This is a genomic window from Pseudomonas sp. 05N431 (genome assembly GCF_056397005.1).
In genome coordinates, this window is record NZ_JBFTMN010000004.1 from 513,808 (window position 1) to 683,412 (window position 169,605).

Annotated in this window: 153 protein-coding genes and 1 pseudogene (1 of these 154 only partly in view); 88 read left to right on the forward strand and 66 right to left on the reverse strand. The window is 59.1% G+C overall.

What is annotated here, in order from left to right:
• A protein-coding gene (locus AC1DIG_RS10000; protein ID WP_477767175.1) for a DOPA 4,5-dioxygenase family protein crosses the window boundary here: on the reverse strand, nt 1–258 show its 5' portion. It extends 69 nt beyond the left edge of the window; 258 of the gene's 327 nt are visible here — the first part of the coding sequence; it begins with the start codon at nt 256–258; its stop codon lies off the left edge, out of view.
• Between the two features lie 38 nt (nt 259–296).
• The gene (locus tag AC1DIG_RS10005) at nt 297–1,247 is read right to left on the reverse strand and encodes a choline sulfate utilization transcriptional regulator (protein WP_477767176.1); all 951 of its coding nucleotides are present in this window, start codon (nt 1,245–1,247) and stop codon (nt 297–299) included.
• A gap of 114 nt (nt 1,248–1,361) precedes the next feature.
• Here AC1DIG_RS10005 and betC point away from each other — a divergent pair, with 114 nt between their 5' ends.
• The 3 genes from betC (at nt 1,362) to AC1DIG_RS10020 (ending at nt 5,532) form a co-directional block, all read left to right on the forward strand.
• Complete coding sequence (betC, locus tag AC1DIG_RS10010; protein WP_477767177.1) at nt 1,362–2,876, forward strand: choline-sulfatase; 1,515 nt, start codon at nt 1,362–1,364, stop codon at nt 2,874–2,876.
• Nucleotides 2,877–2,891: 15 nt separating this feature from the next.
• The gene (gene choX, locus AC1DIG_RS10015) at nt 2,892–3,812 is read left to right on the forward strand and encodes a choline ABC transporter substrate-binding protein (RefSeq protein ID WP_477767178.1); all 921 of its coding nucleotides are present in this window, start codon (nt 2,892–2,894) and stop codon (nt 3,810–3,812) included.
• A gap of 151 nt (nt 3,813–3,963) precedes the next feature.
• The gene (locus AC1DIG_RS10020) at nt 3,964–5,532 is read left to right on the forward strand and encodes a SulP family inorganic anion transporter (RefSeq protein ID WP_477767179.1); all 1,569 of its coding nucleotides are present in this window, start codon (nt 3,964–3,966) and stop codon (nt 5,530–5,532) included.
• A 115-nt stretch (nt 5,533–5,647) separates the two neighbouring features.
• Here AC1DIG_RS10020 and aroE read toward each other — a convergent pair whose 3' ends face one another.
• Both aroE and hemF read right to left on the reverse strand, forming a co-directional pair.
• Complete coding sequence (gene aroE / locus AC1DIG_RS10025; RefSeq protein ID WP_477767180.1) at nt 5,648–6,469, reverse strand: shikimate dehydrogenase; 822 nt, start codon at nt 6,467–6,469, stop codon at nt 5,648–5,650.
• 13 nt (nt 6,470–6,482) lie between these two features.
• Complete coding sequence (gene hemF, locus AC1DIG_RS10030; protein WP_477767181.1) at nt 6,483–7,397, reverse strand: oxygen-dependent coproporphyrinogen oxidase; 915 nt, start codon at nt 7,395–7,397, stop codon at nt 6,483–6,485.
• Between the two features lie 164 nt (nt 7,398–7,561).
• On the opposite strand from hemF, the gene AC1DIG_RS10035 reads away from it, so the two are divergent.
• On the forward strand, nt 7,562–8,539 hold the full coding sequence (locus AC1DIG_RS10035; RefSeq protein WP_477767182.1) for an NADPH:quinone reductase: 978 nt from the start codon (nt 7,562–7,564) through the stop codon (nt 8,537–8,539).
• Nucleotides 8,540–8,671: 132 nt separating this feature from the next.
• Here AC1DIG_RS10035 and tsaC read toward each other — a convergent pair whose 3' ends face one another.
• From tsaC to AC1DIG_RS10050, 3 genes are all read right to left on the reverse strand, one after another.
• A complete protein-coding gene (tsaC, locus tag AC1DIG_RS10040; RefSeq protein WP_477767183.1) occupies nt 8,672–9,229 on the reverse strand; it encodes an L-threonylcarbamoyladenylate synthase type 1 TsaC in 558 nt (185 codons plus the stop codon).
• A 51-nt stretch (nt 9,230–9,280) separates the two neighbouring features.
• The gene (dprA, locus tag AC1DIG_RS10045) at nt 9,281–10,384 is read right to left on the reverse strand and encodes a DNA-processing protein DprA (protein WP_477767184.1); all 1,104 of its coding nucleotides are present in this window, start codon (nt 10,382–10,384) and stop codon (nt 9,281–9,283) included.
• A gap of 80 nt (nt 10,385–10,464) precedes the next feature.
• Nucleotides 10,465–11,490 (reverse strand): LysM peptidoglycan-binding domain-containing protein, encoded by a 1,026-nt coding sequence (locus AC1DIG_RS10050; protein WP_477767185.1) that lies wholly within the window; start codon nt 11,488–11,490, stop codon nt 10,465–10,467.
• A 170-nt stretch (nt 11,491–11,660) separates the two neighbouring features.
• Here AC1DIG_RS10050 and def point away from each other — a divergent pair, with 170 nt between their 5' ends.
• The 5 genes from def to AC1DIG_RS10075 all read left to right on the forward strand — a co-directional run bounded on the left by def (nt 11,661) and on the right by AC1DIG_RS10075 (nt 16,372).
• Nucleotides 11,661–12,167 carry a peptide deformylase gene (gene def, locus AC1DIG_RS10055; RefSeq protein WP_145017680.1) on the forward strand — a complete coding sequence of 169 codons (507 nt, stop codon included), beginning with the start codon at nt 11,661–11,663 and terminating at the stop codon, nt 12,165–12,167.
• Between the two features lie 66 nt (nt 12,168–12,233).
• Nucleotides 12,234–13,193: a methionyl-tRNA formyltransferase gene (fmt, locus tag AC1DIG_RS10060; RefSeq protein ID WP_427542215.1), complete on the forward strand. Its 960-nt coding sequence runs from the start codon at nt 12,234–12,236 to the stop codon at nt 13,191–13,193.
• Nucleotides 13,190–14,500, forward strand: coding sequence for a 16S rRNA (cytosine(967)-C(5))-methyltransferase RsmB (gene rsmB, locus AC1DIG_RS10065; protein ID WP_477767186.1), 1,311 nt, complete (start codon nt 13,190–13,192; stop codon nt 14,498–14,500). The genes fmt and rsmB overlap by 4 nt, the downstream gene beginning before the upstream one ends.
• 23 nt (nt 14,501–14,523) lie before the next feature.
• The gene (trkA, locus tag AC1DIG_RS10070) at nt 14,524–15,897 is read left to right on the forward strand and encodes a Trk system potassium transporter TrkA (protein ID WP_054594890.1); all 1,374 of its coding nucleotides are present in this window, start codon (nt 14,524–14,526) and stop codon (nt 15,895–15,897) included.
• Between the two features lie 160 nt (nt 15,898–16,057).
• Nucleotides 16,058–16,372 (forward strand): tetratricopeptide repeat protein, encoded by a 315-nt coding sequence (locus tag AC1DIG_RS10075; RefSeq protein ID WP_477767187.1) that lies wholly within the window; start codon nt 16,058–16,060, stop codon nt 16,370–16,372.
• Between the two features lie 16 nt (nt 16,373–16,388).
• On the opposite strand, the gene AC1DIG_RS10080 is transcribed toward AC1DIG_RS10075, so the two are convergent.
• From AC1DIG_RS10080 to tag, 3 genes are all read right to left on the reverse strand, one after another.
• A complete protein-coding gene (locus AC1DIG_RS10080) occupies nt 16,389–16,628 on the reverse strand; it encodes a PilZ domain-containing protein (RefSeq protein WP_054594888.1) in 240 nt (79 codons plus the stop codon).
• Between the two features lie 71 nt (nt 16,629–16,699).
• A complete protein-coding gene (locus tag AC1DIG_RS10085; RefSeq protein WP_123581836.1) occupies nt 16,700–17,587 on the reverse strand; it encodes a lysophospholipid acyltransferase in 888 nt (295 codons plus the stop codon).
• Between the two features lie 51 nt (nt 17,588–17,638).
• Nucleotides 17,639–18,202 carry a DNA-3-methyladenine glycosylase I gene (gene tag / locus AC1DIG_RS10090; protein WP_477767188.1) on the reverse strand — a complete coding sequence of 188 codons (564 nt, stop codon included), beginning with the start codon at nt 18,200–18,202 and terminating at the stop codon, nt 17,639–17,641.
• A gap of 81 nt (nt 18,203–18,283) precedes the next feature.
• Between tag and glyQ the strand changes: the two genes are divergently transcribed.
• The 4 genes from glyQ (at nt 18,284) to AC1DIG_RS10110 (ending at nt 22,667) form a co-directional block, all read left to right on the forward strand.
• Complete coding sequence (gene glyQ / locus AC1DIG_RS10095; RefSeq protein WP_031319418.1) at nt 18,284–19,237, forward strand: glycine--tRNA ligase subunit alpha; 954 nt, start codon at nt 18,284–18,286, stop codon at nt 19,235–19,237.
• Entirely contained in the window at nt 19,234–21,288 is a 2,055-nt protein-coding gene (gene glyS / locus AC1DIG_RS10100) for a glycine--tRNA ligase subunit beta (protein WP_477767189.1), read from the forward strand. Before glyQ ends, glyS begins: the two co-directional genes overlap by 4 nt.
• Before the next feature lie 4 nt (nt 21,289–21,292).
• On the forward strand, nt 21,293–21,832 hold the full coding sequence (gene gmhB, locus AC1DIG_RS10105; RefSeq protein WP_477767299.1) for a D-glycero-beta-D-manno-heptose 1,7-bisphosphate 7-phosphatase: 540 nt from the start codon (nt 21,293–21,295) through the stop codon (nt 21,830–21,832).
• A 64-nt stretch (nt 21,833–21,896) separates the two neighbouring features.
• Nucleotides 21,897–22,667 carry a lysophospholipid acyltransferase family protein gene (locus tag AC1DIG_RS10110; protein ID WP_477767190.1) on the forward strand — a complete coding sequence of 257 codons (771 nt, stop codon included), beginning with the start codon at nt 21,897–21,899 and terminating at the stop codon, nt 22,665–22,667.
• Nucleotides 22,668–23,015: 348 nt separating this feature from the next.
• Here the strand turns inward: AC1DIG_RS10110 and AC1DIG_RS10115 are convergent, their stop codons facing one another.
• From AC1DIG_RS10115 to AC1DIG_RS10125, 3 genes are all read right to left on the reverse strand, one after another.
• Complete coding sequence (locus AC1DIG_RS10115) at nt 23,016–25,322, reverse strand: CHASE2 domain-containing protein (RefSeq protein ID WP_477767191.1); 2,307 nt, start codon at nt 25,320–25,322, stop codon at nt 23,016–23,018.
• An 18-nt stretch (nt 25,323–25,340) separates the two neighbouring features.
• The gene (locus AC1DIG_RS10120) at nt 25,341–26,342 is read right to left on the reverse strand and encodes a FecR family protein (protein ID WP_477767192.1); all 1,002 of its coding nucleotides are present in this window, start codon (nt 26,340–26,342) and stop codon (nt 25,341–25,343) included.
• Nucleotides 26,343–26,769: 427 nt separating this feature from the next.
• The gene (locus AC1DIG_RS10125) at nt 26,770–27,060 is read right to left on the reverse strand and encodes a hypothetical protein (protein ID WP_477767193.1); all 291 of its coding nucleotides are present in this window, start codon (nt 27,058–27,060) and stop codon (nt 26,770–26,772) included.
• Nucleotides 27,061–27,240: 180 nt separating this feature from the next.
• Between AC1DIG_RS10125 and AC1DIG_RS10130 the strand changes: the two genes are divergently transcribed.
• The gene (locus AC1DIG_RS10130; RefSeq protein ID WP_216742480.1) at nt 27,241–27,960 is read left to right on the forward strand and encodes a response regulator transcription factor; all 720 of its coding nucleotides are present in this window, start codon (nt 27,241–27,243) and stop codon (nt 27,958–27,960) included.
• A gap of 121 nt (nt 27,961–28,081) precedes the next feature.
• On the opposite strand, the gene AC1DIG_RS10135 is transcribed toward AC1DIG_RS10130, so the two are convergent.
• The 5 genes from AC1DIG_RS10135 to dnaA all read right to left on the reverse strand — a co-directional run bounded on the left by AC1DIG_RS10135 (nt 28,082) and on the right by dnaA (nt 34,918).
• A complete protein-coding gene (locus tag AC1DIG_RS10135) occupies nt 28,082–28,411 on the reverse strand; it encodes a hypothetical protein (RefSeq protein ID WP_477767194.1) in 330 nt (109 codons plus the stop codon).
• A gap of 300 nt (nt 28,412–28,711) precedes the next feature.
• Nucleotides 28,712–31,129, reverse strand: coding sequence for a DNA topoisomerase (ATP-hydrolyzing) subunit B (gyrB, locus tag AC1DIG_RS10140; RefSeq protein ID WP_477767195.1), 2,418 nt, complete (start codon nt 31,127–31,129; stop codon nt 28,712–28,714).
• A gap of 4 nt (nt 31,130–31,133) precedes the next feature.
• Nucleotides 31,134–32,237 carry a DNA replication/repair protein RecF gene (gene recF / locus AC1DIG_RS10145; protein WP_019694407.1) on the reverse strand — a complete coding sequence of 368 codons (1,104 nt, stop codon included), beginning with the start codon at nt 32,235–32,237 and terminating at the stop codon, nt 31,134–31,136.
• Between the two features lie 20 nt (nt 32,238–32,257).
• On the reverse strand, nt 32,258–33,361 hold the full coding sequence (gene dnaN / locus AC1DIG_RS10150) for a DNA polymerase III subunit beta (RefSeq protein ID WP_044460382.1): 1,104 nt from the start codon (nt 33,359–33,361) through the stop codon (nt 32,258–32,260).
• A gap of 39 nt (nt 33,362–33,400) precedes the next feature.
• The gene (gene dnaA, locus AC1DIG_RS10155; protein ID WP_477767196.1) at nt 33,401–34,918 is read right to left on the reverse strand and encodes a chromosomal replication initiator protein DnaA; all 1,518 of its coding nucleotides are present in this window, start codon (nt 34,916–34,918) and stop codon (nt 33,401–33,403) included.
• A gap of 565 nt (nt 34,919–35,483) precedes the next feature.
• Here dnaA and rpmH point away from each other — a divergent pair.
• The 21 genes from rpmH to glmS all read left to right on the forward strand — a co-directional run bounded on the left by rpmH (nt 35,484) and on the right by glmS (nt 55,832).
• A complete protein-coding gene (gene rpmH, locus AC1DIG_RS10160) occupies nt 35,484–35,618 on the forward strand; it encodes a 50S ribosomal protein L34 (RefSeq protein ID WP_003213577.1) in 135 nt (44 codons plus the stop codon).
• Between the two features lie 16 nt (nt 35,619–35,634).
• Nucleotides 35,635–36,036 carry a ribonuclease P protein component gene (rnpA, locus tag AC1DIG_RS10165; protein ID WP_031319651.1) on the forward strand — a complete coding sequence of 134 codons (402 nt, stop codon included), beginning with the start codon at nt 35,635–35,637 and terminating at the stop codon, nt 36,034–36,036.
• Entirely contained in the window at nt 36,029–36,274 is a 246-nt protein-coding gene (gene yidD / locus AC1DIG_RS10170) for a membrane protein insertion efficiency factor YidD (RefSeq protein ID WP_052966011.1), read from the forward strand. The genes rnpA and yidD overlap by 8 nt, the downstream gene beginning before the upstream one ends.
• Nucleotides 36,275–36,276: 2 nt before the next feature.
• Nucleotides 36,277–37,959 carry a membrane protein insertase YidC gene (gene yidC, locus AC1DIG_RS10175; RefSeq protein ID WP_054594863.1) on the forward strand — a complete coding sequence of 561 codons (1,683 nt, stop codon included), beginning with the start codon at nt 36,277–36,279 and terminating at the stop codon, nt 37,957–37,959.
• A 79-nt stretch (nt 37,960–38,038) separates the two neighbouring features.
• A complete protein-coding gene (gene mnmE, locus AC1DIG_RS10180; protein ID WP_477767197.1) occupies nt 38,039–39,409 on the forward strand; it encodes a tRNA uridine-5-carboxymethylaminomethyl(34) synthesis GTPase MnmE in 1,371 nt (456 codons plus the stop codon).
• A 604-nt stretch (nt 39,410–40,013) separates the two neighbouring features.
• A complete protein-coding gene (mnmG, locus tag AC1DIG_RS10185; RefSeq protein WP_427534566.1) occupies nt 40,014–41,912 on the forward strand; it encodes a tRNA uridine-5-carboxymethylaminomethyl(34) synthesis enzyme MnmG in 1,899 nt (632 codons plus the stop codon).
• Nucleotides 41,913–41,917: 5 nt separating this feature from the next.
• A complete protein-coding gene (gene rsmG, locus AC1DIG_RS10190; protein WP_477767300.1) occupies nt 41,918–42,553 on the forward strand; it encodes a 16S rRNA (guanine(527)-N(7))-methyltransferase RsmG in 636 nt (211 codons plus the stop codon).
• An 18-nt stretch (nt 42,554–42,571) separates the two neighbouring features.
• On the forward strand, nt 42,572–43,369 hold the full coding sequence (locus tag AC1DIG_RS10195) for a ParA family protein (RefSeq protein WP_019694399.1): 798 nt from the start codon (nt 42,572–42,574) through the stop codon (nt 43,367–43,369).
• A gap of 9 nt (nt 43,370–43,378) precedes the next feature.
• The gene (locus AC1DIG_RS10200; RefSeq protein ID WP_477767198.1) at nt 43,379–44,251 is read left to right on the forward strand and encodes a ParB/RepB/Spo0J family partition protein; all 873 of its coding nucleotides are present in this window, start codon (nt 43,379–43,381) and stop codon (nt 44,249–44,251) included.
• Nucleotides 44,252–44,399: 148 nt separating this feature from the next.
• Complete coding sequence (locus AC1DIG_RS10205; protein WP_477767199.1) at nt 44,400–44,807, forward strand: F0F1 ATP synthase subunit I; 408 nt, start codon at nt 44,400–44,402, stop codon at nt 44,805–44,807.
• Between the two features lie 16 nt (nt 44,808–44,823).
• The gene (gene atpB / locus AC1DIG_RS10210) at nt 44,824–45,693 is read left to right on the forward strand and encodes a F0F1 ATP synthase subunit A (RefSeq protein WP_477767200.1); all 870 of its coding nucleotides are present in this window, start codon (nt 44,824–44,826) and stop codon (nt 45,691–45,693) included.
• Nucleotides 45,694–45,826: 133 nt separating this feature from the next.
• The gene (gene atpE, locus AC1DIG_RS10215; protein ID WP_019694395.1) at nt 45,827–46,084 is read left to right on the forward strand and encodes a F0F1 ATP synthase subunit C; all 258 of its coding nucleotides are present in this window, start codon (nt 45,827–45,829) and stop codon (nt 46,082–46,084) included.
• 58 nt (nt 46,085–46,142) lie between these two features.
• The gene (locus AC1DIG_RS10220; RefSeq protein ID WP_477767201.1) at nt 46,143–46,613 is read left to right on the forward strand and encodes a F0F1 ATP synthase subunit B; all 471 of its coding nucleotides are present in this window, start codon (nt 46,143–46,145) and stop codon (nt 46,611–46,613) included.
• 12 nt (nt 46,614–46,625) lie between these two features.
• The gene (locus tag AC1DIG_RS10225; RefSeq protein ID WP_477767202.1) at nt 46,626–47,162 is read left to right on the forward strand and encodes a F0F1 ATP synthase subunit delta; all 537 of its coding nucleotides are present in this window, start codon (nt 46,626–46,628) and stop codon (nt 47,160–47,162) included.
• A gap of 21 nt (nt 47,163–47,183) precedes the next feature.
• Complete coding sequence (gene atpA / locus AC1DIG_RS10230) at nt 47,184–48,728, forward strand: F0F1 ATP synthase subunit alpha (RefSeq protein WP_477767203.1); 1,545 nt, start codon at nt 47,184–47,186, stop codon at nt 48,726–48,728.
• A 50-nt stretch (nt 48,729–48,778) separates the two neighbouring features.
• Nucleotides 48,779–49,639, forward strand: a complete 861-nt coding sequence (gene atpG / locus AC1DIG_RS10235) for a F0F1 ATP synthase subunit gamma (protein ID WP_017129297.1) — start codon at nt 48,779–48,781, stop codon at nt 49,637–49,639.
• A gap of 27 nt (nt 49,640–49,666) precedes the next feature.
• The gene (atpD, locus tag AC1DIG_RS10240; RefSeq protein WP_477767204.1) at nt 49,667–51,046 is read left to right on the forward strand and encodes a F0F1 ATP synthase subunit beta; all 1,380 of its coding nucleotides are present in this window, start codon (nt 49,667–49,669) and stop codon (nt 51,044–51,046) included.
• Between the two features lie 44 nt (nt 51,047–51,090).
• Complete coding sequence (locus tag AC1DIG_RS10245) at nt 51,091–51,516, forward strand: F0F1 ATP synthase subunit epsilon (protein ID WP_347902900.1); 426 nt, start codon at nt 51,091–51,093, stop codon at nt 51,514–51,516.
• Between the two features lie 117 nt (nt 51,517–51,633).
• Entirely contained in the window at nt 51,634–53,001 is a 1,368-nt protein-coding gene (gene glmU / locus AC1DIG_RS10250; RefSeq protein WP_477767205.1) for a bifunctional UDP-N-acetylglucosamine diphosphorylase/glucosamine-1-phosphate N-acetyltransferase GlmU, read from the forward strand.
• Between the two features lie 220 nt (nt 53,002–53,221).
• Nucleotides 53,222–53,998: a DeoR/GlpR family DNA-binding transcription regulator gene (locus AC1DIG_RS10255; RefSeq protein ID WP_477767206.1), complete on the forward strand. Its 777-nt coding sequence runs from the start codon at nt 53,222–53,224 to the stop codon at nt 53,996–53,998.
• A gap of 1 nt (nt 53,999) precedes the next feature.
• Nucleotides 54,000–55,832: a glutamine--fructose-6-phosphate transaminase (isomerizing) gene (glmS, locus tag AC1DIG_RS10260; protein ID WP_477767207.1), complete on the forward strand. Its 1,833-nt coding sequence runs from the start codon at nt 54,000–54,002 to the stop codon at nt 55,830–55,832.
• A 197-nt stretch (nt 55,833–56,029) separates the two neighbouring features.
• Here glmS and AC1DIG_RS10265 read toward each other — a convergent pair whose 3' ends face one another.
• Nucleotides 56,030–57,670: an Nramp family divalent metal transporter gene (locus AC1DIG_RS10265; protein WP_477767208.1), complete on the reverse strand. Its 1,641-nt coding sequence runs from the start codon at nt 57,668–57,670 to the stop codon at nt 56,030–56,032.
• Between the two features lie 1,314 nt (nt 57,671–58,984).
• Between AC1DIG_RS10265 and AC1DIG_RS10270 the strand changes: the two genes are divergently transcribed.
• From AC1DIG_RS10270 to AC1DIG_RS10290, 5 genes are all read left to right on the forward strand, one after another.
• On the forward strand, nt 58,985–60,727 hold the full coding sequence (locus AC1DIG_RS10270; protein ID WP_477767209.1) for an ABC transporter permease: 1,743 nt from the start codon (nt 58,985–58,987) through the stop codon (nt 60,725–60,727).
• 14 nt (nt 60,728–60,741) lie between these two features.
• On the forward strand, nt 60,742–62,064 hold the full coding sequence (locus AC1DIG_RS10275; protein ID WP_477767210.1) for an ABC transporter ATP-binding protein: 1,323 nt from the start codon (nt 60,742–60,744) through the stop codon (nt 62,062–62,064).
• A gap of 43 nt (nt 62,065–62,107) precedes the next feature.
• Nucleotides 62,108–63,010, forward strand: coding sequence for a LysR family transcriptional regulator (locus AC1DIG_RS10280; RefSeq protein ID WP_477767211.1), 903 nt, complete (start codon nt 62,108–62,110; stop codon nt 63,008–63,010).
• A 130-nt stretch (nt 63,011–63,140) separates the two neighbouring features.
• Nucleotides 63,141–63,764, forward strand: a complete 624-nt coding sequence (locus AC1DIG_RS10285; protein ID WP_477767212.1) for a glutathione S-transferase family protein — start codon at nt 63,141–63,143, stop codon at nt 63,762–63,764.
• 64 nt (nt 63,765–63,828) lie between these two features.
• A complete protein-coding gene (locus AC1DIG_RS10290; protein ID WP_477767213.1) occupies nt 63,829–65,859 on the forward strand; it encodes a 2Fe-2S iron-sulfur cluster-binding protein in 2,031 nt (676 codons plus the stop codon).
• A 102-nt stretch (nt 65,860–65,961) separates the two neighbouring features.
• Here the strand turns inward: AC1DIG_RS10290 and AC1DIG_RS10295 are convergent, their stop codons facing one another.
• From AC1DIG_RS10295 to AC1DIG_RS10330, 8 genes are read right to left on the reverse strand one after another with little or no spacing between them, the layout of a single operon-like run.
• Nucleotides 65,962–67,092 carry a glycosyltransferase family 4 protein gene (locus tag AC1DIG_RS10295; protein WP_477767214.1) on the reverse strand — a complete coding sequence of 377 codons (1,131 nt, stop codon included), beginning with the start codon at nt 67,090–67,092 and terminating at the stop codon, nt 65,962–65,964.
• Nucleotides 67,093–68,223 (reverse strand): glycosyltransferase family 4 protein, encoded by a 1,131-nt coding sequence (locus AC1DIG_RS10300; RefSeq protein ID WP_477767215.1) that lies wholly within the window; start codon nt 68,221–68,223, stop codon nt 67,093–67,095.
• Nucleotides 68,207–69,583: a glycosyltransferase family 4 protein gene (locus tag AC1DIG_RS10305; protein WP_477767216.1), complete on the reverse strand. Its 1,377-nt coding sequence runs from the start codon at nt 69,581–69,583 to the stop codon at nt 68,207–68,209. The genes AC1DIG_RS10300 and AC1DIG_RS10305 overlap by 17 nt, the downstream gene beginning before the upstream one ends.
• A complete protein-coding gene (locus tag AC1DIG_RS10310; RefSeq protein ID WP_477767217.1) occupies nt 69,580–70,845 on the reverse strand; it encodes an ABC transporter ATP-binding protein in 1,266 nt (421 codons plus the stop codon). The genes AC1DIG_RS10305 and AC1DIG_RS10310 overlap by 4 nt, the downstream gene beginning before the upstream one ends.
• Nucleotides 70,845–71,642, reverse strand: a complete 798-nt coding sequence (locus AC1DIG_RS10315) for an ABC transporter permease (RefSeq protein WP_477767218.1) — start codon at nt 71,640–71,642, stop codon at nt 70,845–70,847. Before AC1DIG_RS10315 ends, AC1DIG_RS10310 begins: the two co-directional genes overlap by 1 nt.
• Nucleotides 71,643–73,085, reverse strand: a complete 1,443-nt coding sequence (locus tag AC1DIG_RS10320; protein ID WP_477767219.1) for a mannose-1-phosphate guanylyltransferase/mannose-6-phosphate isomerase — start codon at nt 73,083–73,085, stop codon at nt 71,643–71,645.
• Nucleotides 73,086–73,088: 3 nt separating this feature from the next.
• A complete protein-coding gene (gene gmd, locus AC1DIG_RS10325) occupies nt 73,089–74,060 on the reverse strand; it encodes a GDP-mannose 4,6-dehydratase (protein ID WP_477767220.1) in 972 nt (323 codons plus the stop codon).
• The gene (locus tag AC1DIG_RS10330) at nt 74,057–74,971 is read right to left on the reverse strand and encodes a GDP-mannose 4,6-dehydratase (RefSeq protein ID WP_477767221.1); all 915 of its coding nucleotides are present in this window, start codon (nt 74,969–74,971) and stop codon (nt 74,057–74,059) included. Before AC1DIG_RS10330 ends, gmd begins: the two co-directional genes overlap by 4 nt.
• A 427-nt stretch (nt 74,972–75,398) precedes the next feature.
• On the opposite strand from AC1DIG_RS10330, the gene AC1DIG_RS10335 reads away from it, so the two are divergent.
• From AC1DIG_RS10335 to AC1DIG_RS10365, 7 genes are all read left to right on the forward strand, one after another.
• A complete protein-coding gene (locus AC1DIG_RS10335; RefSeq protein ID WP_477767222.1) occupies nt 75,399–76,982 on the forward strand; it encodes a glycosyltransferase in 1,584 nt (527 codons plus the stop codon).
• Nucleotides 76,976–78,280, forward strand: a complete 1,305-nt coding sequence (locus AC1DIG_RS10340; protein ID WP_477767223.1) for a glycosyltransferase — start codon at nt 76,976–76,978, stop codon at nt 78,278–78,280. Before AC1DIG_RS10335 ends, AC1DIG_RS10340 begins: the two co-directional genes overlap by 7 nt.
• Nucleotides 78,277–79,164 (forward strand): class I SAM-dependent methyltransferase, encoded by an 888-nt coding sequence (locus tag AC1DIG_RS10345; RefSeq protein WP_477767224.1) that lies wholly within the window; start codon nt 78,277–78,279, stop codon nt 79,162–79,164. The genes AC1DIG_RS10340 and AC1DIG_RS10345 overlap by 4 nt, the downstream gene beginning before the upstream one ends.
• Nucleotides 79,161–80,315 carry an acyltransferase family protein gene (locus AC1DIG_RS10350; protein ID WP_477767225.1) on the forward strand — a complete coding sequence of 385 codons (1,155 nt, stop codon included), beginning with the start codon at nt 79,161–79,163 and terminating at the stop codon, nt 80,313–80,315. Before AC1DIG_RS10345 ends, AC1DIG_RS10350 begins: the two co-directional genes overlap by 4 nt.
• A complete protein-coding gene (locus tag AC1DIG_RS10355; protein ID WP_477767226.1) occupies nt 80,309–81,142 on the forward strand; it encodes a class I SAM-dependent methyltransferase in 834 nt (277 codons plus the stop codon). The genes AC1DIG_RS10350 and AC1DIG_RS10355 overlap by 7 nt, the downstream gene beginning before the upstream one ends.
• A 73-nt stretch (nt 81,143–81,215) precedes the next feature.
• Nucleotides 81,216–82,415, forward strand: a complete 1,200-nt coding sequence (locus AC1DIG_RS10360; RefSeq protein WP_477767227.1) for a DUF3142 domain-containing protein — start codon at nt 81,216–81,218, stop codon at nt 82,413–82,415.
• Complete coding sequence (locus AC1DIG_RS10365) at nt 82,402–84,549, forward strand: hypothetical protein (protein ID WP_477767228.1); 2,148 nt, start codon at nt 82,402–82,404, stop codon at nt 84,547–84,549. Before AC1DIG_RS10360 ends, AC1DIG_RS10365 begins: the two co-directional genes overlap by 14 nt.
• Here the strand turns inward: AC1DIG_RS10365 and AC1DIG_RS10370 are convergent.
• A complete protein-coding gene (locus AC1DIG_RS10370; RefSeq protein WP_477767229.1) occupies nt 84,546–85,175 on the reverse strand; it encodes a LysE family translocator in 630 nt (209 codons plus the stop codon). The two genes, AC1DIG_RS10365 and AC1DIG_RS10370, sit on opposite strands and share 4 nt — an antisense overlap.
• 144 nt (nt 85,176–85,319) lie before the next feature.
• Here AC1DIG_RS10370 and AC1DIG_RS10375 point away from each other — a divergent pair, with 144 nt between their 5' ends.
• From AC1DIG_RS10375 to cfaB, 7 genes and pseudogenes are all read left to right on the forward strand, one after another.
• A complete protein-coding gene (locus tag AC1DIG_RS10375) occupies nt 85,320–85,793 on the forward strand; it encodes an Lrp/AsnC family transcriptional regulator (protein ID WP_054594814.1) in 474 nt (157 codons plus the stop codon).
• A 179-nt stretch (nt 85,794–85,972) separates the two neighbouring features.
• Nucleotides 85,973–87,946, forward strand: a complete 1,974-nt coding sequence (gene hflK, locus AC1DIG_RS10380; RefSeq protein WP_477767230.1) for a protease modulator HflK — start codon at nt 85,973–85,975, stop codon at nt 87,944–87,946.
• Nucleotides 87,943–88,992 (forward strand): protease modulator HflC, encoded by a 1,050-nt coding sequence (gene hflC, locus AC1DIG_RS10385; RefSeq protein ID WP_477767231.1) that lies wholly within the window; start codon nt 87,943–87,945, stop codon nt 88,990–88,992. The genes hflK (AC1DIG_RS10380) and hflC overlap by 4 nt, the downstream gene beginning before the upstream one ends.
• Nucleotides 88,989–90,047, forward strand: coding sequence for a protease modulator HflK (hflK, locus tag AC1DIG_RS10390; RefSeq protein WP_477767232.1), 1,059 nt, complete (start codon nt 88,989–88,991; stop codon nt 90,045–90,047). The genes hflC and hflK (AC1DIG_RS10390) overlap by 4 nt, the downstream gene beginning before the upstream one ends.
• The gene (locus AC1DIG_RS10395; RefSeq protein WP_477767233.1) at nt 90,044–91,954 is read left to right on the forward strand and encodes a cation-translocating P-type ATPase; all 1,911 of its coding nucleotides are present in this window, start codon (nt 90,044–90,046) and stop codon (nt 91,952–91,954) included. Before hflK (AC1DIG_RS10390) ends, AC1DIG_RS10395 begins: the two co-directional genes overlap by 4 nt.
• A gap of 167 nt (nt 91,955–92,121) precedes the next feature.
• Nucleotides 92,122–92,244, forward strand: a pseudogene (locus AC1DIG_RS10400) (HvfC/BufC N-terminal domain-containing protein); the annotation flags it as partial.
• Nucleotides 92,245–92,328: 84 nt separating this feature from the next.
• On the forward strand, nt 92,329–93,516 hold the full coding sequence (gene cfaB / locus AC1DIG_RS10405; RefSeq protein WP_477767234.1) for a C17 cyclopropane fatty acid synthase CfaB: 1,188 nt from the start codon (nt 92,329–92,331) through the stop codon (nt 93,514–93,516).
• Here cfaB and cls read toward each other — a convergent pair.
• Complete coding sequence (gene cls, locus AC1DIG_RS10410; protein WP_477767235.1) at nt 93,513–94,952, reverse strand: cardiolipin synthase; 1,440 nt, start codon at nt 94,950–94,952, stop codon at nt 93,513–93,515. The two genes, cfaB and cls, sit on opposite strands and share 4 nt — an antisense overlap.
• Nucleotides 94,953–95,083: 131 nt before the next feature.
• Here cls and AC1DIG_RS10415 point away from each other — a divergent pair, with 131 nt between their 5' ends.
• On the forward strand, nt 95,084–95,605 hold the full coding sequence (locus tag AC1DIG_RS10415; protein WP_145018267.1) for a DUF3617 domain-containing protein: 522 nt from the start codon (nt 95,084–95,086) through the stop codon (nt 95,603–95,605).
• Here the strand turns inward: AC1DIG_RS10415 and AC1DIG_RS10420 are convergent.
• From AC1DIG_RS10420 to folE2, 7 genes are read right to left on the reverse strand one after another with little or no spacing between them, the layout of a single operon-like run.
• Nucleotides 95,589–96,509 (reverse strand): His/Gly/Thr/Pro-type tRNA ligase C-terminal domain-containing protein, encoded by a 921-nt coding sequence (locus AC1DIG_RS10420; RefSeq protein ID WP_477767236.1) that lies wholly within the window; start codon nt 96,507–96,509, stop codon nt 95,589–95,591. The genes AC1DIG_RS10415 and AC1DIG_RS10420 overlap by 17 nt on opposite strands.
• 36 nt (nt 96,510–96,545) lie before the next feature.
• Nucleotides 96,546–97,883: a dihydroorotase gene (locus tag AC1DIG_RS10425; RefSeq protein WP_477767237.1), complete on the reverse strand. Its 1,338-nt coding sequence runs from the start codon at nt 97,881–97,883 to the stop codon at nt 96,546–96,548.
• A 2-nt stretch (nt 97,884–97,885) separates the two neighbouring features.
• Nucleotides 97,886–98,446: a gamma carbonic anhydrase family protein gene (locus AC1DIG_RS10430; RefSeq protein ID WP_477767238.1), complete on the reverse strand. Its 561-nt coding sequence runs from the start codon at nt 98,444–98,446 to the stop codon at nt 97,886–97,888.
• Nucleotides 98,443–99,327 carry a metal ABC transporter substrate-binding protein gene (locus AC1DIG_RS10435; RefSeq protein ID WP_477767239.1) on the reverse strand — a complete coding sequence of 295 codons (885 nt, stop codon included), beginning with the start codon at nt 99,325–99,327 and terminating at the stop codon, nt 98,443–98,445. The genes AC1DIG_RS10430 and AC1DIG_RS10435 overlap by 4 nt, the downstream gene beginning before the upstream one ends.
• A gap of 11 nt (nt 99,328–99,338) precedes the next feature.
• Nucleotides 99,339–100,205 carry a metal ABC transporter permease gene (locus tag AC1DIG_RS10440; RefSeq protein WP_477767240.1) on the reverse strand — a complete coding sequence of 289 codons (867 nt, stop codon included), beginning with the start codon at nt 100,203–100,205 and terminating at the stop codon, nt 99,339–99,341.
• Nucleotides 100,205–100,873, reverse strand: a complete 669-nt coding sequence (locus AC1DIG_RS10445) for a metal ABC transporter ATP-binding protein (protein WP_477767241.1) — start codon at nt 100,871–100,873, stop codon at nt 100,205–100,207. The genes AC1DIG_RS10440 and AC1DIG_RS10445 overlap by 1 nt, the downstream gene beginning before the upstream one ends.
• Nucleotides 100,870–101,766, reverse strand: a complete 897-nt coding sequence (gene folE2, locus AC1DIG_RS10450; protein ID WP_477767242.1) for a GTP cyclohydrolase FolE2 — start codon at nt 101,764–101,766, stop codon at nt 100,870–100,872. The genes AC1DIG_RS10445 and folE2 overlap by 4 nt, the downstream gene beginning before the upstream one ends.
• 86 nt (nt 101,767–101,852) lie before the next feature.
• Here folE2 and AC1DIG_RS10455 point away from each other — a divergent pair, with 86 nt between their 5' ends.
• Nucleotides 101,853–103,064 (forward strand): N-acetylmuramoyl-L-alanine amidase, encoded by a 1,212-nt coding sequence (locus AC1DIG_RS10455; protein WP_477767243.1) that lies wholly within the window; start codon nt 101,853–101,855, stop codon nt 103,062–103,064.
• On the opposite strand, the gene AC1DIG_RS10460 is transcribed toward AC1DIG_RS10455, so the two are convergent.
• The gene (locus AC1DIG_RS10460; RefSeq protein ID WP_477767244.1) at nt 103,061–103,438 is read right to left on the reverse strand and encodes a glutamine synthetase; all 378 of its coding nucleotides are present in this window, start codon (nt 103,436–103,438) and stop codon (nt 103,061–103,063) included. The two genes, AC1DIG_RS10455 and AC1DIG_RS10460, sit on opposite strands and share 4 nt — an antisense overlap.
• A 136-nt stretch (nt 103,439–103,574) precedes the next feature.
• On the opposite strand from AC1DIG_RS10460, the gene zigA reads away from it, so the two are divergent.
• Together zigA and AC1DIG_RS10470 are read left to right on the forward strand one after the other, a co-directional pair.
• Nucleotides 103,575–104,783: a zinc metallochaperone GTPase ZigA gene (gene zigA, locus AC1DIG_RS10465; RefSeq protein ID WP_477767245.1), complete on the forward strand. Its 1,209-nt coding sequence runs from the start codon at nt 103,575–103,577 to the stop codon at nt 104,781–104,783.
• The gene (locus AC1DIG_RS10470) at nt 104,783–105,424 is read left to right on the forward strand and encodes a DUF1826 domain-containing protein (protein WP_477767246.1); all 642 of its coding nucleotides are present in this window, start codon (nt 104,783–104,785) and stop codon (nt 105,422–105,424) included. The genes zigA and AC1DIG_RS10470 overlap by 1 nt, the downstream gene beginning before the upstream one ends.
• A gap of 1 nt (nt 105,425) precedes the next feature.
• On the opposite strand, the gene AC1DIG_RS10475 is transcribed toward AC1DIG_RS10470, so the two are convergent.
• A complete protein-coding gene (locus AC1DIG_RS10475; RefSeq protein WP_477767247.1) occupies nt 105,426–105,782 on the reverse strand; it encodes an NADH:ubiquinone oxidoreductase in 357 nt (118 codons plus the stop codon).
• A 27-nt stretch (nt 105,783–105,809) separates the two neighbouring features.
• On the opposite strand from AC1DIG_RS10475, the gene AC1DIG_RS10480 reads away from it, so the two are divergent.
• Nucleotides 105,810–106,781, forward strand: coding sequence for a CobW family GTP-binding protein (locus AC1DIG_RS10480; protein ID WP_477767248.1), 972 nt, complete (start codon nt 105,810–105,812; stop codon nt 106,779–106,781).
• A 13-nt stretch (nt 106,782–106,794) separates the two neighbouring features.
• On the opposite strand, the gene AC1DIG_RS10485 is transcribed toward AC1DIG_RS10480, so the two are convergent.
• Nucleotides 106,795–107,193, reverse strand: a complete 399-nt coding sequence (locus tag AC1DIG_RS10485) for a DUF3301 domain-containing protein (RefSeq protein WP_145018303.1) — start codon at nt 107,191–107,193, stop codon at nt 106,795–106,797.
• Between the two features lie 259 nt (nt 107,194–107,452).
• Between AC1DIG_RS10485 and pdxY the strand changes: the two genes are divergently transcribed.
• Nucleotides 107,453–108,325: a pyridoxal kinase PdxY gene (gene pdxY / locus AC1DIG_RS10490; protein ID WP_477767249.1), complete on the forward strand. Its 873-nt coding sequence runs from the start codon at nt 107,453–107,455 to the stop codon at nt 108,323–108,325.
• Between the two features lie 65 nt (nt 108,326–108,390).
• Here the strand turns inward: pdxY and AC1DIG_RS10495 are convergent, their stop codons facing one another.
• Complete coding sequence (locus tag AC1DIG_RS10495) at nt 108,391–108,873, reverse strand: acyl-CoA thioesterase (protein ID WP_019694342.1); 483 nt, start codon at nt 108,871–108,873, stop codon at nt 108,391–108,393.
• Nucleotides 108,874–109,132: 259 nt separating this feature from the next.
• On the opposite strand from AC1DIG_RS10495, the gene AC1DIG_RS10500 reads away from it, so the two are divergent.
• A complete protein-coding gene (locus tag AC1DIG_RS10500; RefSeq protein ID WP_477767250.1) occupies nt 109,133–110,896 on the forward strand; it encodes a cation:proton antiporter in 1,764 nt (587 codons plus the stop codon).
• A 21-nt stretch (nt 110,897–110,917) separates the two neighbouring features.
• Here AC1DIG_RS10500 and AC1DIG_RS10505 read toward each other — a convergent pair whose 3' ends face one another.
• The 4 genes from AC1DIG_RS10505 to uvrD form a co-directional block, all read right to left on the reverse strand.
• Complete coding sequence (locus tag AC1DIG_RS10505) at nt 110,918–111,325, reverse strand: SMI1/KNR4 family protein (protein WP_019694340.1); 408 nt, start codon at nt 111,323–111,325, stop codon at nt 110,918–110,920.
• 136 nt (nt 111,326–111,461) lie between these two features.
• Complete coding sequence (locus AC1DIG_RS10510) at nt 111,462–112,334, reverse strand: Tim44 domain-containing protein (protein ID WP_477767251.1); 873 nt, start codon at nt 112,332–112,334, stop codon at nt 111,462–111,464.
• Nucleotides 112,335–112,512: 178 nt separating this feature from the next.
• Entirely contained in the window at nt 112,513–112,953 is a 441-nt protein-coding gene (locus AC1DIG_RS10515) for an EamA family transporter (RefSeq protein ID WP_019694338.1), read from the reverse strand.
• Nucleotides 112,954–113,124: 171 nt separating this feature from the next.
• Entirely contained in the window at nt 113,125–115,308 is a 2,184-nt protein-coding gene (uvrD, locus tag AC1DIG_RS10520) for a DNA helicase II (RefSeq protein WP_145018315.1), read from the reverse strand.
• A 262-nt stretch (nt 115,309–115,570) separates the two neighbouring features.
• Between uvrD and AC1DIG_RS10525 the strand changes: the two genes are divergently transcribed.
• The 3 genes from AC1DIG_RS10525 (at nt 115,571) to AC1DIG_RS10535 (ending at nt 119,983) form a co-directional block, all read left to right on the forward strand.
• Nucleotides 115,571–118,441: a putative bifunctional diguanylate cyclase/phosphodiesterase gene (locus AC1DIG_RS10525; protein WP_477767252.1), complete on the forward strand. Its 2,871-nt coding sequence runs from the start codon at nt 115,571–115,573 to the stop codon at nt 118,439–118,441.
• 235 nt (nt 118,442–118,676) lie between these two features.
• Entirely contained in the window at nt 118,677–119,543 is an 867-nt protein-coding gene (hexR, locus tag AC1DIG_RS10530; RefSeq protein ID WP_007954250.1) for a transcriptional regulator HexR, read from the forward strand.
• Between the two features lie 230 nt (nt 119,544–119,773).
• Nucleotides 119,774–119,983 carry a PA3496 family putative envelope integrity protein gene (locus AC1DIG_RS10535; RefSeq protein ID WP_477767253.1) on the forward strand — a complete coding sequence of 70 codons (210 nt, stop codon included), beginning with the start codon at nt 119,774–119,776 and terminating at the stop codon, nt 119,981–119,983.
• Here AC1DIG_RS10535 and AC1DIG_RS10540 read toward each other — a convergent pair.
• The gene (locus AC1DIG_RS10540; RefSeq protein WP_262111324.1) at nt 119,925–120,887 is read right to left on the reverse strand and encodes a LysR family transcriptional regulator; all 963 of its coding nucleotides are present in this window, start codon (nt 120,885–120,887) and stop codon (nt 119,925–119,927) included. The two genes, AC1DIG_RS10535 and AC1DIG_RS10540, sit on opposite strands and share 59 nt — an antisense overlap.
• A gap of 189 nt (nt 120,888–121,076) precedes the next feature.
• Between AC1DIG_RS10540 and AC1DIG_RS10545 the strand changes: the two genes are divergently transcribed.
• Nucleotides 121,077–122,492 carry an acetyl-CoA carboxylase biotin carboxylase subunit gene (locus AC1DIG_RS10545; protein ID WP_054594785.1) on the forward strand — a complete coding sequence of 472 codons (1,416 nt, stop codon included), beginning with the start codon at nt 121,077–121,079 and terminating at the stop codon, nt 122,490–122,492.
• A gap of 11 nt (nt 122,493–122,503) precedes the next feature.
• Nucleotides 122,504–124,312, forward strand: coding sequence for a sodium-extruding oxaloacetate decarboxylase subunit alpha (gene oadA / locus AC1DIG_RS10550; RefSeq protein WP_477767254.1), 1,809 nt, complete (start codon nt 122,504–122,506; stop codon nt 124,310–124,312).
• A gap of 77 nt (nt 124,313–124,389) precedes the next feature.
• On the opposite strand, the gene AC1DIG_RS10555 is transcribed toward oadA, so the two are convergent.
• The gene (locus AC1DIG_RS10555) at nt 124,390–126,585 is read right to left on the reverse strand and encodes an autotransporter outer membrane beta-barrel domain-containing protein (protein ID WP_477767255.1); all 2,196 of its coding nucleotides are present in this window, start codon (nt 126,583–126,585) and stop codon (nt 124,390–124,392) included.
• A 441-nt stretch (nt 126,586–127,026) separates the two neighbouring features.
• Here AC1DIG_RS10555 and AC1DIG_RS10560 point away from each other — a divergent pair, with 441 nt between their 5' ends.
• Both AC1DIG_RS10560 and AC1DIG_RS10565 read left to right on the forward strand, forming a co-directional pair.
• Nucleotides 127,027–128,352: a type II toxin-antitoxin system HipA family toxin gene (locus AC1DIG_RS10560; RefSeq protein ID WP_477767301.1), complete on the forward strand. Its 1,326-nt coding sequence runs from the start codon at nt 127,027–127,029 to the stop codon at nt 128,350–128,352.
• Nucleotides 128,349–128,627 (forward strand): helix-turn-helix domain-containing protein, encoded by a 279-nt coding sequence (locus AC1DIG_RS10565; RefSeq protein WP_477767256.1) that lies wholly within the window; start codon nt 128,349–128,351, stop codon nt 128,625–128,627. Before AC1DIG_RS10560 ends, AC1DIG_RS10565 begins: the two co-directional genes overlap by 4 nt.
• A gap of 4 nt (nt 128,628–128,631) precedes the next feature.
• Here AC1DIG_RS10565 and AC1DIG_RS10570 read toward each other — a convergent pair whose 3' ends face one another.
• The gene (locus AC1DIG_RS10570) at nt 128,632–129,468 is read right to left on the reverse strand and encodes an amino acid ABC transporter permease (RefSeq protein ID WP_477767257.1); all 837 of its coding nucleotides are present in this window, start codon (nt 129,466–129,468) and stop codon (nt 128,632–128,634) included.
• Nucleotides 129,465–130,286 carry an ABC transporter substrate-binding protein gene (locus AC1DIG_RS10575; protein ID WP_477767258.1) on the reverse strand — a complete coding sequence of 274 codons (822 nt, stop codon included), beginning with the start codon at nt 130,284–130,286 and terminating at the stop codon, nt 129,465–129,467. The genes AC1DIG_RS10570 and AC1DIG_RS10575 overlap by 4 nt, the downstream gene beginning before the upstream one ends.
• Before the next feature lie 113 nt (nt 130,287–130,399).
• On the opposite strand from AC1DIG_RS10575, the gene AC1DIG_RS10580 reads away from it, so the two are divergent.
• Complete coding sequence (locus tag AC1DIG_RS10580) at nt 130,400–131,302, forward strand: homocysteine S-methyltransferase family protein (protein WP_477767259.1); 903 nt, start codon at nt 130,400–130,402, stop codon at nt 131,300–131,302.
• Between the two features lie 113 nt (nt 131,303–131,415).
• Here the strand turns inward: AC1DIG_RS10580 and AC1DIG_RS10585 are convergent, their stop codons facing one another.
• From AC1DIG_RS10585 to AC1DIG_RS10595, 3 genes are read right to left on the reverse strand one after another with little or no spacing between them, the layout of a single operon-like run.
• Nucleotides 131,416–132,087 carry a GNAT family N-acetyltransferase gene (locus AC1DIG_RS10585; RefSeq protein WP_477767260.1) on the reverse strand — a complete coding sequence of 224 codons (672 nt, stop codon included), beginning with the start codon at nt 132,085–132,087 and terminating at the stop codon, nt 131,416–131,418.
• Between the two features lie 17 nt (nt 132,088–132,104).
• Nucleotides 132,105–132,551, reverse strand: a complete 447-nt coding sequence (locus tag AC1DIG_RS10590) for a GNAT family N-acetyltransferase (protein ID WP_216742547.1) — start codon at nt 132,549–132,551, stop codon at nt 132,105–132,107.
• Between the two features lie 2 nt (nt 132,552–132,553).
• Nucleotides 132,554–133,183: an FMN-binding negative transcriptional regulator gene (locus AC1DIG_RS10595; RefSeq protein ID WP_477767261.1), complete on the reverse strand. Its 630-nt coding sequence runs from the start codon at nt 133,181–133,183 to the stop codon at nt 132,554–132,556.
• Nucleotides 133,184–133,287: 104 nt separating this feature from the next.
• Between AC1DIG_RS10595 and pdxR the strand changes: the two genes are divergently transcribed.
• Entirely contained in the window at nt 133,288–134,832 is a 1,545-nt protein-coding gene (gene pdxR / locus AC1DIG_RS10600; protein WP_477767262.1) for a MocR-like pyridoxine biosynthesis transcription factor PdxR, read from the forward strand.
• 81 nt (nt 134,833–134,913) lie between these two features.
• Here pdxR and AC1DIG_RS10605 read toward each other — a convergent pair whose 3' ends face one another.
• The 6 genes from AC1DIG_RS10605 to AC1DIG_RS10630 form a co-directional block, all read right to left on the reverse strand.
• Nucleotides 134,914–136,014 (reverse strand): polyamine ABC transporter substrate-binding protein, encoded by a 1,101-nt coding sequence (locus AC1DIG_RS10605; RefSeq protein WP_477767263.1) that lies wholly within the window; start codon nt 136,012–136,014, stop codon nt 134,914–134,916.
• Nucleotides 136,015–136,026: 12 nt separating this feature from the next.
• Nucleotides 136,027–137,058 (reverse strand): histone deacetylase family protein, encoded by a 1,032-nt coding sequence (locus tag AC1DIG_RS10610; RefSeq protein WP_477767264.1) that lies wholly within the window; start codon nt 137,056–137,058, stop codon nt 136,027–136,029.
• Between the two features lie 302 nt (nt 137,059–137,360).
• Nucleotides 137,361–138,353: an AraC family transcriptional regulator gene (locus AC1DIG_RS10615; protein WP_477767265.1), complete on the reverse strand. Its 993-nt coding sequence runs from the start codon at nt 138,351–138,353 to the stop codon at nt 137,361–137,363.
• A 163-nt stretch (nt 138,354–138,516) separates the two neighbouring features.
• A complete protein-coding gene (locus AC1DIG_RS10620; protein ID WP_477767266.1) occupies nt 138,517–139,521 on the reverse strand; it encodes an asparaginase in 1,005 nt (334 codons plus the stop codon).
• 164 nt (nt 139,522–139,685) lie between these two features.
• On the reverse strand, nt 139,686–141,137 hold the full coding sequence (locus AC1DIG_RS10625) for an alanine/glycine:cation symporter family protein (RefSeq protein ID WP_477767267.1): 1,452 nt from the start codon (nt 141,135–141,137) through the stop codon (nt 139,686–139,688).
• 486 nt (nt 141,138–141,623) lie between these two features.
• Entirely contained in the window at nt 141,624–143,048 is a 1,425-nt protein-coding gene (locus AC1DIG_RS10630) for an aspartate ammonia-lyase (RefSeq protein ID WP_477767268.1), read from the reverse strand.
• Nucleotides 143,049–143,228: 180 nt separating this feature from the next.
• Between AC1DIG_RS10630 and AC1DIG_RS10635 the strand changes: the two genes are divergently transcribed.
• Entirely contained in the window at nt 143,229–144,137 is a 909-nt protein-coding gene (locus AC1DIG_RS10635) for a LysR substrate-binding domain-containing protein (RefSeq protein WP_477767269.1), read from the forward strand.
• 13 nt (nt 144,138–144,150) lie between these two features.
• Here AC1DIG_RS10635 and AC1DIG_RS10640 read toward each other — a convergent pair whose 3' ends face one another.
• Complete coding sequence (locus AC1DIG_RS10640) at nt 144,151–144,843, reverse strand: hypothetical protein (protein WP_477767270.1); 693 nt, start codon at nt 144,841–144,843, stop codon at nt 144,151–144,153.
• A gap of 383 nt (nt 144,844–145,226) precedes the next feature.
• On the opposite strand from AC1DIG_RS10640, the gene purE reads away from it, so the two are divergent.
• The 4 genes from purE (at nt 145,227) to AC1DIG_RS10660 (ending at nt 147,788) form a co-directional block, all read left to right on the forward strand.
• Nucleotides 145,227–145,718 carry a 5-(carboxyamino)imidazole ribonucleotide mutase gene (purE, locus tag AC1DIG_RS10645; RefSeq protein WP_019694319.1) on the forward strand — a complete coding sequence of 164 codons (492 nt, stop codon included), beginning with the start codon at nt 145,227–145,229 and terminating at the stop codon, nt 145,716–145,718.
• 11 nt (nt 145,719–145,729) lie between these two features.
• The gene (locus AC1DIG_RS10650; protein ID WP_477767271.1) at nt 145,730–146,812 is read left to right on the forward strand and encodes a 5-(carboxyamino)imidazole ribonucleotide synthase; all 1,083 of its coding nucleotides are present in this window, start codon (nt 145,730–145,732) and stop codon (nt 146,810–146,812) included.
• Between the two features lie 106 nt (nt 146,813–146,918).
• Nucleotides 146,919–147,164, forward strand: coding sequence for a GlsB/YeaQ/YmgE family stress response membrane protein (locus tag AC1DIG_RS10655; protein ID WP_477767272.1), 246 nt, complete (start codon nt 146,919–146,921; stop codon nt 147,162–147,164).
• Between the two features lie 87 nt (nt 147,165–147,251).
• Nucleotides 147,252–147,788 carry a DUF3299 domain-containing protein gene (locus AC1DIG_RS10660; protein ID WP_216740919.1) on the forward strand — a complete coding sequence of 179 codons (537 nt, stop codon included), beginning with the start codon at nt 147,252–147,254 and terminating at the stop codon, nt 147,786–147,788.
• A 135-nt stretch (nt 147,789–147,923) separates the two neighbouring features.
• Here AC1DIG_RS10660 and AC1DIG_RS10665 read toward each other — a convergent pair whose 3' ends face one another.
• Both AC1DIG_RS10665 and AC1DIG_RS10670 read right to left on the reverse strand, forming a co-directional pair.
• Entirely contained in the window at nt 147,924–148,823 is a 900-nt protein-coding gene (locus AC1DIG_RS10665) for a D-hexose-6-phosphate mutarotase (RefSeq protein ID WP_477767273.1), read from the reverse strand.
• A 73-nt stretch (nt 148,824–148,896) separates the two neighbouring features.
• Nucleotides 148,897–149,301, reverse strand: a complete 405-nt coding sequence (locus tag AC1DIG_RS10670; protein WP_019694314.1) for an acyl-CoA thioesterase — start codon at nt 149,299–149,301, stop codon at nt 148,897–148,899.
• A gap of 365 nt (nt 149,302–149,666) precedes the next feature.
• Here AC1DIG_RS10670 and AC1DIG_RS10675 point away from each other — a divergent pair, with 365 nt between their 5' ends.
• The 9 genes from AC1DIG_RS10675 to AC1DIG_RS10715 all read left to right on the forward strand — a co-directional run bounded on the left by AC1DIG_RS10675 (nt 149,667) and on the right by AC1DIG_RS10715 (nt 161,031).
• Nucleotides 149,667–150,965 carry an MFS transporter gene (locus tag AC1DIG_RS10675; protein ID WP_477767274.1) on the forward strand — a complete coding sequence of 433 codons (1,299 nt, stop codon included), beginning with the start codon at nt 149,667–149,669 and terminating at the stop codon, nt 150,963–150,965.
• Between the two features lie 248 nt (nt 150,966–151,213).
• Nucleotides 151,214–152,218, forward strand: coding sequence for a phosphate ABC transporter substrate-binding protein PstS (locus AC1DIG_RS10680; protein ID WP_054594764.1), 1,005 nt, complete (start codon nt 151,214–151,216; stop codon nt 152,216–152,218).
• A 201-nt stretch (nt 152,219–152,419) separates the two neighbouring features.
• Nucleotides 152,420–154,702 carry an ABC transporter permease subunit gene (locus AC1DIG_RS10685; RefSeq protein WP_477767275.1) on the forward strand — a complete coding sequence of 761 codons (2,283 nt, stop codon included), beginning with the start codon at nt 152,420–152,422 and terminating at the stop codon, nt 154,700–154,702.
• A gap of 15 nt (nt 154,703–154,717) precedes the next feature.
• Nucleotides 154,718–156,388 carry a phosphate ABC transporter permease PstA gene (pstA, locus tag AC1DIG_RS10690; protein ID WP_477767276.1) on the forward strand — a complete coding sequence of 557 codons (1,671 nt, stop codon included), beginning with the start codon at nt 154,718–154,720 and terminating at the stop codon, nt 156,386–156,388.
• A 130-nt stretch (nt 156,389–156,518) separates the two neighbouring features.
• Nucleotides 156,519–157,352 (forward strand): phosphate ABC transporter ATP-binding protein PstB, encoded by an 834-nt coding sequence (gene pstB, locus AC1DIG_RS10695; protein ID WP_019694309.1) that lies wholly within the window; start codon nt 156,519–156,521, stop codon nt 157,350–157,352.
• Nucleotides 157,353–157,426: 74 nt separating this feature from the next.
• Nucleotides 157,427–158,188: a phosphate signaling complex protein PhoU gene (gene phoU, locus AC1DIG_RS10700; RefSeq protein WP_477767277.1), complete on the forward strand. Its 762-nt coding sequence runs from the start codon at nt 157,427–157,429 to the stop codon at nt 158,186–158,188.
• Between the two features lie 166 nt (nt 158,189–158,354).
• Nucleotides 158,355–159,302, forward strand: coding sequence for a response regulator (locus tag AC1DIG_RS10705; protein WP_477767278.1), 948 nt, complete (start codon nt 158,355–158,357; stop codon nt 159,300–159,302).
• A gap of 480 nt (nt 159,303–159,782) precedes the next feature.
• Nucleotides 159,783–160,061: a hypothetical protein gene (locus tag AC1DIG_RS10710; protein ID WP_477767279.1), complete on the forward strand. Its 279-nt coding sequence runs from the start codon at nt 159,783–159,785 to the stop codon at nt 160,059–160,061.
• Between the two features lie 73 nt (nt 160,062–160,134).
• Complete coding sequence (locus AC1DIG_RS10715) at nt 160,135–161,031, forward strand: peptidoglycan DD-metalloendopeptidase family protein (RefSeq protein WP_477767280.1); 897 nt, start codon at nt 160,135–160,137, stop codon at nt 161,029–161,031.
• Nucleotides 161,032–161,172: 141 nt separating this feature from the next.
• Here the strand turns inward: AC1DIG_RS10715 and AC1DIG_RS10720 are convergent, their stop codons facing one another.
• From AC1DIG_RS10720 to phoB, 3 genes are all read right to left on the reverse strand, one after another.
• A complete protein-coding gene (locus AC1DIG_RS10720; RefSeq protein WP_477767281.1) occupies nt 161,173–162,513 on the reverse strand; it encodes a hemolysin family protein in 1,341 nt (446 codons plus the stop codon).
• Between the two features lie 124 nt (nt 162,514–162,637).
• Nucleotides 162,638–163,924, reverse strand: a complete 1,287-nt coding sequence (phoR, locus tag AC1DIG_RS10725) for a phosphate regulon sensor histidine kinase PhoR (RefSeq protein ID WP_427534008.1) — start codon at nt 163,922–163,924, stop codon at nt 162,638–162,640.
• Nucleotides 163,925–164,005: 81 nt separating this feature from the next.
• Nucleotides 164,006–164,695 carry a phosphate regulon transcriptional regulator PhoB gene (gene phoB / locus AC1DIG_RS10730; RefSeq protein WP_007896474.1) on the reverse strand — a complete coding sequence of 230 codons (690 nt, stop codon included), beginning with the start codon at nt 164,693–164,695 and terminating at the stop codon, nt 164,006–164,008.
• 151 nt (nt 164,696–164,846) lie between these two features.
• Between phoB and AC1DIG_RS10735 the strand changes: the two genes are divergently transcribed.
• Nucleotides 164,847–165,224 (forward strand): COG4315 family predicted lipoprotein, encoded by a 378-nt coding sequence (locus tag AC1DIG_RS10735; RefSeq protein ID WP_477767282.1) that lies wholly within the window; start codon nt 164,847–164,849, stop codon nt 165,222–165,224.
• Nucleotides 165,225–165,311: 87 nt separating this feature from the next.
• Here the strand turns inward: AC1DIG_RS10735 and ubiA are convergent, their stop codons facing one another.
• Both ubiA and AC1DIG_RS10745 read right to left on the reverse strand, forming a co-directional pair.
• The gene (ubiA, locus tag AC1DIG_RS10740; protein WP_477767283.1) at nt 165,312–166,202 is read right to left on the reverse strand and encodes a 4-hydroxybenzoate octaprenyltransferase; all 891 of its coding nucleotides are present in this window, start codon (nt 166,200–166,202) and stop codon (nt 165,312–165,314) included.
• The gene (locus AC1DIG_RS10745) at nt 166,202–166,765 is read right to left on the reverse strand and encodes a chorismate--pyruvate lyase family protein (RefSeq protein WP_477767284.1); all 564 of its coding nucleotides are present in this window, start codon (nt 166,763–166,765) and stop codon (nt 166,202–166,204) included. Before AC1DIG_RS10745 ends, ubiA begins: the two co-directional genes overlap by 1 nt.
• A 201-nt stretch (nt 166,766–166,966) precedes the next feature.
• Between AC1DIG_RS10745 and AC1DIG_RS10750 the strand changes: the two genes are divergently transcribed.
• The 3 genes from AC1DIG_RS10750 to AC1DIG_RS10760 all read left to right on the forward strand — a co-directional run bounded on the left by AC1DIG_RS10750 (nt 166,967) and on the right by AC1DIG_RS10760 (nt 168,784).
• Nucleotides 166,967–167,137 carry a rubredoxin gene (locus AC1DIG_RS10750; RefSeq protein WP_123427432.1) on the forward strand — a complete coding sequence of 57 codons (171 nt, stop codon included), beginning with the start codon at nt 166,967–166,969 and terminating at the stop codon, nt 167,135–167,137.
• A 34-nt stretch (nt 167,138–167,171) separates the two neighbouring features.
• Nucleotides 167,172–168,320 (forward strand): NAD(P)/FAD-dependent oxidoreductase, encoded by a 1,149-nt coding sequence (locus tag AC1DIG_RS10755; RefSeq protein WP_477767285.1) that lies wholly within the window; start codon nt 167,172–167,174, stop codon nt 168,318–168,320.
• A gap of 188 nt (nt 168,321–168,508) precedes the next feature.
• Complete coding sequence (locus tag AC1DIG_RS10760; RefSeq protein WP_003213368.1) at nt 168,509–168,784, forward strand: HU family DNA-binding protein; 276 nt, start codon at nt 168,509–168,511, stop codon at nt 168,782–168,784.
• 110 nt (nt 168,785–168,894) lie between these two features.
• Here the strand turns inward: AC1DIG_RS10760 and AC1DIG_RS10765 are convergent.
• A partial coding sequence (locus AC1DIG_RS10765; RefSeq protein ID WP_477767286.1) for an RHS repeat domain-containing protein occupies nt 168,895–169,605 on the reverse strand: 711 nt, incomplete at its 5' end.

Sequence of the window (169,605 nt, forward strand, 5' to 3'; positions counted from 1 at the left end):
GTCATTACCCGTATCCGGGTGCACAAACACCACCAAACCTTTGCGATTGAGCGCTAGCCACGGCAGCACTTCGCCGAGCTGCTCCGGCGCGAAGGCCAGCTGGCAGCTCCAGTCCGGGTGCGGGCCGACCAACCGTTCGTGCACCCGGCCCATCTTCAGCGGAAACAGCTGCGCAGCCTGCTCACACAGGGCCCGCGCCTGATCGATGGTATTCGCGTCGAAGTAAACATGGGCGTGATAGCCCTTGATCCGTTGCATAGCGTTCTCGTGTCTCGGGATTCATTCCACCCGCAACGCTACACCGCAATCGATGGCAGCGCCAAACCTGTCAGCGACTCCGCGCTACTGGCCTGTTCGGTCATCAGCCAGTCGACGAACTGCTGGATCAGCGCGCTGCGGCGTTTGCGCTGGGGCAGGACCACGTAATAGCCGAAGCTCGATATCGCCGTCTCGGCAATCGGTCGGCATAACAGACCTTGCGCCAGCAAGTTATCCACAAGGTGCCGCCAACCAATCGCCACGCCCTGGCCGCCAATCGCCGCTTGTATCAACAGCGTGTAGTTGTCGAAACGCAGCTGCCCCGGGGCAGGTGGGGTGGCGATGCCCAACGTGCGGAACACGCCGCTCCAGTCGAACCAGTGGCTGCTGTTTTCGCCGCGTAAATGCAGCAGCGGCAACTCCTGCAAAGCGTGGGCGGGCAGGGGGACCGCGCGGTCTTTGAGCAGCAGCGGGCTGCACACCGGAAATACTTCTTCACTGAACAGCCAATGGCTTTCGCCCTGCTTGAAACGCCCATCACCAAACAGCACAGCCACGTCGATGTCAGTGCGCAGCATGTTGTGGCTGCGTTCGCTGGTGACCAGGCTGACGTCCACCTGTGGATTGGCTTGGTGGAAGCGATGCAAACGCGGCATCAGCCAATACGCGGCGAAAGCGAAGTCGGTGGCCACCTGCAACACCTCGTGCTGATGCTGGGCGCTGATCGCGTTCAGCCCGGCGTCGATGCTCTGCAAACCGGCCTGCACCTGTTCGAACAGAATCGCTCCGGCCTCGGTCAGCTCGATGCCTCGGTAGATGCGGTCGAACAACCGCGTGCCGAGTTGCTCTTCCAGCCGTTTGAGCTGCTGGCTGACGGCGGGCTGCGTGGTGCAGAGTTCCACCGCCGCAGCGGTGAAGCTGCGGTGACGTGCAGCGGCCTCAAAGGCACGGAACAGGTCCAGGGACAAATCACCAAGGGAGTCATACATAAGCTGTGCTTATCCTAGTCATTGCCGGGCGTGGGCTTTACCACGAAGTGCGTGGGCTACATCCTCGACCACAGCACTTTCGCATAACTGCTCACTATGGAATGCCGCGATCACATGAAGCGCAAGAACATTCTTTTCATCATGGCCGATCAAATGGCCGCGCCCCTGTTGCCGTTCTACGGTTCATCGCCGATCAAGCTGCCCAACCTGAGCCGCCTCGCCGCGCAAGGCGTGGTGTTCGACGCCGCGTATTGCAACAGCCCGTTGTGCGCCCCTTCGCGTTTCACCCTGGTCAGCGGCCAGTTGCCGAGCAAGATCGGCGCCTACGACAACGCGGCGGATTTTCCCGCGGACGTGCCGACCTATGCCCACTACCTGCGGCGCCTCGGCTACCGCACCGCGCTGTCCGGCAAAATGCACTTCTGCGGCCCGGACCAACTGCACGGTTACGAAGAACGCCTGACCAGCGACATCTACCCGGCCGACTACGGCTGGGCGGTGAACTGGGATGAACCGGACGTACGCCCGAGCTGGTATCACAACATGTCATCGGTACTGCAAGCCGGGCCCTGCGTGCGCACCAATCAGCTGGATTTCGATGAAGAGGTGGTGTTCAAGGCCCAGCAGTACCTGTTCGATCACATCCGCGAAGATGGCGATCAGCCGTTTTGCCTGACCGTGTCGATGACTCACCCACACGACCCGTACACCATTCCCAAAGCCTTTTGGGACCTGTACGACGACCAAGACATCCCGTTGCCGGAAACCCCGGCGCAAACCGATCTCGATCCGCATTCCCAGCGTCTGCTCAAGGTGTACGACCTGTGGGACAAGCCGCTGCCTGTGGATAAGATCCGCGACGCGCGGCGTGCCTATTTCGGTGCGTGCAGCTATATCGACAGCAACGTCGGCAAACTTCTGCAAACCCTCGAGGATACGGGGCTGATCGACGACACCATCATCGTCTTCTCCGGCGACCACGGCGACATGCTCGGTGAGCGTGGGCTCTGGTACAAAATGCACTGGTTCGAAATGGCCGCCCGCGTGCCGCTGCTGGTCAGCGCACCGGGGCAGTTCGCCGCTGGCCGAGTAAGCGCTGCGGTGTCCACCGCCGACTTGCTGCCAACCCTGGTGGAACTGGCCGGTGGCACGTTGGAGCCGGGATTGCCACTGGACGGTCGCTCGCTGGTGCCGCACCTGCAAGGGCAGGGCGGACACGACGAAGTGTTTGGTGAATACATGGCCGAAGGCACCATCAGTCCGCTGATGATGATCCGCCGGGGCAAGTACAAATTCATCTACAGCGAAGACGACCCGTGCCTGCTCTTCGACGTGCACAACGATCCGCATGAACAGGAGGAACTCAGCCAATCCGCACAACATCGCCAGTTGTTCGACGATTTTCTCGCCGAAGCACGGGCTAAATGGAATATCCCGGAAATCCACCAACAGGTGCTTGCCAGCCAGCGTCGACGACGTTTCGTCGCTCAGGCGCTGACGCTCGGCAAGCTGAAGAGCTGGGATCACCAGCCGTTGGTCGATGCCAGTCAGCAGTACATGCGCAACCACATCGACCTCGATGATCTGGAGCGCAAAGCACGTTATCCACAACCCTGCCAAAACCAATAACGTAAGGGGAAGAACATGCAAAAGTTATCCACAGTACTGACGGCGGGGCTGCTGGCCTTGAGCAGCGTTTCGGCCTACGCCGAGCAAAGTTGCGACACAGTGAAAATGGCTGACCCGGGCTGGAGTGACATCGCCGCGACCAACGCCATCACCGGTTTCCTGCTTGACGGCATGGGCTACAAGGCCAAGGTCGACACCTTGGCAGTGCCGATCACCTTTGGCGGGCTCAAGGACGGCCAGGTCGACGTATTTCTGGGTAACTGGATGCCGGCGCAGCAGGGCTTCTACGACAAGTTCGTGGCCAATGGCGATGTCACTCAACTGTCGAAGAACCTCGACGGCACCGAGTTCACCCTGGCGGTACCGGACTACGTGTGGGACGCCGGCGTGCATGACTTTGCCGACCTGAACAAGTACGCCGACAAGTTCGACAAGAAGATCTACGGCATCGGCTCCGGTGCCCCGGCTAACATTTCGCTGCAAGAGATCATCAAGAAGAACGATTTCGACCTCGGCCAATGGAAGCTGATCGAATCCAGCGAACAGGCAATGCTCGCCGAAGTGTCCCGCGCGGTGAAAAAGCAGAAGTTCGTGACCTTCCTCGGCTGGACCCCGCACCCGATGAACGTGCAACTGAAAATGCATTACCTGAAGGGCGGCGAGAAATACTTCGGCGACACCGGCAGTGTCCACACCCTGACCCGCAAGGGTTATGCACAGGCTTGCCCGAACGTCGGCAAACTGCTGACCAACCTGAGCTTCACCCAGGAGATGGAGAACAGCATCATGGCCGAAGTGGTCAACAAGAAGCTCAGCAACGCCGACGCGGCGAAGGCGTGGATCAAGGCTAATCCGGCGGTGCTGGAGAAGTGGCTTGATGGCGTGAAAACGGCGGATGGGAAGGACGCGTTGCCAGCGGTCAAAGCGAAGTTATAAAGTCCAAAACCGCCATCGCGAGCAAGCTCGCTCCCACAGGTTCGCGAATTACCCTGTGGGAGCGAGCTTGCTCGCGAATCGATTTTTGCCCTTGCACCGTCGCATCTGAAACACCACCCTGAGCATTCTCAGTCACTCGCCGAGAGGCCCCATGGCAATCTCCAGACGCCATAAGCTCTTCCCCTTTCTCAGCTGGCTGCCCCGGCAAACCCGCGCCAGCGTCGGCCGCGACCTTGTCGTCGGCCTCAGCGGGGCGATTCTTGCGTTGCCGCAGTCCATTGCCTACGCCCTGATCGCCGGGTTACCCGCCGAATACGGTTTGTACGCCGCCATCATCCCCGTATTGATTGCCTGCCTCTGGGGTTCCTCCTGGCATTTGATCTGTGGTCCGACAGCGGCAATCTCCATCGTTCTTTACGCCAGCGTCAGTCCCTTGGCCGTGCCCGGTTCCCAGGACTACATCACGTTGATCCTGCTGCTGACCCTCCTTGCCGGTATCTTCCAGTGGCTGCTGGGCATGCTGCGCTTTGGCGCGCTGGTGAACTTCGTCTCGCACTCGGTGGTGCTGGGCTTCACCCTCGGTGCGGCGGTGGTGATCGCCCTCGGGCAACTGCCAAACCTGTTGGGGCTGGACCTGCCGAATCAGGCCACGGCGCTGAACAGTCTGCTGTCCTTGATCGGCGACATCGGTGCACTGGATAAACCGTCGCTGGTGCTGGGCCTTGGCACGCTGGCGGTGGGTATTGCGCTGAAACTGCTGCTGCCACGCTGGCCGAGCCTGTTGATCAGCCTGATCTTCAGCGGGCTGTTGGTGTGGCTGTGGCCATCGATGTTTGGCCATGTGAAGCTGGTCAGCTCATTCGTCGGCCGGTTGCCGCCGTTCAACCCATTGCCGCTGGATCTGGACCTGGTGTTGCGCCTACTGCCCAGTGCGGTGGCGGTCGGCATGCTCGGGCTGGTCACCAGCCTGTCGATTGCCCGCTCGTTGTCGGCGCGTTCGCAGCAATTACTCGATGCGAATCAGGAAGTCCGTGCGCAGGGACTTTCGAACATCGTCGGCAGCTTTTTCGCAGGCTCGCTGTCGGCCGGTTCCTTTACCCGTTCAGGATTGAGTTATGAGGCGGGTGCCTGCTCGCCACTGGCCGGGGTGTTCTCGGCGCTGTGGGTAGCGTTGTTTGCGCTGACCGGGGCAACGCTGATAGCGCATATCCCGATTCCGGCCATGGCCGGGAGCATTCTGCTGATTTGCTGGGGATTGGTGGACCATCGCGGCATTCGCGCGTTGTTCCGGGTCAGTCATGCCGAATTCGCGGTGATGGCGCTAACGTGCGTCGCCACCTTGCTGCTGGAACTACAAACGGCGATCTACGCCGGGGTGTTGGCCTCGCTGTTTTTCTACCTCAAACGCACCTCGCAACCCCGCGTGCAGCAATGGAGCGAAGGCGATGAAGAGATTCTGCGGGTCGGCGGCTCAATCTTCTTCGGCGCCAGCCACTACCTGCAAGTCCGTCTGCAACGCACTCAGGGCTTAAAGGTGGTTATCGAAGGGCAGTACATCAATTTCATCGACTATTCCGGCGTAGAGATGCTGCACCAGGAAGCGCGCCGACTGCTCAGACAAGGCCGCAGCCTGATCCTGCGCCGGGCGCGGGGGCATGTAGTCGAGGAGTTGATAAAGCTCGAAGGACCGGAGAAATGCCCGATCCGGTTTGAGGATTGATCCAACATCAAAATGGCCCCCTGTGGGAGCGAGCTTGCTCGCGATAACGTCAGCAACTTCCAGCACCGATGTGACTGACAGATTGCTATCGCGAGCAAGCTCGCTCCCACATTGGTTACAACGCCAGCTGGCGGCGGAGTTCGGCCAGCACCGGCGCGGTATCCGGGCGTACGCCGCGCCACAGGAAGAACGCTTCGGCCGCCTGTTCGGCCAGCATCCCCAGGCCATCCATCGACACTGCTGCGCCGTGTTCGCTGGCCCAGCGGCAGAACGAAGTCGGTTCCTTGCTGTACATCATGTCGTAGCAAACGGTCTTGCCCGGCTCGATCAGGCTGCTGGCAATTGGCGGTACATCGCCTGACAGGCTGGCCGACGTCGCATTGATAATCAGGTCCACCGGCTCACGCAGCCAGTCGAAACCACTGGCGGACACCGGGCCGAGATCGGCGAACAGTTCGGCCAGCAATTCGGCTTTTTCCAGCGTACGGTTGGCGATGATCACCGACGCCGGCTGCTCGGCCAGCAACGGCTCCAGCGCGCCACGCACCGCACCGCCAGCGCCCAGCAGCAGAATGCGTTTACCGCGCAGGCTGAATCCGGCATTGACCGTCAGGTCCCGCACCAGCCCGGCACCATCGGTGTTGTCACCCAACAGGCTGCCGTCCGCCAGTTTGCTCAAGGTGTTGACCGCACCCGCTCGCTGGGCCCGTTCCGTCAGGCTGTTGGCCAGACGATAGGCCTCTTCCTTGAACGGCACCGTAACGTTGGCACCACGGCCTTCGCGGAAAAACTCCGTGGCACAACCGGAAAAGTCATCCAGCGGCGCCAGCAAGGTGCTGTAGTCCAGTTTTTGAGTGGTCTGCTCGGCAAACAGGCGATGGATCAACGGCGATTTGCTATGGCCAATCGGGTTACCGAATACGACGTAACGGTCCATCAGGAGTCCTCGTTCAGGCGTTAGCCAGCCAATCGCGATCTTGCAGGAAATACTCGGTCAGGCGCGCCTCTTCACTGCCAGGCTCGGCCTTCCAGTCGTAACCCCAACGCACTTGCGGCGGCAGCGACATAAGGATCGACTCGGTACGCCCGCCCGATTGCAGGCCGAACAGCGTGCCACGGTCGTACACCAGGTTGAATTCGACATAGCGCCCACGACGAAACTCCTGGAACTCACGCTGTTGCGCGGTAAAGGCTTGTGCCTTGCGACGCTGGACGATCGGCAGGTACGCGTCGATGTAAGCATCGCCGATAGCGCGCATGAAGGCGAAGCAGGTGTCGAAGTCCCACTCGTTCAGGTCATCGAAGAACAGACCGCCGATGCCCCGGGGCTCGTTACGATGCTTGATGTGGAAATAGCTGTCGCACCACGCCTTGTAACGGCTGTAGACATCTGGTCCAAAGGGCTCGCAGGCCTTCGCGGCCACGCGGTGCCAATGCACGCAGTCTTCTTCATTGCCGTAGTAAGGGGTCAGGTCGAAACCGCCGCCGAACCACCAGACCGCTTCTTCACCTTCTTTCTCGGCGATGAAAAAGCGCACGTTGGCGTGGGACGTCGGCACATGCGGGTTGTGCGGGTGAATCACCAGCGACACACCAAGGGCCTCGAAGCCGCGCCCGGCCAATTCTGGCCGATGGGCGCTGGCGGACGGCGGAAGACCGCTGCCAAAGACGTGGGAAAAGTTGACACCGCCCTTCTCGATAACCGCGCCGTTTTCAATCACCCGCGTGCGACCGCCACCACCGGCAGGCCGGGTCCAGGCATCTTCGACGAAACGAGTGCCACCGTCTTCGGCTTCCAGCGCAGCACAAATGCGGTCTTGCAGGTCGAGCAGGTAGGCTTTTACGGCCTCGGTGCGGGTAGTCATGGCATCACCTTGAATCGGGCAAAGCTACGCGGCGCTCGATCAGAACGGCGTCCGGCGCAAATGGGCGCGTAGCATAACACTGCACTTGTGCCCGTCGCAGTTGACGAAGATCAAGCTTAGGAGTCCGATAGGGCGCTACGCAAAACCACCTAAGGAGAGTGCAGATGGCCAAACGAATCCAGTTCCGTGCCCATGGCGGCCCCGAAGTGCTTGAGTATGTGGATTATCAGCCTGCCGAGCCGGGTCCGCAGCAGGTGCGCGTGAGCAACAAGGCCATCGGCCTGAACTTCATCGACACCTATTACCGCAGCGGCCTCTACGCACCGCCAGCCCTGCCATCGGGCCTGGGCGCGGAAGGCGCGGGCGTGGTCGATGCGGTGGGCAGCGGCGTCACGCGCTTCAAGGTCGGTGACCGTGTGGCCTACGGCAGTGGCCCGCTGGGTGCTTACAGCGAGTTGCATGTGTTGCCGCAAGACAATTTGGTGCATCTGCCGGACGCCATCAGTTTCGAACAGGCTGCAGGCGTCATGCTCAAGGGCCTGACCGTGCAGTACCTGTTGCGTCAGACCTATGAACTCAAGGGTGGCGAAACGATCCTGTTCCACGCCGCTGCAGGTGGTGTCGGTTCGCTGGCCTGCCAATGGGCCAAGGCCTTGGGCGTGAAGTTGATCGGTACCGTCAGTTCGCCGGAAAAAGCCGCACTGGCAAAATCCCTCGGCGCCTGGGCAACCATCGACTACAGCAAGGAAAACGTCGCACAGCGGGTGCTGGAACTGACTGACGGCAAAAAGGTGCCGGTGGTCTACGACGGCGTAGGCAAGGACACCTGGCTGACTTCGCTCGACTGCGTGGCGCCACGCGGGCTGGTAGTGAGTTTCGGTAATGCATCGGGTGCGGTGGATGGAGTCAACCTGGGGATTCTGGCTGCGAAGGGCTCACTGTACGTGACCCGTCCAACGCTGGGGACTTACGCTAACAACGCTGAAAACCTGCAAACCATGGCCGATGAGCTGTTCGGGATGATCATCAGCGGCAAGTTGAAGGTGGACATCAGCCAGCGTTATCCACTGGCTGACGCGGCTAAGGCGCAGATTGAGTTGTCGGCGCGGCGTACTACCGGGTCGACGGTGCTTTTGCCTTAAGTATCAGGTGTTTGGTAGGGCCTCATCGCGAGCAAGCTCGCTCCCACACTGAATCGTTGTCGTACACAAAATCTGTGTTCACTAAAGATCTACTGTGGGAGCGAGCTTGCTCGCGATGGGTTCACCTCGGTCTTAGGCCGGGCGCACCACGTTGCCGGTGGCCAGATCGCGAATCAGGCTCGGGTTTTTCCGTCCGCCCAGATTCCCGCCCAGCACCAGGTCGATTTGCCCACGGAAATACTGCTCGACGCGAATTCGAGAACGCGCTGCCGGCCGGCCTTGCGGGTTGGCTGAAGTCGACACCAATGGCCCGACCAACGCACACAAATCCCGCACCAGAGGGTGATCACTCACCCGCAACGCCACGGTCTCGTGGACCCCGGTGATCCATTGCGGCAACATGTTCTGATGGGGCACCAGCCAGGTGTTCGGCCCCGGCCAGGTGCTGGCCATGCGATCCATCCACAGCTCCGGGAAATCTTCGAACAGGAAGTCGAACTGGCGAATGTTGTCGGCAATCAGGATCAGGCCCTTTTCCACCGAACGGCCCTTGATCGCCAGCAAGCGATACACCGCCTCTTCGTCCCAAGGGTCGCAACCCAGACCCCAGACAGCTTCGGTTGGGTAAGCAATCACCGCCCCTGCGCGAATAGCTTGTGCGGCTTGTTGCACACGCCAACTGTTGACCATTACCGACTCTCCAAAATAAGGCTGTGCGCAGTTTACCGATCTTTCATGAACCTAGCTTACGCGCGCAAACCAGCGTCCGCCTTCGCTCACTGCCCGGCCATCCATTTCAAGCTCCGTCAGCGCCGCCAATACCTTCGGCAATGCCCATCCCGCCGCGTCGGCCAGGGCCTCGCTGGTATGCGGTGCGGCAAACAGCAGGCACAGCAACGGATGATCGACGGGCGCCGCAGCGTCTGTGGATAACGGCAGATTCTGCCAACCGCGCAGGCCTTCGAGGATATGTTCGATGGTTTCCACCAACACCGCGCCGTCGCGGATCAGTTGGTGACAACCACGGGCGCCGGGATGATGAATGGAGCCTGGAATGGCATACACCTCGCGACCCTGTTCCGCCGCCAGCCGTGCGGTAATCAGCGAACCGCTGGCGACACTGGCCTCGACCACCAGCACGCCGAGGGATAAACCGCTGATGATCCGATTGCGCCGCGGGAAGTTGCTGGCCTGCGGTCCGGCGTCCAGCGGGAACTCGGAAACCACCGCACTGCCTTGCGCAATCATCGCGTCGGCAATCCGCCGATTGCGCTGTGGATAAAAATTTTCCAGACCGGTGCCGAGCACTCCGACGGTCTGCCCACCGACGTCCAGCGCGGCTTGATGCGCCGCCGCATCGATCCCCAATGCCAGACCGCTGGTGATGACGAATCCGGCACCCGCCAGACTGCGGGAAAACGCCGCAGCGGTGTCCATTCCCGGCCTCGATGCACGCCGGCTGCCGACCATCGCCAGCTGCGGTTTTTCCAGAATGCCTGGATCGCCCGCGACAAACAGCAACGGTGGCGGGTCACTGATTTCTGCCAACAGTGCCGGGTAGCCCGGCTGGTCAATCATCAGTAAATGCTGGCCCTCACGCTCTAGCCAGGCCAATGCGTGGTAGGCGCCATCACGAATTTCAGGGCTACGCCTGGCCTCGGCACTGGCCGCCGGCAACCCCAAGGCACGCCAGGCAGAAGCCGGTGCGCTGATGGCTTTTGAGGCCGAGCCAAAGGCTTCGAGCAGCTTTTGAAAACGTCGAGGGCCGAGCTCCGGGAGACGATGCAAACGCAAACGCGCTTCCAGTTCCGCCGGTGATACCTGCGTAGGTGCAAACAGCGGCATAAGATCATCCTTGATCGTTATTGGTCGTGTTGAATCGGCAACAAGCTGTGGATAAGTCTGTTGGTAACGTGTTGAGTCTTTTATGGATTACGCACCTTGTCCATCACCGCCAGGGAGCGCGAGGCGTTCAGCACCAAGCCGTAACTGAGCTTTTCGTAGGTGCGGAAGATCATCAGCAAACCGGCGCGCTCATCCGGGATTTTCACCTGTTCGCCCGTGACCCGGTCACGCACGGTTTCACCGGTTTTCATCACCACCAGCACGTTGCCTTCGGCCAAACCGTCGCGCTGGCCCTTGTTCAGGGTCACCACATCAAGCGCGCCGATCTGCGTAACACCCCGTGGCACGTCAATGATCAAGCCGTGAATGTCGTTTTGGGGGGCGCTGGGCATGAAGGTCGAGTTGATCGCCCGCTCTTCGCCGCTGAACAAGCGGTCGCCGAGACGAACCTCTTGAGTGGTGCGTTGCAAGGCGAGGGTGGCGACATCGCCTTCAGTGGCGATGATCTCGCCGCCACCGATGTCGTCGGCGTTGATCCCCAGGAACTCTTTGCTTTGCGGATCGCTGTAGACCTTGCCCTGGCGGAAGATGCCGTACACCGACTGCGCCGGGTCGAACTTGCCGCGTGCATAGATGCGATCGCCCATGCCGCTGAGCACCCGTTCGGCGTCACCAGCAACGATGTACGGCGCCTTGTTGAAGTCTTCCACTTTGTCGATGATCCGGTTGCTCAACAGGAAGCTGTTGATGGATCGCAGCGGAATACTCGGAATGGCGTCGGCCACCGGCGTGCTGCGCACTTGTGGCGAGAGCTTGATAGTGCCGCGTGAAGCCCCGCGATTGAGGGTCAGGCGCGGTTGCCCGTTGATATAGACCAGCGACAGCGAGTCGCCGGGATAGATCAGGTTGGGGTTTTCGATCTGCGGGTTGGCCTGCCAGAGTTCGGGCCATTTCCAGGGTTCGCGGAGGTATTTCCCGGAGATGTCCCAAAGCGTGTCGCCCGCCACTACCGTGTAATGCTGTGGAAAACCTTCCTTGAGTTGCACTTGTCCGTGTGCGAAACCGGCCGAGGCCAGAAGCAGCAGGGCGAGTAGTGATTTCCTCATGCGGTGAATCCCTTTATTATGTGCATTCGAGTAGAACGCCAGAGCCCTCGTGGCCCGCTCCCCCTTTCTAATGAAAAGAAGGGAGCTACGTTTTACAACGGTAGCCTGCATCTTCGGACCCGCCAGGCCATCGGCCCAGACTTTACTTCACACGTGCAGCAATTACGCTTATGGCTATTTTGAACATCCTCGAATTTCCCGACCCGCGCCTGCGTACTATCGCCAAACCGGTGGCCGTAGTGGACGACGAAGTGCGGCAGTTGGTCGATGACATGTTTGAAACAATGTATGAAGCACCCGGCATCGGCCTTGCGGCGACCCAGGTCAACGTGCACAAACGCATCGTGGTCATGGACCTTTCCGAAGACCGCAGCGAACCTCGGGTGTTCATCAACCCCGAGTTCGAAGTCCTGACCGACGAAATGGGTCAGTACCAGGAAGGCTGCCTTTCGGTACCGGGCTTCTACGAAAACGTCGACCGCCCGCAACGCGTGAAGATCAACGCCCTGGACCGTGACGGCAAGCCTTTTGAACTGATCGCCGAAGAGTTGCTGGCGGTGTGCATTCAGCACGAATGCGACCACCTCAACGGCAAATTGTTCGTCGATTACCTGTCCACGCTCAAACGCGACCGGATCAAGAAGAAGCTGGAAAAGCTCCATCGCCAGAACGCTTGATGCCCTTCCAAAGGCTTGCTGCGGCAAGCCTTTTTCTTTTCCGCGTGTTTCCAACCGAGAATTCCCATGACTGAGCCACTGCGCATCGTCTTTGCCGGCACCCCCGAATTTGCCGCCGAACACCTCAAGGCCCTGCTCGACAGCCCTTATGAGATCGTTGCGGTCTACACCCAACCGGATCGCCCGGCGGGTCGTGGGCAAAAGCTGATGCCGAGCCCGGTCAAGCAGTTGGCTCTGGAGCACAACATCCAGGTGTTGCAGCCGCCAACCCTGCGCAACGCCGAGGCCCAGGCCGAACTGGCGGCCCTCAAGCCGGACTTGATGGTCGTCGTGGCCTACGGCCTGATCCTGCCGCAAGTGGTGCTGGATATTCCACGCCTGGGCTGTATCAACAGCCATGCCTCGTTGCTGCCACGCTGGCGCGGTGCGGCGCCGATCCAGCGCGCTGTTGAAGCAGGCGACGCTGAAAGTGGCGTGACCGTGATGCGCATGGAAGCCGGCCTCGACACCGGGCCGATGCTGCTCAAGGTCACCACGCCGATCAGCGCTGATGACACCGGTGGCAGCCTGCATGACCGCCTCGCCGAAATGGGCCCGCCAGCAGTGGTTCAGGCGATTGCCGGACTGGCCGCCGGCACGCTGGAAGGCGAAGTGCAGGACGACAGCCTCGCCACCTATGCGCACAAATTGAACAAAGACGAAGCGCGCATCGACTGGAGCCGCCCTGCGGTCGAGTTGGAACGTCTGGTTCGCGCATTCAATCCGTGGCCGATCTGCCACAGCACGCTCAATGGCGAAGCCTTGAAAGTGCTCGCGGCCAGCCTCGCCGAAGGCAAGGGCGCACCGGGCGAGATCCTCGGCGCCAGCAAGGACGGCTTGATCGTCGCCTGCGGTGAACAGGCGCTGTGTCTGACGCGTCTGCAATTGCCCGGTGGCAAGGCGCTGAACTTCAGCGACTTGTTCAACAGCCGTCGTGAGAAATTTGCCGTTGGCACCGTCCTGGGCCAAGCGGTGGACGCCCAATGAACCCGCGTCTGGCCGCCGCCAAGGCCCTGGCCGCCGTCCTTAACGGCAAGGCTTCGCTGAACAGTTCGTTGCCGACGCAACTGGACAAGGTCGAAGACCGCGATCGCGGCTTCACCCAGGACCTGGCCTTCGGTACCGCCCGCTGGCAGCCGCGCTTGTCGGCATTGGCAGCCAAGCTTCTGCAAAAGCCTTTCAAAGCTGCCGATGCTGACGTCGAAGCGCTGTTGCTGGTCGGCCTCTACCAGTTGCTGTACACCCGCGTCCCGGCTCACGCCGCCATCGGTGAGACCGTGGGTTGCGCCGACAAACTTAAAAAACCCTGGGCCAAAGCCCTGCTCAACGCCGTACTGCGCCGCGCCCAACGTGAAAGCGAAGCACTGCTGGCTGAACTTGAGCACGATCCGGTGGTGCGCACCGCCCACCCGCGCTGGCTGCAAAAATCCCTCAAGGCGTTCTGGCCTGAGCAGTGGGAAGCCATTTGCGCCGCGAACAACGCGCACCCGCCGATGATTTTGCGGGTCAACCGTCGTCATCACACTCGCGATGCCTACCTCGCCTTGCTGAGTGATGCCGGTGTCGCGGCCAAGCCGTGCGTGTTCAGTCGGGACGGCATCGTGCTCGACACGCCGGGCGATGTGCGCCAGTTACCAGGTTTTGCCGAAGGCTGGATCAGCGTGCAGGACGAAGCCGCGCAACTGGCGGCGGATCTGCTGGACCTGGCGCCGGGCCAACGGGTGCTCGACGCCTGCTGCGCACCGGGCGGCAAGACCTGCCACATCCTTGAAGCCGAGCCAGAACTGGCCGGCGTGGTAGCCGTGGACCTGGAAGCCAAGCGTCTGGTTCGCGTGCGGGAAAACCTTGAGCGGCTGGGCCTCAGTGCCGAACTGATCGCCGCCGATGGCCGCGACACTCAGGCATGGTGGGACGGCAAGCCATTCCAGCGCATCCTGCTCGACGCACCTTGCTCGGCGACCGGCGTGATTCGCCGCCACCCGGACATCAAACTGACCCGCCAGCCGGATGACATCGCTGCGCTCGCGGTACTTCAGGGCGAACTGCTCGACGCGATGTGGCCGACCCTCGACGTCGGCGGCATCCTGCTGTACGCCACCTGCTCGACTTTGCCGACCGAAAACACCGAAGTCATCGAAGCTTTCCTCGCTCGCACATCGGGTGCTCGCGAGCTGGATATCGCCAGCCAGGCCGGCATCAAGCAACCGCATGGCCGCCAGTTGCTGGCGCAAGAGGGCGGTCACGACGGGTTCTACTACGCCAAGCTGATCAAGATTGCCGCCGCGCGCGGTTAAGCGGATTTCAAGGGAGTGAGCGGATGAAGATCATCATCCTCGGCGCCGGGCAGGTCGGCGGTACGCTGGCGGAACACTTGGCCAGCGAAGCGAACGACATCACCGTGGTCGACACCGACGGCGAACGCCTGCGAGACCTCGGAGACCGCCTCGACATCCGCACCGTGCAAGGTCGCGGCTCGTTCCCGACGGTGCTGCGCCAGGCCGGTGCCGACGACGCCGACATGCTGGTGGCGGTGACCAACAGCGACGAGACCAACATGGTCGCCTGCCAGGTCGCGCACACCCTGTTCCACACGCCGACCAAGATCGCCCGGGTGCGCGAAGCCGCGTACCTGACCCGCGCCGGCCTGTTCGACAACGATGCGATTCCGGTCGACGTGTTGATCAGCCCGGAACAAGTGGTGACCCACTACATCAAGCGCCTGATCGAGCATCCCGGCGCCTTGCAGGTCATCGACTTCGCCGAGGGCAAGGCCCAATTGGTGGCGGTCAAGGCTTACTACGGCGGGCCGTTGGTGGGGCAGCAACTGCGCCAGTTGCGCGAACACATGCCGAACGTCGATACCCGCGTGGCGGCGATTTTCCGTCGCGACCGACCGATCCTGCCGCAAGGCGATACGGTGATCGAAGCCGACGACGAAGTGTTTTTCATCGCGGCCAAAGCGAATATTCGCGCCGTGATGAGCGAAATGCGCCGGCTCGACGAGAGCTACAAACGCATTGTCATCGCCGGCGGCGGGCAGATCGGCGAGCGGCTGGCCGAAGCCATTGAAAGCCGCTATCAGGTGAAAATCATCGAGATGAACCCGGCGCGCTGCCGTTACCTCTCGGACACCCTCGACAGCACCGTGGTGTTGCAGGGCAGCGCCTCGGACCGCGATTTGCTGCTGGAAGAGAACATCGCCGACGCCGATCTGTTCCTGGCGCTGACCAACGACGATGAAGCCAACATCATGTCCTCGCTGTTGGCCAAACGCCTGGGCGCGAAGAAGGTGATGACCATCATCAACAACCCGGCCTATGTCGACTTGATCCAGGGCGGTGATATCGACATCGCCATCAGCCCGCAACTGGCGACCATCGGCACCTTGCTGGCTCACGTGCGCCGGGGCGATATCGTCAGCGTGCATTCACTGCGGCGCGGTGCGGCAGAAGCCATCGAGGCAATTGCCCATGGTGATGCGAAGTCGAGCAAGGTCATCGGCAAGGCCATCGAAAACATCGTCCTGCCGCCGGGGACTACTATTGGTGCAATCATTCGCGATGAAGAAGTGTTGATCGCCCACGACGACACCGTGATCGAAGCCGGCGACCATGTGATTCTGTTCCTTGTGGATAAAAAGCATATTCGCGATGTGGAGAAGTTGTTTCACGTGGGGTTGAGCTTTTTCTGATCCGGGCTCTGCGCTGACTGGCCAGGCCTCATCGCGAGCAAGCTCGCTCCCACAGTGGATTTGCGTACGCCACAGATCAAATGTGGGAGCGAGCTTGCTCGCGATAGCTATCTTGAAAACCCACATCCCTTGCTGACGCCCCCTTAGAAGGAAGCTACCGATGATCGAATCACTGGAAAAAATGCTCGCCAAGGGTGTGGATAACTCGCTGCTGCGCTTCGGTCTGGGCAAGGGTTATCTGGATCTGGGTGAAAATGCCAAGGCGGCCGAGCATTTCAGCCGCTGCGTGGAATTCGATCCGAAATACTCGGCAGCCTGGAAGTTGCTGGGCAAGGCTTATTTGGCGCAGGCAAACCATGCAGCCGCCCGTCAGGCCTGGGAACAGGGCCTGGAAGCTGCCCGCGCGCATGGCGACAAGCAGGCGGAAAAGGAAATGAGCGTGTTTCTGAAGAAGCTTGACCGGTTGGGCAACTGATCAAAAAACGCTCAGGTCAAAGGTAACGCAGGCCGATACCCTCAGCGTCGACCTGCACCACTTCCATGCGCACTCGTGGCGCACCGCACGGCAACCCCTGCACTTGGCCATAGACCACGGCACCCTTGGCCAAAGCCGCGAGCGTCGGGTGCTTCACGTAGACGCCGCTGGCGGAAAGGTTGCGAGTCTGGCCCAGGCACTCGCCGAAGCTCTCGTGCTGGATCTTGATTCGAAATGACTTACGGTGTTCGGACATCTTCTGCGCCCTTGATTGAACGGTTGTGGATAACCTCAGCCCAAGGTTATCCACAGATCATGCCAGCCGGATCAATACCAGCGCGCTTCGCCCGGCGGGCGTTTCTTGAAGCGCTTCATGCTCCACATGTATTGGCTCGGGTAAGCCCGCACGTACTTCTCGACGATCTGGCTCATGGCCGCGCAGGACGTCTCAGTATCGGTGCTGTACATGGCCTCGGGCGCGGCTTCCAGGATCACTTTGTAGCCTGATCCGTCCGGCAGGCGCAGGGCGTGCAGGAAGACGCCGACCGCTTTGCCGCCCGCGAGCATGTTCGGCACGAACTTGCTGGTCAGGGCCTTGGTGGCGAAGAAGGGCACGAAGATCCCGGCGGATTCAGCCGGTTCCGGGTCAGCCGGAATCCCCACCGCACCACCTTTGCGCACTTCCTTGATGACACTGAGGATGCCTTCCTTGGTGGACGCTGCCACGCGGTTGCCTAATTGCACCCGTTGTTTGCGCAGCAATTCATCCACCGCCTTGAGCTTGGGCGGCCGGTAGAAAATGATCGGTTTGCACTGGCTGCAATAGAAGTGGTTCAACACTTCCCAGTTACCCAGGTGACTGGTGATGCCGACCACGCCTTTGCCGGAAGCCAGTGCGTCCTTGAGCACATCGAGGCCCTCGACTTCACGCACCAGATCGATGGAACGCTGTGCCGGCCAGATCCAGGCGCAGGCGCTTTCGGTCAATGATTTGCCGATGTCCATCAGGCTCTGTCCCACCAGACGCTCGCGCTCGGCGGCGTCCATGTCCGGGAAACACTTGGCGAGGTTGATGCGCACCACGTCGCGTGAACGGTTGGGAGTTTTCCACATGACCCAGCCAATCGCCGCGCCTACCGCTTGCACCGCCCGCCACGGGAGCAGGGCAAACAACCGCAGAGCGCCTACCAGCAAGGCGCCTTTAAACTTATCCACAGGTCACTCCTGATCTTCTGAACCGACGTCATGAACCTTGTCGCGAGCCGGCTATTCTAACCGCCCACTGCGCAAGATGGCGTAACGATCACAATCAGTGGTGTGATCCATGACCATGCCCGAGGCCTGCATCAAGGCATAGCAGATCGTCGGGCCGACAAATGTGAACCCGGCTTTTTTCAGACCTTTGCTCATCTCCACGGCGGCCGGCGTTACGGCCGGCACTTCGCTGCGATCCTTGAAATGATTGATCTTCGGGACGCCGCCGACGAACGACCAGAGCAACGCCACCGGGTCCTCCAGCGCCATCCAGGCCTGGGCGTTGCGTCGTGCGGCATTTAGTTTGAGACGGTTGCGGATGATCCCCGGATCGAGCATCAAATCGTCTATTTCGGCGTCGCTCATCTGCGCCACCCGTTGTACATCGAAGCCGAACAACACCTCACGGTAGCGCTCGCGTTTCCTCAGCACGGTGATCCAGGACAGGCCGGCCTGGAACCCTTCGAGCAAAAGCAACTCGAACAAGCGCTGCGCATCGCGTAGCGGTACGCCCCACTCCTGATCGTGATAAGCCATGTACAGCGGATCTTCGGAACACCAAAAGCAGCGTGGCATAAGGCTCCAGGGGGCGTGCGGACGAATGAATCGGGTATACTCCCGCTCTTTAAATCGCAGCCCAAGAAACAGGTGAATTTCGTGAGCCAGCCTACGCCAGCCGTGCGTACCTTCCAAGACTTGATCCTCGCCCTCCAGCAATACTGGGCCGAGCAAGGTTGTGTGGTACTTCAGCCCTACGATATGGAAGTAGGCGCCGGCACTTTCCATACCGCCACGTTCCTGCGCGCCATCGGCCCGGAAACCTGGAACGCCGCTTATGTGCAGCCCAGTCGTCGCCCGACTGACGGCCGCTACGGCGAAAACCCGAACCGTCTGCAGCACTACTACCAGTTCCAGGTAGTCCTGAAGCCGAACCCGGACAACTTCCAGGAACTGTACCTGGGCTCCCTCAAGCACGTGGGCCTGGACCCATTGGTGCACGACATCCGTTTCGTCGAAGACAACTGGGAATCGCCGACCCTCGGCGCCTGGGGTCTGGGCTGGGAAGTCTGGCTCAACGGCATGGAAGTGACCCAATTCACCTACTTCCAGGCAGCGGGCGGCATCGAGTGCTACCCGGTGACCGGCGAGATCACCTACGGCCTCGAGCGTCTGGCCATGTACCTGCAAGGCGTGGACTCGGTCTACGACCTGGTCTGGGCTGACGGTCCGTTCGGCAAAGTGACCTACGGCGACGTGTTCCACCAGAACGAAGTGGAGCAGTCGACCTACAACTTCGAACACGCCAACGTCGAGAAGCTGTTCGAACTGTTCGATTTCTACGAAAGCGAAGCCAAGCGCCTGATCGAACTCGATCAACCGCTGCCGCTGCCAAGCTATGAAATGGTCCTGAAGGCCTCGCACACCTTCAACCTGCTGGATGCACGCCGGGCGATCTCGGTGACTGCGCGTCAGCAATACATTCTGCGTGTTCGCACCCTGGCGCGTTCCGTTGCGCAAGCCTACCTGCTGGCTCGCGCCAAGCTGGGCTTCCCGATGGCGACCCCGGATTTGCGTGATGAAGTGTTGGCTAAGCTGGAGGCTGCACAATGAGTGCTCAAGATTTCCTGGTTGAACTGGGCACCGAAGAGCTGCCACCCAAGGCCCTGAACACCCTGGCCGATGCGTTCCTCGCCGGTATCGAGAAGGGCCTGCTGGCCGCTGGCCTGGGCTTTGAAGCCAAACAGGTCTACGCCGCACCGCGTCGTCTGGCCGTGCTGATCACCAAACTGGCTACTCAACAGCCGGATCGCAGCATCAACCTCGACGGCCCGCCACGTCAGGCCGCCTTCGACGCCGAAGGCAATCCGACCCAGGCCGCCCTGGGCTTCGCCAAGAAGTGCGGCGTAGAGCTGAGCGAAATCGATCAAAGCGGACCGAAGCTGCGTTACAGCCAAAGCATCGCCGGCAAGCCGACCGTCAGCCTGTTGCCGACCATCGTCGAAGACTCGCTGAACGACCTGCCTATCCCCAAGCGCATGCGTTGGGGTGCTCGCAAGGAAGAGTTCGTTCGCCCAACCCAATGGCTGGTGATGCTGCTCGGCGACCAGGTTGTCGACTGCACCATCCTCGCCCAGAAGGCCGGTCGCGATTCCCGTGGTCACCGCTTCCATCACCCGCAAAGCGTGCGCATCACTTCGCCAGCCAACTACCTGAACGACCTGCGCGCGGCCTACGTACTGGCCGATGCCAATGAGCGCCGCGAGCTGATCAGCACGCGTACCGCTGAGCTGGCGACCCGCCAGGAAGGCACTGCGATCGTTCCGCCGGACCTGCTCGACGAAGTCACCGCGCTGGTGGAATGGCCAGTGCCGCTGGTGTGCTCGTTCGAGGAGCGTTTCCTCGATGTGCCGCAAGAAGCTCTGATCACCACCATGCAGGACAACCAGAAGTACTTCTGCCTGCTGGATGCCGACGGCAAGTTGCTGCCACGTTTCATTACCGTGGCCAACATCGAAAGCAAAGACCCGCAGCAGATCATCGACGGTAACGAGAAAGTGGTTCGCCCACGTCTGACCGACGCCGAATTCTTCTTCAAGCAAGACAAGAAGCAGAAACTCGAAACCTTCAACCTGCGCCTGCAGAACGTGGTGTTCCAGGAAAAACTCGGCAGCGTCTACGACAAGGCCGAGCGCGTTTCCAAACTCGCCGCGTTCATCGCTCCACACATTGGCGGCAACGCCCAGTGGGCGGCGCGTGCCGGCCTGTTGTCGAAGTGCGACCTGGCGACCGAGATGGTCGGTGAGTTCCCGGAGATGCAAGGTGTCGCCGGTTACTACTACGCTCTCAACGATGGCGAGCCGGAAGATGTCGCACTGGCGCTGAACGAGCAGTACATGCCGCGCGGTGCCGGCGCTGAATTGCCGACCACCCTGACCGGTGCGGCCGTGGCCATCGCCGATAAGCTCGACACCCTGGTCGGAATCTTCGGTGTCGGCATGCTGCCCACCGGTAGCAAAGACCCGTATGCCCTGCGCCGTGCCGCGCTCGGTGTGTTGCGGATCCTGATCGACAAGAAGCTCGAGCTCGACCTGACCGACGCCGTGGCCTTCGCCGTTGCCGCGTTCGGCGCCAAGGTCAAGGCTGCCGGCCTGGCTGATTCGGTGCTGGAGTTCGTCTTCGACCGTCTGCGTGCCCGTTACGAAGACGAAGGTGTGGATGTCGCCACTTACCTGTCGGTTCGTGCCCTGAAACCGGGTTCGGCCCTGGACTTCGATCAGCGCGTACAAGCGGTGGAAGCGTTCCGCAAATTGCCGGAAGCCGCCGCACTGGCTGCGGTGAACAAGCGCGTATCGAACCTGCTGAGCAAACTCGAAGGCAGCGTGCCGAGCACCGTTGAAGCCAAGTACTTCGACAACGCCGCCGAATTCTCGCTGTACTCGGCGATCCAGCAAGCGGATCAAGCGGTACAGCCAATGGCTGCAGCCCGTCAGTACAGCGAATCGCTGGCACGTCTGGCTGCGTTGCGCGAGCCGGTCGATGCGTTCTTCGAAGCAGTAATGGTCAATGCGGAAGACGCCAAGGTCCGCGCCAACCGTTATGCGTTGCTGGCACGTTTGCGCGGTCTGTTCCTCGGCGTTGCCGACATCTCGTTGCTGGGTTGAGGAGCTGCTGTTGAAACTGCTGATTCTCGATCGGGACGGAGTGATCAATTACGACTCCGACGCTTACATCAAGTCGGTTGAGGAGTGGATTCCGCTCCCCGGCTCGATCGAAGCCATCGCGCAGTTGAGCAAGGCCGGCTGGACGGTAGCTGTCGCTACCAACCAGTCCGGCATTGCTCGCGGCTACTACGATGTCGCCACCCTCGACGCCATGCACGAGCGCTTGCGCACGTTGGTGGCAGAGCAGGGCGGCGAACTCGGCCTCATCGTCTATTGCCCGCACGGGCCCGACGAAGGCTGCGATTGTCGTAAGCCAAAACCCGGCATGCTTAAAACCATTTCCGCACATTACGACGTGGCGCTGACTAACCTATGGTTCGTTGGCGACAGTCTCGGTGACCTGGAGGCGGCAAAAGCCGTCGACTGTCAGCCAGTTTTGGTAAAAACCGGGAAAGGCGAAAAGACTTTGGGTAAAACCCTACCGGTAGGTACTTTGATTTTTGACGATCTGGCGGCGATTGCCGCAGAACTTATCCACAACTAGGGCGATTCTGACATCCTGATCAAGGACTGTTCGGGAGCGCACTTTTTAATAGGCAAATGCCGCTATGTCGATCTTGCAGGCAATCAGAACCTTTCTTTTTTACCTGCTGCTGGGCACCAGCTCGTTGCTCTGGTGCAGCCTGAGCTTTTTTATCGCGCCTTTTTTACCGTTCAAGGCACGCTACCGTTTCATCAACGTCTACTGGTGCCGCTGCGCGCTGTGGCTGAGCAAGGTGTTCCTGGATATTCGCTATGAAGTCAAAGGCGCCGAGAACATCCCCGACCAACCGTGCGTGATTCTGTCGAACCACCAGAGCACCTGGGAAACGTTCTTTCTGTCGGCCTACTTCGAGCCGTTGAGCCAGGTGCTCAAGCGCGAATTGCTGTATGTGCCGTTCTTTGGTTGGGCGATGGCCATGCTGCGGCCGATTGCCATCGATCGCGACAACCCGAAAGCCGCGCTCAAGCATGTGGCGAAGAAGGGCGATGAACTGCTCAAGGACAATGTCTGGGTGCTGATCTTCCCGGAAGGCACCCGCGTTCCGTTCGGCACGGTCGGCAAGTTCTCTCGTGGTGGCACGGCGTTGGCGGTCAATGCGCAGTTGCCTGTGCTGCCTATCGCCCATAACGCCGGCAAGTTCTGGCCGAAAACCGGTTGGCTGAAAACACCTGGCACCATCACTGTTGTCATTGGTGCACCGATGTATGCAGAAGGCAGCGGCCCACGGGCGATTGCCGAGCTCAACGATCGCGCCGCGGCCTGGAACGAGCAGACCCAGCGGGACATGGGTTCTCTGCCACCACAGCCTGCTGCAGCGGATAAAGAGACTGTCTGAGCTTCTGTGGATAACCTGTGTACCGTTTTGTTGAAAAGCGTCTTATTTGTTAGCTAAATTTATGATTTATATAGATATTTCTTAAGCTCATAAAACGCCAGAAAACGTGCATAAGTTTTCACGACGCAAAAAAAACCGGCTATTTGCGCCGGTTTTTTTATGCCTGTTTCACCCCCGGTTATCACGCGATCCGTAGCAGCTGCCGAGCCCGCGAGGCTGCGTTCGGCTGCGAAGCAGTCGTAAAATCAGAAACCGCGGTGGTTCAGGTAGACCTCGCAAACAGGATTTACGACTGCTCCGCAGCCGAACGCAGCCTCGCGGGCTCGGCAGCTGCTACGGGGAAGTATTTCATTCATCCAGCAACGGCAATTGAACGCTGAACGTCGTACCTTGCCCAACCTGGCTTTCACAGAAAATCCGTCCACCGTGGCGATCCACCACAGCTTTGACCATCGACAACCCCAGGCCCAACCCCTCACTGCCTTGAGACGAAGCAAAGCGCCGGTACTGGCTGAACAGTTCGGGGAGTTCGTCGGCTGCAATACCTTTGCCCTGGTCGATGATCTCGCAGGTCAGCCATCCCTGTGCACAACTCACCCGCACGCTGACCTGCGAACCCGCCGGGCTGTACTTGATGGCGTTTTCCAGCAGGTTGAACAGCGCCCGGGTCAGCAACGACTGGTCGGCCAGGACCATGCCTTCCGCTTCTTCATCCAGATCATGCAACAGCACGATCTGCTTGAGTTGCGCAATGCTCATCGCCTGATCAAACGCATCAAGCACCAGCATCGCGAACATGCTCGGTTCGAACTGGTACGCCTCGGACTCGGCTTTGGCCAGTTGCACAAAAGCCTCGGTCAGGCTCAAGGCTTTGCGTACCTGCAACTCGATCTGGCTGAACAGCTGCGCGTCACCCGTGCCTTGGTGATGCTGGACGTCGAGCAAGGCCAGAATCGCTGAATGAGGGGCGCGCAGGTCATGGGAAAGAAACCGCAGCAGCACCGCGCGCTGCTCCTCGGCATCGCGCTCGAGGCTCAAGTCCGTCAGGCTGAGCAACCAGCCAATCGCCGTTCCGCCTTCAGCCGGCAGCAATGGAGCGAGGTCCAGACGCAAACTTCGTCCTTGGGTGTCGCGAAACTCGCTGGTCTCAAGCATCGACAGCGCCGGACTTCCATGCTCAAGCAGCCCCGGATAACCAATCTCCGAGAGCCGTCGAAGCAGGTCTTCGCCGACCAGATCGCTGGCAAACACCCCCCGTGCATTGCGGTTGGCCAGCAGGATCCGACCATTGGGATCGCTGATCAGCGTCGCCACCGGCAGGTATTCCAGACCGTCGGCGATGAAGCGTCGGGTATCGCGCGTCCGGCTCATCGCCTGTTCCAGCGCGACGATCTGCCCCTGCAAGACATCGCCGGCCGGTGACGGCGTGCGGCGGCGCTCTGGAAACACTTTCGGTTCACTATCCAGCCGTGCCAGTTCCCAGCCGAAATAAGCGAGCACTGCGCTCAGGCGTCGCCAGTTCCAGATCAAATACCCCAGCAACATCCCCAGCAAACTGGCAGTGGGCGACCACCACCAACCGGCTCGGAGCAACAGCGCCGAGGCGAGCAGCGCCAGCGCCATGCAGCCCAGGGTCAACCACAAGGCGCGTCGTGGACGGAACAGCAGCAAGGCCAGCAGCAATGCGACGATGGCCGTCGACAACCCGACCGCCCAGCCATCGGCAAGTACTACGATGCTGCGCTGTTGCAGCAGACCATTGAGGATGTTGGCTTGAATCTCGATGCCCGGCGTGGTTCCAATGCTCGCTGATTGCGGTGTTACATAGCGGTCGCCCAACCCAGGCGCCGTAGAGCCAATCAGGATCAGGCGATCACGCAGCAGCTCGGGTGGCACTTCACCCCGCAGCACGCTGACGTAAGGAACGCTGGGAAAACCTGCATTCGCGCTGATAAAGGGGATTCGAATGCCGTTGGTTCGTTGCCAGCCTTGAACCGTCAATGACAACGGCGAGCCGGGCAGGGTATCCGGGTTGTCGGTGGTCGTCTCATAAAGCAGCCAGGCCAGTTGCGCCCTTGGATTACGCTCAGGGCCTTCGCGCAGGTACACGCTGCGTACGATGCCATCAGCGTCCGCCTCGGCGTTGATATGCCCGATACCTTTGGCACAGAGGCTCAACGGCGCCACGGGTTCGATTTCACCCAATGGCTGTCCATAACGGGCAACCCCTTCGCGCAGCAAAGGCACGAACACGTTACCGGCCCGGCATGCAGCCTGTGCCAGACGCAGGTCGTTGTCGGGAAGTTTGTCAGGCTCGCTGAAAATGACGTCGAACAGTACGCCCTTGGCCTTCGCAGCGCTGAGCCGATCCAGCAGGTCGGCGTGCAAGGTCCGCGACCAGGGCCACTGACCGAGTTGCTGCAAGCTGTAATCGTCGATGGTGACAATGAGGATTCTCGGGTCGACCGGTAGCGGACTCAGCCGCCGCAGGTTGTCGTACAGCAGATTGCTCAGCGTCAGCCCATGGTTCAAGGACAGAAGCGCCGTGAGCGGCAGCAGGATCAGGCTGACCCACAGCCATTCGCGGACCATCCGACGAAACAGCTGCTGGGCCTGGGTTGGCTCGCGACCCTCCTTCCTTGGCCAGTGCTTCATCGACAATGAGCCGAGTCGTTATTGGACACGCGTGGTCCTGGGGTAATAGAAGATGTCATATACCCCGGTTTCTCCCTCAAGTCCCTGCTCGTCATACGCAGAGAGTCGAACATGGTAGAAAAACGCCTTCAACCCACTGAAGTTGATCTCTGGCGTGCTGGAAAACTGTTCCTGCTTGATGTTCAGGAAGTCTGTGTCGGTCGCCACTTGCGCCCGGTAGCGCGTGGCTCCGTGCAAGGGTTTCATGATCAACTGCCAGACCGGTGCAGGGCCGGTTTGACCGGTCTGCCCCAACAACTGCGGCGCGGGCAACAGCTCGATCGGCGTCAGCTTGCCTTCCTTCTGAATGCGTAACCCCTGGCGAGCCATGACCTGCACTTCATCCGCGGGTTTTTCGGTTTTTTTCGCGAGTGGTTTACCCGTGCGTTTTTTCGGAGGCGCGTCGACGTTTTCACCACGATCGACAGCCACCTGGCCATTCAGCACTTCGATCAGCGATTGCCCATTGTCGTTGTTTCGCACCCGAAAGTGCGTACCGCGGACCCCGAGCACGCCGACCGGCGTCACGATCTGAAAACGATCATAGTCGCTGGCGCGCTTGATCACATACGACTCGACCTGACCTTGCTCAAGAATTACCTGAGGGACAACGAGTTCTTCGTTCAAACGCAATGTGACCTGCGAACTGGATGGCAGCACGATGCGTGATCCATCACCCAGCGACAGGCTGACAAATGCCGAAGGGGAGGTCTTCACGCCTTCCTGCTCGTCAACCGTCATCCCTTCTTCGAGCGCCACCTGATTGCCCTTGCGGTCGAGCTTCCAGGCTTCGCCCGTCAGGTGTTCGACAGTGGCGGGCAGGGGTTGTCCACGGCATTGCTGGTTGTCATCGATATACGGCAAGCGCTTTGAAACGAAGAACGCTGCGGATGCGTTTTGGGTCAACGGACTCACCAGGCCAATGACCAGCAACAGACAAGTGCCCAGGTGGCGACAATGCAAAGAAGTCATTTGGCTCATTGGATTCGCTTTCACGCTTTTATAAGAATCTGGCCGTTCATCTGATTCATCAGCCTTACGCACCTTACCTGACGAGGCTCTGCGGCAGATAGCCACATCAATGCATATCGCCCACATCCATTACAAAAGCAGTCGCGGATATCCATATAGGCAAACGAATCGAAGAGGGGAGGAGGTGACACATCCGTGTGTCGGAACCGAGTCAGTATCGATCCGGTTTTACAATGTGAGACGGCACTCCTTTTTTTCCCCTGAACTGCAGACCGCAAGCGAACCGGCGATCGGCGGTCCCGCCAGGTTGGCGATGACACTCCCTGTGTCGGAGCACTTCCGAATGCTCCTGTGCCACTCAACGCTTGAGAATTTACCGACCTCGACGTTCGATGAGGCAATTCTCCACATTTGTTCAGAATTGCCCGAGCCCACATTAGAACACCCAGCGCTGCTGCTCTTCAGGAAGCCGAAGTGGCGCCGGTTGCTCGCCGTCCGCGGGAGTGCTCACAGGTGCGAAGCCCCGTGAATCACTGAACGCCACATTCACCACCGCGGGACTGAAGTAGCGCTGTGTCACATATTCATTCGGTGTTTCGCTGCTTGAATTCACAGCTTGCGAAGCAACCCCCATAGAGGCCAAAAATGCCAACGACAGGCAGCGTGTCAGCGCCTTATCCTTGGTCACCGTCACGATCAGTGCACGAACATTCCGACTGTTCCTCATCGCTGCGTCCTCGAGTCTTCGAGCCGATATCCGTCGGTTGACGGCCAATTGATATCAGCCTACCCAGACGCAGGGAATCTGGAGCAATTCACCACAATTGTTCAGATTCAGACAATCAGCCTAAACTCCGCACATAGGATTTTTACCCATTGCACTCTACGAGATGAAGGAACGCCCCGCATGCGTGTCGCAATACTGGATGACGAACCCGCCGAGCTACGCCGGGTGGAACAGACACTGCGACAGATTCCCGGAGCCGGAGAGCAAGCGTGGACCTTGCACAGCTTCGAGCGCGGCGAAGATCTGCTACGCCAGCTTCGACGCGAGACTTTCGACCTGTTGATACTCGACTGGCAGTTGCCTGATCTCAGCGGTCTATCGCTGCTGCGCTGGACCCGCGAACATATGGAGGCACCTCCCGCCGCCATCATGCTCACCAGCCGCGATGCCGAGAGTGACATCGTCCAGGCCTTGAACGCCGGCGCCGATGATTACGTCAGCAAACCGTTCCGTCCCAATGAGCTCCAGGCTCGTGTCAGTGCCGTACTGCGCCGACACGGCTTGCAGCGCAATGCTGCCAGCGAAGTGCTGAGTTTCAACGATCTGAACTTCGATGACGCCGAACTGACGGTGACCCGCGCTGGAAAACCCATCAGCCTGACCGAACGGGAATACCGTCTGGCCCGCTGCCTGTTTGCCAACCTGGGCCGGCCGCTGTCGCGGGAATATCTCTACGAGCGTTTCTGGACCCATGAAGAGATGGTGTCTTCACGGCCACTGGACACGCACATCTACCGCCTGCGCAACAAGCTGGGGCTGACGGCCGATCGGGGTTGGCAGTTGCTGACGATCTATGGGTATGGGTATCGGCTGGAAAGTGTCGCGGCTGCGAGCGAGTAAAGAGCTTTAAACATCTTCTCGCGAACAATAAAAAAGGCCAACGCTTAAGCGTTGGCCTTTTACATTTTTGCAGGCCGTTGGGTCTCAAAACAGAGTCCCGTTCAGCAGAAGCAAATTGAACCTAGCTACCAATCTGGTGGCTTACCGCATTCTCTTGTCGGTTAAGGCGATTTTGCTCCTGCTTGGTGATGTGCCCACCATTCTGGCGAGCCATGCCCCGTTCTTCCTGACGAATCTGGCGGTCTTCCTTATGCAGATTGGCCGCCTGTCCCTTGGTCATTTCGCCTTCTTTGACTTCGTTATGGATTCGCTTGTTCTGGTTGGCCAGACGAGCATTTACCTCGGCTCGACGCGGGTGATCTTTTTTCCACTGGCCATCAGCAGCCATTGCATTACCGGCAACCATACCCACAACGGCGGACAACAAAACAGCAGCAAGCTTCTTAGACATGTTTGATTCCTACTGAACGCTTTAAGGGCTGGCCCGGTTGATTTGATCAGTACCGCCGGCCATGTAGTTACTGAGTCGTCCCTGGTTTCATAGACACGATTCAACTTCGACAGTTCACTCTCCCTGAAGCCTATAGGAAGCTGCCCAGTACGGGATCTTCAAGGAAGCATGTCCGAAAAATCCGTTCCCAAAAAAAAGGCCAGCGCGGTGCGCTGGCCTTTCTTCTGGCTCACCTCTTAGGAGAGAGCCGGACTCATTTATGGGTGTAAATGAGCAACTGTTTTGTGAACCTACAACGGATCAGAAGTCCAGGTTAGAGACTGCCAAGGCGTTGCTTTCGATGAAGTCACGACGTGGTTCGACCGCATCACCCATCAGGGTGTTGAAGATCTGGTCCGCGCCAATGGCGTCTTCGATGGTCACTTTGAGCATCCGGCGCGAGCCTGGATCCATCGTGGTTTCCCACAACTGATCCGGGTTCATCTCACCCAGACCTTTGTATCGCTGGATGGTGTGACGCTTGGTGCTTTCGGCCATCAACCATTCAAGGGCTTCCTTGAACTCGGTGACGGCTTTCTTGCGCTCGCCGCGCTGAATATAAGCGCCTTCGTCCAGAAGGGTGCTCAGCTGAGCGCCCAGGGAGACGACGGTCTTGTAGTCGTTGCTGCCGAAGAAGTCGCGGTTGAAGGTGACGTAGTTCGACAGGCCGTGGGAGATCAGTTCGACCTCAGGCAGCCAGACGTTACGTTCACGGTCTTCACGCAGGCTGGCTTTGTAGACCAGGCCGGATTTCTCGACGGTGCGCAGGCGAACTTCGTACTGGGCCAACCAGTTCTGCATCGCTGCGTGATCGGACAGTTGGTCCATGCTCACCGCTGGCAGGTAGATGAAGTGCTCGGTCAGTTCCTGCGGGTACAGGCGCGACAGACGCTTGAGAGTCTTCATGACCAGACGGAAGTCATTCACCAGACGCTCGAGGGCTTCGCCGGAGATACCCGGTGCTTCCTCGTTCAAGTGCAGGCTCGCATCTTCGAGGGCCGACTGCGTCATGTACTCTTCCATGGCGTCGTCGTCTTTGATGTATTGCTCTTGCTTGCCTTTCTTCACTTTGTACAACGGCGGCTGAGCGATGTAGATGTAGCCACGCTCAATCAGCTCCGGCAACTGACGGAAGAAGAAGGTCAGCAGCAGGGTGCGGATGTGCGAACCGTCGACGTCAGCATCGGTCATGATGATGATGTTGTGATAACGCAGCTTGTCGATGTTGTACTCGTCGCGGCCAATGCCGCAGCCCAGTGCGGTGATCAAGGTGCCTACTTCTTGCGAAGAGATCATCTTGTCGAAACGAGCCTTCTCGACGTTCAGGATCTTGCCCTTGAGGGGCAGAATCGCCTGGGTCTTGCGGTTACGTCCCTGCTTGGCGGAGCCGCCAGCAGAGTCACCTTCCACGAGGTACAGTTCGGACAGGGCAGGGTCTTTTTCCTGGCAGTCAGCCAGTTTGCCCGGCAGGCCGGCGATATCCAGCGCGCCTTTACGACGGGTCATCTCACGGGCTTTACGCGCCGCTTCACGAGCACGGGCCGCGTCGATCATCTTGCCGACAACCAGCTTGGCTTCGTTCGGGTTTTCCAGCAGGAAGTCGGAGAAGTACTTGCCCATTTCCTGTTCGACCGCGGTCTTCACTTCGGAAGAAACCAACTTGTCTTTGGTCTGGGAGCTGAACTTCGGATCCGGTACCTTGACCGAAATGATCGCGGTCAGGCCTTCACGGGCATCGTCACCGGTGGTGGCGACTTTGTGTTTCTTCGCCAGGCCTTCCGCTTCGATGTAGGTGTTCAGGTTACGTGTCAGTGCCGAACGGAAACCCACCAGGTGAGTACCGCCATCGCGCTGAGGAATGTTGTTGGTGAAGCACAACAGGTTCTCGTTGAAGCTGTCGTTCCACTGCAGGGCGATTTCCACGCCAATGCCGTCTTCACGCTGGATGTTGAAGTGGAACACCTGGTTGACCGGAGTCTTGTTGGTGTTCAGGTATTCAACGAACGCACGCAGGCCGCCTTCGTACTTGAACAGCTCGTCCTTGCCGCTGCGCTCGTCCTTGAGGACGATGCCGACACCGGAGTTGAGGAAGGACAGCTCACGAATCCGCTTGGCCAGGATGTCCCAGCTGAAGTGGATGTTCTTGAAGGTTTCAGCCGAAGGCTTGAAGTGAATCTGCGTACCAGTGGACTCGCTCTCACCAACGATTTTCATCGGTTCTTGCGGAACACCGTGGACGTAAGTCTGTTCCCAGATCTTGCCGCTACGGCGAACGGTCAGAATCAGTTCTTCGGACAGGGCGTTTACAACCGACACACCTACACCGTGCAGACCGCCGGATACTTTGTAGGAGTTGTCATCGAATTTACCGCCGGCGTGCAGCACGGTCATGATGACCTCGGCTGCCGAGACGCCTTCTTCTTTATGCACGTCTACCGGAATGCCGCGACCGTTGTCGCGCACGGTGATGGATTCGTCCGGGTGGATGATGATACTGATGTCGTCGCAATGACCAGCCAAAGCTTCGTCGATCGAGTTATCGACCACCTCGAACACCATGTGGTGCAGACCGCTGCCATCGTCGGTGTCACCAATGTACATACCGGGACGTTTGCGTACGGCATCCAGGCCTTTCAGCACTTTAATGCTCGTTGAGTCGTACGTATTTTCTTCGCTCATGCCTTCACTCCCGATGGTCGTGGGTCTGGGTGATACGGCCCTGTTCCACGTGGAACAGGGCGACTGGCGTTTCCGTCTGCCAGCCTTCCCTCAATAATTCGTGATCTACACAGGTGATAAAAACCTGGCAGCGTAAGTCTTCCAGCAAACGGCAAAGCGCGCGGCGGTGCTGCTCATCCAGCTCGGACGGCAAGTCATCCACCAGATAAATACATTGGCCACGCCGGGCCTGGCTGACCAAATGCCCTTGGGCAATCCGCAATGCACAGACCACCAACTTCTGCTGACCACGAGACAAGATGTCCGCGGCATTGTGTGCGCCCAATCGAAGACGCAAATCAGCGCGTTGTGGTCCGGCCTGGGTATGCCCCATTTGCTGATCCCGGTGAACGGACGCGGCGAGCACTGCACTCAGCTCTCGCTCTTTGTCCCAACCCCGGTAATAGCTAAGCGTTAAGCCCTCGAGTTCGACGAGTTCGCTCAAGGTCTGTTCAAAGACTGGTTTCAAGGCTTTGATATAAGCGCGGCGGTATTCATCAATTTCAGCGCTGGCCTGGCACAATTCTCTGTCCCAAACCGCTTGCGAAACGGCGTCAAGTGTACCATGCCGCAGCCAAGAGTTTCTCTGGCGCAGGGCCTTCTGCAAGCGCTGCCAAGTGGACATGAAACGCGGTTCCACGTGGAACACACCCCAATCCAGAAACTGTCGGCGAATTTTCGGCGCGCCTTCCAACAGGCGGAAGCTGTCGGGGTTGATCAACTGCAGCGGCAGGATTTCTGCCAGTTGCGCAGCACTGCGGGCGTTCTGCCCGTCGATGCGAATCTGAAACTCCCCTTGGCGGTCCCGGGATATCCCCAATGCGCTGTGCCCGCCCTCGGCCAATTCCACCTGACCAAACACCGTGCACGCTAACTGCTCGTACTGGATAACCGGTAAAAGTCGGGTACTGCGAAATGAACGGGCGAGCCCCAGCAGATGAATGGCTTCCAGAACACTGGTTTTGCCGCTGCCGTTGGCGCCGTACAGGATGTTGATGCGGGGGGAGGGGGAGAAGGTCACCGGGTGCAGATTGCGCACCGCAGTGACCGAGACACGACTGAGGGACATCTAGCGTCTGCTGAACATGTTTACAGGCGCATCGGCATGACAACGTAAGCCGAGTCGTCGTTGTCAGACTCTTGCACCAGCGCACTGCTGTTGGAGTCAGACAGGATCAAACGCACTTGCTCAGTGGTCATCACGCCCAGAACGTCGAGCAGATAGCTCACGTTGAAGCCGATTTCCAGCGAGCCACCGTTGTACTCAACGCCAACTTCTTCTTCCGCTTCTTCCTGTTCCGGGTTGTTCGCCTGGATCTTCAACTGACCGTTAGCCAGTTGCAGACGAATGCCGCGGTACTTCTCGTTGGACAGAATCGCGGTACGGCTGAACGCTTCACGCAGTGCCTGGCGGTCGCCCAATACCAGCTTGTCGCCGCCTTTTGGCAGAACGCGCTCGTAGTCAGGGAACTTGCCGTCGACCAGTTTCGAGGTAAAGGTGAACTCGCCGGTGGTGGCGCGAATATGGTGCTGGCCCAGAACGATGCTGACATTGCCGTCCGGCTCGGTCAGCAAACGCGCCAGTTCCAGAATACCTTTACGTGGAACGATTACCTGGTGGCGATCCGGCTGGCCGATGTCAGCCTGCATCGAGCACATGGCCAGACGGTGACCGTCAGTGGCCACGGCGCGGATGATACCTGCCGAGACTTCCAGCAACATGCCGTTGAGGTAGTAGCGAACGTCCTGCTGAGCCATGGCGAAGCTGGTGCGCTCGATCAAGCGACGCAGTTTGCTCTGCTCAAGGCTGCAGGTCAGCGAGCCCGGGCCTTCTTCCACCGTCGGGAAATCGTTGGCTGGCAACGTCGACAGGGTGAAGCGGCTACGGCCGGCTTTCACGACGAGTTTCTGCTCATCGACCTTGATGTCGATCAGCGCGTCGTTCGGCAGGCTCTTGCAGATGTCCATCAGCTTACGCGCCGGGACAGTGATTTCGCCCGGCTCGGCCGGCTCTTCGAGTTGCACACGACCGACCAGTTCGACTTCCAGGTCGGTACCGGTCAGCGACAACTGCTGGCCTTCGACAACCAGCAGCACGTTGGAAAGCACCGGCAAGGTCTGTCGGCGCTCGACGACGCCTGCGACCAGTTGCAGGGGTTTCAACAGGGCTTCGCGTTGAATGGTGAAATGCATGGTCTAGTCCCTTGCCTTAATAAGCTGCGCTGGTGTTCATCAAGTGGTCAGTGTACGCAGCAGGTTCTTGTAGTCCTCGCGGATGTCCGCGTCGGATTCCTTAAGTTCGTTGATCTTGCGGCATGCGTGCAAAACCGTAGTGTGGTCGCGGCCGCCAAACACGTCACCGATTTCCGGCAAGCTGTGGTTGGTCAGTTCCTTGGACAGTGCCATGGCCACTTGCCGTGGACGTGCAACCGAACGCGAACGGCGCTTGGACAGCAAATCCGAAATCTTGATCTTGTAGTACTCGGCGACAGTACGCTGAATGTTATCCACAGAGACCAGTTTGTCCTGAAGCGCCAGAAGGTCCTTCAGGGATTCGCGAATCAACTCGATGGTGATATCGCGGCCCATGAAGTGCGAGTGAGCGATCACGCGTTTGAGCGCGCCTTCGAGTTCACGGACGTTGGAACGAATACGCTGGGCGATGAAGAACGCAGCATCGTGCGGCAGGTCAACTTTAGCCTGGTCGGCCTTCTTCATCAGAATCGCGACGCGGGTTTCCAGTTCCGGCGGCTCGACGGCGACCGTCAGGCCCCAGCCGAAGCGCGACTTCAAGCGCTCTTCAAGGCCTTCGATTTCTTTCGGATAGCGGTCACTGGTGAGGATGACCTGTTGGCCACCTTCAAGCAGGGCGTTGAACGTGTGGAAGAATTCTTCCTGGGAACGTTCCTTGCGGGCGAAGAACTGAATGTCATCGATCAGCAGCGCATCGACCGAACGGTAGAAGCGCTTGAACTCGTTGATCGCGTTCAGCTGCAAGGCCTTGACCATGTCGGCCACGAAGCGCTCGGAATGCAGGTACACGACCTTGGCATTCGGGTTCTTCTTTAATAGGTGGTTACCCACAGCGTGCATCAAGTGGGTTTTACCCAAGCCAACGCCGCCATACAGGAACAGCGGGTTGTAACCGTGCTTGGGATTGTCCGCGACCTGCCAGGCTGCCGCGCGGGCCAGTTGGTTGGACTTACCTTCGACAAAGTTCTCGAAGGTAAAGGTGCGGTTCAGGTAACTGGTGTGCTTGAGCGCGCCTTCGACCTGCACGGTGCGTTGTTCTGCACGTACCGGTGCCTGTTGCGAGCTGGCGCCGGCCATTGGGTCGAAGCTGTCGCGGGACGGTTCTTCACTGACCTCGGCGTTTTTCTGCGTTGCACGCTTGGTTGGCGCAGCAGGTGCAGGTGCGCTGGCGGGTGCTGGTGCAGCCGCTGCCTGCGCTTGAGACGCCGCTGCTGCCAACGGTGCATTCGGCGCAGCACGAGGTGCTGAACTGCGTTTGCTGCCTATTAATAAGGAAAGCGCTGGCGCCATGCCATTGCCATGCTCATCCAGCAGCTCGAGCACGCGGCTCAGGTACTTTTCGTTGACCCAGTCGAGAACAAAACGATTCGGTGCGTAGACACGCAACTCGTCGCCTTCGGCTTCGACCTGTAGTGGACGGATCCAAGTGTTGAATTGTTGGGCAGGCAGCTCATCGCGCAAAAGCTCCACGCACTGCTGCCAAAGTTCCACTGACACGGATATCCCCTAAGTTGAAAGCCGGTGAGGCAAAAACAAGCGGCCATTGTAGCGACCAGACGCTGACTTATCCACACGTAGGTTGCTCACGGGTGTCGAAGAATCAACGCTTTATACGCAAAAAAGACGACCAATGGTCTGTGTATAAGCTCTGTGGATAAGCCCGCTTAAGCTCGTTGTACAAGTGGGGGGCAAACCCGGTGGATAACCTGCCTGTGGATAACCACCCATTCCACACACAGCTTATCCGACAGCGGAGCACAGGCTGAACACCGTTTTCCACTGTAGTTGTCATTCTCTGTACAGCACGTAATAGAAGGGCTGAAGGTAGTTATCCACAGAGGATGGCAGGTCTAGCTTTTATAAGTTTTACAGAAAAGCTTTAAATAATTCCCTTCTTTATTTTTATATCTAGCTGTCCACCTTTCAAGGACGAACCCTGCAGATATCCATTTAAAGGAAACGTTGGTTGGAAATTGACCTAGAGGCTTGCTTTCTCTAGAATCCCCGGTCTCTTAAAACGGGGGCCATTCCGGCCCGTTGTGGACGAACCAGGTAACACGACATGAAACGTACTTTCCAACCAAGCACTATCAAACGCGCTCGTACCCACGGTTTCCGTGCTCGCATGGCTACCAAGAACGGCCGTGCCGTCCTGTCGCGTCGTCGCGCCAAAGGTCGTGCGCGTCTGGCAGTTTGATAATCCGGTACTGGAGGTGAGTCAGGACTTCAGTCGGGAAAAGCGTTTGCTTACCCCCCGGCATTTCAAGGCAGTCTTTGACTCCCCTACCGGCAAGGTTCCGGGGAAAAATCTCCTGCTCCTTGCACGCACCAACGATCTCGATCACCCCCGTCTAGGGCTGGTTATCGGTAAAAAGAGTGTGAAGCTCTCCGTTGAGCGCAATCGCCTCAAACGTCTGATGCGCGAATCGTTTCGCCTCCACCAGGATTCTCTGGTTGGTTGGGATATCGTTATCGTCGCGCGCAAAGGTTTGGGCGATGTAGAAAACCCCGAATTGATTCAGCATTTCGGCAAACTCTGGAAACGTCTGGCACGCAGCACGCCGGTACCAGCAGTCAAAACCGAAACTGTAGGGGTAGACAGCACTGATGCGTAAACTGGCGCTCGTTCCGATCCAGTTTTATCGCTATGCCATTAGTCCTTTGATGGCCAGCCACTGTCGTTTCTACCCCAGTTGTTCCTGCTACGCGTATGAAGCCATAGAAAATCATGGCCTTCTGCGCGGTGGCTGGCTGACCTTTCGTCGTTTAGGTCGCTGTCATCCGTGGAATCCCGGTGGTTATGACCCGGTTCCATCTATCCCTACCTCCCGTTCTTCTTCGATGGCCGAGTAATCATGGATATTAAACGCACGATCCTGATCGTCGCCCTGGCAATCGTGTCCTACGTTATGGTTCTGAAATGGAACCAGGACTATGGTCAGGCTGCCCTGCCGACTCAGAATGTTGCTTCCAATCAGGCTGCCCCGGCTATTCCGGACACGCCACTTGGTAACAATGCTGCCGCCAGTGCCGATGTACCCAGCGCGAATACCGATATCAGTGCTCCTGCCGCAACGCCGGTAGTCACCAATAAAGACCTCATCCACGTTAAAACGGATGTGCTCGAACTGGCTATCGATCCTCAAGGTGGTGATATCGCCCAGCTGATGCTGCCGCTGTATCCACGTCGTCAGGACCATCCGGAAATTCCGTTCCAGCTGTTTGATAACGGTGGCGAACGTACTTACCTGGCCCAAAGCGGCCTGACCGGTACCAACGGTCCGGATGCTCGCGCTACCGGTCGTCCGGTTTACTCGACCGAACAGAAGACTTATCAACTGGCTGATGGCCAGAACCAGCTCAACGTTGACCTGAAATTCAGCGACGCTGGCGTCAATTACATCAAGCGCTTCAGCTTTACTCGCGGTCTGTACGATCTGAAAGTCACTTATCTGATCGACAACACCAGCGATAAAGCCTGGACGGGCAACCTGTTTGCCCAGCTCAAGCGCGATGCAAGTGCCGATCCTTCTTCCACAACCGCTACCGGTACTGCGACTTACCTGGGCGCAGCCCTGTGGACAAGTGCAGAGCCGTACAAAAAAGTGTCGATGAAAGATATCGACAAGGCGTCGTTGAAAGAAACCGTTAACGGTGGCTGGGTCGCCTGGCTGCAACACTATTTCGTGACTGCCTGGATTCCAGCCAAGAACGACAGCAACGTGGTGCAGACTCGCAAAGACAGCCAAGGCAACTACATCATCGGTTTCACTGGCCCGGTATTGTCCGTTGCGCCAGGTGCCAAGGCTGAAACCAGCGCTACGTTGTACGCAGGTCCGAAAAGCCAGGCGATACTGAAAGAGTTATCCCCTGGTCTGGAACTGACGGTCGACTACGGCATTCTGTGGTTCATCGCCCAGCCGATCTTCTGGCTGTTGCAACATATCCACGCGATCGTTGGTAACTGGGGCTGGTCGATCATCTTCCTGACCATGCTGATCAAGGGGATCTTCTTCCCGCTGTCGGCCGCCAGCTACAAATCCATGGCGCGCATGCGTGCAGTGGCGCCGAAACTGGCTGCGCTGAAAGAACAACATGGCGACGACCGGCAGAAAATGTCGCAAGCCATGATGGAGCTGTACAAGAAAGAGAAGATCAATCCACTGGGTGGTTGCTTGCCAATCCTCGTGCAGATGCCGGTTTTCCTTTCGCTGTACTGGGTACTCCTCGAAAGCGTGGAAATGCGCCAGGCACCGTTCATGCTGTGGATTACTGACCTGTCGATCAAGGATCCGTTCTTCATTCTGCCGATCATCATGGGCGCAACCATGTTCATCCAGCAGCAGCTGAACCCGACTCCTCCGGATCCGATGCAGGCCAAGGTGATGAAGCTGATGCCAATCATCTTCACCTTCTTCTTCCTGTGGTTCCCTGCGGGTCTGGTGCTGTACTGGGTTGTGAACAACTGCCTGTCCATCACCCAACAGTGGTACATCACACGTAAGATTGAAGCGGCTACCAAAAAAGCGGCTGCATAACTTACTCTGTGGATAACCACTCAAAACGCCCCCTAGTGGGGCGTTTTGCTATCCGTCATTTTTATCTGGATATCGAATCATGAGCGCTCCTCGTGAAACCATTGCCGCCGTCGCCACTGCTCAAGGCCGTGGTGGTGTCGGTATCGTCCGTATTTCCGGACCGCTGGCGAGTGTTGCGGCGAAAGCCATCAGCGGTCGCGAACTGAAACCGCGGTTCGCCCATTACGGCCCGTTTCTCAGTGAAAACGAGGAAGTGCTGGACGAAGGCATCGCCTTGTATTTTCCTGGACCGAATTCGTTCACCGGCGAAGATGTGCTGGAACTCCAGGGCCACGGCGGGCCGATCGTTCTGGATATGTTGCTGCAGCGCTGCCTGCAATTGGGTTGCCGTCTGGCCCGGCCGGGTGAATTTAGCGAACGCGCCTTTCTCAACGACAAACTCGACCTGGCCCAGGCCGAGGCCATCGCTGATTTGATCGAAGCGAGTTCTGCACAGGCTGCCCGAAATGCATTGCGTTCGTTGCAAGGCGCATTTTCGCAGCGTGTGCATAACCTCACCGAGCAATTAATTGCATTGCGGATCTACGTTGAGGCGGCGATCGACTTCCCAGAAGAAGAAATCGACTTCCTTGCCGATGGCCATGTGCTGAAGATGCTTGACGCGGTGCGTGATGAGTTATCCACCGTGTTGCGTGAAGCCGGGCAGGGCGCATTGCTGCGTGACGGCATGACCGTGGTGATTGCCGGTCGTCCTAACGCCGGCAAATCCAGTCTGCTCAACGCATTGGCCGGCCGAGAAGCGGCGATTGTTACCGAGATTGCCGGCACGACCCGGGACATTCTGCGCGAACATATCCACATCGACGGTATGCCGCTGCATGTGGTCGACACCGCTGGTTTGCGCGATACCGAAGACCAGGTCGAGAAAATCGGCGTGGAACGGGCATTGAAGGCTATCAGCGAGGCAGATCGGGTGTTGCTGGTGGTCGATACCACCGCGCCAGAGGCACTTGATCCTTTTGCCTTGTGGCCTGAATTCCTCGAGCAGCGCCCGGATCCGGCCAAAGTGACCTTGATCCGCAATAAGGCAGACCTGACCGGTGAAGCGATAGCGCTGGAAGTCAGTGAAGATGGCCATGTGACCATCAGCCTGAGCGCCAGGTCGGCAGGCGAAGGGCTGGAGCTGCTGCGCGACCATCTCAAGGCCTGCATGGGCTATGAGCAGACCTCGGAAAGCAGCTTCAGCGCCCGCCGGCGTCATCTGGAGGCTCTGCGCCATGCCAGTGCCTCACTCGAGCATGGACGTGCGCAGCTGACCTTGGCCGGTGCTGGAGAGCTGCTGGCTGAAGATTTGCGTCAGGCACAGCAGTCGTTGGGTGAAATTACCGGCGAATTCAGCTCCGACGACCTGCTGGGAAGGATCTTTTCCAGCTTCTGCATCGGTAAATAGCCTCACCTCTCCCTCCGTAGGAGCCGAGCTTGCTCGCGAGGCGGTGTGTCTGACACACCGTTTTGCTTAAATCGCAGGCAAGCCAGCTCCCACAAGTCCGTGTAACTCCTAAATTTTTCGCATTGCCGAGCGGCATCGACCGCCTCGGTGGTTTCCCCGTGGGTGGAATTTGCTCCTTTCAGCGCTTTTCTGTGGATTAAGCCCTGTGAATAACTGCCACTGAGCACGGTTGATAACAGGGCCTCAAAACTGAGGAAAACCACCTCTGTGGATAACCACCACATTCATCCACAGGCTTACACCGGTTATCCAAGGGCCTCCTTGGCACATGACCACAGGGTTTTGAATCTCTGTACACATTGAAAACAAAGGGCTATGTGAATCTATCCACAGAAAGGTAGGCCAGTAGAAATAAACATAAAAACAAAGATTTAATAAATTTCTCTCTTTTTAATTTCTATTACCCTGACTTCTCCACAGCTGGTTAAATTTTGTGCAAAGGGTTCTTTAGAAAGGGCGAAGTCCCTATACTTGTCGACCAGGTCCAAAAACCTGAGCTCAAACTATTCCTGAATTACCTACTTAAGCAGGCACGAGGTGCGTGGTGGATTTCCCTTCCCGTTTTGAAGTGATCGTCATCGGCGGCGGTCATGCCGGTACCGAGGCAGCACTGGCCTCAGCACGTATGGGGGCTAAAACCCTGTTGCTGACGCATAACGTGGAAACCCTCGGTGCCATGAGTTGCAACCCGGCCATTGGCGGGATCGGCAAAAGCCACCTGGTCAAGGAAATCGATGCCCTCGGCGGCGCGATGGCCATGGCTACCGATAAAGGTGGTATTCAGTTCCGCGTCTTGAACAGTCGCAAAGGCCCAGCCGTGCGCGCTACTCGCGCCCAGGCCGACCGCGTTCTGTACAAGGCCGCTGTCCGCGAAATCCTGGAAAACCAGCCGAACCTGTGGATATTTCAACAGGCTGCTGACGATCTGATCGTCGAGCAGGAACAAGTCCGTGGTGTGGTTACCCAGATGGGCCTGCGTTTCTTCGCCGATTCCGTGGTGTTGACCACTGGCACGTTCCTCGGTGGACTTATCCACATCGGTTTGCAGAATTTTTCCGGCGGTCGCGCCGGTGATCCACCATCGATCGCACTGGCTCACCGTCTGCGTGAACTGCCATTGCGTGTGGGTCGTTTGAAAACCGGTACTCCGCCGCGTATCGACGGCCGCTCTGTGGATTTCTCGGTGATGACCGAGCAACCGGGCGATACGCCGATCCCGGTGATGTCGTTCATGGGCAACAAGGAACAGCATCCACAGCAGGTCAGTTGCTGGATTACCCATACGAATGCGCGTACCCACGAAATCATTGCCGCGAACCTCGACCGTTCGCCTATGTATTCCGCTGCCGGTGAGATCGAAGGCATTGGCCCGCGTTACTGCCCGTCAATCGAAGACAAGATCCACCGCTTTGCCGACAAGGAAAGCCATCAGGTCTTCATCGAGCCGGAAGGTCTGACCACCCACGAGCTGTACCCGAACGGGATATCCACATCCTTGCCGTTCGACGTGCAATTGCAGATCGTGCAGTCGATTCGCGGCATGGAAAATGCCCATATCGTTCGCCCGGGCTACGCCATCGAGTACGACTACTTCGATCCGCGTGACCTGAAGTACAGCCTGGAAACCAAAGTTATCGGCGGCCTGTTCTTCGCCGGGCAAATCAACGGCACCACCGGTTACGAAGAAGCCGGCGCCCAAGGTTTGCTGGCCGGGGCCAACGCGGCATTGCGTGCCCAGGGCAAAGACAGCTGGTGCCCGCGTCGCGACGAGGCGTACATCGGTGTATTGGTCGACGACCTGATTACCCTGGGTACTCAGGAGCCGTACCGGATGTTCACATCCCGCGCCGAATACCGTTTGATCCTGCGCGAAGACAACGCCGACCTGCGCTTGACCGAAAAAGGTCGCGAGTTGGGGCTGGTGGATGACGTGCGCTGGGCGGCTTTCTGCAAAAAACGCGAAAGCATTGAACTGGAAGAACAACGCCTGAAAAGTACCTGGGTTCGTCCCGGTACTGAACAGGGCGATGCGATCGCCGAAAAATTCGGCACACCGCTGACTCACGAATACAACTTGCTGAACCTGCTGACTCGTCCGGAAATCGACTACGCTGGTCTGATCTCGGTGACAGGCGCCGGTGCAGAAGATCCACAGGTCGCCGAACAGGTCGAAATCAAGACCAAGTACGCCGGTTACATCGATCGCCAGCAAGATGAAATCGCTCGCCTGCGGGCCAGCGAAGACACCAAATTGCCTGTGGATATCGATTACACGAACATCTCCGGTCTCTCCAAAGAGATCCAGAGCAAGCTCGGCGCGACCCGTCCAGAAACCCTGGGCCAGGCTTCGCGGATTCCGGGCGTGACCCCGGCAGCGATTTCGCTGTTGATGATTCATTTGAAAAAACGCGGCGCGGGCCGTCAGTTGGAGCAAAGCGCTTGAGTTCGATGGTCACCTCGCAACACGCCGAAGAGTTATCCACAGGTGCTCGCCAGCTCGGTGTCAACCTGACAGAAACCCAGCACGCGCAGTTGCTGGGTTATCTGGCCCTGTTGATCAAATGGAACAAGGCCTACAACCTCACGGCCGTGCGTGATCCGGACGAAATGGTTTCGCGGCACCTGCTCGACAGCCTGAGCGTGATGTCCTTCATCGAAAACGGCCGCTGGCTGGATGTAGGCAGCGGCGGCGGCATGCCGGGCATTCCACTGGCGATCCTGTTTCCCGAGTCGCAAGTGACGTGCCTGGACAGCAATGGCAAGAAAACCCGCTTCCTGACTCAGGTCAAACTCGAACTCAAACTGGATAACCTGCAAGTTATCCACAGTCGCGTCGAAGCCTTCACGCCTGAACTGCCGTTCAACGGGATCATTTCCCGGGCATTCAGCAGCATGGAGAATTTCAGCAACTGGACTCGCCACTTGGGCGATAACGATACGCGTTGGCTGGCAATGAAGGGCGTTCATCCCGCCGATGAGCTGGTAGCATTGCCGGCAGACTTCCACCTCGATAGCGAACACGCCCTGGCCGTACCCGGTTGCCAAGGCCAACGCCATCTGCTGATACTGCGCCGCACGGCATGATTGGGAACACAAGCAAGAATGGCTAAGGTATTCGCGATAGCGAACCAAAAGGGTGGTGTGGGCAAGACCACCACCTGTATCAACCTCGCAGCATCCCTGGTCGCGACCAAGCGTCGGGTGTTGTTGATCGATCTTGATCCACAGGGCAACGCCACCATGGGTAGCGGTGTGGATAAACACGGTCTGGAAAACTCGGTCTACGACCTGTTGATCGGCGAATGCGACCTGGCCCAGGCCATGCACTTCTCCGAACACGGTGGTTACCAGTTGTTGCCGGCCAACCGCGATTTGACGGCGGCTGAAGTCGTTCTGCTGGAAATGCAGATGAAGGAAAGCCGTCTGCGCAGTGCTTTGGCGCCGATCCGTGAGAACTACGATTACATTTTGATCGACTGCCCACCGTCGCTGTCGATGCTCACGCTCAATGCTCTGGTCGCCTCCGACGGGGTAATTATCCCCATGCAGTGCGAGTATTTCGCGCTCGAAGGGTTGAGCGACCTTGTGGATAACATCAAGCGTATCGCTGAATTGCTGAATCCGAACCTGAAAATCGAAGGCCTGCTGCGGACCATGTATGACCCGCGCCTGAGCCTGATGAACGACGTATCGGCGCAGCTCAAGGAACACTTCGGCGAGCAACTGTACGACACCGTGATACCACGCAACATCCGTCTGGCCGAAGCGCCAAGTTATGGCATGCCGGCGTTGGCCTATGACAAACAATCCCGTGGCGCACTGGCCTATCTGGCCCTGGCGGGCGAGATGGTTCGTCGTCAACGCAAAAATTCACGCATTGCCGCTGCTCAGGCAACTTAAGGAATCCCCATGGCCGTCAAGAAACGAGGTCTCGGACGTGGACTGGATGCACTGCTGAGTGGTCCGACTGTCAGTTCGCTTGAAGAGCAAGCGGTGCAGGCCGATCAGCGTGAGCTGCAACACCTGCCGCTGGACCTGATCCAGCGCGGCAAGTACCAACCGCGTCGCGACATGGATCCCCAGGCGCTGGAAGAACTGGCGCAGTCGATCAAGGCTCAGGGCGTGATGCAGCCGATCGTGGTTCGCCCGATCGGTGCCGGACGCTTTGAAATCATCGCCGGCGAACGCCGCTGGCGCGCAAGTCAGCAGGCTGGCCAGGAAACCATCCCGGCGATGGTCCGCGATGTGCCGGATGAAACCGCGATCGCCATGGCGCTGATCGAGAACATCCAGCGTGAAGACCTCAATCCGATCGAGGAAGCGGTCGCCCTGCAGCGTTTGCAGCAGGAATTCCAGCTGACTCAGCAGCAAGTCGCCGAGGCTGTGGGTAAATCCCGCGTGACGGTGGCCAACTTGTTGCGCCTGATTGCATTGCCGGAAGTCATCAAGACCATGCTGTCCCACGGCGACCTGGAAATGGGTCATGCCCGTGCATTGCTCGGTTTGCCGGAAAATCAACAGGTTGAAGGGGCGCGACATGTTGTCGCACGCGGCCTCACCGTGCGCCAGACCGAGGCGCTGGTTCGCCAGTGGTTGAGTGGTAAACCGGCGCCTGCCGAACCCGTCAAACCTGACCCGGATATCGCTCGTCTCGAACAGCGCCTGGCAGAGCGCCTAGGCTCTGCGGTGCAGATCCGCCACGGGAAGAAGGGCAAAGGGCAGTTGGTGATTGGTTACAACTCCCTCGACGAGCTTCAGGGTGTCCTCGCGCATATCCGCTGAAACATTTCCTCATGTAGCGCGAAGTTCGAAATCACTACCTGACAGTTGAATAGGGGCTGAACCGCCCCTATACTCTGCGCGCATTTTGTCGGCACAAATTATGCCAAGTTATTGAATTCTGGCAGCCGGCCTTTGAGGAGTAAAAGTGATGGAAAACCGCACGCCAGACCGCTTGCCGTTCCATCGCTTGGCGGTTTTTCCGGTGTTATTGGCGCAATTTGTCGTTTTGCTGCTTGCCGCTTTGGCGCTCTGGCAATGGCATGGAGTCGTAGCCGGATACTCAGGACTCTGCGGAGGCCTGATAGCCTTGCTTCCCAATGTTTATTTCGCTCACAGGGCATTTCGGTTTTCCGGCGCCCGAGCAGCTCAAGCCATCGTCCGGTCTTTTTATGCCGGCGAGGCGGGCAAACTGATTTTGACGGCAGTGCTCTTTGCATTGACGTTCGCAGGTGTGAAGCCATTGGCGCCGCTAGCTGTATTCGGCGTCTTCGTGCTGACCCAACTGGTCAGCTGGTTCGCTCCCCTGCTAATGAGAACAAGACTTTCGAGACCTTAGGGCGTTTGAGGCAACCATGGCAGCAGAATCCGCTTCGGGCTATATCCAGCACCACTTGCAAAACCTGACCTTCGGTCAGCTACCTACCGGCGGCTGGGGCTTTGCCCACACCGCAGCAGAAGCCAAGGCAATGGGCTTCTGGGCTTTCCACGTCGATACCCTCGGCTGGTCGGTCGCGTTGGGTCTGATCTTCGTTCTTCTTTTCCGCATGGCGGCAAAGAAGGCGACTTCCGGTATCCCGGGTGCCTTGCAGAACTTCGTTGAAGTATTGGTCGAATTCGTCGACAGCAGCGTGAAAGACAGCTTCCATGGCCGTAGCCCGGTGGTTGCACCTCTGGCACTGACCATCTTCGTCTGGGTGTTCATGATGAACGCCATCGACCTGGTACCGGTCGACTGGATCCCGCAACTGGCTGCGGCCATTTCCGGCAACCACGAGATCCCGTTCCGCGCCGTGTCGACCACCGACCCGAACGCTACGCTGGCCATGGCCTTCTCGGTATTCGCGCTGATCATTTTCTACAGCATCAAAATCAAGGGCATCGGCGGCTTCATCGGCGAACTGACCCTGCACCCGTTCGGCAGCAAGAACATTCTCGTTCAAGCCCTGCTGATTCCGGTGAACTTCCTGCTGGAATTCGTGACGCTGATTGCCAAGCCAATCTCGCTGGCACTGCGTCTGTTCGGCAACATGTACGCTGGCGAGCTGGTGTTTATCCTGATCGCCGTGATGTTCGGCAGCGGCCTGCTCTGGCTTAGCGGCCTGGGCATTGTGCTGCAGTGGGCGTGGGCTGTGTTCCACATCCTGATCATCACCCTGCAGGCGTTTATCTTCATGATGCTGACCATCGTCTACCTGTCGATGGCGCACGAAGAGAACCATTAAGACCGGCTTCGGCTAGTCTGATGTCCCTCTCGCCTCGGTGAGAGGGGGCCCGTACCGGGCTCGATGAAACGATTTGTTTTACCGCTTTAATCTAAAAAACCTAAACCATACGACGTAAAAGTCGGGAGGAAAGATGGAAACTGTAGTTGGTCTAACCGCTATCGCTGTTGCACTGTTGATCGGCCTGGGCGCACTGGGTACCGCAATTGGTTTCGGCCTGTTGGGTGGCAAGTTCCTGGAAGGCGCAGCGCGTCAGCCAGAAATGGTTCCAATGCTGCAAGTTAAAATGTTCATCGTTGCCGGTCTGCTCGACGCCGTAACCATGATCGGCGTTGGTATCGCTCTGTTCTTCACCTTCGCGAACCCTTTCGTTGGTCAACTCGCTCACTAATCACTCGGATTTTCGAGTTGAGCAAGTCTGATGGACAACGAACGAGCGAGGTGTTGGCGTGAACATTAATGCAACCCTGATTGGCCAGTCCGTTGCGTTCTTCATTTTTGTACTGTTTTGCATGAAGTTCGTGTGGCCTCCGGTCATCGCGGCTTTGCACGAACGTCAGAAGAAGATCGCGGATGGACTGGACGCTGCCTCCCGAGCAGCTCGCGACCTGGAATTGGCCCAAGATAAAGTGGGTCAACAACTGCGCGAAGCTAAAGCTCAGGCAGCCGAAATCATTGAGCAAGCCAAGAAACGCGGTAATCAGATCGTCGAAGAGGCTGTTGATAAAGCCCGTGTCGACGCTGAACGTGTGAAGGTGCAGGCTCAGGCCGAGATCGAGCAGGAACTGAACAGTGTTAAAGACGCGCTGCGTGCCCAACTGGGTGCTCTGGCCGTTGGCGGCGCCGAGAAGATCCTGGGTGCCACAATCGATCAAAACGCGCACGCGGAGCTGGTAAACAAACTGGCTGCTGAAATTTAAGCGAGGGCGATCATGGCAGAACTGACCACGTTGGCCCGACCTTACGCTAAGGCAGCCTTCGAGCACGCCCAGGCCCACCAGCAACTGGCCTCTTGGTCAGCCATGCTCGGCCTGGCTGCAGCAGTGTCGCAAGACGACACCATGCAGCGCGTGCTCAAGGCCCCGCGACTGACGAGCGCAGACAAGGCCGCCACGTTTATCGACGTGTGCGGCGACAAGTTTGATGCCAAGGCACAGAACTTCATTAACGTCGTTGCCGAAAACGACCGTCTCCTGCTGTTGCCGGAGATCGCCGCTCTGTTTGACCTGTACAAGGCCGAACAAGAGAAGTCGGTAGACGTTGAAGTGACCAGTGCTTTTGCATTGAACCAAGAACAGCAAGACAAACTCGCCAAGGTTCTCAGTGCACGACTCGACCGGGAAGTGCGCCTGCAAGTTGCGGAAGACAAATCCCTCATCGGGGGCATTGTCATTCGCGCCGGCGACCTGGTTATCGATGGCTCGGTTCGCGGCAAACTCGCGAACCTTGCCGAAGCATTGAAATCTTGAGTTTGAAGGGGCAGCAGAGCAATGCAGCAACTCAATCCTTCCGAAATAAGTGAAATTATCAAGGGCCGCATCGACAAGCTCGATGTGACCTCCCAAGCCCGTAACGAAGGCACTGTCGTCAGCGTATCTGACGGCATCGTGCGGATTCACGGTCTGGCCGACGTTATGTACGGCGAGATGATCGAGTTTCCGGGCGGCGTCTACGGTATGGCCCTCAACCTGGAGCAAGACTCTGTAGGTGCCGTTGTATTGGGCTCTTACCAGACTCTGGCTGAAGGCATGAGCGCCAAGTGCACTGGCCGCATCCTCGAAGTTCCGGTTGGTAAGGAACTGCTGGGTCGCGTAGTCGACGCACTGGGTAACCCAGTTGACGGCAAAGGTCCGCTGAACAACACCGAGACCGACGCGGTCGAGAAAGTTGCTCCGGGCGTGATCTGGCGTAAGTCGGTAGACCAGCCTGTACAGACTGGCTACAAGGCTGTCGATGCCATGATTCCTGTCGGCCGTGGCCAGCGTGAGCTGATCATCGGTGACCGTCAGATCGGTAAAACCGCTCTGGCGATCGACGCGATCATCAACCAGAAAGACAGCGGCATTTTCTGCGTCTATGTAGCAATCGGTCAGAAGCAATCGACCATCGCCAACGTGGTTCGCAAGCTGGAAGAAAACGGCGCCCTGGCCAACACGATCATCGTGGCTGCCAGTGCTTCGGAGTCTCCTGCGCTGCAGTTCCTGGCACCGTACTCCGGTTGCACCATGGGCGAATACTTCCGCGACCGCGGTGAAGACGCGCTGATCGTTTATGACGATCTGTCCAAGCAAGCAGTGGCTTATCGCCAGATTTCCCTGCTGCTGCGCCGTCCACCAGGCCGTGAAGCTTACCCAGGCGACGTGTTCTATCTCCACTCCCGTCTGCTGGAGCGCGCATCCCGCGTTTCGGAAGAATACGTAGAGAAGTTCACCAACGGCGCAGTGACCGGCAAAACCGGTTCCCTGACTGCACTGCCGATCATCGAAACCCAGGCTGGCGACGTTTCCGCGTTCGTTCCGACCAACGTGATTTCCATCACCGACGGTCAGATCTTCCTGGAATCGGCCATGTTCAACTCGGGCATCCGCCCTGCAGTGAACGCCGGTGTTTCGGTATCCCGTGTGGGTGGTGCCGCTCAGACCAAGATCATCAAGAAGCTCTCCGGTGGTATCCGTACCGCTCTGGCTCAGTACCGTGAACTGGCGGCATTCGCCCAGTTCGCTTCTGACCTGGACGAAGCGACCCGTAAGCAACTTGAGCATGGTCAGCGCGTTACCGAGCTGATGAAGCAGAAGCAATACGCACCGATGTCGATCGCTGACATGGCGCTGTCGCTGTATGCCGCTGAGCGTGGGTTCCTGACTGACGTTGAAATCGCCAAGATCGGCAGCTTCGAACAAGCGCTGATTGCTTTCTTCAACCGCGATCACGCCGATTTGATGGCGAAGATCAACGTGAAGGGTGACTTCAATGACGAAATCGACGCTGGCATGAAAGCCGGTATCGAGAAGTTCAAGGCCACCCAAACCTGGTAAGCCGCAGCGGGAGCCGCAAGGCTCCCGCTTGCTAACCTGATAGGTGTTACATGGCAGGCGCAAAAGAGATTCGCAGTAAGATTGCGAGCATCAAAAGCACGCAAAAGATTACCAGCGCCATGGAAAAAGTGGCGGTCAGCAAAATGCGCAAGGCACAAATGCGCATGGCTGCTAGCCGTCCTTATGCGGAGCGCATCCGCCAGGTTATTGGGCATCTGGCCAACGCCAACCCGGAATACCGCCACCCGTTCATGATCGACCGCGAAATCAAGCGTGTGGGTTATGTCGTGGTGAGCAGTGACCGTGGTCTGTGCGGTGGCTTGAATACCAACCTGTTCAAGGCCCTGGTCAAGGACATGGCGGTAAACCGCGAAAACGGCGTCGAGATTGATCTGTGTGTCGTTGGTAGCAAGGGTGCGGCCTTTTTCCGTAACTTCGGCGGTAACGTCGTTGCAGCTATCAGCCACCTGGGTGAAGAGCCGTCGATCAATGATCTGATTGGCAGCGTCAAGGTGATGCTGGATGCCTACCTGGACGGCCGTATTGATCGCCTGTCCGTGGTATCCAACAAGTTCATCAACACCATGACGCAACAGCCTACCGTGGAGCAATTGATTCCACTGGTGGCAACCCCGGATCAGGAACTCAAGCATCACTGGGACTATCTCTACGAACCGGATGCCAAAGAGCTGCTTGATGGCTTGATGGTCCGTTACGTTGAGTCGCAGGTCTACCAGGCGGTGGTCGAGAACAACGCAGCTGAACAAGCGGCGCGGATGATCGCAATGAAGAACGCTACCGACAACGCCGGTGACTTGATCAGCGATTTGCAGCTGATCTACAACAAGGCGCGTCAGGCTGCGATCACCCAAGAGATCTCGGAAATCGTCGGCGGCGCTGCCGCGGTTTAACGGTTCAAATATTCAGAGGATCCAGCTATGAGTAGCGGACGTATCGTTCAAATCATCGGCGCCGTTATCGACGTGGAATTTCCACGCGACAGCGTACCGAGCATCTACAACGCTTTGAAAGTACAAAGCGATGCCGGCACCACTCTGGAAGTTCAGCAGCAGCTGGGCGACGGCGTGGTTCGTACCATTGCGATGGGTTCCACCGAGGGCTTGAAGCGCGGTCTGGAAGTTACCGATTCCGGCGCAGCCATCTCCGTACCGGTCGGTAAAGCGACCCTGGGCCGGATCATGGACGTCCTCGGCAACCCGATCGACGAAGCTGGCCCGATCGACACCGAAGAGCGCTGGGGCATTCACCGCCCGGCACCTTCGTTCGCTGAACAGGCAGGCGGCAACGACCTGCTGGAAACCGGCATCAAGGTTATCGACCTGGTTTGCCCGTTTGCCAAAGGCGGTAAAGTCGGTCTGTTCGGTGGTGCCGGTGTAGGCAAAACCGTAAACATGATGGAACTGATCCGTAACATCGCCATCGAGCACAGCGGTTATTCCGTGTTCGCCGGTGTGGGTGAGCGTACTCGTGAGGGTAACGACTTCTACCACGAGATGAAGGACTCCAACGTTCTGGACAAAGTGGCACTGGTTTACGGTCAGATGAACGAGCCGCCGGGAAACCGTCTGCGCGTAGCACTGACCGGCCTGACCATGGCCGAGAAGTTCCGTGACGAAGGTAACGACGTTCTGCTGTTCGTCGACAACATCTATCGTTACACCCTGGCCGGTACTGAAGTATCCGCACTGCTGGGCCGTATGCCTTCGGCAGTAGGTTACCAGCCGACCCTGGCTGAAGAGATGGGCGTTCTGCAAGAACGTATCACTTCGACCAAGGAAGGTTCGATCACTTCGATCCAAGCGGTATACGTACCTGCGGATGACTTGACCGACCCGTCGCCAGCGACCACCTTCGCCCACTTGGACGCCACCGTCGTTCTGTCCCGTGACATCGCTTCCCTGGGTATCTACCCAGCAGTAGATCCATTGGACTCGACTTCGCGTCAGCTGGACCCGAACGTGATCGGTCAGGACCACTACGACACCGCTCGCGGCGTTCAGTATGTTCTGCAGCGTTACAAAGAACTGAAGGACATCATTGCGATCCTGGGTATGGACGAGCTGTCGGAAACCGACAAGCAGTTGGTATCCCGCGCTCGTAAGATCCAGCGCTTCTTGTCGCAGCCGTTCTTCGTGGCTGAAGTCTTCACCGGTGCATCGGGTAAATACGTTTCCCTGAAAGACACCATTGCTGGCTTCAAAGGCATCCTCAACGGTGACTACGACCACCTGCCAGAACAAGCGTTCTACATGGTCGGCGGCATCGAAGAAGCGATCGAGAAAGCCAAGAAACTGTAATCCCGGCGCCCGGCAACGGGCGCTAATCAGGTTGAGGCAAGCAGATGGCTATGACAGTCCATTGCGATATCGTCAGTGCGGAAGGAGAAATCTTTTCCGGTCTGGTCGAGATGGTGATTGCGCACGGCAGCCTGGGTGATCTTGGTATCGCTCTGGGTCACGCTCCGCTGATCACTGAACTCAAGCCAGGTCCGATCCGCCTGATAAAACAGGGTGGGGAAACCGAGGTGTTTTACATCTCCGGTGGTTACCTCGAGGTTCAGCCGAACATGGTCAAGGTTCTTGCCGACACCGTGCAACGTGCTGCCGACCTGGACGAAGCCTCCGCTCAGCAAGCCGTTCAGGCTGCCGAGAAGGCCTTGCATGAAAGAGGCGCCGAGTTCGACTACGGTTCCGCTGCCGCACGTCTGGCCGAGGCGACAGCTCAGCTGCGCACCGTTCAGCAGATCCGCAAGAAGTTCGGCGGCTGATAAGCCTCCCGCTTGTTGTGTGATTGATTAAAAAGGGTAGCCTCGGCTACCCTTTTTCTTTTTTCGCAATTCATCTCTTGGTCGCAGCCGCTGACCTCCCAGGATTGGTAGCCAGTCATGTCACTTGAAATCGTTATTCTTGCTGCCGGTCAAGGCACTCGCATGCGTTCGGCACTGCCGAAGGTTCTTCACCCGGTGGCAGGCAATTCCATGCTTGGCCATGTTATCCACAGTGCCCGCCAACTTGATCCACAGCGTATTCATGTAGTGATCGGCCATGGCGCCGATGCAGTCCGTGAGCGTCTGGCTGCAGACGACTTGAACTTCGTGTTGCAGGACAAACAACTCGGCACGGGTCATGCGGTGGCCCAGGCTGTACCGTTCATCACCGCCGACACCGTACTGATCCTTTACGGTGATGTGCCGCTGATTGAAGTCCCAACCCTGCAACGCCTGCTCAAGCTTGTGGCGCCACTGCAAATGGGACTGTTGACTGTCGAGCTTGATGACCCGACGGGTTATGGTCGTATCGTGCGCAATGCTGACGGTCGGGTGACCGCTATCGTCGAGCACAAAGATGCCAGCGAAGCCGAGCGTACGATCACTGAAGGCAACACCGGCATTCTGGCGGTGCCGGCCAGTCATCTGGGCGACTGGATGAGCCGGCTCTCCAACAACAATGCCCAAGGCGAGTACTACCTGACCGATGTGATTGCCATGGCAGTCAACGACGGTCTGGTGGTGGACACCGAGCAACCTCACGACGCGATGGAAGTGCAGGGCGCCAACGACCGCAAGCAGCTCGCGGAGCTGGAGCGTCACTATCAGTTGCGTGAAGGCCGTCGCCTGATGGCTCAGGGCGTGACGTTGCGCGATCCGGCACGTTTTGATGTACGTGGTGAAGTGACCGTCGGTCGGGATGTGTTGATCGACATCAACGTGATTCTCGAAGGTCGTGTGGTCATTGAAGACGACGTGGTCATTGGTCCGAACTGCGTGATCAAGAACAGCACCTTGCGCAAAGGCGTGGTGATCAAGGCCAACAGCCATATCGAAGGCGCGGTACTGGGCGAGGGCAGCGATGCCGGTCCGTTTGCGCGTTTGCGTCCGGGCACTGTGCTGGAAGCCCGCGCCCATGTGGGTAACTTTGTCGAGCTGAAGAATGCCCATCTTGGCGAAGGTGCCAAGGCCGGCCACCTCAGCTACCTGGGCGATGCCGAGATCGGTGCGCGCACCAACATCGGCGCCGGCACCATCACCTGCAACTATGATGGCGTCAACAAGTGGAAGACCGTCCTGGGTGAAGACGTATTCATTGGCTCCAACAACTCGTTGGTGGCGCCTGTGGATATCTCGGACGGCGCGACCACGGCGGCCGGTTCGACGATTACCTCGAATGTGGATAAGTCCCAGCTGGCCGTTGGTCGGGCTCGGCAGAAGAACATCGATGGCTGGAAGCGACCGGTGAAAATCCACAAGAGCTGAGTTATCCACAGATCAATGATCGGGCTGGAGTTATTCACAGCCTGATCCATTGCATTCGCGAGCAAGCCCGCTCCCACAGGAATTGCGTATAAACCTGTGGGAGCGGGCTTGCTCGCGAATGGGTTAACCACAGATGTTTTTTTCGTGCGCTGGCTTGACGAGGTTTCGCCGATAGGTTTTGATTGCTTTCGTTATCTTTCGAATCGAAACTTACCAAGTCATGTCGAAGCGCAATACACCACAACGTCGCCACAATATTCTTGCCTTGCTCAATGAACAGGGCGAAGTCAGTGTGGATGAACTGGCCAAGCGTTTTGAAACTTCGGAAGTTACAATTCGCAAAGACTTGGCGGCGCTTGAAAGCAATGGCTTGTTGTTACGCCGTTACGGCGGAGCGATCACCATGCCGCACGAGTTGGTCAGTGATCCGAGCCAACCCGTCTCCCAGTACAAGCAATCGATTGCTCGAGCTGCGGTGACGCGGATTCGCGAACACGCGAGAATTATCATCGACAGCGGCAGCACCACCGCCGCAATGATTCCGCAACTTGGGCAACAGCCGGGTCTGGTCGTCATGACCAATTCCCTGCACGTCGCCAATGCGCTGAGCGAACTTGAACATGAACCGGTGCTGTTGATGACTGGCGGAACCTGGGACCCGCATTCCGAGTCATTCCAGGGTCAGGTCGCCGAGCAGGTCCTGCGCTCTTACGATTTTGATCAGTTGTTCATCGGTGCCGATGGCATTGATCTGGTACGAGGTACCACGACCTTTAACGAATTGCTCGGTCTAAGCCAAGTGATGGCCCAAGTGGCCCGTGAAGTGATCGTGATGGTCGAATCCGACAAGATCGGCCGCAAGATTCCAAACCTGGAGCTGCCATGGAGCAGCATCCATACCCTTATTACCGATGATCGCTTGCCGCAAGAGGCTCGCGACCAGATTCAGGCCCGCGGCATCAACTTGATATGCGCGGCAGTCAGCCAGGAGATATAGCATGTGTGGAATTGTCGGTGCAGTCGCGGAACGTAATATCACCGCCATTTTGCTCGAAGGTCTGAAGCGTCTCGAATACCGCGGCTACGACAGCGCCGGTGTGGCGGTTTACACCAACGGTGAAAAACTCGAGCGCATGCGTCGCCCGGGCAAGGTCAGCGAACTGGAACAGGCTCTGGCACAAGAACCGCTGGTTGGCCGTCTTGGCATCGCCCACACCCGTTGGGCGACTCACGGTGCACCGTGCGAGCGTAACGCTCACCCGCATTTCTCCGGCGATCTGGCGGTGGTGCACAACGGCATCATCGAAAACCATGAAGCCCTGCGTGAGCAGCTCAAGGCATTGGGTTATGTGTTCACCTCGGACACCGATACTGAAGTCATTGCCCACCTGCTGAACCACAAACTCAAAGACCTCCCTGACCTGACCGTCGCCCTCAAGGCCACCGTCAAGGAGTTGCACGGCGCTTACGGCCTGGCCGTTATCAGCGCGCAGCAACCGGATCGTCTGGTCGCTGCTCGCAGTGGTAGCCCGTTGGTGATTGGCCTGGGTCTGGGCGAGAACTTTCTCGCATCCGACCAGTTGGCACTGCGTCAGGTCACTGACCGTTTCACCTACCTGGAAGAAGGTGACATCGCTGAGATCCGCCGCGACAGCGTGCAGATCTGGGACGTTGACGGCAAAGCTGTCGAGCGCGAAGCGGTGCAGTACCGCGATAACACCGAATCCGCCGAGAAGGGCGAGTTCCGTCACTACATGCTCAAGGAAATCCACGAGCAACCGTCGGTCGTACAACGCACCCTGGAAGGCCGTCTTGGCCCGAATCAGGTGTTGGTCCAAGCGTTCGGTCCACAAGCCGCCGAGCTATTCGCCAAGGTCCGCAATGTGCAGATCGTCGCCTGCGGCACCAGCTATCACGCCGGTATGGTCGCGCGTTACTGGCTGGAAGAACTGGCCGGGATCCCGTGCCAGGTCGAAGTCGCCAGCGAATTCCGCTACCGCAAAGTCGTCGTGCAACCTGATTCGCTGTTCGTCACGATCTCTCAGTCTGGCGAAACCGCCGACACCCTGGCTGCACTGCGCAATGCCAAAGAGCTGGGTTTCCTCGCCAGCCTGGCCATCTGCAACGTCGGCATCAGCTCGCTGGTGCGTGAGTCCGACCTGACACTGCTGACCCAGGCCGGTCGCGAAATCGGTGTGGCATCGACTAAAGCGTTCACTACTCAGTTGGTGGGGCTGCTGCTGTTGACCCTGTCTCTGGGTCAGGTGCGTGGCACCTTGTCCAAAGACTTGGAGGCCGAGTTGGTGGAAGAGCTGCGTCGCTTGCCGGCTCGTCTGGGCGAAGCGCTGGCGATGGACAGCACCGTCGAAAAAGTCGCCGAGCTGTTCGCCGACAAGCACCACACACTGTTCCTCGGTCGTGGCGCACAGTACCCGGTGGCGATGGAAGGCTCGCTCAAGCTCAAGGAAATCTCCTACATCCACGCTGAAGCCTACCCGGCTGGCGAACTCAAGCACGGCCCGTTGGCGCTGGTCGACGACGACATGCCGGTAGTAACGGTGGCACCGAACAACGAGTTGTTGGAGAAGCTCAAATCCAACCTGCAGGAAGTTCGTGCCCGTGGCGGCCAGTTGATCGTGTTTGCTGACGAAAAAGCCGGTATGAGTAATGGCGAAGGCACGCATGTGGTAAACATGCCGCACATCCACGACATCCTGTCGCCGATCCTCTACACCATCCCGCTGCAGTTGCTCTCGTACTACGTCGCCGTGCTTAAAGGCACAGACGTTGACCAGCCGCGTAACCTGGCGAAGTCGGTGACGGTGGAGTGAGTTATCCACAAGACTGAAACTTGAATTGGTGTTTACCAACCTGTTTCCACGCTATGCAAAAACCCCCTGACTCAGGGGGTTTTTATTTTCTGGCCCTTTCATCACGAAGCGGCTGCGAGGACGAATTCCACCGAGGGGATAGGGGATGCTGTACAAGCGGGACGAACTTGCGCAATCCGTCCTGCCTGTTCACAGATTTATGCGAGTGCCAGTTGAATGACCTTGTAAATCACCATGCCCATCGCCACCACCAGGTAGCCGCGCAACACCCCCATCCAGATTCGGTTGCGTTGCGACAGTATCATTGGCTTCAGTTGTGCCAGTGGCGGCATCCGCCACGAGTACATCATTTGTTGGGTGAAGGTCACGGTGTTCTCAGGCAACAGCCCGTTGTCGACTTCTTTGCGGGCGTGCAGCACATTTACCGCAATGGCGATGACGAGCCCCACCAGGCCGCCACCAATGAGGATGTTGGTGATGGTTTCACCGGACATATCCGGGAAGGCCACCGCTGCCGTCAAGATGATCGACAGCAGTACGAGCACTGCCACAATGACGGCAGTAATGACGTTGGTGAAGCGCTTGTTTACCCATGGGCCCAGCACTTCCTTATCGTTGCACAGCAGCAACAGGAATACGGTGGCGCTTGGCAGCAGCACACCCGCCAGCGTCTGTACTGCGTTCGTCAGCAGCCCCAGCGGCACACCCGGAATCAACACCAGTGCCGCAGCCAGCGCAATCAGACCGCAGTACATCACGTAAAAGCCCTTGGCATCGCCTGGTTTACGGTGCAGCGAGTGTTTCAGGTTCAGTACATCGCCCAGTGCGTAGGCAGTCGATAGCGACACCGCCATTGCACCGATGATGCTGGCGTCGATCAGTGCGATGGCAAACAGTACGCCCGGCAGGCGCCCGTGATATTTGGCGATGCCCGTGGCGATGGCGCCGGCATCGGTGAACTGGCCGAACTCCGGGTGACCGGCAAAAACCTGCGCGGTGAAGGCGATCATGGCCACGGCACCAATCACCACCATCGCAATGCCCAGCCATAGATCGGCGCGTTCGTACTTGATGAAGCGCGGAGTGATGCGTTTGTCGATCAGGTAGCTTTGCTGGAAGAACAGCTGCCATGGCGCCACGGTGGTACCCACGATACCGATGATCAGCAGCAACACTTCCGACAGCTTGCCGTCAGTCGGCAGTTGCGGGATGAAGAAGTCGTGAGCGACTTGCGTCATGGGTGGATGGACCATCACGAATATCGGTACCAGCAGCAGGCTGCCCACAACCAGAATCAACGCGAAACGTTCGAAGCGCCGGAAGTCGCCGGTACAGGCGGAGAGCATGATGAACACCGCTGCCACACACACACCGGCCACCTTGGGCACACCGAGGAACTCCATCCCGAGGCTGATGCCGATGAACTCGGTGACAATAGTCAGCGCGTTAAGGATGAACAGGTCGATCGCACTGAACGCCCCCCAGAACTTGCCGAAGCGTTCGATGATCAGGCGCGCGTGACCGACACCTGTCACGGCCCCCAGACGCAGTACCATTTCCTGGTTGACGTACAGCACCGGGATCAACAGTGCCATGGTCCACAGCAGCATGGTCCCGTAGTTCTGGCCGGCCTGGCCGTAGGTGCTGAATGCGCCGGCGTCATTATCGCCGACCATTACGATCAACCCGGGGCCCAGGATGGCCATCAGTGTTTTCAAGCGCTGCCACCAACCCTTGCGCGGGGCGATGTCGTCATGACGGATGGTACCGAATGCTCCGCGGATGTCTCCGACGTGGGCGCTGTCAAGAACAGCAGTTTCAATCTTCAAGTTGGACATAACGAATCTCTCCAAAAGCGTAACGCTGGATGCCGCTTTCGATTCCCGCCGGACAGGTGCGCAGGTACTGTCCCTCTGAAAACCACAGCCTGAAGCTGGATCAGAGTGGAAAGTCAGGCGTCCTGGCGCTCAGGGGCGCGAAATAAACGGGCACTAAACCGTCGACCAAAAGTGGTCAGGGTCGTGAAGAGGTCACACGGAGAGAAATGCGGGGGGAAGTACAGGAAGGAGATCAGCCAGTGATGGTTGTACTGCTACCCGCTAGACGCCGCCATTTCAGTCAGAGTGACCGGACTACTATTACTGGGGTCCATACGTGGTCTCTCCTTCATGTTTTTCGTGGCGGCACAGCTTCAAATATTGAGAGGGCCGTAGATTTCTTTCAGGTGGCATGACGCCCTCCTTTACGTACCTGGCGGTACGAACACGTTAAAACAATCACTACTGCACAAATGAAGGCAGGCGATGGGTCAGAAACCTGTGACCGCAGCGAACGCAAGGCGCACGTACGGATTAGAAGCGCACAGAGAAATCCGCCCGCCCAGGTTTGATGTTTTAGTTACGCGAAGGAGTTTGATACTGATGCGCGCAACGTCCTCCTCTCGGCAAGACGTTGGCTAAGGGGATCTAGCTGAGGTCGTGCCGAGCTTTTACGGAGAATTTCTCCGATGTACAACAATGACTGTCCAAAGAAAAATGACCTCAGATGTAACAAGTTGTAAATTCTGGCGGGCCGTACAGGGAAAGTCAACACAGCTCATCCACCCTCCGCTCGCTACCAGATGGCCCGTGGAGTCGGGGTGCGGCGATAGGCATCGATTCTGCCAAGGGGATGGTGGCCATTCACAAATACGTAAAAAATACGTCAAGTTTATGTTTCTGTAACAATTTGAAACGTACAATCCGCCCCGGAAAAGCGGCGCGTCGGAATTGATCTCGATTGCGTGTGCCGCAGGCAAAATCTGCGGCCGGATGACGTCGTGCTTTTCCCGTCAAAATGTCCTTTTTACTCCCGTTCAGGAGACTCCAGCCATGGATCCTGCCGATTCTCGGCGGGCCACCCATTGAGATGCCGAGTGAGGCGCAGAGGGTAAATGGTGAGTTCGGATCCCCGGAGTTCTGAGCCACTGAACCATTTTCCGCAACGCCCCGTAGCGTTCGTTTGTGTGGCCTCCCTCCGTCGTTTTATTACCCCGCTAGAGTGTACTTAGCTGTGCTTCAACTGCTAGTTGAGCCGTTCTGTGCGCGGTTGCTCTAGAACCTGTTGATCGGTGGTCAACGATCACCTCCAGAACGCTACTGGAATCACTGAACATGAATAAGGTATTGCGTCATTACATACCGGCCACGGCACAACGATTGCTTCCCAACCGATGGGACCTGATCGCCATGCCGTTGGTGATTGGCTTCTTGCTGTTTTTCTCGATTGGTGCGCGCGAGACCTGGGCTCCAATTTCGACGTTGCAGACGCAGGTCATTTCACTGGACCCGAGCGACCTGCCTGAATATGCAATTCGCACGACATTGCGCATGCTCGCGGCCATGGTGGCGGCGCTGATTTTCACGTTGGTCTACGGCACGTTGGCGGCCAAGAGCCGGCGTGCAGAGAAGCTGCTGGTGCCGGTGCTGGATATCCTGCAATCGGTGCCGGTGCTCGGCTATATCTCGTTCACCGTGACATTTTTCCTGCTGCTGTTTCCAGGGCGTGTGCTGGGCGCGGAGTGCGCGGCGATCTTTGCCATTTTCACCAGCCAGGCCTGGAACATGACGTTCAGCTTCTATCAGTCACTGCGTACAGTGCCTCGGGATCTGGAGGAAGTGTCCAGCAACCTGCAGCTTTCCGGCTGGCAAAAATTCTGGAAACTCGATGTGCCGTTCGCCATTCCGGGCCTGGTCTGGAACATGATGATGAGCATGTCCGGTGGCTGGTTCTTCGTGGTGGCCTCGGAAGCGATCACCGTGGGTGACAAGACCATCACCTTGCCGGGGGTGGGTTCCTATCTGGCGACCGCCATCGAACAACGCGACATGCACGCCGTGGGTTACGTCATTCTGGCGATGATTGTGGTCATCCTGGTTTACGACCAGTTCCTGTTCCGGCCGCTGGTAGCCTGGGCGGACAAGTTCCGGATGGAAAACACGGCTTCACAGGCCGGGGCTCCCGAGTCCTGGGTGCTGAATCTGATCCAGCGCACCCGCGTCGTTCAGCGCCTGTTGCGACCTTTTATCCGGGTTATCGTGCGCATCACCAACATGCGCCTGAGCCTGCCACGTTCCAAAGCGGTGGCCGTTCAGGCCAGTCCGACGGTTTCAAGAGTTATCGATTGGGTCTGGGGCTCGGCGATTGCGCTAATGACCCTGTACGCGCTGTATCACATCGTGATTTACGTTGGCAGCGAGGTGACGCTTGGTGAACTCTGGCATGTGATCGGTCTGGGCACCATTACCCTGTTGCGGGTTGCTCTGTTGATACTGGTGGCCTCGCTGATCTGGGTCCCGCTGGGCGTGATGATTGGCTTGCGCCCGCATCTGGCGGAGAAGATCCAGCCGCTGGCCCAGTTCCTTGCAGCATTCCCGGCGAACCTGTTGTTTCCGGTGTTTGTCATCGTGATTCTGCGCTATCAGTTGAACCCGGATATCTGGTTAAGCCCGCTGATCGTGCTGGGCACCCAGTGGTACATCCTGTTCAACGTGATCGCTGGTGCCAGCGCCTTTCCCAACGACTTCCGCGAGGCTGCGACCAATTTCCGTATTCGCGGCTGGCAGTGGTGGCGCAAGGTCATGCTGCCCGGCATCTTTCCTTATTACGTGACCGGTGCAATTACCGCCTCGGGCGGGGCGTGGAACGCCAGTATCGTGTCCGAGTTCGTTTCCTGGGGGCAGGACAAGGTGGTCGCTCACGGTTTGGGGGCCTACATCGCCCAGACCACCGCGGCTGGCGACTTTCCGAAAATCACCTTGGGTGTGGTGGTGATGTCGTTCTTTGTCGTGGCGTTCAACCGCGTGTTGTGGCGGCCGTTGTACGCGATCGCTGAAAACAAACTCCGTCTGAATTAACAGGTGTCGATTTGATGAATAGCCAGACTGAAAAAACAGGCGCGTATTCCGAAATTTATGCACTCAAGAACGTCTGTCGAGGATTCGGCAAGGGTAAGGACGAGTTACAGGTACTCAGCGATGTCGATCTGACCCTGCGCGAAGGTGAAATCGTCGGCATGCTGGGTCGCTCCGGCTCCGGCAAATCGACACTGCTACGGATCATTGCCGGTCTGATCCTGCCCTCCTCAGGCGAGGTTCGCTATAACGGCTCGTTATTGACCGGACCTGCCGAAGGCGTGGCCATGGTCTTTCAGACCTTTGCCCTGTTTCCCTGGCTGACGGTTCTGGAAAACGTTGAAGCCGGTCTTCAGGCGTTGCAGGTCGAACCCAAGGCCGCGCGCAAGCGTGCACTGGCAGCGATCGACCTGATCGGCCTCGACGGATTCGAAAACGCGTACCCACGGGAGTTGTCGGGTGGCATGCGCCAGCGCGTAGGCTTTGCCCGGGCGCTGGTGGTCAATCCGACCTTGCTGCTGATGGACGAGCCGTTCTCGGCGCTGGACGTACTGACGGCAGAAACCCTGAGAACCGATTTGCTGGACCTGTGGAGCGGCGGTCAGTTGCCGATCAAGTCCATCCTGATCGTGACCCACAACATCGAAGAGGCGGTGTTGATGTGCGACCGCGTGTTGGTGTTGTCGTCGAACCCCGGCCGGGTCGTGGCACAAATCCGTGTGCCGTTCGCGCACCCGCGCAACCGTCTGGACCCGGCCTTTCGCAAAATGGTCGATGACATCTATGCACTGATGACCAACCGGCGCAGTGCCGACGCCAAAACCGGCAAGGCCGAACTGCAATTGGGCAGCCCGTTGCCAGAAGTGTCGACCAACTTGATGGCCGGTCTGATTTCTGCACTGGCGGCCGAGCCGTATTATGGGCAGGACAGCCTCTCCAATGTTGCCGAGCGCCTGTTGCTGGAGGTCGACGACCTGTTTCCGGTGGCGGAGATGCTCGAGCATCTGGGGTTTGCCGAACTCAAGGGCGCCGACATCAAGTTGACCGACGCGGGCAAGCTGTTCGATGAGTACGGTACTCAGGAACGCAAAACCATTTTTGCCGATCATCTGCTCAGGTATGTGCCGTTGGCCGCCCGTATTCGCCAAGTGTTGCAGGAACGACGCGGTCATTGGGCACCGCGTGTGCGTTTCGAGCAGGAGTTGGGAGACTCGCTCAGTGACACCGCGGTAGAAGAAACGCTGGAGAACGTGATCAGTTGGGGCCGGTATGCTGAAATATTCTCCTATGACGACAACACCGAAACCTTCAGTCTGGAAGATGTCGAAGGCAGTCTGTAACCGGCTGATTCAAGGCCGGATACGACGATGTAACAGGTAGCTCATGGACAGACTCCAGGAAATGCAGGTATTCGTCGCCGTGGCGCAAGAGCAGGGTTTCTCTGCGGCGGCGCGGCGCCTGGGGTTGTCGGCGGCCAGCGTGACGCGGGCGGTGGCGGCGCTGGAGGTGCGTATCGGCACTCAATTGCTCACACGCACCACGCGCAGCCTGCATTTGAGCGAGGCCGGTCAGCGTTATCTGGAGGACTGTCGACGCATTCTGGCGGACATTCAGGAAGCCGAGGCGTCAGCTGCCGGCAGTCACGCGCAGCCACGTGGGCAACTGACGATCACCGCGCCGGTGCTGTTCGGTGAATTGTTCGTCACGCCGGTGATGGTTGGCTACCTTGAGCAGTTTCCCGACATCAGTATCAACGCGTTGCTGGTCGACCGGGTGGTGAGCATGGTCGAGGAGGGCATCGACGTCGCCGTGCGCATCGGTGAACTGCCTGACAGCAATCAGCACGCCATTCTGGTGGGCGAGGTGCGGCGGGTTATCTGCGGGTCTCCCGATTATCTGAAGCGCTATGGCCGGCCTGTGCATCCCAATGATCTGGGCCGAGCGCAGATTGTTGCCACCTCGTCCATTGGGCAACAGCGAAACTGGCCCTTTGCCGAGGCCGGTGAGGTGTTGAGCATTCGCCCTGAACCGCGTCTGGTCGTCACGGCGAATCAGGCGGCAATCACGGCCGCGGCTCTGGGGCTTGGATTGACCCGGGTTCTTTCCTATCAGGTGGCCAGCAAGGTCGCCAGCGGTGAGCTGGAAATCGTCCTGCAAAACTTCGAATTGCCTCCGTTGCCCATCCATGTGGTGTACCAGGGTGGGCGCAAGGCGCCAGTGCGGGTACGCAGTTTCGTGGATTATGCGGTGAAGGCATTGCGTGAACATCCGGCATTGCGCGCCTGAGGCGTTATTGCGCTGGATGAAATGATCGATTGTGTTTTCTGGTTATTCTGTTGATTTGATGGCAGGTGGAAGATAGCGCCACTTAGTGCCGTTCTCTCCTGAACGGCGCAATCCAGCCGCGGAGTCGACTATGCACGCCATCAAACTCTACAACTTCCCACGTTCCGGCCACGCCCACCGTGTGGAGCTGATGCTGTCGTTGCTTGAGCTGCCAACCGAACTGATCTTCGTTGATCTGGCGAAAGGCGCGCACAAACAGCCAGACTTTCTTGCACTCAATGCCTTTGGCCAGGTCCCGGTGATCGACGACCAAGGTGTGGTGCTGGCCGATTCCAACGCGATTCTGGTGTACCTGGCGCAGAAATACGGCAAGGGCCGCTGGCTGCCCGCCGACCCGGTCGGCGCCGCCAGGGTTCAGCGCTGGCTGTCGATAGCGGCTGGGCCGATTGCCTTTGGCCCGGCCATTGCTCGGCTGATCACGGTGTTCGGTGCGCCTAACAACGCCGAAGAAGTGATCGCCCGTTCTCACAACCTGCTCAAGGTGATTGATCAGGAACTGAGCAAATCGACCTATCTTGCAGGTGATGAGCCGACCATCGCCGATGTTGCCGCCTACAGCTACATCGCCCATGCGCCGGAAGGCAACGTGTCGCTGGCCGACTATGCCAATGTGCGGGTCTGGCTGGCGCGGATCGAGGCCTTGCCCGGTTTTGTCGGCATGCCCCGCACCGTGGCCGGTTTGCAAACTGCCTGAAGCGCTTACGGCCCGGCGATGTCGGGCCGTTCACACTGCGCCGGGTGCGCAGGGGAGAACCGTGATGGAGCTTTCACCTTGGCATGCTGGCGAGAAACAGTTGCAGGCTCATGCAGGGGTTGCCGAGCGCATGGAAGCGCACGGGCGCAAGGTGATCCGCAAGCAAATGCCGGATCAGCATCGGCAGTTCTATAGGCAGTTGCCGTTCATGCTGTTCGGTGCCGTGGACGCCGACGGTAACCCTTGGGCGAGCATCCTCGAAGGCCAGCCGGGTTTCGCCCATTCCCCCGAACCTGCGCTGCTGCAAATCGACAGCCTGCCCACATTGGACGACCCGGCACAACTACACGCCGGGGCGGCGATTGGTTTGCTGGGGATCGAGTTACACACCAGGCGGCGCAACCGGATCAACGGCCGGGTCAGCACGATTGGTGCGCAAGGCCTGAGCGTCTCGGTCGAGCAGTCTTTCGGTAATTGCCCGCAGTACATTCAATTGCGGCAGTTCGAATCGGTGCCGCTGGCCGATCCGTCGACCCGCATCGCACAGCGTCTGAATTCGCTGGATGATGCGGCCACAGCGATGATTCGAGGGGCCGACACCTTCTTTGTCGCCAGTTATGTGGATGTGGATAACTCGCGTTCAGTGGATGTTTCTCACCGTGGCGGCCAGGCTGGCTTCGTTCAGGTTGAGGGCGACTGCCTGACCATCCCTGATTTTGCCGGCAATCTGCACTTCAATACCTTGGGCAACCTGCTGCTCAATCCGCGGGCGGGGTTGCTGTTTATCGATTTCACCTCGGGCGAGCTGCTGCAGGTCAGCGGTCGTACCGAAATCATTCTCGATGGCCCACAGGTTGAAGCCTTTCAAGGCGCCGAACGGCTGTGGAAGCTGCATGTGCAGCAGGTGGTTCGGCGGCCCGCAGCGTTGGCGTTACGTTGGCGTTTCGACGGGGTTTCGCCCAACAGTTTGATGACTGGCACCTGGGAGCAGGCTGCCGCCAGGTTGCAGGCAGCGGCATTGGGCGATCGCTGGCGGCCATTGCGGGTGTCCCGGATCGAGCGGGAAAGCCAGAGCATTCGTTCGATCTATCTGGAACCGGCTGACGGCGCCGGGTTACCGCTATTCCAGGCCGGGCAACACTTGCCTGTGCGTTTCACGCTTGATGGCCAGGTGCATATCCGTACTTACAGCCTGTCGAGTGCGCCCTCCGATGAGTTCTTCCGTATCAGCGTGAAGCGTGACGGATTGGTGTCTTCGCACCTGCACGAAGGGATTCGGGTTGGTGATCTGATTGAAGTCCGCGCACCGCAGGGGCATTTCACGGTAGCCGCCAATGAACAGCGACCACTGGTGCTGTTGGCGGCCGGGGTCGGCATCACGCCGTTGTTGTCGATGCTGCGTGAAGTGGTTTACCAAGGCCAGCGCACCCGACGTACCCGGCCGAGCTGGTTGTTTCAGAGTTCGCGCAGCCTGGCCGATCAACCGTTTCGGGCTGAGCTGGACCGTTTGCTGGACGGTACGGATGGCGCTGTGCGGGTCGTTCGACTGCTCAGCCAACCGGAACGCCAGACGGTGGAAGGCGAGGATTTTGACCTGACCGGGCGCATCGACCTCGCACTGCTTAAAACCATCCTGCTGGTGGAAGACTACGATCAGCTGGATTTTGTATTGTGTGGTCCGAGCAGTTTCACTCAAGGGCTGTACGACGATTTACGTGGGTTGGATATCCGCGATCAGCGGATTCACGCCGAAACCTTTGGTCCTTCGACGCTACGTCGGCAGCCGGATCCGGAGGCGGTAGTCATTGAGCAACCTCCTGCGGCCACCACCCCGGTCGCGGTGGTGTTTCAGCGCTCGGCCATTGATGCGCGCTGGCAGCCGGACGGCGGCAGTTTGCTGGAATTGGCGGAAAGTCAGGGTTTGCATCCAGAGTTCAGCTGCCGCGGTGGTTCCTGCGGCACCTGCAAGACCCGTTTGATCAGTGGTCAGGTGAATTATCCACAGTCCCCGGCGGAGTTACCCGGAGCGGGGGAAGTGCTGATTTGCTGTGCGGTTCCGGCTCAGGGTTCGCAGCCGCTGATACTTGATCTGTAATCATTGTGGGAGCGGGCTTGCTCGCGAAAGCGATTGATCATTCAACATTGATGTCGACTGACTCACCGCTTTCGCGAGCAAGCCCGCTCCCACCAAAGGCAGCTACGCATAAGACAGCGATTTCTCTTCCAGCAGCTCCTGATACAGCTCGGTCCATTTGCGCCCCATTTCGTCAGCGGTAAACAGCTGCCGGTAACGCGCTTCAGCCTTCACGCCCATTTCCGCCGCACGGACAGGGTTTTCCCACAGCGTGCGCATGGCTTCGCGAAACGCCTGTGGATGACTCGGAGGCACCACCAGCCCGGTTTCTCCGTGAATATTGATGTAACTGGTGCCGGTGCCGATTTCGCTGGAGATCATTGGTTTGCCGTACATCGCCCCTTCGAGCAGCGAGATGCCAAACGCTTCGGAGCGCAGGTGTGACGGAAACACAATCGCGTAGCTCAGTTGCAGCAGCGCGACTTTGTCTTCGTCGTCCAGGCGCCCGAGGAAATGCAAATTGCGCAGCCCCAGCGTTGCGGCCTGGGCATGCAGCTCATTCTCCAGTGGTCCGGCACCGACAATCACCACCGGGTAATCGACGTCTTTGAGCGCCTCAAGCAGGATGTGCAGGCCTTTGTAATAGCGCATGACACCCACAAACAGGAAAAATCGCTCACCCAGGCGTTCGCGCCAATGGGCCATACGTTCGGTGTCAGGTTTTGGATAAGAGTATTTATTCAGGCCGTAGGGAATGACCCGGGTTTTGTCCGAGAAGTTTTTCAGGACGTCACTGGTATGCAGGTAGTTTGGTGACGCCGCGACAATCCGGTCAGCGCTGGCAAGAAAGCGCATCATCAACGGCCGGTAGAGTTTGAGCAGATGCTTTTGCCGGATGATGTCCGAGTGGTACGTCACTACGCAGGGTTTGTTCATGCCGCTGAGGAAATGCACCACATCCATGAACGGCCAGGGAAAGTGATAGTTGACCACGTCGGCTTCTGCGGCCAGTTCCCGAAACTGCTTGAAGACGCTGTAGGAAAAACCGGTAGATGCGAATTGCACATCGAGTTTGGCGCGATGGACCTCGTGCTGATAAAACGGGATGACAGCAGGTGTCGGGTTGGAGCTTAACGTCAGAACCTTGCTCTGAATGCCATGTGCTGCGCCGCTTTCGCATAGCTCAAACATGACATGTTCGATACCTCCGACGGTTTCTGACAAATACGTTTTGTAAAAATGAAGAACACGCATTCAACCTCCCAAAGCCTGGCGGTAGGCACGAACTGTCAGATTCGCGCAGCGTTCCCAGGAGAAAAGCTTCGCCCGTTGCAATCCCGCTTCTTGGCATACCTGTCGATGTGTTTCATCGTCGGCCAAACGACGCATGGCTTCACACAAACCGTGTACATCATCAGGTTCAATATAATTGCCCGCGGTGCCCGCAACTTCGGGCATGGCCGAGCGTCGGGTCAATATCACGGGTGTGCCGCTGGCCATGGCCTCTAGAACCGGCAGGCCAAAACCTTCATAAACAGAGGGGAAAACCAGTGCCCGGGCGCCAGCTACCAATTGTGCGACCTGCTCATCAGGCAGGTACCCCAACAGGCGGATATGACCAGTTGCCAGGGCCTTGTGCAGTTCATCATCGAGTTGGTCACCCTTCCACCCGGCCATGCCAATTACCAGCAACGGAAAACACTGGCGCTGTGCCGGCGACAGTTGCGCGTGAGCACGCAATGCCAGCGACAGGTTCTTGCGCGGCTCAAGAGTACCGACGCACAGAAAGTACCCCTGTGGCTGCACGCCGTGAGGTTGCAACGACTGCTGCAAGGATTCGTTCGAACGTGGATGAAAACGCGCTGCAGCCCCCAGTGGGGCAACCACGAAACGCTCGGGTCCGAGGCCGAAATAGCGCTGGGCTTCGTCGGCGATAAACTGTGAGTCGGTCAGGATCAGGCGTGCCTGTCGCACGCCTTGGCTCAGTCGACGTTCAATCTCCCGTAACCGCGCTGCCGGTTGGGTAGACGGGTAATGCAAATGGGTCAGGTCGTGCAGGGTGATGATGGTCGGGCCTTTGAATACCAAGGGCCACAGACTCGGTTCGTGGTAGAGGTCGATGGCCGTCGAGCGTCCTCGGTCGAAGCGCCGTTGCTCTAGCCAGCGTCGCGCCTGATAGGCGCCGGGGATCTGCCGCAGCAATGGAGTCAGTCGTGAGTAGCCGGGCATTGCTGCTGCCGGTAGCGACGAACTCCAGCCCCAGCCGTGGAACAATGACAGTTCCAGGTCCGGCTCATGGGTCAGGGCGTTGACCAGTTCGGCCAGATAGTGGCCGATTCCGGTTCGGGGTGCCTGCAGAATTCGTGCGTTAAGGGCAATCTGCATGCTGCCTCTCAACGGCTACCGGGGTCTTCTTCAGGTTGCGCAAGACTCGCTCGACCAATTGCGCACTGGCCTCGCGCCAGCCAAGCCAGCGCCATTCGCTCACCTTGCGCGCGGCCGGGAAGGTCCCGGTGTTTTCCATGTGGGTGACCAGATCGACCAGGCTTTGCGGGGCCGCGAGATCGAAATAGGCCATGAACTCACCGCCAATCTCGCGGAACACCGGAATGTCGCTGCCCATCGCCGGCAGGCCGCGCTGCATTGCTTCAACCAGTGGCAGGCCGAAACCTTCGACGTACGAGGGGAATACCAGCGATGTGGCGTTGTTGTACGCGTACTCCAGGCTCTTGTCGGAGAGGGTGTTGAACATGAACAAACGCGCATTGAGCTGCGGGTGTTTACGAATCCGCTCAATCAGCGCCTCACACTTCCAGCCAATGCGCCCGGCAATGCACAGACGCGCTCGGGAGCCTTTGGCCCAGGCCAGTTCGAACGCATCGAGCAGATAGTCGTGGTTCTTGCGTGGCTCGATGGTGCTGACCATCAGGAACACCGGGTCCTTGCTCTTGAACATCTGCAGAAGGTCTGCGTCTACCTTCGATGCGTCATCGCACAAGTCCAGTTCACTGCCCAGGTGGAAATAATCGAACCAGCGTTGTCTGACGCGCTCGGCTCCGACCCGGCGCAGCATTTCATCGCGGACCTGGTCGCGGATGGTCGTGGAAATGGCGACGTAGCCATCAGCGGTGCGGGCGATCCAGTCGAACCAGTCATTGAACACCTTGACGAGTCCGGCGTCGCAATACTGCGGATGGGTCAGCGGAATCAGGTCGTAGATCACCGAAACGATACCCACGCCGTCACGTTTGAGCTGTTCGGCCAAGGGGAAAAAATCCGCATGCCAGGAAGAATCCAGCAGCACCAGTTGATCACCCGGTTGGTGTTGCAGCGGCGTGCAACGGGTCGGGATTTCCTGGTTCTTCAGACAGCGATCGAGAATTCGCAAGGGAATGCTCAAGCAGGCGAAGGCAAAGAGTCGGCAACCGATGTACAGCATGCGACGGGCAAACAGCGATTGGCGGAACGGCCGGCGGCGTTCAAGGGTTCGCTGGCGCAACCAGAAGTTGTTGGCGACTTGCTCCAGTCGTACGCGCAGGCTCATCAGGTCCAGCTTCGGTGTCGGCAGGGGAGCGAGGCTTGTCACTCGATACAGTGCGCCGTTGAGCATCACCACCGGAATGCATTCTACCGACGGGTCTTTTTTCGGTAACTCGCGGATGACATTGCGCACTACGCGCTGAATTCCGGAGTTGGCCTGGGGGTGCTCGAATACATAGGTGCACTCGACCAGTAACCGCGTCATGGTGCTGTCTCCGCAGTGATGGGTTCTACAGGGGGGGCTGATGAGCGAGTAATGCTGGTTTGCGCCTCAAGCCAGGAACAGCCGACGAAGTCTTCCTGACGGTTGTTGATGACATGGAACACCAGGCCGTAATCGCGCCATTCGAAGTTGCGGTCCAGGTGCGAGTCCAGGCGCGACAGGCTCAGGGCGACGGAATAGTTGCCTTTGCCCAGACGCATGGGAAAGGCAAAGCGGTAGGTCACCCGTTCGCCGGCGCTCAGGTCGGTCAACGCCTGTTCGAGCCGATGAGTGTTGATGCCATACATCGCCTGGCCCAGACGATCCTTGATCAGGAAACCCAGCACCAGTCGTTCGATGTCCTGGCGGACGTCAACCTGCACCTCCAGCACCATCGGCTGGCCGACTTCGGCCACTTCTACCGAGCGCTGGCGCTGATCCAGCAGGCGCACGCTATGGATGGTTGCTTCGCCGGTGCCGGAGATGGTTTGCACCTGGCCATTGGCGAGCATTTCCTGACGCACGATCTGGCCTTCGCGTTCGGCGAGCATGGCGTTGTAGTAGTCCATCACCTCCTCCGGCTTGCCGTGCATGGCCATGCGGCCCTTTTCCAGGAGGATCGCGGTGTCGCAGATCGACTGAATCGCCGAGCGGTCGTGAGACACGATCAGCAAAGTAGTCCCGGCCCGACGGAAGCTGCGGATGCGTTCGAAACTCTTGTGCTGGAAGTAAGCGTCACCGACTGACAGCGCTTCGTCGACGATCAGGATGTCCGGCCGCCGCGCCGTAGCGACACTGAACGCCAGCCGCATCTGCATGCCACTGGAGTAGGTGCGCACCGGGTGGTCGATGGCTTCGCCAATTTCGGCAAACCCTTCGATTTCCGGCATCAGTGCTTCGATTTCTTCAACCTGCATCCCCAACAACTGACCGGCCATGAAAGCGTTCTGGCGCCCGGTAAAATCGGGGTGAAAGCCCATGCCCAACTCAAGCAACGCGGCGACGCGCCCGTGCAGATGGATCTGCCCGCAGGTGGGCTGGGTGGTGCCGGTGATCATCTTCAGCAACGTACTTTTGCCGGCGCCGTTGACCCCGACAATGCCGACCGCTTCACCCGGCTGGATTTCAAAATCGACACCTTGCAGGACCCAGTGCGAGTGATGACGGGGGCGGGAAAACGGCACCAGCCATTCGAACAGCCGGCTCCAGCGGTTTGGATACTGTTTATAGGCCTTGCCCAGGCCACTGACGCGTATATGTCCCATCAGAGCTCGTCCACCATTTCACCGACACGCTGGCGGAAAAGCCGCAGCCCCATCGCGCAGAACAGCACACCAATCACCAACAGCGGAGTCAGCGAGCTCCAGGCTGGCCATTGGTTGTAGAGAAACAGATTCTGATAGCTATGCATCAAGGCGGTCATGGGGTTGAGCCCCAGCAGCCGTTGAACGGGCTCGGGAAGGATCGACATCGGGTAGACGATCGGTGTCAGCCAGAACCAGAACTGCAGGCAAATCCCGAAGAACTGTCCGACATCGCGGAAGAACACGTTCAGCACCCCGAGAATCATCCCCAGCCCGGCGCAGAAGATCACCTGGAGCATCAGCAGCGGCACCAGTGCCAGCAACGCCATGCCGGGCAAGCGCCCGGAGATCAGCAAAAAGCCCAGGAACAAGGCAAGGATGATCGCGAAGTTGATCCCCGCGTTAAGCAGTACGATCACCGGCAGGCAGACCCGCGGGAAGCTGATTTTCTTCAGCAGATTGGCGTTTTCCAGGAACATGCTCTGGCTGCGCAGGGTGATCTCGGAGAACAGCCCCCAGGTCAGCAGACCGGCGCAGAGGTACACGCTGTAGGCCAGCCCGTCTTCCACGCCGGGCAGCCGGGCGCGCATGATCTGGGAAAAAATGACCGTGTAGACGACGATCATCGACAGCGGGTTGAGTACGGTCCAGAGTGCACCGAACAGCGAATTGCGATAACGCGACTGGAACTCTCGCTTGACGCTACCGAGGATGAAACCCCGGTAGCTCCACAGCGAGCGATACAAGTTGAGCAACATTCAGACCGTCCTGCCGTACTGATCTTCGAAGCGGACGATATCGTCCTCTCCCAGATACTCACCGCTTTGAACTTCAATGATCACCAGATCGATCACCCCCGGGTTTTCCAGACGATGCTTGTGCCCGGCGGCAATGAAGGTGGACTCGTTTTTGGCCACCAGATGCGACCCCGAACCGTTGTTGGTGACCTTGGCCATGCCTTCGACCACCACCCAGTGTTCGTTGCGGTGGTGATGCATTTGCAGCGACAGCTTGGCGCCCGGTTTGACCACGATGCGTTTGATCTTGAAGCGCGGGCCTTCCTCCAGCACGGTGTAAGTGCCCCATGGCCGGCTGACGGTGCGGTGCAGGCGATAGCTTTCGTGCTCTTTCTCTTTGAGCTGCTTGACCACCTTGCGCACGTCTTGTGCACGGTCGGCGTGAGCTACGAGCACGGCGTCGGCGGTGTCGATGACGATCAGGTTATCCACGCCCACGGTCGCGACCATGCGGCCATCGCTTTGGACGAAGTTGTTGTGGCTATCAATGAACAACGCATCGCCGCTGGCGCGGTTGTTCTGCGCGTCGGCCGCAACCAGGGCGCTGACAGCCCCCCATGAACCGATGTCGCTCCAGTCGAAACCGGCGGGCACTACCACCACCTTGTCAGAGCGCTCCATCAAGGCATAGTCGATAGAGATATCGGTCATCTCGGCGAAATGTGTCGCTGACAATTCCTGTTGCAGGCAACCACCGGTCTCGACCGTGGCACTGGCCGCCAGGCACGCGTCGGCTTGTTCCAGCAGTTGCGGGGCGTGGCGCTGCAACTCCGCCAGCAAGGTTCCGACCGAGAAGCAGAACATGCCCGAGTTCCACAGGAAGTTGCCGCTTTCCAGGTAATGCGTAGCGGTTTTCAGGTCGGGTTTTTCGACGAAGCGTGCGACCCTGGCCGCGCCTTGCTCGTCCAGGGGCTCACCCCGTTCGATGTAACCAAAACCGGTCTCCGGCGCCGTCGGGATCACGCCAAAGGTCACCAGATGCCCGGCCTCGGCCAGTTTCACGGCGTGTTTGACGGCGGTCTTGAAGGCGTCTTCGTTCTGGATCAGATGGTCAGCCGGCATCACCACCAGAATCGCTTCGTTGCCGTGCAACGTCTGCAGCGACAGGGCGGCGGCGGCGATGGCCGGCGCGGTATTGCGGCCTACCGGTTCCAGCACGAAGTGGCCGCGGTGATGACCCAGATGGGCGTCCTGATAGTGATCCTTGCTTTGAAAGTAGTAGTCACGGTTGGTCACCGTGACGATATCGCCGTGTGCGCCGAGGAGTCCGGCCGCGCGCTGATAGGTCTTGCCCAACAGTGTCTGGCCATCGGGTAAGGTCATGAACGGCTTGGGATGACCTTCACGCGAAACCGGCCACAGCCTTGTCCCGGCACCACCGGAAAGAATCACGGGAATCAGCATGGCCTACTCCTTGGCGACGCGCTTCATGTCCGCATCCATCATCATGCGGATCAGGGTCTGCAAATCTGTTTTTGGCTCCCAGCCCAACAACCGTTTCGCCTTGGCCGGATTACCCAGCAGCACGTCGACTTCGGCTGGGCGGAAAAACGCTGGATCGATCTTCACGAAATCACGGTAATCGAGGCCGACGTGTTCGAAGGCGATCTGGCACATCTCGCGCACCGTGGTCGTCACGCCCGTGGCGACCACGAAGTCATCGGCCTTGTCCTGTTGCAGCATCAGCCACATGGCTTCGACGTAGTCGCCGGCGAAGCCCCAGTCGCGTTTGGCGTCGATGTTGCCCAGGCGCAATTCCTGTTGTTTACCCTGTTTGATACGTGCCGCGGCATCGGTGACTTTGCGGGTCACGAACTCGATTCCGCGCAGCGGTGATTCGTGGTTGAACAAGATGCCGCTGCTGGCATGCAGGTTGAAGCTTTCGCGGTAGTTCACGGTGATCCAGTGGCCGTAGAGCTTGGCCACGCCGTAAGGGCTGCGCGGATAGAACGGAGTGTTTTCGTCCTGCCGCTCGGCCTGGATCAGGCCAAACATTTCACTGGTCGAAGCCTGGTAGAAACGGGTGTGCGGGCTGAACTGACGGATCGCTTCAAGCAGGTGGGTCACGCCCAGCCCGTCGACGATCCCGGTAGTCACAGGCTGGTCCCAGGACGCGGCGACAAAGCTTTGCGCTGCCAGGTTATAGACTTCGTCGGGTGCCGACTTGATCACCGCGCGCTGCACCGAACAGGCGTCTGCCATGTCGCCGTCCAGATAGACGATGTCACCCTCGACGCCCATTTCGCGCAGACGCCAGCGCGAGTCGCTGCTGCGCCGCGCCACCAGACCGTGGACTTTATAGCCCTTGTCGAGCAGCAGTTTGGCGAGGTAGGCGCCGTCTTGTCCGGTGATCCCTGTGATCAATGCACTTTTTGTCATTCTTGTCGTACCCGTGACTCCCAGTCGGACAGGATCGCCCGCAGGGATTGTTGTGTTGTAAGTTCAGGCGCCCATCCTGTGGTCTGGTGCAGCTTGGCATGGCTGCCACAGACGCGACGCTGTTCTGCGCGGCGAAGGCGCGCAGGGTCTTGAATCAGTTGCATATCGACCTGGGCCAGATCCGCCAGTTGCTCGATCAGGGCGCGGACGCTCTGCTCGACACCGGAGCAGATGTTGTAGACCTGCCCGGGCGCACCGCGTTCAAGCAATGCCAGGTAGGCGGAGACGACATCGCTGACATCGAGAAAATCGCGCGTCACATCAATGTCACCCACCTCCAGTTCAGGCGTTTGCAGGCCGTGCTTGATCCGGCAAATTTGCCGGGCGGCGCTGGCGATGACAAAGCTGTCCAACTGTCCGGCACCGATGTGGTTAAAGGGGCGTGCGACCAGTACCGGCCAGCCTTCGGTCATGCCCCATTGCAGGCACAGCATTTCCGCCGAAAGCTTGCTCACGGCATAGGGGTTGCGCGGGCAGGGCGGCTGGTGCTCGTCGATTGGCAAGGCGCTTTCGCTGACCTGTCCGTAGACATCGCCGGAGCTGACATACAGAAAGGTGCCCTTGAAGCCTCGGGCCTTGAGGGCTTGCAGCAGGTTCAGGGTACCCAGCAGGTTGACCTGAAAAGTCTTCGCCGGGTCACGAAAGGCTTCGGGGACAAAGGTTTGCCCGGCCAGGTGAATCACGGCATCAGGCAGTTGCGGCCACAGGCCATCGAGACTCTTGGGTTCGCAAAGATCATAACGGGATGGGACGGGCGACAATTCCCACCCCGAGTCGTCTGTGTTTAGACGGGATTGGATGTGACGTCCTACGAATCCGCTGAGACCCGTAACGAACAGACGCTTTTTCAAACAGGGCCCCCTCAATGAGCAAACTTCGACAACCCCAGTCTTTGCTGGGTAAACCGGAAAGCACCACCTGCTTTCTCGGACATTTCAGGTCTGCGAAGTTGTTGTTGTAGTTGTTTGGTAGCCAATCTGTGCCAATTGCGCAGCAATTTCAACAGGTCCCACCGTGACCGGTCAGTTCTCGTTTTCGTAGCCCGATTTATTCTCGCCGGACGGTTCACGAATCCCCAACGGATGTGTTTAGAATGCCCCTCATCACGATTGCCCAGCGATCAGCATGGCGGTAATCCGACCAGGCGAAGCTGACCACTAAAACAAGAACGCAGGCGGGCATGCAGACGATGGGCGGGCACCGGTATTCCGGCTCGACCTGTGGCGCTACCGTCATAAGAATGAGGCTGCCGGGACGGCGGTTTCATCGTGGGATGCCATGAATTTCATTCTTTACTCAGACGTGAACGACCGCTCGATCAGCCAGAGCCTCGGCCGTCCCGAATACAGTTACTACTTCGTCCTCAAGGCCTATCGCCCGGTCCTTGAACGTCTTGGGCAGGTCCACGTGGTTGAAGCGACCACCGAGATCGATCCGCTGTATCGGCAGCTTCAGCTCAATGGCGAAGAATGCCTGTTCCTGTCGTTTACGCCCCCCCACAAAACCCCGGCCAACCTGCAATGCCCGACAGTCTGCGTGGTTGCCTGGGAATTCGATTCGATCCCGAATGAGCAATGGGATAACGACCCGCAGCAGGACTGGAGTCGCACACTGGCACGTCATGGGCGGGTGATTACCTTGTCCAGTCATACCGCGCAGGCGGTACGTAGAGCGTTGGGCGAGGACTTCCCGGTACTGGTTCTGCCGACTCCGCTATGGGAAACCTTCGCCGAGGTTCGCAACCAGTTCACGAATGTTCCGATCAACCCGGGTACGACGTTGCAGACCAGGGGTTGCATCATCGACAGTCGCGTTTTGGGCCTTTCGGCTGACGGGCTGATTGCACCGATCGTCACTGAGCCAGAACCTGAATCGGCGCAGCCGCCAGCGCCAGCAGAACCCGAAATAGTTAACGAGGCGCCCCCTCTGACCTGGCGTCGGCGTATGTTCATCGTCAAGCATTACCTGCGGCAGACCTATCGTGAAGCCTTTCGCGATCTGCTACCCGAACGCCTGCGTACGCTGATCGCCAGTCTGCGACCCGAGCGTCCGGTGATGGCAGAGCCTGTGGTGGACGCGGCAGTCGAAGTACTGCCCGAAATGCCGCCCGCTGAAGATCCACATCCACAAGCCAGCTTTCCCGATACCACAGCGTTGGTCGAAACCCGGGTCGATGGGGTGATTTACGTCAGCGTTTTCAACCCGGATGACGGGCGCAAGAACTGGCACCAACTGATTACCGCGTTCTGCTGGGCCATGCGTGACGTCGAAGACGCCACGCTGGTGCTGAAAATGACCCAGAGTGACCTGTCTGCCTACTACGTCGAAATGCTGACCCTGCTGTCGCAACTGTCGCCCTTTGCATGTCGCGTGGTCGTCATGCATGGCTATCTGGATGACCAGCAGTTTGCCCGGTTGTATGGAGCCGCCAGTTTCTACGTCAATGCCTCGCGCTGCGAAGGGCTGTGCCTGCCACTGATGGAGTTCATGGCGTGCGCAAAACCGGTGATCGCACCGGCGCATACCGCAATGCAGGATTACATCGACGACCGCGTGGCCTTCATCGTCGAGTCCAGTCAGGAACCGGCCGTCTGGCCGCAGGACACGCGCATCCTGTTTCGCACCTTGCGCCATCGACCCGACTGGGGCTCGCTGAAAACCGCCTATCAAAACAGTTACCGGATGGCCAAAGAGCAGCCGGCCAGCTATCAGGCGATGTCCGTGGCGGCGAGCGAACGCATGCGCGATTACTGCAGTTTCGCGGCGGTGCAAAAACGCCTGACGGGTTTTTTCGAATTAGCCCAGGTAACTGAGCCTACGCCGGTATCGACTGCCGCCGTGGCGGGTACGGCATCATGTTGATCATCATTCATTCGGAAACCAACAAGAGCAACATCGTGCAGAACCTCGGCCGCCCCGAGTACAGCTACTACTTTGTGCTCAAGGAATTCCGCCCGGTGCTGGAGCGATTGGGGCAGGTCGTCGAGGTCAGCAATCCCGACGAACTGGTCGACCGTTTGTATTTCGATTGCCAAAGCCGTGGCGAGGACTGTGTATTCCTGTCCTTCTCGCCCCCCCATCGCACCTCGATACATTACGCCTGTCCGACTATTCCGGTGTTCGCCTGGGAGTTCAGTACCATCCCCACCGAAAGCTGGCAGGGCGAGCCACGGCATGACTGGCGTCTGGTGCTGGGCGTATCGGGTGCGGCGATTACCCATTCCAGTTTCACGGTAAACGCCGTGCGTGACGTGATGGGGCCGGACTACCCGATCAGCGCGATCCCGGCACCGGTCTGGGACCGCTTTGCCGGGCGGGGCCGGGGTTTGAGTAAAAAGCCCCAGGCCGAACAGGTGAAACTCAACCTGCGGGGCCTGTTGATCGACAGTCGTGAACTGGACCTGCGGCCTTACGGACCCGAGGCGCTGCGCGAAGGTGAGGCGGTGGTGTTCGATGGGCCGGTGCGTGATTGCGAACTGCTGCTCGATGGTGTGATCTATACCTCGGTCTTCAACCCTTACGATGGCCGCAAAAACTGGCAGGACATGCTCAGCGCGTTTTGCACCACGTTCCGCAATACGCCCGATGCGACACTGGTACTGAAACTGACGCACCACGATATTGCCGATGCGCTGAACGACATGTTGCATCACCTCTACAAGAACCAGTCGTACCGCTGCCGCATTGTGCTGATTCACGGCTTCCTTGCCGATGCCGATTATGAGCGTCTGGTCGAAGCCACCAGTTATGTGGTCAACAGCTCGTTTGGCGAAGGTCAGTGCTTGCCGCTGATGGAGTTCATGTCCTGTGGAAAACCAGCCGTTGCCCCCTGTAACACGGCAATGGCGGACTACATTGACCGCGACAACACCTTCATTGTCGACTCGACGGACGAGCTGACGGCCTGGCCCCACGATCCGCGTGCGGCCTATCGAACCCTGCGTTACATCACCAACTGGGATTCGCTGTGTGCGGCGTACCAGGCCAGTTACGACGTGGCGAAGGCGGATGACGAGCGTTATGCGCGAATGTCCGCCCATGCCGTGAACAGTCTGGAGAAATTCTGCAGCCAGGCCAGTACTGAGCAACGTCTGGAGAGCTTTTTCGCGCAGCTATTGCAACGCACCAAGGCGCTCGCCGCGGAAACCGCTCAAGCATGATTCGCGGGCTGCTCAGGTGGTTGCGCCCGACACCTGCTCCCACACCTGTGGCTGCCCCGGTAAGTCCGGTATCGCCCAGGGATGTGGGATTGCACGACGCCGTGCTCGACGGCTGGTTTCTAGGTGACAGCGGTGAGTTGCTCAAGGGTTTCGCCATCACGGCGGACGACACGTTGCTGGACGTCGGTTGCGGTGAAGGTGTGGCGACGTTGTTTGCGGTGCGGCAGGGTGCCTCGGTGATTTTCACCGACAGCGAACACGACAAGGTGCGTGACCTGGTCCGGCAAGTGGACGCCCAGTCGGACAAACCGAGCCTGGGGCTGGTCAGCAACAGCCTGCCGTTGCCCCTGGCCGATGGCTGTGCGAGCAAAGTCGTGTGTATGGAAGTGCTCGAACACATCGATCAGCCCGAGCCGTTCATGGCCGAGCTGGTGCGCATGGGACGTCCCGGGGCGTTGTACCTGCTGAGTGTGCCGGCGCCAGTGGGTGAGCATTTGCAGCAGGGCATCGCACCGGCCAGCTATTTCCAGTCACCCAACCACGTACAGATCTTTACCCCGGAACGCTTTGCCGCGTTGATTGAAGACGCTGGGCTGGTGATCGAGCATCGTCAGGCCACAGGCTTTTTCTGGGTCATGGGCATGATCTTCTTCTGGGCCAGTGAACGGGCGGGCGGACGCGATCCCGGGGGGGCTGTGCGCGACCGGATTCAGGCGCCATACCCGCCACTGATGGAGAGTTGGGCGCGAACCTGGCAAGACCTGCTGGCGCAACCCAACGGGCTGGCGATCAAGCAGATGCTCGATCAATTCATGCCCAAGAGCCAGGTGATCATTGCCCGCAAACCGGTGGCTGCCGATGCAACGCCTGGGAGGACGGCATGAGCAGCAAACGGATCATGGACATCGAGTTGTTGCGCGGCATTGCGGTGCTCGGGGTGTTGTTTCATCACCTGCAAGGCAGTCTGTTCACCGACACGGTGCCCCTGCTGCAAACCATCACGGCGTTTGGCCAACCCTGGTGGGGCGTCGATCTGTTTTTCGCCATCTCGGGTTTTGTCATCGCTCGCAGCCTGATACCAGCGTTGCAAGGCTGCAGCACGCGTCAGGAATACTGGCAGCAGACGCGCAACTTCTGGCTGCGCCGAGCCTTTCGACTGTTGCCGTCGGCGTGGCTGTGGCTGGCGCTGATGTTGCTGGCCTGTGTGTTTCTCAACCGCTCCGGGGCCTTCGGCACACTGCACGCCAATATGCAGGCGACCTTGGCGGGGATCGCGCAATACGCCAATTTTCGCTTCGCCGACAGCTTCTACCGCTACGAGTACGGCACCAGTTTCGTTTACTGGAGCCTGTCGCTGGAGGAGCAGTTCTACCTGTTGTTTCCGCTGCTGATTCTGGTCTGTCGCAAGCATCTGGTCTGGGCTTTGCTGGCATTGGTCGCCGTGCAGTTGCTGACGTTGCGCACACCGATCCTGATGGTGGTGCGAACCGACGCACTGGCCCTCGGCGTGCTGTTGGCCATGTGGAGTGCACGACCTGGGTATGTGTGCTGGGAACCAAGGTTTTTGCGTCGGTCCTGGGCCGGAGTATCAGTGCTACTTGCCGTTGCGGTGATGCTAAGTGTGCTGGCCACCGATCGCTTCACGTTCACCGACTATCGAATCGGCGCGATTGCCGTGCTCAGTGCGGTGCTGGTCTGGGTGGCGTCCTACGACCGTGATTACTTGATGCCTCGGGGACTGCTGAAGAGTCTGATGACCTGGATCGGCAGCCGCTCCTACGGTATTTACCTGATTCATATCCCGGCCTACTCGCTGGTCCGCGAATTCATCTTCCGCTTGCAGGCGGTTGATCTGCCCAATCCGGCCGGGCATCCAGTCCTGACCCTGCTGATGGCCGGCGGGGTGATCGTCTTGTTGAGTGAGCTCAATTACCGCTGCATCGAAATCCCCATGCGTAATCGCGGCGCCGCGCTGGTGCAACGCCTGGGCACGTCCCGAACCGCCGTCCCATCCTCTGGAGTGACCTCATGCTAAGCCTTTTGAAGAAACTCACGGCGGGTGCGCCCGTCCCCGCACCCGTGCAGCCAGAGGCACCGGCGGCCAAAATCGATCCGTACATGCTGGGCTTGCACGATGCGATCCTCAGCGGCTGGTTCAACCAGCAAACCGGCGAGCTGTTCACCGGTTTCCCGGTGACCGCCGAGGACACGCTGCTCGACGTCGGCTGCGGTGACGGGGGTAACGTGCATTTCTGCGCCACGCGCGGCGCGAAGATCATCATTGCCGATATCGACGCGGCCAAGGTCGAGGCGACCCGTCAGCGTCTCAGTGACACCATCGCACCCAGCGTCGAGTGCCACGTCACAGACTGCAATCCGCTGCCGATTGCCGATGCAACCGCCACCCGGGTGGTCTCCACCGAGGTCATTGAACACGTCGACGATCCGGCACAGTTCCTCGCCGAACTGGTGCGTGTGGGTAAGCCTGGCGCGCTGTATTTGCTCAGCGTCCCGCACCCCAGTTCCGAAGACCTGCAAAAAGACATCGCCGCCCCCGAGTATTTCCAGAAGCCCAACCACATCCGGATCATCAGCGAAGAGCAGTTCAAGCAGATGGTCAGCGATGCCGGTCTCGAACTGATCAGCCACAGCCAGTACGGCTTCTACTGGTCGATGTGGATGCTGTTGTTCTGGGAAGCCAAGGTCGATTTCAGCAACGCCGATCATCCATTGCTCAATCACTGGGCCGAGACCTGGCAAGCCGTACTGGACTCACCGCGCGGGGCGCAAATCAAGCAGGCGCTGGACGCAGTTGTGGCGAAAAGTCAGGTGATCATTGCCCGTAAGCCGTTGACTGCGTAGGCTAACCTGCTGAGCAACAAGGGCCCTGAGAGGCCCTTTTTGCGTTAAGGGATTAACTTAGCCACAGGCCTTTATGTCAGCGACTTTTTTCGTCCGTTGCGCACTATTGCTAATCGCTATGCTGCTCAACGGTTGCCAGCCGCAGGACGCGCCGCCGCTCGATCAGCAACTTTACGTCTGGCAGCGGCAATGGACTGACGCCCATGACGACGCTCTGGCTCAATCGCGCAGGGACTTTTCGACATTGCGGGTATTGGCGCTGCAGACTTATCCACAGGCTGGCTGGCGTCGTGCGCAAATCAACCCGGCGCTATTGAAAAATGACGGTCGCCCACTGATTGCGGTGATTCGACTCGACGGCCAACTCAAGACCCTGGATCAAACCGAAGCCACGGCGCAGATCCAGCGCGTAGTGGCCGATTGGCAGGCTCAGGGCCTGACGCTGGCTGGCGTCGAGATTGACCACGATGCCGGTACGGCGCGCCTGTCGGCCTACCGTGAATTTCTCACCGGGTTGCGCAATGTGTTGCCGGCCGCGTTGAAACTGAGCATCACCGCGCTGCCGGCCTGGCTCGACAGTCCGGAACTGCCGGGGTTGCTGGCGGTGGTCGACAGCAGCGTGTTGCAGGTGCACGCGGTGAGCAGTCCCGAACACGGGTTGTTTGATCCGGCGCAGGCAGAACAATGGGCCTGGCGCTGGAGCCGGGTCACTGCGAAACCCTTCTACCTGGCGTTGCCGGCCTACGGTATTGCATTGCTGCCGGGGGACGGCGGGGCGCCGATCGTCGAAAGCGAAGTGCCGTTAGAACGCGTTGGGCAGCGCCGTGAGTTGTTGGCTGATCCGCAACAGTTATCGAAACTCGCCAGCCAATTGCGCGCCGAGCCACCGCCCCATCTGGCCGGGTTGATCTGGTTCCGTCTGCCACTCAAGGGCGACCGACGTGCCTGGAGCCTGGCGACGTTGCGTGCAGTGGCGCGGGGTGACCGGCTGGCGAGTCAGCTCAACCTGAACCTTTCCAACCATGACGGCCTGTACGACATTACTGTGAGTAATCGCGGCAACCTCGACGGTAGTCTGCCCGAGCGCGTGACGCTGGCGGTCACTGACTGCGATACGGTTGACGCCGTCAACGGTTATGTCGTGAAACAAACATCCGGACAGCTCAGCTTTACCCGCCTTCAAGACGGCCGTTTACTGGCGGATGCCGAACGCCCCCTGGGTTGGGCGCGCTGCACAAAAATTGATCAAGGAAGCTCACATGTCTATCCGTAACTGGCCGCGTCATTTACTCGCTGCAAGTCTCTGCCTGCCGCTGGGCGCCGCGATGGCCTGTGGGCCTGATTTTCCGCTGCGCTTGCTCGGCGACCGGGCTCAGACCCTGGGTGAATTGCCGGAAGGCAGCTTCCGGTTCGAAGTGAATCGCCTGGGCAAAGCCATCGCCGGTCTGAAGCCTGCCGAGACAATGACGGTCGACTACGTTTACGGCGCTAGTGACGATATTTATGTGCAAGCGCGAAACACCGCTGAGCAGATGGGTTTGAGCGACGCTCAGCGTGCGCAGGTGGCGCAACTGCGAACGCTTCAGGATGCACAACAGGTGCAAGCCGAGGGCGCGAGCCTGCCGCCTGAACTCAGTCTGTACACGGCAGGCGCGGTAGCCTTCAACGCGGGCGAACATGCCGTAGCGGCAGAGTATTTCCGCAAAGTGCTGGCGCTGCCGGCCGATCAGCGTGCATTGCGCAGCACTTGGGCTGCGTACTCGTTGGGTCGAGCCTTGTTTGCCATCAGCCAGGAGGCCAATGACCTCGATGAAACTGGCCGTCGTGAGGCTCTGCAACAGGCCCGACAGGCGTTTGTGCAGACCCGCCAATTGAGTATCGAAGGCTTCAGCGACCCTCAGGAATTGGGCATTGCCAGCCTCGGCGAAGAAGCGCGGCTGGTACGTCTGGCCGGCGACTGGAACACCGCCGTCGAGCTTTACGCGACGCAGAGCCTGCAAGGTTCGCAAGTCGGTTACAGCTCGCTCAAGCTGCTGATGAATGAGCTGGGCGAGATGCCGGAGGCGCAGCTCAACGAGGTGCTCAAAGGCAAAGCGGTGCAGCAATTGGTCACGGCGGCGTTGATCAGCCATGTCGGCTGGTCGTACGGTGAACAACCGCCCACTGAACAAAGAATGATCAAATCGCTGGTCCAGAGTACCGTTGGCAGCCTGGATAACGCTGACCGCCTGGCGGCACTGAATTATCAGATCGGTGATTACGCCACCACCAAAACCTTGCTCGAACACGCTGGTGACGGCGGCCTCGCCTGGTGGCTGCGAGCCAAAATGGCGTTGCGTGAGGGTGACAAGGCGGCGGCTGCCAGCGCCTATGCCAAGGCAGCCAAAGCCTTCCCGCAGGATGAAAACTGGGGCGATCGCAGGGCGTCCAGCGGTGACTACGAAACCCTCAAACCCGGCTGCCGGGTCGACGGTGAAAGTGCGCTGCTGGCGCTGGAACGTGGCGATTACCTGCAAGCCTTTGAGCAGCTGTATCGCAGCCAGGATCTCTACTGGGAGGATGCTGCTGTCGTCGCGGAGCGTGTGCTGACGGTCGATGAACTCAAACAGTTTGTCGACCGTCAGGTGCCAGCGCCAACGCCGTTGACCCAGCAGGAACGCGACCGCTATGTGCCGCTGTCGATCGCTGCGCGTCTGCGCGACTTGCTCGGGCGTCGGTTGCTGCGTGAGGAGCGCTACGATGAAGCGCCGGCGTACTTTGATAATCCTGAGTTGCAAGGGTTGGCCAAAGCATATGGCCTCATGCGTCAAGCCGCTGAGTCGGGTTGGTGGCCGAGCCATCGAGCGAGGGATTATTTCCACGCCGCCTTGATGGCTCGCGGCCATGGAATGGAGCTTCTGGGATACGAAATGGCCCCGGATTACGCCACCTTTGACGGTAACTACAGCCTTGAGCGTACCGAGTTAAAAGTCGGGCCGCTGATCTCTGAAGGTGAGGTGCAACGCCAGCAGGCCAGCGCAGCCAAACCGGACGAACGTTTCCACTACCGTTACGTTGCTACAGGCCTGGCTAGCAAAGCGGCGGACCTGTTGCCCCACAGCAGCCAGGCGTTCGCAGCGGTACTGTGCACAGCGGCGGGTTTTGGCACCAGCCTTGAGGAGGAAAAGGCCTTCTATCAGCGCTACGTCAAAGAAGGACCTTATGTGGATTGGGCGTTCAACTTCGGGCATCAATGCCCTTATCCCGATTTTCAGAACGCCGATAAACGTTATGTGACCCAAGCGCTGGAGCCCGTGCGTTCAACCTTGCGCCCCTATAAAAAGTGGCTGCAGATGGGCTCTGTGGTGGTGTTCACGGCATTGGCCCTGTGGCTGATCAATCGCCACAAGCGCAAGGCCAATCGTTAAGCCTGCTGAACGAACGTCAGGCGCAGTGCAAAACCGATCAGCAGGCTGCCAAACAGCCATTGCTGCACGCGCTGCGCCGAGGGGCTGCGTTCCAGCCAGCGACCGAGCCAGGCGCCAATCAGTGCGTAACCGCTGTCGAACAGCAATCCGGCCACCACCAGCAACACGCCCAGGGTCGCGAACTGCGTCAGCACCGGCCCTGCCTGCGGGTTGATAAACTGCGGCAACAGCACCGAGCAGAACAGCAGCGCCTTGGGGTTGAGCAGGTTGGTCAGCAAGCCGCGCTGGATCGCCTCGCGCCACGCCAGCTTCGCAGCGGCTGTACCGTTGGCGTTCAGGTTCGGCAGCATGTTTGAGCGCAAGCATTGAATCCCCAGCCATAGCAGGTAGGCCGCGCCGGCCAGGCGCACCACTTCAAAGGTCCAGGGTGCAGCCTTGAACAGCGTCGCCAGGCCCAGCGCAGCAAGTGCAACGTGGCAGCCACGGGCAATTGCCAGACCGATGGCGGTGGCCAGCGCGGCGGCTTTGCCCTGCCTGGCTCCGGTTTGCAGCAGCAGAATCATGTCCGGGCCGGGCAACAGGTAAACCACTGCCAAGGCCAAAAAGAACATCCAGAGCTCTGCCATGTTGCACCCCATTCGTTAGCGATTCGGTGATCAAAGTCTAGGGCCGAAGGGCAGGGCAGGTGGTTGCGTAGTCGCGCCTGGAAACAGCTAGACTTGGCAGCTTCTGCCAATCAATTAATAAAAACAGTCGGGAACTGCCAAACCATGAAACTGGACGCCTACGACCGCCGAATCCTTGCCGCGCTGCAACGCGACGGTCGCCTGAGCAACGTGCAACTGGCGGACGAGATCGGCCTGTCCGCTTCGCCGTGTCTGCGCCGGGTGCGGATGCTGGAAGAGGCCGGGGTGATTCGCGGGTATCAAGCGAATCTGGATCGCGACGAAGTGGGGCTGGGGCTGACCGTGTTTGTCGGGGTCAAGGTCGAGCGCCACAACGACGAAGAGGCCGAAGCGTTTCGTCTGGCGGTAACGGCTTTGCCCGAGGTGATTTCTGCGTTTCTGGTGTCAGGCGAATCGGATTTTCTGCTGCAGGTGGTGGTGCCGGATTTGCGCGGTTATGAGCGCTTTCTGACCGGCAGCCTGCTCAAGTTGCCGGGCGTGAGTGATATTCGCAGCAACTTCGCAATTCATACGGTGAAAACCCCAGGGCCACTGCCGCTGGGGCATTTGCCGAGCTGATGCCGTTGCACAGCCCGGCTACGCTTTATCTTTCTGCTTCATCATTTGTGCCGGTTGGGCGATGGGCGGGGAGCCAGAAATTCACTACCATCGTTATATCGTAACGATTTGCAAAAAATGCAACGGCCTGACGACTTATCCACAGGCCTGGCTCACGTAACAACAAGTACTGAGGTGGTATGCAAGTCGATCTGGAGGCTGAGGGGGCGAACGTGGAAGGACTGCCGCGTTTTCAGCAGGCGGTGTTTCACGGACGTCGGTTGAAGCGGGTGGGCATCGGCCTGGCGAGTCTCGCAGCAGCAGGGTTGTTGTTGGCGTTTTTTGTCGGGCTGTTTGCACCGCAATCGCTCTGGGCGCCACTCTTGGTCAGTCAGTCCTCGGCGTTGATCGTCGTCGTGGCCGGTTTGCAATCAGCGTGGTGGATCACCCAATGGCGGGCGAGGGCGCTGGTTGAACCGGCGGTTGTTCTGGCTGCAGAACCGGCCGAACAGACCGAGGCGCTCGGCTGGTATGAGCGACTGTTGGCGCGAGTGGGTGAGCGCTGGGTCGGCTTGCTGGCGCAGATCGGCGCACCGACGTTGTGGCTGGCCGGTTGGTCATTGCTGGCGATGTTCAGCCTCGAACAATTCTGGAACCTGACATTACCCGCCGCTGCACTGGGCCTTTCGGCCAGCGTTGGGGCGGCGATTTCGTTGCTGCTGGCGTTCGGTTTGCTGGTGTGCGAACGCCAACTGACTCAGGAAAATCCTGCTGAATGGCCCGAAGCCGGGCAGTTGGCGCAGCTCACTCGCGTGGCGATCATCTGTCTGGTGACCGGCGCATTCTGCCTGTTGTTCAGCAGCGAAACCGCCATCTGGCCGGTGCGCCTGGCGGTATTGATCGGTCTACTGCCGGGGCTGGTCGCCGCAGAGTTGTTGCTGCGTGCAGTGTTGTCGTTGTTCAGTCCTCGTCGCGATCTGCTCGAACCGACGTTGCTGGCGCGCAGTTTTGTCGCGGACATGTTGCGCTGGCCGCCACAACCTTTGTTGGCGTTGCAGCACGAATTGCATAACCGCTTTGGCATCGATCTGCGGCAGATCTGGGCTTTCACTTACATGCGTCGGGCTTTCTTGCCTGTGCTGAGCGTGGTGCTGTTCGTGGGTTGGCTGCTCACCGGGATTCATGAAATACCGCTGCAAGGGCGGGGGATCTACGAGCGCTTTGGCAAGCCGGTTCAGGTGTTTGGCCCGGGTTTGCATGCCGGTTTGCCTTGGCCGTTGGGGCGGGTGCTGAGCATCGAAAATGGCGTGGTTCACGAATTGGCGACCAGCGTCGGTGACGCGCCAGCGGCGACGGTGGCCGACCCTGCGGAAGGGCCCGCGCCGGCCATTGCCAACCGGCTATGGGACGCCAGCCACGTGAATGACAAGTCCCAGGTGATTGCCAGCAGCAGCAACGATAAACAGAGCTTCCAGATCGTCAACATGGACGTGCGTTTTGTCTACCGCATTGGTTTGAGCGATCAGGCCGCGTTGGCGGCTACCTACAACAGCGCCGATGTCCCGACGCTGATTCGCAGCACCGCCAGCCGGATTCTGGTGCACGATTTTGCCTCGCGGACCCTCGACGGTTTGCTTGGGGCCGATCGGGTAGGGCTTGCCGAAGACATTGGTCGTGCGGTGCAGGCCGATTTGCAGAAACTCGACAGCGGTGTGGAAATCCTCGCCACGGTTGTCGAAGCCATTCACCCGCCGGCTGGAGCTGCCAACGCCTATCACGGCGTGCAAGCGGCGCAGATCGGCGCGCAAGCGTTGATCGCGCGCGAACGTGGCGCGGCTGCCGAGCAGACCAATCAGGCGCAATTGCAGGCCAGTGTCGCCCATGACCAGGCGCTGGCCACGGCCCGCGAAGTCAACGCAACGGCCGAGGCCGCCGATCTGCGCTTCGCTGCCGAGCGCAAAGCCTACGCCGTAGCCGGTCGGGCCTTTGTGCTGGAGCAATATTTCGCACAACTGAGCCAAGGATTAGCCAACGCCAAAGTACTGGTCCTCGACCATCGTCTGGGCGGCAACAATACACCGACCATCGACCTGCGCAGTTACACGTTACCCGCCACCTTACCGACTGACACTTCGCCGTCACGTCAACCCGTTCAGTCAGGAGCCGCCAATTGAGCCCGTCGCATTCCCACGAGCCGCATGATCATCACGACCACGCCGGCCACGACCATGGCCATGGCGGGCATCATCACGGCCACCACCATCATCACCATGGCGACCCGCAAGAGGCGGGCCCGTTCCCGTGGCGACGCATGGGCTGGGCGGCGCTGCTGGTGCTGTTTGCCGTTGCAGCGGCCAGTCTGGTGCAAGTGCGCTCGGGCGAGGCGACGGTGATTACCCGTTTCGGTAATCCTTCGCGGGTGCTGCTGGAACCTGGCCTCGGTTGGCGCTGGCCGACACCGTTCGAAGCAGCGATTCCGGTCGACCTTCGACTGCGCACCACCTCCAGCGGTTTGCAGGACGTGGGCACGCGCGATGGTTTGCGGATCATTGTTCAGGCCTATGTCGCGTGGCAGGTGCAGGGTGATCCGGATAATGTGCAGCGCTTCATGCGCGCGGTGCAGAACCAACCGGACGAAGCGGCGCGGCAGATTCGTACGTTTGTCGGCTCCGCGCTGGAAACCACTACCAGCAGCTTCGATCTGGCCAACCTGGTGAACACTGACGCCAACCAGGTGCATATCGCTGATTTCGAGGCGCAACTGCGCAAGCAGATCGATCAACAACTGCTGACCACTTACGGCGTGCGTGTGCTGCAAGTGGGTATCGAACGGCTGACATTGCCGTCAGTGACCCTGACTGCCACCGTCGATCGTATGCGCGCCGAGCGTGAAACCATTGCCACCGAACGCACGGCCATCGGCAAGCGAGAGGCGGCGCAAATCCGCTCAGCCGCCGAGCGCGATGCGCGGATTGTCCAGGCCGACGCCACGGTGAAGGCTGCGGATATCGAGGCCCAATCACGGGTTGAAGCTGCGCAAATCTACGGCAAGGCTTACGCGGGTTCGCCGCAGTTGTACAACTTGCTGCGTTCGCTGGACACCTTGGACACGATGGTAAAGCCGGGCACAAAGTTGATTCTGCGTACCGATGCTGCACCATTCCGGGTGTTGGTTGATGGACCGCCGACGCTGGATAACAAGTCTGGGTCGCAGCCATGAGTGTGGTTCCACGTGGAACAAATGAACTCGACAGCCCGTGGGTTCAGGCCGGGCGTCTGGCATTTCTCGCGCTCTATGCGGTAACGGTGTTGGCGGCGTTGGCCTGGGCTTTCTCCAATGTGCGGCAGATTGATCCGCAGAATCGCGCCGTGGTGTTGCACTTTGGCGCACTGGATCGCATCCAGAACGCCGGCTTGCTGTTGGCGTGGCCGCGTCCGTTCGAACAGGTGATTTTGTTGCCAGCGGCGGATCGGGTGATCGAACGGCGGGTGGAAAATCTGCTGCGCTCTGATGCTGCGCTGCAAGGTGAGCGTGTGGCGAGTTTCGCCAACCCACTGAGCGATGCGCTGGCCGGCTCTGGGTATTTGCTCACTGGCGATTCGGGCGTGGTGCAACTGGACGTTCGGGTGTTTTACAAAGTGACCGAGCCTTACGCCTTCGTCCTGCAGGGTGAACATGTGCTGCCGGCGCTGGACCGTTTGGTGACTCGCAGTGCGGTGGCGCTGACGGCTGCACGAGACCTGGACACTATTCTGGTCGCTCGACCGGAGTTGATCGGTGCCGACAATCAGGCCGCCGAACGTCGCGAGCGTCTGCGCGGTGATCTGGTGCAAGGGATCAATCAACGCTTGGCCGAGCTGGCTGCGACGGGGCTGGGACTGGGCATCGAGGTCGCCCGGGTCGACGTGCAATCGAGTCTGCCCGAACCTGCGGTCAATGCTTTCAACGCGGTACTGACCGCCAGTCAGCAGGCGGATAAGGCCGTGGCGAACGCACGTACTGAAGCCGAAAAACTCACTCAGACCGCGACCCAACAAGCTGACCGCACACTGCAAGTCGCTCATGCTCAAGCCAGCGAACGCCTGGCCAAAGCGTCGGCCGACACCGCTACGGTGCTCAGTTTGGCGCAAGCGCAGCAGAAGGGCAGCGACCCGGAAATGCTCCTGCGGATCTATCGCGAGCGTATGCCGAAAATTCTCGGTCAGGCCGGCTCGGTTACGACGGTCAACCCTAAAGACGATTCCCGCCTGATCATTCAGGGAGCCGAACAATGACAACTCAAACTGCCGCCGCGCCAAGCATGCTCAGCACGGCCGAACAACGCAGTGCTGCACGCCAGTTGACCCTGGCGATGCTCGCTTTGGGCTTGCTCGGCCTGGGGCTGGTCTGGCGTTGGTTGTCGCCGGAGCAAACCGGTGTCAGCCAGTTATTGCTCGGGTTGGCTTCGTTGCTGGTGGCCGTTCCGGTCATGCGTTCGGCCTGGTACAGCCTGCGTTACCCGAGCCTGCACGGGATCACCGATCAACTAATCGCCTTGGCGATGATGGGCGCCTGGGCGACGGGCGATCTGCTGACCGCGGCTTTGTTGCCGATCATCATGATCTTCGGCCACGTGCTGGAAGAGCGCAGCGTGATTGGCTCTCAGGAAGCGATCCATGCGCTGGGCCGTCTGACGCGCAGCCACGCGCGCAAGGTTCAGGCCGATGGCTCGATTATCGAAATCGACAACGCTACGCTGAAGGCTGGAGACATCGTCGAAGTGCGCGCAGGCGATCGAGTCCCAGCGGATGGGCGGGTGTTGTCCGGTCAAGCGAGCCTGGACACTGCGCCGATTACCGGTGAGTCGGTGCCGCTTGAGGCCACCGTCGGCATGCAGGTATTCGGCGGGGCGATCAACCTCGATGGTTTGCTGCGGTTGGAAGTGACCCGCACCGGCAACGAATCGACCCTCGGCAAAGTCATTGCGCTGATGCAAAGCGCCGAGCGCTCCAAGCCACCGATCACCCGATTGCTGGAACGCTATGCCGGCAGCTACATGGTGCTGGTGTTGCTGTTGGCCGCAGTGACCTGGTTCGTCACCAATGATGCGCAAGCAATGCTCGCGGTACTGGTTGCCGCGTGCCCATGTGCATTGGTGCTGTCGGCCCCGGCCACGGCGATTGCCGGGATCGCGGTGGCTGCGCGCCATGGCATCCTGATTCGCAGCTCGGCGTTCCTCGAAGAGTTGGCGGACCTGACGTCATTGGTGGTCGACAAGACCGGCACCCTGACATTTGGGACGTTGCGTTTGCAGTCGATCGACAGCCCGGTCGAGGACCGCGGCACGTTGCTGAAACTGGCCGCCAGCCTCGGCTCGGCCAGCAGCCACCCGGTCAGTCGGGCGTTGGCCGGGCTGGTCACTCAGGAGCATTTCCTGCTGCTATCAGACATTCGTGAACGTCAGGGCCTGGGTGTGGTGGCGATGACCGAACAGGGTGAAGCGGCGCTCGGCCGACCCGAGCTGTTTGCGCAATTGGGCATCGCCACCTCGACGGTGCCGGAGCATGACGGGCCGATTGCCGGCCTGGCATTGAATGGACGTTTCCTCGCGTGGTTGTTGCTGGCTGACAGTGTCAAACCGGAAGCGCGTTTTGCCATGAGAGAACTGCGCGAACTGGGCCTTGGCCGGCAGTTGTTGTTGACGGGTGATCGACAAAGCGTCGCCCACAGCCTGGCCCATGAAGTCGGCATCAGCGATGTCGAGGCGCAAGCCTTGCCGGAAGACAAGCTCAACCGCGTCCTGACTGAAATCGACAATGGTTTCCGGCCGATGGTGGTTGGCGATGGCATCAACGATTCGTTGGCGCTCAAGGCTGGCGTGGTTGGAGTGGCGATGGGGGCGGGCGGTGCGGACATCGCATTGGCCTCCGCCGACATCGTGTTGATCGGCAGCGATCTGCGGCGACTCGGCACCTGCGTGCGCTTGAGCCGCCAGTGCCGGCAGACCTTGCAGGTCAATGTGATCATCGGTCTGGGCTGGACGCTGGCGATCGTCGCGTTCGCCGCGTTTGGCTGGCTGGGAGCGGCAGGGGCGATGATTGCTGCGGTCCTGCATAACCTGAGCACGTTGCTGGTGTTGGGCAATGCCGGGCGTTTGCTGCGGTTCCAGGAGCCGCTGCTGAAGCTGAAAGAAGAGGGTTGAGGCTTAATGCCGGCCAGCTAATAAGCCGTTACGCGACCCTGTAGCAGCTGGCGAAGCCTGCGTTCGGCTGCGCAGCAGTCGTAAGTGCTACCCCATGGTCTGCCTGACGTACCGCGCACCCTGATTTCACGACTGCTGCGCAGCCGAACGCAGGCTTCGCCAGCTGCTACAGCGTCGCCGAACTGTGCGCACAATTGACAGTCAACTGTGAAGAGGGCGCACCTCTTCAGGCCGTCACCTGGCTGAAACAGTGGGTTTACGACAGTTTGTTGCTCCGTCGTGACTCATAGGAAAAGGCTATTAAATCGATAGCCAGCTAATTTTCCACAATGGTCTACCCTCAAATCAGACGTCTGAAACAAGGGGGACTATTCATGCTCGCGCAACTGCCACCGGCCTTACAGAATCTGCAATTACCGCTTCGCTTGCGACTCTGGGACGGCCATGAATTCAATCTGGGCCCTGCGCCCAGCGTTACGATTGTGGTCAAGGACCCACAAATGGTGTCTCAATTCACCCACCCAAGCCTCGACCTGTTGGGCGCCGCTTTCGTTGAGGGCAAGCTCGAACTTGAAGGCCAGATCAGCGACGTCATCCGGGTATGTGATGAGTGGAGCCAAGCGTTGCTGGATGACGCTGACGGCAATCAGCCGGTCCGTTCTGCCCATGACAAAGCCACCGACGCGGCGGCGATTTCCTATCACTACGACCTCTCGAATGCGTTCTATCAGCTCTGGCTCGACAGTGACATGGCGTATTCCTGCGCTTACTTCGAAACCGGCAGCGAAACCCTGGAACAGGCCCAGCAAGCAAAATTCCGCCACCTGTGTCGCAAACTACGGCTACAACCCGGCGAGTACCTGCTGGATGTCGGCTGCGGCTGGGGAGGGTTGGCGCGTTATGCGGCGCGGGAATTCGGGGTGAAAGTATTTGGCATCACCCTGAGCAAGGAGCAGTTGGCATTGGCCCGGGAACGGGTGATCGCTGAAGGTTTGCAAGATCAGGTTGAGCTACAACTGCTCGATTACCGCGATCTGCCTCAGGATGGGCGGTTCGATAAGATCGTGAGTGTCGGCATGTTCGAACACGTCGGGCACGCCAACCTGGCGGAGTACTGCAAGACATTGTTCGGTGCCGTGCGTGAAGGCGGCCTGGTGATGAACCATGGCATTACCGCCAAGCACACGGATGGCCGGCCGGTCGGACGGGGAGCTGGCGATTTCATCGAGCGCTACGTATTCCCTAACGGAGAATTACCGCACCTGTCGATGATTTCGGCCGAGATCAGTGAAGCGGGGCTGGAGATCGTCGACGTCGAAAGCCTGCGTCTGCATTACGCCCGCACACTGGATCACTGGAGCGAGCGGCTGGAGGACAACCTTGAAGCCGCTTCCAAAGAGGTACCGGAGCAGGCGTTGCGGATCTGGCGATTGTATCTGGCAGGCTGCGCCTATGCGTTCGCGCGGGGCTGGATCAACTTGCACCAGATCCTCGCGGTCAAGACCCACGCCGACGGCAGCCATGAGCTACCGTGGACGCGTGATGACATCTACAACCCTTAAAGGATCGGCGAGATAAGCCGGGCGACCCGCATGCCAAGTTGTTGCAGGCGGTGGGTCTTCCGGCTTTCGCCTTTGGCGATTTCGTGAGCCTGGGCGAAATCGTCGTTGAGCATGTGTTCCACCAAACCTGCGAAATCGCTGTCGACGGTCAGTAGCATCACTTCGAAGTTGAGCCTGAACGAACGATTGTCCAGATTTGCACTGCCGATGGCCGTGATCTCACTGTCGATCAACACAACCTTCTGATGCAGGAAGCCCGGCTGGTAACGGAACACCCGAACCCCGGCGCGTACGGCTTCGAAGGCGTACAGGCTGGAGGCGGCATAGACGATCCGGTGATCCGGTCGCGATGGCAGCAGAAGCCGCACATCGACACCGCGCAGCACGGCCAGGCGTAGCGCGGCAAACACCGCTTCATCGGGAATGAAATACGGGCTGGTGATCCACACGCGTTCGGTTGCGGACTGGATGGCTTCAACGAAAAACAGTGAGCAGGTTTCATGAGGGTCCGCCGGGCCGCTGGCCAGCAGTTGGCAGAGCACGCCGTCATCGGGGTAGCTCTGTGGCAATATCAGCGGTGGCAGTTTTCGGGAGGCCCAGAACCAGTCTTCCGCGAACGACTCCTGCATGCACGCCACCACGGGGCCGCTGACAGCAATGTGCGTATCGCGCCAGGGTGCCAGCGGTGGTTTCTGGCCCATGTATTCGTCACCGACGTTATGCCCGCCGACAAATCCCTGCACGCCGTCGACCACGACAATCTTGCGATGGTTACGGAAGTTCACCTGGAATCGATTGAGCCAGCCACTGCGTGTGGCAAACGCTTCGACCTGCACCCCGGCATCGCGCAAGGGTTGAACATAGCTGTGAGGAAGGGAGTGGCTGCCGATCCGATCGTAGAGCAGGTAAATAGCGACGCCTTCCGCTGATTTCTCCATCAGCAGTGTTTGCAGGCGTCGGCCGAGTTGGTCGTCATGGACGATGAAAAACTGAATCAACACGGCTTCGCGGGCGGCACGGATCGCTTCGAAAATCGCGTCAAAGGTTGCCTGGCCGTTGATTAACAGGCGCACCCGATTGTTTGCCAGGCACGGCATCCGCCCCAGCTTCGGCATCGCCCGCAACGAGGCGTAGGCCTTGGAGGCGCGGGCGGTCAGCGCTTCCTCGATCCACGGACGCCAGTTCAGGTCGGCGATGGCCTTGTGCATTTCTTCGTTGGCCTGCCGACGAGCCTTGATATAAGCGTCGAAGGTGCTGCGACCGAAGACCAGATAAGGGATAAGCGTCAGGTAAGGTATGAAGACCAGTGACAAGGCCCAGGCAATCGAGCCTTGAGCAGTCCTGACGGTCAATACGGCATGAATGGCAGCGATCGTGCCCAGAGAGTGGATCAGCGCGATCAGATAAGCGAAAAGATGGGGTCCAAAAAAATCCATGGGGCAACCGTGCTCCTGACAATTCAATGCTTAACAGACCATGTTCCACGCCGAATGTCGCTATTTAATTAGACATGCAACCGAAGTAGATTGGCGACGTCTAACGGCCACTAATGTCTAGGAGTTACTCGATGAACGTACGTCTGCTGGGTTTGGCCATGGCTGTTGGCTTGTCTCTTCCTGTGGTCGCTCAGGCGCAGATGCTGCAACCGGGTTTGTGGGAATTGACCTCAAGCAACATGAAGGTCGATGACCAGAACCTGCCGGATCTGCAGTTGATCCTTAGCCAGTTGGGCAGCCAGATGACGCCGGCACAAAAGGCCGCGCTGGAGAAACAAGGCATCACCATGGGCGGTAAAGGGATTCGTGTCTGCCTGACCCAGGCCCAGGTTCAATCCGATACCATTCCCCTGCAAGACCCGCAGTCAGGTTGCACACAGCAGGTCACCGACCGCAGTGGCAACCAGTGGAAATTCCGCTTCAGCTGTCCGAAAGCCCAGGGCGCCGGCGTTGCTACGTTCCTTAGCGACCGTGAATTCAACACCACGGTCAACGGCACGTTCAACGCCACCGGCATTCAGCAAAAGGGCAGCATGGATACGCGCGCCGTGTGGCTGGGACAGGATTGCGGGACGGTCAAACCTCGCGCCTGATCTCTATCGCTGGCAAGGCTGCGGCCTTGCCAGCGACAGCGTCCACTTCGATCCGCAGCCGCTCACACACCGCTTCAACACTCATCCGCCCAAAATCCTCGCCCTTGCCGCTGCGCAAACTGACGAATCCGCCGTCCATTTCCTTGTCACCGATCACCAGTAAGTAGGGCACCGCCAGCAGAGTGTGGTGGCGAATCTTGTTCCCGATATTTTTCTTGCGCACATCCGAGTTGGCGCGAAAACCAGCGCGACGCAGCGCTTCGGTGACTGACTGCGCGTAGCCGATCTGACGCTCATCGATGTTCACGACGACTACCTGTTGTGGGGCTCGCCATTCATCGAGCTCCTGCTGATTGGCCCAGCACACGCCGTAAATCCGTTGTCGCGATGTTCCGCAAAGATGGGCCAGGGTGAACGCCTGCAATACTCTGGTTGAAGGTACGTACGGACCATCACCCAGCTCTTCGAGGTTCCCCAGCCGAGATCGCGACAGCACGTGATTGATCGAGTGGTTGGTGGTTGCCAGGGCGTACATCCGCGCTTCGATCAGCTTCAGGTCGTCAAGCTGTAACGATTGTTCGTGGGTAAATTCACAGTAAAAACCATCACCGACAACCGCACCTGCGTACAGCTTTACCTCGGTATAGAGCTGCCTGATCGCCATCGCCAACAAGCGCATGCAAGACCGGCGAAGGATCTCCAGACCTTCCGGTTCCTGCGGTGTGACGATGTTCACCCGCGCGTCCTGACTGATCACGAATGCACAATCCACCAGCGTGCCATTCACCCGGCCGGCGACCGCCGCTTTAGCCAGGCCAATACCGATGCTCGCCGCAACTTCAAATACCGAGAGCGGTTGGTCGTACTCGCGCAGCGAGCCGTCAGGCAGGGTTATGTGAATCATCGTCAGTTATCCTGGGTGTTTCATGCAAAACGCAATTCAACGCATAAACCGCAAGGGCAAACCCTGACAGTCTTCATTTAGACGTTCGGCGTGCCAGGCAATTTGCCCCGAAACCAATGTCGTGCTGACGCTGTGTCGAAAACGCTGCCCGGCGAAGGGTGTCCAGCCGCATTGAGCGAGAATCGGCTGCCGGGAAACAGCCTTTCCGGCAGGCTCGGGTTTGATCAAAACGAGGTCGGCCCAATAGCCTTCGCGCAGGTAACCGCGATCCGGGATGGCGAACAGATCGGCCACTCGATGGCTGGTTTTGGCCACCAGGGTGGTCAGTGGAATCCGTTGATCGGCCACCAGCTCCAGCAACGCGGGGAGGGCGTGCTGCACCAACGGCAATCCGGAAGGCGCCAGTCGGTAGGGCATTTGTTTTTCGGCCCAGGTGTGGGGCGCGTGGTCGCTGCCGATGACGTCCAGCAGGTTGCTGAGCAGCGCCTGGCGTAGTGCATCGCGGTCAGCTTGAGTCTTGATCGCCGGGTTGCACTTGATGAGATTACCCAGGCGCGGATAGTCGCGATCATCGAACAGCAAGTGATGCAGACAGACTTCGGCGCTGATGCGTTTTTCCGTCAATGGCTTGTCTTCGAACAAGGCCAGTTCGCGAGCAGTGGTCAGGTGCAAAACATGCAATCGAGTGCCGTGTCGTTTGGCCAGATCGACCGCCATTGAGGATGAGCGAAAGCACGCATCGGCATTGCGAATCAGCGGATGAGCCGCAGCGGGAATGTTCTCCCCGAGCAGTTCAGTGAAGTGGTTTTCATTGGTCTGGATGCTTGGCGTGTGTTCGCAATGGGCCAGCAGGATCGTCGGAACCTCGGCAAACAGCCGCTCAAGAATCTTCGGGTCGTCCACCAGCATGTTGCCGGTGGAGGCGCCCATGAACACTTTGACCCCGGCGACCTCGCAGGGGTTGAGTGCTGCGACGGTGTCGAGGTTGTCGTTGCTGACGCCGAAGTGAAAGCCGTAATTGGCCACTGAGTGGATCGCTGCCCGGCGCTTTTTCTCGGCGAGTGCATCGAGCGTCAGGGTTGCCGGTCGGGTGTTGGGCATGTCCATGAAACTGGTGATGCCACCTGCCACGGCCGCCCGCGACTCGGTATAGATGCTGCCTTTGTTCGGTGCACCCGGATCGCGAAAGTGCACCTGGTCGTCGATCATTCCCGGCAGCAACCATTGGCCGTTGGCGTCGATTTCCAGCGTCGCGTTTTCACCTTCGATGCTGCTGGCGATCTTCACGATGCGCCCGTGATCCACCAACAGATCGGCGTCGAACACACGGCCTTCGTTGACCAGTCGGGCGTTGCGAATCAGCACGCTGTTCATGCTCAAAACTCGTTCTGCAGGGCTTTGTAGCCACGCACCAGATCGACGTTGGTGCGCGCCACGTCCTCGGAAAACTCCGAGGCGCTGACGCTGACCGGCGGGAACTGCGACAAGTCGGTCTTGGGGCCGATGCGTGTGGTGGACGGCACGTAGAAGTCGGCCGGCAAGTCTCGCCCGTCGACCACCGAGTTGTGCCGCACTACGCAGCCGTCGCCCACCGCACAGTTGAACAGCACGCTGTTGAAACCGACGAACACCCGGTTCCCAACGGTGCACGGGCCATGGACGATGGAGCGGTGAGCGATGGAACTGAACTCGCCGATCGTCACCGCTGCACCGGATTTGGAGTGGATCACCACACCATCCTGAATGTTCGAATTGGCGCCGATGGTGATCGGTTCCATCTCGCCCGAATCGTCGACTTCATCGGCGCGGATTACCGCATAGGGACCGACGAAGACGTTCTCTCCAATCACTACTTTGCCGCAGATGATCGCAGTTTTATCGACGTAGGCGGATTCGGCAATCCGCGGCAAATCGCCGGACGGGTTTTTGCGGATCATGGTTTGCTCAAGGCGTCGTAAAGGGTGTTGAGGTTGTATTCGAACAGCCCGGCAAAGGTGCTGGCCGGACCTTCGGCGGCGAGTGCATCCGAGTACAGGGTGCCGCCAATGTGCGCGCCGCTTTCATCGGCAATTTGCTTGAGCAGGCGGGCGTCCTTGATGTTTTCCATGAACACCGCTTTGACCTTGGCCTGACGGATCTGGGTGATCAATGCAGCAACCTCAGCGGCAGAGGGTTCACGCTCGGTGGACAAGCCTTGAGGTGCCATGAAGTCAATGCCGTACGCCTGACCCAGATAACCGAAGGCGTCATGAGAGGTAACGATCTTGCGGTTGCCCGGTGGCAATGCACCGAGCTTGGCCTTGGCTTCGGCCAGCAGGCGGTAGATCTGTTTCAGGTAGGTCTGGCTGTTGTGTTCGTAGTCGGCTTTGTTCGCCGGGTCTGCGGCGATCAGCGCCTTGGTGATGTTGTTCACATACAGTTCGGTATTCGCCAGATTGTGCCAGGCGTGTGGGTCGGGGAGGGGCTCGCCGTCCTCTTCCATTGTCCTGGGGATCACGCCGCGGCTGGCGGTGATCACCGGGGTTTTGGTGGTGGTGCTGGCAACCATGCGGTCCAGCCATGGCTCGAAACCGAGGCCGTTCTTGAAGATCAGTTTGGCCTTGAGCAGGGCCTTGGCGTCGTCCGGAGTGGGCTCGTAGGTGTGAGCGTCAGCGTCCGGGCCGACCATGTTGGTGATTTGGATGTGCTCGCCGCCGACCTGATGAACCATGTCGGCAAGGATGCTGAAGCTGGTGACCACCGGCAGTTTTTCTGCTGCCGATGCCATTGATAACGACATCGACAACCACACACTGAACAGCACAAGTAGAGCGCGCATCGGGAAACACCTCATTGGGATGTGAGCAAAGGCGGGCGCCGCAGTAATCCGTGCACCGGACCGAACACCACGGACAGCAAGTACAACGTGCCGGCCACCAGCACGATGGCCGGGCCGCTGGGCAGCGAGTAATAGAACGACAGCAACAAACCGAGCCATACCGAGAGGCAGCCGAGCAGCCCGGCGATGGCCATCAACATTGGCAAGCGACGACTCCAGAAGCGTGAAGCGGCGGCCGGCAACATCATCAAACCGACTACCATCAGCGCGCCGATGGCCTGGAAGCCGATCACCAGATTCAGCACCACCAGGGTCAAAAACACGCCGTGCGCTAAAGGACCGAGACGGCTGACGGTTTGCAGAAACAACGGGTCTAGGGTGTCCAGCAGCAGTGGCCGATAGATCAGCGCCATGGCGATCAGGCTGATTCCTGAGACCCAGAGCATGCCGGTTAATGTCGGGCCGTCGACGGCCAATGCCGAGCCGAACAACAGGTGGAGCAAGTCAAGGCGTTTGCCGGCGATCCCCAGGATCAGCACGCCGCTGGCCAGCGAAATGGGGTAGATCGCCGCCAGGCTGGCGTCTTCCCGAAGGCCGGTGCGGCGGGTAATCCATGCCGCCAATCCGGCCATGCTCAGGCCGGCGCCGAGGCCGCCGATGGTCAGCGCCGGCAAGCTCAAACCGGCAAACCAAAACCCTAACGCGGCACCGGGCAGGATGCCGTGAGCCACGGCATCGCCGATCAGACTCATGCGTCGCAGGATCAGGAACACCCCCAGCGGTGCGGTGCTGCAAGCCAACACCAGACCGCCGATGAGGGCTCGGCGCATGAACACGAATTCGTGGAACGGTTGCCAAAGTTGCGCAGCGACGAGCATTACGCCACCTGCGTGTGTGGTTGCTGGAGGATCAGCTCATGGCTTGGCGCCAGGACGCAGCCCGTCTTTTTGATCAGCAATGCTTGAGGAATGTGTTGGCGAACCGCAGCCAGGTCATGACACACAACGACCAGGGTTCGACCCTCGTTGTGCCAGGTGTGGATGTGTTTCCACAGCAGCGCCTGGCCGAGTTCGTCCAGTGCGGCGTGAGGTTCGTCGAGCAGCAACAGCGGCGCTTCGGCGAGGCTCAGACGAGCGAGCAGGGCGCGTTGCAATTCCCCTCCTGACAACGCCATCAATGGGCGTTGCTCCAGGCCTCTCAGACACCAGTCATTCAGTACGTTGTCGAGGCGTTGGCGGCGAACGTCCGGCGTTTGTTTACTACCCCAGAATCCAGCGCTCACCAGCTCTTGCAGGCTGATGGGGAACTGTCGGTCGAGGTGCTGTTGTTGTGGCAAAAAAGACAAGCCACCCCGTGGTGAAACGTCGAGAGCAACTTTGCCCGCCAGCGGCTTTTGCAGACTAGCGATGACTTTCAGCAAGCTGCTTTTGCCCGAGCCATTGGCACCGATTACCGCGGTCAGGCTACCGCTGGGTAAATCTAAATCGAGGGCGGGAGTGAGTGGTTGACCGGGTGCACCCCAGCGGAGTCCTTGGCAGCGAATCATGCGGCCTCCCAGTTCCAACGACTTTCGGCGACCGCATCGTGGGCGTGCAGACTTTCAGCGTGAACCACGCGCAATTGAAATGCCTTGATGCCGGGAGAGCGTTTCAACGCCAGATTCAAGCGTCGTGCAGCGTCTTCGCAGAACATCAGGTTTTGGCCATTCGCAAGAGCGAAGGCTTGTTCGTCGGCACGCTTTACTGCGGTTTGAACGGCGGTGCCGAGTGCGGCTTCGGCATCATTGATTGCGGCGATCAAGGGCAGATCGTCCAGATAGTCATCCAGTCGTAGCCGCAATTGCGCACTGCTGCGTTGACTATGGGGCGTTGCGACGATGCCTTTTGATGATCCGAGCCAAGTCAAAACGTCGGCGTGCTGCAACGGCTTGTTGGCAAAGTCATCGATGAATTGCTGCTGAATAAGTTGTCTCGAAAGCGCAGCTGAACAGGGGCAAGTGGACGAATAAGAAACGTCAATTTTAAGTTCCACGTGGAACACTGCGTTTTCCAAACGCGCTTCGATGCTGATCGGATAGCTTTTCCAGCCGGCCAAAGGGCTGATCAAGGCTGGGCGTTTGAGCAGTAAATCAGCGTGAATGCGCAGGTAAGCGGCATTGGATAAACCCTCGTGGCTGTCGAGGAAACGTTGCAGAACTTGCCGCAACAACGCCGGGGTGAGGCTTTCCTGCTCAAGCATTTCCAGCGCCAGATACAGCCGCGACATATGAATGCCACGCGCTTCGCCATCATCGAGGCTGACGCCCGCGTCGGCTTTTGCGCTCAATCGCTGGCCGTCGAATACAACAGGAAGAGCAATGCCGCACATGCCCACCCATTCGAGTGGCAAGGCTTGGCGTGAGGCCTGCGCGGCGATATCCGGCAAAGTCAGCGCATTCATGAGCAGGTCCATCGTTGGAAATATTTTGCCATGTTATAGTATAACAATACAGTCGACGATACCTTTTTCTCGAGCGGTCTTTCACTATGCACAGGCGACAATTGCTCAACCTGTTGTTGGCCAGCGCTGCGCTGGTTTTACCCTTCGGCGTGTCGGCGACGCAGATCCGCAATGCACGGCTCTGGCGTTCGGATGACAAGCTTCGCCTGGTACTCGATCTGAGCGGACCGGTGCAGTACAAAACCTTCTCGTTGAGCGCGCCCGAGCGACTGATCATCGACTTGAGCGGTGCGCAGCTCAGCGGTGACTTCAGCCAATTGGCGCTCACCAACACGGTGATTCGTTCGATCCGTTCCGGGCACTTCGGACAAGACGATACGCGGATCGTGCTCGACCTTACCGGTCCGGTGCGGCTCAATAGTTTTCAACTGCCGCCACAGGACGGGCAGGGCCATCGTCTGGTGCTCGATCTGCTTAACGCCGCGCCTGTGCAGATCGCTGCGGCGGCACCTTTGGTCCAGCGAGAAACACCGGCTGACAAGGCTCACCCCAAGCGCGACATCATTGTCGTAGTCGACCCCGGGCATGGCGGCAAGGACCCCGGCGCAATTGGCGCCAAAGGTGAGCGCGAGAAAGACGTGGTGCTGTCCATCGCACAATTGCTGGCCAAGCGTTTGAAGCGCGAAAAAGGTTTCGATGTGAAATTGGTGCGCAACGACGACTTCTTCGTGCCGTTACGCAAGCGTGTGGAGATCGCCCGTACGCACAAGGCCGACATGTTCATCTCGGTGCACGCTGACGCGGCGCCACGGCTCACGGCTTCTGGCGCTTCGGTTTACGCATTGTCCGAAGGTGGCGCAACTTCGGCCACGGCGCGCTTCATGGCGCAACGGGAAAACGGTGCCGACTTGCTGGGGGCGAGCAGTCTGCTCAACTTGAAGGACAAGGATCCGATGCTCGCCGGGGTGATTCTCGACATGTCGATGAACGCCACCATCGCCGCCAGTTTGCAGCTTGGCAGCACGGTACTTGGCAGCTTGGCGGGGATTACCACGTTGCATCAGAAACGCGTGGAACAGGCCGGATTTGCGGTGCTGAAGTCACCGGATGTGCCATCGATCCTGGTCGAGACCGGCTTCATTTCCAACGCCCGCGACAGCCAGAGGCTGGTGACGGTGCGGCATCAAAAGGCGGTAGCCGACGGTCTTTTTGAAGGTTTGCAGCGCTATTTTCAGAAGAATCCGCCGCTGAACAGTTATATGGCCTGGCAGCAGTCGCAGCAAAAATCGCAGGTCTAGCAGCCCGTCAGTCGGCTACAGGTGAACTTGCCGCTGGAACCGCCAGAGCTGGAAAACCGATTGAGGGTGGTCCAGCCAACGCGGCGGCTGTAGCCGACCCAGGCTTCTCCATCCGACGCCAGGCCGGTGAAGAACGTCAGTTGGCCATAACGGCTGCTGGTCTGCGCCCAATAGCGTTTACCGCTCACTTCAAATCCGCGCATGTAGGTCGTGCTGCCCGCCGTGGCGACGCTGTAAGTGTTGCCGTCCGGGTCTACGCAGGCCAGCAGATTGGCGCTGCGCGTGCACTTCGCCAGGTTCGATGCCTGTGCGCAGGCGTCTGCTGCGACAAACAGCGAAAGGCTCAACAGTGTGCATTTCAAGGCGTTGTGCATGGGCTTTCTCTTGGTGCGAACGGGCTCAAGCATTGCGTCCTTCGTCGCTGGGAGCAAGAGGGAATTGGCGTCCTTGTGTTGTTATACTATAACATTAATGATCGCCTGACCGGCCACTCCTGATGAGAAACACCTGATGCCCAATCGTCTCCCCGTTACCGTGCTGTCCGGCTTTCTCGGCGCCGGCAAAAGCACGCTGCTCAACTACGTACTGCGCAACCGCGAGAACCTGCGGGTCGCGGTGATCGTCAATGACATGAGCGAAATCAACATCGACGGCAGCGAAGTTCAGCGCGATGTCACCTTGAACCGCGCCGAAGAGAAACTCGTCGAAATGAGCAACGGCTGCATCTGCTGCACCCTACGCGAAGACCTGCTGGAAGAGGTCAGCAAACTGGCCAGGGACGGTCGCTTCGACTACCTGCTGATCGAGTCCACCGGTATTTCCGAACCTCTCCCTGTGGCGGAAACGTTCACCTTTCGCGACGAGGAAGGCCAAAGCCTGGCCGACATTGCGCGGCTCGACACCATGGTCACAGTGGTCGACGGGATGAACTTTCTGCTCGATTATCAGGCCGCCGAAAGCCTCGCATCACGGGGTGAAACCCTTGGCGAAGAAGACGAGCGTTCGATCACGGATTTGTTGATCGAGCAGATCGAATTCGCCGACGTGCTGCTGATCAGCAAGATCGATCTGATCAGCAGCGCCGAGCGCGAAGAGTTGATCGCGATCCTCAAACGTCTCAACGCTCAGGCGCAGATCATCCCGATGGTCATGGGCGAAGTGCCGCTGAAACAAATCCTCAACACCGGCCGCTTCGACTTTGAAAAAGCCTCCCAGGCACCGGGCTGGCTGCAGGAATTGCGCGGCGAACATGTGCCGGAAACCACCGAGTACGGCATTGCTTCAATGGCTTATCGGGCACGTCGACCGTTTCATCCGCAGCGCTTTTTCAACTTCATCAATCGACCGTGGGTGAATGGAAAACTGCTGCGCTCCAAGGGTTTTTTCTGGTTGGCCAGCAAGCATCAGGACGCCGGTAGCTGGTCCCAGGCCGGCGGTTTGATGCGTCACGGGTTCGCTGGCCGCTGGTGGCGTTTTGTGCCGAAAACACAGTGGCCGCAGGATCAGGAAAGTACCGCGGCGATCATGGAAAACTGGACCCCGGCCACGGGTGATTGCCGCCAGGAACTGGTGTTCATCGGCCAGAACATCGACTTCGCCCAACTCACTGCGCACCTCGACAACTGTCTGCTCGACGATGACGAAATGTCTCTGGGCGTCGAAGGTTGGCGCCTGATGGCTGACCCGTTTGGTCCATGGCTCGAAGAGGAGGCGGCCTGATGTTGGCGCCGAGTCTGAAAGCGCAGCCGGTGGTTCGCCAGGTACAGGGGCAAACCCCTGACGTCTTCACGCAGATACTTCAAGACGGCACCAACCTGGCGCTCTGGCAGCGTCGTTTGCCGGCACATATTGCTGACTTCGGCGCATTGCTGTTATCGCTGAACGAGCCGCTGGCCGAGTCGTTGGTGGTGGAATTGGCGACTGACGACGCTGAACCCAATCTGCGTGGCCTGGCCGAAAGCTTCAGTGATCTGGAGGGTTACGAAGGGTTTATCGCCGATGTTTCATGGCTGGTCAGCGCATTTGCCTGCCTGCTGGGCGCGACGCGTATCGGTTTGCGTTTGCGGGTGCTGGATAACGCCATGTGCCCGCGTTTTCATGTCGATCATGTGCCGGTGCGGCTGATCACTACCTACGCCGGCATCGGCAGTCAGTGGCTCAGGGAGGGCGCCATGGATCGTAAGAATCTGGCCAGAGCGGAGGCCGAGCCGCAGGACTGTGAACAAATGCTCTGTGGTGAAGTGGCGCTGCTCAAGGGTGAGAAGTGGCACGGCAACGAGGGTTTCGGGCTGATTCATCGTTCACCGCAACCCGCATCGGGTGAGCGCCGGCTGATCCTGACTCTCGACTGGCTCGGTTGATTCAAGGCGTGAGCCAAGCGCCCTGGCTTTGGCTTTCACAATACGGCTTCAGGTACGCCGCGTCTGTGGCCACGCCGTAATAGTGAATATCCTGGCGGTAAGGCATATTGGCGACTTGAGCGTTGCTGCACACACCGAAGGCACCGCTGGGGCATTGCTCGAGGAATGCGACGTCGACTTTCTGCCCCGCGAGATTGGGCTGGCAGAAGCCGTCATGGAACATTTTCTCCGGGATGTTGCGGTTTTGCTGACAGACTTTGACGTCGAGCCGTTCCGCCTGGCTGTGAACCACGCAGGCCTGGGCCAACGCCTCGCCCGAAGCGAGGGCCAACAGCAACGACAAGCCGATCAGTCGCATCCTTTTCCTCCCTAGAAGCTGCCGAACATGTTGCAGAACATTCCTACTCACGTCATCGCCGGACCGTTAGGCGCCGGCAAGACCAGCCTGATCAAACATCTGCTGACGCAGCGGCCGGCGAACGAGCGCTGGGCGGTGCTGATCAACGAGTTTGGTCAGATCGGTCTCGACGCCGCGTTGCTGACCACGGGCGCCGATGGTATCGCATTGGGAGAAGTGGCTGGCGGCTGTTTGTGTTGCGTGAATGGTGCGCCGTTTCAGATCGGCCTCGGGCGGTTATTGCGCAAATCACGGCCGGACCGCTTGTTTATCGAACCCTCGGGGCTGGGACATCCGGCGCAATTGCTCAAGCAATTAAGTGAAGCGCCGTGGCAGGGCGTACTGGCGATTCAGCCAAGCGTCCTGGTGCTCGACGCTCAAGCACTGGCCGACGGAAAATCACTGCCAGAGGCGCAACAGCAAGCGCTACCAAGCGCGGGTCTGTTGCTGTTGAACAAGGCGGAGCACCTGAACGATGAAGATCGCCAGCGCATCACCGCGCAGTTGCCGGAATGCCCGCTGTATTGGACGCAGCAGGGCGCTCTGGCATTGAGTGACTTGCCGGGCGTGCACAGTCGAGCGGTCGAGGGTGTGGATAACTTCAAAGTGCCTAAAGGTCTGGCGCAGATGCCGGCAGTCTGGACTGATCCGACGCAGCCGATTTGCCTGAGTCAGCGGCAGGAAGGTGGCTGGAGCATTGGTTGGCGTTGGCACCCGAGTCAGTCGTTCGAACTTTCTCGGGTCCAGGCTTGCCTGGCGGCTTTGGATTGGCGACGGGCCAAACTGATTATCCACAGCGCCGAGGGTTGGGTGTCGGCCAATTCACTGGATAACGCCGCGCTGCGCTGGCAACCCAGTGAATGGCGTCAGGACTCGCGCATCGAGCTGATTTTCGATAAGCCGCAGGATGTCGAATCACTGCAGAGGAAGCTTGCGAGTTGCCGCGTGAGCCCGATTTAACGCGGTTCAGGGCTCAGTGACGCAGCTTGTTGTGGTCCTGGCGCCATTGACTCAGCTCGATCACCTCGGCGCTGGGCAGCACAGGTTTTTCCTCGAGCGGAATCGGGTAGGGTGCCAATTCGATCTGTGCGCTGTGGGCACCGAATTGGGTGATGGTGCCCACGTGACGCGTTTCGCCAGTCACAGTGAACTCAAAGTTATACACACGGGCCAGACGTCGCCGCCCGTTGGCGTCCTTCACGAAGCCGATTTTCTTCAACGCCACATTGCCGTCGAGCAATTCGATGTCGAGTTTGGCGCAATGCCGCTTGACCCGTTCCAGGGCCCGCTCGCGCAAGCCATGGTTGTGCCACAGCCAGGCGGCACCGGTCGCCAGCAGCATCAGCACGAAGATATTTCCAAGGGTCAGCATGAACAGTGCTCCAACGAATTAGTGTCAGCTTAACTGTGTCCCTAGTCTGTCGTACAGGCTCCGTTTAAAGGCAGTGTGAAAACTGCTGCGCTCGGCAATACTGCGTTAAAAACAGGCTCGGAATGCTCATTTACAACCCGTAAACTCCGCTTCCTCGCCTGTTTTTGCCTTGTCTTGCCTTCGCTCGCTACGTTTTCACACAGCCTTTTTAGTCGCATACTGCGCGGCTCGAATTTCAATCGTTTTACGGAAATCCCGCATGAAACGTACTCCTCATCTGCTCGCCATCCAGTCCCACGTGGTTTTCGGTCACGCCGGCAACAGCGCCGCGGTTTTCCCGATGCAGCGGGTCGGGGTGAACGTCTGGCCACTCAATACCGTTCAATTTTCCAACCACACTCAATACGGCCAGTGGGCCGGTGAGGTGCTGGCGCCGCAGCAGATTCCCGAGTTGGTAGAAGGGATCGCGGCGATTGGTGAGCTGGGCAACTGCGACGCCGTACTGTCCGGTTATCTGGGCAGTGCCGCACAAGGGCGGGCGATCCTCAGCGGCGTGGCACGAATCAAGGCGATCAACCCCAGCGCCTTGTACCTGTGCGATCCGGTGATGGGGCATGCGGAGAAAGGCTGCATCGTACCGGCTGAAGTCAGCGACTTCCTGCTGGAAGAAGCGGCGGCGGTGGCGGATTTCATGTGCCCGAATCAGCTGGAACTGGACAGTTTCTCCGGTCGCAAGCCGCAGTCATTGTTCGATTGCCTGGCGATGGCTCGCGCGCTGCTGGCGCGTGGCCCGAAGGCGGTGCTGGTCAAGCATCTGGACTATCCCGGCAAGTTGCCGGAGAGCTTCGAGATGTTGCTGGTGACGGCCGAAGGCAGTTGGCATCTGCGTCGTCCATTGCTGGCGTTTCCACGTCAGCCGGTGGGCGTGGGCGACCTGACGTCGGGCCTGTTCCTGGCGCGGGTGTTGTTGGGTGACAGCCTGGTCGCGGCCTTTGAGTTTGCGGCGTCCGCAGTGCATGAAGTGCTGCTGGAAACCCAGGCCAGCGCGAGCTACGAGCTGGAACTGGTGCGGGCCCAGGACCGTATTGCCCATCCTCGGGTGAAGTTCGAGGCGACGGCGATCAGTTTGTAACGGCGTCGCGGAGCAAAAGATCGCAGCCTGCGGTAGTTTCTACAGAGACTGCGATCTGTGCGGTGTCAGGCGTCAGCCTTGATTTCGCGATAACGCTGATCCAGTTCCTGACGAATCTGCCGACGCTGTTTGGCTTGGGCGTATCGGCGTTTATCTTCGCTGTTCTGCGGTTGCAACGGTGGGACAGCCGCCGGCTTACGCTGATCGTCGACCGCGACCATGGTGAAGAAGCAGCTATTGGTGTGACGCACCGAGCGCTCGCGGATGTTCTCGGTCACCACCTTGATGCCGACCTCCATCGAGGTATTGCCCGTGTAGTTGACCGAAGCCAGAAAGGTCACCAGCTCACCGACATGGATCGGTTCGCGAAAGATCACCTGATCCACCGACAGGGTTACCACGTAGCGTCCGGCATAACGGCTGGCGCAGGCGTAGGCGACTTCGTCGAGGTATTTGAGCAGGGTGCCGCCGTGGACATTGCCAGAGAAGTTGGCCATGTCGGGGGTCATCAATACCGTCATCGACAGCTGGGCGTTTCCGGGTTCCATAGCACACTACTCACGGTTCAAGGCTGGGATTGCGGGAGCACCTCTGTGGGTGCCTGGCTGGTTTTTCAAAACCACCGTTAACGGGACGCCACGCCAATGAAGGCCGTCACGCCCGAATCGATCTGTTTCTATATATTGCACCGCCTTTGCACCCGAAGTCGCGGTGTTACCCTTCAAAAGCCCACCTCAAGGGCCCTTTCATCCGATCTGGTAATCGCCCAACGACGTCAGCACACCCACGCGCCAAGGAGCCCTCGCCATGCATGCCATCAGTTTTATTCAGGATCTGGCAGTGATCATGCTGGTTGCGGGTGTGGTGACCATTGTTTTTCATCGGCTCAAACAGCCGGTCGTCCTGGGCTACATCGTGGCCGGTTTCATCATTGGCCCGCACACCCCGCCATTCGGGTTGATCCACGACGAACAAACCATAAAGACCCTTGCCGAACTCGGGGTGATTTTCCTGATGTTCTGCCTGGGCCTGGAGTTCAGCCTGCGCAAGCTGTTCAAGGTGGGTGCCACGGCGTTTATCGCGGCGTTCCTGGAAATCGTGCTGATGATCTGGGTCGGCTACGAAATCGGCCGCTGGTTTGACTGGGGCACCATGGACTCGCTGTTCCTCGGCGCGATCCTGGCGATTTCCTCGACCACCATCATCGTCAAGGCCCTCAACGACCTGAAGATGAAGAACCAGCGCTTTGCCCAGCTGATCTTTGGTGTGCTGATCGTCGAAGACATCCTCGGCATCGGCATTATTGCCTTGCTCTCGAGTATCGCCGTCAGCGGCACCGTGAGTTCCGGCGAGGTGTTTTCCACGGTCGGTAAACTCTCGTTGTTCATGATCGTCGCGCTGGTGATCGGCATCCTGCTGGTGCCGCGCTTGCTGGCATATGTGGCCAAGTTCGACAGCAACGAAATGCTGCTGATCACCGTGCTTGGCCTGTGTTTTGGCTTTTGCCTGCTGGTGGTCAAGCTTGAATACAGCATGGTGCTCGGGGCGTTTCTGATTGGCGCGATCATGGCCGAGTCTCGGCAACTGGTGAAAATTGAACGCCTGATCGAGCCGGTTCGCGACATGTTCAGCGCTATATTCTTTGTCGCCATTGGCCTGATGATCGATCCGCAGATTCTGCTTCAGTATGCCTGGCCGATTGCGGTGATCACCGTCGCGGTGGTGCTCGGCAAGATGCTCTCTTGCGGCCTTGGGGCGTTTATCGCCGGCAATGACGGACGCACCTCACTGCGCGTCGGCATGGGCCTGTCGCAGATTGGCGAATTCTCTTTCATCATCGCGGCGCTGGGCATGACCTTGCAGGTCACCAGCGATTTCCTTTATCCGGTGGCGGTCGCTGTTTCGGCCATCACCACCTTACTGACGCCGTACCTGATCCGTGCCGCCGATCCGCTTTCGTTGAAGCTGGCTGCAGTTATCCCGCAACGTTTGGGCCGCGTGTTGGGAATGTATGGGGAGTGGCTGCGCAGCATTCAACCGCAGGGCGAGGGTGCGCAGCTGGCGTCGATGATTCGGCGGATTTTGTTGCAGGTCGGGGTCAATCTGGCGCTGGTGATGGCAATCTTCTTCTCGGGCAGTTTTTTTGCCGAGCGGATTTCCAGCTATCTGCATGCCTGGATCAATGATCCGAGTTGGCAGAAGGCATTGATCTGGGGCGGGGCGTTGTTGCTGTCGCTGCCATTCCTGATTGCCGCCTATCGCAAGCTGAAGGCGCTCTCGATGTTGCTGGCGGAAATGGGCGTGAAGCCGGAGATGGCCGGCCGCCACACGCAGCGAGTGCGTCGGGTGATCGCCGAAGTGATCCCGATTCTCTCGCTGCTGGTGATTTTCCTGCTGCTGGCAGCCTTGTCGGCCAGTATCTTGCCGACCAACAAGTTGCTGGTGCTGATTGCCGTCGTGACCGCCGCGGTGGCGGCCCTGCTCTGGCGCTGGTTCATCCGCGTGCACACGCGGATGCAGGTCGCCCTGCTGGAAACCCTGGATAACCACAAGGATTCGTCCGGGCATTGACCCCGCGGAGCGTCAGGCAGATCAGCTTTCCAGCCAGACGTCCCGCGCCCAGTGCCACACCGATTCCCAGGTTTCTTCGGCCAACAGCTCTTCTTCGGCCAGCCACAGCACCACGGTGCCGTCCTCTTCGACCAGGTAGTAGTTGTCACCGTCCTGGCAGATCGGAATCATGCTGCGATCAACACCGGCATCCCAGGCGTTGGCGGCAACGTCCGGCAGGTAGGTGTGCGATTGCGGGTCGGTGACAGTCACCGGCTCCAGGCTGCCGTAAACGACGTCGCTGACGGTCAGCAGGAATTCTCTGAAGACGAACGGGATATCGATGAACAGTTGTTCTTCGATTTCCACCAGCAGGTCTTCGTCAGGCAGCTCCAAGGGGACCGGTACCGGTTCGTTGGCTTCACGCAGTTGTTCGATGATTTCTTCCACGTCCGGGATCCTCTTGCTTAATGGCGCGGTTTAGTTGGGGCGGTTTATACAGTAGCTTGCTATAGATGCAACCGCGAAATAGAAAACCCCAGCCGAGGCTGGGGTTTTTATTACAGCATGCGAAACGCGGGCGGTATTAGCCGTTCTGACGGATACCGGCCACCAGCCAAGGCTGGTTTTCGCCTTGCGGACGTTCCATGTTCCAGCTTTCGCTGAACACTTCGCCCTGGTCGAAACGCGAGTTTTTCGACACGCCCGTGAAGGTCAGGGTGGCGATGGTCTTGTCTGCGCGATCATCCACGCCGTCCAGCTGAACGTGGAGGTTGTCGATGTAGGTGGACTGGAAACCGTCGCCCAGATCGGCGCGTTCGCGCTTGAGGAACTCCAGCATTTGCGGGGTTACGAACTCGGCGATCTTGTCCATTTCGTTCGCGTCCCAGTGCTGTTGCAGGGACTGGAAGTGGTTGCGTGCGGCTTCAACGAAGCGTTCTTCGTTGAACCAGGCCGGAGCGTTGATCACCGGACGAGCGGCAGCAGGCGCCGCCGAACCGCCGAAGATCGAACCCATGGCCGGCTTCTGTTCGTACACTTCACGCTGCATTGGCGCGCCCGCCGGGGCCATATGCTCTTGTTGCTTGCGGCGACGAGCGGCGATGAAGCGGAAGATCACGAATGCGATGACCGCCATGATCAGGATGTCGAAGAACTGCATGCCCTGGAAGCCGCCGCCCATGAACATGGAGGCCAGCAGGCCGCCGGCAGCGATACCGGCCAGAGGACCGAGCCAGCGCGAAGCACCGCCAGCTTTGGCGGCAGCGCCTGCGGCACCCGCAGCACCGGCGGTCGCGGCAGCAGAACCCATGCCAGGCGAGGACGGCGCCATTTGGCTGGTCTGGTGGGTAGGCGCAGCGCCTACGCTTTTGCCGCCACCGAAGCGCTTGGCGTTGGCGTCGAGGCTCATCGTCAGGCCGATGCACAGCGCCAGGGCGATGCTAAGAAAACGTTTCATAAAGGGAATTCCCATTTGTGGATGGCACGCGCGCCATGTTGCACAGGTGAAGTGACACTGGCTAGCGGCAGAGTGTTTCGGGCTTTTGCCTGACAGGCTGCGTTCAGCTCCGTCAGTACAAGTAGGCGCATGTATCTTTGTCTGTAGGACAAGTGGATTGGTTAAGCAGGAACGTTGCTTAACGTCGCAATGCCAACATCACCACGCCTGCCGTGATCAGACCGATTCCACCCCATTGGCGCAGGTCGAGCCGCTCACCCAGCAACACTGCGCCCAACACGGCCACCAGTACCACACTGAGTTTGTCGACGGGTGCTACCAACGAGGCTGGCCCGAGTTTCAGCGCACGGAAGTAGCAAATCCACGAGGCACCGGTTGCCAGGCCAGACAGCAGCAGGAACAGGTAGCTCTTGGCGGATATCGATCCTAATGACTGATATTGGCCCGTTGCGTACAAAATCAAGGCCAGGCTGACCAATACCACGATCGTGCGCAGCAGCGTGGCGAAGTCGGAATTGACGTTTTCGATGCCGACCTTGGCGAAAATCGCGGTCAGCGCTGCGAATGCTGCGGACAACAGGGCCCAGAATGTCCAGGAAGAAAAAAAGCCCGAGCCCATGTGTATTACGCCTTCTATCAGATCAACCTGTGGGAACCTGCAGTTGGATGCAACGCAAGACCCTGTGGGAGCGAGCTTGCTCGCGATGGCGACACCGCGGAGTTCAGGAGTACCGCGTCATCGTTCATCGCGAGCAAGCTCGCTCCCACAGAAAAGCTCTTCGGGTAGCCGTTAGATGGCCTCAAGCTTGGCGTAGCCGAGCATCAGCCACTTGCTGCCTTCACTGAAGTTCACTTGCACCCGGGCCTGCGCGCCGGCGCCTTCGAAGTTGAGGATCACCCCTTCGCCGAAGACCGCGTGTTGCACTTGCTGACCGAGGCTGAACGCGGTCTCCGGGATTTCCGTGCCGGCGAACATGCTGCTCGAACTTTGCTTCTGGCCACCACCGAACGGACGGCTGACGCTGTTGGACAGCCGGACTTCCTGGATGAGGCCTTTAGGGACTTCGCGTACGAAGCGTGAAACCTTGTTGTAGGTCTCGCTGCCGTACAGGCGTCGGGTTTCGGCGTAGGTCATCACCAGGTTTTGCATGGCCCGGGTAATGCCGACGTAGGCCAGACGGCGTTCCTCTTCAAGGCGGCCGGGCTCTTCCAGGCTCATCTTGTGCGGGAACAGGCCTTCTTCCATGCCCACCAGGAACACGTAAGGGAACTCCAGGCCTTTGGCGCTGTGCAAGGTCATCAGCTGAATGCTGTCTTCGTGCTCGTCGGCCTGGGTGTCGCCGGCCTCCAGCGAAGCGTGGCCGAGGAACGCGGCCAGCGGCGTCAGGTCTTCGTCTTCTTCGGCGCTTTCAAAGTTGCGCGCCGCGCTGACCAGTTCCTCAAGGTTTTCTACCCGCGCCTGACCTTTCTCGCCTTTTTCCGCTTCGTGATAGGCAATCAGGCCGGACTGCTCGATGACCGTTTGAGTCATCAGGTGCAGTGGCATTTCGGCGGTTGTGGTCGCCAGGTGCTCGATCAACTCGATGAACGCACCCAGGGCGCCGGCTGCACGACCGGTGAGGCCTTTATTGGCCACCAGTTGACGCATGGCTTCCCACATCGACACATCGCTGTGACGAGCGTGATCACGGATCGCTTCGACGGTTTTTTCGCCAATGCCACGGGCCGGAACGTTGATCACCCGTTCCAGCGCCGCATCGTTGCCGCGACCTTCGAGCAAACGCAGGTAAGCCATGGCGTTCTTGATTTCAGCCCGCTCGAAGAAGCGCTGGCCGCCATAGATGCGGTACGGAATGCGTTCACGCAGTAAAGCTTCTTCCAAAACCCGTGATTGGGCGTTAGAGCGGTACAAAATTGCGATATCGCTGCGGGCCATGCCGGTTTTCAGCGCGCTTTCGATGGTTTCCACCACGTAGCGTGCTTCGTCATGTTCGTTGAACGCAGCGTACAGGTTGATCGCTTCGCCTTCGCCGCCGTCGGTCCACAGCTCTTTGCCCAGACGCCCGGTATTGTTGGCGATCAAGGCGTTGGCGGCCTTGAGGATCCCGGCGGTGGAGCGGTAGTTCTGTTCCAGTCGAATGACTTCCGCGTCCGGGAAGTCGGCCGAATACTGGTGAATGTTCTCGATTTTCGCGCCGCGCCAGCCGTAGATCGACTGATCGTCGTCACCAACCACCATCAGACTGTCGCCGCCCTTGGCCAGCAGACGCAACCAGGCGTACTGCACGGCGTTGGTGTCCTGGAATTCGTCCACCAGCACATGGCGGAAACGCTTCTGATAATGCGCCAGCAGGCCCGGATGATCGCGCCACAGGTCGAGGGCGCGCAGCAGCAGTTCGGAGAAGTCGATGACGCCCGCGCGCAAGCACGCGGCCTCATAGGCTTCATAGATGCTGCGCATGGTGGCCAGGAACAGATCGCCACTGGCTTGAATATGTTGCGGGCGCAGACCTTCGTCTTTTTGCCCGTTGATGAACCACTGGGCCTGACGGGCCGGCCAGCGTTGCTCGTCGAGTCCCAGTTCGCGGATCACCCGCTTGACCAGACGTTGCTGGTCATCGCTGTCGAGGATCTGGAACGTCTGGCTCAGGCCGGCTTCCTGCCAGTGCGCCCGCAGCAAGCGGTGCGCCAGGCCGTGGAAGGTGCCGACCCACATGCCGGCCGGGTTGATACCCATCAGCTGCTCGATGCGATGGCGCATCTCGGCGGCGGCCTTGTTGGTGAACGTCACCGACAGGATCGAGTGTGGCGAGGCGTTCTCGACCTGGATCAACCAGGCGATACGGTGCACCAGCACACGGGTTTTACCGGAACCAGCACCGGCCAGGACCAACTGACGACCCACGGAGGCAGCTACGGCCTGACGTTGGGCATCGTTGAGGGAGTTCAGCAGAAGGGAGAGATCATCGCGCATCAGGGCATTCTAGGGCGCCGCGCCACACCGGGCAAACCGAGCTTTGCATTAACCGATGAAAGAAGCGCAGGGGACGACCGGTCAGTCATCCGTTGCAGGCCTTGAAGGGCCGCGCTTCTGCGGTTTTGAGCGCTGGCAATGGGCCATTTGTTTTGTCGATTTTATGATCTGGAGCAGTTTGGTCCGGGCCATTGCTTGTGTATGCTCCGTCGACATTTCGGGCTCATCACGCTCACCCTTAATAAGAATAAGAACATTGCCTATGACCCTCAGTCCCAGCCTGTCGGGCCCTTCTGTGGAGCCTCGGGTTATCCGCAAACAATACGCCATGGAGATGGCGGTCGAGCGCACGCGTCTGCTGTATCAGGGCTCGTTGCTGCCCACGTTGTTCATGTTGATCAATGGTCTGGTCTGTGCCGGGTTGCTCTGGAGCCCGCAGCGCTACTTCCTGGTAAGCATTTGGCTGATCTGGTTACTGTCGCTGGTGGCGTTGCGGGTGATTCAGGTCGCAGCTTTCGACTCGGCGATGCCCAGTCGTCAGGCGCAGCCAGTCTGGCGTCGAATGTTTCTGCTGGGCTCGGCCATGACCGGCCTGACGCTGGCCGGTGCCGGTATTGCCCTGGTGCCCACCGACAGCTTCCTGCAACAAGCCTGGGTATTCGGCCTGATCGGCGCGGCGACCCTCTCGGCCAGTGTCGCCTATGCGGTGAGCCTGCCGGCCTTCCTGTCTTTTACCTTGCCGTGTCTGTTACCGGCGATCGGTTATTTGTTCTGGGGCGGCGATGAACAGCAGCAAGGCTGGGGTTGGCTCGGGCTGATTCTGCTGGGCTCTCTGAGTGTGGTCGCGTGGCAGGTCAACCGGCTGATCCAGCACGGCTTGATGCGGCGTTTCCAGAATCAGGCACTGATCGAGCATTTGCAGCAGGCGCAAAGTCGCAGTGAGCAGCTCAATCAGGAGCTGGCGCGGGAAATCGAACAGCGGCGCCACGCCGAAGAAGAGCTGCGTGAAGCCCAGGTCGGCCTCGAAAGCCGCGTCGCCCAGCGTAGCCGCGAACTGGACGCCGCCAACCAGGCCCTGAGCAAGAGCGAAGCGCGGCTGGCGCTGGCGTTGAAGGCCAGTGAACTGGGGCTCTGGGACTGGAACCTGCAAACCGATGAGGTGCATCACACCCAACTCAAAGAGTTGTTCGGCCTTGAGCCGGAATTCGTCACGGCGATGCTCAGTCACTTGAAGCCGCGCTTGCACCCGCAGGACTTGCCGCCGCTGCGGCGGGCGCTGGTCGAGCATTTGAAGGGCCGCACCGAGGATTATCAGATCGAATACCGCGTGCGCCACGGCGATGGCCACTGGGTCTGGATCGAAGATCGCGGCCGGGCAGTGGAGCGGGGGGCCAACGGGCGGGTGATCCGGATGGTCGGCACCCGGCGTGACATTAGCGTCAGCAAAGGGCTTGAAGAACAGCGGCAACTGGCGGCGACAGTGTTTGAAGCGGCCAGCGAAGGCATTGTGATTTTCGACCCGAATTACGCCTTGATCGCGGTCAATCAGGCGTTCAGTCGGGTCACCGGGTATCAGATTGAAGATTTGCTGGGGCGCAATGTGGTCGAGCTGCCGTGCAGTCGTGACGCGCGGCGGCACTACTCGGTGATCCATCAGGCATTGGAACAGCAGGGCAGTTGGCAGGGCGAGTTGGTGGAGGCGCGCAAAAACGGCGAGCTCTATCCGCAATGGTTGCAACTGAATGTGGTGCGCGATTCTCGGGGAAATGTGAGTCATATCGTTGGCTTTTTCGCCGATCTGTCAGCCCGGCGCGAATCCGAAGAGCGCATGCGCTACCTGACCCACTACGACGAACTGACCGGCCTGGCCAACCGCTCATTGTTCCGCGAGCGCCTGCATGAAGCCCATCAACGGGTGCGCCAGGGCGGCCGGAGTCTGGCGCTGCTGCACATCAACCTGGACCGTTTCAAATTGCTCAACGACAGCCTCGGCCATGAAGTCGCCGACCAGATGCTGCAGAAAATGGCTCGGCGTCTGGTCAATGCGCTTCCGGAGGCGGACACCATTGCGCGTTTGTCCGGCGACGAGTTCGCGGTGCTGTTCGACGCTTACGGCAACCTGTCGAGCCTGGCGCGGGTCGCCACCCGATTGTCGACCAAGCTGCGCTTGCCGCTGACCGTTGAAGGGCATGAGCTGGTGGTCAGTGCGTCGATGGGCATCAGCATGTTGCCGGACAACGCGCGGGAAATTTCCGCGCTGGTCAGCCAGTCAAACATGGCCATGCAACATGCCAAGCATCTGGGCGGGAACAATTTTCAGTTCTACACCGAGAGCCTGCAAGCCAGCACTCTTGAGCGCTTGCAGCTGGAGAACCAACTGCGCAAGGCCATCGAAGAAAAGCAGCTGAAGGTGTTCTACCAGCCGAAACTCTGCCTCGCGACTGGCCGCTTGAACGCCGCTGAAGCGCTGGTGCGCTGGGATCATCCGACATTGGGGCGGGTGCCGCCGGGGGATTTTATCGGGCTGGCAGAGGAGGTCGGGTTGATCGGCGCCATTGGCGAATTCGTGCTGCGCCAGGCCTGCTGGCAAGCGTGCGAGTGGCAGCGTCAGGGGCTGGAGCCGATTCGGGTTTCGGTCAATCTGTCGGTCCACCAGTTGCGTCAGGGCAAGCTGGTCAGCCTGGTGCGCCAGGTGCTTGAAGAAACTGGTCTGGCGCCGCACTACCTCGAACTGGAACTGACTGAAAGCCAATTGCTGGACAGTGTCGAGCACATCATCGCGACCTTCCAGCAATTGCGCGACCTCGGCGTGAAGCTGGCGATCGACGACTTTGGCACGGGGTATTCGTCGCTGAGCTACCTCAAGCGCATTCCTGTGGACTACGTGAAGATCGATCAGGCGTTTATCCGTGGGTTGGGCGAGGGCGGGGAAGATGCGGCGATCACCCGGGCAATCATTGCCATGGCGCATGGACTTTCGCTGAAAGTGGTGGCAGAAGGCGTTGAAACTGCGCAGCAGTTGGCATTTCTTAAGGCCGAATCGTGCGATGAGGTGCAGGGCTACCTGATCAGCCGGCCGTTGGAGGCGCTTGCAGTAGCTGAGCTGCTGCGTGCCGATAAGCCTTTTGTATAGCAACTGCCGAAGGCTGTGTCCGAGCGCGAAGCGGTCGCAGTGACTTCGAACGCAAGCTCAGGTTTTACGGCTGCTGCGCAACTGAACGCAGGCTTCTCTAGCTGCTACATGGGGTGTGCCCGGCCAAAACAGGGGTATCGTGTTACGGATTGAACAGGCAAAAAGCGGATTCTTGTAGTATAACTACAAAATTGCTACATCCCCGGCGTCAGCCAATAACAATGAGTCCTGCCCTTTGAACCTGTTGCAACATATCGCCCAGTCTCGCCACCTGTTACGCAAATCGGAGCTCAAGGTTGCCGATCACGTGCTGCTTGACCCTGCGGCTGTGATGCACAGTTCCATGGCCGATCTTGCCCACAGCGTCGGCATCAGCGAGCCGACCATCGTGCGCTTTTGCCGGGCCATCGGTTGTTCGGGTTTTCAGGACTTGAAGCTGAAACTGGCGCAAAGCCTGGCGGCAGGGGCGAGTTTCGGGCAGTTCGCGATTCACGAAGACGATTCCGTCGCCGACTACAGCCTGAAAATTTTCGACACTACCCTGCACACCCTGATGGAAGTTCGCGAGAAGCTCGATCCGTTGGAGTTGCAGAGGGCTGTGACCCTCATGTCCCAGGCTCAGCGCGTCGAGTTCTATGGCTTTGGTGCGTCCGGCGCCGTTGCAGCGGATGCCCAGCACAAGTTTTTCCGGTTGCTGCTGACCGCAGCAGCCTATTCCGACCCGCACATGCAGGCGATGTCGGCGGTCACGCTGAAACCGACGGACGTGGCGATCTGCATTTCTCAGTCGGGCCGCTCCAAGGACCTGTTGATCACCGCCAACCTGGTGCGTGAAAGCGGTGCTTCGCTGATCACGCTGTGCCCAAGCCAGACCCCGTTGGCCGAGCTGTCGACCGTCAATCTGGCGATCGATGTTCACGAAGACACCGAAATCTATACGCCGCTGACCTCGCGTATCGCGCACCTGGTGGTGATCGACGTGCTGGCCATGGGCGTGGCCATGGCGCGCGGGCCGAGCCTGGTCAACCACCTCAAGAGCGTCAAACGCAGCCTCCGCAGCCTGCGCCTGTCGCCCAAGTCGGTGAAAGCGCTGGACGATTGATCCGAGATTGCCGGAAGGTCGTTCCGACCTTATCGCGAGCAAGCTCGCTCCCACATTGATCGGCTGTGTTGCACAAATCGTGCGTACACCACAGAACCTGTGGGAGCGAGCTTGCTCGCGATGACGTCCTCGAAGTTGGCAACTTTCACATCCCTGTCATCCCCGCGCCGCCAAACCGTCATCCCCCGCGCCTATCTTGAAACTCCCGTACTCGCCTTGGGAGACTCGAAATGGCCCAGCACTACGAAGAACGCAACAGCGCAGTCAAAACCCGCCGTCAGCAAGAAGATCAGCGTCGCATGGCGTTTCGCCGCGCGATTGAAGATCGTTGCGAGCACCGCCAGCTTCTGGCCGAGATCGGTGAATACCCGGATCTGGAACTCAACTACTGGCAGGCAAAACCGGCAGTTTCGCGTCGAAACGCTCAACCAGCGCGCTGATCTGCACCCGTTCACTGCGGATAAACCCCAGGAACGCATGCGCTACCGGTGACAGGCGTTTGGCTTTGGCCTGCACCAGGCACCAGCTGCGGTACAACGGCAGCTCTTCGACCGGTAGCTCTTTGAGCCCGCCGGTCGCCAACTCCAGGTTCAGGGCGTGGCGCGTCAACAAGGCCAGGCCCAGACCCGCCACCACGCATTCGCGCTGGGCTTCGGCCGACGAGACTTCCTGGGTCTGGTTGAAGTGCACGCGCTTCTCTTTGAAATACTCCTCGCACGCCAGCCGCGTCCCTGAGCCGGGTTCGCGCAGCAGCAATGTGTAGGGCTCAAGATCCTGCAAGCGCAGGGGGCCCATGTGGCACAGCGGATGATCTGGTGGTGCCACGGCGACGATCGGGTTGTTGAGGAAGGGCAAAAACTCCAGGCCCATGTCCTGCGGCACCATGGACATGATCACCAGGTCGTCGCGGTTATCGGACAGGCGTCGGATGACCTGTCCGCGGTTGACCACCGTCAGTTGCAGGTTCACTTCCGGGTGCTGGCGCTTGAAGGCGGCAAACAAGTGCGGTACGAAGTACTTGGCGCTGGATTCCACTGCCAGTTTCAGCTGGCCTTGCAATGAGCCTTGCATATCCGAGAGCTGCATATCGAGGTTTTCCAGGCGCCCGAAAATATCCCGACTGGCGCGCTGTAACGCTTCAGCTGCTTCGGTCATGTAGAGCTTTTTGCCGACGTAATCGAACAAAGGCTGGCCAATCAGCTCTTCAAGCTGACGAATCTGTAGGCTAACGGCTGGTTGTGTGAGCGACATTTCGTCGGCTGCGCGGCTGTAGGAACGCAAATCGCAGACTTCATTGAAGATCTGAAGCTGGCGTAATGTCATACGCATCAAAGACTTACGCATTATCTAGAGACTCTGGTCGCAGGCGGGTCTCTCAACTATAAGCCTTTGCTTATGCCTGACCCAATAATTATTGATTTTTGTTAATCCCTTGAGCGGGCTAGTGTGACTGTGCGACTGGCTTGAAACATTTAGTCACGCGCCGACCCAGTCCAAGGTCGTGGGTAGCAACCGGCTCAAGGGAACCTCCAAGTGATAAAAAAGATCCTGATTGCCAACCGTGGTGAGATTGCCGTACGAATCGTACGTGCCTGCGCCGAGATGGGCATTCGTTCGGTCGCGATCTATTCCGACGCCGATCGCCATGCGTTGCATGTCAAACGCGCCGATGAAGCCCACAGCATTGGTGCCGAGCCACTGGCCGGCTACCTGAACCCGCGCAAGCTGGTGAACCTCGCGGTGGAAACCGGTTGCGACGCGTTGCACCCAGGTTATGGCTTTCTTTCGGAAAACGCCGAACTGGCCGATATCTGCGCCGAGCGCGGTATCAAATTCATTGGTCCATCGGCAGAAGTCATTCGTCGCATGGGCGACAAGACCGAAGCCCGCCGCAGCATGATCAAGGCTGGCGTGCCGGTCACGCCGGGCACTGAAGGCAACGTCGCCGACATCGCCGAAGCCCTGACCGAAGGCGATCGCATCGGTTATCCGGTGATGCTCAAGGCCACCTCCGGTGGTGGCGGTCGCGGGATTCGTCGCTGCAACAGCCGCGACGAACTCGAACAAGCTTTCCCGCGGGTGATTTCCGAAGCGACCAAGGCCTTTGGTTCGGCGGAAGTCTTCCTCGAAAAATGCATCGTCAATCCCAAGCACATCGAAGCGCAGATCCTCGGCGACAGCTTCGGCAACGTGGTGCACCTGTTCGAGCGTGATTGCTCGATCCAGCGTCGTAACCAGAAGCTGATCGAGATCGCCCCGAGCCCGCAATTGACGCCAGAGCAGCGCGCCTACATCGGCGACCTGTCGGTGCGTGCGGCCAAGGCGGTGGGTTACGAGAATGCCGGCACCGTGGAGTTCCTGCTCGCCGAGGGCGAGGTGTACTTCATGGAGATGAACACCCGGGTGCAGGTGGAACACACCATCACCGAAGAGATCACCGGCATCGACATTGTCCGTGAGCAGATCCGCATTGCCTCCGGCCTGCCTCTGTCGGTGAAGCAGGAAGACATCCAGCACCGCGGTTTCGCGCTGCAATTTCGGATCAACGCCGAAGACCCGAAAAACAACTTCCTGCCGAGCTTCGGCAAGATCACCCGTTACTACGCACCCGGCGGTCCCGGCGTACGTACCGACACGGCGATCTACACCGGTTACACCATTCCACCGTTCTACGATTCCATGTGCCTGAAACTGGTGGTCTGGGCGTTGACCTGGGAAGAGGCGATGGATCGTGGCTTGCGCGCCCTCGACGACATGCGTCTGCAAGGGGTCAAGACCACCGCCGCCTATTACCAGGAAATCCTGCGTAACCCGGAATTCCGTAGCGGTCAGTTCAACACCAGCTTCGTTGAAAGCCACCCTGAGTTGACCAACTACTCGATCAAGCGCAAACCCGAAGAGCTGGCCCTGGCCATCGCCGCCGCCATCGCCGCCCACGCAGGCCTGTGAGGAATAAAACAATGTCCAAGAAGATCTTTGTAACTGACACAATCCTGCGCGACGCCCACCAATCGCTGCTCGCGACCCGCATGCGCACCGACGACATGCTGCCGATCTGCGACAAGCTCGACAAAGTCGGCTACTGGTCGCTGGAAGTCTGGGGCGGCGCGACGTTCGACGCCTGCGTACGTTTCCTCAAAGAAGACCCGTGGGAGCGTCTGCGCAAATTGCGTGCGGCGTTGCCTAACACCCGTCTGCAAATGCTCCTGCGTGGCCAGAACCTGTTGGGCTATCGCCACTACAGCGACGATGTGGTCAAGGCGTTCGTTGCCAAGGCGGCGGTGAATGGCATCGACGTGTTCCGCATCTTCGACGCGATGAACGACGTGCGTAACCTGCGGGTGGCCATCGAAGCGGTGAAAGCCGCCGGCAAACACGCTCAGGGCACCATCGCCTACACCACCAGCCCGGTGCACACCATCGAGGCGTTCGTGGCACAAGCCAAGCAAATGGAAGCCATGGGTTGCGACTCCGTGGCGATCAAGGACATGGCCGGCCTGCTGACCCCGTATGCCACTGGCGAACTGGTTAAAGCACTGAAAAGCGAACAATCGCTGCCAGTGTTCATTCACTCTCACGATACCGCCGGCCTGGCCGCGATGTGCCAACTGAAGGCCATCGAAAATGGTGCCGACCATATCGACACCGCGATCTCCAGCTTCGCCTGGGGCACCAGTCACCCAGGCACCGAGTCGATGGTCGCCGCCCTCAAAGGCAGCGAGTTCGATACCGGCCTGAGCCTGGAACTGCTGCAGGAAATCGGTTTGTACTTCTATGCGGTACGCAAGAAGTACCACCAGTTTGAAAGCGAATTCACCGCCGTCGACACCCGCGTGCAAGTCAACCAGGTGCCGGGCGGGATGATTTCCAACCTGGCCAACCAGTTGAAAGAGCAGGGCGCGCTGAACCGCATGAGCGAAGTGCTGGCCGAAATTCCACGGGTTCGCGAAGACCTCGGCTTCCCGCCGCTGGTGACTCCTACTTCGCAGATCGTCGGTACTCAGGCGTTCTTCAACGTGTTGGCCGGTGAGCGCTACAAGACCATCACCAATGAAGTGAAGCTCTACCTGCAAGGCGGCTACGGCAAAGCGCCGGGTGTTGTGAACGAGAAGCTGCGTCGTCAGGCGATCGGTAGCGAAGAAGTCATTGACGTCCGTCCGGCGGATTTGATCAAGCCGGAAATGACCAAGCTGCGCGGCGAAATCGGCGCGTTGGCCAAGTCTGAAGAAGACGTGCTGACCTATGCGATGTTCCCGGACATCGGGCGCAAGTTCCTTGAAGAACGCGAAGCCGGCACCCTGACTCCGGAAGTGCTGTTGCCGATTCCGGAAGCCGGCGGTGTGTCCTCGGCGGGCGGCGAAGGTGTGCCGACCGAGTTCGTCATCGATGTGCACGGTGAAACCTACCGCGTCGACATCACCGGTGTGGGCGTCAAGTCCGAAGGCAAGCGTCACTTCTACCTGTCCATCGACGGCATGCCGGAAGAAGTGGTGTTCGAGCCACTCAACGAATTCGTCAGCGGTGGCAGCAGCAAGCGCAAGCAAGCCAGCGCACCGGGCCACGTCAGCACCACCATGCCAGGCAACATCGTCGATGTGCTGGTCAAGGAAGGCGACATCGTGAAAGCCGGCCAGGCGGTGCTGATCACCGAAGCGATGAAGATGGAAACCGAAGTGCAAGCAGCCATCGCCGGCAAAGTCACCGCCATCCATGTGGCCAAGGGCGACCGGGTCAACCCGGGCGAAATCCTGATCGAGATCGAAGGCTGATTTAACAGCCTCGACTGCAACGCTTTACCTCGGGGGGGCATGTGCCCCCCTTTTTTTTCGCCCCGGATTTGTGGACGTTAGAAGTTCATCCGCCACTGACCCATCACGCCGTTTTCGTGGCTGTTACTGCTGATCTCACCGTTGTAGGCAATGCTCAGAGCGTGCTGCTTCGAGACCTTTAGATCCAACCCCGCTTCCAGTGTCAGGCTGTTGCGATCCAGTGGAGTGCCTTCGATGTCGAATGCCTCACCACCGACCACAAAGGTCTGGCGTACCTGACCAGTGAGATTTCCGTAGGTGTGTTTCCAGCCAGCGCTTGTGTATGGAGTCAGGCGCATGCCGTTCTCAAGTTGGCTATGGTGCGACAGGCGCAATCCCAAGGTGCTGTTCATGTTGCGTTGGGTTTGTTTGTCGACTTTAAGCGCGGCGTCCCCACCTTTTTCCCGGTAGCTATCGCGTTGATAATGTTCATACCCCAGGCTTGCGAAAGGCTCGGCCTGCAGGGCACCACTGCTCAGGTTGTAACCGGCTTCGGCGAAAACCTGCTGGCTGCTGGCGTCATAGCTGCCTTTGAGTCGGTCGCTGTAACGATTGAAGGCAATATTGCGTTTGGTCGTACCGTCATGACTGCCGTAGGTGGCGCCGAACCGTAGCGCCAGCGGACCACTTTGGCGCAGCGCATAGGCACCGAGGTGCCAGCTGTCGAGATCGCCGTCCAGTAGCGCCCCGTCCAGGCGTGTTTGTGATTTGCCACCGAGCAGGCCTACGCGCCATTCATTGTCGAGCGACCAGTCGGCCCCCACCACAACGCCGTGAGTGCGTTGCCGCAGGGCGCTGTCGTCCAGTTTGTCATCGAGGGTTGCGGAGTTGCCCAGCGCCTGGACCCAGACCCTGCCGTTGGTACCGTGACCGGTTGCCGAGCGATCTTGCAGGCTAGCGTCGTCGCTCAGCTCGCGCATGGCCGAAAGCATGCTCGCACTGACCGGCCGGACACTGCTCAACGTGGCATTGGCGAGGTTGGCGTTGCTCCAGCCGGCCAGCTGTTCCAGCGCGATGGCGGCCGTTGTGATGTTGCTGGTGAGCAGGGCATTGATGGCGGTGTTCATCACCGGAGCAGGTGCTGGCTGATGTTCATCCGGTGGGCTTGGCAGAAGCGCTGGCACGATATCGGCGGTTGCTGGAGTGGGTGGGGTTTCACTGTGTGGCGCTGCGGTAACCGGGGCGCTCTGTTGCTCGGGTTCGAGGCTATTGGCGAGTGCCCGGCTGTTCTCGGTCGTGGCAAAGGTTTCCAGTGGCACGTCGTTGCGGGCATAGATCAGGCCCACGCGGGTGTCGGTGTAGGCCAAGGTTGGCGTCATATAGGCGAGGTTGCTGCTGACTTTGCCAAACTCACCTTCGACCTTGTTCGCTTCAAGCACTGTGTAGCGTTGTGTGAGTGGGTATTCGCCCTCCATCGCATTGACTGTCAGGCTCGCGTTTTCGAGTATTGCGGTACCGTCGACTGTGATGGTTTCGGCGCTGCCGTCAGCGTCGATCTCATAGGACAACTCGGCGCTGTTTAGCAGTTTCAGGTCACCGTTGATCTGCGCTGCGCCCTGCGAACGGTTGACCACGAAGCGGCCATGCACATCCAGACTACCGACGTTGCCTTTGCCGCTGAAGGTTGCGCCTTCGCCAACGACCACATGGCCTTTGATGTCCCCCATGTTGCCCAGATGGCCACCGTGCAGGACGCTTGCGCTACCACCGATCCAGCCGTTGTTGATGAGCGTGCCTCGTGTTTCTGCACCGCCTGCAATACCTCCATTGTTGGTTAGTGTGGAGCCTTTATCGACCAGCGTACTTTCCTTGAAATCCTTGGAACCGGTCAGTATCCAATCGCCCTGTTTGGCATGCAGTACGGCAAAGTTGCGGCTCTCATCCAATGTGCCGCCGTTCTTGGCGTCGAGCTGCAATACGTTTTGACCACCACCTCCGTCAACCACCCCGTTGAAGCTACCGCGGTTGAGTACGATCACCAGATCATTGGCGTCGTCCAGCTGCAGGGCGATACCGTCGGGACCTTTTTTGTAGGCCTTGGTGATCTTGGTCGGGGTGGTATCGGTCGCCTTGATGTATGCCTGAAGCCGTGCGAACGGGTCGACTGGTGTCTCGATCTGATGGGGCTCGGCATTGGTGGAAAGCTGCTGGGCTGTCGCAACGTCGACGCCGCTCAATGCGAGAGCGATTGCCAGAGCGAGATGGTGTGGACGATGAGTGTTCAAAATGGGCATTGAATGCGACCTCTTCCTTGGGGAGGTCGAACTTTAAAAGGGCGGGCACATGCTCTGATGCCGGGTATTTCTGGCCCTTGTGCGAGGTGTTGGAGCTTCGGTTGTAGCAAAGGGTACATCCAGCAGGCCACATGATCATTGGCCTCCATGCACTGACGTTTTTCCTTACGCTCTTCTCGGATGTGTCGATTTGCGAAGGCTTGGAAAGTCGTCTGCCATCGTTCAATTTGCCCATGCTTCTAGCATGTAGAGATTTTTTGCAGATTGATGCATGGCTTCAATCGCGTGAGGGTGCAATTTAATGCAGTAGCTTGCTTGGGATTATCGTTTGTTTGCATTTAAATGCAGATTTTGGTCGTGTGCGAACTGAATATATGCACTATATTGCATTCACGTCGTGTTTTAAGTCTTCATAAGCGCATTAAATTGCAGGAGCAAGCAATGCTGACGCTAACACTACAAATTCATACGGCCGGGGAATGGCAGGATGCCATGGTCCTGAGTTTTGATGACCCGGAGCAAGGCTTCGCCAGTCGGTGCAGCTTTGGCTATGTGCAGGGTTATCTGATCGACAACGTCTTTTACATACCAAGTCCTTTCGCTGGGGCTGTGAGCGCCAATGTTCCAATTGCCTGGGAGGGCCTGCGAACCCCGGCGGCTCCAGCGTTCTTGCACGACATTGCACCTGCGGGGGCAGCCAAACGATTCCTCATGACGCACATTGGCCGCGACAAGCCAGAGGGCATTAGCGCCGACCTGTTTTTACTGGCTCGCAGTACACCGGCCCCCGTTGGCAATATGCGGATCAAGGAGTCGCTTGAAACACTGAGCAGCCGCCCGGCAGTGGGCTTTCAGCGTGACGATGTGATCTCGCGCGACAATCGCTTTCTGGAATACGCCTACGAACAAGGCGCAGCCATTGGTGGTGCGACGGGGGCTGGCGGTGAAGCGCCCAAGCTGTTGCTGACAGAAAACCGTGAAGGCCTGCTGTATCCGGATGCAGTGCTGGATGACACCGAGGTGGCGCAGCACTGGTTTGTGAAGTTCGCCCGCAACCAGGGCACACAAACCGATAAAGACATCCTCAGAAGCGAATTCCATTACTACAAGGCGCTGCAAACACTAGGCATCGACACCGTGGCGACAGCAGGGCTGGCTTTGGAAGAGGCGACAAAACCCAGTTTGTGGATGCAGCGTTTTGACCGTCGTATAAGCGAGCAGGGCGTCGAGCGACTGGCGGTTGAGTCGATTTACTCGCTGGCCGGAGTGACTACCCCGGGAAGCCCCATGGATCACTTGGAGGTGATCCGGCTCCTCGCCGACCTTTGGCGGTCGACCGGACAAGCGGCGCATATTGAGGATCTGGTCGTGGACTACCTGCGTCGTGACCTGCTCAACAAAATACTTGGCAACTCCGATAACCATGGACGTAACACCGCGATCATCCGCCATGCCAATTCGTTTGAACTGGCGCCGATCTACGACCTGGCACCGATGGTCATGGACGATGAAGGCATCACCCGGACCACAAAATGGCCACGGGATCTGGAGGTGGCGGGGGATGTCGATTGGCGTGGCGTCTGCAATGCGTTGACGGGGATTGTCGATTCGCAGGTGGTCTTCGAGCGGTTGCGCGAGCAAGCCAATCGCTTGCGGGCGCTGCCGGACATACTGACCGAAAGCGGTCTGCCTGAGGTGACGATGAATCACCCTCGCATTGCTCTGCGACATCTTGAGCAGCGTTTAAGGGAGTGGGGGCTGCAATGAGCATGACAGTGGCAGAGCGAACACTGCTGATCGAACGTATTCAGCAAGAGTTAGCCAATGACACATTGGCTATCGGCGAAGCGGTGCGCCAATTGCGAGTTGAGGTGACCGGTTTACACCAAAGCCAGTTCGCAAAGATGTGCAAAATCTCCGTGCGTACGCTGGTGCACATCGAGCACGGAGAAGGGAACCAGACGCTCAAATCACTTAATGCCGTATTCCGCCCATTCGGGATGCAAATGGGCGTGGTGAAGATTCGGCGTACGATCAGCTGAACCCCTAGCTCCGCTGCTTGTACGCCTTCCCGTAATGCCGCTCCATCCGTGCCTGAATCAACTCCAGACCAATCGACAACAGCCAGTAAATGATCGCTGCCGTGCTCAGCATTTCGATGTAGCGATAACTGGAGCGGCCATACGACTGCGCCAGGAACATCACTTCCCAGACGCCCATCACCGAGATCAGTGATGAGTCTTTGAGCATCGAGATGAATTGGTTGGTGGTGGGCGGGATGATGGTGCGCATGGCCTGTGGCAGGGTGACTCGCCAGAAGATCACCGACTCGCGCATCCCCAGCGCGAGGGAAGCTTCGCGCTGACCATGAGGTACACCGACGATGCCGGCGCGGAAAATTTCGCTCAGGTACGCACCGTAATTCAGCGATAACGCAATGATCCCGGCGGCAATGGCGCCGGGGACAATGCCCAGCTGTGGCAGGCCGAGGTAGATCAGCAGGATCTGAATCAGCAGCGGTGTACCACGAAAAAACGACGCGTAGAAACTTGCGATGCCGAACGCCACGGCACTCTTCGACAATCGCGCCAGGGCGGTGATGAAGCCCAGCAGCGACGAGGCGACAATCGAGCACAGGCACAAAAACAGTGTCAGCGCTGCGCCTTGCAAGAAGCCGTTGGGCGCCAGATGCAGGCCGATCAGGTTCGGCAGCTTGTCGAGGATGATCGAGAACTTCAGGTCGAAGCTCAGGAAGAAACTCGCGAACAAACCCAGCATCGTCGCCCAGGTGAGGTACAGGCGCGTACGAAAGCCAAAGACACGTTTGAGCAATGACTCAGCCACCGGTTGCGGCGGCTGAGGAGGTTTGGGGAAAGAAGTCATTTGCTGATATCGGCGCCGATCCATTTTTGCGAGAGCTTGCTCAAGGTGCCGTCCTGTTTCAGTTGGGCGAAGACTTCGCGCACTTTGCCATCCCACTGGGCATCACCCTTTTCGATGGCCACGGAGTTGGGTTCCGAGTACAGCGGTTCGCCGGCAAGCTTGAAGCGCTGGTCCTGGGTCAGGCGCGGTTGTGCGGTTACAAGGTTGGTGAGGACTGCATCCAGTCGCACGCCAGCGCCCAGGCTCAGGTCCTGGAAGGCGACGTTGTCGGTGTCATACGGGGCGATCTGCACGTCTTCGAACGGGTACTGCAATCGGGTGTCTTCAGCGCCTTCGATCACCAGGTTCTTGTTCAGGTAGCTTTCGTAGCTGGACGCGCTGGTGAGGCCGACTTTTTTACCGCTCAAGTCTTTGGCGTCATGGATGCGATCGTCTTTGGCATTGACCACGATCACTGCTGGCGAAGCGTAGTACTCCACCGGGAAATCGAAGACTTCGGCGCGGGCCTTGCTCGGGGTCATGGAGCAGATACAGATGTCATAACGACCGCTCCAGCGACCAGCAGCGATCACGTCCCAGGACGGCGTTTCGAGACGCAGTTTGACGCCAAGTTTGTCCGCCACGGCCTTGGCCACGTCGACGTCGAAACCGTCGAGCTGGTTTTGATCGTTGAGGAATGAGAACGGTGGATAGCTTTCCATCAGCACGCCCACCAACTCTTTCTTTTGCTCGATGCGATCCAGTGTGGCGCCGGCAAAGGCTTGGGAAGAGGCAGCGAGAATTGTCAGGCCCAGGGCCAGTAGCGGTTGAAATTTCACGGGCAGTACCTGACTAAAAAAGGAGTTGTTATTAACCGAATGGTGCGTATTTAATAGTTATAAGAACAACTCTGGTAGTGAGTTATTTTCATAAGCATATGAGTAAAAAGCATATGAGCGCAGGAAGCACGGTAATTCTGGATGGCGGTATGGGTCGCGAACTGCAACGCCGAGGCGCGCCGTTCAGGCAGCCCGAGTGGTCCGCGCTGGCGTTGAGCGAAGCACCGCAAGCGGTTGAGGCCGTCCATACGGCTTATATCGAAAGCGGTGCAAACGTGATCACCAGCAACAGCTACGCGGTGGTGCCGTTTCATATTGGTGAAGAACGTTTTGCGGCTGAAGGCCAGGCGCTTGCCGCATTGGCAGGTGAGCTTGCACGGCGTGCAGCCGACGCGGCTAAGCAGTCCGTGCGGGTGGCGGGTTCATTGCCGCCGCTGTTCGGTTCCTATCGTCCGGACCTTTTTGATGCTGCCCGGGTGAGTGAATTGCTGACGCCATTGGTCACGGGGCTGGCGCCTCATGTCGACCTGTGGCTGGCCGAAACCCAGAGTTCGATTGTCGAGGCGCGGGCTATTCATGCCGGTTTGCCAAAGGACGGTAAGCCGTTCTGGCTGTCGTTTACCTTGAAGGATGAAGACACGGACGAAGTGCCACGTTTGCGTTCGGGCGAACCTGTGACCGAAGCCGCTGCGGTGGCCGCGGAGCTGGGTGTCGAGACGTTGCTGTTCAACTGCAGCCAGCCGGAAGTAATCGGTGCGGCGATTGATGCTGCACGGGAAACTTTCGAGCGTTTGGGTGTGAAGATTCACATCGGCGCTTATGCCAACGCTTTCCCGCCGCAACCTAAAGAGGCCACGGCCAATGATGGCCTGGACCCGTTACGCGAGGACCTTGATCCGCCAGGTTACCTGCATTGGGCGGCCGATTGGCAGAAGCGCGGCGCCAGCCATCTCGGTGGTTGCTGCGGGATTGGCCCGGAGCATATAGCGGTGTTGGCGCAGCATTTAGCCGCCTAAAGATCATTCCCACGCTCCGCGTGGGAATGCCTCGCTGGACGCTCTGCGTCCGCTCTTGAATGTGACGCGGAGCGTCACGGGCTGCATTCCCACGCAGAGCGTGGGAACGATCTTTAGGCGCGGCACTCAGCCAGTGTTTTCAACTGCCCCGAATCCGTCTGGTTCTCATCAGACAGCCACTTCTCAAACCCCGCCCCAATCGCCGGCCATTCCGAATCCAGGATCGAATACCACGCGGTGTCGCGGTTCTGGCCCTTGACCACCATGTGCTGGCGAAACACGCCTTCGAAGCTGAAGCCCAGGCGTTCGGCGGCGTATTTGGAGCGGGCGTTGCCGTTGTTGCACTTCCATTCCAGGCGACGGTAGCCCAGGGCGAACGACTCTTTGGCCAGCAGGTAAACCGCTTCGGTGCTTTTCGGCGAGCGCTGCATCGGGGCGCCGAAGGTGACGTGGCCGATTTCGATGCGGCCCTGGGCCGGGACGATCGACATCAGGCTGAGCAAGCCTTGCACTTCACCGGTGGCGCGGTCGATGACGCTGAAGAAATACGGGTCGCTGTTGGCGGCGTGATTGTTCAGCCAGTCATTGAACGCGCTGCGTTCCGGGAACGGGCCGTAAGGCAAGTAGTCCCACAATTTCGGGTCGGCACCCGGACCTTGCAGGGCTTTGAACAAGCCATCGGCGTGGCGCGCCGGGTCGAGTTTTTCCAGGCGAATGAAGCGCCCTTCGATCAGTTGAACCGAGGGCGCTGGAGCGCCTTTCCAGTCAGCGAGTGAAGTCGACATGTTGCTCTCCTTGAACCTTAAAGACCTTTGCGAAACTGGATGTAACCAGGACGCTCGGCAATGCGCTCGTAGAGCTGGATCGCGGTGGCGTTGGTTTCGTGGGTCAGCCAATGAACCTTGCAGCAACCGTCGGCCTTTGCCGTGGCATAGACGAATTCGATCAGCAATCGACCGATACCAGTACCACGCTGCTCAGGGGCCACCAGCAGGTCTTGCAGGTAGCAGGCGTTTTCGATGCTCCAGTTAGAGCGCTGGTAAATGAAGTGCACCAGACCCACTGCCTTGCCATCGAGCCAGGCAAGGGCGCCGTTGGTGGGTTCGTTCGGGTCGAGCAAACGTTGCCATGTACTCTGATAAACAGCGTTGGGCAATTCGGTGTCGTAGAAGCGCAAGTAGGCTTGCCACAACGGTTGCCAAGCGGCGTGGTCATTGGCGGTAACGCGGCGAATTTCAATTTGGCTCATGTTCATTCCTTTGGCATCAAATGGGCGAGGGCCTGGTCGTGCGGGTTGGCGCTGGCGCTCAACCCTTCGCGCACACCGGCGATGTCTGCGGTACTGCGGTTCTGACTGAGCTTGCGTTTGCCTTCCAGACGCTGGATCGGCAAGGCAAAACCAACGATGGCCTTGAGCATGCCATCAATGTAGTGGGGCGGTGCATCGTCGACTTTCCATGGCTTGGCACGTCCGTGTTCATGGCGATCGGTCAGGGCGCTGACCAGATTGCGCAGGCGATGAGCGTCGCTGAACACCTCGGCGTTGCCATAGGCGTGCACCGCCAAGTAGTTCCAAGTCGGCACGACTTTGCCGTGTTCAACTTTGCTGGGGTAGAACGATGGGCTGACGTAAGCATCGGCCCCAGCAAAAATCACCAGCGCCTCGGCCCCGGCTTCCAGCTCCTGCCACTGTGGATTGGCTCGGGCCAGGTGGCCGTAAAGGGTGCCATTCGGGCCTTGTTCGGGACTGAGCAGCAGCGGCACATGGCTGGCCTGCAAGCCTTGCTCGCCGTGGGTGACGAGGATCGCCAGACGTGTGTCGAGGATCTGCTGATGCAGGGCGGGAAGGTCTTCGATGGCAAATGCGCTGGGGGTATACATGGATATTTTCCTTGGCGAATGCTTGTATCCTAGGCAGGCTATTGGTCTGTTGTAAGAGCCATTAACAGCCAATTTCGTAGGTCCATTAACGGGGTTCCATTGCCATGAACAACCCGCCGCTGTCCCTGTCGTTCAACCCGGCGGGTATCGAGCTTGATCGCCGTCAGGGCTTGAGTCGCCAGCTCTATCAGGCATTACGCCTGCGCGTGCTCGACGGTCGACTGGTGAGTGGCACGCGCTTGCCGGCCAGCCGTGATCTGGCTGCGGCGTTGTCGATTTCGCGCAATAGCGTGGTCCGTGCCTACGACCAACTCTATGCCGAAGGCTTCATCGAGGGGCGGGTGGGTGACGGCACGTACGTGGCGCAATTACCACAAACCGCGTTGCCGGCGAAAAAACTATCCACAAAAGTATCCACAGGGTTACCAACAGGCTTACCCACAGGGTTATCCACAAATTGGCTGGATTTACCTGTGATTACATCCAGTAAAGTTATCCACAGCGGTGCTCTGGAGCGGATCGAGAAGCATCATTTGACCAGGCCCGCGGGTGGTCCACCGAGGGCTTTTCGGGTCGGTGTGCCGGCCTTTGATCTGTTTCCGTTTGAGGTCTGGGCCAAGCTGAATGCGGCTTTCTGGCGTAAGCCGGATTTACAGCAACTGTGTTATGGCGCGCCCGAAGGTGACGAGCGCTTGCGCGGATTGATCGCGGCTTATTTGCGCAGCTCGCGCGGCATGCAGTGCAGTGCTGAGCAAATTGTGATCACCAGTGGCGCACAGCAGGGGATTAGCCTTTGTGCACAGCTGTTGGTGGAGCCCGGCGATGGGGTGGCTGTGGAAAACCCCGGCTATCGCGCGGCCGGACATGCCTTCGCCGTGGCCGGGGCGCGTTTGCATGGGGTTTCGGTGGACAGCGACGGTATTAATTGCGCCGAACTGGACGGGTTGAGCGATTGCCGATTGGCCTACGTCACGCCGTCTCATCAGTATCCGACCGGGGCGATCATGAGCCTGGCTCGACGTCTGGAATTGCTCGCCTGGGCCGAGCGCACCGAAGGCTGGATCATCGAGGACGATTACGACGGCGAGTACCGCTACAGCGGCGCACCGCTGGCGCCCTTGGCGGCGCTGGATCGGCAAGGCCGGGTGCTTTACGTCGGCACGTTCGGCAAGGTCGCGTTTCCGGCATTGCGCCTGGGTTATCTGGTGTTGCCGATGGGGCTGGTAGAGGCGTTTGCCCAGCGTCGTGCGGTGGATGTGCGCCATTCCGAGGTAAGCACTCAGGCAGTGATGGCGGAGTTCATGGCCACCGGGCACTTTCAGCGGCATATCCGCCGAATGCGGCGCGCGGCCTTGAGTCGTCGCAACACGCTGTTGGCCGGATGGCCTGTGGATATCCCAGGGGTTGGCAGACTGCCAAGTGTCGCGGCGGGGCTGCACTTGACGGTGGCGGTCGACTCTCAGGCCCGTGAACGTGAATTGATCGACGCCGCGGCGAGTGTCGATGTCGAGATCAGTGGCCTGAGCCGCTATTGGCTGCCGGACTCATGCACTCCGTCGGATCAGCGTGCCGGGTTGGTCTTGGGTTTCGCGGCGGTGCCCGAGGCGGCGATCAGCGCTGCGCTCGGGCGATTGAAAAAGGTCTGGTGATGCTGATGCCTGAAGGGTTGAGTCTCCGTCACGAAAAGACCCGCACATGTGCGGGTCTTCGGTTTCAGCGACGTGAGTGTTTCAGGTGCCGGACTTGATCTTGGTCCAGGCCCGGGTCCGCGCCCGTTCCGCATCGCGCGGAAGCGGTTGCAGGGTGTAGAGCGTGCTCATCGCCGCTTCGGTCGGGTACAGGTTCGGGTTGCTGCGGATCGCCGGGTCGACCATTTCCGTGGCGTCCTTGTTCGGGTTCGGATAGCCGACAAAGTCGCTGACCGGCGCGATGACTTTCGGTTGCAACAGGTAGTTCATGAAGGTGTAGGCGTCTTCCGGATCTTTCGCTCCTTTCGGGATCGCGAGCATGTCGAACCAGATCGGCGCGCCTTCCTTCGGCAGACGCATGTCGACGATCACCCCGTTCTTGGCTTCCTTGGCGCGGTTGGCGGCCTGGGAGAAGCTGCCGGAGTAACCGACGGCGACGCAGATATCACCGTTGGCGATGTCGGCCATGTACTTGGACGAGTGGAAGTAGGTGATGTACGGGCGAATCTTCATCAGCAACGCTTCAGCCTTGTCGTAGTCCGCAGGCTTTTTGCTGTTCGGGTCCAGGCCCAGGTGCTGCAGGGCCAGCGGCAGAATCTCCGACGGTGAATCGAGCAGGGCCACGCCGCACTGCTTGAGTTTGCTGATGTTCTCTTCCTTGAAGATCAGGTCCCAGCTGTCCACCGGTGCGTTGGTACCCAGCGCGGCCTTGACCTTGTCCGGGTTGAAGCCGATCAGGATGGTGCCGTACATGTAGGGCACGGCGAATTTGTTGCCCGGGTCGTTGGCTTCGATCAGCTTCATCAGCTTGGGATCGAGGTGGTTCCAGTTCGGCAGTTTGCTGCGGTCCAGCGGCTGGAATACCCCGGCTTCGATCTGCTTGGCGAGGAACACGTTGGACGGCACCACCACGTCGTAACCGGAGTTGCCGGTGAGCAGTTTGGCTTCCAGCGCTTCGTTGGTATCGAAAATGTCGTAGACCAGTTTGACCTTGGTGTTCTCGGCCTTGAAGTCTTCCAGTGCCTTGGGGGTGATGTAGTCGAACCAGTTGTAGACCCGCAAGGTGCGTTCTTCAGCATGCACAGCAGTGCTGAGAACTGCTGTGCACAGAGCCGGGACGATCAAACGCTTGAGTTGATTCATTGTTCTAATTCCTCATTGGGCGCTTTTGAAACCTTCGAGAACGTTCACGGCATTGATGCCGATTTCTTCCACCGCGTAGCCGCCCTCCATCACGAACAGGGTCGGCTTGCCAAGGGCGCCGATGCGTTCGCCCATCGCCAGGTAATCCGGGCTGTCGAGCTTGAACTGGGAGATCGGGTCGTCCTTGAAGGTGTCCACGCCCAGGGACACGACCACGATGTCGGCGCCGTAGCGCTCAATCTCTTTGCAGGCCTGCTCCAGCGCCGCGCTCCAGGTGTCCCAGCCGGAACCTGCAGGCAACGGGTAGTTGAAGTTGAACCCTTCACCTGCGCCTTCGCCGCGCTCGTCTTCGTAACCGAGGAAGAATGGAAATTCAGCTTCCGGGTGGCCGTGAATCGAGGCGAACAGCACATCGCCGCGTTGATAGAAAATCGATTGGGTGCCGTTGCCGTGGTGGTAGTCGACGTCGAGGATCGCGACTTTCTTGTGGCCTTGATCGAGGAAGGCCTGTGCGGCGATGGCAGCGTTGTTGAGGTAGCAATAACCGCCCATCAAGTCGCTGGCAGCGTGATGTCCCGGTGGACGGCACAAGGCAAATGCACTGCGGGCGCCGCGCTGGATCGCGGCCTGGGCGGTCAGCGCCACTTGCGCCGCGCTATACGCTGCTTGCCAGGTGCCGGCGGTAATCGGTGCTCCACCGTCGAAACTGTAATAGCCGAGTTGGCCATGCAGGCTTTTCGGGATGACTGTGCGCAGGGTGCGGGCCGGCCAGGTGTAGGGCAGCAAATCACCGTCGCGTTCGAACTCGGTCCAGCGCTGCCAGGCACCTTTGAAGAACGTCAGGTAGTCGTCGCTGTGAATGCGCTGGATCGGCCCCAGACCGAAATCCTGCGGCGCTTCCACCGGCCCCAGGTTGCGGGACTGAACGCGCGCCAGAACGTGGTCGGCCCGCGAGGGCATTTCGAAGCAGGGCATCAGCTGCCCATCCATCAATTCGCAGCGTCCGTGGTGCAGGTGGTGATCGTCCGAGTAGATCGTCAGCATTTTCTTGTTCTCCGCAGGCTGATTCGGTTGAACACAGTCTTGCGGCGTGCAGCGATTCAGAGAACGGCAGGAAAGGCCAAAAGGGGATGGATATGGCCAAAACCTATGACCGAAATTCGCCCCTTATTGGCGCGAGCGTGCGCCGGCTCAGGGCATGGAATGCTGAGCAGTCTGCGGGATTCCGAGTGTTTTTGAGGACGCTATCGCGAGCAAGCTCGCTCCCACAGAGGATTTGCGTTGATCACAGATCCAATGTGGGAGCGAGCTTGCTCGCGATGACGGTAGCCAGGATACCGCAGCACTCAAGGCCTGAACTGGCTCGGCGCCACGCCGCTCCAGCGCACAAACGCATGGCGGAAACTTGCGGTCTCGCTGAAGCCCAGCGCCTCGGCGATGCGATAGATCGGCAATTGATCTTCGTACAGCATCTGCTTGGCCCGCTCAAAGCGCAGTTCGTCGAGCAATTCCTGATAGCTGCACCCCAGGTCCTTCAGGTGTCGACGCAGAGTCCGCGCCGAGCAGTTCATCTGTTCCGCCAGGCCTTCAAGGCCTGGCGCGGCGTCGAGTTGGGCGGCGAGCAGTTGGCGGATCCGCCCCAGCCACGCCTGGCGTCCGGTGAATTCGGTGTTCTGCTTGCGACAGCGTTCGGCCATGGCCTGATGGGTGATGATGTCGGCCAGCGGCAAGGGCTGGTCTAGCCAGTGTTTGTCGAAGGCGAAGGCGTTATCGGTGCAGTCGAAGCGCAGGGGGCAATCAAAGTGCGTTGCGTAGCTGGCCTGATAATCCGGTGCCGAATGTTCAAAACGGGCACCTAGCAGCGGCAAGGGATGACCGAGTAGGTCGTCGCAGATGACTTTCAGCGAGACCAGGCAGAACTCGGCGTTGAACACCGCCAGCGCCGGATTTTCCCGGTAATCGGCGGCGGCGAACCAGATTCGGTCGCCATCTTCCTCAAGGCTCAGCTCGAACAGTGTTCCCAACAGCGCCGGATAGCGCAGCGCCAGGCGCAAAGCGTCACCGAAGGTGGCACTGGTGAGCAGGGCATAACCGAGTATGCCGTAGGACGAAACATGCATCCGCCGCCCAAGTTCCAGGCCGATGTCACGCTTGAGCGCGACCGCGTTGGCGCAGACCTGCATTTCCTGGTTGGTGGTGATTCGGGTGTCGGCGCGGCTCAGATCCGCGGCGCTGATGCCGCTGCCGGCCAACAGCGCCTCACTTGAAAGCCCATCGGCCTTGAAGGCATTGAGCACCAGGGAAACGGCGTTGAGGGTGGTGAGGTGGGAGTGGAGCATGGGCGATTCCAGCTTTGGGTTAGCTGGAATGGAGCAAGTTATATGCCGGGCCACAAACTTGTGGGAGCGAGCTTGCTCGCGATGACGGTGTATCAGTCAACAACAATGTTGAATGGTTGACCGCTATCGCGAGCAAGCTCGCTCCCACAGGTTTTGCGTGGTGTCAGATCAGTTCGCCGCAAAGGTCGAGTTCTACAAGCCGTCGAACCTCAGCGGTATCCAGATCTGCACCCAGCAGCGCATGCAATTTGCCAAACGCTGCTTCACGGGTCATGCCGCCGCCGGACAATACGCCTACGCCTCGCAGACGGCTGCCTGCTTCGTAGACGTCCAGCTCAACCCCGCCTTCATGGCACTGGGTGATCGCGACCACCACGATCCCCTGATCCCACGCCCGCGCAAGGCTGGCGAGAAATTCGGGGTTGTCACTCGGCCCGGTGCCGCTGCCAAAGCATTCCAGCACCAACCCCTGAATACCGCTGTTGAGTACACCGTCGAGTTGTTCGGCGCCGATGCCGGGGAACAGTGGCAGCACGCCAACCTTGGCCAGTTGCTTGGGTTGGTGGTAATTCAGTTGCGAAGGAATCGGAACTGCCTTGGCTCCACCGCCCTGGCGTTGCAGACGGGCAAACGGATGCCGACCGAAGCTGCGAATCTTCGCGCAACGGGTCGGGTCCAGCAGCTCGCCGTGGAAGTACAACTGCACGCCCGGTGCCAGGCCTTGGCCAAGGGCGACCAGCGCACCGCCGAGGTTTTCCCAGGCATCGCTGTCAGGCACGCCAGCCGGCAGCATGGAGCCGGTAAACAGCACGCGCGCGTGCAGGCCAAGCAATTGGAAACTCATGGCGGCGGCGCTGTAGGCCAGGGTGTCGGTGCCGTGCAGGATCAGCACGCTGTCGCAGCCGTCGACTTCAACCGCTTCGATGACCGCGTCGCGCAGGCGCTGCCAGTAGGCCGGGGTCATGTTGGCGCTGTCGATCAGCGGGGTCATTTCACGGAAGCGCCAGTTCGGCACTACCAGCTCAGGCTGGCTATGCAGGTAGTCGCGCATCCGGGTTTCGAAACCGGACGCCGGGGCCAGACCGTTGGCGCTGGCTTGCATGCCAATGGTGCCACCGGTGTAGAGCACCATGACGTGCTGGGCGGCAGGGTAGGAATTGGAAATCATCAGGTGGTCTCCGCAAGAGATGACTGTGGGAGCGAGCCTGCTCGCGATAGCGGTATGTCAGACACCGCTATGTCGACTGCCAGTGCGCTATCGCGAGCAGGCTCGCTCCCACAAGTAGTTCATTTTAGCTGACGGGCGCAGGGGATGCGCCCGTCGTTTACCCATCAGCGTTGCGCTGCAGGTACACCTTGCGGCTCGGCATCGGCCTTTGGAGCAGCGGCTGGCGGGTTGGCTGGCCAGGCGTTGAGGTCCAGGTCCAGGTCCGGGAATTTGCTCGAATCGAACACTGGCGTCTTGATGCCGGCAGAACGCTGGTCATCGTAGTCGCGCAGGATGCGCATGCCGACCTTGAACAGCAGGAACAGCGCGATCAGGTTGACGAACGCCAGCATGGTCATGGTGATGTCGGCAAACGCGAACACCGTACTGAGGTTCTCGATAGCGCCCCAGAAGATCAGCACCAGGACCAATGCGCGATAGCCCATCAGCGCTTTACGGTTGTCACCGATCAGGAAGCGCAGGTTGCTTTCGCCCAGGTAGTAGTTGTAGAGGATCGAGGTGAATACGAACAACGCCAGCGCGACGCTGATGAACATCCGGCCCCAATCGCCGACGACAGCTGCCAGGGAGTTCTGGGTCAGGGCGATGCCGTCACCTTCAAAGCCAGGGGTGTAGAAACCCGACAGCAGAATCAGCAGCGCGGTGCAGGTGCAGATCACGAAGGTGTCGAGGAACACGCTGAACGCCTGAACCACGCCTTGTGCAACCGGGTGCTCGACCGAGGCCACAGCGGCCACGTTCGGTGCACTGCCCAGGCCCGCTTCGTTGGCGAACACGCCACGCTTCACGCCCATGATGATGGCGCTGCCGATCAGGCCGCCGAAGGCCTGGTCCAGGCCGAAGGCACTTTTGACGATGGTCATCAGCATGCCCGGCACGTGATCGAATTGCAGCACGATCACGTAGAGGGTCACGGCGATGTAGACCAGTGTCTTGACCGGCACCAGCAGGTCAGCGATCGCGGCGATGCGCTTGATCCCGCCGATGAACACCAGGCCCAGCAACACGGCCAGACCGAGACCGGTGTAGGTGGTGTTCAGGCCGAAGGCATTGTTCAGCGAGTGCGTCACGGCATGGGCTTGCAGGCCGTTGAAGGCGAAGCCGAAGGTGATCAGCAGCAGGAACGCCATGATCATCCCCAACCAGCGTTTCTGCAGGCCGTGCTGGATGTAATAGGACGGGCCGCCACGGAACTGGCCTTCGGAGTCGCAGCGCTTGTAGAGCTGGCCGAGGGAGCATTCGAAGAAGCTGCTGGACATGCCGACCAGTGCGGTTACCCACATCCAGAACACTGCACCTGGACCGCCGAGGGTCACGGCGATGCCGACACCGGCGATGTTGCCGGCGCCGACGCGGCCGGCGAGGCTGAGCATCAGTGCCTGGAAGGAGCTGAGTTGACCGGAGCTGCTGCGCAGGCTGTCGCGGAAGACCGAGAACATGTGGAAGAAGTGACGCAGCTGTACGAAACGCGAGCGGATCGTGAAGTAGCTACCGAGCCCGACAATGAGCACGATCAGTACTTTCCCTGAGAGGAAGTCGTTGATGACTTCGAGCATGGATTATTCCTCGCTGTTTTTTGTGTAGGCAAATGCTGGTCGGTCAGACACATCGCGTTACACCGGTGTGCACACGGCACAGCGGGTGGGGCGAAGTTCGTCCCGGATCCATATCGCGGGTTTGTTATTAGTTCGGGTTTCGCATGGGTTTGGGTCTCGTTACCGACGACCGCTCACGCGAAGAGGGGCGGCACTATACCTATCAGTGCGGCGCCCGTCTGCACAGTTGTGGTGCGAACGGTGAAACGAAGCCTTTGAAACACCTGACTTTTTCGAGTCAGGCTCATGTGGGAGCGAGCTTGCTCGCGATGCCGGCGCCGCAKTTTTTCAGGAAAACTGCGTCATCGTTTATCGCGAGCAAGCTCGCTCCCACAGGTTCTGCTTTGTTGCAAACAAGTTAAAAAAAAGGGCCTGGAGAATGATCTCCAGGCCCTCAAAAGGTGAGAGGTGTCTAGTCCCTCGACCTGGTGAGCAGTAACTACAGCGTTAGGCTTTCAGTGGTACCAGACGCGGAGCAATCATGTTTTCCGGGCGCAGGATGTCGGCGAGCATCGCGTCGTCGAGCAGGCCTTCTTCGCGCACCAGTTCCAGCACGCCGCGGCCGCTTTCAAGAGCGATACGGGCGATGCGGGTGGCGTTTTCATAGCCGATGTACGGGTTCAGCGCGGTGACAAGACCGATCGAGTGTTCGACCAGTTCACGGCAGCGGGCTTCGTTGGCGGTGATGCCGACGATGCAGTGCTCGCGCAGCATGTCCATGGCGCGTTGCAGCAGGCGGATCGAGTCGAAGATCTTGAAGGCGATCAACGGCTCCATCACGTTCAGTTGCAACTGGCCGCCTTCGGCCGCGATGGTCAGTGCCAGGTCGTTACCGATGATCTGGAAGGCCACCTGGTTAACGGCTTCAGGAATAACCGGGTTGACCTTGCCTGGCATGATCGAGCTGCCTGGCTGACGCGCTGGCAGGTTGATTTCGTTGATGCCGGTGCGTGGGCCGCTGGACAGCAGGCGCAAGTCGTTGCAGATCTTCGACAGCTTGACCGCGGTGCGCTTGAGCATGCCGGAGAACAGCACGAAGGCGCCCATGTCGGAAGTGGCTTCGATCAGGTCGGCGGCCGGTACCAGCGGTTGACCGCTGATCAGTGCCAGACGCTCAACGGCCAGGTGCTGGTAGCGCGGGTCGGCGTTGATGCCGGTACCGATCGCGGTGCCGCCCAGGTTCACTTCGGTCAGCAGTTCCGGAGCCAGGGTCTTCAGGCGTGCCAGGTCTTCGCTCAGGGTGGTGGCGAAGGCGCGGAATTCCTGGCCAAGGGTCATCGGCACGGCGTCTTGCAGCTGGGTACGACCCATCTTCAGAACGTGGCTGAATTCTTCACCTTTGGCCGCGAACGACTGGATCAGGCTGTCGAGGCTGGCCAGCAGGGCGTCGTGACCCAGCAGCAGACCCAGGCGGATAGCCGTCGGGTAGGCGTCGTTGGTCGACTGCGCCATGTTCACGTCGTTGTTCGGGTGCAGGTATTGGTATTCGCCCTTGCTGTGGCCCATGGCCTCCAGCGCGATGTTGGCGATGACTTCGTTGGCATTCATGTTGGTTGAAGTGCCAGCGCCGCCTTGAATCATGTCCACCACGAACTCTTCGTGGAAATCGCCGCGGATCAGACGGGCACACGCTTCGCTGATGGCAGCGTGCTTGACGTCGCTCAGGTGACCCAGCTCGCGGTTGGCGTCAGCAGCAGCCTGCTTGACCATTGCCAGACCCACAACCAGCTTCGGGTAATGCGAAATCGGAACGCCGGAGAGACGGAAGTTGTTCACCGCTCGCAGGGTCTGGATGCCGTAATACGCTTGAGCCGGTACTTCGAGTACGCCAAGCAGGTCTTTTTCTGTGCGGAAAGATGCAGCGGAGGACATGATAGAAATCATCTCGATATGGACCCGGTCGGTGCCGGAACGCTGCGAATGCTAGGCTTGTGGAAAATTTTGGGCCAATGCTGTTAAGCACTGCCCTATGCACATTCGGCATAATGCCCATGTGACGCCGTGTGTACGGCGAGCGTGTGACCTAAATTGGTGCGTGTCCGGGAGGACGTGATGAATCTGGAAAGCAAATGGCTCGAGGACTTTAGTGCCCTGGCCGCCACCCGCAGCTTTTCGCAGGCCGCCGAACGGCGTTTTGTGACTCAGCCGGCATTCAGCCGGCGGATCCGCAGCCTGGAAGCCGCGCTGGGGCTGACTCTGGTCAATCGCTCGCGCACGCCCATCGAGTTAACGGCAGCGGGGCAGTTGTTCCTGGTCACGGCTCGCACAGTGGTCGAGCAGCTCGGCGAAGTACTGAGGCATTTGCATCACCTTGAAGGCGGGCAGGGCGAAGTGATGCAAGTCGCAGCCGCGCACTCCCTGGCCCTGGGTTTCTTCCCGCGCTGGATCGCGCAACTGCGCAACGAAGGCTTGAACATCGCCACGCGGCTGGTGGCGACCAACGTGGGCGACGCTGTGCATGCCCTGCGCGAAGGCGGCTGCGATCTGATGCTGGCGTTTTACGACCCGGATGCGGCCATGCAAATGGACCCGGAGATTTTCCCGTCGCTGCATCTGGGCGATACCGAGATGCTTCCGGTCTGTGCGGCCGATGCCGACGGCAAGCCGCTGTTTGATCTCGAAGGCGAGGCCAGCGTGCCGCTGCTGGCCTACAGCGCCGGGGCATTTCTCGGGCGCTCGGTGAACATGCTGCTGCGCCAGCGCGCGCTGCGTTTCACCACCATTTATGAAACTGCCATGGCCGACAGCCTGAAAAGCATGGCCCTTGAAGGTCTTGGTATCGCCTGGGTGCCGCAACTCAGCGTGCGAGCCGAACTGGCGCGCGGTGAACTGGTGGTCTGCGGTGGCCCGCAATGGCACGTGCCACTGGAGATTCGCCTGTACCGCTGCGCGCTGGTGCGCAAGGCCAATGTGCGGTTGTTGTGGCGCAAGCTGGAAGGTGGCGCAGCGGGAAGTAATTGATGGAGCGTTTATGTTACGGGGTGTCAGCCAGGAAGTTGTTGATGCGTGTACGGTTGGGGTCGGTATACACAAAGCAGTTGGAGTAAAGAGGATTCACTTTAGGAATCATGAATGTTTCACACAGCCAGCCGTTGTATCTGATTTCAGATAGTTCGTGTTGCGCAGTAAGCATGTGCCCCATTTCATGGCCGACTATTTGTTTGCTGGCTACAGTGGCGAGCCCGAATTGTTGGCCTTCGCCTGCAATACCTAGTGCATGGCTATTCATCCAGTCGTTGGTGAGCAGCAGGAACTTTGTAGTTCTGCCAAATGGAAGGTTGTTATTGTCGCGGTAATGCTCTCCAAGAATCTTCCATCCATAATATGAAGTCTCGTTTTCGCCCTGGTACGCGTAGGAGGTATAGGGTGGAGCATTACGGATAAACTTGACCGATACGTCACGGCCGGTTGCAATCTTCAACTCTTTGACCATCGGCAGAAAATGCTCTGGGTAAATCGACGGGATTTTCGACTCGGGAACATCATCGTGCACAAATGCAAAAATGAATATCGGTCGTTTTCCTACGGGGACAGTAGCCAGACTTCTGGGATGAACGGATTGATCGGAGGGCCAGGGTGTTTCGTCCTTTATGACGGTTGCGTAGGTCGTTTGAATGACCATTGGTATTAATAGTATCGGCAGTAAAAATTTGAATAAGTGCGGCATAGAACAATCTCAAACTTATTAATAGTAGTGTTAATATTTTTTCGGGTGTGGTGTGTGAAAACACGGCGGGTATTAATAGTGTTTATTAAGTAATTTGTATTGGTGAGTTGTGTATCAGAAGGTGTGGAATGTTGAGTTCACTGAGGCGTAAATAAGAGCGCTTTTTTCTTTGACTTCCAAGTCAGTAAATTTGTCGGATTTTGGCCGAAATCAGTCATGTGACAGATGGTCGTTAAGGGGGCTGTTTATCGGTATCTTTACGGTATACTGCGCGGCCTTCGGCCGGTTTGACTGGCCATAATTCGTACAATCAAGCCACGCATTCCGCGTGGCTTGTTGTTTTTTGACGCGCCTGCGGGCGCCCAGAGAGAAGAGGCACGACGATGAGCGCACTGGTTGGCGTGATCATGGGCTCCAAGTCCGATTGGTCCACCCTTAGCCACACCGCCGATATGCTGGAAAAGCTCGGCATCCCTTACGAGGTGAAAGTGGTCTCTGCCCACCGCACCCCGGACCTGCTGTTCCAGTACGCCGAAGAGGCCGAGGCCCGTGGCATCGAGGTGATTATCGCCGGTGCCGGCGGCGCGGCCCACTTGCCTGGCATGTGTGCGGCCAAGACCCACCTGCCGGTGCTGGGCGTACCGGTGCAGTCGTCGATGCTTTCGGGCGTCGATTCGCTGCTGTCGATCGTGCAGATGCCTGCGGGCATCCCGGTCGCTACCCTGGCCATCGGCAAGGCCGGCGCGATCAACGCAGCCCTGCTCTCGGCGAGTATCCTGGGCGCCAAGCACCCGCAATTCCATGCGGTGCTGAAAACCTTCCGTGCTGAGCAGACAGACAGCGTCCTGGACAATCCAGACCCACGCATCGCCTGAGGTTGTTGACGATGAAGATCGGTGTAATCGGTGGCGGCCAGTTGGGTCGCATGTTGGCCCTGGCAGGTACGCCGCTGGGAATGAACTTCGCTTTTCTGGACCCCGCGCCGGATGCCTGTGCAGCCGCGCTGGGTGAACACCTGCGGGCCGATTACGGCGATCAGGATCACCTGCGTCAGTTGGCTGATGAAGTCGACCTGGTGACCTTCGAGTTCGAAAGCGTCCCTGCCGAAACCGTGGCCTTCCTGTCGCAATTCGTTCCGGTTTACCCGAGTGCCGAAGCGCTGCGCATCGCCCGCGATCGCTGGTTCGAAAAGAGCATGTTCAAGGACCTGGGCATTCCGACGCCGGCTTTCGCCGATATCCAGTCGCAAGCCGATCTGGACGCTGCGGTAGCCACCATCGGCCTGCCCGCCGTGCTGAAAACCCGCACCCTGGGTTACGACGGCAAGGGCCAGAAAGTCCTGCGCACGCCGGCCGATGTGGTCGGCACGTTCGCCGAGCTGGGCAGCGTGGCCTGCTTGCTGGAAGGCTTCGTGCCGTTCACCGGTGAAGTCTCGCTGATCGCCGTGCGCGCTCGCGATGGTGAAACGAAGTTCTACCCGCTGGTCCACAACACCCACGACAGCGGCATTCTCAAGTTGTCCGTGGCCAGCACCGACCATCCGTTGCAAGCCCTGGCCGAGGATTACTCCAGCCGCGTGCTCAAGCAGCTGGATTACGTCGGCGTGATGGCATTCGAGTTCTTTGAAGTCGACGGTGGCCTCAAGGCCAACGAAATCGCCCCGCGCGTACACAACTCCGGGCACTGGACCACCGAAGGCGCCGAGTGCAGCCAGTTCGAAAACCACTTGCGTGCCGTGGCCGGCCTGCCACTGGGTTCGACCGCCAAGGTCGGCGAGAGCGCGATGCTCAACTTCATCGGTGTGGTACCGCCGGTGGAGAAGGTCATCGCCATCGCCGATTGCCATTTGCACCACTATGGCAAGGCGTTCAAGGTCGGCCGCAAGGTCGGTCACGCCAACCTGCGTTGCGCCGACAGGGAGACGCTTGCGCAGCAGATCCTCAAGGTCGAAGCGCTGATCACCGAATAGTTTCATCTGGCAACGACGGAACCTTCGGTCGCCGTCGTTCTCTGATGGCAGGATGCCAAAGCCTGACTAGGCTTTGGCATACCTACATCATTCAGAGGGAAACGCCATGCACATTATTGGAACCATCTTCATCGGATTGATCGTTGGCCTGCTGGCTCGTTTCCTGAAGCCAGGTGACGACAGCATGGGCTGGATCATGACCATCCTGCTCGGCATCGGCGGTTCGCTGGCGGCCACGTACGGCGGCCAGGCGCTGGGTATCTATCAGGCTGGCCAGGGTGCGGGCTTCATCGGTGCACTGGTGGGCGCGATTGTTTTGCTGGTGATCTACGGCTTCGTCAAAAAGAGCTGATTCAAGCGACAAAGCCCTCTCTGCTGCACGGGCCGAGAGGGCTAGAATGCTCGACGACTTACTGACTTCCCTTTGCCGAGCATTTTCATGCGCCGTCTTCTGTTGACTCTTTTATTGCTGGGCACTGGCCTGGCCCATGCCGGCGAACTGCCGGAAACCGACTGGCTCGAACTGATGCCCAAGTCGGACCAGAAAGCCCTCGAGGCCATGCCTGAAATCGACCACAACTCGCCCGAAGCCAACGGCACCTTTACCGACAAGGGTGGCCTGAAGCAGAGCAAGGGCTTGCCGGCGGTGATGTATTCGACCAAAACCGTGGCGTCGATGAACGACAAGAACATCCGCATTGGCGGGTATCCCGTGCCGCTGGAAACCGACGCCAAAGGTCGCAGCACGCTGTTTTTCCTGGTGCCGTACCCGGGCGCCTGTATCCACGTCCCGCCACCACCGCCTAACCAATTGGTGCTGGTGCGCTATCCGAAGGGCTTGAAGCTGGACGATATCTACACACCGCTGTGGGTCACCGGCACGCTGAAGATCGAGAAGGTCAACAACGACCTGGCCGATGCGGCCTATGCACTGGATGCGGCGAAAGTGCGGGTGGTCAAAGAGTCGGATCTGTAAACGCACCTGTAAGCCTGGTGCAATCCACTGTGGGAGCGAGCTTGCTCGCGATGGCGGTGTAACAGCCAACATAGATGTTGGATGTTATGGCCTCATCGCGAGCAAGCTCGCTCCCACAGTGGTTGATGGTGTTGCTTACAGCGGTTTGCTGGCGATGCTCACGCCCAGCGTATGACTCGCCCCCGGTGCCAGGGTCACAATGTCATCCATCACGTTGGCCGTTTCGATGCACAGCATGCGCTGCCAGCCGTCGTCGGCCATGTCACTGAATTGCGCCGCCCGTGCGATCCAGGGGTTCCAGATCACCGCCGAGCGCGAGCCGCTGCTGGTCAGTTCGATACGCCGTTCCCAGGCAGGATCGACGATGCTCAATTGCGCCGGTGTATTCAGGTAGATCCGGTCGGTTTCCCCGGCAAAACGCAAATCGCCGGTCTGAGTCACGGTTTTCCAGTTATCCAGGGTTTCGATGTAGTTCAGCCCGTCCAGGCCTTCGACGTGCACATTGCGTACATCACTGACTGCAAAGTAGCTGTGCAGCGCCTGGCTGATGGTGACGGGGGTGCTGCCCTGGTTTTGGCTGGTCAGGTTGATATGCAGTTGCTCATCCAGGCGAATGCTCAGTTTCAGATCCACCGCATACGGCCAACCCGGCAAGCCGCCTTCGAGGTAGGGCAGGAGGAACTCGACCTTCAGGCTTTCGCCTTCGGCTTCAATGGCGCCCAGTTCCCAGTCCATCGCCCGCACTAAACCGTGGGCGGTCGGCGGTTCGTTGCTGACGCGCATTGCCTGAACACTCGGCGGATTGCGGTCCAGGTTGCCAAACCACGGCCAGCACACCGGAACACCGGCGCGGATGCTTTTGCCGGTTTTGAACACCGCCTCATCGTTGAGCCAGATCAGCGGCGGTTGCCCGGCCAATTGATAACTGAGGATGTGCGCGCCTTGTTGGGCCACCAGCAATTCGGCCTGACCGTGGCGGATGCGCCAGCAGTTCAGTTCATCCAGTTTCACGGCTTCAACGTTGGGAGTTGGCATGTTGCACATCTCGTTCAGGATCAATGACGTCAATGGACCGTAAAACGGCCGCCGGGTTTAGCGCTCGCCCGGTTTAACGAGCTCTGGGCGGAACCGAGCGGGTGCGGCCGCTGCCATCGATGGCGACGAACACAAATACCGCCTCAGTGACTTTACGCCATTCGCTGGACAGTGGATCGTCGCTCCAGACCTCGACCATCATCTTGATCGAGCTGCGGCCGATTTCCGTTGCCTGAGTATAGAAGGACAGCTGCGCACCCACGGCGACCGGCACCAGGAAGGCCATGCGATCGATCGCCACGGTGGCGACGCGTCCGCCCGCGACCTTGCTGGCCATCGCCGTACCGGCCAAATCCATCTGAGACACCAGCCAGCCGCCGAAAATATCGCCAAAGCCGTTGGTTTCGCGGGGAAGCGCGGTGATTTGCAGGGCCAGATCGCCTTGCGGAATAGGATCTTCTTGTTCGAGCTCTATCATGCCGAGGGTGCCTCTGAGCCGTGACTCTTGGAATATGTAGCGGGTGAATAGCCGTCTTGGGAAAAACGATTCAGCCCCGAACATACTACGTTCGTCACGTTTTCCATAAGGCGCGCTAAAGGGAAACTCTGCGAAACCGGCTGACAAAGGCCAACGACGTTTTCGCACAGCAACCCCTTACAAAGTGTTGCACGGTTGCGAGTATATCGATCGGTAGACTCCGAGACGACCATCGGGTTCTCATTTTGACTGCCAAATACGCGCTTTCCTGTGCTTTTTCGAACAATTTGCTATCGTGCCGAACCTGCCCAAGCCCCTGCCAGCGTTGTTGGGGTTGCGGATCTGACTATAAGAGAAACCTTGCCATGACCACAGCGCCATCGAGCATAGCGACACCTGCGCACCCTGCGCGCCCCTTGACCGGCAACGACTACAAGACACTGTCGCTTTCCGCCTTGGGCGGCGCGCTGGAGTTTTACGACTTCATCATCTTCGTGTTCTTCGCCACGGTGGTTGGCAAGTTGTTCTTTCCGGCGGACATGCCCGAGTGGCTGCGGCTGATGCAGACCTTCGGTATCTTTGCCGCCGGTTACCTGGCGCGACCACTGGGCGGCATCGTCATGGCGCACTTCGGCGACCTGCTGGGGCGCAAGAAAATGTTCACCCTGAGCATTTTCATGATGGCCGTACCGACGCTGATCATGGGCTTGCTGCCGACCTACGCGCAGATTGGCATGTGGGCGCCGATCCTGTTGCTGCTGATGCGGGTGATCCAGGGCGCGGCGATTGGCGGTGAAGTGCCGGGGGCCTGGGTCTTCGTTTCCGAACACGTGCCCCAGCGGCACATCGGCTACGCTTGCGGCACGCTGACGTGCGGCCTGACTGCCGGCATCCTGCTCGGCTCGCTGGTCGCCACTGCCATCAACAGCCTCTACACCACTGAGCAAGTGGCTGATTACGCCTGGCGTATCCCGTTCCTGCTCGGCGGTGTGTTTGGCCTGTTCTCGGTCTACCTGCGCCGCTGGCTGCACGAAACTCCGGTGTTCGCTGAGCTGCAACTGCGCAAGGCGCTGGCTGAAGAAGTGCCGCTGCGTGCGGTGCTGCGTGACCATCGCGGCGCCATCGCCATCTCGATGCTGCTGACCTGGCTGCTGTCGGCCGGGATCATCGTGGTCATTCTGATGACCCCGACCGTGCTGCAAACCATTTATCACTTCTCGGCCACGACCGCGCTGCAAGCCAATAGCGTGGCCATCGTGTGCCTGAGCCTGGGCTGTGTGATCTCCGGCGCGCTGGCGGATCGCTTCGGCGCCGGCCGGGTGTTTGTGTTTGGCAGCGCAGCGCTGCTGGCGACTTCCTGGACCTTCTACCACAGCCTGCTCGATCACCCCGACTGGCTGTTCCCGCTGTACGCGCTGACCGGCCTGTTCGTCGGCACCATCGGCGCGGTGCCGTTCGTGATGGTCAGGGCATTCCCGGCCGTGGTGCGATTCAGCGGCCTGTCGTTCTCCTACAACCTGGCCTACGCGATCTTCGGCGGCCTGACCCCGATGGTCGTCACCCTGCTGCTTAAAGAGAGCCCGATGGGGCCTGCCTACTATGTGGCAATCATCTGCAGCATTGGCATCCTGGTGGGTGGTTACCTCTGGAAGAACAACCGCTAAGCGGACTTCTTTATCGACTGCACCGGCCCCTTCGCGGGCAAGCCCGCTCCCACCTTTAACCGAGTTCTCTCAGAAGAATGCGGTCAATGTGGGAGCGAGCTTGCTCGCGATGAACGATGACGCGGTCTTCCTTCAAAACGCCAAATGCTGGCCTTTCATCTAATTGTCATATTCAAGTCATAGAGTGTTCATACGACCTGCCGATACTTGGCCCCGACTTAACACACCCTATTTGCTAGGAGTAAGGCATGAAACTGAAGCGTTTGATGGCGGCAATGACGTTTGTCGCTGCTGGCGTTGCAACTGCCAACGCGGTAGCCGCTGGTGTAGACCCAGCCATCCCGGCTTATACCAAAGCCACTGGTGTTTCGGGCAACCTGTCCAGCGTCGGTTCCGATACCCTGGCTAACCTCATGACCCTGTGGGCTGAGAACTACAAAAAAGAATACCCGAACGTAAACATCCAGATTCAGGCCGCTGGCTCCGCCACCGCGCCACCTGCGTTGACTGAAGGCACCTCTAACCTGGGCCCGATGAGCCGCAAGATGAAGGACACCGAACTGGCTGCCTTCGAACAGAAGTACGGCTACAAGCCAACCGCTATCCCGGTTGCCGTGGATGCCCTGGCCGTGTTCGTGCACAAAGACAACCCGATCCAGCACCTGACCATGGAACAGGTCGACGCGATCTTCTCCTCGACTCGTCTGTGCGGCGCTAAAGCAGAAGTCAAAACCTGGGGTGACCTGGGCGTGACAGGCGACCTGGCCAACAAGCCGGTTCAACTGTTCGGCCGTAACTCGGTATCCGGCACGTATGGCTACTTCAAAGAAGAAGCCCTGTGCAAAGGCGACTACAAGCCAAACGTCAACGAACAACCAGGCTCGGCGTCGGTCGTGCAATCGATCAGCTCTTCGCTGAACGGTATCGGTTACTCGGGCATCGGCTACAAAACCGCTAGCGTGAAGACTGTGGCTCTGGCCAAGAAAGGCAGCACTGACTACATCGCAGACAGCGAAGAAAACGCCCTGAACGGCAAATACCCGCTGTCGCGTTTCCTCTACGTTTACGTCAACAAAGCCCCGAACAAGCCTCTGGCCCCGCTGGAAGCCGAGTTCGTGAAACTGGTTCTGTCCAAACAGGGTCAGGAAGTTGTCGTGAAAGACGGCTACATCCCACTGCCAGCCAAAGTTGCCGCCAAGGCACTGGCTGACCTGGGTCTGCAAGAGGGCGGCGCTGAAGTCGCAAAAAAGTAAAACCCTGAGTCCGGGGTAACCCGGACTCCTGTGGGAGCGAGCTTGCTCGCGATGGGGCCGTCACTGGTGTCGGATAACTCACTGACACGCTCGCTCCCACACCTCTAATTTTCCAGTCCGCTGCCAGTTCACACGGGCGGCGGATTTGTTGCGTCACTGCATTGTCATCTTTCTGTCATACAGGATCGCTAGGGTGTGCGCATGAATGATCTGGCCAATTCCACAATGACTACCAATCCCCCCAAGCGAATTGACTTCAATACGCCTGAGCTCCAACGCAAACGCCGCATCCGCGCGCTCAAAGATCGCCTGACCCGCTGGTACGTCCTCGTCGGTGGCCTCGCCGTACTCGGCGCGATCACGCTGATCTTCTTCTTCCTTGGCTACGTCGTCGCGCCACTGTTTCAGGGCGCCAACCTGACCGCCAAAGACGCGATCACCCCGGCCTGGATGCAAGACGCCGGCAAACCGCTGATGATCTCTCTCGAAGAACAGAACCAGGTCGCCATGCGGGTTTCCGACAAGGGCCAGGCGCTGTTTTTCGATGTCGACAGTGGCGCCGAGCTAAGCCGCATTGACCTGCCGATCCCGGCCGGCACCAGCGTAACCGCCATTGGTAAAGACCAGCCCGGCCATCCGCTGGTCGTCGTGGGCTTGTCCAACGGTCAGGCACTGGTGTTCCGCCACACCTATAAAGTCACTTACCCGGAAGGCAAGAAAACCATCTCGCCAGCCATCGAATTCCCGTACGGCGAAACGCCAATCGCACTGAACGAGCAGGGCGGAGCCCTGGAGCACGTCAGCCTCAATGCAACCGATTCGACCCTGCTGCTCGCCGGCTCTACCGGTTCGCAATTGCACGTACTGTCGCTGAGCAGCGAAGAAAACATGATGACCGGTGAGGTCACCAACGAGCAGAAGCGCATTGAACTGCCGCAAATGACCGAACCGGTGAAGAACATCTTCGTCGACCCGCGTCAGCAATGGCTGTACGTAGTCAACGGTCGTGCCCAGGCCGACGTCTTCAGCCTGAGCGACAAGAGCCTCAACGGTCGCTACAAACTGCTGGATGACGGCGAAGCGCAAGTGACCGCCAGTACTCAATTGGTCGGCGGTATCTCGCTGATCATCGGCGACTCCAAGGGTGGTCTGGCCCAGTGGTTCATGGCTCGCGATACCGATGGCGAGCAACGACTGAAACAGATCCGCACCTTCCAGATGGGCACCACGCCGATCGTTGAAATCACCGCCGAAGAACGTCGTAAAGGCTTCGTTGCCCTCGACACGGCCGGCAAGCTCGGGGTGTTCCACAGCACCGCCCACCGCACCTTGCTGGTGAACCAGGTGGTTGATGGCACGGGCCTCTTCGGTCTGTCGCCGCGTGCCAACCGCATCATTGTGGAGCAGGGCGGCAAGCTGCAACCGCTGCTGCTCGACAACCCGCACCCGGAAGTTTCGTGGAGCGCGTTGTGGAGCAAGGTCTGGTACGAGAACTACGACGAGCCTAAGTACGTCTGGCAATCGACCGCGGCCAACACCGACTTCGAACCCAAGATGAGCCTTTCGCCACTGACCTTCGGTACGCTGAAAGCCGCGTTCTACGCGATGCTGCTGGCCGCACCGCTGGCAGTCGCTGCGGCGATCTACACCGCGTACTTCATGGCGCCGGGCATGCGCCGCAAGGTCAAGCCGGTCATCGAATTGATGGAAGCGATGCCGACGGTGATCCTCGGCTTCTTCGCCGGCCTGTTCCTCGCACCGTATGTCGAAGGGCACTTGCCGGGCATCTTCAGCCTGTTGATGCTCTTGCCGATCGGCATTCTGGTGGCCGGTTTCATCTTCAGTCGCCTGCCTGAATCCGTGCGCCTGAAAGTGCCGGATGGCTGGGAAAGCGCGATCCTGATCCCGGTGATTCTGTTTGTGGGCTGGTTGTCGCTGTACATGAGCCCGTACATGGAAACCTGGTTCTTCGGCGGCGACATGCGCATGTGGATCTCCCACGACCTGGGTATCACCTATGACCAGCGCAACGCTCTGGTCGTCGGTCTGGCCATGGGCTTTGCGGTGATCCCGAACATCTACTCGATCGCCGAAGACGCCGTGTTCAGCGTGCCGCGCGGCCTGACGCTGGGCTCCCTGGCCCTCGGCGCCACGCCATGGCAGACCATGACCCGCGTAGTGATCCTGACCGCCAGCCCGGGCATTTTCTCGGCACTGATGATCGGCATGGGCCGTGCGGTCGGGGAAACCATGATCGTGTTGATGGCCACCGGTAACACCCCGGTCATGGAAATGAACCTGTTCGAAGGTCTGCGTACCCTGGCTGCCAACGTGGCGGTGGAAATGCCCGAATCGGAAGTCGGCGGCAGTCACTACCGCGTGTTGTTCCTGTCGGCGCTGGTGCTGCTGTTGTTCACCTTCATCATGAACACCCTCGCGGAGCTGATCCGTCAGCGTCTGCGCAAGAAATACTCGTCGCTTTAAGAAAGGTAGAAGTCTGTGAAACAGAACTCCCTGAAAGGATGGTTCAAGAGCGGCGCCCCCGGCGTCTGGATCAGCGGTGGCGCGGTGTCCATCGCGGTCATCATGACCATTGGTTTGCTGGCGGTGATTGCCGTGCGCGGTCTGGGCCACTTCTGGCCGGCAGACCTGATGCACGCCAGTTACAACGTGCCGGGCCAGGCCAACCACGTCGTTATCGGCGAAGTGGTGCAGAAGGAAGAAGTACCGCGCGAGCGTCTGAAAACCGCAGGTTTGCCAGTGCCGGACCAAGGTCCGGAATTCATGACCCGCGAGCTGATCAAAGTCGGTAACCGTGACATCAACGGCAATGACTTCACCTGGATCGTCGGCGAGTGGCTGACCGACCAGAGCACGCCGCGTGAACTGATGACCATCGAGCGCCGCGAGTGGGGCAATTTTTACGGCTACCTGCTCAACGTCAAACAGGACGGCAAGGTCATCGCTGAAGGCGAAGCGGCCTGGCCGGAGCTGCAAGCGCGGGTGGACCGCGTCAACAAGCTCGCGGCACAACTCAAAAGCCTCGAAAAAACCGACATCGGCGCGATCAACGCAGGCCTTGAGCGGATTCGCCTGCACGGCCGCAAGCTGGAGCTTGAAGGCAAGCTTGATCCGGCTGCGCAAGCCGACATGGACACTGAACGCGCTGAGCTGAACGCTCGTTATAAAGACGTCGAGGCACGCCTGAGCGATCTGCACACGCAGTTCAACCGCGACAGCCTGACCGCTCGCGATGCCAACGGCAAAGAAGTCGAAATCGGCATCGGCAAAGTGGTTCATGCCTACCAGCCGAACGCCATGAGCTACCTGACCAAGTTGGGTTTCTACTTCAACAAGGTCTGGGAATTCCTCAGCGACGACCCGCGTGAAGCCAACACCGAAGGCGGGATCTTCCCGGCGATCTTCGGCACCGTGATGATGACCCTGATCATGGCGATGATCGTCACCCCGTTCGGCGTGCTGGCAGCGGTCTACCTGCGTGAATATGCACGCCAGGGGCCGATGACCCGGTTGATCCGCATTGCGGTGAACAACCTGGCGGGCGTTCCGGCGATCGTTTACGGCGTGTTCGGCCTGGGCTTCTTCGTTTACGTACTCGGTGGCTCGGTTGACCGTTTGTTCTTCCCTGAAGCCTTGCCGGCACCGACCTTCGGTACCCCGGGCCTGCTCTGGGCCTCGCTGACCCTGGCGCTGCTGGCGGTGCCGGTGGTGATCGTGGCCACCGAAGAAGGCCTGGCGCGGATTCCTCGCACCGTACGTGAAGGCTCGTTGGCCCTCGGCGCGACCAAGGCTGAAACCTTGTGGAAGATCGTGCTGCCAATGGCCAGCCCGGCGATGATGACCGGGATGATCCTCGCCGTGGCTCGCGCCGCCGGTGAAGTGGCGCCGCTGATGCTCGTGGGTGTGGTGAAACTGGCGCCGTCGCTGCCGGTGGACGGCAACTACCCGTACCTGCACCTCGACCAGAAAATCATGCACCTGGGCTTCCACATTTATGACGTCGGCTTCCAGAGCCCGAACGTCGAAGCCGCACGACCGCTGGTGTACGCCACGGCGCTGCTGCTGGTGCTGGTGATCGCCACGCTCAACCTGTCGGCAGTGTGGATCCGTAACCACCTGCGCGAGAAATACAAAGCGCTGGATAGCTGATTTTTATGTGGGAGCGAGCTTGCTCGCGATGGCATCTCTGCGGTTTCAGACTTGAACCGCGTTGCCCGAATCGCGAGCAAGCTCGCTCCCACAAAAACCGAACCGAATTTGTTAGCACAGGGAGTTTCCCATGCAGCACGAAACACACACCCACGGCATCAACATGTCGGCCCTGGGTCGCGACAAACAGAGCCTGAACCTGGCACAGGAAACCGTGGCCATCGAAGTGCCGAGCCTGAGCCTGTTCTACGGCGACAAACAAGCGCTGTACGACGTCAGCATGAACATTCCCAAGCAGCGCGTGACCGCGTTCATCGGCCCGTCCGGCTGCGGCAAGTCAACGCTGCTGCGCACCTTCAACCGGATGAACGATCTGGTCGATGGCTGCCGCGTCGAAGGCGAGATCAACCTGTACGGCAACAACATCTATCGCAAGGGCGAAGACGTGGCCGAACTGCGTCGTCGCGTCGGCATGGTGTTCCAGAAGCCGAACCCGTTTCCGAAAACCATCTATGAAAACGTGGTTTACGGCCTGCGCATTCAAGGCATCAACAAAAAACGCGTACTCGACGAAGCCGTCGAATGGGCGTTGAAAGGCGCGGCACTGTGGGATGAAGTGAAAGACCGTTTGCACGAATCGGCCCTGGGCTTGTCCGGTGGTCAGCAGCAACGTCTGGTGATTGCTCGTACCATCGCGGTCGAGCCGGAAGTACTGCTGCTCGACGAACCGTGCTCGGCACTCGACCCGATCTCGACGCTGAAAGTCGAAGAACTGATCTACGAATTGAAATCCAAATTCACCATCGTCATCGTGACCCACAACATGCAACAGGCCGCGCGGGTTTCCGACTACACGGCGTTCATGTACATGGGCAAACTGGTGGAATTCGGCGACACCGATACCCTGTTCACCAATCCGGCGAAGAAGCAGACCGAAGACTACATCACCGGTCGTTATGGCTAGGATGCCGCTAGCGTTGCTCGCTTAACCATCGCTGCGGTAGACCGCACCTTACCGGACGCTCCAAGGACGCCAACATGATTAGCAAAGAAGGCCTTACCCACCACATCTCCCAGCAGTTCAACGCTGAGCTTGAGGAAGTGCGCAGCCACCTCCTGGCCATGGGCGGGCTGGTCGAGAAACAGGTCAATGACGCGGTCACTGCACTGATCGAAGCGGACTCGGGCCTGGCCCAGCAGGTGCGCGAGATCGACGACCAGATCAACCAGATGGAACGCAACATCGACGAAGAATGCCTACGCATTCTGGCCCGTCGTCAGCCGGCTGCATCGGACTTGCGTTTGATCATCAGCATCTCCAAGTCGGTTATCGACCTGGAACGCATCGGCGACGAAGCGACCAAAATCGCCCGTCGTGCCATCCAGCTGTGCGAAGAAGGCGAGGCCCCGCGGGGTTACGTCGAAGTTCGGCACATTGGCGACCAGGTGCGCAACATGGTTCGCGACGCACTGGATGCCTTTGCTCGCTTCGACGCCGAGCTGGCGTTGTCGGTGGCTCAGTACGACAAGGTCATCGACCGCGAATACAAGACCGCGCTGCGGGAGCTGGCGACCTACATGATGGAAGACCCACGCTCTATCTCGCGGGTCTTGAGCATCATTTGGGTACTGCGTTCGCTGGAGCGGATTGGCGACCACGCCCGCAATATTTCCGAGCTGGTGATTTACCTGGTGCGCGGTACCGATGTCCGTCACCTGGGCCTCAAGCGCATGAAGGAAGAAGTTGAAGGCACAAGTGCCGAAAGCGCTAATGTTCCGGGCAAAGCTGACGATAAGTAAGATTGCCCAAGTAAAGCGCCCGGCCCCTTGGCCGGGCGTTTTTGTTTGCGGATTTTGAATTCATAGCACCCGCGAACGAAAAAAGTCCCGGCGTGACTGAAGAGTTTTGGCAAAGTGCCATCAGCAAAGCGTTATGATTGCCGGGATTTTTTAAAGGGGTTGGTTGATGAGTAAGGTCAGTGTGTTGGTGGTCGATGACGCTTCGTTCATTCGTGACCTGGTGAAGAAGTGCCTGCGCAACTACTTCCCGGGCATTCGAATCGAAGACGCGGTCAACGGTAAAAAAGCGCAGGCCATGCTGGCGCGCGAAGCATTCGACCTGGTCCTGTGCGACTGGGAAATGCCGGAAATGTCTGGCCTCGAATTGCTGACCTGGTGCCGCGAACAGGACTCACTCAAAGCCATGCCGTTTGTCATGGTCACCAGCCGCGGCGACAAGGAAAACGTGGTTCAGGCGATTCAGGCCGGCGTTTCCGGTTATGTCAGCAAGCCGTTCACCAACGAGCAGCTGCTGACCAAGGTCAAGCAGGCGTTGAACAAGGTCGGCAAACTCGACACCTTGATGAACAGCGCACCCACCAAGATGAATTCGGCGTTCGGCAACGACTCCCTCAGCGCGCTCACGGGTGGCAAGGCGGCTGTCGTCGCCCCTGCAGCGGCGGCGGTCAACCCGTTCGCCAAGCCTGCGGCCGCGCCGGCCCCTGCTGCAGCGCCTGCTCGTGGCCTGCTTAACAGCCCACCGGTCAAGGCACCGGTGGCGTCTGCCGCCCCGGCCGGTGGTCGTGGCCAAGGTCAACTGCGTCTGCCCAGTGGTACTCAGCAATGTGTGATCAAGGCGTTGAGCATCAAGGAAGCCTTGTTGGTGGTTAAACGCACCGACACTCTGCCGCAAGTGCTCGACAGCGCCGTGCTTGACCTGGAGCAGGGCGACAACGCCGAAGTCGCCCGCCTGAACGGCTACCTGCACGCCATCGTCGCCCACGAGCCGAAACCCGACAGCGACTGGCTGCAACTGACCTTCCGCTTTGTCGACCAGGATGCACAAAAGCTCGACTACATCTCCCGCCTGATCGCCCGCGGCACGGCGCAGAAGCATTTCGTGCCGGGCGCGTAAGTACAGCGTCGTCTGCCAGTACGCCATCGCGAGCAAGCTCGCTCCCACATTTAATTGGTGTCGAACCACATTTATGTGATCGACACACAACCAGTGTGGGAGCGAGCTTGCTCGCGATGGGGTCATCGAACTCTGCGCATCTCTCCCTGAAGCGCTCATTGAGCGTTCCCACTTCCTCGGACATTTCCTTCAAGTTGTAGCGGTGTTCGGTAACTATCCCGGCGTGTGCGTCAGGGCTAGTCTCACCCTGTCACCAAAAAACGGTGACTCGGACGTGCAAGTCCGGTCCAGGTGCACAATCGTGGATGGCTATTCATCGAGCGTTTTTTTATGCTCGCGAATCGTTATGGCGGCTGTGCGTCGGAGACCTTCGGGTCTGCCGGGTTCCTGGACCGGTCTTGCACACCAACGCACAGCTGCCACCTCTTTCGAAGCGCAAGCGAAACGGTGTCAGCTCCTTAGTTCCAGGGAGATACACCAATGTTCAAGGCAACACCAAATCCACCAGAAGACCCAGCAACTTCCCCCTACGAATCCCTCGATTCGAAAAAGCTCCACGAAGCCGCCGAACGCGCCCTCGACCACCATCTGGGCAACCCCCCACCCAAAATCCACCTCGCCGACGCCCGCAAAGGCCAACTCTTCATCGTCGCCCCGGACGCTCCGCGTCCGCTTTGGTGCGTGACGCAGAGCGTCACAGGATGCATTCCCACGCGGGAGCGTGGGAACGATCATCAAGGTTTGGGAACGATCATTTGAAACATCTGCCGACTACACAGGTCAATTCTGGCTGCTAGGCTGTTTTCAGGCCTTCCTCGACAGAACCTTGCCCATGCTCGCGCGATTGCTGTTTTTCTGTGGTCTGTTCATGGCCTCCACCTCGGCTGTGGCCATCACTATTTACAAATCCACCAGCGCGACGGGCGTGGTCTCCTACAGTGATCGTCCATCCCATGGTGCGCGGATCTTTGTGTTCCGTGACCGCATGGAAGAGCACCTTGAGCGTCAGGTACTTCTGGATATCAAGAAGCAGAGGGACACGCACAGTGTGTTTGTGCGCAACGACTTGTACGCGCCGGTAGAGGTCGAGCTGAGTTTCACCGGGCTGAAGAATGTCAGCGGTGCGCCGACACAGCCGATCCGCCGGGTGTTGCCGGCGCGCAGCACCGTGCGTCTGGCGCTGCTCACGGCGATTACGCCCGGCAAGCCGCTGGCCTATACCCCAACGTTCAACTATTCGCTGGGCAACCCCACAGACACCACGCTGGCCTATCGGTATCCGCTGCCGTGGCGTGGCGGACCGTTCCACCTGACTCAGGGCCCTAACGGCCGATACAGCCACTTTGGGGTCAAGAACCGTTACGCCATGGACATCGCGATGCCTGAAGGCACACCGATCATTGCGGCGCGTGGCGGGGTGGTGGTGAAGACCGAAAACAACCAGAGCGGACGCGGCACCGATCCGTCGGGCAATTTCGTGCGGGTGTTGCACGATGACGGGACGATGGGTGTGTACCTGCACCTTAAGCGCGGCTCGGTGTGTGTGCGCGAAGGTCAGCGGGTGGTGGTCGGTAGTGCGCTGGGGTTGTCGGGCAATACCGGCAACAGCAGCGGGCCGCATCTGCACTTCGTGGTACAGCGCAATAGCGGGTTGGGGCTGGTGTCGATTCCGTACCAGTTCAATCAACCAGTGGGCAGCTTGCCGAACTTTGCGCTCGGCAAACAATAATGTGTTGTCCCAGCTGACGCTATCGCGAGCAAGCTCGCTCCCACAGGGGATTTGTGTTTTGCCGGGAAACCGGAGTAACACCGAATCAATGTGGGAGCGAGCTTGCTCGCGATGGGATCGACGCCGATCAGGTGTCGGGCACTAGTCGAGCATCAACACCTTGGCCAAAATGATCTTCGGGCCTTTCATCTTTTTGATGATGATCCGCAAACCTTCGACTTCCAGCACTTCTTCCTCTTCCGGCACCCGTTTCAGGGTTTCGTAGACCAGTCCGGCGAGGGTTTCGGCCTCGACGTGGTCCAGATCGATGCCCAGCAGGCGTTCGACCTTGAACAACGGTGTGTCACCGCGCACCAGCAGTTTGCCCGGCTGATAAGCGAGGATCCCGCGTTCGGCCTTGCGGTGTTCGTCCTGGATGTCGCCAACCAGCACTTCCAGCACGTCTTCCATGGTCAGGTAGCCGATGATGTTGCCGTCGGCCTCTTCAACCACGGCGAAGTGCGAACCGCCCTTGCGGAACTGCTCCAGCAGTTGTGACAACGGCATGTGCCGCGATACGCGTTCCAGCGGGCGGGTCAGCTCGGCCAGGTTGAACGACTCGGGAATGTGGTCCAGCGCCGCCAGTTCCAGCAGCAGGTCCTTGATGTGCAGCAGGCCGACGAACTCCTGGCGTTCGCTGTCGTACACCGGGTAGCGGCTGAATTTGTGACGACGGAACAACGCGAGGATTTCCTTGAGCGGCGCGTTGAACTCCAGCGTCACCAGGTCTTCCCGGGAGTTGGCCCAGTCGACCACTTCCAGTTCGCCCATTTCCACCGCCGAGGCGAGTACGCGCATGCCTTGGTCGCTCGGGTCCTGGCCGCGGCTGGAGTGCAGGATCAGTTTCAGTTCTTCACGACTGTAATGGTGCTCGTGATGAGGGCCGGGTTCACCTTGGCCAGCAATCCGCAGAATCGTGTTGGCGCTGGCGTTAAGCAGGTAAATGGCCGGGTACATCGCCCAGTAGAACAGGTACAGCGGCACCGCCGTCCACAGCGACAGCAGCTCGGGTTTGCGGATGGCCCAGGATTTAGGGGCCAGTTCGCCGACCACGATGTGCAGGTAGGAAATGATGAAGAAGGCGGTGAAGAACGACACACCCTTTACCACTTCCGGCGAATTGACGCCGACCGCGTCCAGCAACGGTTCGAGAATGTGCGCGAATGCCGGCTCACCGACCCAGCCAAGGCCAAGGGAGGCGAGGGTGATACCCAATTGGCAGGCCGACAGGTAAGCGTCGAGCTGGCTGTGTACGGTGCGCAGGATCTGCCCGCGCCAGCCGTTCTTATGGGCAATGGCCTCGACTTTGGTCGAGCGCAGTTTGACCATGGCAAATTCCGCCGCAACGAAGAATCCGTTGAGCAAAACCAGGATCAGTGCAAAAAGAATCATGCCGAAATCGGCGAAGAGTGAAGCGAGGGTCACGCCAGGGGAAGGGTCCATGATGGAGTTTTGCGGGTTCCGTATATTCGAAAAGAAAGGGGATTGCCGAGCCTGAAAGGCAGGCCCAAGTCAGCCAATGTAGCGGCTGACAGGGCGATTGCCTAGAGGTTAGTCGTCGCGGCTGCTAGTCGGTCAGCGAGTTGACCCGCGATTTTGTGACCTGTGCCGGCGCGAAATGGCAGGTGAACGTGCTGCCATGGCCGAGCACGCTGCTGATCTCCATTCGCGCACGATGACGTAACAAAACGTGTTTGACGATGGCCAGGCCCAGCCCGGTGCCACCGGTATTGGAGTTGCGGCTGGAATCGACGCGGTAGAAGCGCTCGGTCAGGCGCGGCAGGTGTTTGTTGTCGATGCCGATTCCCGAGTCCTGCACACTGAGGTGTGCGCCTTGTTCGTCACCCCACCAGCGGATGCGGATGTTGCCGCCGTCCGGGGTGTATTTGACGGCGTTGAACACCAGGTTCGAGAACGCACTGCGCAATTCGGCTTCACTGCCCTTGAGCATGATCGATGGATCGGCTTCTAGGGTGATGTGCTGGTTGCGCTGCCCGGACAGCGCCTGGGCGTCACTCTTGATCGATTGCAGCAAGTTGTCGATCGGCACCGGCTGGTTGTCCGACGGGTAATCGGTGGCTTCGAGCTTGGCCAACAGCAGCAAGTCGTTGAGCAGTGTCTGCATGCGCCCGCCCTGTTGCTGCATTTGCTGCAACGCACGGCTCCAGCGCGGATTCACCTCTTCGACGTTATCGAGCAGGGTTTCCAGGTAGCCGCAGATCACCGTCAACGGCGTGCGCAGTTCGTGGGAGACGTTGGCGATGAAGTCTTTGCGCATTTGCTCAAGCTGATGAATGCGGGTGACGTCGCGCACCAGCATCAGGTGTTCGTTGTTGCCGTAACGGGTGATGTACAACTGGATCCGCATCCGGTCGTTGGTCGGCGAAGGGATTTCCAGCGGCTCGGCGTAGTTGTCCTGCTCGAAGTATTCCTTGAAGCGCGGATGACGCACCAGATTGGTCACCGGCTGACCGCTGTCTTGCGGGGTCTTGAGGCCCAGCAGGGTTTCGGCGGCGCGGTTCCACCATTCCAGGTTGCCGTCGCTGTCGAGCATGATCACCGCGTCTTTCAACGCTGCGGTGGACTCCTGAACCCGGTCGATCACCGCTTGCAGGCGTCCGCGCACGCGCTGATCGCGCCGTTGCAGGTGGTAGATGCTGTCGAACACTTCGCCCCACAGGCCATAGCCATCGGGTGGTGGTTCGTCGGGCTTTTGCAGGCGTAGCCACTCGTGCAGGCGCAGCAATTGCTTGAGGGTCCAGGCCAGGTAAATGCCCAGGCCTGCGGCCAGGCTCCAGCCGTAGTAGCCGGTAATCAGGCCGATCACCAGGCAGCCGGTGACCAGTAACAGCATGTGGCGAATCAGAGTGCCATGCCAGTTTTGGTTCACTTAAACATGCGTCCTTGTCAGCGTGTCGAGCAGGTAAGGGCCGGCTCAGGCCTTGGTGGAAAACCGGTAGCCGGTGCCACGCACGGTTTGTACCAGATTCTCGTAGGCATCGCCGAGTGCTTTGCGCAAACGACGGATGTGCACGTCGACGGTGCGCTCTTCGACATACACATTGCCGCCCCAGACCTGATCGAGCAATTGCCCGCGGGTGTAGGCGCGTTCCTGGTGGGTCATGAAAAACTGCAGCAAGCGGTATTCGGTCGGACCCATCTCGGCGGGTTTGCCGTCGATGGTCACGCGATGGCTGATCGGGTCCAGCAGCAGGCCGCCGACTTCGATCGGCGCTTCGCCGTCAGTAGGGCCAGCACGACGCAGCACGGCTTTGAGGCGTGCAACCAGCTCGCGTGGCGAAAACGGCTTGGTGATGTAGTCATCGGCGCCGACTTCCAGGCCCTGGATCTTGTTGTCCTCTTCGCCCTTGGCGGTGAGCATGATGATCGGGATGTCCCCGGTCAGTTCATCGCGCTTGAGACGCCGGGCCAACTCGATGCCTGAAGTGCCGGGCAGCATCCAGTCGAGCAGGATCAGGTCCGGTTTACGGTCGACAATAATGGCGTGGGCCTGCTGGGAGTTTTCGGCTTCCAGGCAGTCATAGCCGGCCATTTCCAACGCAACGGCGATCATTTCGCGAATGGGCGCTTCGTCGTCGACGATCAGAATACTCCTGCCAACCATGCCTTAATCCTCTTGTCATTTAACTGTCTTGCGCCGCATTAGATAACGGAATTATTGCAGTCGTGTGACAGTATTTTAGCCGTGCGGCGATCAACGCGATCCTGAACTAAGCTCTAAGTTCGAATCCTGACAACCACAAAGGAAGGTTTCCATGACTCACTACGCTCAATCGTTCAAAGCTCTGGTATTGGCCGCGACTCTGGCATTACCGACACTCGCGCTCGCTGCCGAGCCGGCAATGATGAAGAACGGCATGATGGTCGATCAAAAGGGCATGACCTTGTACACGTTCGACAAGGACACAGGCGGCAAGTCGATGTGTAACGCTGATTGTGCCAAGACCTGGCCGCCGATGATGGCTCCGATGGATGCCAAGCCCATGGGAGAGTGGAAGCCAATCAAGCGTGACGACGGAATGATGCAATGGACTTATGACGGCAAGCCAATGTACACCTACAAAATGGACATGAAGCCTGGCGACAAGAACGGTGACGGTTTCAAAGATCTGTGGCACATGGCAAAGCACTGATCCATACACAATGATCTGAACCTCTGGCAGACCCGCCCCTTTGAGGGTGGGTTTGCCTTTACGCGATCCGTAGCAGGGACGTGGATATCAGCGAGTTGCGTAATCCAGCACGATCCCGACGAAAATTGCCAACCCGGCCCAATGGTTATGCAGGAAGGCCCGGAAACACTTCAGTCGGTCCCTGTCGCGGGTGTACCAGAATTCCCAGGCGAAGCACGCGGCCGCAGCCAGCAGCCCGAGATGGAACCAGCCGCCCAGCTCGAATTTCGATCCGGCCAGCAGCAGGCACCCCAGGGCCAGGCCTTGCAGGGTGAGAATGATCACCCGATCGGCATCGCCAAACAGAATCGCCGTGGATTTCACGCCAATCTTCAAATCGTCATCGCGGTCGGTCATGGCGTAATAGGTGTCGTAGCCCACCGTCCACAGCAGGTTGGCGATCCAGAGCAACCAGGCGATGGCCGGCAGTTCGCCGGTTTCGGCGGTGAACGCCATCGGCATGCCCCAGGAGAACGCCGCGCCCAGCACCACTTGCGGGTAATAGGTGTAGCGCTTCATGAACGGGTAAGTGGCCGCCAGCGCCAGACCGCCGAACGACAGCCAGACCGTGGCTGCGTTGGTGCACAGCACCAACAGGAAGCTCACGCCCATCAGCAATGCGAAGAACACCAGCGCTTCTTTGGAGCTGATCTTGCCGCTGACCAAGGGCCGTTGTTCGGTGCGTTTCACGTGCCCGTCGACCTTGCGATCCGCCCAGTCATTGATCACGCAGCCGCCCGCGCGGGTCAGCACCACGCCAAGGACGAAAATCACGATATTGGCCAGTGACGGCGAACCTTTGCCGGCAATCCACAGCGCCCACAACGTTGGCCACAGCAGCAGGTAAATGCCGATGGGCTTGTCCATGCGGGTCAACTGGATGAAGTCCCAGGCGCGCGGGTTCACGCGATTCAATGATTTGAGCAGGCTTTGGTACATCAGCGGTTCTCCGTATTCGCACGGGCAGCGCGCCACAGGGCTGGCAGGAATATTTCCGCGACCAGCACGCTCAGGTCCCCCCGGTCGAAACGCGAGCGCCGGCCCCACAGTTCCGGTGCTTGAGATTCGCTGGGCAACCACTCGACAGGATAGTGACAAACCTCGATGGCGCGGCGCTGGAACGCCTGATCGCAAAACAGCAATTCGCCCAGGGAGCGGCTGCCCAACTCATCCATATTCAACCCGCCGTCCTGCAACGAACTGCGTGCCGCCACACTGCGGGCAAACACCCAGGCTTCGCCATGACCGCGCAAATACACCTCACGAACCCAGCCTTCACTGCCTTCGGGCAATTCCAGTGCGGCGCATTCATCGGCGCGCAAAGGCTGCCAGCCTTCGAGCAACGGCGTCACGCTGAAGCCGTCATCCGACAAACGGGTCAGGCGGCGGGTGAGCGAACCCTCATCGAACAGCCAGTCGAGGGTTTGCGCGTCGGGAAGCGGGGTCAGCTGGCTTTGTGGCAGCCAGAACAGAGCAGGGGCGAGGGGTTTTGAGTGCGGCACAGTGAGTCAGTATTGGCAGCAAATGAGGCGGCGAGCTTACCATGTCGGTCGGTGATATTGACTGATCAGACCGGGTAGTGGCCGCGAACAGGCTTGCATCTGCCCCGCCTGATCAGTACAAAACGCCTTGAGCCGGACTGCAGACCTTTATCGGTCGACCGTTCGCGCCAGCAAAAGCCTGAGAACCTGAGGAAACAAGTAATGAAAAAGTGGCAATGCGTGGTCTGCGGGCTGATCTACAACGAAGCCGAAGGCTGGCCGGATGACGGCATCGCGGCCGGAACCTTGTGGCAGGACGTACCGGAAGACTGGCTGTGTCCGGACTGTGGCGTCGGCAAAATGGATTTCGAAATGATCGAAATCGCTGCCTGATCACAGATTTTCATGAATTGAAGAGGAGTAAGGAATGAACGCACCTGTCGTGATCGTCGGCACTGGGCTGGCTGGCTACAACCTGGCCCGGGAGTTTCGCAAACTCGATGGCGAAACACCGCTGCTGTTGATTACCGCAGATGACGGACGCTCTTACTCCAAACCGATGCTCTCCACCGGTTTCGGCAAGAACAAGGACGCCGATGGCCTGAGCATGGCTGAGCCCGGCGCCATGGCCGAACAGCTGAAAGCCGAGGTGCGGACCCACACGCGCATCAGCGGCATTGATCCGGGTCACAAACGCCTGTGGATCGGCGAAGAAGCCGTGGCCTATCGCGACCTGATCCTCGCCTGGGGCGCGGAAACCGTGCGCGTGCCGGTGCAGGGTGATGCACCCGAGGCGATCTTCCCGATCAACGACCTCGAAGACTACGCACGCTTTCGGGCGGCGGCGGCCGGCAAGCGTCGGGTGTTGTTGCTCGGCGCTGGCCTGATCGGCTGTGAGTTCGCCAACGACCTGATTCTCGGTGGTTACGAGGTGCAACTGGTCGCGCCGTGCGAACAAGTCATGCCGACGCTGCTGCACCCGGCGGCTGCCGCAGCCGTGCAGGCCGGGCTGGAAAGCCTGGGCGCGCAGTTTCACCTCGGTCCGGTACTCAATAGCTTGCAGCGCACCGATGACGGGCTCGAAGGGCATTTGTCCGATGGCCAGGTGATTCCTTGCGACGTCGTGGTTTCCGCCATTGGCCTGCGCCCGCGCATCGATCTGGCGGCTGCTGCCGGTTTGCAGATCAACCGCGGTGTGGTCGTTGACCGTCACCTCAAGACCTCTCACGCCAATATCTATGCCTTGGGCGACTGCGCCGAGGTCGATGGGCTGAATTTGCTGTACGTGATGCCCCTGATGAGTTGTGCGCGTGCGCTGGCACAAACCCTGGCCGGCAACCCGACGGCGGTCAGCTACGGTGCGATGCCGATTACCGTGAAAACACCGGTCTGCCCATTGGTAGTTTCCCCGCCACCACGGGGTTTTGAAGGTGTCTGGACCGTCGAAGGGCAGGGCGCCGACATCAAGGCGCTGTGCCGTGATGCCGGCGGAAAACTGCTGGGTTACGCGCTGACCGGGGCGGCAGTGATGGAGAAACTGGCTCTAAACAAGGAGCTTCCGGCGCTTTTGGCGTAAATACCGGTCGTTCTGTCGGAATCACCCCGCTTTTGCCTCTACAAAGGTCGCCCCGAGACTGGCGCCGCTCGTAACCGCATGCCATCCTCACTCCGTCTGCCGCAGAGTAGAGCCTGCGGCGCCTTGGGCGCTGTTCCGGAAGAACAGCACGGACATAACAACAAAAAACCGTCAAAGAGGCTTCACTCATGCGTAAACCAGAACTCGCCGCAGCAATCGCTGAAAAGGCTGACCTCACCAAAGAACAGGCTAACCGCGTACTCAACGCCGTCCTCGAAGAAATCACCGGCGCTCTGCACCGTAAAGACAGTGTCACCCTGGTGGGCTTCGGTACTTTCCTGCAGCGTCACCGTGGCGCGCGCACCGGCAAGAACCCGCAAACCGGTGAGCCAGTGAAAATCAAGGCCAGCAACACCGTTGCCTTCAAGCCGGGCAAGTCGTTGAAAGACAGCGTCAATCCGTAACAGGTAGCACCGTCTCGGGGCGGTAAAAAAATGGGCACGCCGACTGGATCGGGTGCCCATTTTTGTTTGCGCTGATTGGCGCATTTTAACGAATGGCTTCCACGGGTAGATCACGCTTGGTTTTTATAGAGGGAGAATGAGTGGTTAACGGTGTAGAGGCCTGGCTGTTCCGACAGGCCGTTGAGGTCGTTGTGGTAGTAGCGGATTTTTTGCAGCGGGCCGGTGCCGTCGACACGGGCCAGGGGTTCGTAACCTTCGTCTTCGTAGAGGTAGAGGCTGGTCTGCTGGTGGCGATGTTCCTGCAACAGGCGCAGGCCATCCCAGGTGAAGCGGGTTTCGCCGAGTGGGTAGCCGTGGGTGTCGTGCTCGGTTTTTTCAATGCGTCGGCCCAGCGGGTCGTAGGTCATTCTGACCACGCTGCCGTCTTCGTTGCGCACTTCAATCAACCGGCTTTCGGCGTCGTAGGCGAAGCGCTGCAGCCCCCGTTTAGCGCTGCGTTTCTCGATCATCCGGCCGAAGGCGTCGTAGCGATAACGCTTGTCCTGAAAGGTCAGCAGTTTGTTGTGCACCACCAGCCCGGCGCCGGGTTGTGGGCCGTCCAGCAGGTTGGCGGCGGCGTCGTAGGCGAAGGTTTCGCGCTGGCCGTGCAGGCTGTCCTGGCTGGCGATGATTCGGCCGGTGGCGTCGTAGTGCAGCAATTGGCGGTGTTGCGCGGCGGGTTGCTGGTCGAGTTTGCCGATCAGGTTGTCGGCGGGGTCGTACTCGAAGTGCTTTTGCACCGCTGCCGGCATCAGCGATAGCTGACTGCTGTGGCGGCGTTG

What these genes read in the sequence shown, in the direction of transcription:
- AC1DIG_RS10005 (WP_477767176.1), bottom strand. Translation starts at nt 1,247, where the DNA reads ATGTATGACTCCCTTGGTGATTTGTCCCTGGACCTGTTCCGTGCCTTT.
- betC (WP_477767177.1), top strand. Translation starts at nt 1,362, where the DNA reads ATGAAGCGCAAGAACATTCTTTTCATCATGGCCGATCAAATGGCCGCG.
- choX (WP_477767178.1), top strand. Translation starts at nt 2,892, where the DNA reads ATGCAAAAGTTATCCACAGTACTGACGGCGGGGCTGCTGGCCTTGAGC.
- AC1DIG_RS10020 (WP_477767179.1), top strand. Translation starts at nt 3,964, where the DNA reads ATGGCAATCTCCAGACGCCATAAGCTCTTCCCCTTTCTCAGCTGGCTG.
- aroE (WP_477767180.1), bottom strand. Translation starts at nt 6,469, where the DNA reads ATGGACCGTTACGTCGTATTCGGTAACCCGATTGGCCATAGCAAATCG.
- hemF (WP_477767181.1), bottom strand. Translation starts at nt 7,397, where the DNA reads ATGACTACCCGCACCGAGGCCGTAAAAGCCTACCTGCTCGACCTGCAA.
- AC1DIG_RS10035 (WP_477767182.1), top strand. Translation starts at nt 7,562, where the DNA reads ATGGCCAAACGAATCCAGTTCCGTGCCCATGGCGGCCCCGAAGTGCTT.
- tsaC (WP_477767183.1), bottom strand. Translation starts at nt 9,229, where the DNA reads ATGGTCAACAGTTGGCGTGTGCAACAAGCCGCACAAGCTATTCGCGCA.
- dprA (WP_477767184.1), bottom strand. Translation starts at nt 10,384, where the DNA reads ATGCCGCTGTTTGCACCTACGCAGGTATCACCGGCGGAACTGGAAGCG.
- AC1DIG_RS10050 (WP_477767185.1), bottom strand. Translation starts at nt 11,490, where the DNA reads ATGAGGAAATCACTACTCGCCCTGCTGCTTCTGGCCTCGGCCGGTTTC.
- def (WP_145017680.1), top strand. Translation starts at nt 11,661, where the DNA reads ATGGCTATTTTGAACATCCTCGAATTTCCCGACCCGCGCCTGCGTACT.
- fmt (WP_427542215.1), top strand. Translation starts at nt 12,234, where the DNA reads ATGACTGAGCCACTGCGCATCGTCTTTGCCGGCACCCCCGAATTTGCC.
- rsmB (WP_477767186.1), top strand. Translation starts at nt 13,190, where the DNA reads ATGAACCCGCGTCTGGCCGCCGCCAAGGCCCTGGCCGCCGTCCTTAAC.
- trkA (WP_054594890.1), top strand. Translation starts at nt 14,524, where the DNA reads ATGAAGATCATCATCCTCGGCGCCGGGCAGGTCGGCGGTACGCTGGCG.
- AC1DIG_RS10075 (WP_477767187.1), top strand. Translation starts at nt 16,058, where the DNA reads ATGATCGAATCACTGGAAAAAATGCTCGCCAAGGGTGTGGATAACTCG.
- AC1DIG_RS10080 (WP_054594888.1), bottom strand. Translation starts at nt 16,628, where the DNA reads ATGTCCGAACACCGTAAGTCATTTCGAATCAAGATCCAGCACGAGAGC.
- tag (WP_477767188.1), bottom strand. Translation starts at nt 18,202, where the DNA reads ATGCCACGCTGCTTTTGGTGTTCCGAAGATCCGCTGTACATGGCTTAT.
- glyS (WP_477767189.1), top strand. Translation starts at nt 19,234, where the DNA reads ATGAGTGCTCAAGATTTCCTGGTTGAACTGGGCACCGAAGAGCTGCCA.
- AC1DIG_RS10110 (WP_477767190.1), top strand. Translation starts at nt 21,897, where the DNA reads ATGTCGATCTTGCAGGCAATCAGAACCTTTCTTTTTTACCTGCTGCTG.
- AC1DIG_RS10115 (WP_477767191.1), bottom strand. Translation starts at nt 25,322, where the DNA reads ATGAAGCACTGGCCAAGGAAGGAGGGTCGCGAGCCAACCCAGGCCCAG.
- AC1DIG_RS10120 (WP_477767192.1), bottom strand. Translation starts at nt 26,342, where the DNA reads ATGAGCCAAATGACTTCTTTGCATTGTCGCCACCTGGGCACTTGTCTG.
- AC1DIG_RS10125 (WP_477767193.1), bottom strand. Translation starts at nt 27,060, where the DNA reads ATGAGGAACAGTCGGAATGTTCGTGCACTGATCGTGACGGTGACCAAG.
- AC1DIG_RS10130 (WP_216742480.1), top strand. Translation starts at nt 27,241, where the DNA reads ATGCGTGTCGCAATACTGGATGACGAACCCGCCGAGCTACGCCGGGTG.
- AC1DIG_RS10135 (WP_477767194.1), bottom strand. Translation starts at nt 28,411, where the DNA reads ATGTCTAAGAAGCTTGCTGCTGTTTTGTTGTCCGCCGTTGTGGGTATG.
- gyrB (WP_477767195.1), bottom strand. Translation starts at nt 31,129, where the DNA reads ATGAGCGAAGAAAATACGTACGACTCAACGAGCATTAAAGTGCTGAAA.
- recF (WP_019694407.1), bottom strand. Translation starts at nt 32,237, where the DNA reads ATGTCCCTCAGTCGTGTCTCGGTCACTGCGGTGCGCAATCTGCACCCG.
- dnaN (WP_044460382.1), bottom strand. Translation starts at nt 33,361, where the DNA reads ATGCATTTCACCATTCAACGCGAAGCCCTGTTGAAACCCCTGCAACTG.
- rpmH (WP_003213577.1), top strand. Translation starts at nt 35,484, where the DNA reads ATGAAACGTACTTTCCAACCAAGCACTATCAAACGCGCTCGTACCCAC.
- yidD (WP_052966011.1), top strand. Translation starts at nt 36,029, where the DNA reads ATGCGTAAACTGGCGCTCGTTCCGATCCAGTTTTATCGCTATGCCATT.
- yidC (WP_054594863.1), top strand. Translation starts at nt 36,277, where the DNA reads ATGGATATTAAACGCACGATCCTGATCGTCGCCCTGGCAATCGTGTCC.
- mnmE (WP_477767197.1), top strand. Translation starts at nt 38,039, where the DNA reads ATGAGCGCTCCTCGTGAAACCATTGCCGCCGTCGCCACTGCTCAAGGC.
- rsmG (WP_477767300.1), top strand. Translation starts at nt 41,918, where the DNA reads ATGGTCACCTCGCAACACGCCGAAGAGTTATCCACAGGTGCTCGCCAG.
- AC1DIG_RS10195 (WP_019694399.1), top strand. Translation starts at nt 42,572, where the DNA reads ATGGCTAAGGTATTCGCGATAGCGAACCAAAAGGGTGGTGTGGGCAAG.
- AC1DIG_RS10200 (WP_477767198.1), top strand. Translation starts at nt 43,379, where the DNA reads ATGGCCGTCAAGAAACGAGGTCTCGGACGTGGACTGGATGCACTGCTG.
- AC1DIG_RS10205 (WP_477767199.1), top strand. Translation starts at nt 44,400, where the DNA reads ATGGAAAACCGCACGCCAGACCGCTTGCCGTTCCATCGCTTGGCGGTT.
- atpB (WP_477767200.1), top strand. Translation starts at nt 44,824, where the DNA reads ATGGCAGCAGAATCCGCTTCGGGCTATATCCAGCACCACTTGCAAAAC.
- atpE (WP_019694395.1), top strand. Translation starts at nt 45,827, where the DNA reads ATGGAAACTGTAGTTGGTCTAACCGCTATCGCTGTTGCACTGTTGATC.
- AC1DIG_RS10225 (WP_477767202.1), top strand. Translation starts at nt 46,626, where the DNA reads ATGGCAGAACTGACCACGTTGGCCCGACCTTACGCTAAGGCAGCCTTC.
- atpA (WP_477767203.1), top strand. Translation starts at nt 47,184, where the DNA reads ATGCAGCAACTCAATCCTTCCGAAATAAGTGAAATTATCAAGGGCCGC.
- atpG (WP_017129297.1), top strand. Translation starts at nt 48,779, where the DNA reads ATGGCAGGCGCAAAAGAGATTCGCAGTAAGATTGCGAGCATCAAAAGC.
- atpD (WP_477767204.1), top strand. Translation starts at nt 49,667, where the DNA reads ATGAGTAGCGGACGTATCGTTCAAATCATCGGCGCCGTTATCGACGTG.
- AC1DIG_RS10245 (WP_347902900.1), top strand. Translation starts at nt 51,091, where the DNA reads ATGGCTATGACAGTCCATTGCGATATCGTCAGTGCGGAAGGAGAAATC.
- glmU (WP_477767205.1), top strand. Translation starts at nt 51,634, where the DNA reads ATGTCACTTGAAATCGTTATTCTTGCTGCCGGTCAAGGCACTCGCATG.
- AC1DIG_RS10255 (WP_477767206.1), top strand. Translation starts at nt 53,222, where the DNA reads ATGTCGAAGCGCAATACACCACAACGTCGCCACAATATTCTTGCCTTG.
- glmS (WP_477767207.1), top strand. Translation starts at nt 54,000, where the DNA reads ATGTGTGGAATTGTCGGTGCAGTCGCGGAACGTAATATCACCGCCATT.
- AC1DIG_RS10265 (WP_477767208.1), bottom strand. Translation starts at nt 57,670, where the DNA reads ATGTCCAACTTGAAGATTGAAACTGCTGTTCTTGACAGCGCCCACGTC.
- AC1DIG_RS10270 (WP_477767209.1), top strand. Translation starts at nt 58,985, where the DNA reads ATGAATAAGGTATTGCGTCATTACATACCGGCCACGGCACAACGATTG.
- AC1DIG_RS10275 (WP_477767210.1), top strand. Translation starts at nt 60,742, where the DNA reads ATGAATAGCCAGACTGAAAAAACAGGCGCGTATTCCGAAATTTATGCA.
- AC1DIG_RS10280 (WP_477767211.1), top strand. Translation starts at nt 62,108, where the DNA reads ATGGACAGACTCCAGGAAATGCAGGTATTCGTCGCCGTGGCGCAAGAG.
- AC1DIG_RS10285 (WP_477767212.1), top strand. Translation starts at nt 63,141, where the DNA reads ATGCACGCCATCAAACTCTACAACTTCCCACGTTCCGGCCACGCCCAC.
- AC1DIG_RS10290 (WP_477767213.1), top strand. Translation starts at nt 63,829, where the DNA reads ATGGAGCTTTCACCTTGGCATGCTGGCGAGAAACAGTTGCAGGCTCAT.
- AC1DIG_RS10295 (WP_477767214.1), bottom strand. Translation starts at nt 67,092, where the DNA reads ATGCGTGTTCTTCATTTTTACAAAACGTATTTGTCAGAAACCGTCGGA.
- AC1DIG_RS10300 (WP_477767215.1), bottom strand. Translation starts at nt 68,223, where the DNA reads ATGCAGATTGCCCTTAACGCACGAATTCTGCAGGCACCCCGAACCGGA.
- AC1DIG_RS10305 (WP_477767216.1), bottom strand. Translation starts at nt 69,583, where the DNA reads ATGACGCGGTTACTGGTCGAGTGCACCTATGTATTCGAGCACCCCCAG.
- AC1DIG_RS10310 (WP_477767217.1), bottom strand. Translation starts at nt 70,845, where the DNA reads ATGGGACATATACGCGTCAGTGGCCTGGGCAAGGCCTATAAACAGTAT.
- AC1DIG_RS10315 (WP_477767218.1), bottom strand. Translation starts at nt 71,642, where the DNA reads ATGTTGCTCAACTTGTATCGCTCGCTGTGGAGCTACCGGGGTTTCATC.
- AC1DIG_RS10320 (WP_477767219.1), bottom strand. Translation starts at nt 73,085, where the DNA reads ATGCTGATTCCCGTGATTCTTTCCGGTGGTGCCGGGACAAGGCTGTGG.
- gmd (WP_477767220.1), bottom strand. Translation starts at nt 74,060, where the DNA reads ATGACAAAAAGTGCATTGATCACAGGGATCACCGGACAAGACGGCGCC.
- AC1DIG_RS10335 (WP_477767222.1), top strand. Translation starts at nt 75,399, where the DNA reads ATGAATTTCATTCTTTACTCAGACGTGAACGACCGCTCGATCAGCCAG.
- AC1DIG_RS10340 (WP_477767223.1), top strand. Translation starts at nt 76,976, where the DNA reads ATGTTGATCATCATTCATTCGGAAACCAACAAGAGCAACATCGTGCAG.
- AC1DIG_RS10345 (WP_477767224.1), top strand. Translation starts at nt 78,277, where the DNA reads ATGATTCGCGGGCTGCTCAGGTGGTTGCGCCCGACACCTGCTCCCACA.
- AC1DIG_RS10350 (WP_477767225.1), top strand. Translation starts at nt 79,161, where the DNA reads ATGAGCAGCAAACGGATCATGGACATCGAGTTGTTGCGCGGCATTGCG.
- AC1DIG_RS10355 (WP_477767226.1), top strand. Translation starts at nt 80,309, where the DNA reads ATGCTAAGCCTTTTGAAGAAACTCACGGCGGGTGCGCCCGTCCCCGCA.
- AC1DIG_RS10360 (WP_477767227.1), top strand. Translation starts at nt 81,216, where the DNA reads ATGTCAGCGACTTTTTTCGTCCGTTGCGCACTATTGCTAATCGCTATG.
- AC1DIG_RS10365 (WP_477767228.1), top strand. Translation starts at nt 82,402, where the DNA reads ATGTCTATCCGTAACTGGCCGCGTCATTTACTCGCTGCAAGTCTCTGC.
- AC1DIG_RS10370 (WP_477767229.1), bottom strand. Translation starts at nt 85,175, where the DNA reads ATGGCAGAGCTCTGGATGTTCTTTTTGGCCTTGGCAGTGGTTTACCTG.
- AC1DIG_RS10375 (WP_054594814.1), top strand. Translation starts at nt 85,320, where the DNA reads ATGAAACTGGACGCCTACGACCGCCGAATCCTTGCCGCGCTGCAACGC.
- hflK (WP_477767230.1), top strand. Translation starts at nt 85,973, where the DNA reads ATGCAAGTCGATCTGGAGGCTGAGGGGGCGAACGTGGAAGGACTGCCG.
- hflK (WP_477767232.1), top strand. Translation starts at nt 88,989, where the DNA reads ATGAGTGTGGTTCCACGTGGAACAAATGAACTCGACAGCCCGTGGGTT.
- AC1DIG_RS10395 (WP_477767233.1), top strand. Translation starts at nt 90,044, where the DNA reads ATGACAACTCAAACTGCCGCCGCGCCAAGCATGCTCAGCACGGCCGAA.
- cfaB (WP_477767234.1), top strand. Translation starts at nt 92,329, where the DNA reads ATGCTCGCGCAACTGCCACCGGCCTTACAGAATCTGCAATTACCGCTT.
- cls (WP_477767235.1), bottom strand. Translation starts at nt 94,952, where the DNA reads ATGGATTTTTTTGGACCCCATCTTTTCGCTTATCTGATCGCGCTGATC.
- AC1DIG_RS10415 (WP_145018267.1), top strand. Translation starts at nt 95,084, where the DNA reads ATGAACGTACGTCTGCTGGGTTTGGCCATGGCTGTTGGCTTGTCTCTT.
- AC1DIG_RS10420 (WP_477767236.1), bottom strand. Translation starts at nt 96,509, where the DNA reads ATGATTCACATAACCCTGCCTGACGGCTCGCTGCGCGAGTACGACCAA.
- AC1DIG_RS10425 (WP_477767237.1), bottom strand. Translation starts at nt 97,883, where the DNA reads ATGAACAGCGTGCTGATTCGCAACGCCCGACTGGTCAACGAAGGCCGT.
- AC1DIG_RS10430 (WP_477767238.1), bottom strand. Translation starts at nt 98,446, where the DNA reads ATGATCCGCAAAAACCCGTCCGGCGATTTGCCGCGGATTGCCGAATCC.
- AC1DIG_RS10435 (WP_477767239.1), bottom strand. Translation starts at nt 99,327, where the DNA reads ATGCGCGCTCTACTTGTGCTGTTCAGTGTGTGGTTGTCGATGTCGTTA.
- AC1DIG_RS10440 (WP_477767240.1), bottom strand. Translation starts at nt 100,205, where the DNA reads ATGCTCGTCGCTGCGCAACTTTGGCAACCGTTCCACGAATTCGTGTTC.
- AC1DIG_RS10445 (WP_477767241.1), bottom strand. Translation starts at nt 100,873, where the DNA reads ATGATTCGCTGCCAAGGACTCCGCTGGGGTGCACCCGGTCAACCACTC.
- folE2 (WP_477767242.1), bottom strand. Translation starts at nt 101,766, where the DNA reads ATGAATGCGCTGACTTTGCCGGATATCGCCGCGCAGGCCTCACGCCAA.
- AC1DIG_RS10455 (WP_477767243.1), top strand. Translation starts at nt 101,853, where the DNA reads ATGCACAGGCGACAATTGCTCAACCTGTTGTTGGCCAGCGCTGCGCTG.
- AC1DIG_RS10460 (WP_477767244.1), bottom strand. Translation starts at nt 103,438, where the DNA reads ATGCACAACGCCTTGAAATGCACACTGTTGAGCCTTTCGCTGTTTGTC.
- zigA (WP_477767245.1), top strand. Translation starts at nt 103,575, where the DNA reads ATGCCCAATCGTCTCCCCGTTACCGTGCTGTCCGGCTTTCTCGGCGCC.
- AC1DIG_RS10470 (WP_477767246.1), top strand. Translation starts at nt 104,783, where the DNA reads ATGTTGGCGCCGAGTCTGAAAGCGCAGCCGGTGGTTCGCCAGGTACAG.
- AC1DIG_RS10475 (WP_477767247.1), bottom strand. Translation starts at nt 105,782, where the DNA reads ATGCGACTGATCGGCTTGTCGTTGCTGTTGGCCCTCGCTTCGGGCGAG.
- AC1DIG_RS10480 (WP_477767248.1), top strand. Translation starts at nt 105,810, where the DNA reads ATGTTGCAGAACATTCCTACTCACGTCATCGCCGGACCGTTAGGCGCC.
- AC1DIG_RS10485 (WP_145018303.1), bottom strand. Translation starts at nt 107,193, where the DNA reads ATGCTGACCCTTGGAAATATCTTCGTGCTGATGCTGCTGGCGACCGGT.
- pdxY (WP_477767249.1), top strand. Translation starts at nt 107,453, where the DNA reads ATGAAACGTACTCCTCATCTGCTCGCCATCCAGTCCCACGTGGTTTTC.
- AC1DIG_RS10495 (WP_019694342.1), bottom strand. Translation starts at nt 108,873, where the DNA reads ATGGAACCCGGAAACGCCCAGCTGTCGATGACGGTATTGATGACCCCC.
- AC1DIG_RS10500 (WP_477767250.1), top strand. Translation starts at nt 109,133, where the DNA reads ATGCATGCCATCAGTTTTATTCAGGATCTGGCAGTGATCATGCTGGTT.
- AC1DIG_RS10510 (WP_477767251.1), bottom strand. Translation starts at nt 112,334, where the DNA reads ATGAAACGTTTTCTTAGCATCGCCCTGGCGCTGTGCATCGGCCTGACG.
- AC1DIG_RS10515 (WP_019694338.1), bottom strand. Translation starts at nt 112,953, where the DNA reads ATGGGCTCGGGCTTTTTTTCTTCCTGGACATTCTGGGCCCTGTTGTCC.
- uvrD (WP_145018315.1), bottom strand. Translation starts at nt 115,308, where the DNA reads ATGCGCGATGATCTCTCCCTTCTGCTGAACTCCCTCAACGATGCCCAA.
- AC1DIG_RS10525 (WP_477767252.1), top strand. Translation starts at nt 115,571, where the DNA reads ATGACCCTCAGTCCCAGCCTGTCGGGCCCTTCTGTGGAGCCTCGGGTT.
- AC1DIG_RS10535 (WP_477767253.1), top strand. Translation starts at nt 119,774, where the DNA reads ATGGCCCAGCACTACGAAGAACGCAACAGCGCAGTCAAAACCCGCCGT.
- AC1DIG_RS10540 (WP_262111324.1), bottom strand. Translation starts at nt 120,887, where the DNA reads ATGCGTAAGTCTTTGATGCGTATGACATTACGCCAGCTTCAGATCTTC.
- oadA (WP_477767254.1), top strand. Translation starts at nt 122,504, where the DNA reads ATGTCCAAGAAGATCTTTGTAACTGACACAATCCTGCGCGACGCCCAC.
- AC1DIG_RS10555 (WP_477767255.1), bottom strand. Translation starts at nt 126,585, where the DNA reads ATGCCCATTTTGAACACTCATCGTCCACACCATCTCGCTCTGGCAATC.
- AC1DIG_RS10560 (WP_477767301.1), top strand. Translation starts at nt 127,027, where the DNA reads ATGCTGACGCTAACACTACAAATTCATACGGCCGGGGAATGGCAGGAT.
- AC1DIG_RS10565 (WP_477767256.1), top strand. Translation starts at nt 128,349, where the DNA reads ATGAGCATGACAGTGGCAGAGCGAACACTGCTGATCGAACGTATTCAG.
- AC1DIG_RS10570 (WP_477767257.1), bottom strand. Translation starts at nt 129,468, where the DNA reads ATGACTTCTTTCCCCAAACCTCCTCAGCCGCCGCAACCGGTGGCTGAG.
- AC1DIG_RS10580 (WP_477767259.1), top strand. Translation starts at nt 130,400, where the DNA reads ATGAGCGCAGGAAGCACGGTAATTCTGGATGGCGGTATGGGTCGCGAA.
- AC1DIG_RS10585 (WP_477767260.1), bottom strand. Translation starts at nt 132,087, where the DNA reads ATGTCGACTTCACTCGCTGACTGGAAAGGCGCTCCAGCGCCCTCGGTT.
- AC1DIG_RS10590 (WP_216742547.1), bottom strand. Translation starts at nt 132,551, where the DNA reads ATGAGCCAAATTGAAATTCGCCGCGTTACCGCCAATGACCACGCCGCT.
- AC1DIG_RS10595 (WP_477767261.1), bottom strand. Translation starts at nt 133,183, where the DNA reads ATGTATACCCCCAGCGCATTTGCCATCGAAGACCTTCCCGCCCTGCAT.
- pdxR (WP_477767262.1), top strand. Translation starts at nt 133,288, where the DNA reads ATGAACAACCCGCCGCTGTCCCTGTCGTTCAACCCGGCGGGTATCGAG.
- AC1DIG_RS10605 (WP_477767263.1), bottom strand. Translation starts at nt 136,014, where the DNA reads ATGAATCAACTCAAGCGTTTGATCGTCCCGGCTCTGTGCACAGCAGTT.
- AC1DIG_RS10610 (WP_477767264.1), bottom strand. Translation starts at nt 137,058, where the DNA reads ATGCTGACGATCTACTCGGACGATCACCACCTGCACCACGGACGCTGC.
- AC1DIG_RS10615 (WP_477767265.1), bottom strand. Translation starts at nt 138,353, where the DNA reads ATGCTCCACTCCCACCTCACCACCCTCAACGCCGTTTCCCTGGTGCTC.
- AC1DIG_RS10620 (WP_477767266.1), bottom strand. Translation starts at nt 139,521, where the DNA reads ATGATTTCCAATTCCTACCCTGCCGCCCAGCACGTCATGGTGCTCTAC.
- AC1DIG_RS10625 (WP_477767267.1), bottom strand. Translation starts at nt 141,137, where the DNA reads ATGCTCGAAGTCATCAACGACTTCCTCTCAGGGAAAGTACTGATCGTG.
- AC1DIG_RS10630 (WP_477767268.1), bottom strand. Translation starts at nt 143,048, where the DNA reads ATGTCCTCCGCTGCATCTTTCCGCACAGAAAAAGACCTGCTTGGCGTA.
- AC1DIG_RS10635 (WP_477767269.1), top strand. Translation starts at nt 143,229, where the DNA reads ATGAATCTGGAAAGCAAATGGCTCGAGGACTTTAGTGCCCTGGCCGCC.
- AC1DIG_RS10640 (WP_477767270.1), bottom strand. Translation starts at nt 144,843, where the DNA reads ATGCCGCACTTATTCAAATTTTTACTGCCGATACTATTAATACCAATG.
- purE (WP_019694319.1), top strand. Translation starts at nt 145,227, where the DNA reads ATGAGCGCACTGGTTGGCGTGATCATGGGCTCCAAGTCCGATTGGTCC.
- AC1DIG_RS10650 (WP_477767271.1), top strand. Translation starts at nt 145,730, where the DNA reads ATGAAGATCGGTGTAATCGGTGGCGGCCAGTTGGGTCGCATGTTGGCC.
- AC1DIG_RS10655 (WP_477767272.1), top strand. Translation starts at nt 146,919, where the DNA reads ATGCACATTATTGGAACCATCTTCATCGGATTGATCGTTGGCCTGCTG.
- AC1DIG_RS10660 (WP_216740919.1), top strand. Translation starts at nt 147,252, where the DNA reads ATGCGCCGTCTTCTGTTGACTCTTTTATTGCTGGGCACTGGCCTGGCC.
- AC1DIG_RS10665 (WP_477767273.1), bottom strand. Translation starts at nt 148,823, where the DNA reads ATGCCAACTCCCAACGTTGAAGCCGTGAAACTGGATGAACTGAACTGC.
- AC1DIG_RS10670 (WP_019694314.1), bottom strand. Translation starts at nt 149,301, where the DNA reads ATGATAGAGCTCGAACAAGAAGATCCTATTCCGCAAGGCGATCTGGCC.
- AC1DIG_RS10675 (WP_477767274.1), top strand. Translation starts at nt 149,667, where the DNA reads ATGACCACAGCGCCATCGAGCATAGCGACACCTGCGCACCCTGCGCGC.
- AC1DIG_RS10680 (WP_054594764.1), top strand. Translation starts at nt 151,214, where the DNA reads ATGAAACTGAAGCGTTTGATGGCGGCAATGACGTTTGTCGCTGCTGGC.
- AC1DIG_RS10685 (WP_477767275.1), top strand. Translation starts at nt 152,420, where the DNA reads ATGAATGATCTGGCCAATTCCACAATGACTACCAATCCCCCCAAGCGA.
- pstB (WP_019694309.1), top strand. Translation starts at nt 156,519, where the DNA reads ATGCAGCACGAAACACACACCCACGGCATCAACATGTCGGCCCTGGGT.
- phoU (WP_477767277.1), top strand. Translation starts at nt 157,427, where the DNA reads ATGATTAGCAAAGAAGGCCTTACCCACCACATCTCCCAGCAGTTCAAC.
- AC1DIG_RS10705 (WP_477767278.1), top strand. Translation starts at nt 158,355, where the DNA reads ATGAGTAAGGTCAGTGTGTTGGTGGTCGATGACGCTTCGTTCATTCGT.
- AC1DIG_RS10710 (WP_477767279.1), top strand. Translation starts at nt 159,783, where the DNA reads ATGTTCAAGGCAACACCAAATCCACCAGAAGACCCAGCAACTTCCCCC.
- AC1DIG_RS10715 (WP_477767280.1), top strand. Translation starts at nt 160,135, where the DNA reads ATGCTCGCGCGATTGCTGTTTTTCTGTGGTCTGTTCATGGCCTCCACC.
- AC1DIG_RS10720 (WP_477767281.1), bottom strand. Translation starts at nt 162,513, where the DNA reads ATGGACCCTTCCCCTGGCGTGACCCTCGCTTCACTCTTCGCCGATTTC.
- phoR (WP_427534008.1), bottom strand. Translation starts at nt 163,924, where the DNA reads ATGCTGTTACTGGTCACCGGCTGCCTGGTGATCGGCCTGATTACCGGC.
- phoB (WP_007896474.1), bottom strand. Translation starts at nt 164,695, where the DNA reads ATGGTTGGCAGGAGTATTCTGATCGTCGACGACGAAGCGCCCATTCGC.
- AC1DIG_RS10735 (WP_477767282.1), top strand. Translation starts at nt 164,847, where the DNA reads ATGACTCACTACGCTCAATCGTTCAAAGCTCTGGTATTGGCCGCGACT.
- ubiA (WP_477767283.1), bottom strand. Translation starts at nt 166,202, where the DNA reads ATGTACCAAAGCCTGCTCAAATCATTGAATCGCGTGAACCCGCGCGCC.
- AC1DIG_RS10750 (WP_123427432.1), top strand. Translation starts at nt 166,967, where the DNA reads ATGAAAAAGTGGCAATGCGTGGTCTGCGGGCTGATCTACAACGAAGCC.
- AC1DIG_RS10755 (WP_477767285.1), top strand. Translation starts at nt 167,172, where the DNA reads ATGAACGCACCTGTCGTGATCGTCGGCACTGGGCTGGCTGGCTACAAC.
- AC1DIG_RS10760 (WP_003213368.1), top strand. Translation starts at nt 168,509, where the DNA reads ATGCGTAAACCAGAACTCGCCGCAGCAATCGCTGAAAAGGCTGACCTC.